Annotated in this window: 196 protein-coding genes, 5 tRNA genes and 5 pseudogenes (1 of these 206 running past the window's edge); 149 read left to right on the top strand and 57 right to left on the bottom strand. The window is 73.2% G+C overall.

Translation table 11 applies throughout. The features are described from left to right. The 7 genes from MUK52_RS09115 to MUK52_RS09085 form a co-directional block, all read left to right on the top strand. Positions 1-1583: the 3' portion of an ABC transporter substrate-binding protein gene (locus tag MUK52_RS09115; protein WP_114054281.1), read on the top strand. Its footprint begins 181 nt before the window's first position; 1583 of the gene's 1764 nt are visible here — the last part of the coding sequence; its start codon lies off the left edge, out of view; its stop codon occupies positions 1581-1583. A gap of 139 nt (positions 1584-1722) precedes the next feature. Continuing rightward, positions 1723-2724: an ABC transporter permease gene (locus MUK52_RS09110; protein WP_114054282.1), complete on the top strand. Its 1002-nt coding sequence runs from the start codon at positions 1723-1725 to the stop codon at positions 2722-2724. Between the two features lie 95 nt (positions 2725-2819). Next, entirely contained in the window at positions 2820-3842 is a 1023-nt protein-coding gene (locus MUK52_RS09105) for an ABC transporter ATP-binding protein (RefSeq protein ID WP_284581680.1), read from the top strand. A 5-nt stretch (positions 3843-3847) separates the two neighbouring features. Further along, complete coding sequence (locus MUK52_RS09100) at positions 3848-4942, top strand: ABC transporter ATP-binding protein (protein ID WP_114058487.1); 1095 nt, start codon at positions 3848-3850, stop codon at positions 4940-4942. Between the two features lie 161 nt (positions 4943-5103). Beyond that, the gene (locus tag MUK52_RS09095) at positions 5104-5760 is read left to right on the top strand and encodes a trimeric intracellular cation channel family protein (RefSeq protein ID WP_114054283.1); all 657 of its coding nucleotides are present in this window, start codon (positions 5104-5106) and stop codon (positions 5758-5760) included. Between the two features lie 58 nt (positions 5761-5818). Beyond that, positions 5819-6673 carry a thioesterase family protein gene (locus tag MUK52_RS09090; RefSeq protein WP_284575505.1) on the top strand — a complete coding sequence of 285 codons (855 nt, stop codon included), beginning with the start codon at positions 5819-5821 and terminating at the stop codon, positions 6671-6673. A 154-nt stretch (positions 6674-6827) separates the two neighbouring features. After that, complete coding sequence (locus MUK52_RS09085; protein WP_114054285.1) at positions 6828-7991, top strand: cysteine desulfurase family protein; 1164 nt, start codon at positions 6828-6830, stop codon at positions 7989-7991. 10 nt (positions 7992-8001) lie between these two features. Here MUK52_RS09085 and MUK52_RS09080 read toward each other — a convergent pair whose 3' ends face one another. Next, positions 8002-8685, bottom strand: a complete 684-nt coding sequence (locus tag MUK52_RS09080) for an N-acetylmuramoyl-L-alanine amidase (protein ID WP_114054286.1) — start codon at positions 8683-8685, stop codon at positions 8002-8004. 68 nt (positions 8686-8753) lie between these two features. Between MUK52_RS09080 and mnmA the strand changes: the two genes are divergently transcribed. Beyond that, positions 8754-9887 carry a tRNA 2-thiouridine(34) synthase MnmA gene (gene mnmA / locus MUK52_RS09075; protein ID WP_114054287.1) on the top strand — a complete coding sequence of 378 codons (1134 nt, stop codon included), beginning with the start codon at positions 8754-8756 and terminating at the stop codon, positions 9885-9887. 41 nt (positions 9888-9928) lie between these two features. On the opposite strand, the gene MUK52_RS09070 is transcribed toward mnmA, so the two are convergent. Then, positions 9929-10849 carry an NADP-dependent oxidoreductase gene (locus tag MUK52_RS09070; RefSeq protein WP_284575504.1) on the bottom strand — a complete coding sequence of 307 codons (921 nt, stop codon included), beginning with the start codon at positions 10847-10849 and terminating at the stop codon, positions 9929-9931. Between the two features lie 113 nt (positions 10850-10962). Here MUK52_RS09070 and MUK52_RS09065 point away from each other — a divergent pair, with 113 nt between their 5' ends. The 10 genes from MUK52_RS09065 (at position 10963) to gatB (ending at position 24090) form a co-directional block, all read left to right on the top strand. Then, positions 10963-11934, top strand: a complete 972-nt coding sequence (locus MUK52_RS09065) for a GlxA family transcriptional regulator (RefSeq protein WP_284575503.1) — start codon at positions 10963-10965, stop codon at positions 11932-11934. Between the two features lie 170 nt (positions 11935-12104). Further along, positions 12105-13748, top strand: a complete 1644-nt coding sequence (locus MUK52_RS09060) for an FG-GAP-like repeat-containing protein (RefSeq protein WP_114054290.1) — start codon at positions 12105-12107, stop codon at positions 13746-13748. A gap of 63 nt (positions 13749-13811) precedes the next feature. Further along, the gene (locus MUK52_RS09055; RefSeq protein ID WP_114054291.1) at positions 13812-14501 is read left to right on the top strand and encodes an SDR family oxidoreductase; all 690 of its coding nucleotides are present in this window, start codon (positions 13812-13814) and stop codon (positions 14499-14501) included. Then, a complete protein-coding gene (locus MUK52_RS09050) occupies positions 14498-15481 on the top strand; it encodes a methionine synthase (protein ID WP_114054292.1) in 984 nt (327 codons plus the stop codon). The genes MUK52_RS09055 and MUK52_RS09050 overlap by 4 nt, the downstream gene beginning before the upstream one ends. Before the next feature lie 31 nt (positions 15482-15512). Then, positions 15513-17762 (top strand): NAD-dependent DNA ligase LigA, encoded by a 2250-nt coding sequence (ligA, locus tag MUK52_RS09045; protein ID WP_114054293.1) that lies wholly within the window; start codon positions 15513-15515, stop codon positions 17760-17762. Between the two features lie 385 nt (positions 17763-18147). Next, positions 18148-20346 (top strand): putative bifunctional diguanylate cyclase/phosphodiesterase, encoded by a 2199-nt coding sequence (locus MUK52_RS09040; RefSeq protein WP_174250352.1) that lies wholly within the window; start codon positions 18148-18150, stop codon positions 20344-20346. Between the two features lie 173 nt (positions 20347-20519). Next, complete coding sequence (gene gatC / locus MUK52_RS09035) at positions 20520-20816, top strand: Asp-tRNA(Asn)/Glu-tRNA(Gln) amidotransferase subunit GatC (RefSeq protein WP_114054294.1); 297 nt, start codon at positions 20520-20522, stop codon at positions 20814-20816. Between the two features lie 5 nt (positions 20817-20821). Next, on the top strand, positions 20822-22321 hold the full coding sequence (gatA, locus tag MUK52_RS09030) for an Asp-tRNA(Asn)/Glu-tRNA(Gln) amidotransferase subunit GatA (RefSeq protein WP_502963550.1): 1500 nt from the start codon (positions 20822-20824) through the stop codon (positions 22319-22321). Continuing rightward, the gene (locus MUK52_RS09025; RefSeq protein ID WP_284575500.1) at positions 22318-22566 is read left to right on the top strand and encodes a hypothetical protein; all 249 of its coding nucleotides are present in this window, start codon (positions 22318-22320) and stop codon (positions 22564-22566) included. Before gatA ends, MUK52_RS09025 begins: the two co-directional genes overlap by 4 nt. Positions 22567-22638: 72 nt before the next feature. Then, positions 22639-24090: an Asp-tRNA(Asn)/Glu-tRNA(Gln) amidotransferase subunit GatB gene (gene gatB / locus MUK52_RS09020; protein ID WP_502963622.1), complete on the top strand. Its 1452-nt coding sequence runs from the start codon at positions 22639-22641 to the stop codon at positions 24088-24090. 86 nt (positions 24091-24176) lie between these two features. On the opposite strand, the gene MUK52_RS09015 is transcribed toward gatB, so the two are convergent. The 4 genes from MUK52_RS09015 to MUK52_RS09000 form a co-directional block, all read right to left on the bottom strand. Continuing rightward, a complete protein-coding gene (locus MUK52_RS09015; RefSeq protein ID WP_284575496.1) occupies positions 24177-24788 on the bottom strand; it encodes a GNAT family N-acetyltransferase in 612 nt (203 codons plus the stop codon). Beyond that, a complete protein-coding gene (locus tag MUK52_RS09010; RefSeq protein ID WP_284575494.1) occupies positions 24785-26848 on the bottom strand; it encodes a penicillin acylase family protein in 2064 nt (687 codons plus the stop codon). Before MUK52_RS09010 ends, MUK52_RS09015 begins: the two co-directional genes overlap by 4 nt. Before the next feature lie 85 nt (positions 26849-26933). Continuing rightward, positions 26934-27434 (bottom strand): DinB family protein, encoded by a 501-nt coding sequence (locus MUK52_RS09005; protein WP_284575493.1) that lies wholly within the window; start codon positions 27432-27434, stop codon positions 26934-26936. 19 nt (positions 27435-27453) lie between these two features. Next, positions 27454-28317: a GNAT family N-acetyltransferase gene (locus tag MUK52_RS09000; RefSeq protein ID WP_284575492.1), complete on the bottom strand. Its 864-nt coding sequence runs from the start codon at positions 28315-28317 to the stop codon at positions 27454-27456. Positions 28318-28372: 55 nt separating this feature from the next. On the opposite strand from MUK52_RS09000, the gene MUK52_RS08995 reads away from it, so the two are divergent. Then, positions 28373-28768 (top strand): cupin domain-containing protein, encoded by a 396-nt coding sequence (locus MUK52_RS08995; protein WP_472912751.1) that lies wholly within the window; start codon positions 28373-28375, stop codon positions 28766-28768. Between the two features lie 208 nt (positions 28769-28976). Continuing rightward, entirely contained in the window at positions 28977-31217 is a 2241-nt protein-coding gene (locus tag MUK52_RS08990; protein WP_284575490.1) for an MMPL family transporter, read from the top strand. 123 nt (positions 31218-31340) lie between these two features. Here the strand turns inward: MUK52_RS08990 and MUK52_RS08985 are convergent, their stop codons facing one another. The 3 genes from MUK52_RS08985 to MUK52_RS08975 form a co-directional block, all read right to left on the bottom strand. Then, positions 31341-31523: a DUF6191 domain-containing protein gene (locus MUK52_RS08985; RefSeq protein WP_428985400.1), complete on the bottom strand. Its 183-nt coding sequence runs from the start codon at positions 31521-31523 to the stop codon at positions 31341-31343. A gap of 36 nt (positions 31524-31559) precedes the next feature. After that, positions 31560-32786, bottom strand: a complete 1227-nt coding sequence (locus tag MUK52_RS08980; RefSeq protein WP_472912749.1) for a PQQ-dependent sugar dehydrogenase — start codon at positions 32784-32786, stop codon at positions 31560-31562. A gap of 146 nt (positions 32787-32932) precedes the next feature. Further along, the gene (locus MUK52_RS08975; RefSeq protein ID WP_284575489.1) at positions 32933-33940 is read right to left on the bottom strand and encodes an aldo/keto reductase; all 1008 of its coding nucleotides are present in this window, start codon (positions 33938-33940) and stop codon (positions 32933-32935) included. Between the two features lie 72 nt (positions 33941-34012). Between MUK52_RS08975 and MUK52_RS08970 the strand changes: the two genes are divergently transcribed. The 6 genes from MUK52_RS08970 to serA all read left to right on the top strand — a co-directional run bounded on the left by MUK52_RS08970 (position 34013) and on the right by serA (position 43733). Further along, the gene (locus MUK52_RS08970) at positions 34013-34960 is read left to right on the top strand and encodes a 2-hydroxyacid dehydrogenase (RefSeq protein WP_284575488.1); all 948 of its coding nucleotides are present in this window, start codon (positions 34013-34015) and stop codon (positions 34958-34960) included. Between the two features lie 337 nt (positions 34961-35297). Beyond that, the gene (locus tag MUK52_RS08965) at positions 35298-38135 is read left to right on the top strand and encodes a putative bifunctional diguanylate cyclase/phosphodiesterase (RefSeq protein ID WP_284575486.1); all 2838 of its coding nucleotides are present in this window, start codon (positions 35298-35300) and stop codon (positions 38133-38135) included. A 204-nt stretch (positions 38136-38339) separates the two neighbouring features. Continuing rightward, positions 38340-40226: an acetolactate synthase large subunit gene (locus tag MUK52_RS08960; protein WP_114054306.1), complete on the top strand. Its 1887-nt coding sequence runs from the start codon at positions 38340-38342 to the stop codon at positions 40224-40226. Positions 40227-40257: 31 nt separating this feature from the next. Then, entirely contained in the window at positions 40258-40782 is a 525-nt protein-coding gene (gene ilvN / locus MUK52_RS08955) for an acetolactate synthase small subunit (protein ID WP_114054307.1), read from the top strand. Positions 40783-40876: 94 nt separating this feature from the next. After that, positions 40877-41878 (top strand): ketol-acid reductoisomerase, encoded by a 1002-nt coding sequence (gene ilvC / locus MUK52_RS08950; protein ID WP_114054308.1) that lies wholly within the window; start codon positions 40877-40879, stop codon positions 41876-41878. Positions 41879-42140: 262 nt separating this feature from the next. Beyond that, the gene (gene serA / locus MUK52_RS08945) at positions 42141-43733 is read left to right on the top strand and encodes a phosphoglycerate dehydrogenase (protein ID WP_284575482.1); all 1593 of its coding nucleotides are present in this window, start codon (positions 42141-42143) and stop codon (positions 43731-43733) included. A gap of 85 nt (positions 43734-43818) precedes the next feature. On the opposite strand, the gene MUK52_RS08940 is transcribed toward serA, so the two are convergent. Continuing rightward, positions 43819-45114, bottom strand: coding sequence for a helix-turn-helix domain-containing protein (locus MUK52_RS08940; protein ID WP_284575480.1), 1296 nt, complete (start codon positions 45112-45114; stop codon positions 43819-43821). Between the two features lie 199 nt (positions 45115-45313). On the opposite strand from MUK52_RS08940, the gene MUK52_RS08935 reads away from it, so the two are divergent. Both MUK52_RS08935 and pruA read left to right on the top strand, forming a co-directional pair. Next, entirely contained in the window at positions 45314-46240 is a 927-nt protein-coding gene (locus MUK52_RS08935; RefSeq protein ID WP_284575479.1) for a proline dehydrogenase family protein, read from the top strand. 19 nt (positions 46241-46259) lie between these two features. Then, the gene (gene pruA / locus MUK52_RS08930; protein ID WP_114054312.1) at positions 46260-47891 is read left to right on the top strand and encodes an L-glutamate gamma-semialdehyde dehydrogenase; all 1632 of its coding nucleotides are present in this window, start codon (positions 46260-46262) and stop codon (positions 47889-47891) included. 83 nt (positions 47892-47974) lie between these two features. Here the strand turns inward: pruA and MUK52_RS08925 are convergent, their stop codons facing one another. Further along, positions 47975-48676, bottom strand: a complete 702-nt coding sequence (locus MUK52_RS08925) for a nitroreductase family protein (RefSeq protein WP_114054313.1) — start codon at positions 48674-48676, stop codon at positions 47975-47977. A 443-nt stretch (positions 48677-49119) separates the two neighbouring features. Between MUK52_RS08925 and MUK52_RS08920 the strand changes: the two genes are divergently transcribed. Beyond that, positions 49120-49662, top strand: a complete 543-nt coding sequence (locus MUK52_RS08920) for a GNAT family N-acetyltransferase (RefSeq protein WP_114054314.1) — start codon at positions 49120-49122, stop codon at positions 49660-49662. A 21-nt stretch (positions 49663-49683) separates the two neighbouring features. Here the strand turns inward: MUK52_RS08920 and MUK52_RS08915 are convergent, their stop codons facing one another. Then, positions 49684-50697, bottom strand: coding sequence for an NADP-dependent oxidoreductase (locus MUK52_RS08915; RefSeq protein ID WP_114054315.1), 1014 nt, complete (start codon positions 50695-50697; stop codon positions 49684-49686). A gap of 102 nt (positions 50698-50799) precedes the next feature. On the opposite strand from MUK52_RS08915, the gene MUK52_RS08910 reads away from it, so the two are divergent. From MUK52_RS08910 to MUK52_RS08895, 4 genes are all read left to right on the top strand, one after another. After that, positions 50800-51690 carry a LysR family transcriptional regulator gene (locus tag MUK52_RS08910; protein ID WP_284575475.1) on the top strand — a complete coding sequence of 297 codons (891 nt, stop codon included), beginning with the start codon at positions 50800-50802 and terminating at the stop codon, positions 51688-51690. 269 nt (positions 51691-51959) lie between these two features. After that, a complete protein-coding gene (locus MUK52_RS08905; RefSeq protein ID WP_281277907.1) occupies positions 51960-52094 on the top strand; it encodes a hypothetical protein in 135 nt (44 codons plus the stop codon). Positions 52095-52253: 159 nt separating this feature from the next. After that, positions 52254-53294 carry a 3-isopropylmalate dehydrogenase gene (locus tag MUK52_RS08900; protein ID WP_284575472.1) on the top strand — a complete coding sequence of 347 codons (1041 nt, stop codon included), beginning with the start codon at positions 52254-52256 and terminating at the stop codon, positions 53292-53294. A gap of 234 nt (positions 53295-53528) precedes the next feature. Further along, positions 53529-54614, top strand: coding sequence for a branched-chain amino acid aminotransferase (locus MUK52_RS08895; protein ID WP_114054317.1), 1086 nt, complete (start codon positions 53529-53531; stop codon positions 54612-54614). 96 nt (positions 54615-54710) lie between these two features. Here the strand turns inward: MUK52_RS08895 and MUK52_RS08890 are convergent, their stop codons facing one another. Together MUK52_RS08890 and MUK52_RS08885 are read right to left on the bottom strand one after the other, a co-directional pair. Beyond that, positions 54711-54875: a hypothetical protein gene (locus tag MUK52_RS08890; RefSeq protein WP_284575469.1), complete on the bottom strand. Its 165-nt coding sequence runs from the start codon at positions 54873-54875 to the stop codon at positions 54711-54713. Between the two features lie 46 nt (positions 54876-54921). Continuing rightward, the gene (locus MUK52_RS08885; protein WP_114054318.1) at positions 54922-56355 is read right to left on the bottom strand and encodes a cytosine permease; all 1434 of its coding nucleotides are present in this window, start codon (positions 56353-56355) and stop codon (positions 54922-54924) included. A gap of 157 nt (positions 56356-56512) precedes the next feature. Here MUK52_RS08885 and ureA point away from each other — a divergent pair, with 157 nt between their 5' ends. From ureA to MUK52_RS08855, 6 genes are all read left to right on the top strand, one after another. Continuing rightward, positions 56513-57241 (top strand): urease subunit gamma, encoded by a 729-nt coding sequence (gene ureA / locus MUK52_RS08880; RefSeq protein WP_284575467.1) that lies wholly within the window; start codon positions 56513-56515, stop codon positions 57239-57241. Next, the gene (locus tag MUK52_RS08875; protein WP_114054320.1) at positions 57238-58971 is read left to right on the top strand and encodes an urease subunit alpha; all 1734 of its coding nucleotides are present in this window, start codon (positions 57238-57240) and stop codon (positions 58969-58971) included. Before ureA ends, MUK52_RS08875 begins: the two co-directional genes overlap by 4 nt. A 28-nt stretch (positions 58972-58999) precedes the next feature. After that, the gene (locus tag MUK52_RS08870; RefSeq protein ID WP_114054321.1) at positions 59000-60046 is read left to right on the top strand and encodes an agmatine deiminase family protein; all 1047 of its coding nucleotides are present in this window, start codon (positions 59000-59002) and stop codon (positions 60044-60046) included. A 28-nt stretch (positions 60047-60074) separates the two neighbouring features. Then, positions 60075-60683: a TetR/AcrR family transcriptional regulator gene (locus MUK52_RS08865; protein ID WP_284575466.1), complete on the top strand. Its 609-nt coding sequence runs from the start codon at positions 60075-60077 to the stop codon at positions 60681-60683. Positions 60684-60966: 283 nt separating this feature from the next. Continuing rightward, entirely contained in the window at positions 60967-62589 is a 1623-nt protein-coding gene (gene cimA, locus MUK52_RS08860; protein ID WP_284575464.1) for a citramalate synthase, read from the top strand. A gap of 86 nt (positions 62590-62675) precedes the next feature. Then, positions 62676-63974, top strand: a complete 1299-nt coding sequence (locus MUK52_RS08855; protein WP_114054324.1) for a hypothetical protein — start codon at positions 62676-62678, stop codon at positions 63972-63974. Positions 63975-64007: 33 nt separating this feature from the next. On the opposite strand, the gene MUK52_RS08850 is transcribed toward MUK52_RS08855, so the two are convergent. Further along, a complete protein-coding gene (locus MUK52_RS08850; protein ID WP_114054325.1) occupies positions 64008-64622 on the bottom strand; it encodes a YceI family protein in 615 nt (204 codons plus the stop codon). A gap of 242 nt (positions 64623-64864) precedes the next feature. Between MUK52_RS08850 and MUK52_RS08845 the strand changes: the two genes are divergently transcribed. Beyond that, positions 64865-66448, top strand: a complete 1584-nt coding sequence (locus tag MUK52_RS08845; RefSeq protein WP_114054326.1) for an acyl-CoA carboxylase subunit beta — start codon at positions 64865-64867, stop codon at positions 66446-66448. A 19-nt stretch (positions 66449-66467) separates the two neighbouring features. Continuing rightward, positions 66468-66671 (top strand): acyl-CoA carboxylase subunit epsilon, encoded by a 204-nt coding sequence (locus MUK52_RS08840; RefSeq protein ID WP_284575460.1) that lies wholly within the window; start codon positions 66468-66470, stop codon positions 66669-66671. Between the two features lie 164 nt (positions 66672-66835). Here the strand turns inward: MUK52_RS08840 and MUK52_RS08835 are convergent, their stop codons facing one another. The 8 genes and pseudogenes from MUK52_RS08835 to MUK52_RS08800 all read right to left on the bottom strand — a co-directional run bounded on the left by MUK52_RS08835 (position 66836) and on the right by MUK52_RS08800 (position 77175). Next, complete coding sequence (locus tag MUK52_RS08835) at positions 66836-67417, bottom strand: GTP-binding protein (protein WP_037792108.1); 582 nt, start codon at positions 67415-67417, stop codon at positions 66836-66838. Beyond that, entirely contained in the window at positions 67398-67949 is a 552-nt protein-coding gene (locus tag MUK52_RS08830; protein WP_114054328.1) for a DUF742 domain-containing protein, read from the bottom strand. The genes MUK52_RS08835 and MUK52_RS08830 overlap by 20 nt, the downstream gene beginning before the upstream one ends. Before the next feature lie 94 nt (positions 67950-68043). Next, positions 68044-68457, bottom strand: a complete 414-nt coding sequence (locus MUK52_RS08825; RefSeq protein WP_114058494.1) for a roadblock/LC7 domain-containing protein — start codon at positions 68455-68457, stop codon at positions 68044-68046. Between the two features lie 10 nt (positions 68458-68467). Next, entirely contained in the window at positions 68468-71635 is a 3168-nt protein-coding gene (locus MUK52_RS08820; protein ID WP_284575455.1) for a nitrate- and nitrite sensing domain-containing protein, read from the bottom strand. 292 nt (positions 71636-71927) lie between these two features. After that, positions 71928-72509 carry a GTP-binding protein gene (locus tag MUK52_RS08815; RefSeq protein ID WP_114054330.1) on the bottom strand — a complete coding sequence of 194 codons (582 nt, stop codon included), beginning with the start codon at positions 72507-72509 and terminating at the stop codon, positions 71928-71930. Then, positions 72490-72885: a DUF742 domain-containing protein gene (locus MUK52_RS08810; protein ID WP_114054331.1), complete on the bottom strand. Its 396-nt coding sequence runs from the start codon at positions 72883-72885 to the stop codon at positions 72490-72492. The genes MUK52_RS08815 and MUK52_RS08810 overlap by 20 nt, the downstream gene beginning before the upstream one ends. A gap of 152 nt (positions 72886-73037) precedes the next feature. After that, a complete protein-coding gene (locus tag MUK52_RS08805; protein ID WP_162793327.1) occupies positions 73038-73451 on the bottom strand; it encodes a roadblock/LC7 domain-containing protein in 414 nt (137 codons plus the stop codon). 9 nt (positions 73452-73460) lie between these two features. Next, positions 73461-77175 (bottom strand): annotated as a pseudogene (locus tag MUK52_RS08800) (sensor histidine kinase). Between the two features lie 566 nt (positions 77176-77741). Here MUK52_RS08800 and MUK52_RS08795 point away from each other — a divergent pair. The 9 genes from MUK52_RS08795 (at position 77742) to MUK52_RS08755 (ending at position 81816) form a co-directional block, all read left to right on the top strand. Next, positions 77742-77930: a hypothetical protein gene (locus MUK52_RS08795; protein ID WP_114054334.1), complete on the top strand. Its 189-nt coding sequence runs from the start codon at positions 77742-77744 to the stop codon at positions 77928-77930. A gap of 142 nt (positions 77931-78072) precedes the next feature. Beyond that, positions 78073-78873, top strand: a complete 801-nt coding sequence (locus MUK52_RS08790; protein ID WP_284575452.1) for a fumarylacetoacetate hydrolase family protein — start codon at positions 78073-78075, stop codon at positions 78871-78873. Next, positions 78866-80353 carry a glutamate--tRNA ligase gene (gene gltX / locus MUK52_RS08785; RefSeq protein WP_114054336.1) on the top strand — a complete coding sequence of 496 codons (1488 nt, stop codon included), beginning with the start codon at positions 78866-78868 and terminating at the stop codon, positions 80351-80353. The genes MUK52_RS08790 and gltX overlap by 8 nt, the downstream gene beginning before the upstream one ends. 147 nt (positions 80354-80500) lie before the next feature. Then, positions 80501-81229: an HAD family hydrolase gene (locus MUK52_RS08780; protein ID WP_284575451.1), complete on the top strand. Its 729-nt coding sequence runs from the start codon at positions 80501-80503 to the stop codon at positions 81227-81229. Between the two features lie 86 nt (positions 81230-81315). Beyond that, positions 81316-81387 (top strand) — tRNA-Gln (locus MUK52_RS08775). A gap of 27 nt (positions 81388-81414) precedes the next feature. Continuing rightward, a tRNA-Glu gene (locus MUK52_RS08770) sits at positions 81415-81487 on the top strand. A gap of 61 nt (positions 81488-81548) precedes the next feature. Next, positions 81549-81621 (top strand) — tRNA-Glu (locus tag MUK52_RS08765). A 23-nt stretch (positions 81622-81644) separates the two neighbouring features. Next, positions 81645-81716: transfer RNA gene (locus tag MUK52_RS08760), tRNA-Gln, on the top strand. Between the two features lie 27 nt (positions 81717-81743). Beyond that, positions 81744-81816, top strand: a tRNA-Glu gene (locus MUK52_RS08755). A 163-nt stretch (positions 81817-81979) separates the two neighbouring features. On the opposite strand, the gene ndgR is transcribed toward MUK52_RS08755, so the two are convergent. Beyond that, positions 81980-82696: an IclR family transcriptional regulator NdgR gene (ndgR, locus tag MUK52_RS08750; RefSeq protein ID WP_114054338.1), complete on the bottom strand. Its 717-nt coding sequence runs from the start codon at positions 82694-82696 to the stop codon at positions 81980-81982. Between the two features lie 185 nt (positions 82697-82881). On the opposite strand from ndgR, the gene leuC reads away from it, so the two are divergent. From leuC to MUK52_RS08730, 4 genes are all read left to right on the top strand, one after another. Further along, positions 82882-84306: a 3-isopropylmalate dehydratase large subunit gene (gene leuC, locus MUK52_RS08745; protein ID WP_114054339.1), complete on the top strand. Its 1425-nt coding sequence runs from the start codon at positions 82882-82884 to the stop codon at positions 84304-84306. Positions 84307-84309: 3 nt separating this feature from the next. Continuing rightward, complete coding sequence (gene leuD / locus MUK52_RS08740) at positions 84310-84903, top strand: 3-isopropylmalate dehydratase small subunit (RefSeq protein WP_114054340.1); 594 nt, start codon at positions 84310-84312, stop codon at positions 84901-84903. 137 nt (positions 84904-85040) lie between these two features. Then, on the top strand, positions 85041-85268 hold the full coding sequence (locus MUK52_RS08735; protein ID WP_114054341.1) for an SCO5555 family protein: 228 nt from the start codon (positions 85041-85043) through the stop codon (positions 85266-85268). 144 nt (positions 85269-85412) lie between these two features. Next, a complete protein-coding gene (locus tag MUK52_RS08730) occupies positions 85413-86096 on the top strand; it encodes an HU family DNA-binding protein (RefSeq protein WP_284575450.1) in 684 nt (227 codons plus the stop codon). A 319-nt stretch (positions 86097-86415) separates the two neighbouring features. Here MUK52_RS08730 and cofC read toward each other — a convergent pair. Then, a pseudogene (gene cofC, locus MUK52_RS08725) lies at positions 86416-87120 on the bottom strand (2-phospho-L-lactate guanylyltransferase); the annotation flags it as partial. Between the two features lie 141 nt (positions 87121-87261). Between cofC and MUK52_RS08720 the strand changes: the two are divergent. Genes MUK52_RS08720 through MUK52_RS08710 form a run of 3 tightly spaced genes read left to right on the top strand, consistent with a single transcriptional unit; the run spans position 87262 to position 90218 of the window. Next, a complete protein-coding gene (locus MUK52_RS08720; protein ID WP_114054344.1) occupies positions 87262-88014 on the top strand; it encodes a lysophospholipid acyltransferase family protein in 753 nt (250 codons plus the stop codon). After that, positions 88011-89021: an NAD(P)H-dependent glycerol-3-phosphate dehydrogenase gene (locus tag MUK52_RS08715; protein WP_114054345.1), complete on the top strand. Its 1011-nt coding sequence runs from the start codon at positions 88011-88013 to the stop codon at positions 89019-89021. Before MUK52_RS08720 ends, MUK52_RS08715 begins: the two co-directional genes overlap by 4 nt. Before the next feature lie 39 nt (positions 89022-89060). Then, entirely contained in the window at positions 89061-90218 is a 1158-nt protein-coding gene (locus MUK52_RS08710) for a D-alanine--D-alanine ligase family protein (protein ID WP_114054346.1), read from the top strand. Positions 90219-90301: 83 nt separating this feature from the next. Here MUK52_RS08710 and MUK52_RS08705 read toward each other — a convergent pair whose 3' ends face one another. Together MUK52_RS08705 and MUK52_RS08700 are read right to left on the bottom strand one after the other, a co-directional pair. Further along, on the bottom strand, positions 90302-90787 hold the full coding sequence (locus MUK52_RS08705; RefSeq protein ID WP_114054347.1) for a DUF3515 domain-containing protein: 486 nt from the start codon (positions 90785-90787) through the stop codon (positions 90302-90304). Between the two features lie 23 nt (positions 90788-90810). Next, on the bottom strand, positions 90811-91044 hold the full coding sequence (locus MUK52_RS08700; protein WP_136213327.1) for an Lrp/AsnC family transcriptional regulator: 234 nt from the start codon (positions 91042-91044) through the stop codon (positions 90811-90813). A 306-nt stretch (positions 91045-91350) separates the two neighbouring features. Between MUK52_RS08700 and MUK52_RS08695 the strand changes: the two genes are divergently transcribed. Then, entirely contained in the window at positions 91351-92334 is a 984-nt protein-coding gene (locus MUK52_RS08695; RefSeq protein WP_114054349.1) for a thiamine-phosphate kinase, read from the top strand. Next, complete coding sequence (gene thiD / locus MUK52_RS08690) at positions 92331-93134, top strand: bifunctional hydroxymethylpyrimidine kinase/phosphomethylpyrimidine kinase (RefSeq protein WP_114054350.1); 804 nt, start codon at positions 92331-92333, stop codon at positions 93132-93134. The genes MUK52_RS08695 and thiD overlap by 4 nt, the downstream gene beginning before the upstream one ends. Before the next feature lie 158 nt (positions 93135-93292). On the opposite strand, the gene rpmB is transcribed toward thiD, so the two are convergent. Continuing rightward, complete coding sequence (gene rpmB, locus MUK52_RS08685; protein WP_064070327.1) at positions 93293-93478, bottom strand: 50S ribosomal protein L28; 186 nt, start codon at positions 93476-93478, stop codon at positions 93293-93295. A 239-nt stretch (positions 93479-93717) separates the two neighbouring features. Between rpmB and MUK52_RS08680 the strand changes: the two genes are divergently transcribed. From MUK52_RS08680 to mutM, 9 genes are all read left to right on the top strand, one after another. Further along, positions 93718-95358: a DAK2 domain-containing protein gene (locus MUK52_RS08680; protein WP_284575449.1), complete on the top strand. Its 1641-nt coding sequence runs from the start codon at positions 93718-93720 to the stop codon at positions 95356-95358. A gap of 16 nt (positions 95359-95374) precedes the next feature. Next, entirely contained in the window at positions 95375-97585 is a 2211-nt protein-coding gene (recG, locus tag MUK52_RS08675; protein ID WP_114054352.1) for an ATP-dependent DNA helicase RecG, read from the top strand. 154 nt (positions 97586-97739) lie between these two features. Beyond that, complete coding sequence (gene rsmD, locus MUK52_RS08670; RefSeq protein ID WP_114054353.1) at positions 97740-98318, top strand: 16S rRNA (guanine(966)-N(2))-methyltransferase RsmD; 579 nt, start codon at positions 97740-97742, stop codon at positions 98316-98318. A gap of 29 nt (positions 98319-98347) precedes the next feature. Beyond that, a complete protein-coding gene (coaD, locus tag MUK52_RS08665; protein ID WP_216827123.1) occupies positions 98348-98827 on the top strand; it encodes a pantetheine-phosphate adenylyltransferase in 480 nt (159 codons plus the stop codon). 105 nt (positions 98828-98932) lie between these two features. Next, entirely contained in the window at positions 98933-99982 is a 1050-nt protein-coding gene (locus tag MUK52_RS08660) for a cell division initiation protein (RefSeq protein ID WP_284575448.1), read from the top strand. A gap of 89 nt (positions 99983-100071) precedes the next feature. Then, a complete protein-coding gene (locus MUK52_RS08655) occupies positions 100072-100761 on the top strand; it encodes a YceD family protein (RefSeq protein WP_428985401.1) in 690 nt (229 codons plus the stop codon). 2 nt (positions 100762-100763) lie between these two features. Next, complete coding sequence (rpmF, locus tag MUK52_RS08650; protein WP_026165248.1) at positions 100764-100937, top strand: 50S ribosomal protein L32; 174 nt, start codon at positions 100764-100766, stop codon at positions 100935-100937. A 19-nt stretch (positions 100938-100956) separates the two neighbouring features. Next, positions 100957-101763: a ribonuclease III gene (rnc, locus tag MUK52_RS08645; RefSeq protein ID WP_114054356.1), complete on the top strand. Its 807-nt coding sequence runs from the start codon at positions 100957-100959 to the stop codon at positions 101761-101763. A 151-nt stretch (positions 101764-101914) separates the two neighbouring features. After that, positions 101915-102775 carry a bifunctional DNA-formamidopyrimidine glycosylase/DNA-(apurinic or apyrimidinic site) lyase gene (mutM, locus tag MUK52_RS08640; protein WP_114054357.1) on the top strand — a complete coding sequence of 287 codons (861 nt, stop codon included), beginning with the start codon at positions 101915-101917 and terminating at the stop codon, positions 102773-102775. On the opposite strand, the gene MUK52_RS08635 is transcribed toward mutM, so the two are convergent. Continuing rightward, complete coding sequence (locus MUK52_RS08635) at positions 102748-103131, bottom strand: winged helix-turn-helix transcriptional regulator (RefSeq protein WP_114054358.1); 384 nt, start codon at positions 103129-103131, stop codon at positions 102748-102750. The two genes, mutM and MUK52_RS08635, sit on opposite strands and share 28 nt — an antisense overlap. A gap of 91 nt (positions 103132-103222) precedes the next feature. Then, complete coding sequence (locus tag MUK52_RS08630; RefSeq protein ID WP_114054359.1) at positions 103223-104107, bottom strand: CAP domain-containing protein; 885 nt, start codon at positions 104105-104107, stop codon at positions 103223-103225. A 135-nt stretch (positions 104108-104242) separates the two neighbouring features. On the opposite strand from MUK52_RS08630, the gene MUK52_RS08625 reads away from it, so the two are divergent. The 4 genes from MUK52_RS08625 to MUK52_RS08610 all read left to right on the top strand — a co-directional run bounded on the left by MUK52_RS08625 (position 104243) and on the right by MUK52_RS08610 (position 110724). Next, positions 104243-104524: an acylphosphatase gene (locus MUK52_RS08625; RefSeq protein ID WP_114054360.1), complete on the top strand. Its 282-nt coding sequence runs from the start codon at positions 104243-104245 to the stop codon at positions 104522-104524. Positions 104525-104872: 348 nt separating this feature from the next. Continuing rightward, positions 104873-105088, top strand: a complete 216-nt coding sequence (locus tag MUK52_RS08620; RefSeq protein ID WP_114054361.1) for a hypothetical protein — start codon at positions 104873-104875, stop codon at positions 105086-105088. A 175-nt stretch (positions 105089-105263) separates the two neighbouring features. Continuing rightward, positions 105264-109001 (top strand): chromosome segregation SMC family protein, encoded by a 3738-nt coding sequence (locus MUK52_RS08615; RefSeq protein WP_284575446.1) that lies wholly within the window; start codon positions 105264-105266, stop codon positions 108999-109001. Positions 109002-109290: 289 nt separating this feature from the next. Continuing rightward, a complete protein-coding gene (locus MUK52_RS08610; protein ID WP_114054363.1) occupies positions 109291-110724 on the top strand; it encodes a sugar porter family MFS transporter in 1434 nt (477 codons plus the stop codon). A 179-nt stretch (positions 110725-110903) separates the two neighbouring features. On the opposite strand, the pseudogene MUK52_RS08605 reads toward MUK52_RS08610, so the two are convergent. Both MUK52_RS08605 and MUK52_RS08600 read right to left on the bottom strand, forming a co-directional pair. Further along, positions 110904-111185, bottom strand: a pseudogene (locus MUK52_RS08605) (LLM class flavin-dependent oxidoreductase); the annotation flags it as partial. A 60-nt stretch (positions 111186-111245) separates the two neighbouring features. Then, positions 111246-112712: a cytosine permease gene (locus tag MUK52_RS08600; RefSeq protein WP_284575444.1), complete on the bottom strand. Its 1467-nt coding sequence runs from the start codon at positions 112710-112712 to the stop codon at positions 111246-111248. A 132-nt stretch (positions 112713-112844) separates the two neighbouring features. Here MUK52_RS08600 and ftsY point away from each other — a divergent pair, with 132 nt between their 5' ends. Then, on the top strand, positions 112845-114071 hold the full coding sequence (gene ftsY, locus MUK52_RS08595) for a signal recognition particle-docking protein FtsY (RefSeq protein ID WP_284575441.1): 1227 nt from the start codon (positions 112845-112847) through the stop codon (positions 114069-114071). Between the two features lie 103 nt (positions 114072-114174). Here the strand turns inward: ftsY and MUK52_RS08590 are convergent, their stop codons facing one another. Then, the gene (locus MUK52_RS08590; protein ID WP_114058496.1) at positions 114175-114843 is read right to left on the bottom strand and encodes a bifunctional DNA primase/polymerase; all 669 of its coding nucleotides are present in this window, start codon (positions 114841-114843) and stop codon (positions 114175-114177) included. A 394-nt stretch (positions 114844-115237) separates the two neighbouring features. On the opposite strand from MUK52_RS08590, the gene nsdA reads away from it, so the two are divergent. The 6 genes from nsdA (at position 115238) to ftsH (ending at position 125017) form a co-directional block, all read left to right on the top strand. Further along, positions 115238-116746 (top strand): transcriptional repressor NsdA, encoded by a 1509-nt coding sequence (gene nsdA, locus MUK52_RS08585; RefSeq protein ID WP_428985402.1) that lies wholly within the window; start codon positions 115238-115240, stop codon positions 116744-116746. A gap of 371 nt (positions 116747-117117) precedes the next feature. After that, the gene (locus tag MUK52_RS08580) at positions 117118-118464 is read left to right on the top strand and encodes an ammonium transporter (RefSeq protein ID WP_284575439.1); all 1347 of its coding nucleotides are present in this window, start codon (positions 117118-117120) and stop codon (positions 118462-118464) included. Further along, positions 118461-118799 carry a P-II family nitrogen regulator gene (locus tag MUK52_RS08575; protein ID WP_114054367.1) on the top strand — a complete coding sequence of 113 codons (339 nt, stop codon included), beginning with the start codon at positions 118461-118463 and terminating at the stop codon, positions 118797-118799. Before MUK52_RS08580 ends, MUK52_RS08575 begins: the two co-directional genes overlap by 4 nt. A gap of 16 nt (positions 118800-118815) precedes the next feature. Beyond that, the gene (locus MUK52_RS08570; protein ID WP_284575437.1) at positions 118816-121251 is read left to right on the top strand and encodes a [protein-PII] uridylyltransferase; all 2436 of its coding nucleotides are present in this window, start codon (positions 118816-118818) and stop codon (positions 121249-121251) included. 105 nt (positions 121252-121356) lie between these two features. Beyond that, a complete protein-coding gene (ffh, locus tag MUK52_RS08565) occupies positions 121357-122925 on the top strand; it encodes a signal recognition particle protein (protein WP_114054369.1) in 1569 nt (522 codons plus the stop codon). Between the two features lie 169 nt (positions 122926-123094). Continuing rightward, entirely contained in the window at positions 123095-125017 is a 1923-nt protein-coding gene (gene ftsH, locus MUK52_RS08560) for an ATP-dependent zinc metalloprotease FtsH (RefSeq protein ID WP_284575434.1), read from the top strand. 28 nt (positions 125018-125045) lie between these two features. Here ftsH and MUK52_RS08555 read toward each other — a convergent pair whose 3' ends face one another. Further along, positions 125046-125726, bottom strand: coding sequence for an SAM-dependent methyltransferase (locus tag MUK52_RS08555; RefSeq protein WP_284575433.1), 681 nt, complete (start codon positions 125724-125726; stop codon positions 125046-125048). 131 nt (positions 125727-125857) lie between these two features. Between MUK52_RS08555 and proS the strand changes: the two genes are divergently transcribed. From proS to MUK52_RS08465, 18 genes are all read left to right on the top strand, one after another. Continuing rightward, positions 125858-127270 (top strand): proline--tRNA ligase, encoded by a 1413-nt coding sequence (proS, locus tag MUK52_RS08550; protein WP_114054372.1) that lies wholly within the window; start codon positions 125858-125860, stop codon positions 127268-127270. 210 nt (positions 127271-127480) lie between these two features. Continuing rightward, positions 127481-128080 carry a hypothetical protein gene (locus MUK52_RS08545; RefSeq protein ID WP_114054373.1) on the top strand — a complete coding sequence of 200 codons (600 nt, stop codon included), beginning with the start codon at positions 127481-127483 and terminating at the stop codon, positions 128078-128080. Between the two features lie 215 nt (positions 128081-128295). After that, positions 128296-128736 carry a 30S ribosomal protein S16 gene (rpsP, locus tag MUK52_RS08540; RefSeq protein WP_114054374.1) on the top strand — a complete coding sequence of 147 codons (441 nt, stop codon included), beginning with the start codon at positions 128296-128298 and terminating at the stop codon, positions 128734-128736. A gap of 2 nt (positions 128737-128738) precedes the next feature. Further along, on the top strand, positions 128739-128978 hold the full coding sequence (locus tag MUK52_RS08535) for an RNA-binding protein (RefSeq protein WP_007266827.1): 240 nt from the start codon (positions 128739-128741) through the stop codon (positions 128976-128978). A gap of 80 nt (positions 128979-129058) precedes the next feature. Then, positions 129059-129610: a ribosome maturation factor RimM gene (gene rimM / locus MUK52_RS08530; RefSeq protein ID WP_114054375.1), complete on the top strand. Its 552-nt coding sequence runs from the start codon at positions 129059-129061 to the stop codon at positions 129608-129610. Further along, positions 129610-130431, top strand: a complete 822-nt coding sequence (gene trmD / locus MUK52_RS08525; protein ID WP_114054376.1) for a tRNA (guanosine(37)-N1)-methyltransferase TrmD — start codon at positions 129610-129612, stop codon at positions 130429-130431. The genes rimM and trmD overlap by 1 nt, the downstream gene beginning before the upstream one ends. A 133-nt stretch (positions 130432-130564) precedes the next feature. Continuing rightward, positions 130565-130915, top strand: a complete 351-nt coding sequence (gene rplS, locus MUK52_RS08520; protein WP_114054377.1) for a 50S ribosomal protein L19 — start codon at positions 130565-130567, stop codon at positions 130913-130915. Positions 130916-130958: 43 nt separating this feature from the next. Then, positions 130959-131741: a signal peptidase I gene (lepB, locus tag MUK52_RS08515; protein WP_114054378.1), complete on the top strand. Its 783-nt coding sequence runs from the start codon at positions 130959-130961 to the stop codon at positions 131739-131741. After that, the gene (gene lepB, locus MUK52_RS08510) at positions 131734-132618 is read left to right on the top strand and encodes a signal peptidase I (RefSeq protein WP_114054379.1); all 885 of its coding nucleotides are present in this window, start codon (positions 131734-131736) and stop codon (positions 132616-132618) included. The genes lepB (MUK52_RS08515) and lepB (MUK52_RS08510) overlap by 8 nt, the downstream gene beginning before the upstream one ends. A 110-nt stretch (positions 132619-132728) precedes the next feature. Next, positions 132729-133613: a signal peptidase I gene (lepB, locus tag MUK52_RS08505; protein ID WP_114058498.1), complete on the top strand. Its 885-nt coding sequence runs from the start codon at positions 132729-132731 to the stop codon at positions 133611-133613. Between the two features lie 42 nt (positions 133614-133655). Continuing rightward, positions 133656-134459, top strand: coding sequence for a signal peptidase I (gene lepB / locus MUK52_RS08500; protein WP_284575412.1), 804 nt, complete (start codon positions 133656-133658; stop codon positions 134457-134459). Then, a complete protein-coding gene (locus tag MUK52_RS08495) occupies positions 134449-134967 on the top strand; it encodes an NUDIX hydrolase (RefSeq protein ID WP_284575410.1) in 519 nt (172 codons plus the stop codon). The genes lepB (MUK52_RS08500) and MUK52_RS08495 overlap by 11 nt, the downstream gene beginning before the upstream one ends. 43 nt (positions 134968-135010) lie before the next feature. Next, positions 135011-135319, top strand: coding sequence for a DUF2469 domain-containing protein (locus MUK52_RS08490; RefSeq protein WP_006139554.1), 309 nt, complete (start codon positions 135011-135013; stop codon positions 135317-135319). A 140-nt stretch (positions 135320-135459) separates the two neighbouring features. Beyond that, positions 135460-135831 carry a YraN family protein gene (locus MUK52_RS08485; RefSeq protein ID WP_284575397.1) on the top strand — a complete coding sequence of 124 codons (372 nt, stop codon included), beginning with the start codon at positions 135460-135462 and terminating at the stop codon, positions 135829-135831. Further along, positions 135831-137465: a YifB family Mg chelatase-like AAA ATPase gene (locus MUK52_RS08480; RefSeq protein ID WP_114054383.1), complete on the top strand. Its 1635-nt coding sequence runs from the start codon at positions 135831-135833 to the stop codon at positions 137463-137465. The genes MUK52_RS08485 and MUK52_RS08480 overlap by 1 nt, the downstream gene beginning before the upstream one ends. Continuing rightward, a complete protein-coding gene (dprA, locus tag MUK52_RS08475; protein ID WP_246042352.1) occupies positions 137462-138898 on the top strand; it encodes a DNA-processing protein DprA in 1437 nt (478 codons plus the stop codon). Before MUK52_RS08480 ends, dprA begins: the two co-directional genes overlap by 4 nt. Positions 138899-139107: 209 nt before the next feature. After that, positions 139108-139944 carry an RNA polymerase sigma factor WhiG gene (whiG, locus tag MUK52_RS08470; protein ID WP_114054384.1) on the top strand — a complete coding sequence of 279 codons (837 nt, stop codon included), beginning with the start codon at positions 139108-139110 and terminating at the stop codon, positions 139942-139944. Positions 139945-139996: 52 nt separating this feature from the next. Beyond that, positions 139997-140554 carry a TetR/AcrR family transcriptional regulator gene (locus MUK52_RS08465; protein WP_114054385.1) on the top strand — a complete coding sequence of 186 codons (558 nt, stop codon included), beginning with the start codon at positions 139997-139999 and terminating at the stop codon, positions 140552-140554. A 67-nt stretch (positions 140555-140621) separates the two neighbouring features. Here MUK52_RS08465 and MUK52_RS08460 read toward each other — a convergent pair. Beyond that, positions 140622-141110: pseudogene (locus MUK52_RS08460) on the bottom strand (peptidoglycan DD-metalloendopeptidase family protein); the annotation flags it as partial. Positions 141111-141362: 252 nt separating this feature from the next. Here MUK52_RS08460 and rpsB point away from each other — a divergent pair. From rpsB to MUK52_RS08415, 9 genes are all read left to right on the top strand, one after another. Further along, positions 141363-142229, top strand: coding sequence for a 30S ribosomal protein S2 (gene rpsB, locus MUK52_RS08455; RefSeq protein ID WP_114054386.1), 867 nt, complete (start codon positions 141363-141365; stop codon positions 142227-142229). A 136-nt stretch (positions 142230-142365) separates the two neighbouring features. Continuing rightward, positions 142366-143202, top strand: coding sequence for a translation elongation factor Ts (tsf, locus tag MUK52_RS08450; RefSeq protein WP_114054387.1), 837 nt, complete (start codon positions 142366-142368; stop codon positions 143200-143202). 162 nt (positions 143203-143364) lie between these two features. Further along, a complete protein-coding gene (pyrH, locus tag MUK52_RS08445) occupies positions 143365-144144 on the top strand; it encodes a UMP kinase (protein ID WP_114054388.1) in 780 nt (259 codons plus the stop codon). Between the two features lie 85 nt (positions 144145-144229). After that, a complete protein-coding gene (gene frr, locus MUK52_RS08440) occupies positions 144230-144787 on the top strand; it encodes a ribosome recycling factor (RefSeq protein WP_114054389.1) in 558 nt (185 codons plus the stop codon). Further along, a complete protein-coding gene (locus MUK52_RS08435) occupies positions 144787-145863 on the top strand; it encodes a phosphatidate cytidylyltransferase (RefSeq protein WP_114054390.1) in 1077 nt (358 codons plus the stop codon). Before frr ends, MUK52_RS08435 begins: the two co-directional genes overlap by 1 nt. Positions 145864-146025: 162 nt before the next feature. Next, positions 146026-147141: a dual-specificity RNA methyltransferase RlmN gene (gene rlmN, locus MUK52_RS08430; RefSeq protein WP_114054391.1), complete on the top strand. Its 1116-nt coding sequence runs from the start codon at positions 146026-146028 to the stop codon at positions 147139-147141. A gap of 272 nt (positions 147142-147413) precedes the next feature. Then, positions 147414-148517: a thiamine ABC transporter substrate-binding protein gene (locus tag MUK52_RS08425; RefSeq protein ID WP_284575394.1), complete on the top strand. Its 1104-nt coding sequence runs from the start codon at positions 147414-147416 to the stop codon at positions 148515-148517. A gap of 65 nt (positions 148518-148582) precedes the next feature. Continuing rightward, positions 148583-150199, top strand: a complete 1617-nt coding sequence (locus MUK52_RS08420; protein ID WP_114054393.1) for an ABC transporter permease — start codon at positions 148583-148585, stop codon at positions 150197-150199. Then, the gene (locus MUK52_RS08415) at positions 150199-151230 is read left to right on the top strand and encodes an ABC transporter ATP-binding protein (protein WP_174250353.1); all 1032 of its coding nucleotides are present in this window, start codon (positions 150199-150201) and stop codon (positions 151228-151230) included. Before MUK52_RS08420 ends, MUK52_RS08415 begins: the two co-directional genes overlap by 1 nt. Here the strand turns inward: MUK52_RS08415 and MUK52_RS08410 are convergent. The 5 genes from MUK52_RS08410 to MUK52_RS08390 all read right to left on the bottom strand — a co-directional run bounded on the left by MUK52_RS08410 (position 151227) and on the right by MUK52_RS08390 (position 156109). Next, positions 151227-152159, bottom strand: coding sequence for a DMT family protein (locus MUK52_RS08410; protein WP_114054394.1), 933 nt, complete (start codon positions 152157-152159; stop codon positions 151227-151229). The genes MUK52_RS08415 and MUK52_RS08410 overlap by 4 nt on opposite strands. A 113-nt stretch (positions 152160-152272) precedes the next feature. After that, the gene (locus tag MUK52_RS08405; protein WP_114054395.1) at positions 152273-153355 is read right to left on the bottom strand and encodes a hypothetical protein; all 1083 of its coding nucleotides are present in this window, start codon (positions 153353-153355) and stop codon (positions 152273-152275) included. Then, positions 153337-154083 carry an ABC transporter ATP-binding protein gene (locus tag MUK52_RS08400; RefSeq protein WP_114054396.1) on the bottom strand — a complete coding sequence of 249 codons (747 nt, stop codon included), beginning with the start codon at positions 154081-154083 and terminating at the stop codon, positions 153337-153339. The genes MUK52_RS08405 and MUK52_RS08400 overlap by 19 nt, the downstream gene beginning before the upstream one ends. A gap of 158 nt (positions 154084-154241) precedes the next feature. Further along, positions 154242-155621: an aspartate aminotransferase family protein gene (locus MUK52_RS08395; protein WP_174250354.1), complete on the bottom strand. Its 1380-nt coding sequence runs from the start codon at positions 155619-155621 to the stop codon at positions 154242-154244. Then, positions 155606-156109: an Lrp/AsnC family transcriptional regulator gene (locus MUK52_RS08390; protein ID WP_114054398.1), complete on the bottom strand. Its 504-nt coding sequence runs from the start codon at positions 156107-156109 to the stop codon at positions 155606-155608. The genes MUK52_RS08395 and MUK52_RS08390 overlap by 16 nt, the downstream gene beginning before the upstream one ends. Positions 156110-156278: 169 nt before the next feature. Between MUK52_RS08390 and MUK52_RS08385 the strand changes: the two genes are divergently transcribed. The 3 genes from MUK52_RS08385 (at position 156279) to MUK52_RS08375 (ending at position 159560) form a co-directional block, all read left to right on the top strand. Beyond that, entirely contained in the window at positions 156279-157718 is a 1440-nt protein-coding gene (locus MUK52_RS08385; RefSeq protein WP_114054399.1) for a gamma-aminobutyraldehyde dehydrogenase, read from the top strand. A gap of 106 nt (positions 157719-157824) precedes the next feature. After that, a complete protein-coding gene (locus MUK52_RS08380; protein WP_114054400.1) occupies positions 157825-159018 on the top strand; it encodes a polyamine ABC transporter substrate-binding protein in 1194 nt (397 codons plus the stop codon). 71 nt (positions 159019-159089) lie between these two features. Beyond that, positions 159090-159560, top strand: coding sequence for a hypothetical protein (locus tag MUK52_RS08375; protein ID WP_114054401.1), 471 nt, complete (start codon positions 159090-159092; stop codon positions 159558-159560). Positions 159561-159587: 27 nt separating this feature from the next. Here MUK52_RS08375 and MUK52_RS08370 read toward each other — a convergent pair whose 3' ends face one another. Continuing rightward, complete coding sequence (locus MUK52_RS08370) at positions 159588-160277, bottom strand: glycerophosphodiester phosphodiesterase (protein WP_284575386.1); 690 nt, start codon at positions 160275-160277, stop codon at positions 159588-159590. 22 nt (positions 160278-160299) lie between these two features. Further along, on the bottom strand, positions 160300-161325 hold the full coding sequence (locus MUK52_RS08365) for an adenosine deaminase (RefSeq protein WP_114054403.1): 1026 nt from the start codon (positions 161323-161325) through the stop codon (positions 160300-160302). 104 nt (positions 161326-161429) lie between these two features. On the opposite strand from MUK52_RS08365, the gene MUK52_RS08360 reads away from it, so the two are divergent. Beyond that, positions 161430-162155: a DUF4190 domain-containing protein gene (locus tag MUK52_RS08360; protein WP_162793128.1), complete on the top strand. Its 726-nt coding sequence runs from the start codon at positions 161430-161432 to the stop codon at positions 162153-162155. Between the two features lie 10 nt (positions 162156-162165). Here the strand turns inward: MUK52_RS08360 and ybiA are convergent, their stop codons facing one another. Further along, positions 162166-162717, bottom strand: a complete 552-nt coding sequence (ybiA, locus tag MUK52_RS08355; protein WP_174250356.1) for a riboflavin biosynthesis intermediates N-glycosidase — start codon at positions 162715-162717, stop codon at positions 162166-162168. A gap of 181 nt (positions 162718-162898) precedes the next feature. Between ybiA and MUK52_RS08350 the strand changes: the two genes are divergently transcribed. The 7 genes from MUK52_RS08350 to MUK52_RS08320 all read left to right on the top strand — a co-directional run bounded on the left by MUK52_RS08350 (position 162899) and on the right by MUK52_RS08320 (position 170707). Next, positions 162899-164413, top strand: a complete 1515-nt coding sequence (locus MUK52_RS08350; protein ID WP_114054406.1) for a gamma-aminobutyraldehyde dehydrogenase — start codon at positions 162899-162901, stop codon at positions 164411-164413. A gap of 54 nt (positions 164414-164467) precedes the next feature. Further along, the gene (locus tag MUK52_RS08345) at positions 164468-165718 is read left to right on the top strand and encodes a polyamine ABC transporter substrate-binding protein (protein ID WP_284575381.1); all 1251 of its coding nucleotides are present in this window, start codon (positions 164468-164470) and stop codon (positions 165716-165718) included. 62 nt (positions 165719-165780) lie between these two features. Next, complete coding sequence (locus MUK52_RS08340; RefSeq protein WP_114054408.1) at positions 165781-166932, top strand: ABC transporter ATP-binding protein; 1152 nt, start codon at positions 165781-165783, stop codon at positions 166930-166932. Next, positions 166929-167858 (top strand): ABC transporter permease, encoded by a 930-nt coding sequence (locus MUK52_RS08335; RefSeq protein ID WP_114054409.1) that lies wholly within the window; start codon positions 166929-166931, stop codon positions 167856-167858. Before MUK52_RS08340 ends, MUK52_RS08335 begins: the two co-directional genes overlap by 4 nt. Then, positions 167858-168652 carry an ABC transporter permease gene (locus MUK52_RS08330; RefSeq protein ID WP_114054410.1) on the top strand — a complete coding sequence of 265 codons (795 nt, stop codon included), beginning with the start codon at positions 167858-167860 and terminating at the stop codon, positions 168650-168652. Before MUK52_RS08335 ends, MUK52_RS08330 begins: the two co-directional genes overlap by 1 nt. Positions 168653-168673: 21 nt before the next feature. Then, positions 168674-170092, top strand: coding sequence for an NAD(P)/FAD-dependent oxidoreductase (locus MUK52_RS08325; RefSeq protein WP_114054411.1), 1419 nt, complete (start codon positions 168674-168676; stop codon positions 170090-170092). 138 nt (positions 170093-170230) lie between these two features. Beyond that, positions 170231-170707 carry a bifunctional DNA primase/polymerase gene (locus MUK52_RS08320; RefSeq protein WP_284575380.1) on the top strand — a complete coding sequence of 159 codons (477 nt, stop codon included), beginning with the start codon at positions 170231-170233 and terminating at the stop codon, positions 170705-170707. Here MUK52_RS08320 and MUK52_RS08315 read toward each other — a convergent pair. Then, on the bottom strand, positions 170619-171485 hold the full coding sequence (locus MUK52_RS08315; RefSeq protein WP_284575378.1) for a phosphatase PAP2 family protein: 867 nt from the start codon (positions 171483-171485) through the stop codon (positions 170619-170621). The two genes, MUK52_RS08320 and MUK52_RS08315, sit on opposite strands and share 89 nt — an antisense overlap. Positions 171486-171654: 169 nt before the next feature. Next, positions 171655-172989 (bottom strand): 4-aminobutyrate--2-oxoglutarate transaminase, encoded by a 1335-nt coding sequence (gabT, locus tag MUK52_RS08310; protein WP_284575376.1) that lies wholly within the window; start codon positions 172987-172989, stop codon positions 171655-171657. 249 nt (positions 172990-173238) lie between these two features. Between gabT and MUK52_RS08305 the strand changes: the two genes are divergently transcribed. The 3 genes from MUK52_RS08305 to MUK52_RS08295 all read left to right on the top strand — a co-directional run bounded on the left by MUK52_RS08305 (position 173239) and on the right by MUK52_RS08295 (position 178672). Beyond that, a complete protein-coding gene (locus tag MUK52_RS08305) occupies positions 173239-175374 on the top strand; it encodes an ATP-binding protein (protein ID WP_284575374.1) in 2136 nt (711 codons plus the stop codon). Between the two features lie 133 nt (positions 175375-175507). Then, positions 175508-177088 carry a PucR family transcriptional regulator gene (locus MUK52_RS08300; RefSeq protein WP_114054415.1) on the top strand — a complete coding sequence of 527 codons (1581 nt, stop codon included), beginning with the start codon at positions 175508-175510 and terminating at the stop codon, positions 177086-177088. 138 nt (positions 177089-177226) lie between these two features. Next, positions 177227-178672, top strand: a complete 1446-nt coding sequence (locus tag MUK52_RS08295; protein WP_114054416.1) for an aldehyde dehydrogenase family protein — start codon at positions 177227-177229, stop codon at positions 178670-178672. Between the two features lie 117 nt (positions 178673-178789). Here the strand turns inward: MUK52_RS08295 and MUK52_RS08290 are convergent, their stop codons facing one another. Beyond that, positions 178790-179278, bottom strand: coding sequence for a hypothetical protein (locus MUK52_RS08290; protein ID WP_284575373.1), 489 nt, complete (start codon positions 179276-179278; stop codon positions 178790-178792). Between the two features lie 422 nt (positions 179279-179700). On the opposite strand from MUK52_RS08290, the gene MUK52_RS08285 reads away from it, so the two are divergent. From MUK52_RS08285 to MUK52_RS08250, 8 genes are all read left to right on the top strand, one after another. Then, the gene (locus tag MUK52_RS08285; protein WP_284575372.1) at positions 179701-181644 is read left to right on the top strand and encodes an acyl-CoA dehydrogenase family protein; all 1944 of its coding nucleotides are present in this window, start codon (positions 179701-179703) and stop codon (positions 181642-181644) included. Between the two features lie 57 nt (positions 181645-181701). Further along, on the top strand, positions 181702-183081 hold the full coding sequence (locus MUK52_RS08280; protein ID WP_162793129.1) for a hypothetical protein: 1380 nt from the start codon (positions 181702-181704) through the stop codon (positions 183079-183081). Between the two features lie 20 nt (positions 183082-183101). Next, positions 183102-184355: a 1-deoxy-D-xylulose-5-phosphate reductoisomerase gene (dxr, locus tag MUK52_RS08275; protein ID WP_114054425.1), complete on the top strand. Its 1254-nt coding sequence runs from the start codon at positions 183102-183104 to the stop codon at positions 184353-184355. Next, positions 184352-185653 (top strand): M50 family metallopeptidase, encoded by a 1302-nt coding sequence (locus MUK52_RS08270; RefSeq protein ID WP_114054426.1) that lies wholly within the window; start codon positions 184352-184354, stop codon positions 185651-185653. The genes dxr and MUK52_RS08270 overlap by 4 nt, the downstream gene beginning before the upstream one ends. Before the next feature lie 197 nt (positions 185654-185850). After that, positions 185851-187008, top strand: a complete 1158-nt coding sequence (gene ispG / locus MUK52_RS08265) for a flavodoxin-dependent (E)-4-hydroxy-3-methylbut-2-enyl-diphosphate synthase (protein ID WP_284575369.1) — start codon at positions 185851-185853, stop codon at positions 187006-187008. Positions 187009-187172: 164 nt separating this feature from the next. Then, the gene (locus MUK52_RS08260; RefSeq protein ID WP_284575367.1) at positions 187173-188018 is read left to right on the top strand and encodes a GNAT family N-acetyltransferase; all 846 of its coding nucleotides are present in this window, start codon (positions 187173-187175) and stop codon (positions 188016-188018) included. A 46-nt stretch (positions 188019-188064) separates the two neighbouring features. Next, positions 188065-188637 carry a GNAT family N-acetyltransferase gene (locus MUK52_RS08255; RefSeq protein WP_284575364.1) on the top strand — a complete coding sequence of 191 codons (573 nt, stop codon included), beginning with the start codon at positions 188065-188067 and terminating at the stop codon, positions 188635-188637. A 42-nt stretch (positions 188638-188679) separates the two neighbouring features. Further along, on the top strand, positions 188680-190389 hold the full coding sequence (locus MUK52_RS08250; RefSeq protein WP_114054430.1) for a proline--tRNA ligase: 1710 nt from the start codon (positions 188680-188682) through the stop codon (positions 190387-190389). 686 nt (positions 190390-191075) lie between these two features. On the opposite strand, the gene MUK52_RS08245 is transcribed toward MUK52_RS08250, so the two are convergent. From MUK52_RS08245 to MUK52_RS08230, 4 genes are read right to left on the bottom strand one after another with little or no spacing between them, the layout of a single operon-like run. After that, positions 191076-192125 (bottom strand): slipin family protein, encoded by a 1050-nt coding sequence (locus MUK52_RS08245; protein WP_114054431.1) that lies wholly within the window; start codon positions 192123-192125, stop codon positions 191076-191078. 60 nt (positions 192126-192185) lie between these two features. Next, positions 192186-193136, bottom strand: a complete 951-nt coding sequence (locus tag MUK52_RS08240; RefSeq protein ID WP_114054432.1) for an aminoglycoside phosphotransferase family protein — start codon at positions 193134-193136, stop codon at positions 192186-192188. A 16-nt stretch (positions 193137-193152) separates the two neighbouring features. Continuing rightward, a complete protein-coding gene (locus MUK52_RS08235) occupies positions 193153-193617 on the bottom strand; it encodes a DUF4439 domain-containing protein (RefSeq protein ID WP_246042357.1) in 465 nt (154 codons plus the stop codon). Continuing rightward, positions 193614-194198: a hypothetical protein gene (locus MUK52_RS08230; RefSeq protein ID WP_246042360.1), complete on the bottom strand. Its 585-nt coding sequence runs from the start codon at positions 194196-194198 to the stop codon at positions 193614-193616. Before MUK52_RS08230 ends, MUK52_RS08235 begins: the two co-directional genes overlap by 4 nt. Before the next feature lie 156 nt (positions 194199-194354). On the opposite strand from MUK52_RS08230, the gene rimP reads away from it, so the two are divergent. The 8 genes and pseudogenes from rimP to MUK52_RS08190 all read left to right on the top strand — a co-directional run bounded on the left by rimP (position 194355) and on the right by MUK52_RS08190 (position 202658). Continuing rightward, positions 194355-194852, top strand: a complete 498-nt coding sequence (gene rimP, locus MUK52_RS08225; protein ID WP_114054433.1) for a ribosome maturation factor RimP — start codon at positions 194355-194357, stop codon at positions 194850-194852. Positions 194853-194854: 2 nt separating this feature from the next. Beyond that, positions 194855-195865: a transcription termination factor NusA gene (gene nusA / locus MUK52_RS08220; RefSeq protein ID WP_114054434.1), complete on the top strand. Its 1011-nt coding sequence runs from the start codon at positions 194855-194857 to the stop codon at positions 195863-195865. A gap of 117 nt (positions 195866-195982) precedes the next feature. Then, positions 195983-196270, top strand: coding sequence for a YlxR family protein (locus MUK52_RS08215; RefSeq protein ID WP_114054435.1), 288 nt, complete (start codon positions 195983-195985; stop codon positions 196268-196270). Between the two features lie 148 nt (positions 196271-196418). Beyond that, positions 196419-199481, top strand: a pseudogene (infB, locus tag MUK52_RS08210) (translation initiation factor IF-2). Positions 199482-199634: 153 nt separating this feature from the next. Next, positions 199635-199928 (top strand): DUF503 domain-containing protein, encoded by a 294-nt coding sequence (locus MUK52_RS08205; protein ID WP_114054437.1) that lies wholly within the window; start codon positions 199635-199637, stop codon positions 199926-199928. Between the two features lie 26 nt (positions 199929-199954). Next, positions 199955-200398: a 30S ribosome-binding factor RbfA gene (gene rbfA / locus MUK52_RS08200; protein WP_114054438.1), complete on the top strand. Its 444-nt coding sequence runs from the start codon at positions 199955-199957 to the stop codon at positions 200396-200398. Further along, complete coding sequence (gene truB / locus MUK52_RS08195; protein ID WP_114054439.1) at positions 200398-201306, top strand: tRNA pseudouridine(55) synthase TruB; 909 nt, start codon at positions 200398-200400, stop codon at positions 201304-201306. Before rbfA ends, truB begins: the two co-directional genes overlap by 1 nt. Positions 201307-201692: 386 nt before the next feature. After that, positions 201693-202658, top strand: a complete 966-nt coding sequence (locus MUK52_RS08190) for a bifunctional riboflavin kinase/FAD synthetase (RefSeq protein ID WP_114054440.1) — start codon at positions 201693-201695, stop codon at positions 202656-202658. 66 nt (positions 202659-202724) lie between these two features. On the opposite strand, the gene MUK52_RS08185 is transcribed toward MUK52_RS08190, so the two are convergent. The 3 genes from MUK52_RS08185 to eccE all read right to left on the bottom strand — a co-directional run bounded on the left by MUK52_RS08185 (position 202725) and on the right by eccE (position 207685). Next, complete coding sequence (locus MUK52_RS08185) at positions 202725-205460, bottom strand: SCO5717 family growth-regulating ATPase (RefSeq protein WP_284575353.1); 2736 nt, start codon at positions 205458-205460, stop codon at positions 202725-202727. 243 nt (positions 205461-205703) lie between these two features. After that, on the bottom strand, positions 205704-206414 hold the full coding sequence (locus MUK52_RS08180; protein ID WP_114054442.1) for a hypothetical protein: 711 nt from the start codon (positions 206412-206414) through the stop codon (positions 205704-205706). Continuing rightward, positions 206411-207685, bottom strand: a complete 1275-nt coding sequence (gene eccE / locus MUK52_RS08175; RefSeq protein ID WP_284575351.1) for a type VII secretion protein EccE — start codon at positions 207683-207685, stop codon at positions 206411-206413. The genes MUK52_RS08180 and eccE overlap by 4 nt, the downstream gene beginning before the upstream one ends. Before the next feature lie 259 nt (positions 207686-207944). On the opposite strand from eccE, the gene eccB reads away from it, so the two are divergent. From eccB to MUK52_RS08155, 4 genes are all read left to right on the top strand, one after another. Beyond that, complete coding sequence (gene eccB / locus MUK52_RS08170; protein ID WP_284575349.1) at positions 207945-209513, top strand: type VII secretion protein EccB; 1569 nt, start codon at positions 207945-207947, stop codon at positions 209511-209513. An 11-nt stretch (positions 209514-209524) separates the two neighbouring features. Beyond that, positions 209525-210781: a type VII secretion-associated serine protease mycosin gene (gene mycP / locus MUK52_RS08165; RefSeq protein ID WP_284575348.1), complete on the top strand. Its 1257-nt coding sequence runs from the start codon at positions 209525-209527 to the stop codon at positions 210779-210781. A 216-nt stretch (positions 210782-210997) separates the two neighbouring features. Continuing rightward, a complete protein-coding gene (locus MUK52_RS08160; RefSeq protein ID WP_114054445.1) occupies positions 210998-211342 on the top strand; it encodes a WXG100 family type VII secretion target in 345 nt (114 codons plus the stop codon). 51 nt (positions 211343-211393) lie between these two features. Next, entirely contained in the window at positions 211394-211702 is a 309-nt protein-coding gene (locus MUK52_RS08155) for a WXG100 family type VII secretion target (RefSeq protein WP_114054446.1), read from the top strand. A 128-nt stretch (positions 211703-211830) separates the two neighbouring features. On the opposite strand, the gene MUK52_RS08150 is transcribed toward MUK52_RS08155, so the two are convergent. Together MUK52_RS08150 and eccCa are read right to left on the bottom strand one after the other, a co-directional pair. Beyond that, on the bottom strand, positions 211831-212076 hold the full coding sequence (locus tag MUK52_RS08150) for a DUF397 domain-containing protein (RefSeq protein WP_114054447.1): 246 nt from the start codon (positions 212074-212076) through the stop codon (positions 211831-211833). A gap of 174 nt (positions 212077-212250) precedes the next feature. Beyond that, positions 212251-216216, bottom strand: a complete 3966-nt coding sequence (gene eccCa / locus MUK52_RS08145; RefSeq protein ID WP_284575347.1) for a type VII secretion protein EccCa — start codon at positions 216214-216216, stop codon at positions 212251-212253. Between the two features lie 206 nt (positions 216217-216422). Between eccCa and eccD the strand changes: the two genes are divergently transcribed. From eccD to MUK52_RS08115, 6 genes are all read left to right on the top strand, one after another. Continuing rightward, positions 216423-217928, top strand: coding sequence for a type VII secretion integral membrane protein EccD (gene eccD, locus MUK52_RS08140; protein ID WP_114054449.1), 1506 nt, complete (start codon positions 216423-216425; stop codon positions 217926-217928). Positions 217929-218100: 172 nt separating this feature from the next. Beyond that, the gene (gene rpsO / locus MUK52_RS08135; RefSeq protein ID WP_114054450.1) at positions 218101-218388 is read left to right on the top strand and encodes a 30S ribosomal protein S15; all 288 of its coding nucleotides are present in this window, start codon (positions 218101-218103) and stop codon (positions 218386-218388) included. A 308-nt stretch (positions 218389-218696) separates the two neighbouring features. After that, positions 218697-220919 carry a polyribonucleotide nucleotidyltransferase gene (locus MUK52_RS08130; protein WP_114054451.1) on the top strand — a complete coding sequence of 741 codons (2223 nt, stop codon included), beginning with the start codon at positions 218697-218699 and terminating at the stop codon, positions 220917-220919. Then, on the top strand, positions 220916-222295 hold the full coding sequence (locus MUK52_RS08125; RefSeq protein ID WP_114054452.1) for a M16 family metallopeptidase: 1380 nt from the start codon (positions 220916-220918) through the stop codon (positions 222293-222295). The genes MUK52_RS08130 and MUK52_RS08125 overlap by 4 nt, the downstream gene beginning before the upstream one ends. Positions 222296-222415: 120 nt before the next feature. Further along, a complete protein-coding gene (dapB, locus tag MUK52_RS08120) occupies positions 222416-223171 on the top strand; it encodes a 4-hydroxy-tetrahydrodipicolinate reductase (RefSeq protein ID WP_114054453.1) in 756 nt (251 codons plus the stop codon). Positions 223172-223187: 16 nt separating this feature from the next. After that, a complete protein-coding gene (locus MUK52_RS08115; RefSeq protein WP_114054454.1) occupies positions 223188-223667 on the top strand; it encodes a tetratricopeptide repeat protein in 480 nt (159 codons plus the stop codon). A 34-nt stretch (positions 223668-223701) separates the two neighbouring features. Here MUK52_RS08115 and MUK52_RS08110 read toward each other — a convergent pair whose 3' ends face one another. After that, the gene (locus MUK52_RS08110) at positions 223702-224262 is read right to left on the bottom strand and encodes an SCO5741 family PH domain-containing membrane protein (RefSeq protein ID WP_114054455.1); all 561 of its coding nucleotides are present in this window, start codon (positions 224260-224262) and stop codon (positions 223702-223704) included. A 48-nt stretch (positions 224263-224310) separates the two neighbouring features. Further along, positions 224311-224550 (bottom strand): hypothetical protein, encoded by a 240-nt coding sequence (locus MUK52_RS08105; protein WP_284575341.1) that lies wholly within the window; start codon positions 224548-224550, stop codon positions 224311-224313. 234 nt (positions 224551-224784) lie between these two features. Here MUK52_RS08105 and thyX point away from each other — a divergent pair, with 234 nt between their 5' ends. The 3 genes from thyX to MUK52_RS08090 all read left to right on the top strand — a co-directional run bounded on the left by thyX (position 224785) and on the right by MUK52_RS08090 (position 228493). Further along, the gene (thyX, locus tag MUK52_RS08100) at positions 224785-225525 is read left to right on the top strand and encodes an FAD-dependent thymidylate synthase (protein WP_114054457.1); all 741 of its coding nucleotides are present in this window, start codon (positions 224785-224787) and stop codon (positions 225523-225525) included. 249 nt (positions 225526-225774) lie between these two features. Next, complete coding sequence (gene dapA / locus MUK52_RS08095) at positions 225775-226674, top strand: 4-hydroxy-tetrahydrodipicolinate synthase (protein ID WP_114054458.1); 900 nt, start codon at positions 225775-225777, stop codon at positions 226672-226674. A 133-nt stretch (positions 226675-226807) separates the two neighbouring features. After that, positions 226808-228493: a ribonuclease J gene (locus MUK52_RS08090; protein ID WP_284575339.1), complete on the top strand. Its 1686-nt coding sequence runs from the start codon at positions 226808-226810 to the stop codon at positions 228491-228493. Positions 228494-229019: the final 526 nt, after the last annotated feature.

Raw genomic sequence — 229019 nt, 5'->3', positions numbered from 1 at the left:
AGCTCTGGTCGCCGCAGGACGTCGACTACCTCGACCCGGCGCGTGCCTACTACGGCTTCGTGTGGAACATGCAGCGCCTCTACATCCGCCAGCTGCTCGCGTACGACAGCAAGCCGGGCGAGGCGGGCACGAAGCTCGTCCCGGACCTCGCGGAGGCCCTCCCGGTCATCAGCAACGAGGGCAAGACGTACACCCTCAAGCTGAAGGACGGCGTGAAGTTCGAGGACGGCACGCCGATCACCTCGAAGGACATCAAGTACGGCATCGAGCGCGTCTTCGCGCAGGACGTGCTGTCCGGCGGCCCGACCTACCTGATGGACATCCTGGACCAGGGCCAGAAGTACCCCGGCCCGTACAAGGACACCGACCCCGGGAAGATGGGCCTGAAGTCCGTGCAGACGCCGGACGACAAGACGATCGTCTTCAACCTGGCGAGCGCCAACTCCGACTTCAGCTACCTGCTGGCCATGCCGGCCTCGTCGCCGGTCCCGATGGCCAAGGACACCGGCGCCACGTACACGAACAAGCCGGTCTCCACCGGCCCGTACAAGGTCGAGAGCTTCACCGCCGGCAAGGGCGCCACCTTCGTCCGCAACGAGAACTGGGACCCGAAGACGGACACCATCCGCACGGGCCTGCCGGACAAGGTCACCTTCACGGTGACGACCAACCCGGACGACATGGACGCCCGCCTGCTCTCCGGCGACATCGACCTCGCGGTCGACGGCACCGGCCTCCAGCAGGCCGCGAAGAACAAGGTCCTGAAGGACCCGAACCTCAAGAAGAACGCGGACAATCCCTTCACCGGGTACATCCGCTACTTCGCCTTCGCGCAGTCGGTCGCGCCGCTCGACAACATCGACTGCCGCAAGGCCGTCATCTACGCGGCCGACCCGAAGTCGCTGCAGACCGCCCGCGGCGGCCCGACCAGCGGTGACCTCGGCGCCAACATGCTGCCCCCCGGTGTGCCCGGCTCCGACAAGAGCTACGACCCCTTCGGCCTGACCAAGGGCCAGCCGCAGGAGGACAAGGCCAAGGAGGCCCTCAAGGCCTGCGGCAAGCCCGACGGCTTCGAGACCACGATCGCGGTACGCAACAACCGCGCCCCCGAGGTGAAGACGGCCGAGTCCCTCCAGGCCTCGCTCGCCAAGGTCGGCATCAAGGCCACCATCGACCAGTACGACGGCAAGCTCTCCTCCTCCACCGTCGGCTCGCCCGAGAACGTGAAGAAGAAGAACTACGGCATCATCGTCATGGGCTGGGGCGCCGACTACAACTCCGGCTCGGGCTTCCTCCAGCCGCTCGTCGACGGCTCGTTCATCAAGCCCAACGGCAACCACAACTACGCGGAGCTGAACGACCCGGAGATCAACGGGCTGTTCGACAAGGCCGCCGACGCCGCGTCGCCCGAGGCCGCCGCGCCGCTCTACACCGAGATCAACAAGAAGGTCATGGAGAAGGCGCTCTACCTTCCCATCAACTTCGACAAGGCCTTCGTCTACCACAACCCCCGTCTGACGAACGTCTACTTCAACGACTCCATGGGCAAGATCGACCTCGCCGTGATCGGCGTCGGCAAGTAGCCACCGGGCGAGTCGCCACGTAACAACAGGCAAGTGCCTTCACCGCACATGCGCTAGTCCGAAGGGCAGGTGAAGGCCGCAGGCGGCGGCTGCCGTCCCCACGAGGGGCGGCGGCCGCCCGCCCCGGCGGCCGACTGCAGTGCTCGTCTACCTCATACGGCGGCTGTTCAACGTCGCCGCCACGCTGCTGGTGGTCTCCGTGGTCACCTTCGGCATCTTCTTCGCGGTCCCCAAGATCACTGGCAGCGATCCGGCGCTCATGTACGCCGGCCGCGAGACCAACGAGACCGCCCTGGCGGGCATCCGCGTGAAGATGGGCTTCGACAAGCCCATTTCCGAGCAGTACCTGACCTTCGTCAAGGGGATCTTCGTCGGCCGCGACTACGACGGCGGCACCGAGACCACCCACTGCGAAGCACCCTGCTTCGGCTACTCGTTCAAGACCGAGGCGCCCGTCTGGGACACCATGGTCGACCGCATGCCGGTCACCCTCTCCCTCGCGCTCGGCGCGGCGGTCATCTGGGTCCTCGCCGGCGTCGCCACCGGTGTCGTCTCGGCGCTCAAGCGCCGCACCGCCGTCGACCGCACCGTCATGGTCGGCGCCCTCGCCGGCGTCTCCCTGCCGATCTTCTTCACCGGCATGGTCGCCCCCGCGGTCTTCGTCTACAGCCTCGGCTGGCTCGACGTCTCCAACTACAAACCGCTCACCGAGGACCCGGCGGCCTGGCTCAACGCCCTGATCCTGCCCTGGATCACCCTGGCCTTCCTCTTCGCCGCCACCTACGCCCGCATCACCCGCGCCACGATGCTGGAGGTCCTCGGCGAGGACTACATCCGCACCGCCCGCGCCAAGGGCCTCAAGGAGGGCGTGGTCATCCGCAAGCACGCCCTGCGCTCCACCCTCACCCCGATCGTCACGATGTTCGGCCTCGACCTCGGCGGCCTCCTCGGCGGTGCCGTGCTCACCGAGACGACCTTCAACTTCCAGGGCCTCGGGACGGCCGCCGTCGCCGCCATCGGCCAGGGCGACCTCCCCGTGATCATGGGCGTCACCCTGCTCGCCGCACTGTTCGTGGTGATGGCCAACCTGATCGTGGACCTGCTGTACGCCGTCATCGACCCGCGCGTGAGGCTGACGTGACCGAGAACCCCACCGCCGGCTCCGGCGGCTCCGCCGCGGCCGCCGCCGGCCCCGCGTTCGTCCCCGAGCAGGCGGGCCCGCGCAGCGGCGCCTTCCTGTCGGTACGCGACCTCAGGGTGCACTTCCCGACCGACGACGGCCTGGTGAAGTCCGTCGACGGGCTCTCCTTCGACCTGGAGCGCGGCAAGACGCTCGGCATCGTCGGCGAGTCCGGCTCCGGCAAGTCGGTGACCTCGCTGGCCGTCATGGGCCTGCACCGCACCGGCAACGCCCGCAGCCGCCCAAACATCTCCGGCGAGGTCGTCCTCGACGGCGAGGACCTCGTCAAGGCGGACGCCGACCACGTCCGCACCCTGCGCGGCCGCAAGATGGCGATGGTCTTCCAGGACCCGCTCTCCGCGATGCACCCCTACTACACCGTCGGCAAGCAGATCGTCGAGGCGTACCTGACGCACCACGACACCGACAAGAAGGCCGCCCGCAGGCGCGCCGTCGAGATGCTCGACCGCGTCGGCATCCCCGAGCCTCACCGGCGCGTGGACGCCTACCCGCACGAGTTCTCCGGCGGCATGCGCCAGCGCGCGATGATCGCGATGGCGCTGGTCAACAACCCCGAGCTGCTCATCGCCGACGAGCCGACCACCGCGCTCGACGTCACCGTCCAGGCGCAGATCCTCGACCTGATCCGCGACCTCCAGCGGGAGTTCGGCTCAGCAGTCATCATGATCACGCACGACCTGGGCGTGGTCGCCGAGATGGCAGACGACATCCTCGTGATGTACGGCGGCCGCTGCGTCGAGCGCGGCACCGCGGAGAAGGTCTTCTACGAGCCCCGCCACCCCTACACCTGGGGGCTGCTCGGCTCCATGCCGCGCATCGACCGCGAGCAGACCGAGCGCCTGATCCCGGTCAAGGGCTCCCCGCCCAGCCTCATCAACATCCCGAGCGGCTGTGCGTTCAACCCGCGCTGCCCGTACGCGGACGTCCCCGAGGGGGGCGTCACCCGCACCCGCCGCCCCGAGCTGACCGAGGACGGCAGCGGGCACTGGTCGGCCTGCCACATGGCGCAGGAGGAGCGGACCCGGATCTGGACCGAAGAGATTGCGCCGAAGCTGTGACCGACATGACGAAGAAGGACACGGCCGCGGCGGGCGCGCCCGAGGCGGACGCCGAAGAGCCGCTGCTGAAGGTGACCGGGCTGGTCAAGCACTTCCCCATCAACAAGGGGCTGCTGCGCCGGCAGGTCGCAGCCGTCAAGGCCGTCGACGGGATCGACTTCGACGTCCGGCGCGGTGAGACGCTCGGCGTCGTCGGCGAGTCCGGCTGCGGCAAGTCCACGATGGGCCGGCTGATCACCCGCCTGCTGGAGCCCACCGGCGGCACGGTCGAGTTCGAGGGCCGCGACATCACGCACCTCGGGGTCGCCGGGATGCGGCCGCTGCGCCGCGACGTGCAGATGATCTTCCAGGACCCGTACGGCTCGCTGAACCCGCGCCACACGGTCGGCACGATCGTCGGCGCGCCGTTCAAGCTCCAGGGCGTCGCGCCGGAGGGCGGGCTCAAGGCGGAGGTGCAGCGCCTGCTGTCGCTGGTCGGCCTCAACCCGGAGCACTACAACCGCTACCCGCACGAGTTCTCCGGCGGGCAGCGCCAGCGCATCGGGATCGCCCGCGCCCTGGCGCTCAAGCCGAAGCTGGTCGTCGCCGACGAGCCGGTGTCCGCACTGGACGTGTCGATCCAGGCCCAGGTGGTCAACCTGCTGGACGACCTCCAGGAGGAGCTCGGCCTCACGTACGTGATCATCGCGCACGACCTGTCGGTCATCCGGCACGTGTCGGACCGCATCGCGGTCATGTACCTCGGCAAGATCGTCGAGCTGACCGACCGCACCTCGCTGTACGAGAGCCCCATGCACCCGTACACCAAGGCGCTGCTGTCGGCCGTGCCCGTGCCGGACCCGCGCCGGCGCGGGGCGAAGAGCGGGCGCATCCTGCTCAAGGGCGACGTGCCCTCGCCGATCTCGCCGCCGAGCGGCTGCCGCTTCCACACCCGCTGCTGGAAGGCGACGCAGATCTGCACGGTGAAGGAGCCGCCGCTGGCATCCCTGGCCGCGGGGCACCAAGTGGCCTGCCACCACCCCGAGAACGCCCCTGACCAGGCCCCCGGCGACCCGGCCCTCCCGGGTGCGGCGGACGCCCTGGCCGCGGTGACGCCCTAGACAGACGGCCTGCCCGTGGGGCACCTTCGTCCGGCGGCCCGGACACCGAGTAGCGGTCGGTGTCCGGGCCGCCGGCCTGTCCGCGGGGTTGCCGGCCTGTCCGCGGGGCCGTCAGGCGGGCGTCCGGCGGGCCGGAGGCGGGCGGGCGGCACAATGGGGCGGTGCTCCACGACCTCTTCCCGCCCGGCATCCAGCACGCCCTGGACCTCGCGGGCATCTTCGTCTTCGCCACCGCGGGCGCCCTGCTCGCCGTGCGCAAGAACTTCGACGTCTTCGGCATCGCCGTCCTCGCCGAGGTGACCGCCCTGGGCGGCGGCCTCTTCCGCGACATCGTCATCGGCGCCGTCCCGCCGGCGGCCTTCGGCGAGCTCAGCTTCTTCGTCACGCCGCTCATCGCCGCGGCCCTCGTCTTCTTCCTCCATCCCGAGGTGCAGCGGATCAACCGCGCCATCAAGGTCTTCGACGCGGCGGGCCTGGCCCTGTTCTGCGTGACCGGCACGACGAAGGCGTACGAGTACGGGCTCGGCCTCACCGCGTCCGCCGCGCTCGGGCTGGCCACCGCCGTCGGCGGCGGCGTCCTGCGCGACGTCCTCGCCAACGAGGTGCCCACGCTGCTGCGCGACCGCGAGATGTACGCCGTGCCCGCGACCGTCGGCGCGGCGATGATCGCCCTCTCCATCGCCTTCGACGCGCTGAACGCGCTGACCACGGCCGCCGCCATCGTCACCACCTTCGTGCTGCGGCTGCTGGCCATGCAGTTCCACTGGCGGGCGCCGCTGGCCTGGAACCGCCGCTCCGCGGTGTCCGAGGAGCCGTGACCGGGACGTCACACCAAAAAGCTACCGCTTAGTAGCCTTCGGTTGTAGGCTCGGCCGCATGGCATACGCAGCAGCCCAGGCCTCCATCGGCGACAGCGAGTTCGACCGCGACACCACCATCACCGAGCGGCCCGGCGAGCCCGGGGTGTACGACGCCGAGCTCTCGGCCGGATGGACGATCATCACCGCCGTCAACGGCGGCTACCTGCTGGCCATGGTCGGCAGGGCGCTGGCGGCGGCCCTCCCGCACCCGGACCCCTTCACGGTCTCCGCGCACTACCTCACCTCCAGCGAGCCCGGCCCCGCCGTCATCCGCACCGAGGCCGTCCGCGTCGGCCGCACCCTCTCCACCGGCCAGGCCTCCCTGTACCAGTACGACGAGAGCGGCGCCGAGGTCGAGCGGATCCGGGTCGTCGCCTCCTACGGCGACCTCGCCGCCCTCCCGGACGACGTCCGCACCACCGCCCTCCCGCCCGCGATGCCGCCCTACGAGGCCTGCCTCGGCCCGGAGGCCGGCCCGGCCCCCATCCCCGGCAGCAACGCCATCGTCGACCGGCTCCGCCTGCGGCTGGACCCCGCGACCGCCGGCTGGGCGCTCGGCGCACCCTCCGGCAAGGGCGAGATGCGGGCCTGGTTCGAGCTCGCCGACGGCCGGGACGCCGACCCGCTGTCCCTGCTCCTCGCCGTCGACGCGCTCCCGCCGACCTGCTTCGACCTCGGCATGATGGGCTGGAGCCCGACCGTCGAGCTGACCGCGCACGTCCGCCGCCGCCCCGCCCCCGGCCCGCTGCGGATCTCCATCACCACGCGGAACCTGGCCGGCGGCTTCCTGGAGGAGGACGCCGAGGTCTGGGACTCCGAGGACCGCCTGGTCGCCCAGTCCCGCCAGCTGGCCCGCGCCCCGCGGAGCTGACCCGCGCCGACACGGCCCCGCCCCGGCCCCGGCCCCCGCTGACGGGGGCCGGGGCCGGAGCCGTCGTACGGCCCGGTCCTGCGCGGTCCTGCGCGGGCCGGAGCGGGGGCGGAATGGGTCCCGGGCCCCCCGGGGCTCGTAGAATCGGGAAATCATGGCCTACCTCGACCACGCCGCCACCACTCCGATGCTCCCGGAGGCAGCTGCGGCGATGACCGCGCAGTTCGCCGCCACGGGTAACGCCTCCTCCCTGCACGCCGCTGGCCGGCGCGCCCGCCGGACCGTCGAGGAGGCCCGCGAGGCGCTCGCCGAGGCCCTCGGCGCCCGGCCCAGCGAGGTCGTCTTCACCGCCGGCGGCACCGAGGCCGACAACCTCGCCGTCAAGGGCCTCTACTGGGCGCGCCGCGCCCAGGACCCCGCCCGCACCCGGGTCCTCACCAGCCCCGTCGAGCACCACGCCGTCCTCGACGCCGTCCACTGGCTCGCCGAGCAGGAGGGCGCCCGCGTCGAGTACCTGCCGGTCGACCGGTACGGCCGCGTCAGCCCCGAGGACCTGCGGGGCGCGATCGCCCGCAACCCCGGCGACGTGGCACTCGCCACCGTGATGTGGGCCAACAACGAGATCGGCACCGTCATGCCGGTCCGCGAACTGGCCGAAGCGGCCTCCGAGTTCGGCGTCCCGCTGCACTCCGACGCCGTCCAGGCCGTCGGCCAGCTCGACGTCCGCTTCGGGGACAGCGGGCTCGCCGCCATGACCGTGAGCGGCCACAAGATCGGCGGCCCCTACGGCATCGGCGCCCTGCTGCTCGGCCGCGACCAGACCCCCGTGCCCGTCCTGCACGGCGGCGGCCAGGAGCGGCACGTCCGCTCCGGCACCCTCGACGTGCCCGCCATCGCCGCCTTCGCCGTCGCCGCAGTCCTCGCCGCGGAGCGGCGCGAGCGGTTCGCCGCGGAGGTCGGGCGGCTGCGCGACGAGCTGGTCCGCGCCGTGCGCGCCGCCGTGCCCGACGCCGTCCTCGGCGGGGACCCCGACAACCGGCTCCCGGCGAACGCGCACTTCAGCTTCCCCGGCTGCGAGGGCGACTCGCTGCTGCTCCTGCTCGACGCCCAGGGCATCGAGTGCTCCACCGGCTCCGCCTGCACCGCCGGCGTGGCCCAGCCCAGCCACGTCCTCCTCGCGACCGGCACCGACCCGCAGCTGGCCCGCGGCACCCTGCGCTTCTCCCTCGGGCACACCTCCACCGAGGAGGACGTCGCCGCCGTGGCCGCCGCCATCGGCCCCGCCGTCGCACGCGCCCGCACGGCCGGGCTCTCCTGACGCAGCCCGGTCAGGCGGGACCCTTCGCCGCCACCTCGGCGCGCACCAGGCGCAGGTACCGGTCCCAGTCCCAGTGCGGCCCCGGATCGGTGTGGTCGGTGCCCGGCACCTCGGAGTGCGCCACTATGTGCCTGCGGTCCACCGGTATGCCGTACCTCCGGCAGATGTCGGCCGCCAGCCGCGCCGAGGAGGCGTACATCGCGTCCGTGAAGTCCCGCGGCCGCTCCACGTAGCCGACGTGCTCGATGCCTATGCTCCGCTCGTTCATCGAGCGGTTGCCGGCGTGGAAGGCGACATCGAGCTCGCGGACCATCTGCTCCACGTGCCCGTCCTGGCGGACTATGTAGTGCGCCGACGCCTTGTGCCACGGATTCCGGAACGCGCCCACCGACGAGGCGAAGCCCCCTTGCGTGACATGCACCACGATCCGGTCGACCCGGTAGTCGTCCGGCCGGTCCGCCAGCCGCCAGTTCGCCGGCGACGCCGCCGTCCAGCCCGCGCCCGCGTAGTCCAGCTCGCCCTCCTTGCGCGGCTTGGACACCCCGGGCAGCAGCCACCACAGCCGCCGCACCTCGTCCGCCCCGGCCGCGCCCGCCACGGCGAGGACGCCGAGGCCCCCGAACAGCACGGCCCGGCGCGTCCTGCCCCGGCCCGGCCCTCCGGCCGGCTTCCCCGCCTTCTCCACGGTTCCCATGCGCCCACCCCCTGCCCCCGACAACGCACTGTGACCCCGCACGGTTCCCCCGTACCCTGGAAGGCGCTATGACTGAGAACCTGCCGCGCCCCGCCCGCCCCCTCCGCGTCCTGGCCGCCATGTCCGGCGGCGTGGACTCCGCCGTCGCCGCCGCCCGCGCGGTCGAAGCCGGGCACGACGTGACCGGTGTCCACCTGGCGCTCTCCGCGAACCCGCAGTCCTTCCGGACCGGCGCGCGCGGCTGCTGCACCATCGAGGACTCCCGCGACGCCCGCCGCGCGGCCGACGTCATCGGCATCCCCTTCTACTGCTGGGACCTCGCCGAGCGCTTCCGCGAGGACGTCGTGGAGGACTTCGTCGCCGAGTACGAGGCCGGCCGCACCCCCAACCCGTGCCTGCGCTGCAACGAGAAGATCAAGTTCGCGGCGCTCCTCGACAAAGCCCTCGCCCTCGGCTTCGACGCGGTCTGCACCGGCCACTACGCGACGATCGTCGTGGGCGAGGACGGCACCCGCGAACTGCACCGCGCCTCCGACATGGCCAAGGACCAGTCGTACGTCCTCGGCGTCCTCGACGAGAAGCAGCTCGCCCACGCCCTCTTCCCGCTCGGCGACACGGTCACCACCAAGGAGGAGATCCGCGCCGAGGCGGAGCGCCGCGGCCTCGCCGTCGCGAAGAAGCCCGACAGCCACGACATCTGCTTCATCGCCGACGGCGACACCCAGGGCTTCCTCGCGAAGCGCCTCGGCAAGGCCGAGGGCGACATCGTCGACGAGTCCGGCTCCAAGGTCGGCACCCACGACGGCGCCTACGGCTTCACCATCGGCCAGCGCAAGGGCCTGCGCATCGGCCACCCGGCCCCCGACGGCAAGCCGCGCTACGTCCTGGACATCTCCCCGGTGAACAACACGGTCACCGTCGGCCCCGCCGAGTCCCTCGACGTCGGCGCCCTCACCGCGATCCGCCCCCGCTGGTGCGGCAACCCGCCGGCCGGCGGCCCGGCCGCGTACACCGCCCAGCTGCGCGCTCACGGCGGCGAGACCGAGGTCTCCGCCGAGCTGGTCGACGGCGAGCTGCGCGTCCGCTTCACCGAGCCGGTCCGCGGCGTGGCCCCCGGCCAGGCGATCGTCCTGTACGACGGCACCCGCGTCGTCGGCTCCGCCACCATCGCCACGACCACCCGCGCCGCCGCCGCGGTGTGACGCCGGGCGGCCGCCCCCGCGGCCGCCCGCCCCGGCCGGGCTCAGGCCACCGTCAGGACGATCTTGCCGGTGGTGCGGCCCTGCTCGCCGATCTCGTGGGCCTTCGCCGCCTGCTCCAGCGGCAGCACCGTCTCCACCAGCGGCTTGAGCAGGCCCTGCTCCACCAGGGCGGTGATCTCCTCCAGGCCCCTCAGGTCCGGCTCCACCACGACGAAGGAAGAGCGCACCCCGCCCGCCCCGGCCGGGGCGTCCGGTCCGAGCAGCGTCACCAGGTGGCCGCCGGGCTTCAGCACCCGCAGGGAGCGCTCCGCGACCTCCCCGCCCAGTGCGTCCAGCACCACGTCCACGTCCGAGACGGCCTCGGCGAAGTCCTCGGCTCGGTAGTCGACCAGCTCGTCGGCGCCGAGCCCGCGCAGCACCCCGTGCTTGGCCGCGCTGGCGGTGCCGATCACGTACGCGCCGCGGGCCTTGGCGATCTGCACCGCCAGGTGGCCGACACCGCCGGCCGCGGCGTGGACCAGCACCCGCTGCCCGGCCGTGACCCCGGCCGTGTCGACCAGCGCCTGCCAGGCGGTCAGCGCCGCCAGCGGCAGCGCGGCCGCCTGCACGTGGTCCAGGGAGGCCGGCTTGCGCGCGAAATGCCGCGCCGGGGCCGTCACGAACTCCGCGTAGGCGCCGGCCTGCCGGGGGAAGCGGGGCATCCCGTACACCTCGTCGCCCGGCCGGTACAGCGTCACACCCGGCCCGACCGCCTCGACGACGCCCGAGACGTCCCAGCCGACCACCGGGATGCGGTCCCAGGAGACGAAGGCGCCGGTGGCGCGGGTCTTCCAGTCCACGGGGTTCACGCCGGCCGCGTGCACCCGCACGAGAATCTCGCCCAGCCCCGGCTCGGGCCGGTCGACCTCGGTCTCGGTGAGGACCTCGGGACCGCCCCACTGGCTGACGACGACGGCACGCATGGATGTCTCCTTTTGTCTCTTCCACACCGGTTTTCCCGGCGACGGCACCAGCTTCGCCGCCGGCAGGCCCGCGCGGTGCTGGCCAGACGGCCACCATGTGACAGAATCCGGCCATGCACCGCGTCGCCGTACTCGCCCTCGAAGGCGTCCCCCCGTTCGAGCTCGGAATCCCCTCCCGGGTCTTCGGCAACGCCTATGACGACTCCGGGAACCGGCTCTACGAGGTCACCGTCTGCACCGCCGACGGGCAGCCCGTGTCCAGCGACGCGGGGTTCACGATCGGCGTCTCGGCCGGCGCCGAGGCGCTCGCGGCCGCCGACACCGTCGTCATCCCGCCCACACACGCCATGAGCGAACTCCTCCTCGGCGCACCGCTGTCGCAGGCGCACGCCGACGCCCTCGCCCGGATCCGCCCCGGCGCCCGGATCGTGTCGATCTGCACCGGCTCGTACGTGCTCGCCGCCGCCGGGATGCTCGACGGACGGCCCGCGACCACCCACTGGTTCAAGGCACAGGAGTTCCAGCGGGCCTTCCCGCGCATCAAACTGGACGAGGACGTCCTCTTCGTCGACGACGGCGACATCCTCACCTCCGCCGGCGTCGCCGCAGGCATCGACCTGTGCCTCTACCTCGTGCGCGCCGACCACGGCACCGCCGTGGCCAACCGCGCCGCCCGGCTGTGCGTCGTACCCCCGTGGCGCGACGGCGGGCAGGCCCAGTACATCGACCGGCCCGTGCCCGAGCCCACCACCGCCACCACCACCCAGGCGCGCGCCTGGGCCCTGGAACACCTTGCCGAACCGCTCACGCTCAACCAGCTGGCCGCCCAGGCCAGGATGAGCCTGCGCACCTTCACCCGGCGCTTCCGCGACGAGGTCGGCATGACCCCGGGGCAGTGGCTGACCGCCCAACGCCTCGACCTGGCGCGCCACTTGCTGGAATCCAGCGACCTGCCCGTCGACCTCGTCGCGCACCGCTCCGGCTTCGGCTCCGCCAACTCCCTGCGCCAGCACATGCGCAACACGCTCGGCACCTCCCCGATCGCCTACCGCCGCACCTTCCGCCCCGCCCCCGCAGTCGCCTGACCTCACAGCCGACCGCACCCGCCCGCCCCACACCGGTGTCCGGAAACGACCGCCGCCGCACGAATTCGCTCGGATCCGCAGGTCCTCCGTGGTAGCTGTTTCCCCGGATTCACGATCATTCCAGGGGGGAACAAGAGATGAAGCCGAGCTCCGCCATACCACGCCTTGCCGTGGTGCTCACGACCCTCGGTGCGGGCCTGATCGCCTCACCGGCGGTCGCGGCCGGGAGCGATCCCGGCGCGCCCACTGTCACCGCACCCCGCTCCAACCCGGCCCCCGGCTTCGCCGGAGACGGCCGTTCCACCCCGTGCGCCACCGACCCCGACACCGAACCGGGGTGGATCGGCCTGGGAGACGTCAACCTGTACGCCACCACCGCCTCGCCGGCCGGCACTCCGCTGCGGACCACGTTCCAGCTGTGGGACACCGCGTACGGTGGCAAACGCACCGACATCGGTCCGGCCGCTCCGCACCCCGCGGGCGAGGCGCGGACCGAACTTCCCGGCGGCGCCCTGGCAGACGGGGGCCACTATGCCTGGCGCGTCCGCACCGCGGACGCCACCCGCACGAGCCCGTACACCGCATGGTGCTACTTCCGGGTGGACCGGACCCCGCCGACGGCGGGCATCACCTCCACGGACTTCCCCGCCTCCGGCAGCGGTGGCATCCCCGCGAAGACCGCGGGTCAGGAGGGCACGTTCACCCTCGCCGGCACCGACACGGGCTCGGGCATCGCCTGCGCTCGCTGGGGCACGGGTGCGTTGTCGGTCGGCTGGTCATGCGCCGACGCCGAACACGACAGCCGTGTCGTCCGGCTCACGGACGGATCCGTCGACATCGCCGTCACGCCGGGAACCTGGGGTACCAACACGCTCCACCTGCAGACGATGGACGAGGCGGGCAACGTGTCGCAGCCCTACGTCCACACCTACTACGCGCCGCAGCCGCAGAACCCGAAGGTCGCCTACGGCGACATCGACGGCGACGGCACTGCGGACGTGCTGGTTCCCGACGACGGGGGTTCCCTGCGCAAGCCCGGCGCAGCCCCCTCGTCCCCGGCGAACGGCCGCCGGCTCGCGGCTCCGGGGCAGCCCGCGGACGGCTGGACGGGGATCCGGTACACCCACCGCGGCTCGCTCGGCTACCAGAACGTGGACGACCTGCTGGCCCAGCAGCCCGGATCGGGCGTGCTGCTCAACTACCGCAACAACGGCCGCGGACTGTTCACCGAACAGGCCCCGGTCAGCGTCCGCAAGCCCGCCCACTGCCAGGACCCGGCAGGGCAGCCACTCGACTGCACTGCGGTCGGCTTCGGCGACGACTGGACCGGGATCACCGCGCTCGCCGCCGTCGGCTCGCCGTCCGGGGACGCCCCCCGAGACAACGCGCTCGAGCGCACCTCCGTCGCCTGGGTGGAGAACGGCAGGCTGTGGCTGGCCGGCCCCGGGAGCACCGGGCAGCTCGATCAGGTCGCCACGCTCCTGTCGGGCGACGGCGCCCCGTGGGCCGACTACGACCTGCTCACCCCCGGCCGGGCGCAAGGCACCGACATCCCCACCCTGTGGGCCCGCTCCCGGACGACCGGCGAGATCCGGGCGTTCTCGCTCGGCGACGCCACGGCCTTCGCCGCCCCGGCAGCCGCCCCGGTGCTGGGCACCGCGCACGGTGCCCGCGTCGGCTCCGACGGGGACCTCACGGGCGACGGCGTCCCGGACGTCTGGACGACCTCCGCGGACGGGCGGTTCGCCGTCCTTCCCGGCCGCGGCACGGCAACCCCGTACCCCTCGGTCACCGGCTTCGGCGCCGCCCGCTGACACGGCCCCGGCGGGGCGGCCCGGCGAGCCGGGGCGTCCCGCCGGGGTGCGAGCATGGGCGGTATGCCTACACACCTGATCACCGGGGCCGGGGCCGGTATCGGCGCCGCCGTCGCCGCCCGCCTGCACGCCCGGGGCGACGACCTGATCCTGCTCGCCCGCGACGCCGCCCGCGCCCGGCAGCTCGTCGAGCGCTACCCGGGCGCCCGCACCCTCGTCGGCGACCTCGCCGACCCCGACCGGCTCTCCTGGGCCTTCGACAAGCAGACGCTGCCCGACCGGCTCGACTCCCTCCTGCACATCGCCGGGATCGTCGACCTCGGGCCCGTCGGCGAGCTGCGCCCCAAGACCTGGCACCAGCAGCTCAACGTCAACCTGATCGCCCCCGCCGAGGTCACCCGGCTCCTCCTGCCGACCCTGCGCGCCTCCAAGGCCACCGTCGTCTTCGTCAACTCCGGCGCCGGCCTCAACGCCCACGCCGACTGGAGCGCGTACGCCGCCTCCAAGCACGGGCTGAAGGCGCTCGCCGACGCGCTGCGCGCCGAGGAGCGCCCGAACGGCATCCGCGTCACCTCCGTCTACCCCGGCCGCACCGCCACCGCCATGCAGGCCAAGGTGCACTCCCAGGAGGGCAAGGAGTACGACCCCTCCGCCTGGATCGACCCGGAGTCCGTGGCCACCACCATCCTCATGGCCCTCGACCTGCCGCGCGACGCCGAGGTCAACGACCTGACCGTGAGGCCGGGCCGGTGACCGCGAACGCCACCGGGGTCGGCTCCCTTCCCGGCGGCGACGCCCGCGAGGCCGCCAAGACCGCCACCGGCTCCTTCGAGGACTTCCCCTACCTGCCCGAGCTGCCCGCCCGAGGCCCCGGCGCCGACATGATCGGCCGCTCGCTCGGGCTGCTCGTCGACCTGTACGCGCACGTCGAGCCCAGCGGCTGGCGCATCAGCGACCGCCCCGGCCGCGACACCCGGCGCGCCAGGTCCTGGCTCGGCGAGGACCTCGACGCCCTGGAGGAGTTCACCCAGGGCTACGAGGGACGCCTCAAGGTGCAGGCCGTCGGCCCGTGGACGCTGGCCGCCGCCCTGGAGCTGCACGGCGGCGAGGCCGCCCTCCAGGACGCCGGCGCCTGCCGCGACCTGGCCGCCTCCCTCGCCGAGGGGCTGCGCGGGCACCTCGCCGACGTCCGCAGGCGCATCCCCGGCGCCGAGATCGTCCTCCAGTTCGACGAGCCGTCGCTCACTGCCGTCCTGACCGGCCGGATCCGCACCGCCAGCGGATACCGGACCTACCGGGCCGTGGACCGGCAGGTCGTCGAGGGGACCCTGCGCGAGCTGTTCGCCGTCCACGACGGGGACGTCGTCGTCCACTCCTGCGCCCCGGGCGTCCCCTTCGACCTGCTCCGCCGCGCAGGCGCCAACGGCGTCTCGTTCGATTTCTCACTGCTCACGGAGCGCGAGGACGACGCGGTCGGCGAGGCCGTCGAAAGCGGGGTGCGGCTCTTCGCCGGAGTGGTGCCGGGCACGGATGCCCCGTTGTCCGACCCGGGCGGTAGCGTCATGGGTGTCAGGAAGCTTTGGCGCAGGCTGGGGCTGGCCCCGGGCACCCTCGCGGAGTCCGTCACGGTCACCCCGTCGTGCGGCCTCGCGGGCGCCTCGCCCGCCTACGCCCGCGCGGTGCAGGCCCACTGCGCCCGCGCGGCGAGGTCGCTCGCCGACAACCCTGAGTGACGAACCGAGACGGGCCACGGGAGGACACGGCATGGCAGCCGAACAGCAGGACACGGCGGTACCGGCGGCGGTGCGCGAGCAGCACGCGCTGCTGGCCGAGCAGGTCGAGGAGCACCGCTTCCGGTACTACGTGAGCGACCAGCCGGTCGTCAGCGACGCCGAGTTCGACCGGCTGCTGCGCTCGCTGGAGGCGCTGGAGGAGCAGTACCCGGAGCTGCGCACGCCCGACTCGCCGACCCAGAAGGTGGCCGGGGCGTACGAGACGGACTTCGCGTCCGTCGAGCACCGCGAGCGCATGCTCTCCCTCGACAACGCCTTCGACGACGAGGAGCTGTCAGCCTGGGCGGACCGCGTCGCCCGGGACGTCGGCACCCCCGACTTCCACTACCTGTGCGAGCTCAAGGTGGACGGCCTCGCGGTCAACCTCACCTACGAGAAGGGCCGGCTGACCCGCGCCGCCACCCGCGGCGACGGCCGCACCGGCGAGGACATCACGCCCAACGTCCGCACCATCGCGGAGGTCCCCGACCGCCTCTCCGGCGACCGGATCCCCGACGTCGTCGAGATCCGCGGCGAGGTCTTCTTCCCGATGGAGAAGTTCGAGGAGCTCAACGCCCGCCTCGTCGCCGCCGGCGACAAGCCGTTCGCCAACCCCCGCAACGCGGCGGCCGGATCGCTGCGCCAGAAGGACCCCAAGGTCACCGCGACCCGCCCGCTGCACATGGTGGTGCACGGCATCGGCGCCCGCGAGGGCTTCGAGACCGCCACCCTGTCGCAGGCGTACGGGCTCCTGCGCGAGTGGGGCCTGCCCACCGCCCGGCACAACCGGGTGGTGTCCTCCCTGGCCGAGGTCCGCGAGTTCATCGCCCACTTCGGCGAGCACCGCCACTCCGTGGAACACGAGATCGACGGCGTCGTCGTCAAGCTCGACGAGATCCCGCTCCAGGGCCGCCTCGGCTCCACGGCGCGCGCCCCGCGCTGGGCCATCGCCTGGAAGTACGCCCCCGAGGAGGTCAACACCAGGCTCGTCGACATCAAGGTCGGCGTCGGCCGCACCGGGCGCGTCACCCCGTACGCGCAGGTCGAGCCCGTGACGGTGGCAGGATCCGAGGTGGAGTTCGCGACCCTGCACAACCAGGAGGTCGTCAAGGCCAAGGGCGTCCTCATCGGCGACACCGTCGTCCTGCGCAAGGCCGGGGACGTCATCCCCGAGATCCTCGGCCCCGTCGTGGACCTGCGCGACGGCACGGAGCGGGAGTTCGTCATGCCCGCCGAGTGCCCCGAGTGCGGTACGCCGCTGCGCGCCATGAAGGAAGGCGACATCGACCTGCGCTGTCCCAACGCGCAGACGTGCCCTGCCCAGTTGCGCGAGCGGCTGTTCTACCTCGCGGGCCGGCAGTGCCTCGACATCGAGAACTTCGGTGCCGTCGCCGCGGCCGCGCTCACGAACCCGCTGGAGCCGGCCGAGCCGCCGATGCGCGACGAGGGCGACCTGTTCGACCTGACCATCGAGCAGCTGCTGCCGATCAAGGCGTACGTCCTCGACGCCGACAGCGGGCTGCCCAAGCGCGACCCGAAGACCGGCGAGGAGAAGATCGTCACGGTCTTCGCCAACCAGAAGGGCGAGCCGAAGAAGAACGCCCTGGCGATGCTGGAGAACATCGCCGCGGCGAAGGAGCGGCCGCTGGCCCGCTTCATCAACGGCCTCTCGATCCGGCACGTCGGCCCCGTCGCCGCGGAGACGCTCGCGCGCGCCTTCCGGTCCATCGAGCGGATCGAGCAGGCCGACGAGGAGGAGCTGGCCGCCACCGAGGGTGTCGGGCCGATCATCGCGGCCGCCGTCAAGGAGTGGTTCGCGGTCGACTGGCACCAGGAGATCCTGCGCAAGTGGCGGGCCGCAGGGGTCCGCATGGAGGAAGAGGGGGCCGGCGAGGACGAGGGCCCGCGTCCGCTCGAAGGCCTCACGGTCGTCGTCACCGGCACCCTGCAGCACCACACCCGCGACGGCGCCAAGGAGGCCCTCCAGAGCCGCGGCGCCAAGGTCACCGGCTCCGTCTCGAAGAAGACCTCCTTCGTCGTCGTCGGCGAGAACCCCGGCTCGAAGTACGACAAGGCCGTGCAGTTGAAGCTGCCCGTCCTCGACGAGGCCGGCTTCGCCGTCCTGCTGGAGCAGGGCCCCGACGCGGCGCGCGAGGCCGCGCTCCCCGCCGAGGGCGGTGCGGCGGCGGGCGCAGCGGACCCGGCGGCTCCCGCGGCTCCGGCGGCCGAACAGGCCGGATAGCACCTCCGGGCCGCGCGCACCGCAGGCGGCGCCGGCGGACGGATGCGTGGCGTGCGGCCGTGCGGGCGGGCGCACGCCCGGCGCGGCAGCCGGTGGCAAACGGCCGGTACAGGGCTGTTGGCAGGGCGGTGGCCTGTCGGATCATCGGACGGGTGAGCGGGGGGTCCTGGTCCCAACTCACCTGTTCGGCGGATACCGTACTGATGAGGATGGCTGGGTCGCGTTCGGGCAACCGCCGCCGACCGCTGCCCCTGGGAGCCTCTCGCGTCCTACTGTTGAGGGGTGCGCCTGTCGTGCACGGCTGAGCGGTGCGATGCCAGCCGTGATGGCATGACATCGGGGCCATCGCGTGACATCGGCATAGCCGGCTGTGAGAGGGACGGGCATGAAACCCACCGATAGCGCCGACCCGTCACCTGATGTCGGCGGGGAGATCCCGCCCATGCGGACGGGACGGCCGGGCGTCCGGCGCGCCAGGACGCCCGACACCCGCCCGCTCGACACGGGGACGGGGCAGCAGGGGGCCGCGCGGCGCACCGTGCTGCCGATCGCGGTGGTCGGCCTGGCCGCCGTCCTCCTCGCGGCCGGCGTCGCCGCGGCACTGATCGACCGTCAGGCCCTGTTCCCCGGCGGCGCGGTCGGCTGGGCGCTCGCCCTGCTCACCGGCATCATCGTCGGCCACCTGGTCGCCCTCGGCCGCGACCGCTGGTGGGGCGGCACCGGATCGGGCGCGGCCCTGACCCTCGGCGTGCTCATCCTGTACGGCTGGCTGCCCGCCGGGCTCGTCTCCCTCTCCGTCGTCTCGCTGGTGTGGGCCGCGCGCCGGCACCGCTGGCGGCAGGGGCTGCTGCACGGAGCCGCGGACATCCTCGGCATCGGGGCCGGCGCCCTCGTCCTCGCCGCCTTCGGGGAGGCGCCCACCGTCGAGTCCCCGTGGACACCGGACACCTGGGGCCTGGAGGCCGCGCCCGAGGTGGTCCTGGTCGCCGTCGCCTACCTGCTGGTGACCCGCCTCCTGCTGTGGTTCGCGCTGGGGCGGCGCGGCGGGGGCCTGCGCACCGCCGCCCGCACGGCGCTGCTGCGGCAGGCCTTAGTCGCGGTCGCCCTGCTCGGCATCGCCCCGCTGATCTGCGTCGTCGCCGTCGCCCAGCCCGTCCTGCTGCCGCTGTTCGCCGTGCCGCTGATCGCCCTGGACTCCACCCTGCGGATCGCCCGCGCCCGCGCCGAGGAGCAGTTGCGCGACCCGCTGACCGGGCTGCCCAACCGGCAGTGGCTGCTGGAGCGCACCTGGTCCGCCCTGGACGAGGCTGAACGTTTGGGCACCCGCTCGGCCCTCGTGCTGATCGACCTGGACCGCTTCCGCGCCGTCAACGACACCCTCGGCCACCTTGCCGGGGACCGCCTGCTGCTCCAGATCGCCGAGCGGCTCCACCAGGCCCTGCCCGGGGAGGCGGAGGCCGCCCGGCTCGGCGGCGACGAGTTCGCCGTCCTCCTGCCCGTCGCCGACTCCGCCACCAGCGCCCAGCGCGTCGCCCGGCACCTCGTCGCCGAGCTCAGCTCCCCCCTGGACCTGGACGGCCTCACCCTCGTCCTGGAGGCCAGTGCCGGCCTCGCCGTCTTCCCCGACCACGCACTCGACGCCGAGGGGCTGCTGCGGCGCGCCGACGTGGCCATGTACCAGGCCAAGCGGGACCGCACCGGGGTGGAGGTGTACGAGTCCAAGCGGGACAGCAACACGCCCGACCGCCTCGGCCTCCTCGGCGACCTGCGCCGCGCCCTCGACGCGGGCGAGGTCGAGCTGCACTACCAGCCGAAGGTCCGCTTCGACGGCCAGGTGGCCGGTCTGGAGGCGCTGGTGCGCTGGGTGCACCCGGAGCGCGGGCGGGTCCCTCCCGACGAGTTCATCGCGATCGCCGAGACCTCCGGGCTGATGCCCCACCTGACCGAGTACGTCCTGGAGACCGCCCTGGCCCAGGTGGCCCGCTGGCGCGCGCAGGGCCTGAAGGTCCCGGTCGCCGTCAACGTCTCGCCGCGCGACGTCCACACCCCCGGCTTCGCGGGCGCCGTCGCGGCCCGCCTCGCCCGGCACGGCGTCCCCGCGAGCGGCCTGCAGCTGGAGATAACGGAACACGTCCTGCTGGAGGACCCGCAGCGGGCCGCCGACACGATGGCCGGCCTGACCGGCCACGGCGTGAAGATGTCGCTGGACGACTTCGGCACCGGCTACTCCTCGCTCGTCCACCTGCGCCGGCTGCCGGTCAGCGAGCTGAAGATCGACCGCTCGTTCGTGGCGCGGCTCGCGGTCGACGCGCAGGACGCGGAGATCGTCCGCTGCACCGTCGACCTGGCGCACTCGCTCGGCCTGCTCGTCGTCGCCGAGGGCGTCGAGGACGACGAGACCTGGGAGCGGCTGCGGGACCTCGGCTGCGACGCCGTCCAGGGGTGGCTGGTCGCGGCCGCCATGCCGCCCCAGGAGGCCACCGCCTGGCTGCTGGCCCGCGGCGAGCGCGGCTGGCGCCGGCCGGCGGACATCACCCGCGAGCTCTCGCCGGCCCCCGCGCCCGCGGAGTCGCCGGCGCCGTAGCGGCCCCGTCCGGGCTCCCGTCCGGGCCCCCGGCCCGGCGGGCCGCCCGTGGCGCGGTCCGCCCGCCGGGGGCCGGCGGCCGCCCCCGGCGGCAAAGGGTGTCGTGGCCCAGGGGCCCGGCCCCATAGGATTGGTGGGAAAACACTCACTCACCACCCCCAGAGGATCGCTGCATGCCTGGCATTTCGCGCGAGGAGGTCGCCCACCTCGCTCGGCTGGCGCGTATGGAACTGTCCGGTGAAGAGCTCGATCACTTCGCCGGACAGCTCGACGACATCATCGGCGCGGTCGCCCGCGTGTCCGAGGTCGCCGACCAAGACGTACCGCCGACCTCCCACCCGCTGCCGCTGACGAACGTCATGCGCGCGGACGAGGTCCGACCGTCGCTCACCCCCGCGCAGGCGCTCTCCGGCGCCCCCGCCCAGGAGCAGCAGCGTTTCAAGGTGCCGCAGATCCTGGGGGAGGACTAATCACCATGGCTGACACGCACATCATCAAGCTCACGGCCGCCCGGACCGCCGAGAAGATCGCCTCCGGCGAGCTGACGGCCGTCGAGGTCACCGAGGCCCACCTGGCCCGCATCGAGGCGACCGACGAGAAGGTCCACGCCTTCCTCCACGTCGACCGCGAGGGCGCCCTCGCGCAGGCCCGCGCCGTCGACGCGAAGCGCGAGCGCGGCGAGGAGCTCGGCCCGCTGGCCGGCGTCCCGCTCGCCCTCAAGGACATCTTCACCACCGCCGGGGTCCCGACCACGGTCGGCTCGAAGATCCTCGAAGGCTGGATCCCGCCGTACGACGCCACCCTGACGCGCAAGCTGAAGGAAGCCGGCGTCGTCATCCTCGGCAAGACCAACATGGACGAGTTCGCCATGGGCTCCTCCACCGAGAACAGCGCCTACGGCCCCACCGGCAACCCCTGGGACCTCACCCGCATCCCCGGCGGCTCCGGCGGCGGCTCCGCGGCCGCGCTGGCCGCCTACCAGGCGCCCCTCGCCATCGGCACGGACACCGGCGGCTCCATCCGCCAGCCCGCCGCCGTCACCGGCACCGTCGGCGTGAAGCCCACGTACGGCGCGGTCTCCCGCTACGGCATGGTCGCCTTCTCCTCCTCCCTCGACCAGGGCGGCCCGTGCGCCCGCACGGTCCTGGACGCGGCCCTGCTGCACGAGGTGATCGCCGGGCACGACCCGCTGGACTCCACCTCCATCGACGCGCCGGTCCCGCCGGTCGTCGAGGCCGCCCGCAACGGCTCCGTGGCCGGCATGCGCGTCGGCGTCGTCAAGCAGTTCCGCGGCGAGGGCTACCAGGCCGGCGTCGTGCAGCGCTTCGAGGAGTCCGTCGAGCTGCTGCGGGAGCTCGGCGCCGAGATCGTCGAGCTGGACTGCCCGTCCTTCGACCTCGCGATGGCCGCGTACTACCTGATCGCGCCGTCCGAGTGCTCCTCCAACCTGGCCCGCTTCGACGCCATGCGCTACGGCCTGCGCGTCGGCGACGACGGCACGAAGTCCGCCGAGGAGGTCACCGCGCTGACCCGCGACGCCGGCTTCGGCGACGAGGTCAAGCGCCGCGTCATCCTCGGCACGTACGCGCTGAGCTCCGGCTACTACGACGCGTACTACGGCTCCGCCCAGAAGGTCCGCACGCTGATCACCCGGGACTTCGAGAAGTCCTTCGAGCAGGTCGACGTGATCGTCTCCCCGACGACCCCGACCACCGCCTTCGCGATCGGCGAGCGCACCGACGACCCGCTGGCGATGTACCTCGCCGACCTGTGCACCATCCCGACCAACCTGGCCGGCAACGCCGCCATGTCGCTGCCCTGCGGCCTGGCGCCGGAGGACGGCCTCCCGGTCGGGCTGCAGATCATCGCCCCGGCGATGAAGGACGACCGCCTGTACAAGGTCGGTGCCGCCGTCGAGGCCGCCTTCACCGAGCGCTGGGGCCACCCGCTGCTTGAGGAGGCTCCGTCGCTGTGACCGGTAGTAGCGCTCTTTCCAAGGCCAAGGGCTTCAAGAAGTCCAGGTCCGGTACGTACCTGTCGATCGGCACCACCGCCTTCGGTGCCCTCGGCGTGATCAAGCAGGCCCGCAAGGCCCGCTCCGAGCAGGACATGCTCAAGCTGGTCGACGCCGCCGTGTCGGCCGCCGCCATCGTCACCGGCCTCGCCATCCTGTACCGCGAGCTCAAGCGCCTCGGCGACGACGACGTCCTGATGGGCTGAGAGGGAAGTTTCACTGTGACCGTCACCGAACTGCTGTCGTACGAGGACGCCCTCGCGTCGTACGACCCCGTCATGGGCCTGGAGGTCCATGTCGAGCTCGGCACGAAGACCAAGATGTTCTGCGGCTGCTCGACCGAGCTGGGCGCCGAGCCCAACTCGCAGACCTGCCCCACCTGTCTCGGCCTGCCCGGCTCGCTGCCCGTCGTCAACGCGACCGGCGTCGAGTCCGCCATCAAGATCGGCCTCGCGCTGAACTGCGAGATCGCCGAATGGTGCCGCTTCGCCCGGAAGAACTACTTCTATCCGGACATGCCGAAGAACTTCCAGACCTCCCAGTACGACGAGCCGATCGCCTACAACGGCTACCTCGACGTGCAGCTGGAGGACGGCGAGGTCTTCCGCGTGGAGATCGAGCGCGCCCACATGGAGGAGGACACCGGCAAGTCGCTGCACGTCGGCGGTGCCACCGGCCGTATCCACGGCGCCTCCCACTCCCTGCTGGACTACAACCGCGCCGGCATCCCGCTGATCGAGATCGTCACCAAGCCGATCGTCGGCGCCGGCTCCCGCGCCCCCGAGGTCGCCAAGGCCTACGTCGCCGAGCTGCGCGAGCTCATCAAGGCCCTCGGCGTCTCCGAGGCCCGCATGGACAAGGGCCAGATGCGCTGCGACGTGAACCTGTCGCTGCGCCCGAACGGCACCGAGGAGTTCGGCACCCGCTCGGAGACGAAGAACGTCAACTCGCTGCGCTCCGTCGAGCGCGCGGCGCGCTTCGAGATCCAGCGCCACGCGGCCGTCCTGAGCAGCGGCGGCACGATCGTCCAGGAGACCCGCCACTTCCACGAGGACGACGGCTCCACGACCTCCGGCCGCATCAAGGACAACGCCGAGGACTACCGGTACTTCCCGGAGCCCGACCTCGTCCCGGTCGCCCCGTCCCGCGAGTGGGTCGAGGAGCTGCGCGCCGGCCTGCCCGAGATGCCGCGCGTGCGCCGCAACCGGCTCCGCGAGGAGTGGGGCGTCAGCGAGCACGACATGCAGTCGATCCTCAACGCGGGCGCGGTGGACTCCATCGTCGCCACGATCGAGGAGGGCGCCGACCCGGCCGCCGCCCGCAAGTGGTGGATGGGCGAACTCGCCCGCAACGCCAACGAGCAGGGCGTCTCCGTCGACGAGCTGCCGATCACCCCGGCGCAGGTCGCGCGGATCGCGGCGCTGGTCGCGGCCGGCGACCTGAACGACAAGCTGGCGCGCCAGGTCATCGAGGGCGTCCTCGCCGGCGAGGGCGCCCCCGACGAGGTCGTCGAGAAGCGCGGCCTGAAGGTCGTCTCGGACGAGGGCGCGCTCGGCGCCGCCGTCGACGAGGCGATCGCGGGCAACCCCGCCATCGCCGACAAGATCCGCGGCGGCAAGGTCGCCGCGGTCGGCGCCCTGGTCGGCGCGGTCATGAAGACCACCCGCGGCCAGGCCGACGCGGCCCGCGTCAAGGAGCTCATCCTGGAGAAGCTCGGCGTCTCCGCCTAGCCGGAGCGTCCGGCGGCTCCGGCCTCCGTCACGCGGAACGGCCCGCACCCCCTCCCGGGGTGCGGGCCGTTGCGCGTGACGGCCCGTCAGCGGGACTGGGTGCCGGGTGCCTCCAGGAACGCCAGGCGGGCGCGCTTCGCCGGGATGCGGATCTCCGGCAGCACGATCTCGGGCAGCTCGACCTCCGGGCCGAGCGTGAACCCGGAGCGCTCCAGGCGGGCGATGGCCTTCGCATTGCGGGTGTCGGGGTCGGCGACGAGGCGGCGGGCGGTCCCGTCGGCGAGGACGAACGCCATGAAGGCGCCCATCAGCCGCCCGCTGAAGCCGGGCTCGGCGGCGCCCGGGGCCGGGGCGAGGAGCAGGTGCACGCCGGTGTCGCCGGGCCGCGCCTCGTAGCACTCGGAGACCCGGTCCGCCGCGCACTCGTACGTCTGGAACAGGGCGACGGGCACCCCGTCGCGGCGCGCCAGGAACGCGTGGTGCGTGGTGCGGCGGTCGAGGTCCTCGTACACCTCGCGGACGAGGTCCGGGCTCGCCCCGGCCATGCCCCAGAAGCGGGCGCGGTCCTCGCTGACCCAGCGGTGGATCAGCGAGGCGTCGGCGGCCGGGTCGACGGGGGTGAGGGTGACCGTGCCGAACCCGTCGACGGCCTGGATGTGGACGGGCTCGCGGGTGGCTGCGGTGGTGGCTGCGCTCATGCGTCCTCCCTGGTGAGGCGGGCCCAGTCGGTGACGACGGGGACGAGCTCGCAGCGCGCCCACAGCGGCAGCTGGTCGCGGTGGTGGGGCGTGCCGGCCACGCCGTCGGCGCCCAGGGGCACGGCCCAGAGGCTGTCCTCGCGGCGGCCGAGGTCCCACACGTAGCGGGCGGCCGACGCGCGGCCGCACAGGTCGGTGAAGCCGGGGACGGTGGAGGTGGCGTTGACGCAGTCGTGGTCGCCGCCGAGGCCCGGCCACTCGGCGTCCGGATCCGGGAGCGCCGACCACGGCGCGAGGCGGTGCACCTCGGACCAGGGCGTCTCGGGCGCGCCGGCCGCGGCGGTCTCCTCCAGGGCGGCGCGGACGTGCGCGGCCCGGTCCAGGCCGGGGAGCAGCGGCGAGCGCAGCAGGCCCTCCAGGGCGTAGCCGATGCGCGGCAGCAGGTACAGCCAGGGGTGGAACACCTCGGGGCCGGACGGCGGCTCCGCCAGGCCCTCCAGGGCGGGGTCGGCGGCGAAGCGGCGTACGACGGCGGCGCGCAGGGCGGCGAACAGGGTGGCGTCGGTGCTGCCGGCGTCCATGCGCCGGTCCCAGGCCAGCAGCCGGGTCCGCAGCGCCTGCGCCGCGGGGGAGAGCCCCTCCGGGGCGGGCAGCAGGGCGAGCAGCGGCTCCGCGGAGGCCAGGTACGTATCGGCGTGGACGGCGGCCATGGCCTTCGGGGACCAGTCGGCCGAGCCGGAGAGCAGCTCGCGGATGCGGTCGGCGCGGTGCGGGGGAGCGAACTCCACGCCGAGCGGCGAGGCGATGCCGCGGGCGTTGGCCATCACGGCGAAGCCCTGCACCGGCTCGGAAGGGGTCTGCGCCCAGCCCTGCCAGGCGTGGCGGGCGTCCCAGGCGGGCACGGGGCGCAGCCGGTTCGCGGGGTCGCGCAGCGGGACGGCGCCGGCGACGCGGTGCAGCAGGCCGCCCTCGGAGTCGGCGGCGTGGACGACGTTGACGGGCTCGGCCCAGCCGTCGAGGGCGCGGTCGATGTCGGCCACCGTGCGGGCGCGCAGCAGGGCGGGCAGGACGGCGAAGCCGAGGTCGCGGCGGACCCGGGGCGGGTAGCGCAGCGAGAGCGTCTGGCCGGCGCTCTCCTCGCGGGTGATGACCGGGCCGCGGGCGGTCTCCAGGATTTCGACCTCCACGGGGTCTGCGCCCGCGACGGCGATGGTCTCGGTGTGCCGGTGGACGGGCTCCCAGGCGCCGTCGGGCCCCAGCGCCTCGAAGCCGGAGCCGTCGGCTGCCGGGCGGAGCCGCTCCACGTAGAGGTCCTGGTAGTCGGACATCGCGTTGGTGATGGCCCAGGCGGCGGTGCCGGTGTGGCCGAAGTGGGCGAGGCCGGGGATGCCGGGTACGGCGATGCCGACGACGTCGTACTCCGGGCAGGCCAGTCGTATCTGCTGGTAGACGCCCGGCTCTTCGATGATCCGGTGCGGGTCGCCGGCGATGATCGCCGAGCCGGCGGCGGTCCGGTCGCCGGGGACCATCCAGCCGTTGCTGCCGGCGGCGCCGGGGCCGTCGGTGGCGAAGAGGGTGGCGGCCTCGTCGCCCAGGGCGCGGGCGGCTCGCTCGCGCCACAGCTTGGTGGCGAACCCGGCGAACAGGATGTGCGTGGCGATCCAGATGCCGAGCGGCACCCACGGCTCCCACGGGGCGGGTGTGTGGCCGGTGCGGGCGAAGCGCTCGTCGCGGGCGGCGCCCCGGGCCAGGCCGTCGTTGACGCCGTCGACGTATGCCCCGACCCAGGCGGCGGTCTCCGGGTCGAGCGCCTCGTGGCAGCGGCGGGCGGTGTCGTCGAGGCGGCTCTGGCGGGCGAAGCGGTCCCAGGCGAGGGAGTCCGGGCCGAGGATCGCGGCGCCGGCGCCCTGGGAGCGGTGGCGTTCGACCTCCAGCTGCCAGGCCCGGTCCAGGGCGGTGGCCCGGCCCTGGGCGTAGGCCAGCCGGAGCGGGTCGGGGGCGCGCAGGTGCGGGATACCCCAGTCGTCCCGGTACAGCTCGAAGTCGTCCGCGTCGCTCACGCTCACACTCTTCCCCAAGGCATTAGGTTAGGCTCGCCTAAGTGTAGGGGTGCGGGGTGTGGGTGCCGACGCCCGGGTCGGCCGGTCAGGCCCCGGTGGCGCCGTCGATGGCCTCCCGCAGGAGGTCGGCGTGGCCGTTGTGGCGGGCGTACTCGTGGACCATGTGCAGCATGATCAGCCGCAGCGAGGCCTCCTGCCCCCAACTGCGCACGAACACCGCGACGTCGAGCGACTCGGCGGCCTCCTCCACGCGCCGCGCGTGCGCGACCTCCGCGTGCCACGCGGTGAACGCCTCCTCGCGGCCGCAGCCCTCCGGGTCGTAGGCGGCCTGGAAGTCGCCGCTGTCCGACCACAGGTGCGGCACGTCCGCACCGCCCAGGGTGCGGCGGAACCAGTGGCGCTCCACCTCGGCCATGTGGCGGACCAGGCCCATCAGCGACAGGGCCGACGGCGGCATCGAACGGCGCCGCAACTGCTCGCCGGTGAGGCCCTCGCACTTCAGGGCCAGGGTCGAGCGGTGGTAGTCGAGGTAGGCGCGCAGCGTCTCGCGCTCACCGCCGGTCAGGGGCGGGTCGATGCGTTCCACGGGCGGGTGCCGTCCTTTCTCACCCCGGGCCGGGGCCGGGACAGGTGCCGGGGCCGGGGGAGGTGCCGGGGCGGGGGGAGGTGCCGGGTCCGGGCTCCCACACGTACGGAACCGCCGTACCGAGGGCGTGGAAGCCCAGCCGCTCCAGGATCGGCCGGCTCTGTGCGGAGGCGTCCACGTGCAGGTACGGGATCCCGCGCGCCGCGGCGATCCTGGCCCGGTGGGCCACCAGCAGCCGGTAGACGCCGCGGCCGCGCCATGCGGGCACCGTGCCGCCGCCCCACAGGCCGGCGAACGGGCTGCCCGGCGGCATCTCCATCCGCGCGGCGCTCACCGGGACGCCGCCGGCCATCGCCACCACGGCGGCGATCGTCTCCGGCGCCCCGCGCAGCCGCTCGGCCACCAGCTCCCGGAGGCCGGGCCGGCGCCGGCCGAAGGCCTCCGTGTGGACGCGCTCCAGCAGGCCCGCGCCCGACGCGTCGGCCACCGCGTGCAGCGTGATGCCGGCGGGCGGCTCCACCGGCAGCGCGGCGAGCTCCTCCGTCCGCCCCACCAGCACCGTCTCGGCCGGCTCGGGGGTGAAGCCCGCGGCGCGCAGCCGTCCCTCCAGGCCCGCCGGGCGGTCGTGCCGGTACAGCTTCCACTCGAAGCCGCAGCCGCGGCCCGCGAAGTCTGCCACCTGCGCCGCGATCGCCTCATCCGCCGTGTGCTCGTCAAGGTCCGACCAGAGCACCCCGTTCCAGCCGCTGCCGGGCGAGGTCTGCCGGACCACGCGGCCCACCCGCTCGACCCGGCACCGGGGCGTGTCGGGCGGCGCGCACTCGCGCACATGGCGGTCGTATGCCGCCAGGAGGCGCGCCCGCCCCTCGTGATCGCTTCCCATGGGGGCAGCCGACCACCGGAGCGCCGGCCGGCGCAACTGCATTAGCCTCACCCCCGTGAACGACCTCTGCATCCACACCGGCAAGGCCGCCCCCGACGCCGCTGCCGACCGCGGCTGGCTCCTCGGGCACTTCAAGGACCCCGGCGATCCGCGCCACAGCGCGGACGTGGAGATCAAGTGGGGCGTCCACCCGAAGGGGGACGCGCGGGCGCAGTGGACGACGGGGGAGGAGCGCACCGCCCTGCTGGTCCTGATCAGCGGCCGCTTCCGGATGGAGTTCCCCGACCGTGACGTCGTCCTCGCCGAGCAGGGCGACTACGTGGTGTGGGGCCGCGGCGTCGACCACTCCTGGTACGCGGAGGAGGAGTCGGTGGTCCTGACGGTGCGCTGGCCGTCCGTCCCCGGCTACCGCGTCGACGAGCCTGCGGCGCCTGCGGTGCGGCAGGGCTGACCCCCGGGCCGCGGGCGGTGCGCATCTGTGATGATGCACACGAAACGGACCAACGATCACCGATGGCTGCGATCGTATGCATGCGCACCATCCCGGCCGCCCCAGGAGCGACCCTCCCGGGAGCCTAGGCCCGGCCTGCACGCGTTCCAGTGTTCTTCGCATCGGGCTGCCTCCCGGTGAAGATCCGACCCACCAGGGAGCACGTCCGTTGGCAGCAATCGCTCGGTGGTGCATGCGGCACCGGCTGGCCGCCGTCCTGATCTGGCTGCTCGCCCTCGGCGGGACCGCCGCGGCAGCCGTGACCGCCGGAACGGCCTTCTCCACCGACTACGAGGTCCCCGGCACCGAGTCCAGCCGGGCCCACGCCCTCCTCCGCGAGGGCTTCCCCGGACAGGGCGGCGACACCGACACCGTCGTGTGGCGGACCCCCGCGCACCTGACGGCCCGCTCACCCGGCGTCGAGCAGCGCATGACCCGGGCCCTCGACACCATCGCCGAGCTGCCGGGCGTCGGCTCGGTCGCCGGACCGTACGGGCCCGGGCCCGAGAGCGCCGCGCAGATCAGCACCGACGGGCGCACCGCCTACGCCGTGGTGACCTTCGACCGGCAGGCGGACGCCGTCCCCACGGCGCAGGCCGAGGCGGTCGTCGCCGCCGCCAGGAACGCCGCCACCGAGGCGGACGGCGTGCAGGTCGAGCTCGGCGGCCGGGCGATCGGCCTGACCGAGGCACCGAAGGCCCACCTCGCCGAGGTCATCGGCGTGGCCGTCGCCGCACTCGTCCTCTTCCTCGCCTTCGGCTCGCTCGCGGCCAGCCTGCTGCCCATCGCGACGGCCCTCGTCTCCGTCGGCACCGCCTACTTCGGCATCAGCCTGCTCGGGCACGCCATGGCCGTCGCCGACTTCGCCCCCATGCTCGGCACCCTCGTCGGACTGGGCGTCGGCATCGACTACGCGCTGTTCATCGTCACCCGGCACCGCAAGGCCCTGCGGCGCGGCATGGGCGTGGCCGAGGCCGCCGAGCAGGCCGTCGCCACCACCGGCAGGGCCGTCGTCTTCGCCGGCGCCACCGTCTGCATCGCCCTGCTCGGCATGCTGGTCCTGCGGCTGAGCTTCCTGAACGGCGTCGCGATAGCCGCCTCGCTGACCGTCGTCCTCACCGTCGCCGCCTCGGTCACCCTGCTGCCGGCCCTCCTCTCGTACATCGGGATGAGCGCCCTCTCGCGGCGCGAGCGCCGCCGCCTCGCGGCCGACGGCCCGCAGCCGGAGCTGCCCACCGGGTTCGCCGCCCGCTGGTCCGCCTTCGTCGAGCGGCACCCCAAGAAGCTCGGCCTCCTGGCCGCCGCCGCCATGGCGGTGCTCGCCCTTCCGACGCTCTCCCTCCACCTGGGCACCTCGGACCAGGGCAACAACCCCGCGACCAGCACCACCCGGCAGGCCTACGACCTGCTTGCCGACGGCTTCGGACCCGGCGTCAACGGCCCCCTCACCGTCGTCGCCCGCCTCGACGGCGCCGGCGACCGGATCGCCGCCGAGCGCCTGGCCGAGGCGCTGCGCGGCGCCGAGGGCGTCGCCTCCGCCGGACCCGCCGTCCTCAACCGCAGCGGCGACACCGCCGTGGTCACCGTCGTACCCGAGTCGGCACCGCAGTCCCGGGCCACCAGCGACCTCGTCGCCCACCTGCGCGAGGACGTCGTCCCCGCCGCCCGCGAGGGCACCGGCATGGAGGTCCACGTCGGCGGCGTGACCGCCGGATACGACGACTTCGCGGACGTCATCGTCGGCAAGCTCCCCCTCTTCGTCGGCGTCGTCATCGCCCTCGGGTGCGTCCTGCTCCTGCTCGCCTTCCGGTCCATAGGCATCCCCCTCAAGGCCGCGGCCATGAACGTCGCCGCCGTCGCCTCCTCCTTCGGCGTCGTCGTCGCGATCTTCCAGTGGGGCTGGGGCAGCGAGCTGATGGGGCTGGGCAGCGCCGGCCCGATCGAACCCTTCCTCCCCGTGATCATGGTGTCGGTCCTCTTCGGGCTCTCGATGGACTACCAGGTCTTCCTCGTCAGCCGGATGTACGAGGAGTGGCTGGAGACCGGCGACAACCGGCGGGCCGTCCGCGTCGGCCTCGCCGAGACCAGCCGCGTGATCAACTCGGCCGCCGTCATCATGATCTCGGTGTTCCTGGCCTTCGTGCTCAGCGGCGACCGGATCATCGCCATGTTCGGCATCGCCCTCGCCGCGGCCGTCGCCCTCGACGCCTTCGTCCTGCGCACCCTCCTCGTCCCCGCGCTCATGCACCTGCTCGGCGGCGCTAACTGGTGGCTGCCGGCCTGGCTGGAGCGCCGCCTCCCGCGCATCAGCATCGAGCCGCCGGAGACCGCCCCCGCCGCGGCCCTCCCCGCCCAGCGCACTGCCGCCCCGGCCCAGGACGACGCCGAACCCGCCGCCCCCTCCCACTGACCCCGTTCCTGCCCCTACGCCGCCGCGCCAGCCCGGCGCCCCTCCCGGGCCGCCCGCAGTGCGTCCGGCGGCTGCGGCGAGGCAGCGACCCTCCGCCCCACCTGCTGCGGCTGCTGCCGGGACTCACTCAGCCGGGGAAGCCTGATCCCCGCGGCGTATGAGGACCCTCCCGGATTCCAGGTCTATCGGCCCGCGCCCCGGATCACCGTCCGTGACGTCCGTCCGGGACAGCTCCAGCCGCTTGCGCTCCTCGTCCGTGTGCCTGCGCCCCGGGTTGAACAGCTCCTCGATCAGGTTGAACACCACGCCACCGCGCCTTCCGCCCCGCCCGGGGCCCACCGGTCACCGGACCGTCAGGGTCAGGATCCTGTCGTCGCCCGCCTCGGGGGATCCGCGGCGGTCCGTCTCGCTCGTCACCAGCAGCAGCCTGTCCCCGCCGAGGGCCACCACCGACCGCAGCCGGCCGTACCTGCCCTCCAGGAACGCCTCGGGGTCGGCCGCGGGTCTGTCCCCGGCCAGCGGGATCCGCCACAGCCGCTCGCCCTTCAGCCCGGCCATCCACACCGAGCCCTGGGCGACGGCGATGCCGCTGGGGGAGGCCTCGTCCGGCCGCCACACGGCGACCGGGTCGCGCATGCCCGCCAGACCCGCCTTGCCCTCCGCCTGCGGCCAGCCGTAGTTGGCACCCGGCTCGATCAGATTCAGCTCGTCCCACGTGTTCTGGCCGAACTCCGCCGCCCACAGCCGCTTGTCCTGATCCCAGGCGAGGCCCTGCACATTGCGGTGCCCGTAGGAGTAGACGACCGAGTCGGGCTCGGGATTGCCGTGCACCGGCTGACCGTCCGGCGTCATCCGCAGGATCTTGCCGCCGAGCGACTTCCTGTCCTGCGCGAGGCCCGTGTCGCCCGTCTCACCCGTCCCCGCGTAGAGCATGCGGTCCGGGCCGAACGCGATCCGGCCGCCGTTGTGCACGACCCCCTTCGGAATGCCCCGCAGCACCGTGTCCGGCGCGCCGAGCTGCTGGCCCGGCTCGCGCTTCTCGTCATAGCGCATGCGGGCGATGCGGTTGTCGGACTCCGTCGTGAAGTAGGCGTACACCATCCGGTCGGACGCGAACGACGGGGACAGGGCCAGCCCCAGCAGCCCGCCCTCGCCGCCCGGCGCGACGCCCGGCACCCTCCCGACGACCACCGCCTTCCCCGACGCGGCCGCGACCCGGCTGATCGTGCCCTTGTCCCGGGAGGCCACCAGCAGGTCCCCCTCTGGCAGCGGGGCCACGCCCCACGGCGACTCCAGGTCCCGCGCCACCTCCCCGGTGACCTCCACGGAGCCCTTCGCCGGCGCCGCGGACGCTGCCCCCGCCGACGCCTGGGCCGATCCGCTGGGGGCCCCGCGCGGCGGTGACGCGCCCGTGGATCCCGCCGGCCCGCCCTCCGGCGAGCACCCCGCCAGCAGCGCCCCGCACCCCGCGAGCGCCACGGCGGCCAGCACGCCGCGCACCCGCCCGTACTCCGCAGGCCGGCCCGCGCCCGCCCCGCCGAACCGCCGCCCCGTCCGCACTCCCCGCATGGCCCTGCTCCCCTCCGGTCCCGCGACCGCCCGACGCGATCGTGCCCGTCACCTGTCCAACCACTCGGACTCCCCCCGAAGTTCCACCAGTCGTACACCCGATCGAGTGGTCCTGGGCCGGCTCCCCGGCCGGGCACCTCCGGAGGTCAGTCCCAGGACCCCACGGCCGCCGGCAGCGCCGCGATCTCCGCCAGGTCGCCCGGCGTCAGCCGCAGCCCCGCCGCCCCCGCGTTCTCCGCCGCCCAGCCCGCCCGGTCCGCGCCCGGCACGGGCACCACCTGCGGCCCCTGCGCCAGCACCCACGCAAGCGCCACCTGCGCCGCCGTCACCTGCGGACCGTGCCGCCGGGCCACCCGGCGCAGCCCCGCGACCAGCACCTGGTTCGTCGCCATCGCCTCCGCCGTGAACCGCGGGTGCCGGGCCCGGACGTCCTCCCACTCGAAACCCTGCCCCGGGGTCAGCGTCCCCGTCAGGAACCCGCTGCCCAGCGGCATCGCCGCGAGGAACCCCACCCCGCGCGCCGCGCACCACGGCAGCAGCCGCCGCAGCGCCTCCTGCGACCACACCGACAGCTCGGCCTGCACCGCGCTCACCGGGAACACCTGCTGGACGCGGTCCAGGTGCCGCAGCAGGGCCCCGTACGCCGGGTCCCCGCGGCGCCCCGCGCCCGGGCCGGCGCCCGCGCCGAGAGCGCAGAACCCCAGCGCGCGCACCTTCCCCGCGCCCACCAGCTCGGCCATCGCGCCCCAGGTCTCCTCCACCGGGACCTCCGGGTCCACCCGGTGCAGCTGGTAGAGGTCGATGACGTCGGTGCGCAGCCGGCGCAGCGAGGCGTCGCAGGCCCGCCTGAGGTACTCCGGCCGCCCGCACGCCACCACGTGCTGCTCGCCCGCGCGCAGCCCCACCTTGGCGGACACGAACGCCTCCGCCCGCCGCTCGCGCAGCACCCTGCCGAGGAGCAGCTCGTTCGTGAACGGCCCGTACACGTCGGCCGTGTCGAGCAGGGTGCAGCCGAGGTCGAGCGCCGTGTGCACCGCCGCCAGCGACTCCTCGCCGCGCCGCCGCGAGGGCGCGTAGGCCCAGCTCATCGGCATGCACCCGAGTCCGACGGCGCCCACCGCCAGCGCCCCCGCCCCGATCGACCTGCGCTCCACCCGTGCGTCCCCCTCCGCGTCCGCCAACAACCTAACGGCTTGATCGCGATCCCTTGGCATAGCCTCGTGATCATGACTGCAAAGACCCCGGACGTCTGGCTCCCGTTCCCGGCGGAGGAGGTCGAGGGCCTTCCCGACTGCTTCCGCTACCGGCGCTGGGACGGCGAGGACGACTTCCCCGCCGACCCGGCCGACTGCACCTTCTACGTCACCCCGTACATGAAGTCGCCCGAGGTGACCCTGCGGCCGCTGGCGGGCATGCCGGACATCGAGGTCGTGCAGACCCTCACCGCCGGCGTCGACCACGTCCTCGGCGGCCTCGACCGCCTGCCGGCCGGAGTCCGGCTCTGCAACGCCCGCGGGGTGCACGAGGCCAGCACGGCCGAGCTCGCCCTCACCCTCGTCCTCGCCTCGCTGCGCGGCATCCCCCGCATGGTCCGCGGCCAGGACCGCGAGCAGTGGCTCGGCGGCTTCTACTCCGCCCTCGCCGACAAGTCCGTGCTCATCGTCGGCTACGGATCCGTCGGCGCAGCCGTCGAAGACCGGCTCGCGGCATTCGAGTGCGCGCGGATCATGCGCGTCGCGCGCTCGGCGCGCACTACCGCGCGCGGGCCCGTCCACGCTCTCGACGACCTTCCCCGCCTCCTTCCGGAAGCCGACGTCGTGATCCTGTGCACCCCGCTCACCGGCGCGACCCGCGGCCTCGCGGGCAGGGACTTCCTCGCGGCGATGGCGGACGGCGCCCTGCTGGTGAACGTCGCCCGCGGGCCCGTCGTCGACACCGGCGCCCTGCTCGCCGAGCTGGAGTCCGGCCGGCTGAGCGCGGCCCTCGACGTCACCGACCCCGAGCCGCTGCCCGCCGGACATCCGCTGTGGCACGCTCCCCACGTCCTCATCACGCCGCACGTCGGCGGCAGCAGCTCCGCCTTCGAGCCGCGCGCCAAGCGCCTGGTGGCCCGCCAGCTCGGCCGGTTCGCAGCGGGGGAGCCGCTGGAGAACACCGTGCTGATCACCAGCTGACGCGCGGTGCGCACGCTCCGCATCCGTACGGATGCGCTCAGTGGCATCAATTCCCCATATGGTAACTCAGCGTAAAACATCTATATCGCTGAGTGACGAAAGTGGTGTATCGTCCGGAACAAGGGGCTGCGCCACGAACGTCTGGCGCTGGGGTGATCGGACACTTTGGGGGGCGACGGGCGATGCACGGCCAATGGACCAGGGATCCGCTGCGGCACAGCCGCCGGAAACGACGAAGGGGCGCGCCGGAACCGGCCTGCGAGGGGGACCGGTGAACGCCCCGGGCACGGCCGCGGTCGGCCGGCCGCACTCCTGCGGGGGCGGCAGGAGCCTCGCGATGCAGCTGCTCCTCGCTGTGGTCAGCGGCGGCTACGCGGTCGGCGCCGCCCTCGGGTGGGGATCCCAGGACCTCGCCGAGATCATGGGCGACTTCGGCCTCAGCGCCGCCGCCCTGCTCGCGGCCGTCTCCTGCTACGCGTACGCGCGGACCATCGACAGCCGCGAGCGCCCCGCCTGGCTGCTCTTCGCGTTCTCCTCCCTCATGGGAGCCTGCGGCAACGCCGTCTGGGGCTGGTACGAGGTCGTCCTCGGCGAGCCCGTGCCCAAGCCGTCGCTGGCCGACTTCGCCTTCCTCTGCTTCGCGCCGCCCGCCATCGTCGGCCTGCTCGTCCTCGCCAAGCGCCCCGTCACGCGGGCCGGCTGGGTGTGCCTCGCGCTCGACTCCTGGCTCATCGGCGGCTCACTGCTCACCCTCTCCTGGAGCCTCGCCCTGGCCAACGCCGCGCGGACGGCCCAGGAGGGCGTCGCCGGCAGTGTGCCGCGCGCCGCGTTCTCGCTCGCCTACCCCCTGCTCGACATCGCCCTCGTCTCGATGGTGCTCGTCCTGCACTTCCGGCGCTCCGAGGTCAACCGGTCCGCCGTCAACACCGCCATCGCGGCGCTGGCCCTCACCGTGCTGAGCGACGCCCTGTTCACCTCGCCGCTGCTGGGCGCGGGCTACCAGTCAGGCCAGCTGCTGGACGCGGGCTGGTTCGCGGGCTCGCTCCTCCTCGCGTACGCGCCGTGGGGCGCCCGCCGGCTGCCGTCCGGCCCCGCCGGGCGGCACCCCGACCGCCAGGCCGGCCGCCCCATCACCGGCTCGCTGCCCGCGCTGACGCCGTACCTGGCGGCCGCCGTCTGCACCCTGGGGATCCTGTACAACGTCGTCGACGGGCGGAAGGTCGACCGCGTGGTCGTCTTCACCGGCTGCACCGTCGTCCTCGCCCTCGTCATCCGCCAGGGCATCATGCTCCTCGACAACATCGCGCTGACGCAGGAGCTGGCGCAGAAGGAGAACCACTTCCGCTCCCTGGTCCAGGGCTCCAGCGACGTCATCATGATCGCCGACCCGGCCGGGACGCTCCGCTACGTCAGCCCGGCCGCCGCGGGGGTGTACGGCCGCGAGGCGGAGGAGCTGGTCGGCACGGAGCTCGCCTCGCTGATCCACCCGCACGACCTGGGCCGCGTCGTCCACGAGGTGCGCCGCTTCCTCGCCGCCCCGCCGGCCGAGGAGCCCACCACCCGCATCGAGTGCCGCTTCAAGTCGGGCGGCGGCGAATGGCTCAACGTCGAATCCACCGTCAACCGCCACCAGGGCGGCCTCATCCTCAACAGCCGCGACGTCACCGAACGCGTCCGGCTCCAGGCCCAGCTCCAGCACAGCGCCGAGCACGACCCGCTCACCGACCTCCCCAACCGGGCCCTGTTCACCCGCCGGGTCCGCCGGGCCCTCACCGGGCGGCGCGCCGGTGACCGAGGCGCCGCGGTCCTCTTCATCGACCTCGACGGCTTCAAGGCCGTCAACGACACCATCGGCCACCAGGCCGGGGACGAGCTGCTCGTCGAGGCCGCGCGCCGCCTCCAGGACTCGGTGCGCGCCGGGGACACCGCCGCCCGCCTCGGCGGAGACGAGTTCGCCGCACTGATCACCGGCGACGCGGGCCGCGACCGGGGCGCCCGCGAGCACCAGGTCCGCGAGATCGCGGACCGGCTGCGCGCCACCCTCTCCCAGCCGTACCGGGTCGGCGGGACCGAGGTGAGGGTGGCCGCCAGCATCGGCGTGGCCTTCGCCGAACCGGGGATCACCCCGACCGACCTCATGCGGAACGCGGACCTCGCGATGTACCGGGCGAAGGCGGGCGGCAAGGACCGCGTCGAGCTGTACGCCCCGCAGATGCAGGCCGACGCCGTACGGCGGGCGGAGGCCGCCGGCCGGCTGCGGACGGCGCTGCGCGGCGGCGAGTTCGCCCTCCTGCACCAGCCGGTCGTCTCGCTGGAGACGGGCGAGGTCAGCGCCGTCGCGGCGCAGGCCCGCTGGCGCTCGGGGCAGGGGATCCTCTTCACCCCCGCCGAGTTCCTGAGAGTCGCCGAGCAGGGCGAGGGCGTCCCGTCGGCAGAGGCGGCCGCCGCGCACCAGCCGGAGGGGGCGTTCGGAACCGGGCGCGGCCGGCCCGCGGAGATCGCCCGCTGGCTGCTGGAGCAGGCCGTCCGGGAGGCGGCCGACCGGCACGCGGCGGGGCACGGCGTACCGGTGTGCGTGCGGATGGGCGCCGACCGGCTGCTGGACCGGGCCGGACCGCCCGGCTCCCTGGAGGCGCTGCTGCGCCGCCACGGGCTGCCTCCGGGGGCGCTGGTCGTCGAACTGGCCGAGTGCGACCCCAGGGTCCCCTTCGACGAGCTGGAGCGCCGCCTGGCCGCCCTGCGCCGGCTCGGTGTCCTGGTCGCCCTCGACGGCTTCGGCAGCGGCTACGCCGGCATCGGGGCCCTGCGCCGGCTGCCGGTGGACATCCTCAAGCTGGACCCCGCGCTGGTCGCGGGCGTCGTCGAGTCCTCCCGCCTCCGCAAGATCACCGCGGGCCTCTTGCGCATCGCAAACGATCTGGGCATGCAGTCCGCGGCCGAGGGGGTCGACCTGCCGGAGCAGGTCCTGGCCCTGCGGTCCATGGGATGCACGCACGGCCAGGGACTGGCGTTTTCCGGCCCGCTCGACGAGTACAGGCTGCGGCGCGCGCTGGTGCGCGGTACGTTCCCAGTACCGGGCGGGGCGGTCGAGCCCGCCCTGGCCGGTGGTGCGTCCGGGGGCGCGATGGCCGTCCGGAGAGGCTCACATAATGAGACGCCCGTCCCACCTACTTGACATCCCCCTCCCGGCGGAGGGAGGGTCAGTGCCATGCGCACCCGAATTCTCGTACTTGGAAAGCGCGTCGGCTGAAGCCGGGACCTGCATGTCCCCGCTCCGTGCACCCGACGCGCTCCCCTCGCTTGCCATCCGGCACGAGGGGTTTTTTGTTGCACTGGCACACCTTCGAACCGTCGTAAAACCCTCAGCTTCGAGAAGAGAATGCCGATGACCGAGCAGGCCTCCGGGGCCCAGCATCCGCAGCCGCGGCCCCGTTCCGGCGGACAGCAGCCCGCCGCCGTTGAGCACGTCACGGGTGCGCAGTCCCTCATCCGCTCTCTCGAAGAGGTGGGGTGCGACACCGTCTTCGGCATTCCGGGCGGCGCGATCCTCCCGGCGTACGACCCGATGATGGACAGCACCAAGGTCCGCCACATCCTGGTCCGGCACGAGCAGGGCGCCGGCCACGCGGCCACCGGCTACGCGCAGGCCACCGGCAAGGTCGGCGTCTGCATGGCCACCTCCGGCCCCGGCGCCACCAACCTCGTCACCCCGATCGCCGACGCGCACATGGACTCCGTCCCGCTCGTCGCCATCACCGGCCAGGTCTCCTCCAAGGCGATCGGCACCGACGCCTTCCAGGAGGCGGACATCGTCGGCATCACCATGCCGATCACCAAGCACAACTTCCTGGTCACCAAGGCCGAGGACATCCCGAAGACCATCGCCGAGGCCTTCCACATCGCGTCCACCGGCCGCCCGGGCCCCGTCCTCGTCGACATCGCCAAGGACGCCCTCCAGGCCCGCACCGCCTTCTCCTGGCCGCCCGCCCAGGACCTGCCCGGCTACCGCCCGGTCACCAAGCCGCACGCCAAGCAGATCCGCGAGGCCGCCAAGCTGATCTGCCAGGCCAAGCGCCCCGTCCTGTACGTCGGCGGCGGCGTCATGAAGTCCGGCGCGACCGCCGAGCTGAAGGTCCTCGCGGAGCTGTCCGGCGTCCCGGTCACCACCACCCTGATGGCGCTGGGCTCCTTCCCCGACAGCCACCCGCTGCACATCGGCATGCCGGGCATGCACGGCGCGGTCACCGCCGTCACCGCCCTGCAGAAGTCCGACCTGCTGATCGCGCTCGGCACCCGCTTCGACGACCGGGTCACCGGCAAGCTCGACAGCTTCGCCCCCTACGCCAAGGTCATCCACGCGGACATCGACCCCGCCGAGATCGGCAAGAACCGCGAGGTCGACGTCCCGATCGTCGGCGACGCCCGCGAGGTCATCGCCGACCTGATCCAGGCGATCCAGGCCGAGCACAACGACGGCAACGCCGGCGACTACGCCGCCTGGTGGAGGGACCTCAACCGCTGGCGCGAGACCTACCCGCTGGGCTACGACACGCCCGACGACGGCATGCTCTCGCCGCAGCAGGTCATCCAGCGCATCGGCGAACTCGCCCCGCCGCACACGGTCTTCGCGGCCGGCGTCGGCCAGCACCAGATGTGGGCCTCGCACTTCATCCAGTACGAGGAGCCCCGCACCTGGCTCAACTCCGGCGGCGCCGGAACCATGGGGTACGCGGTCCCCGCCGCGATGGGCGCCAAGGTCGGCGCCCCGGACCGCACGGTCTGGGCGATCGACGGCGACGGCTGCTTCCAGATGACCAACCAGGAACTCGTCACCTGCGCCCTGAACAACATCCCGATCAAGGTCGCGATCATCAACAACGGCGCGCTGGGCATGGTCCGCCAGTGGCAGACCCTCTTCTACAACCAGCGGTACTCCAACACCGTGCTGCACGCCGACGACACCGGCCACGACACCGTCGGCTCCCAGCTCGGCGAGTCGACCGCGCCCCGCAAGGGCACCCGCGTCCCGGACTTCGTCAAGCTGTCCGAGGCGATGGGCTGCGTGGCGCTGCGCTGCGAGGACCCGGCCGACCTCGACAAGGTCATCGCCGAGGCCAACGCCATCAACGACCGCCCCGTCGTCATCGACTTCATCGTCCACGAGGACGCCATGGTGTGGCCGATGGTCGCCGCCGGCACCTCCAACGACGAGGTCATGGCCGCCCGGGGCGTCCGTCCCGACTTCGGCGACAACGAAGACGACTGAGCCGGAAGAGCCGAGAGAGAGAACGCCCCACATGTCCAAGCACACGCTCTCCGTCCTGGTCGAGAACACCCCCGGCATCCTGGCCCGGATCGCCGCCCTGTTCTCCCGCCGCGGGTTCAACATCGACTCCCTCGCGGTCGGCGTCACCGAGCACCCCGACATCTCCCGCATCACGATCGTCGTGAACGTCGAGGACCTCCCGCTGGAGCAGGTCACCAAGCAGCTGAACAAGCTGGTCAACGTGCTCAAGATCGTCGAGCTGGAGCCGTCCAACGCCATCGAGCGCGAACTCGTCCTGGTGAAGGTCCGCGCCGACAACGAGACCCGCTCGCAGATCATCGAGATCGTGCAGCTCTTCCGCGCCAAGACCGTCGACGTCTCCCCGGAGGCCGTCACCATCGAGGCCACCGGCGGCGCCGACAAGCTCGGCGCCATGCTGAAGATGCTGGAGCCGTTCGGCATCAAGGAGCTCGTCCAGTCCGGCACGATCGCCATCGGGCGAGGCGGACGGTCCATCACGGACCGCAGCCTGCGCGCGCTCGACCGCAGCGCCTGACCCTTTTGGCTCTCGCATCGCGAGACCAGGAAACTTCGTCCACGTTCCCCGCCGTACGGTGGGAGCAACACCAGCGCACCAAGGAGATATCCCAGTGGCCGAGCTGTTCTACGAGAACGACGCCGACCTGTCCATCATCCAGGGCCGCAAGGTCGCGGTCATCGGCTACGGCAGCCAGGGCCACGCCCACGCGCTGTCGCTGCGTGACTCCGGCGTCGACGTCGTCGTCGGCCTGAAGGAGGGCTCCAAGTCCAAGGCCAAGGCCGAGGAGCAGGGGCTGAAGGTCCTGCCGGTGGCCGAGGCCGCCGAGTGGGCGAACGTCATCATGATCCTGACGCCGGACCCGCTCCAGGCCGAGATCTACGAGGAGTCCGTCAAGGACCACCTGAAGGAGGGCGACGCGCTCTTCTTCGGCCACGGCTTCAACGTCCGCTACGGCTTCATCAAGCCCCCGTCCAACGTGGACGTCGCCCTCGTCGCCCCGAAGGGCCCGGGCCACCTGGTGCGCCGCCAGTACGAGGAGGGCCGCGGCGTCCCGTGCATCGCCGCCGTCGAGCAGGACGCCACCGGCAAGGCCTTCGACCTGGCCCTCTCCTACGCGGCCGGCATCGGCGGCACCCGCGCCGGCGTCATCAAGACCACCTTCAAGGAGGAGACCGAGACCGACCTGTTCGGTGAGCAGGCCGTCCTCTGCGGTGGCGCCTCCGCCCTGGTCAAGGCCGGTTTCGAGACCCTGACCGAGGCCGGCTACCAGCCGGAGATCGCCTACTTCGAGTGCCTGCACGAGCTGAAGCTCATCGTGGACCTCATGTACGAGGGCGGCCTGGAGAAGATGCGCTGGTCGGTCTCCGAGACCGCCGAGTGGGGCGACTACGTCACCGGCCCCCGCATCATCACCGACGCCACCAAGGCCGAGATGAAGAAGGTCCTCGCCGAGATCCAGAGCGGCGAGTTCGCCAACACCTGGATGGCCGAGTACAAGGCCGGCCTGCCGAAGTACAACGAGTACAAGAAGGCCGACGAGGAGCACCTGCTGGAGACCACCGGCAAGAAGCTGCGCAAGCTGATGAGCTGGGTCGACAGCGACGAGAACTGACCCGCGGCGGGGCCGGGCGCACACCGCCCCGGCCCCGCGCCGGGCAGCCAGGAGCGCAGACCTCGGCAGCGTGGCTTGTCCACCCCGGCCAACCCCGGACGGGTGATCCTTACGGACAGGCGGAAACCGGTTTCGGATCCGCCACTACACTGCTCAACACAACGCGTCAGGCCCACAGTGTCGTGCGTCTTCCACGCGGCTAGCCCCTCCACCGCCTGCGGCCGTCGGGACGGCCGTCCGCACTGGACTTGTGAGGACCCACGTGAGCTCGAAACCTGTCGTACTCATCGCCGAAGAGCTGTCGCCCGCCACCGTCGAGGCGCTCGGCCCGGACTTCGAGATCCGGCACTGCAACGGCGCCGACCGCGCCGAGCTGATCCCCGCCATCGCCGACGTCGACGCCGTCCTGGTGCGCTCGGCGACGAAGGTCGACGCCGAGGCCATCGCCGCCGCCCGCAAGCTGAAGGTCGTCGCCCGCGCCGGAGTCGGCCTCGACAACGTCGACGTCTCCGCCGCCACCAAGGCCGGCGTGATGGTCGTGAACGCGCCGACCTCCAACATCGTCACCGCCGCCGAGCTCGCCTGCGGCCTGCTGATCGCCACCGCCCGCCACATCCCGCAGGCCAACACGGCCCTGAAGAACGGCGAGTGGAAGCGCAGCAAGTACACCGGCGTCGAGCTCAGCGAGAAGACCCTCGGCGTCGTCGGCCTCGGCCGGATCGGCGTGCTCGTCGCCCAGCGGATGTCCGCCTTCGGCATGAAGGTCGTCGCCTACGACCCCTACGTGCAGCCCGCGCGCGCCGCCCAGATGGGCGTCAAGATGCTCGCGCTGGACGAGCTGCTGGAGGTCGCCGACTTCATCACCGTCCACCTGCCGAAGACGCCGGAGACGATCGGCCTCATCGGCGACGACGCCCTGCACAAGGTGAAGCCGTCGGTCCGGATCGTCAACGCGGCGCGCGGCGGCATCGTGGACGAGGCCGCGCTGTACTCCGCGCTCAAGGAGGGCCGCGTCGCCGGCGCCGGCCTCGACGTGTACGCGAAGGAGCCCTGCACGGACTCCCCGCTCTTCGAGCTCGACCAGGTCGTGTGCACCCCGCACCTCGGCGCGTCCACGGACGAGGCCCAGGAGAAGGCCGGCATCGCCGTCGCCAGGTCGGTGCGCCTCGCCCTGGCCGGCGAGCTCGTCCCGGACGCGGTCAACGTCCAGGGCGGCGTGATCGCCGAGGACGTCCGCCCGGGCCTGCCGCTGGCCGAGAAGCTCGGCCGGATCTTCACCGCGCTCGCCGGCGAGGTCGCGGTCCGCCTCGACGTCGAGGTGTGCGGCGAGATCACCCAGCACGACGTGAAGGTGCTGGAGCTCTCCGCCCTCAAGGGCGTCTTCGAGGACGTCGTCGACGAGACGGTCTCCTACGTCAACGCCCCGCTGTTCGCGCAGGAGCGCGGCGTCGAGGTCCGCCTGACCACCAGCTCGGAGTCCCCGGACCACCGCAACGTGGTGACCGTCCGCGGCACCCTGTCGGACGGCCAGGAGGTGGCGGTCTCCGGCACCCTGGCCGGCCCCAAGCACCTCCAGAAGATCGTCGGCGTCGGCGAGTACGACGTGGACCTGGCGCTCGCCGACCACATGGTCGTGCTGCGCTACACCGACCGGCCCGGCGTCGTCGGCACCGTCGGCCGGATCCTCGGCGAGGGCGGCCTGAACATCGCGGGCATGCAGGTGGCGCGGGCGGAGGAGCACGGCGAGGCGCTCGCCGTCCTCACCGTGGACGACACCGTTCCGGCGGCCGTGCTGGCCGACATCGCGGAAGCGATCGGCGCGACCTCGGCCCGCACGGTGAACCTGGCCGGCTGACCGGGTACGCGACCGCGCGCCGCCGTACGCCGCCCGAGGGCCCGGGGAGCAGTCCCCGGGCCCTTCGCGCGCGTCGCACCGGCCGTCAGGCGTGCAGGCGGGCCGTCTTGAGGGCCATGTGGAGGAGCAGGCGGTCCTCGCCCTCGTCGAGGTCGAGCCCGGTGAGCTGCTCCACCCTGGCCAGCCGGTAGTACAGGGTCTGGCGGTGGATGCCCAGGGCCGCCGCCGCCCGGCCGGCCTGGCCCGCGCAGTCCAGGAACACCTCCGCCGTCCGGGCCAGCTCCCGCTGCGCCGGGCCGAGCAGGGGGCGGGCCGCCGGGTCGTCCGCCGGGGCGGCGGAGGCGAGCGCCGACAGCATCCGGTACGGGCCGAGCGCCGACCAGCGGGCCACGGGGCCGAGCCGCGGCTGCGCCGCCGCCGCCCGGGCCGCCGCCGAAGCCTGCGCCCAGGCGTCCGCGAGCCCCCCGAGACCCCGGCCCGGCTCCGCGATCCCCGCGGCCGGGCCGCCGGGCGCGCCCGCCGGGGCCGCGCCGCCCGCCGTACGGGCCGCGCCCGCCGCTCCGGACACCGCCGCGCCCGCCGTCGCCGTACGGGCCGCAGCGCCTGCCGCCGCGCCCGTCGCCGTACGGGCCGCCGCGCCTCCGGTCCCGGGCCCGAGCAGGCGGGACGCCACCGCCTCCGCCGGGCCGAGGGCGTCCGCCGCGCGGAGTCTGACCAGCAGCGCCAGTGCCCGGCCCGGGGCGGCGTCCGCCTCCGGCCCGCGGCCCGGAACCACGCACACCGCGGCGGCCCCCGGCACGGTGGCCGGGGCCTCACCGGTCCAGGGGGCGACGCACACCACCGTGTGCAGCTCGTCCGCGGCCGCCGGGCCGAGCGCCGCCCGGAGCGCCGAGACGGCCATGTCCTGCTGCCAGCCGCGGCCTGCGGTCAGCACCGCGAGGAACTCCCGCGACAGGTCGGCGCCCGCCTTGGCCTCCTCGGCGAGGAGGACGCCGATCCGGTCCGCCACCTCCATGGCGGCGGCCAGCGCCTCCGGCGCCGGTCCCGGCTCCCGGTCCAGCAGCCACACGTATCCCTGCACGATCCCGCGGTAGCGCACCGGCAGGCAGATCCGGCCCCGGAAGACGCCCGCGTCCGGCGCTGCCGGGATCCGGACGGGGCCGGTGGCGCGGGCGATGCCGAAGCCCTCGAACCAGGACCGAACGGCCGCCGTCGACCCGCGGGTCAGGATCGACCGGGTCCGCACCGGGTCCATGGCGAGGTCGTCGTCGCTGTCGTGCGCGCCGAAGGCGATCAGGCGGAAGTCCCGGTTCTCCAGTGTCGCGGGGGCGCCGAGCAGCGCGGAGATCTCGTCCACCAGGTCCTGGTAATCGCCTTTCACCCGGCCATTCTCCCACCGCAAACCCGTCTTTCAGACAGGTGTATGAGATCGCGGACACGGATGCGTGACAGCTGTCGATGGCAGAGGATCGAGTCCATCCTTAGGTTTCACGGTGGTTTCACTTGCGTTCTCCCCGCGGTCCCCGCCCACCCCCTGCGGGGGGCCCGTGACTGCTTCTGCCACCCGTTGGAGGTGCCCCGTGCTGGGTCCCGCGATCCTCGCCGCCTCGCGCAGCGACAAGATGCGCCGAATCGTCTCTGCCGCCCCGGTGACCAAGCCCGTGGTGACCCGCTTCATCCCCGGTGAGACGGTCGACCAGGTCATCCCCATCGTCGAGGACCTCGCCCGCAAGGGCCTCGAGGTGACCCTGGACGTCGTCGGCGAGGACATCACCACGGTGGAGCAGTCGTACGCCGCGCGCGACGCCTACCTGGAGCTCGTCGCCCGCCTGAAGGACCTCGGCCTGGGCGAGAAGGCCGAGATGTCGGTGAAGCTCTCGATGTTCGGCCAGGCGCTGGAGGGCGGCCACGAGCTCGCCCTCGCCAACGTCCGCCCGGTCGTCGAGGCCGCCGCCGCGATCGGCACCACGGTCACCCTCGACGCCGAGGACCACACCACCCTCGACTCGATGTTCGCCATCCACGAGGAGCTGCGGAAGGACTTCCCGCAGACCGGCTGCGTCATCCAGGCGTACCTCTTCCGCACCGAGGCCGATGCCCGCCGCCTGGCCGACGCCGGCAGCCGCGTCCGCATCGTGAAGGGCGCCTACAAGGAGCCCGCCGAGGTCGCCTACCAGGACAAGGGCGAGATCGACAAGGCGTACGTCCGCATCCTGAAGACGCTCATGGAGGGCAAGGGCTACCCGATGATCGGGTCCCACGACCCCCGCCTGATCGCCATCGGGCAGGAGCTCGCCCGCCAGGCCGGCCGCAAGCTCGACGAGTACGAGTTCCAGATGCTGTACGGCATCCGCAGCGAGGAGCACCTGCGGCTCGCCGCCGAGGGCCACCGCATGCGGGTCTACACCGCGTACGGGACCGACTGGTACGGCTACTTCATGCGCCGTCTCGCCGAGAAGCCCGCGAACCTGCTCTTCTTCCTCCGCTCGATGATCACCAAGAACTAGGTCAAGGAGTTTCAGACCCATGGATGCTGTGACCCAGGTCCCCGCCCCGGTCAACGAGCCGGTCCACTCGTACGCTCCCGGCAGCCCCGAGCGCGCGCGGCTCGAGGAGCAGCTGAAGCTGCTCTCCGAGAACCCGATCGAGCTGCCGATGACGATCAACGGCGTCAAGCGGATGGGCGGCGGAGAGCGCTTCGACGTGGTCCAGCCGCACGACCACAAGTCGGTGATCGGCACCTACGCCAACGCCACCGCGGCCGACGCGCAGGACGCCGTCGACGCCGCCCTGGCCGCCGCCCCGGCGTGGCGCGCCATGTCCTTCGACGACCGCGCCGCGATCATCCTGCGCGCCGCCGAGCTGCTGGCCGGCCCGTGGCGCGAGAAGCTGGCCGCCTCCACCATGCTCGGCCAGTCCAAGACCGCCCAGCAGGCCGAGATCGACACCCCCTGCGAGCTCGTCGACTTCTGGCGCTTCAACGTCCACTTCGCCCGCCAGATCCTGGCCGAGCAGCCGGTCGCGAACTCCGCCGGCGTGTGGAACCGCAGCGACCACCGCCCGCTGGAGGGCTTCGTCTACGCGATCACGCCGTTCAACTTCACGGCGATCGCCGGCAACCTGCCGACCGCCCCCGCCCTGATGGGCAACGTGGTCGTCTGGAAGCCGTCCCCCACGCAGACGCACTCCGCCGTCCTGCTGATGGAGCTCCTGGAGGAGGCCGGCCTCCCCAAGGGCGTCATCAACCTCGTCACCGGCGACGGCATCGCCGTCTCCGAGGTGGCCCTGAACCACCCGGAGCTCGCCGGCATCCACTTCACCGGCTCGACCAAGACCTTCCAGTACCTGTGGAAGACGGTCGGGAACAACATCGAGAAGTACCGCTCCTACCCGCGCCTGGTCGGCGAGACCGGCGGCAAGGACTTCGTCGTCGCGCACCCCTCCGCGGACCGCGCCGTCCTGAAGACCGCCCTGACCCGCGGATCCTTCGAGTTCCAGGGCCAGAAGTGCTCGGCGTCCTCCCGCGCCTACATCCCGGCGTCCATCTGGAACGACGGCTTCAAGGAGCAGTTCGCCGCCGAGGTCGACGGCATCGCCATGGGCGACGTCCGCGACCTGTCGAACTTCATCGGCGCCGTCATCGACGAGCGCTCCTTCGCGAAGAACAAGGCCGCGATCGACCGCGCCAAGGCCGACCCGTCCTGCACGATCGTCGCGGGCGGCAGCTACGACGACTCCGAGGGCTACTTCGTCCGCCCGACGGTCATCGAGTGCACGGACCCGGAGAACGAGGTCTTCACGACCGAGTACTTCGGCCCCATCCTCGCCGTCCACGTCTACGAGGACGACAGGTTCGACGAGATGCTGGAGCAGATGGAGTCGGTCTCCGACTACGCGCTGACCGGCTCGGTCATCGCCGGCGACCGCTACGCCGCCGCCCACGCGATGGACAGGCTCCGCTTCGCCGCGGGCAACTTCTACATCAACGACAAGTCGACCGGCGCCGTCGTCGGCCAGCAGCCCTTCGGCGGCGGCCGCGCCTCCGGCACCAACGACAAGGCCGGCGCCGCCAGCAACCTCCAGCGCTGGGTCTCGACCCGCTCCATCAAGGAGACGCTGGTCCCGCCGACCGAGTACGGCTACCCGCACATGGGCTGATCCCGGCCCCGCCCGACCCCGCCCCCGCTCCGGTACCCCCAAGTCCGGAGCGGGGGCGGTCTCCATTCCGGGCCGCCGCGGGCTCAGACCTCCACCAGCACCTGCTCCAGCGTCTTGCGGACCAGGTCCGGGACCTCGCAGTCGTCCGCCGGGTAGCCGACCGGGACCACGGCGAACGCCTTCTCGTTCTCCGGCCGGCCCAGTACGTGCGCGAGGAACCGCATCGGGCTCGGGGTGTGCACCAGCGCGGCCAGGCCGGAGAGGTGCAGCGCGCTCAGCAGCATGCCGACGGCGATGCCGACCGATTCGTCGACGTAGTAGTGCTTGCGCCTGCTGCCGTCCTCGCCCAGCCAGTAGCGCTGCTGGAAGACGACGATCAGGGCGGGGGCGTCCGTCAGATGCGTCTTGACGGCGTCCGTGCCGAGCGGGCGCAGGGCCGCCAGCCACTCGTCGCCGAGGCGGCCCTCGTACGAGAGCTGCTCCTCCTGCTCGGCGGCGGCCCGGATCTGCCGGCGCACCTCCGGGTCCTTGACCAGGACGAACGTCCACGGCTGCTGGTGCGCCCCGGAGGGCGCCGTCGCCGCGCAGGCGATGGCGTCGCGGACGGCCTGCTCCGGCACCGGGTCGGGGGAGAACGCACGGACGGTGCGCCGCTGCCCCATGCGCTCGCGCAGCTCCGCGGCGCGCTCCAGGGTCCGGCCGGCCGGCATCCGCTCGGGCCGGTAGGCGACGGGACGGTACGGCTCCCCGTGCACGGGGGTCCACTGCTGGGCGGTAGGTGACATGGGGCGAGTGTGCCGGGGGTGGCCCGAGCGGGCCAGTGCCCCGGCACGGGCGTTTGTCCCGTTCTGCGGGGACGGGGCGGGAATGGCAGCGGCGAGCACCGGCCGATTCGCCGGAGGGCGGTCCGGCTGCGGCGTGCCGGCGGTCCGGGGCCGCCCCGGCACCCGCCCGGCCGGCCGGGCAGGGCGCATGCCGCCGGGGCGGGGCGTGCGGACCCCCGCCGACCTGCGGGAAACGGCCCGCACGGACCCGGAGCGCGCGCGGCCCGGCGGGCGCGGAGCCGTACGCACGCCCCCCGCCGGGCCGGGGCGTCCGTACGGGCGGCAGGCGGCTGCGGGTTCCGCATTCCGGATGGTCCGCCTGTTTCCGGCCCTTCCGGCGGGGCCGGGCGGCCGGTTCGCGACGGCCCGGCGGCGGCCGGACGCCCGCGCGGCACACTGGGGGCATGACCGGCACCCGCACGCGCCTCGCGCACACCTCGCAGCTGGCGGCCGGGGAGCTCTCCGCCGTACGGGGGCTCCTCGACGGCGCCTTCGACGGCGACTTCGGCGAGGAGGACTTCGAGCACGCCCTCGGCGGCATGCACGCCCTGGTGTACCGCGGAGGGGAGCTCCTCGCGCACGGCAGCGTCGTCCAGCGGCGCGTCGTCCACGCGGGCCGCGCCCTGCGCTGCGGATACGTCGAGGCCGTCGCGGTCCGGGCGGACGCGCGGCGGCGCGGCCTCGGCGGCGCCGTGATGGCCGCCCTGGAGGACGTCATCGGACGGGCCTACGTGCTCGGCGCGCTCTCCGCCTCCGACGAGGGCGCCGCCCTGTACGGGGGCCGCGGCTGGTCGGTGTGGGGCGGCCGGATCGGCGCCCTGTCACCCGGCGGCCCGGTCCGCCTGCCGGAGGAGGAGGGCTCGACGTACGTGTGGGCGCCGGACGGGGCCCTGCCCGCGCCCGCCGAGGGCCTGTGGTTCGACTGGCGCGACGGCGACGTCCTGTAGTACCCGGCCGCGCCTGCCCGTTCAGCCGGGCAGGCGGACCAGCATCTTGCCGGTGTTGTCGCCGCGCAGGACCCCGAGGAACGCCTCCACGGTGCGGTCGATCCCCTCCACGGCGGTCGTGTCGGTGCCCACGCGCCCGCTGCGCAGGTGCGGGACGAGGAAGTCCTCCAACTCCTCCTGGAGGCCGGTGTGGTGGCGGACCAGGACCCCCTCCAGGCGGAGCGACTTGTGCACCACCTCGAAGAGGTTGCGCGGCGCGGCCGGCGAGCGGTCCCCGTTGTACGTCGAGACGGCGCCGACCCAGGCAATCCGCCCGAACTCCCGCAGCGCGCCGATGGCCCCCTCCAGGTGGTCCTTGCCGACGTTGTCCACGTACACGTCGATGCCGTCCGGCGCCGCCTGGGCGAGCAGCTCGCCGACCGGGCCGTCGTGGTAGTCGAACGCCGCGTCGAAGCCGAGCACACCGGTGAGGTGGCGCACCTTCGCCGGGGTGCCCGCGCTGCCGATGATCCGGCGGGCGCCCAGCAGCCGGGCGATGTGCCCGACGGCGGTGCCGACCCCGCCGGCCGCGGCCGACACGTACAGGTCCTCGCCCGCGCGCAGGCCCGCGGTCCGGGTGAGCGCGGCGTACGCGGTCAGGCCGGTGCCGCCGAGGATGCCGAGGTGGGCCTCCAGCGGGACGCCCTCGTGGCGGCGGATCCTGCGCGTGCCGTCCTCGCCGAGCGCCACCAGCGCGTGCGTGCGCCAGCCCTGGCGGTGGAAGACGAGGTCGCCCTCCTCCAGGCCCGGGTCGCGGGAGGCGACCACCCTGCCCACGGCGCGGCCCTCCAGCGGGGCGCCCAGCGCGAAGCCCTCCTCGCCGCCGTCCATCATCCCGCGGTGGTAGGGGTCCACGGACAGCAGGAGGTTCTGCACCAGGGCCGTCCCCGGCGCGGGCTCCGGCACCGGCATGCGGGCCAGGGTGAAGTCGGAGGCGGAGGGGAAGCCGGAGGGGCGGGCGGTCTGGTGCACGGCGTACGCGGTGTTCTCGGTCATGGCGGGGACGTTAGGGAGGAATCCCCGGGCCGGGCAGGGGGTTGGGCTCATGGAAGCACCCGATACATGAACACCGCTCATACACCGAGGTGAAAGCCGCCCATGACAGCCCGACAGGCCGAACTCGCCCCGCACGAACTGCGGATCCTCCTCGCCGTCGCCGAGACCGGCGGCTTCTCGGCCGCCGCGGCGCGGCTCGGACTGACCCAGTCCGCGGTCTCCCACTCGGTGCGCGGCAGCGAGGCCAAGGTCGGCGCCGTCCTCTTCGAGCGCGGGCGGACCGGCGCCGTGCCCACCGCGGCGGGGGAGCGGGCCGCGGCCCTCGCCCGGCGGATCCTGCGGATGTACGAGGTCTTCGGCGCGGAGGTCCGTGCGGCCGCGGCCGGCGGCTCCGGCGCCGACGGCGCACTGCAGGGGGTGCTGCGCATCGCCGCGTTCCGCAGCGCGGCCCTGCACCTGCTGCCGCCCGCGCTGGAGCGGCTTGCCGCCCGGCACCCCGGGATCCGCGCGGAGGTACGGGTGGTGCGGGAGGTGGGGGAGGGGGCCGCGGGGGAGGTGGTCGCGGGGAGGGCCGACCTCGGGATCGCCACGCTGGACCCCGCCGCCGGGCTGCCGCCGGGGCTGCTGGGCGGGGTGCTCGTGCAGGAGGCGTACGCGCTGGTGCACCCGGCCGGGCACGCCGACCCGAAGTCGCTGCCCCTGCTCGACTGGGACGAGAACTGCGGCTCCTACACCCGGGAGTGGTGGCGGTCCCAGGACTGGATCCCGCGCGCCACCGTGAAGGCCGAGGACGACGGGATGGTGCTCACCATGGTGGGCCGCGGGCTCGGCATGGCGATCATGCCCGAGCTGTCGCTCCGCGAGGCGGGAAACGCGGTCGCCGTCACCGGTCTGGGCCCCTCGGGGCCCGTCCGGAACGTGGGATACGTCACCACCCCGGAATCCGCCTCCACGGTCGCCGTCAGGGCTCTGATCAGGGAACTTCGCCAGTAGAGGGGCTGAGAACGGAGGGCCTGGGGCGGGCCGTCCGGGAGATTGGCCGTCTCAGATAGTAGGAAGTCCGAGTAATTGCGCAGACATACAGCGGAAGCTGTCCTAGTTTTGTAGAAGCCGAACGTCTCGCCGATCCGGCGAATGGCGGCCCGCGGCGCGCGCCCCGAACAGGCAATCCCTGTGGCGCAGCGCCCCCGCCCCTTCCGGCGCCTTGAAGGAACCCCTCATCCGCGGCTGTGCCGCGCCGTGATCTCAAGGAGTCGATCACCATGACCAAGACCACCCCCGCCGCCCCCCGCCGCGTCCGCCGCTCCGCCGCCGCCGACGCCGACCGCAGGAACGCCGCCGCGGCCCTGCAGCGCGCCCTGGACCGCCGCGACAACGGCGGCGCGACCGGCCACTGACCCGGCGCCCGGGCCGGGCGCCCGGCCCGGCCCGGCCCCGCTAGGCCTCCCGCCCTGCGCCCCGGCCACGCCCCCGCCGCACCGATCGCCCGCGACACGCGCTGTCCAGATGGTGGACGCAATATGTCTGAGGGCTGGGACACGGAGTACGGTTCCGACATGTCGACCAGCATCAATCTCGCAGTGATCCCCGGTGACGGCATCGGCCAGGAAGTCGTGGCCCAGGGCCTGAAGGTCCTCGCCGCCGTCCTGCCCCAGGACGTGAAGCTGGAGACCAGGGAGTACGACCTCGGCGCCCAGCGCTGGCACCGCACCGGCGAGACCCTGCCGGACGCGGAGCTGGAGGCGCTGAAGGCCCACGACGCGATCCTGCTGGGCGCCATCGGCGACCCCTCGGTCCCGTCCGGCGTCCTGGAGCGCGGCCTGCTGCTGAAGCTCCGCTTCGCCTTCGACCACTTCGTCAACCTGCGCCCGTCGAAGCTGTTCCCGAACACGGACACCCCGCTCGCCGGCCGCCCGGAGATCGACTTCGTCGTGGTCCGCGAGGGCACCGAGGGTCCGTACACCGGCAACGGCGGCAGCCTGCGCACCGGCACCCCCGCCGAGGTCGCCACCGAGGTCAGCGTCAACACCGCCTACGGCGTCGAGCGCGTCGTCCGCGACGCGTACGAGCGGGCCGCCGCCCGCCCCCGCAAGAAGCTGACGCTCGTGCACAAGAACAACGTCCTCGTGTACGCCGGGCACATGTGGAAGAACATCTTCGACAAGGTGGGCCGCGAGTACCCGCAGGTCACCACCGACTACCTGCACGTCGACGCCGCGACGATCTTCTTCGTCACGCAGCCCGAGCGCTTCGACGTCATCGTCACCGACAACCTCTTCGGCGACATCCTCACCGACCTGGCCGCGGCCGTGACCGGCGGCATCGGCCTCGCCGCCTCCGGGAACATCAACCCGACCGGCGCCTTCCCCTCCATGTTCGAGCCCGTCCACGGCTCGGCCCCCGACATCGCGGGCACCGGCAAGGCCGACCCCACCGCGACCGTCCTGTCCGTCGCCCTGATGCTGCGCCACCTCGGCCGCGAGGAGCAGGCCGTCCGCATCGAGGACGCGGTCGCCGCCGACCTCGCGGAACGGGACGGCACCTTCCGCAGCACGGACCGGATCGGCGACGCGCTCGCCGCACGAGTAGCCGGCTGACCCGGCTGCCACCGCCGCAAGGAAGCCGCCGGGTCGCGCGAACACCGCACCCGGCGGCTTTTCCTGCGCGGCCCCGGGTGCCACCATCTCCCCTGGGCCGCAACCTCCCCGCTTCACCGAAGCCGCATCGCGCGCGATAATCGAACGCGAGACCGCGGAATGCGGGGAAAGCTCGGACGTCCTGGACGCCGTGAGCGCGGTCCGCCCTACCCAACCGGTGAAGGACAAGCACTCATGACGACGCCCACGATCGAGCTCAAGCCCTCCTCGAACCCGCTGTCCGATGCGGAGCGCCAGGCGATCCTCGCCAGCCCCGGCTTCGGCCGCCACTTCACCGACCACATGGTGACGATCAAGTGGACCGAGGGGCGCGGCTGGCACGACGCGGAGCTCGTCCCGTACGCGCCGCTGTCGATCGACCCCGCGAACATGACGCTGCACTACGCGCAGACGATCTTCGAGGGGATGAAGGCCTACCGCCAGCCCGACGGCACCGTGGCCACCTTCCGCCCCGAGGCCAACGCCGAGCGCTTCCAGGCCTCCGCCCGCCGCATGGCCATGCCCGAGCTGCCGGCCGAGCTCTTCATCGAGGCCTGCGACGCCCTCATCAGGCAGGACAGCGCCTGGGTGCCCTCCTCCGGCGAGGCCTCCCTCTACCTGCGGCCCTTCATGTTCGCCACCGAGGTCGGCCTCGGCGTCCGCCCGGCCAACGAGTTCCTCTTCATGGTCATCGCCTCCCCGGCCGGCGCCTACTTCGCCGGCGGCGTCAAGCCCGTCTCCGTCTGGCTCTCGGAGGAGTACGTGCGCGCCGTCAAGGGCGGCACCGGCGCGGCCAAGACCGGCGGCAACTACGCGGCCTCCCTCGTCGCCCAGGCGCAGGCCGCCTCGCACGGCTGCGACCAGGTGGTGTGGCTCGACGCCGTCGAGCACCGCTGGATCGAGGAGATGGGCGGCATGAACCTGTACTTCGTGTACGGCGACCGCATCGTCACCCCGGAGCTGACCGGCTCGCTCCTGCCCGGCATCACCCGCGACTCGCTCCTCACCATCGCCCGCGACCTCGGCTACACCGCCGAGGAGGGGCGCATCTCCACCGAGGACTGGCAGCGCGACAACGAGAACGGCACCCTGACCGAGGTGTTCGCCTGCGGCACCGCCGCCGTCATCACGCCCGTCGGCTCCGTGAAGTCGGAGAAGGCCTCCTGGACGCAGGGCGACGGCGAGCCCGGCGAGGTCACGATGAAGCTCCGCAAGGCGCTGCTCGACCTCCAGACCGGCCACCGCGCCGACACCCACGGCTGGATGCACCCCCTCGGCTAGGACAGGCCCTGGTCCGCGCCTGCCGACCGGAGCGAAACGGAGGCCCCCCGCCGTGCGGGGGGCCTCCGCCGTGCCGGGCCGGGCGGGGGAGCGGGGTCAGCGCTCCTCGGCCGCCCCGTCGCCCGCCTGGTCCCGGCGCCGCTCGTCCTTGCGGCGCTCACTGCCGTCGGGGACGGCGCCCACCAGGAAGTCGCCGAAGGCGTAGGCCAGGCCGGCGACCCCCTTGACGACCCTGCCCGCCACGTACACCAGCTCTTCCACGGCGCCTCCCCTTGGCTGTGCTCTCCGGCCGTGCCCTCGTCGTGCCCTACTCGGCCGCCGCGCCGGCGGCGACCGCCCCTGCCGGCTCCGCGGCCGCGGTGCTCCGCGGCCGGACCGCCGGCGCCGCGTACACCGCGCCGCCGATCAGCCCCGACAGGACGAAACTGCAGTCCACCCCGCCGGTGAGGGCCAGCAGCGGGCCCTCGTACAGCGGTGTCGACACGGCGGCCAGGCCGACCGCGGCGCCCGCCGCCCAGGAGGCGGTGGCGCGCAGGTTCCACCCGCCGCTGTACCAGTAGACGCCGCCGCGGGCCCGGCGGTTGAACACCTGGAGGGATTCGGCGTCGTACTCCCCGCGGCACCGGCGGTAGCCGATCAGGGTGATCACGGCCCAGGGGGTGCCGATCGCGGTGAGCAGCAGCACGAACGAGGTCATGGCGGACTGCACGTCCCACTCGAAGGAGCCGACGAAGACGAAGGCGGTGGCGACGGCGGCCGCGGCCAGCGTGGCCGCCGTGCGCGTGGCCCGGGGCACGATGGCGTCGAGGTCCAGGCCCATCGAGTAGAGCATCAGCCCGGCGTTGCCGACCGAGCCGGCGGCCGCGGCGGCCAGCAGCGGCGCCAGGTACCACAGCGGTGCTGCGGCGACGAGCGGCCCCGCGTAGTCGGCGCCCGCCCGTGCGGCGAGCGCGGTGTACGTGCCGAACAGCTGCGGCACGAGCAGTCCGGCGAGGAGCCCGAGACAGGTGGCCCGCAGCACCGTGCGGGGGCTGTGCCGGCGCGGCGAGACGTAGCGGGTGTAGTCGCCGAGCAGGGTGATGAACGCGACGGGGCCGCTGAGCCCGGCCGCGACGGCTGCCAGCAGCCACGTCGGCCAGAACGAGCCGAGCAGGTATCCGGTCCCGGGCGGGGCGGCGGCGGTGAAGCCGGGTGCGTAGGCGGCGACGCCGAGGGCCAGCAGGAGGAGCATGGCGACGGAGAGCAGCTTGCTCATCCGCAGCAGCAGCCGGTAGCCGAAGACGGCGGCGGCCGCGGTGAACACTGCGAGCCCGCCGTACATCGCCGCCCGCACCGCCCCGGTGTCCGGCAGGCCGGTCAGCCGGGCGAGGGCGGCGGCCATGACGTCGCCGCCGATCCACAGGGTCAGGGCGGTGTAGCCGAGGGACAGCAGCAGCCCCACCACCGAGCCGACGAGCCGGCCGCGGACCCCGAACTGGGCGCCGCTGGAGGTGGAGAGGTTGGTGGCCGTGCGCAGGGAGACCAGGGCGAGCGGCGCGGTGAAGGCGATGCCGGCGAGGGTTCCGGCCACGATGGCGGTGACGGACGGGACCAGGCCCAGCCCGAAGGACGGGGGCAGCCAGCCGAACACGATCACGCCGAGGCACAGATTGGAGCCGAGCAGGATCGAGACGAGGTCGCGGGGGCCGCTGGTCCGCTCCTCCTCCGGGATGGTGTCGACTCCGCGCTGTTCGATGGGCATGGGGGGACTCCCTTGGGCAGGGCGGGGGGTGGTGGCGCTTTGTTTGAGCGGCATTCAATGTGACTCAGGGCCTGGTGTGCGGTCAATGGTTCCGTGGCATGCATTCCAGAGTTAGAGTGATGCTCTAACTCATCGAGTCAAAAGGTGGTGGATCGGCGTGCGGCTGACCCCTACGGAGCGCGACCGCCTGCTGCTGCGCAGCGCCGCGGAACTGGCCCGGGCCCGGCGGGCCCGCGGACTCCGCCTCAACGTCCCCGAGGCCACCGCGCTCGTCGCGGACACGGTGTGCGAGGCCGCCCGCGACGGGAAGCGCCTGGCGGAGGCCATCGAGGAGGCGTCCTGCGTCCTCGGCCCGGACGACGTCCTGCCCGGCGTCGCCGACGTGGTCGCCGAGGTGCACGTCGAGGCCGTCTTCGACGACGGCTCCCGCCTCGCGGTGGTCCCCTCGCCGATCCGCGGCGCCGCGCTCCTCGGCGACGACGCCCCCGGCGCCGTCGTGCCCGGCCCCGGCGCGCCGCAGCCGGAGCCGGCCCTCAGGCTGCGGGTGCGCAACACCGCCGCCGTGCCGGTGAGCGTCACCAGCCACTTCCACTTCTTCGAGGCCAACCCGCGGCTCGACTTCGACCGGGCCGCCGCCTACGGCATGCGCCTGTGCGTCCCCGCCGGCTCGTCCGTCCGGTTCGACCCGCACGGCGAGGGCGAGGTCGGCCTCGTCCCCCTCGGCGGCGACCGCATCGCCGTCGGCTTCGCCGGGCTCGTCGACGGGCTGCTCGACGCCCCGGGGGCCAAGGAGGAGGCCCTGCGCCGGGCCGCCGCCTGCGGCTACCTGGGTGCGGAGGCGGCGGGCGGCCGCCCGGCGGGCGCCGGGGAAGGGGAGCGGGCATGAGCAGGCAGACCAGGCACAGCGACCACTGCGCGCCGGGCAGCCGGCACATCGACCCGCACGAGTACGCCGCCGTCTTCGGCCCCCGCGCGGGCGACCGGGTCCGCCTCGGCGACTCGGGGCTGACCGTACGCGTCGAGCACGACGCCCAGAAGCCCGGCGACGAGTTCCTCGCCGGCTTCGGCAAGACCGCCCGCGACGGGCTGCACCTGAAGGCCGCCGCGGTCCGCGAGACCTGCGACGTCGTCATCAGCAACGTCCTCGTCATCGACGCCGTCCTCGGCATCCGCAAGGTGTCCGTCGGCATCCGCGAGGGCCGCATCCACGCCATCGGCCGGGCCGGGAACCCCGACACCCTCGACGGCGTCGACGTCGTCGTCGGCACCGGGACCAGCATCGTCTCCGGCGAGGGCCTGATCGCCACCGCCGGCGCCGTCGACACCCATGTCCACCTGCTGTCCCCGCGCATCATGGAGGCCTCGCTCGCGGCGGGCGTCACCACCGTCATCGGCCAGGAGTTCGGCCCCGTCTGGGGCGTCGGCGTCAACTCCCCCTGGGCGCTGAAGCACGCCTTCAACGCCTTCGACGCCTGGCCCGTCAACATCGGCTTCCTCGCCCGCGGCTCCTCCTCCGACCCGGCCCCCCTGGTGGAGGCCCTCGCCGAGGGCGGCGCGAGCGGGTTCAAGGTCCACGAGGACATGGGCGCCCACACCCGCGCCCTCGACACCGCCCTGCGCGTCGCCGAGGAGCACGACGTGCAGGTCGCCCTGCACTCGGACGGCCTGAACGAGTGCCTCTCCGTCGAGGACACCCTGCGCGTCCTGGAAGGCCGCACCATCCACGCCTTCCACATCGAGGGCTGCGGCGGCGGGCACGTCCCCAACGTGCTGAAGATGGCGGGCGTGCCGAACGTGATCGGCTCCTCCACCAACCCCACGCTGCCCTTCGGCCGGGACGCCGTCGCCGAGCACTACGGGATGATCGTCTCCGTCCACGACCTCAAGCCCGACCTGCCCGGGGACGCGGCGATGGCCCGCGACCGGATCCGCGCCGGCACCATGGGCGCCGAGGACGTCCTCCACGACCTGGGCGCCATCGGCATCACCTCCTCCGACGCCCAGGGCATGGGCCGGGCCGGCGAGACCGTGCGCCGCACCTTCGCCATGGCCGCCAAGATGAAGGCCGAGCTCGGCCCGATGGACGGCGACGGCGAGGGCGACGACAACGCCCGCGTCCTGCGCTACATGGCCAAGCTGACCATCAACCCGGCGATCGCCCATGGCCTGGCCCACGAGATCGGCTCCATCGAGGTCGGCAAGCTGGCCGACATCGTGCTGTGGCGCCCCCAGTTCTTCGGCGCCAAGCCGCAGCTCGTCCTCAAGTCCGGCTTCCCCGCGTACGGCGTCACCGGCGACCCGAACGCCGCCACCGACACCTGCGAACCGCTGGTCCTCGGACCGCAGTTCGGGGCGTACGGGGCCACCGCCGCCGACATCTCCGTCGCGTTCGTCTCGGCGGCCGCCGCGGCCCTCGGCGGGGACGCCATGCCGACCCGCCGCCGCCGCGTCGCCGTCCGCGGCACCCGCGGCATCGGCCCCGCCGACCTCCTGCTCAACTCCCGGACCGGTGCGGTCGACGTCGACGCCCGCACCGGGCTCGTCACCCTCGACGGCGACCCGCTGCACTCCGCCGCGGCCGACTCGGTCGCCCTCAACCGCCTGTACTTCCTCTGAGCCGGCACACCCCCTAAGGACCCCTGCCATGACCAACCCTGTCGCCGACGGATTCCGGATGCCCGCCGAGTGGACGCCCCACGAGCGGACCTGGATGGCCTGGCCCAGCCCCAACCCCACCTTCACCGGCGAGCGGGAGCTGGCGGAGGCCCGCGAGGCCTGGGGCGCCGTCGCCCGCGCGGTGCGCGCCCACGAGCCGGTGACGCTGGTCGCCGCCCCGGGAGACGCCGAGGGAGCCCGGGCGGTCGCGGGAGCCGGCCCCGGCCACCCCCTCACGGTCGTCGAGCGGGAGCTCGACGACGCCTGGATGCGCGACATCGGCCCCACCTTCGTCACGGACGGCCGGGGCGGCCTCGCCGCCGTCGACTGGACCTTCAACGGCTGGGGCGCCCAGGAGTGGGCACGCTGGGAGCACGACTCCAAGATCGCCCGGCACGTGTCCGACCTGGCCGGCACCCGCACCTACAGCACGCCCCTGGTCAACGAGGGCGGCGCCCTCCACGTCGACGGCGAGGGGACGGTCCTGCTCACCGACACCGTCCAGCTCGGCCAGGGCCGCAACCCCGGCTGGACCCGCGAGCAGGTCGAGGCCGAGATCCACGCCCACCTCGGCACCACCAAGGCCATCTGGCTGCCGTACGGCCTCGCCGGCGACTACGGCACCTACGGCACCCAGGGCCACGTCGACATCGTCGCCGCCTTCGCCCGCCCCGGGGTGGTCGTCGTGCACACCCAGCCGGACCCGGCCCACCCCGACCACGAGCGCTGCAAGACCATCGCCGCCCTCCTGCGCGCCGCGACCGACGCGCAGGGCCGCCGGCTGGAGGTCGTCGAGGTACCGGCCCCGACCGTCCTGGAGGAGGACGGGGAGTGGGTCGACTACTCCTACATCAACCACTACCTCTGCAACGGCGGCGTCGTGCTGTGCGCCTTCGGCGACCCCCGCGACGAGGAGGCCGCCGAGATCTTCCGCGGCCTGTTCCCCGACCGGACCGTGACGCTCGTCGACGCACGTACGATTTTTGCCGGGGGTGGCGGCATCCACTGCATCACCCAGCAGCAGCCGAAGGTGTGACCTGCGGCCGATCGACGAGGAGTGGGCCATGGCGGCGGGTGGAGCACGCGCGGCACGGAAGAACGCGCCGCCGCGCGAGGACGTCCTCGCCGCCGCGATGGCCACCATCGCCGAGCGCGGCCTGGACGGCCTGACCATGGCCGGCCTGGGCCGCCAGGTCGGCATGAGCAGCGGCCACCTCCTCTACTACTTCGGCAGCAAGGACGAGCTGCTGCTCCAGACGCTGGAGTGGAGCGAGGCCGCCCTCGGCGCCGAGCGGCGGGCCCTCCTCGCCCGCCGCGGCACGGCCCGCGAACGCCTGGAGGCGTACGTCGACCTGTACGTCCCCGACGGGGCCCGCGACCCGCACTGGACGCTCTGGCTGGAGGTCTGGAACCGCTCGCAGGACGCCGGCCCCGGCGAGCGCGAGCGGCAGGCCGCCATCGAGGGCGCCTGGCACCGCGACCTGGTCGCCCTCCTCGCCGAGGGCATCTCGCGCGGCGAGTTCAAGGCGGTGGACCCCGACCGCGAGGCCTCCCGGCTGCGGGCCCTGCTGGACGGGTTCAGCATCCAGGTCGCCGTCGGGCTGCCCGGCATCGGGCGGCGCGACATCCTCGACCACGTCTCGGAATTCCTTGATCAGTCTCTCGTATCGTGAGACGGCCCGGACGCTCCGCGGCACGGTGTGCCAGACTGCCGATGTGCTTGCTCAGCTCATGATTATCGGCAGCAGCGCGCCGGTCCGCAGTGGCCGCTGAACCCGTGGAAGACCTTCGCGGCGGCGGCCACCGTGCCCCTGACCCGCGCGCAGACCTCTCGCACCCGCGAGGGGTCTTTTCGTTTACCGGCTCCCATCAGGCCGGGACGGCAGCGCGCGCGATGATGGGGGCAGTGGAACCCGGGCACCCGGAAACCACTCACCCGACAGGAGTCAGACCCGCATGACGACGACACCGGCCACCGCGCCCGTGCAGGGACCCGACGACGGCTTCCACGTCTTCGACACGACCCTGCGCGACGGCGCCCAGCGCGAGGGCATCAACCTCACCGTCGCGGACAAGCTGACCATCGCCCGGCACCTGGACGACTTCGGAGTGGGCTTCATCGAGGGCGGCTGGCCCGGCGCCAACCCCCGCGACACCGAGTTCTTCGCCCGCGCCCGCGCCGAGATCGACTTCAGGCACGCCAAGCTCGTCGCCTTCGGCGCGACCCGGCGGGCCGGCGGCACCGCTGCCGAGGACCCGCAGGTGCGGGCCCTCCTGGAGTCCGGCGCGCCGGTGATCACCCTCGTCGCGAAGTCCCACGACCGGCACGTCGAGCTCGCCCTGCGCACCACCCTCGAAGAGAACCTGGAGATGGTCCGCGACACCGTCTCCCACCTCGTGGCCGCCGGCCGCCGCGTCTTCGTCGACTGCGAGCACTTCTTCGACGGCTACCGGGCCAACGCCGAGTACGCCAAGGCCGTGGTCCGCACCGCCCACGAGGCCGGCGCCGACGTCGTCATCCTCTGCGACACCAACGGCGGCATGCTGCCCGCGCAGATCACCGCCACCGTCTCCACGGTCCTCGCCGACACCGGAGCCCGCCTCGGCATCCACGCCCAGGACGACACCGGCTGCGCCGTCGCCAACACCCTCGCCGCCGTCGACGCGGGCGCCACGCACGTCCAGTGCACCGCGAACGGCTACGGCGAGCGCGTCGGCAACGCCAACCTCTTCCCGGTCGTCGCCGCCCTGGAGATCAAGTACGGCCGGCGCGTCCTGCCCGACGGCGCCCTCGCCGAGATGACCCGCATCTCGCACGCCATCGCCGAGGTCGTCAACCTCACCCCCTCCACGCACCAGCCGTACGTCGGCGTCTCCGCCTTCGCGCACAAGGCCGGCCTGCACGCCTCCGCCATCAAGGTCGACCCCGACCTCTACCAGCACATCGACCCCGAGCGCGTCGGCAACACCATGCGCATGCTGGTCTCCGACATGGCCGGCCGCGCCTCCATCGAGCTCAAGGGCAAGGAGCTCGGCGTCGACCTCGGCGGCGACCGCGCCCTGATCGCCCGCGTCGTCGAGCGCGTCAAGGAGCGGGAGCTCGCCGGCTACACGTACGAGGCGGCCGACGCCTCCTTCGAGCTGCTGCTGCGGGCCGAGGCCGAGGGCCGCGCCCGCCGGTACTTCCGCACCGAGTCCTGGCGCGCGATCGTGGAGGACCGCCCGGACGGCACCCACGCCAACGAGGCCACCGTGAAGCTGTGGGCCAAGGGCGAGCGGATCGTCGCCACCGCGGAGGGCAACGGCCCCGTCAACGCCCTGGACCGGGCGCTGCGGGTGGCCCTGGAGCGCTTCTACCCGCAGCTGGCCAAGTTCGAGCTGACCGACTACAAGGTGCGCATCCTGGAGGGCACGCACGGCACGGAGTCCACGACCCGCGTGCTGATCTCCACCACGGACGGCGTCCGCGAGTGGAACACGGTGGGCGTCGCGCCCAACGTGATCGCAGCCTCCTGGCAGGCCCTGGAGGACGCCATCACGTACGGGCTGCTGCATGCGGGGGTCGAGCCGGCCGAGTAGGACCCGGGCCCGGGTCCTTGCCGGGGCCCGGGATCCGGATACGCATGACTCGTTCGGAAATCACCCGTTTTGGGTAGTTTCTGGGTATGAGGACCAGGCTGATATCCGTGTTCGCCGGTCTGCTGCTTTCCCTGTCCGCGGCTGCCCTCGCGGCCGCCCCGCAGGCCTCGGCGGCGACCGGCCCCGCCGCGGTCGCGGAGGCCTTCGAGCAGGGCCCCGTCTACGTCGACCCCAGAGCCGCCGGCCAGCTCTCCCGGGAGGAGGCCGACGCGCTCGCGCAGAAGATCGAGGACGCGGACAAGCCGGTGTTCGTCGCCGTCCTGCCCGCCACCGGCGAGTTCCCGCCCGACAGCGTGCTGCGCACCGTCCGGGCCCAGACGGGCATGGCCGGCGTCTACGCGATCCGGCTCGGCGACGGCTTCGACGCCGCAGCGGACCGGGCCGTCATGCCGGCGAGCACCGTGCGCAGCCTCACCGACGCGGTGAAGGCCGGCGGGCCGGTGGACGCTGCCACCCAGCTCGACAACTTCGTCGACCAGGCCCTCGCCGAGGCCAGGGGCAGCGCCCCCGCCTCCTGGCACGGCGGGACCGCCGGCAGCGTCCCCGTCGGCGGACTGGTGACCCTCGGCGTCCTCGCCCTGGCGGGCGGCGGCGGGGCGTACGCGGTCTCGCGGCGGCGCCGCCGCAGGCGCGAGGAAGAGGAGCGCGAGGCCGTCGAGAAGCTGCGGGTCGTCGTCGACGAGGACATCACCGCCTTCGGCGAGGAACTCGACCGGCTCGACTTCCACCCTGGAGAGCCCGGCGCCGACGACGCCATGCGCACCGACTACGCCCGCGCCCTCGACGCGTACGAGCAGGCCAAGGACATCATGGCCGCCGTCGCCCGGCCCGACGAGGTCAGGGGCGTCACCGAGGCCCTGGAGGACGGCCGCTTCGCACTCGCCCGGCTCGACGCGCGGCGGCGCGGAGCCCCGCTGCCCGAGCGGAGGCCGCCCTGCTTCTTCGACCCGCGCCACGGGCCGAGCACCCAGGACGCCGAGTGGACGCCGCCCGGCGGGACGCCGCGCAGCGTGCCGGTGTGCGCGGCGGACGCGGTCCGGCTGAGCGAGGGCCGGGACCCGGCGGTGCGGACGGTCGACACCGAGTACGGGCCGCGCCCCTACTACGACGCCGGCCCCGTCTACGGCCCCTGGGCCGGCGGGTACTTCGGCGGCGGCCTGCTCCCCGGCCTGCTGATGGGCACGATGCTGGGCTCGATGATGGCCGGCCCGGCCTACGCTTCGGACTACGGCGGCGGCTTCGAAGGCGGCGACTTCGGCGGCTCGGACTTCGGCGGCGGAGACTTCTTCGGAGGCGGCGGCTTCGACGGCGGGGGCGGCTTCTAGCCGCCCCCGGGAGGTCCGATGCCCCGTGCCGCGTCAGGCGGCCGGGTTCTGCCTGACGGCCGAGATGTCGAAGGTCAGCTTCACCTTGTCGCTGACCATGACGCCGCCGGCCTCCAGCGCGGCGTTCCAGGTCAGGCCCCAGTCGGAGCGCAGGATCTCGGCGGTGCCCTCGAAGCCGACGCGCTCGTTGCCGTAGGGGTCGGTGGCGGCGCCGCCGAACTCCAGGTCGATCGAGAGGGGGCGGGTCACGTCCTTGATGGTCAGGTCGCCGGTCATCCGGTACGTGTCCGCGCCGATCCGGGCCGCCGACGTGGACCGGAAGGCCATCAGCGGGAACTGCTCCGCGGCGAAGAAGTCCTCGCCCCGCAGGTGGGCGTCGCGGTCGCCGATGCCCGTGTCGACCGAGGCGGTCTTGACGTCGATGGAGGCGGTGGAGCGCGACGGGTCGCCGCCGTCCAGGTGCAGCGAGCCCGAGTAGTCGCCGAAGCTGCCGCGGACGTTGGTCACCATCGCGTGGCGGACGGTGAAGCCGATGCTGCTGTGCGCGGCGTCGATGGCGTAGTCGCCGGTCAGGGCGGCCAGCGCCGGGTCGGCGGCGGGGACGTTCCGGGGGACGGCCTGCTCGGTGCGCCGGGTGAAGATGCCCATGGTGGTGCTCCTCGTAGTTGGTTCAACGTTCAACGACATCCACACTAGGAGCATTCCGTTTAACTTTCAACTTCTACGCCTCGGCGGTGCGGCTTTTATGGAGATCCCACAATCGGTACGGGTCTCAGATGGTGGTCTCCCTGCACTCGTCCGTGGTTCTGTGCGGGCCGGACAGCGGAACACGGCCGAGACTGTGCGGAACCAACGGAGGATTTCCATGGTGCGCTTCGTAAGGTCAGTACATGACCGTTGTGGACCAGACCCCCAGCGAGCCGACGGACGCCCGCGGGCGCGTGGCCGAGCTGCACTCCCTGCGCGAGCAGGCGCGGCGTGGACCCAGTGACCGCGCCACCGAGGCCCAGCACGCCAAGGGCAAGCTGACGGCCCGCGAGCGCATCGCGCTCCTGCTCGACGAGGGCTCCTTCAAGGAGGTCGAGCAGCTGCGCCGCCACCGGGCGAGCGGCTTCGGCCTGGAGGCGAAGAAGCCCTACACGGACGGCGTCGTCACCGGCTGGGGAACGGTCGAGGGCCGCACGGTCTTCGTCTACGCCCACGACTTCCGCATCTTCGGCGGCGCGCTCGGCGAGGCCCACGCCACCAAGATCCACAAGATCATGGACATGGCCATCGCCGCCGGAGCCCCGCTGGTCTCCCTCAACGACGGTGCCGGTGCCCGCATCCAGGAGGGCGTCTCCGCCCTCGCCGGATACGGCGGCATCTTCCAGCGCAACACCCGGGCCTCCGGCGTCATCCCGCAGATCTCGGTCATGCTCGGCCCCTGCGCCGGCGGCGCCGCGTACTCGCCGGCCCTCACGGACTTCGTGTTCATGGTCCGCGACACCTCGCAGATGTTCATCACCGGACCCGACGTCGTCCGCGCCGTCACCGGCGAGGAGATCTCCCAGAACGGCCTCGGCGGTGCGGACGTGCACGCCGAGACCTCCGGCGTCGCGCACTTCGCGTACGACGACGAGGAGACCTGCATCTCCGAGGTCCGCTACCTCATCTCGATGCTCCCCTCGAACAACCGCGAGAACCCGCCCGTCCACGAGACCGCCGACCCCGCCGACCGGCGCTCGGACGTCCTGCTGGACCTGGTCCCCGCGGACGGCAACCGCCCGTACGACATGCACAAGGTCATCGAGGAGCTCGTCGACGACGGCGACGTCCTGGAGATCCACGAGCGCTGGGCCCGCAACATCATCTGTGCTCTCGCCCGCCTCGACGGCCAGGTCGTCGGCATCGTCGCGAACCAGCCCGCCCACCTCGCGGGCGTCCTCGACATCGAGGCATCCGAGAAGGCCGCGCGCTTCGTCCAGATGTGCGACGCCTTCAACATCCCGATCGTCACCCTGCTCGACGTCCCCGGCTTCCTGCCCGGCGTCGACCAGGAGCACGGCGGCATCATCCGCCACGGCGCCAAGCTGCTGTACGCGTACTGCAACGCCACCGTGCCCCGCATCTCGCTGATCCTGCGCAAGGCCTACGGCGGCGCCTACATCGTCATGGACTCCCAGTCCATCGGCGCCGACCTGACCTACGCCTGGCCCACCAACGAGATCGCGGTCATGGGCGCCGAAGGCGCCGCGAACGTCATCTTCCGCAAGCAGATCGCCGAGGCGGAGGACCCCGAGGCCATGCGCGCCCGCATGGTCAAGGAGTACAAGGCCGAGCTGATGCACCCGTACTACGCGGCAGAGCGCGGCCTCGTCGACGACGTCATCGACCCGGCCGAGACCCGCGAGACGCTGATCGGCGCCCTCGCGATGCTCCGCAGCAAGCACGCCGACCTGCCGTCCCGCAAGCACGGCAACCCGCCGCAGTAACGAAGGAGATCTGCCGCCGATGAGCACTTCCGCCGACACCCTGCTGCGCGTCGAGAAGGGCAACGCCGCCCCCGAGGAGCTGGCCGCGATCACCGCGATCCTGCTGGCCCGCGCCGCGTCCGTGCCCGCCCAGGACGGCCCCCGCCGCCGGCGCTCCCAGGCCGGCTGGCGCCGCCTGGAGCGCACCCCCGGCTTCCGCGCCCCGCACAGCTGGCAGGGCTGACCCCGCCGAGCCCCCGTCAGGCCCCGCACCCCGCGAAGGGTGCGGGGCCTGACGCATGCCCGCCGGGATGCGCAGGACGCTCACGGGCACCCGGCCCGGGTACGGCGAAGACCCCCGGTCCGGCGGACTCGGGGGCCTTCTCGCGTGCGCGTGCTCCGCGGGGACTACCGCAGCCGTGCCATGAGGGCGTGTTCGACGAGCGTGATGAGGGCGCTCTTGGCGTCGGCGCGGTGGCGGGCGTCGGTGGTGATGATGGGGGCGTCGGGGCCGATCTGGAGTGCTTCGCGGACTTCTTCGGGGGTGTAGGGCTGGTGTCCGTCGAAGCCGTTGAGGGCGATGACGAAGGGGAGGCCGCTGTTTTCGAAGTAGTCGACGGCGGGGAAGCAGTCGGCGAGTCGGCGGGTGTCGACGAGGACGACGGCGCCGATGGCGCCGCGGACGAGGTCGTCCCACATGAACCAGAAGCGGTCCTGTCCGGGGGTGCCGAACAGGTAGAGGATGAGGTCCTGGTCCAGGGTGATGCGGCCGAAGTCCATGGCGACGGTGGTGGTCGTCTTGTCCCCGGTGTGGGTGAGGTCGTCGATGCCGGCGGAGGCGCTGGTCATGACGGCTTCGGTGCGCAGGGGGTTGATCTCGGAGACCGCGCCGACGAACGTGGTCTTGCCCACGCCGAAGCCGCCCGCCACCACGATCTTCGCGGAGGTGGTGGAGCGTGCCGCCCCGCCGTTAGAGCTTGCGAAGTCCACTGAGCACCCTTTCGAGCAGTGTCACATCTGGCTGGCCGCCGGCGGATTCGTCGCCGCCGGGCTGGTGAATGGCGACAAGGCCCGCCTCCGCCAGGTCGGCGACGAGAATGCGGGCGACACCAAGAGGAATGGAGAGGAGTGCCGAGATCTCCGCGACGGATTTGATCTCCAGGCACAGGCGGCAGATGCGCTGGTGCTCGGGCAACTGCCCTTGCAGCCGAGCGGGATCCGCCGTGGTGCTGACCAGCGCCTCGATGGCGAGCTGGTAGCGCGGCCGAGTCCGGCCGCCGGTCATTGCATACGGACGCACCAGCGGGTTGTGCGCCTTGGGGGCCTGGCCGCGGCCGGCCCGGAAGGGCTGCTGCGAGGGCCGCTGGGGCGCCTGGTGGGGCTGGGCGTACGGCTGCTGCTGGTACGGGTTCTGCTCCGGCACGGGCATGCTGGGGGCGGAGGGGAAGTTGAAGCGGTTCTGGTCGTGCCCACCCTGCGGCTGCTGCGCGCCGCCGTAAGGATGTCCTCCGGGTGTTGTCACGTCTCCTCCTCCGAACTCCAGTAACGCAGTACTCCCTGTGGAACCGCGCCACCGCACCTTACGGTGCGGTGACGCGAAACGCACTGCCTGTTTGCTAGTTGAGAAGGCTTCCCTGCAGTTCGGCGCGCAGGTCCGGGGTGAGGACCGTGCCTGCGCGGTCGACGAGGAGGGCCATCTCGTAGCCGACGAGGCCGATGTCGCACTCGGGGTGCGCGAGCACCGCGAGCGAGGACCCGTCGGAGATGGACATGAGGAAGAGGAATCCCCGGTCCATCTCGACCACGGTCTGGTTGACGGCGCCGCCCTCGAAGATGCGGGAGGCTCCGGCGGTCAGCGAGGTCAGTCCGGAGGCCACGGCCGCCAGCTGGTCGGCGCGGTCGCGCGGGAATCCGTCGGACATCGCCAGAAGGAGGCCGTCGGCGGAGACCACCACCGTGTGGGACACCCCGGGGGTGTTGTCCACGAAGTTGGTGATCAACCAGTTCAGGTTCTGTGCCGCCTGGCTCATCGGGCTCACACTAACGCTCCTGGTCATAGCTGTTACTTGACTGCTCAGTACCCGCGCTGCGTCCCTGCTGGACACCGCGCCGCAGGTTGCTCAACCTGCCGCGGACGTCCTCCGGAGCGCGGGAGACCTGGGGGCCGCCCTGCGGGGTCGTCTCCGCGGAGCCCTCGACCAGGTTGGCCTTGGGTACCCGCCGCGGGAGACCGGACGAGGTGACCCCGCCCGCCTTCGGCTCGCGGAGCTTTCCGGCCTGCTGCCAGCGCTCGTCGTTCTTCGAGCGCCAGCCCGGGCCGGCCTCCTCGTCCGCCTTCGGGGCGGCGTCCTGCTGCTGTCGCTGAGGCCGCTGCTCGAAGAGGGATCCGGGGGACTCCGCTTCCTGCTGCGCCGGCTGCCACTGCTGCTGGCTGCCGCGGCGCGGCAGGCCCGCTCCGGTCAATGCGTGACCGGTGTCGGCAGCGGCGCCCGGACGGTCGAAGCCTACGCGGTCCGCGGCGGGTTCGGGAGCGACAGGGGGTTCCGATTCGGTCCCGTACCCCTGGTCGTAGCCCTCGGAGTAGGTGTTCTGCTCCGGCCAGGCACCGTGCTGATCCTGGGTTTCGTAACCGCCCTGGTAGGCCTGGGAGTCCTGGTGCGGCTCCTGGTAGCCCGCTTCCGCATAACCGTAGTCCTGCTGCGGGTACGCCTCGTAGCCCTGCTGCTGGTGGTGCGCCTGACCGGTGTCGTACGCCGGGTCGTAGACGGGAGCCGACTGCCCGCCGTACTCCGGGTACTCCTGGTACCCGTGCTCCGGCTGCGGTTCCGCATACTCCTGGTCGGCCTGCTCCTGGCCGGCCTGCGGCTGGCCCAGCTGGGCGGCGAGGGCCGCGCGGCGCTCCTGGTTGCCCAGGGAGCGGCCCACCGGGCCCGCGGGGGCCCCGTCGGCGTCGTAGCGGGAGTCGTCGAAGCCGAGCTCGGCCGCGGTGCGCAGCGGGGCGTCCTGCTCGGCCGCCTGCTGCGGGATCATCGAGGAGACGGTGAACTCGTCGTCCGGAACGCCCTCGCCGCCGCCACCGTGGGTGATGGCGTCCGGGAGCATGATCAGCGACGTGGTGCCGGCCGCCTCGCCCGAGGGGCGCAGCTGGACGCGGATGTTGTGCCGGTCTGCCAGGCGGCCGACCACGAAGAGGCCCATGCGCTGCGAGATCGCGGCGTCCACGGTCGGCGGGTTGGCCAGCTTGTGGTTGATGTCCGCGAAGTCCTCGGCGGTCAGGCCGATGCCCTTGTCGTGGATCTCGACCATGACGCGGCCGTCGGGCAGTCGCGTGGCGTTGACGCGGACCTTGGTCTGCGGGGAGGAGAACGTGGTGGCGTTCTCCAGCAGCTCGGCGAGCAGGTGCACGAGGTCGGTCACGGCCTGGCCGTGGATCTCGGCCTCGGAGACGCCCTCGAACTCGATGCGCTCGTACTGCTCCACCTCCGAGGAGGCGGCGCGCAGGACGTCGACGAGGGGCACCGGCTGGTCCCAGCGGCGGCCCGGCTCCTCGCCCGCGAGGATGAGGAGGTTCTCGCCGTTGCGGCGCATGCGGGTGGCCAGGTGGTCCAGGCGGAAGAGGTTCTCCAGCTGGTCCGGGTCGGCCTCGTTGTTCTCCAGGTCGGTGATGAGGGTCAGCTGGCCCTCGATCAGCGACTGGTTGCGCATGGAGAGGTTCGTGAAGATCGCGTTGACGTTGCCCCGCAGGAGGGCCTGCTCGGCGGCGAGGCGGACCGCCTCGCGGTGGACCTGGTCGAACGCGCGGGCGACCTCGCCGATCTCGTCCTGGGAGTCGATCGGGATCGGGGCGACGCGGGTGTCGACCTTGCCCGGGTCGGTGCGGGAGAGCTGGTCGACGAGCGCCGGCAGGCGCTGCTCGGCGACGTCGAAGGCGGCGGAGCGCAGGCGGCGCATCGAGCGGCTCATCTGGCGGGCCACCATGCCGGCGAGGACGAACGCGGCCAGCAGGGCCACGACCACGATGGCGCCGGTGACGACGGCGTCGTTGCGGGCCTCCTCGGAGATGGCGACGGTGTCCTTGACGGCCTTGTCGAGGAGTTCCTTCTCGATCTCGGCGTAGCCCTCGAACTTGGCCGTCGCGGCGGCCTGCCAGGCCTGCGGCGTGGTGCCGTTCTTGGCGAGCACGGAGGGCTTGTCGCCGCCGGCTATCGCCTCGGTCATGCCGGCGAGCACCGAGCCGTTGACCGCGGGCGGGGCCTTGAACGGGGTGCCGGCCTGCTCGGCCTGCCCCTTCGCGGCGGCGATCTTGGCCTCGCCGTCCTTCTTCTTCTTGTCCATCACCTCGCGGAGGCGGTTGACGTCCTCCTCGGTGCCCGCCGCGACGTACTCGCCGACGGCGATCTCCTCCAGATAGGCGTACGAGGAGAAGGCGATCAGCTGTGCCTTGCGGACTTCCTCGTTCTCGCTCGGGCGGACGAGGAGGTGCGTGCCGATGGCGCGCTGGAGCGACTCGGCGGCCTTGGCGAGCTCGACCGCGTAGACCATCCGGCCGTAGCTGGTGACGTTGCCGGTTCCCAGACCCAGTTCGTTGGAGAACTGCATCAGGTAGTGCTGGACGAGGAGGTAGCCGTCCTCGGTGGGGATGGGGCCGGCCTGGGACGGCAGGTTCTTCTTCGCCGTCTCCGGGGCCGTGTAGGCGGACTTGCGGACCGCCTCCAGCTTCGGCTCCTCCTGCCGGAAGAGCTGCAGGCGGCGCTCCAGGCCCTGGTTCTCGGGGAGGTCCTTTACCGCGAGCGCGAACTTGTCCTGGGCCTCGTCGGTGGCCGCGTAGGCCTTCGCGACGGCCGGGTTGTTCCTGTCGCCCTTCAGCAGCGGCTCGGCCGTGAGGTCGCGCTCGTTGAGCAGCGCCTGGCCGTACTCCGCCGCCGCCTGGACCACGCGGGCGGTCTTCTCGGCGTCCTTGGCCTCGTTCCAGGTGTCGACGGACCCCTTCACCTGGAAGCCGCCCATGACCAGTCCGACGAGGACGGGCAGGAGCAGGATGGCGTTCAGACGGGTCGCCACACGCCAGTTGCGCGGCGAGAACCTGCTGGTGCTGCCCTTCGCCGGCGGCTGCGCGGGCACGTCGACGGGCGGTGCGGCCGCGCGCTGCGGCGGGGTGAAGTTGCCGCGCGCGGATTCATCCGCGGGGCTCGAGCTGCTTCGCCTCACTCGACCAACAACCTCTCGGCGGTGCTACTAGCTGGTTAGTTGAATTCCAGCACGGTGAACGGCCGTGTTCCAAACAGTCCGGCCGTGCGGCCCGGACGGCCCGACGGCCTACGTAAAACGGACATAAAGAGTGACCGGCGGTGAAAACGGGAACGCTCGTGCGCACAGCGGTACCACCCGACCGCACCCCGTGCCCGGCAGCGGGCAATTCTCTGTCGAAACGTTATGAACAAGCAGGGCGGGCCGTGTCGTACGACACAGCCCGCCCTGCCGCGCACACATGCCCGCCCCGTTACTTCAGCCGTGCCATGAGGGCGTGTTCGACGAGCGTGATGAGGGCGCTCTTGGCGTCGGCGCGGTGGCGGGCGTCGGTGGTGATGATGGGGGCGTCGGGGCCGATCTGGAGTGCTTCGCGGACTTCTTCGGGGGTGTAGGGCTGGTGTCCGTCGAAGCCGTTGAGGGCGATGACGAAGGGGAGGCCGCTGTTTTCGAAGTAGTCGACGGCGGGGAAGCAGTCGGCGAGTCGGCGGGTGTCGACGAGGACGACGGCGCCGATGGCGCCGCGGACGAGGTCGTCCCACATGAACCAGAAGCGGTCCTGTCCGGGGGTGCCGAACAGGTAGAGGATGAGGTCCTGGTCCAGGGTGATGCGGCCGAAGTCCATGGCGACGGTGGTGGTCGTCTTGTCCCCGGTGTGGGTGAGGTCGTCGATGCCGGCGGAGGCGCTGGTCATGACGGCTTCGGTGCGCAGGGGGTTGATCTCGGAGACCGCGCCGACGAACGTGGTCTTGCCCACGCCGAAGCCGCCCGCCACCACGATCTTCGCGGAGGTGGTGGAGCGTGCCGCCCCGCCGTTAGAGCTTGCGAAGTCCACTGAGCACCCTTTCGAGCAGTGTCACGTCCGGCGTGCCGCCGGCCTCTCCGTTGCCCGGCTGGTGGATGGCCACCATGCCGGCCTCTGCCAGGTCGGCCACCAGGATGCGCGCCACGCCGAGTGGCATCGACAGCAGGGCGGAGACCTCCGCGACCGACTTGACCTCGCGGCACAGCGTGCAGATGCGCTGGTGCTCGGGCAGCAGGTTCGACAGGTGCATCGGATCGGCGGTGGTGCTCACCAGCGCCTCGATGGCGAGCTGGTAGCGGGGCCGGGTCCGGCCGCCCGTCATCGCGTACGGGCGCACAAGCGGCTGGTCGCCCTCCGAGTACGACGAGTCGTCGTACGCATCGGAGTAGGCGGGGGGCGGGGTCATTGATCCTCCGGGCTGGACAGCAGTGGTCAGCATGCCGTCTGACGGGGCGGCCGGTGGGGGGGGACGGTATGACGGCCTGGCGGTGGTACTGGATCCCGGGGCGGGGCCCCGGTCCCCCGGCCGGAAGTACCGTCCGACCGGGGGATGGCGGGTCAGATGAGCAGGCTTCCCTGGAGCTCCGCGCGCAGGTCCGGGGTGAGGACCGTGCCTGCGCGGTCGACGAGGAGGGCCATCTCGTAGCCGACGAGGCCGATGTCGCACTCGGGGTGCGCGAGCACCGCGAGCGAGGACCCGTCGGAGACGGACATGAGGAAGAGGAACCCCCGGTCCATCTCGACCACGGTCTGGTTGACGGCCCCGCCCTCGAAGATGCGGGAGGCTCCGGCGGTCAGCGAGGTCAGTCCGGAGGCCACGGCCGCCAGCTGGTCGGCGCGGTCGCGCGGGAATCCGTCGGACATCGCCAGAAGGAGGCCGTCGGCGGAGACCACCACCGTGTGGGACACCCCGGGGGTGTTGTCCACGAAGTTGGTGATCAACCAGTTCAGGTTCTGTGCCGCCTGGCTCATCGAACTCAACTAACGCTCCTGCTGGTAAGTGGGGTCGATGTGGTAGCTGCCGGTCGCCGGGCCGTTGTTGCCGGCCTGGCGGCCCTGCTGGATACCGCGTCGGAGGTTGGTCAGACGGCCGCGGACGTCGTCCGGGGCGCGCGAGACCTGGGGACCGGCCTGGGTGTCGGTCTGCTGCTGCGCGGTGCCGGCCACGAGGTTCGCCCGCGGTACCCGGCGGGGCAGCCCCGAGGTCGTGATGCCGCCGGCGGCGGGCTGGCGCACGCGCTCGGCCTGGCGCATCAGCTCGTCGTTCGGCGAGGACCGCCAGCTGACGGTCGGCGTGCTGCCGGTCGTCGCCGCGGCCGGCTCGGCCGGCGGCTCCTGGCCGCGCTGCGGCAGCGGCTGCTGCGGGCGCCGGGCGGGAGCGGGGGCCGGGGCCGCCGGGGCGGCGGCCTGCGGCTGCTGGGGCACGGCCGGCACCTGGCCGGTGGGGCGGGAGCCCTCCGACGGGTACCAGTTCGACTCCAGCGACTCGAAGATCGGGCTGCGCTCGGGGCCGCCGGCAGCCGGCGGCAGCGCCTCGGGCTGCTGCGGCTGCGGCAGCTGCGGGGCCTGGGGCTGCTGCGGGGCGAAGCCGCCGGCGCCGGGACCGCCGGGCCGCGGGGCCTGGAATTCCTGGCGGGCGAACTGGCCCGTCGCGGACGCGTCCGCGACGCGCACGTCGGGACGCGCGAACTGCCCCGTCGTGCTGTTGCCGCCCATGCCCTGCGGAGGCGGGGCGTTGAAGTCCGGGCGCGGGAACTCCGCCGTCGAGCCGGGGCCCGAGAGCTCGTCGTGGCCGCGCGGGAACTCCTGGCCGCCCTGGCCGCCCTGGCGCGCCGGGTCGGCGCCCCAGCTGGTGGCCTGCGGGGCACCCGTGCCCGGCAGCTCCGGGCGGGCGGCGCCGCCGCGCGGCGGCAGCTGCGCCCGCGGCCGCGCTGCGCCGGGGCCGCGGGGGCGCCGCGGGAGCGGGGGCCTGGCCCGAGGGGGCGGCCGGCTGCGGCGGCTGCGGCCGCTCGAAGCCGCTGCCCTGCGCGAAGCCGGCGGGGGCCGAAGCCGGGGGAGCCGCAGCGGGGCGCTGCTGGAGGCCGCCGGGGGCACCCGGACCACCGGGAGCACCCGGGCCGTGGCCGGGGCCGCCGGCCGGAGCGCGGTTCGGCATCGGTGCACCGCCGCCGAAGCCGCCCTGGTCCTGCCCCGCCGGAGCGGCGGGCAGGCCGGGACCGCCCTGCGGACGGCCGCCCGGAGCGCCCTGCTGCGGGCGGTTGCCCTGCGGGCCGCCCGCACCGCGCTGGCCTGCCAGCGCTGCGCGCTGGCCCATGGCCGCGGCCACACCGCTGCGCTGCGGAGCGGCACCGGCGCCCTGGCGGGCGCCGCCGGCCGGGCCGGAGCCCTGGCCCGCGGGGGCGCCGGGGGCGCCCTGCTGGCCCGCGGCACCCTGGCCGCCGGGACCACCGGGGCCGCCCGGCTTCTTGCCGCCCTGGGCGACGTCCACCGGCAGCATGACGAGGGCCGTGGTGCCGCCCGAGTCGGACGGGCGCAGCTGGATGCGGATGCCGTGTCGCAGGGACAGGCGGCCGACCACGAAGAGGCCCATGCGGCGGGAGACGGAGACGTCCACGGTCGGCGGCGCGGCGAGCCGCTCGTTGATCGCGGCGAGGTCCTCGGGGGAGAGGCCGATGCCGGTGTCGTGGATCTCGACCAGCACGCGGCCGTCGGGCAGCGCGTGGCCGGTGACCTTGACCTTGGTCTGGGGGGAGGAGAACGACGTGGCGTTCTCCAGCAGCTCGGCGAGCAGGTGCACGAGGTCGTTGACGACGCGGCCGGCGACATCGGTGCCCGGCACCGACGCCAGCTCGATGCGCTCGTACTGCTCCACCTCGGACGCCGCGGCGCGGAGCACGTCGACGAGCGGTACGGGGCGGGTCCACCGGCGGCCAGGCTCCTCGCCCGCGAGGACGAGGAGGTTCTCGCCGTTCCGGCGCATGCGGGTGGCGAGGTGGTCGAGCTTGAAGAGCGAGGACAGCTGGTCCGGGTCGGCCTCGCGGGACTCCAGCTCGGAGATGAGCGAGAGCTGGCGCTGGATGAGGCCCTGGGAGCGGCGCGAGAGGTTGGTGAACATCGCGTTGACGTTGCCCCGCAGGAGGGCCTGCTCTGCGGCGAGTCGGACCGCCTCGCGGTGCACGTCGTCGAAGGCCGCGGCCACCTGGCCGATCTCGTCGCGGGTGTGCAGGCCGACGGACTCCACGGACGTGTCGACGTCCTGCGGGTCGGACTCGGAGAGCTGCTTGACGAGCTCGGGCAGGCGGTCCTGGGCGACCCGGGTCGCGGTGTCCTGCAGGCGGCGCAGCGAGCCGATCATCGACCGCGCCATCACGAACGCGCCGACCAGGGACACGCCGAGGACGAGGAGGATCAGCGCACCGTTGATGATGGCGTCGCGCTGCGACTCGTTCTTCAGCTCGCGGGCCTTCTGCTCCATGTCCTCGAGCAGCGTCAGCTCGATGACCTTCATGGCCTGGAGCTTGGTGTCGTCCGCGTCGTACCAGTCCATCCAGGAGCGGTACTGCGTCTCCTTCGCGAACTGGTTGGGGTTCGACAGGACGCGGCGGGTGTAGTGGTCCGCCTTGCCGATCTCGGGGTTGCCGTCGCCGAGCGCCGCGAGGAGGTCCTCGGAGTTGCCCTGGTAGACGAGCTCGAAGGTCTTCTTCGCCTGGCCCTCGCCGCGCTGCGCGGAGAGGGCGTACAGGCGGTCGTTCTCGGTGAGGTTGCCGGTCTTCTCGCCGCCGTCGGGCAGCGAGGCGGCGATGATGGCGCGCTGGATCGAGGCGTACTCCTTCGCGGAGGAGAACGCGGCGAGGGCGCGCGTACGCTTGATCATCTCCGGGCTGGAGGTGGCCTGCGCCATGTCCTGGGAGAGCGAGAGCAGTGAGACGATCAGCTGGTTGTACTCGGTGACGGTCTGCTGCGCGCCGTTCTGGTACGCGTTCTTGCGGACCGTGTCCAGGCTGGCGAGCTGGCGGCCGATCTGCAGGATGTTGTTGCGGATCGACTTGAGCGTCTCGTCCTTGTCCTCGGCGGTGTCGACGCGGTCGGTCGCGTTGGCGAAGGACTTCGCGGCGGCGTCGGTCTGCGCGCGGACACCCGTGACGAGGGTGTCCATCTTGCCGGACTTGTCGGTCGACAGCGGACCCGCGGAGCGGTCGCGCTCCTCCTGGAGCGCGGCGGCCAGGTTGGTGGCCTGCCGGGTCATCGTCGTCAGCAGCTGCATGTGCTCCAGCTGCTCGATGTCGTTGAGCGAGTCGTTGATGCGGAAGCCGCCGAGGCTGGTGGCGGCGACGACGGGGAGGGTCAGCAGCGACACCAGGCGCGTGCTGATGCGCCAGTTCTGCATGTGCAGGCGGGAGCCGGGCCCGGGAGGGGCCGCGGGTATCGCGGTGTCCTTCTCGGCCGGGGACTCGGCCGCGGCCTTGCCCTTGTTCTTGCCCCGGGCCTTGATGCGCGTGGCCTTGCTCTTCACGCCGCCCTTCGCACCGGCGGCCTCGGGGGCCGCACCTTCGAGGGCCGGCCCGCGGCCTTGGGCGTGCTGGGGCGAGGAGCCTCGGTCGGTCCCGCCGCGAGGCTCCTGCTCCGCAGCAGCTTCCCCTCGGCCCTGAAGGGCCTGGGGAGACCCCTTGCCATCCCGCTTGAATCGTCCCTGCACTAGCGTCGCAACCTCTGGACCAGGCGTCCCGCCGGGCGACGGTGGGACGGTGTCGAGTCGTGGGGCGCTTGCTTGCGGCCCCATGGTGGTCGTCGGTGACCGGCGCGTCATCCTTCCGTTACCGCCGCGCGGCGCGGTCTCGCGCCACCTGCGCGCCGGGGTTCTCCCGCGGCGGTCCCGCGAATTCCAGCACAGTGGCGGATCTCCAACAAGGTGCGCGTGCCCGCACCCGGAGTCCGCCACACCATGTGACCGCTGCGCTACGTACGGTGCGAGACCTTTCGGTGTGAATCGGACTTACGCTGTCCAAACGCCATGGCTGGCAAGGTGTCCCAGTCGTAATGATCAGGAGCGGAATGGCTTGTTCGGTGGCGCAATGTCCGTTTCGGCACCCGTAGTTGACTGCCTGTTATGTCCGTATTGCCGGGCAGCTGGTGAGCAAACTCACATGTCCGTGGCCAATACTTGCCGGTTCAGGCGGGGATTCCGATGTTTAGCCTTGCCCTTTACAGGGTTGAAGGAACCGACAACCCCACCCGACGACCGAGCCGAGGCCCGAGACTCCGATGAAGACGACGATGCTGTTCCGCAACATAGCCAACCCGCGCCGCACCACCCTCGCGCACCTCAAGGACGCCGAGGAACTGCAGGCGCCCCAGGCTCCGGAGCACGCCGTCGAGCTGCCCACCCAGACCGCGAACCCGCGCCGCACCGTCCTGATGGACGCCCCCGCCGCCGCGCCCGCCGCCCCGTAGCTCGGCAGGCAGCGGCCGTGCAGCCGCCGGCGCCCCGCGACGGGCCGCCGGCGGGAAGAGCGCCGGGCCCCGCCTCCCACCGCGTTAGCCTGGAGTCCGCAGACTCCAGCCAGCGGAAATGACAGAGGGGCAGACGCAAAGCGTGCGCATCGCCAGGTTCTCGATCGACGGCAATGTCGCGTTCGGCGCGGTCGAGGGCGACTCGGCCCCCGGCGCCGGGGGCGAGCTTGTCCTCGACATCATCAAGGGCATCCCGTTCGCGGACTTCGAGCTGTCCGGCACGAAGGTCCCGCTGAGCAAGGTCCGGCTGCTGCCGCCCGTGCTCCCGAACAAGGTCGTGGCCGTCGGCCGCAACTACGCGGAGCACGCGGCGGAGCTGGGCAACGCCGTGCCCGACGCGCCGATCACCTTCTTCAAGCCGTCCACCTCGGTGATCGGCCCCGGCGACCCCATCCCCTACCCCTCCTTCTCCCAGGACGTCCACCACGAGGCGGAGCTCGCCGTGGTGATCGGCCGGATGTGCCGCGAGGTCCCCCGCGAGCGGGTGGCCGAGGTCGTCCTCGGCTTCACGTGCGCCAACGACGTCACCGCCCGCGACGTGCAGAAGCGCGAGCAGCAGTGGGCCCGGGCCAAGGGCTTCGACGGCGCCTGCCCGCTCGGCCCCTGGATCGAGACCGGCATCGACCCGGCGGCCGTCGCCGCGGGCCTGGCCGTCCAGTGCACCGTCAACGGCGAGCAGCGCCAGCTCGGCAGCACCGCCGACATGGTCCGCTCCGTCGAGGACCTCGTCGTCCACATCAGCGAGGCGATGACGCTGCTCCCCGGCGACGTCATCCTCACGGGGACCCCGGCCGGAGTCGGCCCCCTCAGCGTCGGCGACGAGGTCGCCGTCACCATCGAAGGCATCGGCACTCTCACCAACAAGGTGATCAAGCGTGGCTAACGCGACCCCCGTCCGCGTACGTTTCTGTCCCTCGCCGACCGGCAACCCCCACGTGGGCCTGGTCCGCACCGCCCTGTTCAACTGGGCGTTCGCCCGCCACCACGGCGGCACGTTCGTCTTCCGCATCGAGGACACCGACGCGGCCCGCGACTCCGAGGAGTCGTACGTCCAGCTGCTGGACTCGCTGCGCTGGCTCGGCTTCACCTGGGACGAGGGCCCCGAGGTGGGCGGCCCGCACGCCCCGTACCGCCAGTCGCAGCGCATGGAGATCTACGCGGACGTCGCGAAGAAGCTCAAGGACGGCGGCTACGCCTACGACTGCTACTGCACCACCGAGGAGCTCGACGCCCGCCGCGCGGCCGCCCGCGCCGCCGGCAAGCCCTCCGGCTACGACGGCCACTGCCGCGAGCTGAGCGCAGTCCAGCTGGAGGCCTACCAGGGCGAGCACCGCACGCCGATCGTCCGCTTCCGGATGCCCGACGAGCCGATCACCTTCACCGACCTGGTCCGCGGCGAGCTGACCTTCACCCCGGAGAACGTGCCGGACTTCGGCATCCTGCGCGCCAACGGCGCCCCGCTCTACACGCTCGTCAACCCGGTCGACGACGCGCTGATGGAGATCACGCACGTGCTGCGCGGCGAGGACCTGCTCTCCTCCACCCCGCGCCAGATCGCCCTGTACAAGGCGCTCATCGAGCTCGGCGTCGCCAAGGCCGTCCCGCAGTTCGGCCACCTGCCGTACGTCATGGGCGAGGGCAACAAGAAGCTCTCCAAGCGCGACCCGGAGTCCTCGCTCAACCTCTACCGCGAGCGCGGCTTCCTCCCCGAGGGCCTGCTGAACTACCTCTCGCTGCTCGGCTGGTCCTTCTCCAAGGACCAGGACGTCTTCTCGGTCGAGGAGATGGTGGCGAAGTTCGACATCGACGGCGTCAACGCCAACCCGGCCCGCTTCGACCTGAAGAAGGCCGAGGCGATCAACGCCGACCACATCCGCCGGCTGGACGGGAAGGCCTTCGCCGACGCGTGCGCCCCGTGGCTGCAGGCCCCCTTCGCCAACTGGGAGCCCGAGGACTTCGACGCCGACGCCTGGGCGGCCATCGCGCCGTACGCCCAGACCCGCGTGACCGTCCTGTCGGACATCACCGCGAACGTCGACTTCCTCTTCCGCAAGGAGCCGGTCGAGGACCAGGCCTCCTGGGACAAGGCGATGAAGGGCGACCCCGCGGGCCTGCTGACCTCGGCCCGCGCCCGCCTGGAGACGGCCGACTGGAACGACCCCGAGGCGCTCAAGCAGGCCGTCCTCGCCGCGGGCGAGGCCCACGGCCTCAAGCTCGGCAAGGCGCAGGCGCCGGTGCGCGTCGCCGTCACCGGCCGCACCGTCGGCCTGCCGCTCTTCGAGTCCCTGCAGATCCTGGGCAGGGAGCGCTCGCTGGCGCGCATCGACGCCGCCCTGGCCAAGCTGGCCGCCACCGCCGCCTGACCAGCGGCTCGCCCGTCCCGCAGGGGGCGGCCTCCGGCACACGCCGGAAGCCGCCCCCTGCGGCGTCCCGCCCGGCGTCCGGCCGCCGTCCGGCCGGACTTCCCCGTACGCCCCCGCCCGGCGTGCGCCGGGGGTAGCCTCGGCGGTATGCCGATCCGCGCCGTGCTGTGGGACATCGACGACACCCTGTTCGACTACACGGGGGCGGACACCGCCGGGCTCGCGCGCCGGCTCGCCGAGGTCGGGCTGGGGGAGCGCTACGGGTCGCCCGCCGAGGCGCTCGCGCTGTGGCGGGAGGCCACGGTCCGCCAGTGGGACCGCTTCGCGGCCGGGAAGACCACCTTCCAGGGGCAGCGGCGCGACAGGGTGCGGGACTTCCTCGGGGAGCCGGCGATGGACGACGCCGAGGCCGACGCCTGGTTCGACCGGTACGTCGCGCACTACAAGGCCGCCTGGGCGGTCTTCCCGGACGTCCTGCCCGCGCTGGACGCGCTGGCGGGCCGCTACCGCCACGGCGTGCTCTCCAACTCCTCCACCGCCAACCAGGACGCCAAGCTCCGCCACCTGGGACTGCGCGAACGCTTCGAAGTGCTCCTGTGCGCCGCCGAACTGGGCGTCAGCAAGCCCGAGGCGGCCGCCTTCCTCGCCGCCTGCGAGGCGCTCGGGCTGCCGCCGGCGGAGGTCGCGTACGTGGGCGACCAGCCGGAGATCGACGCACGGGGCGCCCGGGACGCCGGCCTCACCGCGGTGTGGCTGGATCGCGACGGTGTACGCGGCCCCGGGCCGGCCGGAGTGCACCGGATCGCGGGGCTCGCCCAGCTCCCGGAGGTGCTGGCGCGGGATACCCGTTTTGGAGCACGGTCAGCCATCCGGTAATGTTCTTTCTGCGCCGCCGGAGCGGGCCGAAAGGCCGGAGACGGAGGCGCAGCCCGAAGAAAGCCCCGCAAGGGGTTGACTTCTGGTGGGGTATGGTGTAATTGGCAACACGAGGGTTTCTGGTTCCCTTATTCTAGGTTCGAGTCCTGGTACCCCAGCGCAGTGCAGCAGTAACGCAGTGCTTTGCCCCCGTTGTGTAGCGGCCTAGCACGCCGCCCTCTCAAGGCGGTAGCGCCGGTTCGAATCCGGTCGGGGGTACAGATCCTTCCCGCGAGGGGTCCTGGGTAGCTCCCGGACATCTTGATGCAGGATCGCCAGGGCCCCCGTTGTGTAGCGGCCTAGCACGCCGCCCTCTCAAGGCGGTAGCGCCGGTTCGAATCCGGTCGGGGGTACTGAGGTCTGGTTCAGACCACCTTGGGCTATGGTGTAATTGGCAACACGAAGGTTTCTGGTTCCTTTGTTCTAGGTTCGAGTCCTGGTAGCCCAGCGCAGTGCAGCATCGACTGCAAGGCACGCCCCCGTTGTGTAGCGGCCTAGCACGCCGCCCTCTCAAGGCGGTAGCGCCGGTTCGAATCCGGTCGGGGGTACATCGAGGGAGAGGCCCTCCGCGTTCACCGCGGAGGGCCTCTTCCGTGTTTCCCGCAGCTTCCGGGCCCGCGCAGAAGTACGGGCCCGGAGGCGCGTGTTCGGACGTATGCGGCGTCGTACGCGCCCCCGGGCCCGGGGGAGTGGGGAAGGGCGGCGGGCCGGTCAGCCCGCGCGGCGCAGGGCCTCGGTGAGGCGCGCCGCGGCGTCGATGACGGCCTGCGCGTGCATCCGGCCCGGGTGGCGCGTCAGGCGCTCGATCGGCCCGGAGACCGACACGGCCGCCACCACCCGGTTCGACGGCCCGCGCACCGGCGCCGAGACGGACGCCACACCCGGCTCCCGCTCGCCGATCGACTGCGCCCAGCCGCGGCGCCGCACACCCGACAGCGCCGTCGCCGTGAAGCGGGCGCCCTGCAGGCCGCGGTGCAGCCGCTCCGGCTCCTCCCAGGCCATCAGGATCTGCGCGGCGGAGCCCGCCTTCATCGGCAGCGTGGAGCCGACCGGGACGGTGTCCCGCAGGCCCGACAGCCGCTCCGCGGCCGCCACGCAGATGCGCATGTCGCCCTGCCGGCGGTAGAGCTGCGCGCTCTCGCCCGTCACGTCGCGCAGGTGGGTCAGTACCGGTCCCGCCGTGGCCAGCAGCCGGTCCTCGCCGGCCGCGGCGGCGAGCTCCGCCAGCCGCGGTCCGAGGATGAACCGGCCCTGCATGTCCCTCGCCACCATCCGGTGGTGTTCCAGTGCCACGGCCAGGCGATGTGCCGTGGGTCGTGCAAGCCCTGTCGCCGCGACCAGCCCGGCGAGGGTGGCCGGACCGGACTCCAGTGCGCTCAAAACCAGAGCTGCCTTGTCGAGAACGCCGACGCCGCTAGAGTTGTCCATGAAACGATATTCACGTCTCACACTGTGAAACGCAAGTTCAAATTTTCCAAGAACCAGCGAGTCTGTATGTGCGGGTCCACGAACCACTGGGTCCGAGGCCGTCGTCCGGCACGTGGGGTACCGGCGATCAGGCGCACCACATCTCTATGAAGCGCCGGCCGCACCGGCCGGCCGGAGGGAAAGCGATGGGTAGGACACTCGCGGAGAAGGTCTGGGACGACCACGTCGTCCGGCGCGCCGAGGGCGAGCCCGACCTCCTCTTCATCGATCTGCACCTGCTGCACGAGGTGACCAGCCCCCAGGCGTTCGAAGGCCTGCGGCAGGCCGGCCGCAAGGTCCGCCGTCTCGACCTCACCATCGCGACCGAGGACCACAACACCCCCACCCTCGACATCGACAAGCCGATCGCGGACCCGGTCTCCCGGGCCCAGCTGGAGACGCTGCGCAGGAACTGCGCCGAGTTCGGGGTGCGCCTGCACCCGCTGGGCGACGTCGAGCAGGGCGTCGTCCACGTGGTGGGACCGCAGCTGGGCCTGACCCAGCCGGGCACCACCGTCGTCTGCGGCGACTCCCACACCTCGACGCACGGCGCCTTCGGCGCCCTCGCCTTCGGCATCGGCACCAGCCAGGTCGAGCACGTCCTGGCCACCCAGACGCTGCCCCTGGCCCGCCCCAAGACCATGGCGATCACCGTCACCGGCGAGCTGGCCGAGGGCGTCACCGCCAAGGACCTGATCCTGGCGATCATCGCCAGGATCGGCACCGGCGGCGGCCAGGGCTACGTCATCGAGTACCGCGGCGAGGCCGTCGAGAAGCTGTCGATGGAAGCCCGCATGACCGTCTGCAACATGTCGATCGAGGCCGGCGCCCGCGCCGGCATGATCGCCCCCGACCAGACGACCTTCGACTACCTGAAGGGCCGCGACCACGCCCCCACCGGCGAGGACTGGGACGCCGCGGTCGCCTACTGGAAGACCCTGCGCACCGACGACGACGCCGTCTTCGACGCGGAGGTCGTCATCGACGGCTCTTCGCTGTCCCCGTTCGTCACCTGGGGCACCAACCCGGGACAGGGCGCGCCGCTGTCGGCGAACGTCCCCGACCCGGCTTCGTACGAGGACGCCTCGGAGCGCCTCGCGGCCGAAAAGGCCCTGGAGTACATGGGGTTGACCGCCGGGCAGCCGCTGCGCGACATCCGTGTCGACACCGTCTTCGTAGGCTCCTGCACCAACGGCCGGATCGAGGACCTCCGCGCCGTCGCCGACGTCATCAAGGGCCGCAAAGTCGCCGACGGCGTACGGATGCTGGTCGTCCCCGGCTCCGTCCGCGTCGCCCTGCAGGCGGTCGAGGAGGGCCTGGACAAGGTCTTCAAGGACGCGGGCGCCGAATGGCGGCACGCCGGCTGCTCCATGTGCCTGGGCATGAACCCCGACCAACTGGCGCCCGGCGAGCGCTCCGCCTCTACCTCGAACCGCAACTTCGAGGGCCGGCAGGGCAAGGGCGGCCGCACCCACCTGGTCTCCCCGCAGGTCGCCGCCGCCACCGCGGTCCTGGGCCACCTGGCCTCGCCCGCCGACCTGTCCGACGTCCACGCCACCGCCGGAGTCTGAACCATGGAAGCCTTCACCACCCACACCGGCCGGGCCGTGCCGCTGCGCCGCAGCAACGTCGACACCGACCAGATCATCCCCGCCCACTGGCTCAAGAAGATCACCCGCGACGGGTTCGAGGACGGGCTCTTCGAGGCCTGGCGCAAGGACCCCGACTTCGTCACCAACCGCCCCGAGCGCGCCGGCGCCACCGTGCTCGTCGCCGGACCCGACTTCGGTACCGGCTCCTCCCGCGAGCACGCCGTCTGGGCGCTGCAGAACTTCGGGTTCAAGGCGGTGATCTCCTCCCGCTTCGCCGACATCTTCCGGGGCAACTCCCTGAAGAACGGACTGCTGACGGTGGTCCTGCCGCAGGAGACCGTCGACCGGCTGTGGGAGCTGACCGAGGCCGACCCGGCCGCCGAGGTGACCGTCGACCTCGTCGCCCGGCAGGTCCGCGCGGCGGGAATCGAGGCCGAGTTCGAGCTCGACGACAACGCCCGGTGGCGTCTGCTGGAGGGCCTGGACGACATCTCCCTCACCCTTCAGAACGAAGCGGACATCGCCGCTTACGAAAGCGCCAGGCCCGCCTTCAAGCCGCGTACGATTCGCGCCTGATTACAGTCTGAGCAGCGCTTATTCACCCCCGGGTGATCACGGCGAGAACTCTGTGCCCCCCGCCCCAGGGCGGGGGGCACAGCTGCGTGTTGAGGCCCCGTGAGGCGACAACTCGCCCCAGATGGCACAATCTGTGCATGGAACGCGACAGTCAACTGGAGCTCTACCGACTCGTCGCGGACCGGTTGAAAGAAGCACACACACGGGTGCGCACGCTGCAAGTCCCGGAGGGCGTAAGGATGGCGCTGTCCCGGAAGCTGCTGGTCGTCACGGCCGCGGCGAAGCACGATCTCGCCGATGCGGCAAGGCGCCTGGACAGGTTGATGAAGGACCTCGACGAGGGTCGATTCCCTGAAGGCGACTGATGCGAAGGAACTCCGCAACGGGCACTCCCGTTGCGGCACTAGGGTGATTAGCCCGTTTCGTGTTTGATTTGCGGTATATATCCGCCTAACGTGCGAAATAAGCTTGAACACATTCGTTCTGGCGAGGTCTCCGAAGGGGAAGACGTGAACAAGGCGCAGCTCGTAGAAGCGATTGCCGACAAGCTGGGCGGCCGCCAGCAGGCCGCCGACGCCGTCGACGCGGTACTGGACGCCATGGTCCGCGCGGTCGTGGCGGGCGACCGGGTCTCGGTCACCGGCTTCGGCTCGTTCGAGAAGGTCGACCGGCCGGCCCGCTACGCCCGGAACCCGCAGACGGGTGAGCGCGTCCGGGTCAAGAAGACCTCGGTTCCCCGCTTCCGCGCGGGCCAGGGCTTCAAGGACCTGGTCAGCGGCACCAAGAAGCTCCCCAAGGGCGACGAGGTGGCCGTGAAGAAGGCCCCCAAGGGCAGCCTGATGGCAGCGGCCGCCGCCGGCGGCAGCCGCTCCACGGTCAAGAAGGCCGCGGCGAAGAAGACCACCGCGAAGAAGGCCGCCCCGGCCAAGAAGGCGGCCACCGCCGCGAAGACCGCGACGGCGAAGAAGACCACCGCGAAGAAGACCGCGGCCACGGCCAAGAAGGCCGCGCCGGCGGCGAAGAAGACCACCACCGCGAAGACCGCCGCGTCGAAGACGACCGCCGCCGCGAAGAAGACCACCGCGAAGAAGACCGCGCCGGCGAAGAAGACCGTCGCGAAGAAGGCGCCCGCCAAGAAGGCGACGGCGCGCAAGACCGCCACCGCGAAGAAGACGGCCACCCGCAAGAAGTAGCCCCGGGCACGTCGCACACACGCCGGGCCGGCTCCCCTCGGGAGCCGGCCCGCGGTGCGTCCGCGCAGGCCGGAGCAGGTGCGGCGAGCGCCGGTGCCCGCCTGCCCGGACGGCCCGCCTAGAAGGTCTGCAGGGTGACCAGGGTGATCCTCAGCGACGCCCCGCGCCCCTCGGTCTCGATCCGCACCCGCTGCCCCGGCCGCAGCAGCCGCAGGCCGCCCGCGTCGAAGGCGGGGGCGTCGAACGGCACCGGCGTGCCGTCGTCCAGCAGCACACTGCCGCTGCGGGTCGTGGGATCGTACGTGTACGCGGTCGCCTGCATACGGGCACTGTATCCGGCCGTGTGCAGCCCCACCCCCAGCGTGAGCGCCGCCCGCAGGTCCGCCCCGGTGTCCACGTCCCGCCGGACGCTGTCCACCCCGGACAGCGGGATTTCCACCGCCCCCGACGCGGAATGCCGCGCCCGCGACGGGCCGCCGAACGCGGGTGCCAATTCCGACTCCGGACCCGCCGAAAGCAGCGTCGTACCGAATCCCGCGGCATCCGCGAGAAATGCCCGGGGAAATACGGATGCGGTTTCGAGCACGCGTAGCAATTCCCCCGGGCGCAGCGCGGGCAGGTCCGCGTTCATCGCGGCCACCGCCGCCCGCGGCCGACCCGCCCGGATCCGGCGCGCGCCGTGCGCCAGCGCCGCATTGAGGCCCCCGCCCGGCACGTCCGCCACGATGCGCGCTCCGAGCCGGGCCAGTTCCCCGCCGGCCCTCGCGTCGTCCGTCACCACCACCACGTCACGCACAGCCGGGCAGGCCAGCGCCCCGGCCACCGTGTCCTGCGCGAACGCCAGCGCCAGCCCCGGCCGGGCAGCGCCCACGGCCGCCGCGAGGCGGCTCTTGGCCACCGCGAGGGGCTTGAGCGGGATCACCAGGCTCCAGACGGCGTCCGTGGCGGACTCCTTCCCTCCGAGGGCGGCGGCGCGGGCGCGCACCGCGGCCGGGCGCGGTCCGCCCGCCGGGCAGGGGCCCATTGTCGCCCGAGCCCCGGCCCGGGGCCCGGCCCGCCTGAGCGGGGCGTACGGTGTTCTCGACAGAGACCGGGCCGGGCGCCACACTTGTCCGGCCCGCAGAGGTGCCCCAGCCGCGCACCGGTCGTAGAGGAAGGTGTCCGAGTGTCCCGCCGCAGAATCGGCTTCTGGTACCGCCTGGCCGCGGTCATCGCAAAACCGCCGCTGGTCGTGTTCTTCAAGCGGGACTGGCGGGGAATGGAACACATTCCGGCGGACGGCGGGTTCATCACCGCCGTCAACCACAACTCGTACCTGGACCCGCTGTCCTACGCGCACTTCCAGTACAACAGCGGCCGCGTGCCCCGCCTCCTCGCCAAGGCCGCCCTCTTCAGGGTCCCCTTCGTCGGCGCCATCCTGCGCGGCTCCGGCCAGATCCCGGTCTACCGGGAGACCACCAACGCCCTGGACGCCTTCCGGGCCGCCGTCGAGGCGATCGAGCGCGGCGAGTGCGTCGCCTTCTACCCCGAGGGCACCCTCACCCGCGACCCCGACATGTGGCCGATGGCCGGCAAGACCGGCGCCGCCCGCGTCGCCCTCATGACCAGGGCGCCCGTCATCCCGGTGGCCCAGTGGGGCGCCAACCTGGTCATGCCGCCGTACGCCAAGGAGAACAAGGTCCGCCTCTTCCCCCGCAAGACCCTCCAGGTCCTCGCCGGGCCGCCCGTGGACCTCTCCGCGTACTACGACCGGGAGCCCACGCCGGAGGTCCTCAAGGAGGCCACCGAGGCCATCATGGCCGCCATCACCCGGCAGCTGGAGGAACTGCGCGGAGAGAAGGCGCCCGACCAGCCCTACGACCACCGCAAGGCCAGGGCGGAACAGCGGCGCAAGGCCGCGGAACAGGACCACAAGTGACCGCTCCCGTGAAGGCCGCCGTCTTCGGCACCGGCTCCTGGGGAACCGCCTTCGCCATGGTGCTCGCCGACGCCGGCTGCGAGGTGGTCCTGTGGGGCCGCCGCCAGGAGCTCGCCGACGCCGTCAACACCACCCGGACCAACCCGGACTACTTCCCCGGCGTCGAGCTCCCCGCGGGCATCCGCGCCACCACCGACGCGGCCGAGGCCGCGCGCGGCGCCGACTTCGCCGTCCTCGCCATCCCCTCGCAGACCCTGCGCGGCAACCTCGCCGAGTGGGCCCCGCTGCTCCCGCCCGACGCCGTCCTCGTCTCCCTGATGAAGGGCATCGAACTGGGCACCGCCAAGCGGATGAGCGAGGTCATCGAGGAGGTCGCCAAGGTCCCGCCGGCCCGCGTCGCCGTCGTCACCGGCCCCAACCTGGCCCGCGAGATCGTCGCCCGGCAGCCCGCCGCCGCCGTCGTCGCCTGCTCCGACGAGGCCGTCGCCCAGCGCCTCCAGGCGGCCTGCCACACCCCCTACTTCCGCCCCTACACCAGCACCGACGTCATCGGCTGCGAGCTCGGCGGAGCGGTGAAGAACGTCATCGGCCTGGCCGTCGGCATCGCCGACGGCATGGGCCTCGGCGACAACACCAAGGGCTCCCTGATCACCCGCGGCCTCGCGGAGGCGACCCGCCTCGGCCTCGCCATGGGCGCCGACCCGCTCACCTTCTCCGGCCTCGCCGGCCTCGGCGACCTGGTCGCCACCTGCTCCTCGCCGCTCTCCCGGAACCACACCTTCGGCACCAACCTCGGCCGGGGCATGACCCTGGAGGAGACCATCGCGGTCACCAAGCAGACCGCCGAGGGCGTCAAGTCCTGCGAGTCGGTGGCCGATCTGGCCCGCCGCCACGGCGTCGACATGCCGATCACCGAGACGGTCGTCGAGATCGTCCACCACGGCAAGCCGCCGCTCGTCGCGCTGAAGGAGCTGATGGCGCGCAGCGCCAAACCGGAACGGCGCTGACTCCTTTCCGGACGCCCGAGCGGGTACCCTCGTGGCGATATGAGCAGCGAGAACCTCCCCCAGTCCCCTGAGCAGCAGGGCCGCAAGCCCCGCGTGGCGGTCGTGTTCGGCGGCCGCAGCTCGGAACACGCCATCTCGGTCGTCACCGCGGGTGCCGTGCTGCGCGCCATCGACCGCTCCAAGTACGAGGTGCTGCCCATCGGCATCACCTCGGACGGGCGGTGGGCGCTGACCGCCGACGAGCCCGAGCGGATGGCCATCGCCGACCGCCGGCTGCCGAGCGTCGCCGAACTCGCCGAATCGGACGAGGGCGGCGTCGTGCTCTCCGTCGACCCGGCCAGCCGCGAGGTCGTCTACACGGAGCCGGGCGCCGTCCCCAAGGCCCTGGGCGAGGTCGACGTCGTCTTCCCGATGCTGCACGGCCCGTACGGCGAGGACGGCACCCTGCAGGGCCTGCTGGAGCTCTCCGGCGTCCCCTACGTCGGCTCCGGCGTCCTCGCCTCCGCCGTCGGCCAGGACAAGGAGTACATGAAGCGGGTCTTCACCTCCTTCGGCCTGGCCGTCGGCCCGTACCTGACCGTCCGCCCCCGCGAGTGGCAGGCCGACCCGGACGCGGCGAAGGGCCGCATCCTGGACTTCGCCGCCGAGCACGGCTGGCCGCTGTTCGTGAAGCCCGCCCGGGCCGGCTCCTCCATCGGCATCACCAAGGTCGACGACGTCTCCGGCCTCGACGCGGCGATCCGCGAGGCGCAGCGCCACGACCCGAAGGTCATCGTCGAGGCGCTGCTGCGCGGCCGCGAGATCGAGTGCGGGGTCCTGGAGTTCGAGGACGGCCCCCGCGCGAGCGCGCCCGCCGAGATCCCGCCGGTCTCCAGCCACGACTTCTACGACTTCGAGGCCAAGTACATCGACTCGGCGGCGGGCATCGTGCCGGCCCCGCTCACCCCGGAGCAGACCGCCGAGGTGCAGCGGCTCGCGGTCGAGGCCTTCGAGGCCGCGTCCTGCGAGGGCCTGGTGCGCGCCGACTTCTTCCTCACCGAGGACGGCACGTTCGTCATCAACGAGATCAACACCATGCCGGGCTTCACGCCGATCTCCATGTACCCGCGGATGTGGCAGGAGTCGGGCGTCCCGTACCCGGAGCTGGTGGACCGCCTGATCCAGGCGGCGCTGCGCCGGCCCACGGGGCTGCGCTAGCCGGCGCCCCGGGCCGCGGCCCTACGACGCAGACCGCCCGCCGGGGATCCCGGCGGGCGGTCGGTGTGCGCGCGGGGCGCGGGTCAGGAGGCGATCCCCTCGGGGACGGCGGCCGCCACCGCGGCGGACAGCCCGACCAGCATCCCCGCGTCGGCGGCGTGCTCGGCGTCGACCATGACCTCCGTGTACGCCAGCCGCATCCCGGTGGTGAACCGGAACGACCCGTCGTCCCGCTTCTCCAGCAGCCAGGCCACCCCGTTCACGTGGATGCCCTCCTGCTTCGGATCGAGCATCTTCGCGGGCTTGGGGACGCCGCACCGCAGTACGATCGCCGAGCCGCCCCACGCGGCGGTCAGCTCGGACTCCGGCTCGGTCGGGGTCCGCGCCAGGCCGGCCACCGTCTCCGGGAGCCTCTCGTGCAGCGCCGCACAGTGGCCCGCGACGTCGGCGGGCGGAGCGGGCGGCGGGTCCACACGGGCCCCGCCGCCGGGGGAGCAGCCCGCCAGGGCGGCCGCCGCGGCCACGGCGGGCAGGGCGGTCACACGGAAGGGCCGGCGGTGTACGGACATCACCGGCCAAGAGTAGACGGGGGCTACAGATGGACCACCGGGCAGGTCAGGGTGCGGGTGATGCCCTCCACCTGCTGGACCTTGGCCACGACCATGCGGCCGAGGTCGTCCACGGTGTCGGCCTGGGCGCGGACGATCACGTCGTACGGGCCGGTCACGTCCTCCGCCTGGATCACCCCCGGGATCTTGCCGATGGACTCGGCGACGAACGACGCCTTGCCCACCTCGGTCTGGATGAGGATGTACGCCTGTACCACGGAACCTCCAGGGCGGCCACGAGGATCGATTCCCCCAGGGCCTGCCCGGCGGATCACGGCCGGAGCCGCGGCGACCCTGATCCGCCGGACAGGCCCTAACCTCAGGGTGGGCCCATGGACAGCGGGCGGGCCCGGGGAAGAAGAGACGCCACGGTACCGCGTCGCCGCGCGCCGCGGGGAGACCCGGGTGGACGGCGCCACGCACAGCGGGGCGTACGGAGAGCAGAAGTTGACGTATCAGTTGACGGTACCCAGAGCTGTGACGGATCGCGACCGCAAGCGGACTGGGCAAGAAGGGGCACAGCGATGAAGGGCACTGTGGGCGAGCTGGGGGAGTTCGGGCTCATTCGGGAGCTCACCTCACGGCTCACCACCACCCCCGCGGTCCGGCTCGGACCCGGCGACGACGCGGCCGTGGTGTCCGCCCCCGACCGCAGGGTCGTGGCGAGCACGGACATCCTGCTGGAGGGCCGGCACTTCCGGCGGGACTGGTCCACCGCCTACGACGTCGGCCGCAAGGCGGCCGCGCAGAACCTCGCCGACATCGCCGCCATGGGCGCGGTGCCCACGGCGCTGCTGCTCGGCCTCGTCGTCCCGGCCGAACTGCCGGTCACCTGGCCCACCGAGCTGATGGACGGCCTGCGCGACGAGTGCCAGGTCGCCGGGGCCGCCGTGGTCGGCGGAGACGTCGTCCGCGGCGAGACGATCACCGTCTCCATCACCGCCCTCGGCGACCTGCGCAACCACGAGCCCGTGCTGCGCTCCGGCGCCCAGCCCGGCGATGTCGTGGCCGTCACCGGCTGGCTCGGCTGGTCCGCGGCCGGCTTCGCGGTCCTCTCGCGCGGCTTCCGCTCCCCGCGGGCGTTCGTCGAGGCGCACCGCCGCCCCGAGCCGCCGTACCACGCGGGCCCCGCGGCCGCCGGGCTCGGCGCCACCGCCATGACCGACGTCAGCGACGGCCTGATCGCCGACCTCGGGCACATCGCGGAGGCCAGCGCCGTGCGGATCGACCTGCGCTCGGCGGCCGTGGACATCCCCACGCAGATGCACGACATCGGCCAGGCCGTCGGCGTCGACCCCTTGCAGTGGGTGCTCACCGGGGGAGAGGATCACGCCATCGTGGCGACCTTCCCGCCCGACGTGAAGCTGCCCGCCCGCTGGAAGGTCATCGGCGAGGTGCTGAACCGGTCCGCGCTGCCCCAGGTGACCGTGGACGGCGCGCCCTGGACCCACACGGGCGGATGGGACCACTTCGGCTCCGACCCGTCCACCGAGGAGACCCCGAGATGAGCGACGCGCCGCCGCTGTGCCTGACCGTGGCCGGATCGGACTCCGGCGGCGGCGCCGGCATCCAGGCCGACCTCAAGACCATGCTCGCCCTCGGCGTGCACGGGATGAGCGTGGTCACCGCGGTCACCGCGCAGAATTCCCTCGGCGTGCGCGGCGTCTGGGAGCTGCCCCCGGAAGCCGTCACCGCCCAGTACCGGGCCGTCGCGGACGACATCGGGGTCCAGGCCGTGAAGACCGGCATGCTCGCCTCCGCGGTACTCGTCGAGACGGTGGCCGCGCTGCTCGCCGACACCGGCGCGCCGGCCGTCGTGGACCCCGTCGGCGTCTCCAAGCACGGCGACCCGCTGCTCGCCGCGTCGGCCCTGGACGCCGTACGCCGCGAGCTGCTCCCGCGGGCCGCGGTGGCCACACCCAACCTGGACGAGGTGGCGCAGCTCACCGGCGTCGTCGTGGAGGACGAGGACGGCATGCGGCGGGCCGCCGACGCGGTCCTCGCGCTCGGCCCCGAGTGGGCGCTGATCAAGGGCGGCCACCTCGCCGCCCACGGCGGCGAGGCCGCCGACCTGCTCACCGACGGCGAGACCGCGCTGTGGCTGCGGGCGCCCCGGCACGACAACCGGCACACGCACGGCACCGGCTGCACCCTCGCCAGCGCCGTCGCCGCCGGACTCGCCAAGGGGCAGGACGTCCCGCAGGCCGTCATGGAGGCCAAGGAGTACGTGACCGGCGCCATCGCCGCCGGCTTCGCGCTCGGCGGCGGCATCGGCCCCGTCGGCCACGCCTGGCAGTGGCACCGCTGATCCGTCACGTCCCGCGGCCGCGGGGCCGCCTCCTCAGCCGGCGGGGCGGGCTCCCGTCCGCGGGGCCCCGACCGCTCCGGGGCAAGGCAAAAGGCCGGTCCACGAGGTGGACCGGCCTTCTTGGCAACCGGGAAGGGCTGCGCTACGACGTGGGAGCGTCAGCGCGAGACCTTGCCGGCCTTGATGCACGAGGTGCAGGCGTTGAGGCGCTTCGGCGTCCCACTGACCACGGCACGCACGCGCTGGATGTTCGGGTTCCAGCGACGGGACGTACGGCGGTGCGAGTGCGAGATGTTGTTGCCGAAGCCCGGCCCCTTGCCGCAAACGTCGCAGTTGGCAGCCACAGGTCACTCCAAAGACTTCAGATGCACTTACAGTGAAATCCGGCGCACCGGATCAGAGATCTGAAGTGGTTTGCCGGGGGAGGCCCGACGGTCGTCGGGCAACCGGAGCAGCATACAACGACTGCTCCCGTCCCAAAAAACTACCATGGCCGCCGTCCGGCCCGCCCCGCGGTCGGGACGTCCCGGCACCGCCCCGTTACCCTGCGGTGAACCCTGGCCCGCACAAGGAGGAACGCCCGGTGCCGCACGAGCAGCAGCTGCAGCCCTTCGCCGAGTTCGACGCCGAAGCGGTGCGCACCTGGAGCTCGCTGGCCGTGGCCGCACTGGGCCGGTCCCGCGACGCCATCGACGCGATCAACGTCTACCCCGTCGCGGACGCCGACACCGGCACCAACCTCTACCTCACCGCCGAGTCCGCCGACCGCGCCCTGGGCGCCGCCGGCGCCGCCGGCCTCGTACCGGCCGTCCAGGCCTGGGCCCACGGCGCGCTCATAGGCGCCCGCGGCAACTCCGGCACCATCCTCGCCCAGCTGCTGCGCGGCGTGGCCGACGGCCTCGGCGACACCCCCGCCGACCGCGGCCCCGGCCGCCTGCTGGCGCACGCGCTGACCCGGGCCGCGCAGGAGGCGTACCAGGCCGTCGCGCACCCGGTGGAGGGCACCATGCTCACCGTCGCCGCGGCCGCGGCGCGGGCCGCCGAGGCCTCCGGGGCCGCAGCCGGGACCGCCGCGGACGTGGCCCGCGCCGCCTACGACGGGGCCCGCTCGGCCCTCGCGGACACCCCGCGGCAGCTGGCCGAGCTGGGCCGCGCGGGCGTCGTCGACGCCGGCGGCTGCGGGCTCGTCGCCGTCCTCGGCGCGCTGTGGCAGGCACTGTCCGGGCAGGAGCCCGAGCCCGAGGCCGTCGGCCGGCCGGCCGACGGCGGCGCCGTGCAGCAGCCCGCGCCGTGCGGCGCCGCGGAGGAGCCCGGCGGGCCGGCGTACGAGGTGCTGTACCTGCTGGACGCCGGCGAACCCGCCGTGGCGCGGCTGCGCGAGCGGCTCGACGGCCTCGGCGACTCCCTCGTCGTGGTCGGCGGCGACGGCCTGTGGAACGTCCACGTCCACGTCGACGACCCCGGAGCCGCCGTCGAGGCCGGCGTCGAGGCCGGACGCCCCTACCGGATCCGCATCACCCACTTCGGCGACGAGCGCCGCCGCCGCACCCCCGCCGAGCGCGCCCAGCGCGCCGTCGTCGCGGTCGTCCCCGGCGAGGGCCTGGCCGCCCTGTGCGGGGAGGCCGGCGCGACCACCGTCCTCGCCCCGCCCGGGGCCGCCCCCGACGCCGAGGGGCTCGCCGCCGCCATCCGGCGCGCGCACGCCCGCGAGGTCGTGCTGCTGCCCGGCGGTCCCGACCAGCGCGCCGCCGCGCACGCCGCCGCCGAGCGGGCCCGCGCCGACGGCGTGCGCGTCGCGGTGATCCCCACCCGGTCCGCCGTCCAGGGCCTTGCGGCGCTCGCCGTCCACGACCCCGAGGGCAGCTTCGACGAGGACGTGGTCGCCATGACCTCCGCGGCCGGAGCCACCCGCTACGCCGAACTCGCCGTCGCCGAACGGCAGTCCTTCACCTCCGCCGGCATCTGCCAGGCCGGGGACGTGCTCGGCCTCATCGACGGGGACGTCGCCGTCATCGGCTCCGGACTCGCCGAGACCGCGGAGGCCGTCCTCGCCCGCATGCTGGGCTCCGGCGGCGAACTCGTCACCCTCGTCCTCGGCCCGGACGCCCCCGACGCCCTCGCCGAGCGGCTGGAGGCGTACGTCCAGCACGGGCACCTCGCGGTCGACACCGTCACCTACCAGGGAGGCCGGCACTCCGCCCCGCTGCTGATCGGGGTCGAATAGCCGCGGTGTCGGCGCGATGGTGTGCAATGAACGGGTGCCCGCGCTCGACGAAGACCTCAAGAAGACGCTCGGCCCCGCCACCGCCAAGGTGCTGGCCGAACAGCTCGGCCTGCACACGGCCCTCGACCTGCTCCACCACTATCCGAGGCGGTACGCCGAGCGCGGCGAGCTGACGTCGCTCGCCGACCTGGGCGACCAGCTCGACGAGCACGTGACGGTGGTCGCGCAGGTCGCCGACGCCCGCGTGCACACCTTCAACGGAGGGCGGGGCAGACGCCTGGAGGTGACCATCACGGACGGGTACGGCCGCCTCCAGCTGGTCTTCTTCGGCTCCGGCGTGCACAAGCCGCACAAGGACCTGCTGCCGGGCAGCCGGGCGATGTTCGCCGGCAAGGTCGGCAGGTTCAACCAGCGCCTCCAGCTCTCGCACCCCGCCTACGAACTGCTGGGCGCCGACGCCGGGGCCTCGGCGGTCGACGCGTTCGCCAACCAGCTCATCCCGATCTACCCGGCCTGTGCCAAGCTGGAGAGCTGGAAGATCGCCAAGGCCGTGGACGCGGTACTGCCGAGCGCGCAGGAGGCCGCGGACCCGCTGCCGCCCGCGCTGCGCGAGGGCCGCGGGCTGCTCACCCTCCCCGAGGCGCTCCTCAAGGTCCACCGCCCGCGCACCAAGGCCGACGTCGCGCAGGCCCGCGACCGCCTCAAATGGGACGAGGCCTTCGTCCTCCAGGTGGCTCTGGCCCGCCGCAGGCACGCCGACTCCCAGCTGCCCGCCGTCCCGCGCCGCCCCGCGCCCGGCGGCCTGCTCGACGCCTTCGACGCCCGGCTGCCGTTCACCCTCACCGAGGGCCAGCAGGCCGTCTCCCGGGAGATCTTCGACGACCTGGCCACCGAGCACCCCATGCACCGCCTCCTCCAGGGCGAAGTCGGCTCGGGCAAGACCCTGGTGGCACTGCGCGCGATGCTCGCCGTGGTGGACGCCGGCGGACAGGCCGCGATGCTCGCGCCCACCGAGGTCCTCGCGCAGCAGCACCACCGCTCGATCACCGAGATGATGGGCGAACTCGCCGAGGGCGGCATGCTGGGCGGCTCCGACCTCGGCACCAAGGTCGTCCTGCTCACCGGCTCCATGGGCGCGCCCGCCCGCCGGCAGGCCCTGCTCGACCTCGTCACCGGCGAGGCCGGCATCGTCATCGGCACCCACGCGCTGATCGAGGACAAGGTGCAGTTCCACGACCTCGGCCTGGTCGTCGTGGACGAGCAGCACCGCTTCGGGGTCGAGCAGCGCGATGCCCTGCGCTCCAAGGGCAGGCAGCCGCCGCACCTGCTGGTGATGACCGCCACGCCGATCCCGCGCACCGTCGCGATGACGGTCTTCGGCGACCTGGAGACCTCCGTCCTCGACCAGCTGCCCGCCGGGCGCTCCCCGATCGCCACCCACGTGGTGCCCGCGAAGGACAAGCCGCACTTCCTCACCCGCGCCTGGGAGCGGGTCCGCGAGGAGGTGGAGAAGGGCCACCAGGCGTACGTGGTGTGCCCCCGCATCGGCGACGAAGAGGACGACAAGAAGGCCGCCAAGGCGGCGGGGTCCCCCGAGGACGAGGCCGAGAAGCGGCCCCCGCTCGCCGTCCTGGAGACCGCGGAGAAGCTGCGCACCGGGCCGCTGGCCGGGCTCGCGGTGGAGGTGCTGCACGGCCGGATGGACCCGGCCGACAAGGACGACGCCATGCGGCGCTTCGCCGCCGGCGAGGTCCAGGTGCTGGTCGCGACCACCGTCATCGAGGTCGGCGTGAACGTCCCGAACTCCACCGTCATGGTCATCATGGACGCGGACCGCTTCGGCGTCTCCCAGCTCCACCAGCTGCGCGGCCGCGTGGGCCGCGGATCGGCCCCGGGCCTGTGCCTGCTGGTCAGCGAGATGCCCGAGGCAAGCCCGGCCCGTGCCCGGCTGGCCGCAGTGGCCGCGACCCTCGACGGGTTCGAGCTGTCCCGGATCGACCTGGAGCAGCGCCGCGAGGGCGACGTGCTCGGCCAGGCCCAGTCCGGTGTCCGCTCGTCCCTGCGCATGCTCGCCGTCATCGAGGACGAGGAGATCATCGCCCAGGCCCGCGAGGAGGCGGCCCGGACCGTGGCCGCCGACCCGGAGCTGGAGCACCTGCCCGCGCTGCGCACGGCCCTCGACGCCCTGCTGGACGAGGAGCGCGAGCAGTACCTGGAGAAGGGCTGAGCACCGGCCGGGGGGCGGGCCGGGCGGCACCGTCCGGCCCCCTGGACCTATCGTGGACCCCGCGGCGGCCGGTGCCCGGCAGCCGCCGCAGGGCCAGCGGCATCCGGCCGCGGACCCGCCGCCCACCCCTGACCGCCGTACCGAAGGACCCCAGATGACCCGCGTGATCGCCGGCAGCGCCGGCGGGCGACGGCTGGCCGTGCCCCCCGGCACGGGCACCCGGCCGACCTCGGACCGGATGCGCGAAGGCCTGTTCTCCACCTGGGAGTCGCTGCACGGCGTCGAGGGCGCCCGCGTCCTCGACCTCTACGCCGGATCCGGCGCCGTCGGCCTGGAGGCCCTCTCGCGCGGAGCGGAACACGCCCTGCTCGTCGAGACCGACGCCAAGGCCGCCAAGGCCGTCCGCGACAACATCCGCACGCTCGGCCTGCCCGGCGCCGAGTTCCGGGCCGGCCGCGCCGAGCAGGTCGTGGCCGTGCCCGCCGCGGGGGAGCCGTACGACGTCGTCTTCCTCGACCCGCCGTACGCCGTCACCCACGGCGATCTCTGCGAGATCCTCCTCACACTCCGCGCCAACGGCTGGATCGCGGACGGCGCGCTCGTCACCGTGGAGCGCGGCACCAGGAGCGGAGCGTTCCCGTGGCCGGAGGGGTTCGAGCCGCTGCGCTCCCGCAAGTACGGCGAAGGCACCCTCTGGTACGGCCGCGCCGCCTCCACCAGCGAAGAGTCATGATGCCCGCACCGGAGAACAAGGGGACCAAGTTGCGCCGCGCCGTCTGTCCGGGGTCCTTCGACCCCGTCACCAACGGGCACCTGGACATCATCGGCCGGGCCTCCCGGCTCTACGACGTCGTCCACGTCGCCGTGATGATCAACCAGTCCAAGAAGGGGCTGTTCACCATCGACGAGCGGATCGAGATGATCCGCGAGGCGACCGCCGAGTACGGCAACATCGAGGTCGAGTCCTTCCACGGGCTCCTCGTCGACTTCTGCAAGCAGCGCGACATCCCGGCGATCGTCAAGGGCCTGCGCGCCGTCAGCGACTTCGACTACGAGCTCCAGATGGCCCAGATGAACATCGGGCTCAGCGGCGTCGAAACGCTGTTCGTGCCGACCAACCCGACGTACAGCTTCCTGTCCTCCTCCCTGGTCAAGGAGGTCGCGGCCTGGGGCGGCGACGTCTCGCACCTGCTGCCTCCGCACGTGCACGCGGCGCTCACCGCCCGGCTCGCCGAACGCTGACCGGGCGAAGGCGCCGCCGTTCGCTGTCCGGCGCCGCCGCCGTGGCCTTACAGTCGTCCCGTCCGTCTCAGGAACCGCCCCGAGGCCGAGAGAGTGCGAGCCGCCATGGACGTCCACAAGAAGCTCGACGAGATCGTCGCGGCCGTCGGCGGCGCCCGGTCCATGCCCATGTCGGCCTCCTGCGTCGTCAACCGCGGCGAGCTGCTCGCCCGCCTGGAGGAGCTGCGCGAGGCACTGCCCGGCTCCCTCGCCCGCGCGGAGGAGGTGCTCGGCGGCCGGGAGCAGGTCGTCGAGGAGGCCCGCCGGGAGGCGGAGCGGATCGTCGCGGCCGCGCACGCCCAGCGCGCCGCGCTCGTCTCCGACGCCGAGGTGGCCCGCCTGTCGCGGGACGAGGCGGACCGGATCCTGGCGGAGGCCCACCGGGAGGCCGCCGAGGTCCGCGCCCAGGCCGACGACTACGTCGACGCCAAGCTCGCCAACTTCGAGGCCGTGCTGACCAAGACCCTCGGCTCGGTCGACCGCGGCCGGGAGAAGCTGCTGGGCCGCGGCCCCGGCCTGGACGGCGAGGGCCGCCCGGACCCCGACGCGCCGGAGCCCGACGGCGACCCGGAGACCCTCCGCCGCCAGGCCGACGCCTACGCCGACGCGAAGCTGGCCACCATCGAGGCGGTGCTGGCCAAGACCCTGGAGGCGGTCGGCCGCGGCCGTCAGAAGCTGCTCGGGCGGATCCCGGCGGACGACCTCGGCGCGCACGTGGCCGCCCGGGACGCCGAGGGGGCCCAGCCCTCCCGTACCGCGAGCGACGCCGACTTCCTGGCGGGCCTCGCGGAGCCGGAGCCCCCGGCGGCGGCCCCGGCGATCCCCGCCCAGGCGGCGGCCGAGCCGGTGTACGGCGGGTACGGCTACCCGCAGCCCGGCGGGCAGGACGGCTACGCCTACCAGGACCCGTACGCGTACGGGCAGCAGCCCGTGCCGCAGGCCGATCCCTACGCCGCGGCGTACGGCGGCCAGCCCGACCCGTACGCCGTGTACGGGGCGCAGGGCGCGGCCGGGTACCCGTACGCGCAGCAGCAGGCGGCCCTGGACGAGACGAGCTTCTTCGACACGAGCATGATCAACCTGGACCAGCTGCGCCAGTACGAGCAGGGGCGCTGACCCGGATTGGGCTCCGGGCGGGGCTGCGGGTATCCTGACTGTTCGGTCGCGCGTATCCGTCGCGATCTGCGCTGCCCTTGAGCGGCGGCGTGCTCGATCTCCAGCGATTCCCGAAAGCAGGAACAGCCCTGAACACCCGCCTCGACCACCGCAACCCCCTCGTGTTCGACACGCACGAGCTGGGTCGGCGTCCTGGTGCCATGCAGCGGCTGTCCCGCGAGATCCCGGCTCCGGCGGACCTCGGTCTGGCCGGCGTCATCGGTGTGCCGGAGGGTGCGCCGCTGAAGATCGACCTCCGCCTGGAGTCGGTCATGGAAGGGGTGCTTGTCACAGGCACCGTCCGTGCATCGGCCGAGGGGGAGTGCGTAAGGTGTCTGGAGTCCGTCGGGCGCGAGCTCAAGGCGGACTTCCAGGAGATGTTCTCGTACCCTGACGCCGACGACCGGGGCCGCCCCAAGGCGGAGCCGGCCGACGACGCCGAGGACGACGAGGACACGCTCTACCTTGAGGACGGCTTGTTCGACCTCGAACCCGTGCTGCGGGACGCGGTGGTGCTCGCACTGCCGCTGCAGCCGGTGTGCCGGGAGGACTGTCTCGGTCTGTGCCCCGACTGCGGGGTCAGCCTGAACGAGGACCCGGAGCACCACCACGACGCCGTCGACATCCGTTGGGCGGCTTTGCAGGAACTCGTCGTGACCGATCAGGACGGCGAGAAGGACAACATGAGCGGCACTGCATCTGACGACGTTCAGAGCGCCGCCGAGAAGCAGGAGAAGTAGCCGTGGCTGTTCCGAAGCGGAAGATGTCGCGCAGCAACACGCGCCACCGCCGGTCGCAGTGGAAGGCTGCGGTCCCCACCCTGGTTTCGTGTGAGCGTTGCCAGGAGCCGAAGCAGCAGCACATCGCGTGCCCGAGCTGCGGCACCTACAACAAGCGCCAGGTCCTCGAGGTCTGAGCGGCTGGTGAGAGGCGCAATGTCTGAACTGTCCAACGCTGAAAAGCAGGCAGACAGTAGCAACGCGGCCTCGTCCCCCACGCTTCTGGAAGGGCGGCTCGGGTATCGACTCGAGTCCGCCCTTCTGGTGCGTGCACTGACCCACCGCTCCTTCGCCTACGAGAACGGCGGCCTGCCCACCAACGAGCGCCTGGAGTTCCTGGGGGACTCCGTCCTCGGCCTGGTGGTCACGGACACGCTGTACAACACCCACCCCGACCTGCCCGAGGGCCAGCTGGCCAAACTGCGGGCCGCGGTGGTCAACTCGCGTGCGCTGGCGGAAGTGGGGCGCGGCCTCGACCTCGGCTCGTTCATCCGGCTCGGCCGGGGCGAAGAGGGCACGGGCGGCCGGGACAAGGCCTCCATCCTCGCCGACACCCTCGAAGCGGTGATCGGCGCCGTCTACCTCGACAAGGGCCTCGACGCGGCCTCGGAGCTGGTGCACCGGCTCTTCGACCCGCTGATCGAGAAGTCCTCGAACCTCGGGGCCGGCCTGGACTGGAAGACCAGCCTCCAGGAGCTGACGGCGGCCGAGGGCCTCGGCGTGCCCGAGTACCTCGTCACCGAGACCGGTCCGGACCACGAGAAGACGTTCACTGCTGCAGCCCGCGTCGGTGGTGTCTCGTACGGCACCGGCACCGGCCGCAGCAAGAAGGAAGCGGAACAGCAGGCGGCGGAGTCCGCGTGGCGCGGCATCCGCGCCGCCGCGGACGAGCGGAAGGCCGCCGAGGCGGCTGCCGCGGACGGCGGGTCGCCGACCCCCGCCGACTCCGCGCCGCAGGTCTGACGCCGGCCGGTTCCTCCTCCTTCGGGTCCGCCCGCTCCTGCCGTGCAGGGGCGGGCGGAGCCGTATCCGGGGGAGCCCGGCGGCCGTGCGGGGCGGGCCGGTAGGCTCGCGGGCAGAGCACCGCCGTGAAGCGCCCGCCAGGAGGAACACCGTGCCCGAGCTGCCCGAGGTCGAAGTGGTGCGGCGGGGCCTCGCGCGCTGGGTCGCCGGCCGGACCGTCCGCTCCGTCGACGTGCTGCACCCGCGCGCCGTCCGCCGCCACACCGCCGGCGGCGCCGACTTCGCGGACCGGCTGCGCGGCGAGACCATCGGCGTCCCGCAGCGGCGCGGCAAGTACCTGTGGCTGCCGCTGGAGGGGCGGGAGCTGTCCGTCCTCGGCCACCTCGGCATGAGCGGGCAGCTGCTGGTCCAGCCCGAGGGCGCCCCCGACGAGAAGCACCTGCGGATCCGGGTGCGGTTCGCGGACGCCGCCGGCACCGAGCTCCGCTTCGTCGACCAGCGCACCTTCGGCGGGCTCTCCCTGCACGCGACCACCGCCGACGGCCTGCCCGACGTCATCGCGCACATCGCCCGCGACCCCCTGGACCCGCTCTTCGACGAGGCGGTCTACCACCGGGCGCTGCGGGCCAGGCGGACCACCCTGAAGCGGGCGCTGCTGGACCAGTCGCTGATCAGCGGGGTCGGCAACATCTACGCGGACGAGGCGCTGTGGCGGTCCCGGCTGCACTACGAGCGCCCCACGGCCACCCTCACGCGCCCGCGGAGCACGGAACTCCTCGGCCACGTCCGGGACGTGATGAACGCGGCCCTGGCAGTCGGCGGCACCAGCTTCGACAGCCTCTATGTCAACGTCAACGGCGAGTCCGGCTACTTCGACCGCTCGCTGGACGCGTACGGACGGGAGGACGAGCCGTGCCGGCGGTGCGGCACGCCGATGCGCCGCCGCCCGTGGATGAACCGGTCGAGCTACTTCTGCCCGCGCTGTCAGCGGCCGCCGCGCGCGGCGTCGTAGGACTCCCGGGCGGACAGCACCTGCGGCATGCTGCCCTCCAGGAAGTGGATGAGGCCGAGCAGCCGGTCCGCGACCTCGATGCCGAGCGGGGTGAGCTCGTAGTCGACGCGCGGCGGGTTCACCGGCTGCGCCTCGCGGCGGACGATGCCGTCGCGCTCCAGGGCCTGGAGGGTCTGGGAGAGCATCTTCTCGCTGACGCCGTCCACCTTGCGGCGCAGCTCGTTGAAGCGGCAGGAGCCGTCGCGCAGGGCGCCGACGGTGAGGCTGCCCCAGCGGCCGGTGACGTGCTCCAGCGTCTCCCGCGAGGGGCAGGCGCGGGCGAACGCGTCGAACGGCAGGCCTGTCGTCGTCTCCATACGGCCAGCTTAACGCCGCACAGCGCTGTGGGACGGGGGGCGCTTCCTCCAGGGTTGTGCGCCCGCTGTCGGCGTGCTCGGGCGGGGTGCGTCAGAAGCCGAAGTTCTGCGTCCACCAGGGGCCGCCGGCCGCGAAGTGGGCGCCGACGCCCAGGGTGCGGAACTCGCAGTTCAGGATGTTGGCGCGGTGGCCGGGGCTGTTCATCCAGGCCTTCATGACGGCCTCGGCGTCGCCCTGGCCGCGGGCGATGTTCTCCCCGCCGAGGCCCGATATGCCGGCGGCCGAGGCGCGGTCCCAGGGGCTCCGGCCGTCGGGGTCGGTGTGGGAGAAGAAGCCGCGGACGGCCATGTCCCTGCTGAACGCGCCGGCCAGTGCGGCGAGCGGCGGGTTGGCGCGGACCGGGCCGCAGCCCGCCTGTGCGCGCTCCTGGTTGACCAGGGCGACTACGGCCGCCTCCTCGGCGGAGTGCCCGTCGGACGGCTCGGCCGGCGGGACGGGCGGCTTCGGTGCCGGGGGCTTCGGTGCCGGCGGCTCGGGCGCGGCCGGCTTCGGCGCGGGCGGCTTGGGCGCGGCGCTCTTCTCCGGCTCCGGGGCCTGGGCGGCCGGGCTGGGGGATGCCGCGGGGGAGGGGGAGGCGGAAGGGGTCGGCGAGGCGGAGGGCGAGGGCGTGGCCGACGGGGAGGGGGAGGCGGTCTCCGGGGCGCTGGACGCGCGGCCCGACAGGTTGGCCAGGCCGCCCTGCTGCTGTGCGGGCGCACTGCGCGGCGTGGCCGCCGGCTTTGCCTGCGCTCCGCGGCCGTCGCGGTCGGAGGAGACACCGACGTACGGGAAGGAGTCGCCGACGGGCACCGTCCCGGTCGTCACCGCGGCGGTGCCGAGGACGACGGCCACGGGGACGCCGAGCAGGCCGGAGCGGACGGCGGTGCGGCGCGCGCCGCCGCGGCGCGGCGCGGCGTGGAGTCGGTGGCGTCCCATCCGGCGTACCTTCCTCGCGGGTCGAAGATCGTCACGAACTCGCCCAAACGGGTGAGTTCATTGAGGCGTGACTGTACGCGAAGGCGTCCCGGGGGCGGTGCGGTCGGAAGGAGCCCGGGCGGATAGCGTTCGCGCATGAGCGAAGATGTCCGCCTGACCGCCTGGGTGCGCGGCCGTGTACAGGGAGTGGGCTTCCGCTGGTTCACCAGGGCCAATGCGCTGGAGATCGGCGGGGTCACCGGGTTCGCCCTCAACCTGGACGACGGGCGGGTGCAGGTGGTGGCCGAAGGTCAACGTGAGAATTGCCACCGGCTGCTGGACTGGCTCCGCTCCGGCGACACGCCCGGCAGGGTCGACGGGGTGACGGAAATCTGGGGCACGCCGCGCGGCGGCTACGAGGGCTTCGCGATCCGCTGACGTACCGGCTGATCATGCACTGATCACATACGGGCGCGGCCTGCACGGCTCCGGATCTGCGCGTTCGCCCCGGACGCGTTGCCGGGCGCGCGCGGGCGTGGAAGGCTCGGGAGAGAGGGCGGTCTCCCCGTCCCCCGAGTGAACCGGCCTGTCCGCCGATACAGGGCGTGATCGTGTTGACCGTCAAACTTTTTGGTGAGACGCTGGAAGCCCCGCGCACCCTAGCTGTTTGGCAGTGCTGGCAGAGTTAAGCGCAGTGACTGACAGTTGCTGTCGGACATCCGCGGGTGCGAACCCTCACGACCCACACCGCTTCGGTCGGTCACTCAGTGTGGAGGACCATCCATCATGGCAAAGGCGCTTCTCGGTTACGTCGGCGGTTCCGACCCGCGACTCCTCGCCGAGATGCGACGGCTTCAGCAGCGCGTCCAGGACCTCGAGTCCGAGCTCTCACGGATTCAGTCCGAAAACGACGCGCTGAACGCGGCCGCCGCTCAGCACGGAGACTCGCTGCTGGACCGCATCGACATCGACGTATCCCAGGCGGAGCCTGCGCTCACCTGATCCGCGCTCATCGTCGCTCGATTCCAGCCCCGCACGACACTGCAAGGGACGCTTCGGCGTCCCTTCTCTCCTTTCCCCGTCCTCTGCTCCCCGAGGGGCCCCGCCGCGGCTTGGCCAGACTCCTGCCCTGCACCTTCACGGGTGAAACCGAACCCGAAAGGTAGAGTCCGGCGGCGTGCACCTCAAGTCCCTGACCCTGCGCGGCTTCAAGTCGTTCGCGTCCGCGACCACCCTGCGCTTCGAGCCCGGCATCACCTGCGTGGTGGGCCCCAACGGGTCCGGCAAGTCGAACGTGGTGGACGCGCTGTCCTGGGTCATGGGCGAGCAGGGCGCCAAGTCGCTGCGCGGCGGGAAGATGGAGGACGTCATCTTCGCCGGGACCACCGGCCGCCCGCCGCTCGGGCGGGCCGAGGTCTCGCTGACCATCGACAACTCCGACGGCGCCCTGCCGATCGAGTACGCCGAGGTCACCATCACGCGGACCATGTTCCGCGGGGGCAGCAGCGAATACCAGATCAACGGCGACACCTGCCGGCTCCTCGACATCCAGGAGCTGCTCTCCGACTCCGGCATCGGCCGCGAGATGCACGTCATCGTCGGCCAGGGCCAGCTGGACTCCGTCCTGCACGCCGACCCGATGGGGCGCCGCGCGTTCATCGAGGAGGCGGCCGGCGTCCTCAAGCACCGCAAGCGCAAGGAGAAGGCGCTGCGGAAGCTCGACGCGATGCAGGCCAACCTCTCCCGCGTCCAGGACCTCACCGAGGAACTGCGCAGGCAGCTCAAGCCGCTGGGGCGGCAGGCCGCCGTCGCCCGCCGCGCCGCCGTCATCCAGGCCGACCTGCGCGACGCCCGGCTGCGGCTCCTCGCCGACGACCTGGTGGCCCTGCGGGCCGCGCTGGAGGCCGAGCTCGCCGACGAGGCCGCGCTGAAGGAGCGCAAGGACGCCGCCGAGGCGCAGCTCGCGGCGGCCGTCCGCCGGGAGGCGGAGCTGGAGGAGGCCGTGCGCGGCCTCGCCCCGCGGCTGCAGCGCGCCCAGCAGACCTGGTACGAGCTGTCGCAGCTGGCCGAACGGGTCCGCGGGACGGCCTCCCTGGCCGACGCCCGCGTCCGGTCGGCGTCCGCACCGCAGGAGGAGGAGCGGCGGGGCCGCGACCCGGAGGACATGGAGCGCGAGGCCGCCCGGATCCGCGAACAGGAGGCGGAGCTGGCGGCCGCGCTGGAAGCGGCCTCACGGGCCCTGGAGGACACCTCCGCGCACCGCGCCGAACTGGAGCGGGCCCTCGCCGAGGAGGAGCGGCGGCTGCGCGACGCCGCGCGGGCCATCGCCGACCGGCGGGAGGGCCTGGCCCGGCTCACCGGGAGGCTCGGCGCCGCCCGCTCGCGTGCCGGGGCCGCGCAGGCGGAGGCCGACCGGCTGGCGGCCGCGCGCGACGCCGCGCGGCAGCGGGCGGAGGCCGCGCAGGAGGAGTACGAGGCCCTGGCCGAGGAGGTCGGCGGGCTGGAGGAGCCCTCGGCCGACGGCGGGCACGAGGCGGCGAAGGCGGAGCTCGCGCAGGCCGAGGCGGCGCTCGCCGCGGCCCGGGACGCGGCGACGGCCGCGGAGCGCTCCCGGGCGGCGGTGGCGGCCCGGCGGGACGCCCTCGCACTGGGCCTGCGCCGCAAGGACGGCAGCGGTGCGGCCCTGGGCGCCCGCGACCGGCTGGCCGGCCTGCTCGGCCCGGCGGCGGAACGCCTGACGGTGGCCCCCGGCTACGAAGCCGCGGTGGCGGCGGCCCTGGGCGCCGCGGCCGACGCCCTGGCGGCGGACTCCCCGGCAGCGGCAGCCCGGGCCATCCGCCACCTGCGCGACACGGACGCAGGCCGCGCCGCCTTCCTGATCACGGCCCCGCCCGTACCCCGCCAGTCGGCCCCGGACCCGGCCGCACCGGCGGCTGCCGCGTCTGCGGCCGGCCTGCCGGGCTCTGCCGCCCCCGGTGGCCGGGGGGCCGGCGCCCCGGAGTCCCCGACCGCGCCCGCCGTCCCCGCGGGCGCGCCTGCCCCGGCCGCCGCCCCGGCCGGCCGGGAGTCCGCGGCGGAAGGGGAGCCGGTGGCTCCGGACGCGCCGGCGGGGACACCGGCCGGGGGGCTCGTGCGCGGGGACGCAGGTCTCGTGCGGGCCGTCGCGCGGGTGCTGCGCGACCACTACGTCGTCGCGGACCTCGGCGAGGCCGTGGCGCTCGTCGCCGCGCGGCCCGCTGCGGTGGCCGTCACCCGGGACGGGGACGTGCTCGCGGCGCACCTCGCCCACGGGGGGTCCGCCGGTGCGCCCAGCCTGATCGAGGTGCAGGCCGCCGTCGACGAGGCCGCGGCGGAGCTCGACCGCCTGGACGGGCGGTGCCGTGAGCTGGCCGCCGCCCAGGAGGCCGCGCGGGAGCACCACCGGGCCTGCGCCGCCCGCGCCGAGGAGCTCGCGGAGCGGCGCCGTGCCGCCGAGCAGGCCCGCGCCGGCACGGCCCAGCAGCTCGGCCGGCTCGCCGGCCAGGCGAAGGGCGCCTCCGGTGAGGCCGAGCGCAGCGCCGCCGCCGCGGAGAAGGCGCGGGCCGCCCTGGAGGAGGCGCTGGCCGAGGCCGAGGAGTGCGCCGAACGGCTGGCCGCCGCCGAGGAGGGCCACGGCGAAGCCGAGGAGGAGCCCGACACCGCCGTACGCGACCGGCTCGCCGCCGACGGGGCCAACGCCCGCCAGACCGAGATGGAGGCCCGCCTGCAGCTGCGTACCCACGAGGAGCGGGTCAAGGCCCTGGCGGGGCGGGCCGACGCCCTCGACCGGGGCGCCCGCGCCGAACGCGAGGCGCGGGCCCGGGCCGCGGCCCGCCGCGAACGGCTGCGCCGGGAGGCCGGGGTCGCCCGCGCCGTCGGCGACGGCGCCCGCCAACTGCTGGCACACGTCGAGGCCTCCCTCGGCCGAGCCGGGGAGGAGCGCGCGGCAGCCGAGGAGGCCAAAGCCGTGCGCGAGCGCGAGCTCGGCGAGGCCCGCACCCGCGGCCGCGACCTGAAGGCGGAGCTGGACAAGCTCACCGACTCCGTGCACCGCGGGGAGGTGCTCGGCGCCGAGAAGCGGCTGCGGATCGAGCAGGTGGAGGGCCGGGCCCTGGAGGAGTTCGGCATGGGAGCCGACTCGCTCGTCGCCGAGTACGGGCCCGACCAGCCGGTCCCGCCGAGCCCGCCCGCGGACGGCGAGGCGCTCCCCGAGGATCCGGAGCACCCCCGCAACCGGCCCGGCCGCTTCGTGCGCGCCGAGCAGGAGAAGCGGCTCAAGGCGGCCGAGCGCGCCTACCAGCAGCTCGGCAAGGTCAACCCGCTGGCGCTGGAGGAGTTCGCGGCCCTGGAGGAGCGGCACAAGTTCCTCAGCGAGCAGCTGGAGGACCTCCGCCGGACCCGCGCCGACCTCCTCCAGGTCGTCAAGGAGGTCGACCGGCGGGTCGAGCAGGTCTTCACCGAGGCCTACCACGACACGGCCCGCGAGTTCGAGGGCGTCTTCTCGCGGCTCTTCCCCGGCGGCGAGGGCCGGCTGGTGCTCACCGACCCGGACGACATGCTCGCCACCGGGGTCGACGTCGAGGCCCGCCCGCCGGGCAAGAAGGTCAAGCGGCTGTCGCTGCTGTCGGGCGGGGAGCGGTCGCTGACCGCCGTCGCGCTCCTGGTGTCGATCTTCAAGGCCCGGCCGAGCCCGTTCTACGTGATGGACGAGGTGGAGGCGGCGCTCGACGACACCAACCTCCAGCGGCTCATCCGGATCATGGAGGAGCTCCAGGAGAGCTCGCAGCTGATCGTCATCACGCACCAGAAGCGCACGATGGAGGTCGCCGACGCGCTCTACGGCGTCTCCATGCAGGGCGACGGCGTCTCGAAGGTGATCAGCCAGCGGCTGCGCTGAGCCGTCCGGGGGCCCGGGGAGGCTCCGGGCCCGCGCCCCGGACCTTTGACCTTCAAGAAATGAAGATCCTTTCCTGGGGCAGTCAGCGCAGGTCACGTCGTTCCGGGCGCACTGCCCTCGCACTGCCCTCCGCCGGAGTTCACCCTCGGCTATTGACTTCAAGAAATGAACACATAAGCTCGCTGCGCCGCCTCTTCCCTTCGAGTGGTGCCGGTTGTCGACCTGTGCCCCACTGGAAGGAAAAAACACCCCACCCGCCCGCCGTCGCAGCCGGGCACAGGAGCACACCTTGAGCAGCAGCACAGAGCAGGCGCCGGCGCCGGACGGAGGGCGCGCCGCCCGGCCCGACCACCTCGGGCACGTCATCTTCATCACCGCCGCGGCCGCGATGGGCGGCTTCCTCTTCGGCTACGACAGCTCCGTCATCAACGGCGCCGTCGTCGCCATCCGCGACCGCTTCGACGTCGGGTCCGAAGCCCTGGCCCAGGTCATCGCGGCCGCCCTGATCGGCTGCGCGCTCGGCGCCGCCACCGCCGGCCGCATCGCCGACCGGATCGGCCGAATCCGCTGCATGCAGATCGCCGCCGTCCTCTTCACCGCGAGCGCCGTCGGCTCCGCCCTGCCGTTCGCCCTGTGGGACCTGGCCGCCTGGCGCATCGTCGGCGGCTTCGGCATCGGCATGGCCTCCGTCATCGGCCCCGCCTACATCGCCGAGGTCTCCCCGCCCGCCTACCGCGGCCGCCTGGCCTCCTTCCAGCAGGCGGCCATCGTCACCGGAATCGCCGTCTCCCAGCTGGTCAACTGGGCCATCCTCAACCTGGCGGACGGCAACCAGCGCGGCGAGCTCGCCGGCCTGGAGGCCTGGCAGTGGATGCTCGGCGTCATGGTCGTCCCGGCCGTGCTCTACGGGCTGCTGTCCTTCGTCATCCCCGAGTCCCCCCGCTTCCTGATCTCGGTCGGACGCACCGGACAGGCCCGCAAGGTCCTCGCCGAGGTCGAGGGCTCCGGCGCCGACCTCGACGCCCGCGTCGCCGAGATCGAGCACGCGATGCGCTCCGAGCACAAGTCCACCTTCAGGGACCTCCTCGGCGGCCGCTTCGGCCTGCTGCCCATCGTCTGGGTCGGCATCGGCCTGTCGCTCTTCCAGCAGCTCGTCGGCATCAACGTGATCTTCTACTACAGCTCCTCGCTGTGGCAGTCCGTCGGCATCGACCCCACGAGCTCCTTCCTCTACTCGTTCACCACGTCGATCATCAACATCGTCGGCACGGTGATCGCGATGATCTTCGTGGACCGGCTCGGCCGCAAGCCGCTCGCCCTCATCGGCTCGACGGGCATGGCCCTCTCGCTCGGCACGGCGGCCTGGGCGTTCTCGTACACCACCGGCACCGGCGACGACATCACCATGCCCGACCTCCAGGCCGCCGTCGCGCTCGTCGCGGCCCACTCCTTCGTGCTCTTCTTCGCCCTCTCCTGGGGCGTCGTGGTCTGGGTCCTCCTCGGCGAGATGTTCCCCAACCGCATCCGCGCCGCCGCGCTCGGCGTGGCCGCCGCGGCCCAGTGGGTCGCCAACTGGCTCATCACCGTCACGTTCCCGTCGCTGGCGGACTGGAACCTGTCCGGCGCCTACGTGATCTACACCGTCTTCGCCGTGCTCTCGATCCCGTTCATCCTCAAGTGGGTGCCGGAGACCAAGGGCAAGGCGTTGGAGGAGATGGGGTAACCATCCCCCGCCACCACCCCGCTCCTCACGCAGGCGGTGCTGCCCCGGCTCACTTCCCGAGCCGGGGCAGCACCCGTTCGCACAGCAGGTGCAGGCTCCGCCGGCCCTCGTCCACCGGCATCCGGCCGCACAGCGGGTGCAGCACCAGGCTCTCCGCTGTACTCCACCGCCTCGTTCGGCGCCAGTACCCCGGCCGCGCGCAGCGGGTCGTACAGCGGGCCGATGATCGCCGGGACGGTGACGGTGATGCGCCGCGTCGCACCGAGGACGGCCCCCGCGAACGCCGGCGGCGAGGGCAGCCAGTCGTTGTCGGTGCCGTGGTGCTCCTCCGTCTGGACGGGGCCGATGCCGCGGTCGTCCGCGTACCGCGCCATCTCCAGGGCCGCCCGGTAGCGGGCCGACAGGGTCCCCGGGGTGCCGTGCGGGTCGACCAGGTTGAACCGGGCCACGGTGACGGGCATGCGGAAGTCCCCTTCGCCGGATGCGGAGCACGGGCGAAGGGGGACCGTAGCCGAGGGGCCTCAGACGGACAGGGCGCCCGCGGGCTCGGCCTCCGCCGGGGACGCGCCGGCCCCGCCCTGCGGCCCGCCCGGCCGCTCTGCCGCCGGGCGCGGGAGGACGGCGTACAGCACGCCCGAGGTGACGATGCCGACGGCCCAGCCCAGCCCGTTGGCGCCGATCCAGGTGTCCGCGAGCGGGCCGGCGAACCAGTCGACCCTGGTGAACAGCAGGCCCGCGGCGAGCGCCGCACCCCAGGCGGCCATCGCCTGCCAGGCGTAGCCGCCGCGGTACCAGTACGCGCTGGTCCGCGTCGTGTCCATCAGCGCCTGCCCGTCGTACGAGGTGCGGCGCAGCATGTCGGCGCCGAACACGCCGATCCAGGCGGAGAACGCCACGGCCAGCAGGGTCAGGAAGGAGATGAACGAGCCGAAGAAGCTCGTCGCGACGACCATCAGCAGGAAGCCGAACACCAGGCTGATGGCGGCGTTGACGGAGACCGCGGCCGCGCGCGGCACGTTGATGCCCAGGGTCTGCGCGGTGAACCCGGCCGAGTACATGGACATCGAGTTGATCAGCAGCATGCCGACGAGGGCGATCAGCAGGTACGGGACCGCGATCCAGGCGGGCAGCAGCTCCCCGATGAAGGAGACCGGGTCCTGTGCCGACGCCAGGTCCGGGGTGCCCACCGCCATCACGGCTCCCATCAGCACCATCGGGATCACGACGACGGCCGCGCCGCCGACCGTCGCCCCGACCACGCCCCGGGCGGAGGCCGTGCGCGGCAGGTAGCGGGTGAAATCCGGGCCCGACGGCACCCAGCTGATGCCGCCCGCGGCGATCGTGCCGATGCCGGCGACCATCATCGCGGTGGAGCCGGCCGGCCGGTCGAACACGGCCGCCCAGTCCGTCTCGGCGACCAGGTATCCGAGGACGAGCACGCTGAACGCACCGAACAGGTACGTCGACCAGGTCGAGCAGGCGCGCAGCGCGCTGATGCCGAGACCCGAGACCAGGAACGTGCAGCCCACGAAGAGCAGCAGGGCCACCACGATGAGGAAGGTGTTCTTCTCCACACCGAACAGCAGGTCCACCACTGTGAGCAGGGCGAAGGCGCCGCTGACCGCGTTGATGGTCTCCCAGCCCCAGCGGGCGACCCAGATCAGCGCGCCGGGGAAGAGGTTGCCGCGCTGCCCGAAGACGGCCCGCGACAGGGCCATGCCGGGCGAGCCGCCGCGCGTGCCGGCCAGCGAGATCAGCCCGACGAGCCCGTACGAGACGACCGGGCCGACCACGGCGACGACGAGCACCTGCCAGATGTTGAGCCCGTTGGAGATCACCAGGCCGGCGCCCATGGTCAGCAGCAGCACGCTGATGTTGGCGGCGACCCAGGTGGGGACGAGTTCGCGGACGCGTCCGGTGCGCTCCGCGTCGGGGACGGGTTCCAGCCCCCGGGTCTCTATCGCGCCGTCGGGAGTCTCGGCAGGCATACGTGCTCCGATGAGGTGATTTTCGGGAATTCGCCCCTCATCGTAGTTTCCGCCGCAAACGCACGAACGGCGGGGAAGGTCCCGGTGCGCGGCCCCGGTGCCGCGCAGAGGTTCGCGCATACTGAAGCCGTTATGGACATCCTCATCCTTGCCGTAGTACTCATCGCCCTGGTCGCGGTCGGCGCGGTCAGCGGGCTCGTGGTCAGCTCCCGCAAGAAGAAGCAGCTGCCGCCGCCGACGCCGCCCAGCACGCCGACCATCACCGCCCCGCCCGCCGAACCCCAGGTGGGGGAGGACGCCGCCACGACGGCGGAGGAGCAGCGCCGCACGATCGAGGAGGTCGTCCTCCCCGAGGCGGAGGCCGCCGCCCCCGAGGCGCCCGAGGCGCCCGCCGCCGAGGCCGAGGCCCCGGCCGCCCCCGAGATCGAGGTGCCCGAGCCCACCGCCGGCCGCCTGGTCCGGCTGCGCGCGCGCCTCGCCCGTTCGCAGAACTCCCTCGGCAAGGGGCTGCTGACGCTCCTGTCCCGCGAGCACCTCGACGAGGACACGTGGGAGGAGATCGAGGAGACCCTCCTCGTCGCCGACGTCGGCGTCGCGCCGACGCAGGAGCTCGTCGACCGGCTCCGCGAGCGGGTCAGGGTGCTGGGCACCCGCACCCCCGCCGAGCTGCGCGCCCTGCTGAAGGAGGAGCTCGTCACCCTGGTCGGGGCCGACCTCGACCGGTCCGTGAAGACGGAGAGCGGCGCCGACACCCCCGGCGTCGTGATGGTCGTCGGCGTCAACGGCGTCGGCAAGACCACCACCACGGGCAAGCTGGCCCGCGTCCTCGTCGCCGACGGCCGCAGCGTCGTCCTCGGCGCCGCCGACACCTTCCGTGCCGCCGCGGCCGACCAGCTCCAGACCTGGGGCGAGCGCGTCGGCGCCCGCACCGTGCGCGGGCCCGAGGGCGGCGACCCTGCCTCGATCGCCTTCGACGCGGTCAAGGAGGGCATCGCCGAAGGCGCCGACGTCGTGCTCATCGACACCGCCGGCCGCCTGCACACCAAGACCGGCCTCATGGACGAGCTCGGCAAGGTCAAGCGCGTCGTGGAGAAGCACGGCCCGCTGGACGAGGTCCTCCTCGTGCTGGACGCCACCACCGGGCAGAACGGCCTCACCCAGGCCCGCGTCTTCGCGGAGGTCGTCGACATCACCGGCATCGTGCTGACCAAGCTCGACGGCACCGCCAAGGGCGGCATCGTCGTCGCGGTGCAGCGCGAACTCGGAGTCCCGGTCAAGCTCATCGGCCTCGGCGAGGGCCCCGACGACCTCGCGCCCTTCGAGCCGCAGGCCTTCGTCGACGCCCTGATCGGCGACTGACCGGCCTTCTGCTGACGCAGCGGTGCCCCCGTGTTCCCGAGACGGAGCACGGGGGCACCGCTGCATACGGGCATACGGGCATACGGCCTGCGGGCGTACGGCGCTAGCGGCGCAGCCGGTGGCAGATGTACGCCAGGGTGCCCAGCAGCAGCCGGGCCTGGGGCGGGCCGCCGGCGCAGTCCAGGGCCGGCGGGCGCAGCCAGCCGACCGGTCCGAGGCCCGCGTGGTCCGAGGGCGGGGCGGTCACGTACGCGCCGTGGCCCAGCGCCCGCAGGTCCAGGCCGGCGTCGTCCCAGCCCATCCGGTACAGCAGCTGCGGCAGCCCGTCCGCGGCGCCCGGGGCCACGAAGAACTGCGCCCGCCCGTCCGGGGTCGCGGTGACGGGGCCGAGCGGGAGGCCCATCCGCTCCAGCCGGACCAGGGCGCGGCGCCCGGCCTCCTGCGAGACCTCGATGACGTCGAAGCAGCGGCCCGCGGGCAGCAGCACCGCGGCGCCCGGGTACGCGCCCCACGTCCCGGTGACCTCGTCGAGGGTGGCGCCGGCCGGGACGGTCGGGGCGAGGGGCAGCGGGTGGGCGCCCGGGGCGGGGCAGTCCGCGCGGCCGCAGGAGCAGTCGCGCAGGGGGCCGGCCGCCCGGGCCCCGGGGACCACGTCCCAGCCCCACAGGCCCGTGTACTCGGCGACCGCCGTGCACTCCGACGTCCGCCCGCGGCGGCGCGTCCCGGAGCGGAATTCCTTGGTGCTGCGGCTGCCGCCGATCGTGAAGCCCATGCCCATGCCCCCTCCAACGGGTCTGACGCACCGGTGGTTACGACGTTCGGGGGGACCGGGTGCGGCCTGCCCTGCGGTGCCACCCGGCGCACTCCACGCCGCGCGCGCCCCGGGCGCACCCCTGTCCATCCGATCGTTTCTGCTCCGTCGCCCAGTGAATCGCGCCTGGCGGGTGGCGCGTTCGTTGACAGGGGTGGCGAATGGTGGCGTTTCGGCGAACCGGCTCGCGGGGCGGGTGATCGTAGGATTACTTTCGGTGCACCGACCCTGACGGCGTACCGTTCGTGGTTATGCCGGAGGCAAGGCGTGAAGGACCTGTGAAGGTCCCCAGGCGGCGCCTGCCCTTCCGGTCAGGGTTGCGTAGGAACAGGGCTGAGCGGATGGGGGCGTTCCAGTGGGCGGCAACGGCGCAAGCGGAACGAGCGGGCAACCGGACGGATCCGGGCCCGCCGCCCGCAACGAGCAGCTGACCTCCTGGTTCGTGCGCAGCGGCTGGTCCAAGGGAGAGCTCGCCCGCCAGGTGAACCGGCGCGCCCGGCAGATGGGCGCCCACCACATCAGCACCGACACCTCGCGCGTGCGCCGCTGGCTCGACGGCGAGCAGCCCCGCGAGCCCGTCCCGAGGATCCTCTCGGAGCTGTTCTCCGAGCGCTTCGGCTCCGTCGTGGCCATCGAGCAGCTCGGCCTGCGCACCGCCCACCAGACCCCCTCCGTCTCCGGGGTCGACCTGCCGTGGGCCGCCGAGCAGACGGTCGAACTGCTCGGGGAGTTCTCCCGCAGCGACCTCATGCTCGCCCGCCGCGGCTTCCTCGGCACCTCCCTCGCCCTCTCCGCCGGCCCCGCCCTCATCGAGCCGATGCAGCGCTGGCTCGTCCCCTCCCCGGCCGCCGACCCCGCGGCCGCGCGCGGCGGCCAGGGCGGAGGGGCCCTCGGCGGCCACCGGCCCCCGCGCCTGTCCGAACCGGAACTCGGCCTCCTCGAATCGACGACCGTCATGTTCCGCCAGTGGGACGCCCAGTGCGGCGGCGGACTGCGCCGCAAGGCCGTCGTGGGCCAGCTCCACGAGGTCACCGACCTGCTGCAGGAGACCCACCCCGCGCCCGTCATGAAGCGGCTCTTCAAGGTCGCCGCCGAACTCGCCGAGCTCGCCGGGTGGATGAGCTACGACATCGGCCTGCACCCCACCGCGCAGAAGTACTTCGTCCTCGCGCTGCACGCCGCGAAGGAGGCCGGCGACAAGCCCCTCGGCTCGTACATCCTCTCCAACATGAGCCGCCAGATGATCCACCTGGGCCGCCCCGAGGACGCCCTGGAGCTCATCCACCTCGCCCAGTACGGCAGCCGCGACTGCGCCGGCCCCCGCACCCAGGCGATGCTGTATGCGATGGAGGCCCGCGCGTACGCCAACATGGGCCAGCCCAGCCGCTGCAAGAGGGCCGTCCGGATGGCCGAGGACACCTTCGAGGACATCGGCCCCGGCGACGCGCCCGAGCCCGACTGGATCCGCTTCTTCTCCGAGGCGGAGCTCAACGGCGAGAACTCCCACTCCTACCGCGACCTCGCCTACGTCGCCGGCCGCAGCCCCATGTACGCCTCCCTCGCCGCGCCCGTCATGGAGCGCGCCGTCGAGCTCTTCGGCCGGGACGAGGTGCACCAGCGCTCGTACGCGCTCAACCTCATCGGCATGGCCACCGTGCACCTCCTCCAGCGCGAGCCCGAGCAGGCCGCCTCCTACGTCGACCGCGCCCTCGCGGTGGCCGGAAAGATTCGGTCCGAAAGGGTGAACACCCGGCTCCGCAAGACCGTCGACACCGCCGCCCGTGAGTACGGCGACGTCGCCGAGGTCGTCCGGCTGACCGACCACCTCGCCTTCGCGCTGCCCCCGGCCGCGGAGGCCGTCTGACGGCCCGCGCGGCCGTCCCCCCGAAGGCCCCGGCCGCGGCAGCCACCCCGTGAAGCCCGATCAGGCTCCCCCAGCCAGGACTCCCGGGTGGCGCCGCGGCCGGCCCCGTCCTCCCGCCGCCGGCCGGCCCCGCCGGGCCGCCGGCCCGCCGCCGCCGACGGCGGCCCCGTTCATCGGCACGTAACAGCCCGCACCTCTTCGTCACGGGCGCGAAACATCGGGCGGCGCCGCCGGAAACCGGCCTGCGGGAATCTCTGGGTCAATAACCGGCCAGCCCCCGGGCCCCGGGCCACCCACCGGCCCCCACGCCTTCCCGTGCCCAGGTCCCACGGTCGCCCGCACGCGAACGCACCGACGACGAGGAGACGCCGATGGCACCAGCCATCACGACCCTCGCGGCAGACGCCCCGACGCTCTCTGCCGCGAACACCGGGTTCATGCTCATCTGCTCCGCCCTGGTCATGCTGATGACCCCGGGACTCGCCTTCTTCTACGGAGGCATGGTCCGTGTCAAGAGCAGCCTCAACATGCTGATGATGAGTTTCATCAGCCTCGGGATCGTCACGGTCCTGTGGGTGCTCTACGGATTCGGCATCGCCTTCGGCACCGACTCCGGCGGCGTTGTCGGCTGGTCCTCCGACTACCTCGGCCTCAGCGGCATCGGCATCACCGAGCTGTGGGACGGCTACACCGTCCCGGTCTACGTCTTCGCCGTCTTCCAGCTGATGTTCGCCGTCATCACCCCCGCCCTCATCAGCGGCGCCCTCGCCGACCGCGTCAAGTTCAGCGCCTGGGCCCTCTTCATCGCCCTGTGGGCCACCGTCGTCTACTTCCCCGTCGCCCACTGGGTGTGGGCCCCCGGCGGCTGGCTCTTCGAGATGGGCGTCATCGACTTCGCCGGCGGCACCGCCGTCCACATCAACGCCGGCGCCGCCGCCCTCGGCGTCATCCTCGTCATCGGCAAGCGCATCGGCTTCAAGAAGGACCCGATGCGCCCCCACAGCCTCCCCCTCGTCATGCTCGGCGCGAGCCTGCTGTGGTTCGGCTGGTTCGGCTTCAACGCCGGCTCCTGGCTGGGCAACGACGACGGCGTCGGCGCCGTGATGTTCGTCAACACCCAGGTCGCCGCCGGCGCCGCCATGCTCGCCTGGCTCGCGTACGAGAAGCTGCGCCACGGCTCCTTCACCACCCTCGGCGCGGCCTCCGGCGCCGTCGCCGGCCTCGTCGCCATCACCCCCGCCGGCGGCTCCTGCTCCCCGCTCGGCGCGATCGCCATCGGCGCCGTCTCCGGCCTGGTGTGCGCCATGGCCGTCGGGCTCAAGTACAAGCTCGGCTACGACGACTCCCTCGACGTCATCGGCGTCCACCTCGTCGGCGGCGTCATCGGCTCCCTCCTCGTCGGCTTCTTCGCCACCGGAGGCGTCCAGTCCGAAGCGGCCGGCCTCTTCTACGGCGGCGGCCTGGAGCAGCTCGGCAAGCAGGCCGTGGGCGTCTTCTCCGTCCTCGCCTACTCTCTCGTGGCGTCCGCGCTGCTCGCCTTCCTCCTCGACAAGACGATGGGGATGCGCGTCAGCGAGGACGACGAGGTCTCCGGCATCGACCAGGTCGAGCACGCCGAGACCGCCTACGACTTCAGCGGAGCCGGAGGCGGCGCCCCCTCCCGGAGCACCGCCGCCCCCGTCCCCGCCGCCGCCGCGAGCAAGAAGGTCAACGCATGAAGCTGATCACCGCGATCGTCAAGCCGCACCGGCTGGACGAGATCAAGGACGCCCTCCAGCGCTTCGGCGTCCAGGGCCTGACCGTCTCCGAGGCCAGCGGCTACGGCCGCCAGCGCGGCCACACCGAGGTCTACCGGGGCGCCGAGTACACCGTGGACCTCGTCCCCAAGATCCGCATCGAGGTCGTCGTCGAGGACGACGACGCCGAACCGGTCATGGAGATCCTGGTCACGAGCGCCCGGACCGGCAAGATCGGCGACGGCAAGGTGTGGAGCGTCCCCGTCGACGCCCTCGTCCGGGTCCGCACCGGCGAGCGCGGCGCCGAAGCGCTCTGACGACGGGAGGCCCTGGGTGACGAGCGACGGCACGACCACCGACACCTCCGACCCGGGACCCGGCGGCTACGCCGCGGCCCGGCTGCGGCTCCTCAGGGAGGAGCCGCAGTCCGGGCCGTCGCGGCGCTCCGCGCTCGCCCGGCTCACCGACGACTGGCTGACCGCCCTGTTCGCCCGCGCCGCCCGCGACACCGGTGTCCGCGGCGCCGCCCTCGTCGCCGTCGGCGGCTACGGGCGCGGCGAACTCTCCCCCCGCAGCGACCTCGACCTGCTCCTCCTCCACGACGGCAAGGCCGCCCCCGCCGACCTCGCCCGCCTCGCCGACCGCCTCTGGTACCCGGTGTGGGACCTCGGCCTCGCCCTCGACCACTCCGTCCGCACCCCTGCCGAAGCCCGCCGCACCGCCGCCGAGGACCTCAAGGTCCACCTCGGCCTCCTCGACGCCCGCCCCGTCGCCGGCGACCTCGGCCTCCTGGCCGGCCTGCGCACCGCCGTCCTCGCGGACTGGCGCAACCAGGCCCCCGCCCGACTGCCCCGGCTGCACGCCATGTGCCGCGAACGCGCCGAACAGTGCGGCGAACTCCGCTTCCTCCTCGAACCCGACCTCAAGGAGGCCCGCGGCGGCCTCCGCGACGCCGCCGCCCTGCGCGCCGTCGCCGCCTCCTGGCTCGCCGACGCGCCCCGCGAAGGCCTCGCCGAAGCCCGCCGCCGCCTGCTCGACACCCGCGACGCCCTCCACCTCACCACCGGCCGCGCCGGAGACCGGCTCGCCCTCCAGGAACAGGCCCAGGTCGCCGCCCGCACCGGCCACCCCGACGCCGACACCCTGCTGCGCGAGGTCTACGAGGCCGCCCGCACCATCTCCTACGCCGCCGACGTCACCTGGCGCGAGGTCGGCCGCGTCCTGCGCGCCCGCGCAGCCCGCCCCCGCCTGCGCGGACTGCTCGGCCCCCGCGGCCGCGGCGCCGCAGCGGGAACCGCCGAACGCGCCCCGCTCGCCGAGGGCGTCGTCGAAGCCGACGGCGAAGCCGTCCTGGCGCTCGCCGCCCGACCCGAACGCGACCCCGTCCTGCCGCTGCGCCTCGGCGCGGCCGCCGCGCAGGCCGGGCTGCCCGTCTCCCTGCACGCCGTACGGCGCCTCGCCGCGCAGGCCCGGCCGCTGCCCGAGCCCTGGCCGGCCGAGGCGCGCGAGCAGCTGGTCACCCTGCTCGGGGCGGGCGAGCCGGCCGTCGCCGTCTGGGAGGCCCTGGAGGCCGAGGGCCTGATCTCCCGGATGCTGCCCGAGTGGGAGCGCGTACGCTGCCGCCCGCAGCGCAACCCCGTCCACACCTGGACCGTGGACCGGCACCTGGTGGAGACCGCCGTGCGGGCCTCCGCGATGACCCGCCGCGTCGGCCGGCCCGACCTGCTTCTGATGGCCGCCCTCCTGCACGACATCGGCAAGGGCCTGCCCGGCGACCACTCCGCCGCCGGGGAGGCCGTCGCCCGCCGGATCGCCCTGCGCACCGGCTTCGGCGCGGCCGACGCCGACGTCCTCGCCGCGCTGGTCCGCCACCACCTGCTGCTGGTCGACACCGCCACCCGGCGCGACCTCGACGACCCCGCCACCGTCCGCACCGTCGCCGACGCCGTCCGCACCCCCGGCACCCTGGAACTCCTGCACGCCCTCACCGAGGCCGACGCGCTCGCCACCGGGCCGGCGGCGTGGTCGGCCTGGCGCGCCTCCCTCGTCGCCGACCTCGTCCGCCGGGTCGCGGCCGTCCTCGGCGGGGCCCCCGACCCCGGGCAGCCCGACCCGGCGCCCACCGCCGAGGAGGAGCGCCTGGCCGTGGAGGCCCTGCGCACCGGGGAGCCCGTCCTCGCGCTGCACGCCCGCCCGGAGGAGGACGCCGTCGGCGCGGAGCTCGCCGTCGCCGTCCCCGACCAGCCCGGAGTGCTGCCGGCCGTCGCCGGCGTCCTCGCCCTGCACCGGCTCACCGTCCGCGCCGCCGACCTGCGCTCGCTGGAACTGCCCGGCCGGCTCGGCGAGGCGCTCGTCCTGCGCTGGCGGGTGGCGGCCGGGTACGGCTCGCTCCCCGAGGGGTCCCGGCTGCGGGCCGACCTCGTCCGCGCCCTGGAAGGCGGCCTCGACGTCTCCGCGAAGCTCGCCGAGCGGGAGGCGGCGTACCCGCGGCGGCGCGGCGTGGTCCCGCCGCCGCCCCGGGTCACCGTCGTCCCCGACGTGTCCTCGCTCGCCACGGTCCTGGAGGTGCGCGCCCCCGACGCCGTCGGCCTGCTGCACCGCATCGGCCGGGCATTGGAGGACGCCGGCGTACGGGTCCGCAGCGCGCATGTCTCGACCCTGGGCGCCAACGCGGTGGACTCGCTGTACGTCACCTCGGCCGAGGGCAAACCCCTCGCCCCGGCGGAGGCCGCCTCCGTCGCCGAGGCCCTCGCCCGCGCGCTGGCCTGACGCCGGGCCCCGCGGGGAAAAGCGCCCGCGGGGTCTGGCAGGCGGGCCGGACCGATACCCTGGGGTACGACCACACCGCCCCCGACCCGAGGAATCGCGACCACCGTGTTCGATACGCTTTCCGACCGCCTCAGCGCGACCTTCAAGTCCCTCCGGGGCAAGGGCCGCCTCTCCGAACAGGACATCGACGCCGCGGCCCGGGAAATCCGTATCGCCCTCCTCGAGGCCGACGTCGCCCTCCCGGTCGTCCGCTCCTTCATCGCGAACGTCAAGGAGCGCGCCCGCGGGGCCGAGGTCTCCAAGGCCCTCAACCCGGCGCAGCAGGTCCTCAAGATCGTCAACGAGGAGCTGGTCTCGATCCTCGGCGGCGAGACCCGCCGCCTGCGGTTCGCCAAGACCGCCCCGACCGTGATCATGCTGGCCGGCCTCCAGGGCGCGGGCAAGACCACCCTCGCCGGAAAGCTCGGCCACTGGCTCAAGGGCCAGGGCCACACCCCGCTGCTCGTCGCCTGCGACCTCCAGCGCCCCAACGCCGTCAACCAGCTCGGCATCGTCGCCGAGCGCGCCGGCGTCGGCTTCTACGGCCCGCAGCCGGGCAACGGCGTCGGAGACCCGGTCCAGGTCGCGAAGGACTCCGTCGAGTACGCGCGCACCAAGCAGTACGACATCGTCATCGTCGACACCGCCGGCCGCCTCGGCATCGACGAGGAGCTGATGCAGCAGGCCGCGGACATCCGCGACGCCGTCAGCCCCGACGAGGTCCTGTTCGTCGTCGACGCCATGATCGGCCAGGACGCGGTCAACACCGCGGAGGCCTTCCGCGACGGCGTCGGCTTCGACGGTGTCGTGCTGTCCAAGCTCGACGGCGACGCCCGCGGCGGTGCCGCGCTCTCCATCGCGCACGTCACCGGCAAGCAGATCATGTTCGCCTCGAACGGCGAGAAGGTCGACGACTTCGACGCCTTCCACCCGGACCGCATGGCGGGCCGGATCCTCGACATGGGTGACATGCTCACCCTCATCGAGCAGGCCGAGCGGACGTTCTCGCAGGCCGAGGCCGAGAAGATGGCGGCCAAGCTCGCCAAGGGCCCCAAGGAGTTCACGCTCGACGACTTCCTGGCCCAGATGGAGCAGGTCCGCAAGATGGGCTCCATCTCCAAGCTGCTCGGCATGCTGCCCGGCATGGGGCAGATCAAGGAGCAGATCAACAACATCGACGAGCGGGACGTCGACCGCACCGCCGCGATCATCAAGTCGATGACCCCGGCCGAGCGCCAGGACCCGACGATCATCAACGGCTCGCGCCGCGCCCGTATCGCCAAGGGCTCCGGCACGGAGGTCAGCGCCGTCAAGAACCTCGTCGAGCGGTTCTTCGAGGCCCGCAAGATGATGTCGCGCATGGCCCAGGGCGGCGGCATGCCGGGGATGCCGGGCATCCCGGGCATGGGCGGCGGCCCCGGCCGGCAGAAGAAGCAGGTCAAGCAGGCCAAGGGCAAGCGCAAGAGCGGCAACCCGATGAAGCGCAAGGCGGAGGAGGCGGCGGCCGCCGCCCGCCGCGAGCAGGCCGCCCTGGGCGGTCAGCCGGACGCCGCGGGCAGCCCCTTCGGACTGCCGGCCGGCGCTCCGGGCGAGGACTTCGAGCTGCCGGACGAGTTCAAGAAGTTCATGAAGTAGTACGGGTGTCCCGCGGGGCCCCGGCCGCACGGCGCGGCCGGGGCCCCGGTGCGTCCGGGTCCGGACGGGGTGGTCGGGGGTGGCCGGGGGCGGGGGAGCCCGCCCGGAAGCCGCTGCCCGGAATATCCCTTATGGTCGGCCAGGAAGGACGGCAGTAAGGAGGCCCCCGGTGCCCAGCCCCACCCCCGCGCCGCCGCGCGACCGGGCCGACACGCCCTGGCGCTCCGAAGGCGCGCCGCCCTCCCCGCCGACGAAGAGGATGCCCGGCGGCTGGCGCTGGCTGATCCTGGCCGCCCTGCTGGTCTTCCTGGCCACCAACCTCGTCCTGTCCTTCTTCAACGAGGGCGACGAGCCGACCGTCTCCTACACCGAGTTCAGCAGGCAGGTCGCCGCAGGCAACGTCGCCAGGATCTACGCCAAGGGCGACGCCATCCAGGGCGAACTGAAGGCGAAGCAGCCCCTCCCCGACGGCGGCAAGGGCGACTACACCAAGTTCACCACCCAGCGCCCCGCCTTCGCCGAGGACGACCTGTGGGCCGAGCTCACCAAGCAGAACACGATCGTCACCGCCTCCCCGGTGGTCGTCCAGCGCAGCCTCCTGGCCAACGTCCTGCTCTCGCTCGCCCCGATGCTGCTGCTCGTCCTGCTGTGGGTGCTCCTCGCCCGGCGGATGGGCTCGGCGCTCGGCGGCGGCCTGGGCGGCATCGGCCGCAAGACCCCGCCCCGGCCCGTGGAGCTCCAGGAGGGCGGCAAGCGCACCACCTTCGAGGACGTCGCCGGCATCGACGAGGTCCAGGGCGAACTCCACGACGTCGTCGACTTCCTCAAGAACCCGCAGCGGTACCGTGCGATGGGCGCCCGCATGCCCGGCGGCGTCCTGCTCGCGGGCCTGCCCGGCACCGGCAAGACGCTGCTCGCCCGGGCGGTGGCCGGTGAGGCGGGCGTGCCGTTCTTCTCGGCGTCCGCCTCCGAGTTCATCGAGATGATCGTCGGCGTCGGCGCCTCCCGGGTCCGCGAACTGTTCACCGAGGCCCGCAAGGTGGCCCCGGCGATCATCTTCATCGACGAGATCGACACCATCGGCCGGGCCCGCGGCGCAGGCGGCGGCATCGGCGGCCACGACGAACGCGAGCAGACCCTCAACCAGATCCTGACCGAAATGGACGGGTTCTCCGGCTCCGAGGGCGTGGTCGTGATCGCCGCCACCAACCGCGCGGACGTCCTCGACCCCGCCCTCACCCGCCCCGGCCGCTTCGACCGCACCGTCACGGTCTCCCCGCCCGACAAGAGCGGCCGCGAGGCGATCCTGCGCATCCACACCCGCGAGATCCCCCTCGCCCCGGACGCCGACCTCGCGCAGATGGCCGCCACCACGCCCGGCATGACCGGCGCCGAACTCGCCAACCTCGCCAACGAGGCCGCCCTCCTCGCCGTCAAGCGGGGGCGCGACCGGGTCACCCAGGGCGACCTCTCCGAAGCCCTGGAGAAGGTCCAGCTCGGCGCGGAGCGCCCGCTCGTCATGCCCCGGGAGGAGCGCCGGCGCACCGCCTACCACGAGAGCGGCCACGCCCTGCTCGGCATGCTCCACCCGGGTGCGGATCCCGTACGCAAGATCACGATCGTGCCCCGCGGCCGGGCGCTCGGCGTCACCCTCTCCACCCCGGAGGCCGACCGGTACGCCTACACCGAGGAGTACCTGCGCGGCCGGATCATCGGCGCGCTCGGCGGCATGGCGGCCGAGCACACCGTCTACGACGTGATCACCACCGGCTCCGAGAACGACCTGGAGCAGGTCACCGGCATCGTCCGCGGCATGGTCGGCCGCTGGGGCATGAGCGAGCGCATCGGCCGCCTCACCGCTGTCCCCTCCGACGGGCAGAGCCCGTACGGCCTGGCCGCGGCCCCCGCCACCCTCGACGCGGTGGACGCCGAGATGCGGCGGATCGTGGACGAGTGCTACACCGAGGCCTGCCGCCTGCTGCGCGAGCACCGGCCGAAGCTCGACGCCCTCGCCGAGGCGCTGCTCGCGAACGAGACCCTCGACGAGGCCGCCGCCTACGCCGCGGCGGGCATCCCGCGCACCCCCGCGTGACGGCCGGCCGCGGCCGGGCCGGGAGCCGTCACGGCACCCGGGCCAGGACGTACCGCAGGATGTTCGGCAGCCACACCGAGCCGTCGCTTCGCTCGTACGGGTGAAGGGCCTCCGCAAGCTCCTTCTCCACCTGCCCGGTGTCGCCCGCGGAGCCGTACAGCCCCGTCGACAGCAGCCCGCGCACCGCGCTGTCGGCGTCCGCGTACCCGAACGGGCAGAACACCCGCCCCGAGCCGTCGGGCCGCAGCCCGGCCGCCGACACCAGCGCCTCCAGGTCCTGCGGGGCCGGCCCGCCGCCCGGCACCGAGGGGACCGTGCACCGCTCCGCGGGCCCCCAGCCCGCCAGGACCACCGCGGCGCCGCTGCGCAGCGACGGCAGGGCCGCGGCGAGCGCCGCCCGGGAGGGCGCGAAGGCGAACAGCACGTCGTACGGGCGCCCGCCGGGCGCCGGCGCCGCCGGCAGCACGTCCAGCAGCCGCTCGCGCGCCAGGGCCCGCCGCTCGGGGTCCGCCTCCACCCCCGTCGCGGCGGCGCCCCGGCCCTCGGCCAGCAGCAGGGCCAGACCGGCCCCGCAGTCCAGGCCCAGCAGCCGGTCGCCGGGACCGACCCCCAGCCGGTCGTAGACCGTCTCGTACAGCGGTACGAGCATCCGTTCCTGGATCTCCGCCCAGTCGCGGGCGACGAGTGTCGGCGTAGGCGTAGGTGTCATCGAAAGAGCGCTCCTGATTCCTTGTCGCCCCCTTGCCCCCGATGCCAGGGAACTCCCCATCCGCCCCCGCGTCCAGAGGAGTGCGCCACCCGATTCACGGATCGCCCCCCGGGCGCCGTACCATTCGCGCCATGGCAAAGGCTCCCGTTCTCACCCCCCAGGCGGAGGATTTCCCCCGCTGGTACCAGGATCTGATCAACAAGGCCGAGCTGGCCGACAACGGCCCGGTGCGCGGCACCATGGTCATCCGGCCGTACGGCTACGGGCTGTGGGAGCGGATGCAGCAGGAGATGGACGCGCGCATCAAGGAAGCGGGCGCCCAGAACGCCTACTTCCCGATGTTCATCCCGCAGTCCTACCTGACCAGGGAGGCCGAGCACGTCGAGGGCTTCGCCCCCGAGCTCGCGGTCGTCACGCACGGCGGCGGCAAGCAGCTCGAGGAGCCGGTCGTGGTGCGCCCGACCTCCGAGACGATCATCAACGACTACTTCTCGAAGTGGGTCCAGAGCTACCGCGACCTGCCGCTGCTGATCAACCAGTGGGCGAACGTGGTCCGCTGGGAGATGCGCCCGCGCGTCTTCCTCCGGACGAGCGAGTTCCTCTGGCAGGAGGGCCACACGGCCCACGCCACGTACGAGGACGCCCGCGACTACGCGGCCCGGATCCACCGCGACGTGTACGGCGACTTCATGGTCAACGTGCTCGGCATCGACGTCGTGCTCGGCCGCAAGACGCCGAAGGAGCGCTTCGCCGGCGCCATCAACACCCTCACGCTGGAGGGCATGATGGGCGACGGCAAGGCCCTCCAGATGGGCACGAGCCACGAGCTCGGCCAGAACTTCGCCAAGGCGTTCCACACCCAGTACCTGTCGAAGGACAGCAAGCAGGAGTACGTCTGGCAGACCTCCTGGGGCGTGTCGACCCGCATGGTCGGCGGCCTGATCATGTCCCACGGCGACGACAACGGCCTGCGCGTGCCGCCGCGGCTGGCGCACGTCCAGGTCGTGGTCATGGCGATCAAGGGCGACGAGGCCGTGGCGAAGGTCCGCGAGCTGGGCGACCGCCTGAAGGCCGCAGGCATCCGCGTCCACGTGGACGACCGCGTCGACATCCCCTTCGGCCGCCGCGCGGTGGACTGGGAGCTCAAGGGCGTCCCGGTCCGCGTCGAGATCGGCCCCCGCGACCTCGAGGCCGGCACCGCGATGCTGGCCCGCCGGATCCCCGGCGGCAAGGAGCCGGTGCAGATCGACGCCCTGGCCGACCTGCTGCCCAAGGTGCTGGACGAGGACCAGGCGCAGCTGCTGCGCGAGTCCCGCGAGCGCCGCGAGGCCCGCACCTCCGACGTCTCCACGCTGGAGGAGGCCGCCGAGGCCGCGGCCGCCGGCGGCTGGGCGCGGATCCCGTGGGCCGACCTCGGCCCCGAGGGCGAGGCCAAGCTGGGCGAGCAGGCCGTCACCGTGCGCTGCCTGGTCGCCGAGGACGGGTCGGTGCCCGAGTCGGACGACGCCCCCGGTACGCTCGCCATCGTCGCGCGCTCGTACTGACGCGCGCGCTCCCGCCATCGCGCCCCGGCGCGCGGCCGACCGCCGCGCGCCGGGGCTGATGTTTCGCAGTCGGCGTTGTGTACCGACTCCTCCTGGGATCGGCGCACCCGTCCTCGTCGTCGCGCATCAGGCACAACTGACGGGTACGTGCAAAAAATTTGGAATGGCCCGGAATCGGAACACCGGGGGCCTTCGGCTCGTTGTCACGACGTGAGCACGACACCACCTGTTCTCGCCGCAGAGCTGGCGCAGGCGTGGGCCGACATTCAGCGGCACCACCCCGAGCTGCCGGACCTTGCCGCGCCCGAGTCCCTGATCGGAGAGTCCTCGTCCGCCTGCGGCGCGGAGCTCTCCTTCGAGCGACTGCTGCACGAGGCAGTCCACGGCATCGCCGCCGCCCGCGGAGTGCGCGACACCTCCCGGGCCGGCCGCTACCACAACCGCAGATTCCTCGCGATCGCCGAGGAGATGGGACTGGACCATTCCGACGAGCCGCATCCGAGCAGCGGCTTCTCGCTGGTCACGCTCAACGCGGAGGCCAAGAGGCGCTACCGCCCGACCATCGAGCGCCTCCAGCGCGCCCTGAAGGCCCACACGGCGGCCACGACGGCCGACACCAAGCGCACGTTCCGCGGCCCGGCCGCGCGGCACGGCTCGTCCGGCGGGGGCGTGCGGGTCAAGGCCGTCTGCGACTGCGGGCGCAACGTGCGGGTGGTGCCCTCCGTGCTGGCACAGGCCCCGATCGTCTGCGGCGGCTGCATGAAGCCGTTCCGCATCCCGGAGGCCGCGGTCGCCGCAGCCGCGTCCTGAACCCGCCGCGCGGTGCGGCGCGCGGCGGGCGGAACCGGCCGCCGGGGGCGGGCCACGGACCGCCACCGGCATGTGGCAGAATGGATGGCTGTACTCGACAGTCGCACAGGACCCCTCTCTCCTCCGGCTGACGCGTCCATCGGGCACCCGAGTACCGCAACCCCACGTGGCATCTCAAGTGCCCAACCACGTCAAGTTCAGGAGACACCACTCCAGTGGCAGTCAAGATCAAGCTCAAGCGCCTCGGCAAGATCCGCTCCCCGCACTACCGCATCGTCGTCGCCGACGCCCGCACCCGCCGGGACGGCCGCGCGATCGAGGAGATCGGCATCTACCAGCCGACGTACAACCCGTCGCGCATCGAGGTCAACGCCGAGCGCGCCCAGTACTGGCTCTCGGTCGGCGCCCAGCCCACCGACGCCGTGCTCGCCATCCTCAAGCTGACCGGTGACTGGCAGAAGCACAAGGGCCTCCCGGCCCCCGCGCCGCTGCTCCAGCCGGCGACGAAGGAAGACAAGCGCCGCTCCTTCGACGAGTTCGCCAAGGCCCTCGAGGGCATCGGCGAGACCAAGGGCGAGGCCATCACGCAGAAGGCGAAGAAGGCCGACAAGAAGGCGGACGAGGCTGAGGCCGCCGCCGAGTCGACCGAGGCCTGAGCATGCTCGAGGAGGCTCTTGAGCACCTCGTAAAGGGCATTGTGGACAACCCCGACGACGTGCAGGTCGCCTCGCGCAACCTGCGCCGCGGGCAGGTGCTCGAGGTCCGGGTCCACCCCGACGACCTCGGGAAGGTGATCGGCCGCAACGGCCGCACCGCACGTGCGCTGCGCACCGTCGTGGGCGCCATCGGCGGCCGCGGCATCCGCGTCGACCTCGTCGACGTGGACCAGGTCCGCTGAGCAGTTGAATCACCGGCACGGGCCGGGGAGGGCATTCGTGCCCGCCCCGGCCCGTCGTCGTATGGACAGGAGAAGGAAGAGTGCAGCTGGTAGTCGCGCGGATCGGCCGCGCCCACGGGATCAAGGGTGAGGTCACCGTCGAGGTGCGGACGGACGAGCCCGAGCTGCGGCTCGGGCCCGGCGCCGTGCTGCAGACGGAGCCGGCCTCGGCGGGCCCCCTCACCGTCGAGACGGGACGGGTGCACAGCGGGCGCCTGCTGCTGCGGTTCGAGGGCGTGAAGGACCGCAACGCCGCCGAGGCGCTGCGCAACACGCTGCTCATCGCCGACGTGGACCCCTCGGAGCTGCCCGAGGAGCCCGACGAGTTCTACGACCACCAGCTCATCGACCTGGACGTGGTCCTGGAGGACGGCACCGCGGTCGGCCGGATCACCGAGATCTCCCACCTGCCCTCGCAGGACCTGTTCATCGTCGAGCGGGAGGACGGCTCCGAGGTGATGATCCCCTTCGTGGAGGAGATCGTCGCCGAGATCGACCTGGAGGAGCAGCGCTGCGTCATCACGCCGCCGCCCGGCCTGATCGACGACCGTGCCGTGGTGGCCTCCACCCGGGACGAGGAGGACGGGGCCTGATGCGGCTCGACGTCGTCACGATCTTCCCCGAGTACCTGGAGCCCCTGAACGTCTCCCTCGTCGGCAAGGCGCGGGCCCGCGGGCAGCTCGGCGTACACGTCCACGACCTGCGCGACTGGACGCACGACCGGCACAACACCGTCGACGACACCCCGTACGGCGGCGGCCCCGGCATGGTCATGAAGACCGACCCCTGGGGCGAGGCCCTCGACGAGGTGCTCGCCGACGGCTACGAGGCCGGCGCCCGCGGGCCCGTCGTCGTCGTGCCCACGCCCAGCGGGCGGCCGTTCACACAGGAGCTCGCCGTCGAGCTCTCCGAGCGGCCCTGGCTGATCTTCACCCCGGCCCGCTACGAGGGCATCGACCGGCGCGTCATGGACGAGTACGCGACGCGCATGCCGGTCTACGAGGTCTCCATCGGCGACTACGTCCTCGCGGGCGGCGAGGCCGCCGTCCTGGTCGTGACCGAGGCCGTCGCCCGGCTCCTGCCCGGCGTGCTGGGCAACGCCGAGTCCCACCGGGACGACTCCTTCGCGCCGGGCGAGATGGCGAACCTGCTGGAGGGCCCCGTCTACACCAAGCCGCCGCAGTGGCGCGGCCGCGGGATCCCGGAGGTGCTGCTCAGCGGCCACCACGGCAAGATCGCCCGCTGGCGGCGCGACGAGGCGCTGCGCCGGACCGCCGCCAACCGGCCGGACCTGATCGAGCGCTGCGAGGCCTCGGCGTACGACAGGAAGGACCGGGAGCTGCTGGCGGCCCTGGGCTGGGAGCCGACCGCGGACGGCCGATTTTGGCGCAGGCCGCGGGCCGTGGAAGAATAAGCGGCTGCTGTGTGCTCGCGTGTGCCCCTGCCACAGGGGGACCGTCGCACGAGGGGTGGCACGGCTACGGAATTCTCCCCGAAAACCCGCATCGGCGACCTGTGGCGTCGTGCGAAGAAAGCAGACGAAGAACATGTCTCACCTGCTCGACGGCGTGAACGCCGCCTCCCTGCGCTCGGACGTCCCGGCCTTCCGCCCGGGTGACACCGTCAACGTGCACGTCCGCGTCATCGAGGGCAACCGCTCCCGTATCCAGCAGTTCAAGGGCGTCGTCATCCGCCGCCAGGGCTCCGGCGTCTCCGAGACCTTCACCGTTCGCAAGGTCTCCTTCAGCGTCGGTGTCGAGCGCACCTTCCCGGTGAACTCCCCGATCTTCGAGAAGATCGAGCTGGTCACCCGTGGTGACGTCCGCCGCGCCAAGCTGTACTACCTCCGTGAGCTCCGCGGCAAGGCCGCGAAGATCAAGGAGAAGCGCGACCGCTGATCTCCTCTCCGGATCCACGGGGCGGCCGGATAGGCTCCCCCCGATGGACACCGAAGCAGAGCTCACCGAACGCGGCCACTCCTCCCCCGGCACGGGGGAGGGGCGGCCGCGTTCTGCTTTTGCCCGGTTCCTCGCGCCGGACGGGTGGCGGCGGCTGTCCCCGCTGCGCGGGGCCGCCCTGCTCGGAGTGGCCTGCACGGTCTTCCTGCTGCTGCTCGCCGGCTTCGTCGTCCAGCCCTTCCTGATCCCGAGCCGGTCCATGGAGCCCACGCTCCGGGTCGGCGACCGGCTGCTGGTGAACAAGCTGGCGTACCGTTTCGGCGACGCGCCGCGGCGCGGCGACGTGGTCGTGTTCGACGGCACCGGCTCGTTCGTGCCGGAACCGGACGGGGCGCCGGGCCCGCTGGCCGGACTGCTCGGCGGGGCGGCCTCCGCCCTCGGCATCGGCGGGCCGTCCGACTCCGACTTCGTCAAGCGGGTCGTCGGCGTCGGCGGGGACGACGTCGTCTGCTGCGACGCCCGGGGGCGCCTCGCGGTCAACGGGGTGCCGCTGGCGGAGCCGTACCTGTACCCGGGCGACGCTCCCTCGAAGGTGCCCTTCCGGATCGTCGTCCCGCTGGACCACCTCTGGGTGATGGGCGACCACCGGTCGCAGTCCCGGGACTCCCGGGACCACCTCGGTGCGCCGGGCGGGGGGATGGTGCCGGTGGAGAAGGTCATCGGGCGGGCCGACTGGATCGGCTGGCCGCCCTCGCGCTGGGGCCGCACCGCCCCGCAGCCCGGGCCGGCCGCCCCGGCGCCCCCCTCCGGCGGCCGCCATGGGTAGCCGGGGCCGGCAGCGCAGCGAGCGCGAGCGCCGCCGACAGGCCGCCCGGCCGGCCCGCGCTGCCGCCGAGCCCGCCGCCGAGGAGGCCCCGGCGCCCGAGCCGGGCGGGCGGGCCGAGCGGCGACGGCTGGCCCGCCGCGTCCGAAGGCGCCGGCGCACCCGGCGCGCCGGCGAGCTCCCGCTGCTCGTCGTCGCGGCGCTGTGCATCGCCCTGCTCCTCAAGACGTTCCTGGTGCAGGCCTTCTTCATCCCTTCCGGCTCCATGGAGGAGACCATCCGGATCGGCGACCGGGTCCTCGTCGACAAGCTGACCCCCTGGTTCGGCTCCCCGATCGAGCGCGGCGACGTCGTCGTGTTCAAGGACCCCGGCGGCTGGCTCAAGGGCGAGGCGGCGCGCCCGCCGCGCGACCCCGTCGTCGTCAAGCAGATCAAGCAGACGCTGACCTTCATCGGCCTGCTGCCCTCCGCCGACGAACAGGACCTCATCAAACGCGTCATCGGGGTCGGCGGCGACACCGTCGCCTGCTGCGACGCCAAGGGGCGCGTCACCGTCAACGGCGCGCCGCTGGACGAGCCGTACGTGAAGCCCGGGAACTCCCCCTCCGACATCAGGTTCGAAGTCGCCGTGCCGCCCGGCCGGCTCTTCGTCATGGGCGACCACCGCTCGAATTCGGCCGATTCCCGCTTCCACCTCGACGAGGCCTTCCAGGGCACCATCTCGGAGGAGGGCGTCGTCGGCGAGGCCGTCGTCATCGCATGGCCGTTCGACCACTGGCGCAGGCTGGAACAGCCCGCCACCTTCCTCACCGTTCCCGATCAGCAGCGGAGCGGGCGGCGCGGCCGCAGCGGGCGCCGCGGTGGCGCACCCGTCGCATAGTGTGTCCTCGGTCTCCCGCGCCTTAGGGAACTCCCGCTCGTTAAGGGAGGGGAGGACCCGTGCCGAACCGGCCGGGCGGCAGTTCCGAGTGAGGAGTGGATGTGGGGGACGTGGCGGTAGGCGCACGGTCCGGACGCGACGACGGCGAGGAGCGCCCGGCCGACGCCGGGCACATTGCCGGTGGCGCGGCCGGGGACGACGCGGAGGACGGCGCCGAGGCGCAGCCGCAGCGCTCGTTCTGGAAGGAGCTGCCGCTCCTCATCGGCATCGCCCTGCTGCTCGCCCTGCTGATCAAGACGTTCCTGGTGCAGGCGTTCTCGATCCCCTCGGACTCGATGCAGAACACCCTCCAGCGCGGCGACCGCGTCCTCGTGGACAAGCTGACCCCCTGGTTCGGCTCGGAGCCCGAGCGCGGCGAGGTCGTGGTCTTCCACGATCCGGCGAACTGGCTGGCCGGGGAGCCGACCCCGGAGCCCAACCTCTTCCAGCAGGTCCTCAGCAAGATCGGCCTGATGCCGTCCGCAGACGAGAAGGACCTGATCAAGCGGACCATCGCCATCGGCGGGGACACGGTCGAGTGCAAGAAGGGCGGCCCGGTCGTCGTCAACGGCAAGCCGCTCGACGAGCCGTACATCTTCCCCGGCAACACTCCCTGCGACGACGCGCCGTTCGGGCCGCTCAAGGTGCCCGAGGGCAAGATCTGGGTGATGGGCGACCACCGCCAGAACAGCCAGGACTCCCGCTACCACATGCAGGACTCCACCCAGGGCTTCGTCCCCGTCGACAAGGTCGTCGGGCGCGCCGTGGTCATCGCGTGGCCGGTCACCCGCTGGTCGACCCTGCCGGTTCCGGACACGTTCGACCAGCCGGGCATCGGCAACCAGGCCCCGGCCAAGGCGCTGAGCGCCGCCCCGGCCGCGCTCGGCCTGGCCGGGGCCGTCCCCCTCGTCCTGTGGCGCCGGCGGAGGCTGACCGGCGGTACTACCGGCAGGTAGGGTGCCGCCCAGGGTGGTCCATCCCGGACAGGGGGCGCAGCCATGGGCGGTACGCAGGACAGCACAGCGCAGGACAGCAGCGGAACGCAGGGAGCTGCACGCGGGACCGGAGGCGGCGGCCGCGGTGCAGGCAGCGTCCTGTCGGGCGTCGCCGTCGCCGTCGGGTTCGTCCTCTTCCTGGGCGGCTTCGTGTGGGGGGCCGTCGTCTACCAGCCCTTCACGGTGCCGACCGACTCGATGGTGCCGACCGTCAGGCCGGGCGACCGGGTCCTTGCCCAGCGGATCGACGGCGCCGAGGTGCGCCGCGGCGACGTGGTCGTCTTCACGGACACCCGGTGGGCCGACGCACCCATGGTCAAGCGGGTCGTCGGTGTCGGCGGCGACACCGTGAAGTGCTGCGGTGCGGGCGGCCGGCTCACCCTGAACGGCCGGGAGCTCGACGAGCCGTATGCCGACCTCGACGACCCGGGGGCGGCCGCGAGCGGACTGCGGCCCGCGTCGCAGACCCCCTTCGAGGTGACCGTCCCGGAGGGCAGCCTCTTCCTCCTCGGCGACCGCCGCGCCGCGTCCCTCGACTCGCGGGCCCACCTCCAGGAGGCCGGGCAGGGGACCGTCCCGCGCTCCGCGGTGCGGGGCCGCATCGACGCCGTCGCCTGGCCCTCCGCGACCATGGTCGGCCGGCCCGCGGCGTACGCGGACCTGCCCGGCGGAACGTCCCGGCCCGGGCCGTTGCGCATCCAGCTGGCCGCGGCCGCGGGCGGGGCCGCGCTGGTGCTGCTGGGCTGCGCGTACGGGCCGCTGGCGCGGACGCTCGCCCGCCGGAGGGAGCAGGCCGGTGCCCGCTGAGCAGGCCGGCGCAGCCGGCTTCCGCAAGGTGTCCCGGGTGGTCCTGCTCGACCCCGCTGACCGGATCCTGCTGCTGCACGGCTTCGAGCCCGCCACGCCCGAGGTCGACTGGTGGTTCACCCCGGGCGGCGGGCTGGAGGGCGCCGAGACCCGCGAGGAGGCCGCCCTGCGGGAACTCGCGGAGGAGACCGGCATCACCGCGGCCGAGCTGGGGCCGGTGCTGTGGCGGCGCCAGTGCGCCTTTCTCTTCGACGGGCGGCTCTGGGAGCAGGACGAGTGGTACTTCCTGGCCCGGACGGGGCAGACACGCACCGAGACGACGGGTCTCACCGAGCTGGAGCGCCGCAGCGTCACCGGGGCCAGGTGGTGGACCGCGGAAGAGCTCCTCGCGACCCGCGAGACCGTCTACCCCAAGCGGCTCGCCGAGATGCTGGCGGCCCTGCTGGCCGAGGGCCCGCCGGGCGCGCCGGTGGTCCTCGCGCCGGAAATCGACCGGCCGCCCGCGTGACTGCCGCACAATGGGGGGACGCACGGCTGAAGGGGAACATGCCATGAGCGCCGAGGACCTCGAGAAGTACGAGACCGAGATGGAGCTGAAGCTCTATCGGGAGTACCGCGACGTCGTCGGGCTGTTCAAGTACGTGATCGAGACGGAACGCCGCTTCTACCTGACGAACGACTACGAGATGCAGGTGCACTCGGTCCAGGGCGAGGTGTTCTTCGAGGTGACGATGGCCGACGCCTGGGTGTGGGACATGTACCGGCCGGCCCGCTTCGTCAAGCAGGTGCGCGTGCTGACCTTCAAGGACGTGAACATCGAGGAGCTCAACAAGAGCGACCTCGAACTGCCCGGCAGCTGATCGCGGCGGCCCGGCCGCGTCCTCCTGCGGCGCTCCTGTCCCCCTGACGGGTGAGGGCGCCGTCCACAACGGCCCCTCCGTCCACCAAGATCCACTCCCTTCGGCGGTCCGCGGGACCGTGGCCGTGGAGGTGGTGCGCGATGGACGCGAAGGGCGTGGCGCGGCAGGCGATGGGGCGGTACGGCGAGGAGCTCGCCGTGCGGCGGCTGGCCGAGGCCGGCATGACCGTCATCGAGCGGAACTGGCGGTGCCGGGCGGGGGAGATCGACATCCTCGCCCGGGACGGGGACGCGCTCGTGGTGTGCGAGGTCAAGACACGGCGCGAGGGGCCGTACGAGCACCCGATGGCCGCGGTGCGGCCCGGCAAGGCCGAGCGGCTGCGCAGGCTCGCCGGGCGCTGGCTCGCCGACCACGGCGGACCGCCGCCTGGCGGGGTGCGGATCGACCTCGTGGGGGTCGTGCTGCCGCGGCGCGGGGCGCCCGTCGTGGAGCACGTCAGGGGGGTGGCGTGATGGGATTCGCGCGAGCCTGCTCGGTGGCCCTCGTCGGCGTCGAGGGCGTGGTCGTCGAGGTCCAGGCAGACCTCGAACCGGGCGTGGCGGCCTTCACCCTGGTGGGGCTGCCCGACAAGACCCTGGTCGAGAGCCGGGACCGGGTGCGGGCCGCTGTCGCCAACTCCGGCGCCGCCTGGCCCCAGAAGAAGCTCACGGTCGGGCTCAGCCCGGCCTCCGTCCCCAAGGGCGGATCGGGATTCGACCTCGCCGTCGCGGCAGCGGTCCTCGGGGCCGCGGAGGTCGTCGACCCCGCGGTCATCGCGGACCTGGTCCTGATCGGGGAGCTGGGGCTGGACGGCCGGGTCCGGCCGGTGCCCGGCATCCTCCCGGCGGTGCTCGCCGCCGCGGAGGCCGGCCACCGCCACGTCGTCGTGCCGCGGGGCTGCGCCGCCGAGGCGGAGCTGGTGCCCGGGGTCTCGGTGCTCGGCGTCGGCAGCCTGCGCCGGCTGATCGCGGTGCTGACCGGCGCCGACGAGGCGGCCGCCGAGCCCGAGGAGGAGGCCGGGCCGCCCGGCCCCGGGTCCTCGGCCCTGCTGGTGCCCGGCGCGGGGCTGGGCACCGGGGTACTGTCCGGCCGGACGGCGGAGGGCGGCCCGGGCGACCTGCCGGACCTGGCCGACGTGGCCGGGCAGCAGGCGGCCCGCCGCGCCCTGGAGGTGGCCGCCTCCGGAGGGCACCACCTGTTCCTGAGCGGGCCGCCGGGCGCGGGCAAGACGATGCTCGCCGAGCGGATGCAGGGCATCCTGCCGCCGCTCACCCGGCAGGACTCCCTGGAGGTGACCGCTGTCCACTCGGTCGCCGGGATCCTGCCGCCGGGCGACCCCCTCGTCACCCGCGCCCCGTACTGCGCGCCGCACCACTCGGCCACCATGCAGTCCCTCGTCGGCGGCGGTGCCGGGGTGCCGCGGCCGGGGGCCGTCTCCCTGGCACACCGCGGAATCCTCTTCCTGGACGAGGCCGCCGAGTTCGGCGCGAAGGCGCTGGACGCGCTCCGCCAGCCCCTGGAGTCCGGCCGGGTGGTCATCGCCCGGGCCGCCGGGGTGGTGCAGCTGCCGGCCCGCTTCCTGATGGTCCTCGCGGCCAACCCCTGCCCCTGCGGGCGGCACGGGCTCCACGGAGCGGGCTGCGAATGCCCGGCCTCGGTGGTCCGGCGGTACCAGGCCCGGCTGTCCGGGCCGCTGCTGGACCGGGTGGACCTGCGGGTGGAGGTCGAGCCCGTCGGCCGCTGCGACCTGGCCCGGCCCGGCAGCCGCGGCGAGCCGACGGCCGTCGTCGCCGCCCGGGTCCTCCAGGCCCGGGAGCGCGCCGCCGCCCGGCTCGCCGGGACGCCGTGGCGGCTCAACGCCGAGGTCCCCGGACACGAGCTGCGCACCCGCTGGCCGGCCGCCGCCGGGGCGCTCGCGCAGGCCGAGCGGGACCTGGAGCGCGGCCTCCTCACCGCCCGCGGGCTCGACCGGGTGCTGCGGGTCGCCTGGACCGTGGCCGACCTGCGGGGCAACGACCGCCCCGACGCCCTGGACGTGGCCGTCGCCCTGGAACTGCGCACCGGCGTGGCCCGCGGCGCCGCCCTCGCGGCTGGAGCCGCGCCATGACCCCGCCCGCCGCCCCCGAGCCGCTGCCGGGCTCCGGGCCGCCGCACGGTCCTGGCTGCGGGCCGATGTCCGGAATCGGGCAGCCGCACGGCCCTGGCTCCGGTCCGGTGCCGGGTTCCGGGCTGCCGCACGGCTCGGGGCCCGGGCCGCTGCCGGGCTCCGTGCCGCCGGGTTGCTCCGGCTCCGGGCCGCTGCCGGACGGCGGGCCGCTGGGCGGCCCCGGTTCCGAGGGCCGGGGCCCGGCCGAGGTGGAAGGCGGGCACGGGGGATACGAGGAGGAGCTGCTCGCGCGGGCCGCGCTGACGCGGGTCCTCGAACCGGGCGACGTGCACGGGGGCCGGTGGCTGCGCATGTACGGGGCCGCCGCCCTGGTGCGGCTGCTCACCGGGGCCGACCCCGAGCCCCCCGAGCTGGCCGGGGCGGGGCGGCAGCGGGTCGCGGGATACCGGCTGCGGGCCGCCCGGGCCGATCCCCGCGCCGACCTGGACCGGGCGGCGGAGCTGGGCTGCCGGTTCCTCTGCCCCGGCACCCCGCAGTGGCCCACCCAGCTCGACGACCTCGGCGACGCCAGACCCGTCGGCCTGTGGGTGCGCGGCACCCCCGACCTGCGGACCTGGGCGCTGCGATCCGTCGCCCTCGTCGGGGCGCGGGCCTGCACCCCGTACGGGGCGCACATGGCGCACACCCTGGCCGCCGGCCTCGCCGAGCGCGGCTGGGTCGTGGTCTCGGGCGCCGCGTACGGGATCGACGGCGCCGCGCACCGCGGTGCGCTCGGGGCCGGCGGGGCGACGGCCGCGGTCCTGGCCTGCGGGGTGGACACCGCCTACCCGCGGGGCCACGCCGGGCTGCTCGGCGCCATCGCGGGGCAGGGCCTGGTGCTCGGCGAGCTGCCGCCGGGCAGCCATCCGACGCCGGCCCGGTTCGTGCTGCGCAACCGGGTCATCGCCGCCCTGACCCGCGGCACCGTCGTCGTCGAGGCGGCCTACCGCAGCGGCTCGCTCGTCACCGCCCGCCGGGCCCGGCAGCTGGGCCGGTTCACGATGGGCGTCCCCGGGCCCGCCACGAGCGGGCTGTCGGCCGGGGTGCACGAGCTGCTGCGCGGGGAGGCGGTGCTCGTCACCGACGCGGCCGAGGTGGTCGAACTCGTCGGCGGGATGGGGGAGCTGGCGCCCGAGCGGCGCGGGCCGGTCCTCGCCCGCGACCTGCTGGACCCGGACACCGCTCGGGTGCTGGACGCACTGCCGGCCGCGGGCCCGGCGCAGGCCGGGGACATCGCCCTCGCCGCTGGGGCCGGCACCGATGAAGTCATCGGCAGACTGTACGAACTTCACTCTCTGGGGTTCGTCGAACGGCTTGGCGACGCCTGGCGGTTGGCCAAGAGGACACGCCGGGAAGGCACACGAACCGGTGGCGAACGGCGAGGCGGTCGGTGACCTGGGGCGTTCCGGTGAAAGAGTGAAGCCGATGAATACCGCGGTCTTTCCGCCGGCAGCCGCCGGGACCGGGCGCCCGGCGCCGGTCCCGGGCCGTCCGTGCGATCCGGGACGCCTCCGGGGCCTCATACGATCCCGTACTCTTCGCGCACCGCGACTACCTCGTCACGCTACGCTCACAAGGAATCCGGCTCCGGCAAAGGCGAAGCATGCCCCAGCACACCTCACGGTCCGACCGCGCTGCTGTGCCCACCGCTGCCCGCGGCGGCGTGCGGCCCACCGCGCCCTCGTCCCTGGAGGCGCTGTGGCGCTCGTACAAGGCCTCGGGTGACGGGCGGCTGCGCGAGCAGCTGATCCTCCACTACTCGCCCCTGGTCAAGTACGTCGCCGGCCGGGTCAGCGTGGGCCTCCCGCCCAACGTGGAGCAGGCCGACTTCGTCTCCTCCGGCGTCTTCGGGCTGATCGACGCCATCGAGAAGTTCGACCTCGACCGCTCCATCAAGTTCGAGACGTACGCCATCACCCGCATCCGCGGCGCCATGATCGACGAGCTGCGGGCGCTCGACTGGATCCCGCGCTCCGTGCGGCAGAAGGCGCGGGCCGTCGAGCGGGCGTACGCCACGCTGGAGGCGCAGCTGCGCCGCACCCCCACGGAGCACGAGGTCGCCGCCGAGATGGGCATCGCCGTGGAGGAACTCCACGCGGTGTTCAGCCAGTTGTCACTGGCGAACGTGGTCGCCCTGGAGGAGCTGCTGCATGTCGGCGGGGAGGGCGGCGACCGCCTCTCCCTGATGGACACCCTGGAGGACACCGCCGCCGACGACCCCGTGGAGGTGGCCGAGGACCGTGAGCTGCGCAGGCTGCTGGCCCGCGCCATCAACACGCTGCCCGAGCGGGAGAAGACGGTGGTGACGCTGTACTACTACGAGGGCCTGACCCTGGCCGAGATCGGCAACGTCCTCGGCGTCACCGAGAGCCGCGTCAGCCAGATCCACACCAAGTCGGTGCTGCAACTGCGCGCAAAGCTGGCGGATGTGGGGCGCTGACCCGCCGGTACCTCCGTACAGTGGACGGGTGCCCAGGATTCGAGCGGCCTCCGTGGCCGAGCACCGGTCGATGCAGCGCGGCGCCCTGTTGGACGCGGCGCGCTCCCTGCTGTCCGAAGGCGGGACCGACGCCCTGACCTTCCCCGCCCTGGCGGAGCGGACCGGCCTGGCCCGGTCCTCCGTCTACGAGTACTTCCGCTCCCGCGCCGCCGTCGTCGAGGAGCTGTGCGCGGTGGACTTCCCCGTCTGGGCCGCGGAGATCGAGTCGGCCATGGAGCAGGCCGCGACGCCCGAGGCGAAGATCGAGGCCTACGTGCGCAGCCAGCTCGGCCTCGTCGGGGACCGGCGCCACCGGGCCGTGGTCGCGATCTCGGCGAGCGAGCTGGACGCGGGCGCCCGGGAGAAGATCCGCGCCGCGCACGGCGGCCTCGTCGCGATGATCGTGGAGGCGCTGGCCGCGCTGGGCCAGGAGGAGCCGAAGCTGGCGGCGATGCTGCTCCAGGGTGTCGTCGACGCGGCGGTGCGCCGCATCGAGCTGGGCGCGGCCGAGGAGCCGGCCGTGGTGACCGAGACGGCCGTCGCGATGGCCCTGCGGGGCGTCCGGGGCTGAGCGCCGCCCCCTCGGCGGGCAGCAGCCGCGGCGCCGGTCGCGGGAGCAGGCCCAGCGGGTCGAGGTAGTCCCCGCCCGCGAGCAGGCCCCAGTGCAGGCAGGGCCGCGGCCCGCAGTGGCCGCCCTCCGCCAGGACGGCCACCACCTGCCCGGCCGTGACGGCCTCCCCCTCCTCCACGAGCGGCCGCACCGGCTCGTACGTGGTGCGCAGGCCGCCCGGCAGCGTGAGCGACAGCACCCCGCGCCCGGCGACCGGCCCCGCGTGGTGCACCCGCCCCGGCCCCACCGCCCGCACCCGCGCACCCACCGGGGCCGCCAGGTCCACGCCGCGGTGCCCGGCGGCGTACGGGGTCGGCGGCGGATCCCACCAGCGGGCCACCACCAGCGGACCCGGCAGCGGCCGCACCGCTCCCGCCGGCACCGCCCCCGGCGCATGCGCGGGCGCCCGCGCGCCCGCGGGGGCGCGGGCGGGGGCGTCCGCCTCCGCAGCCGGGCCCGGGGCCGCCGCGCGGGCGGTGAGCAGCAGCAGTGCGATCAGCAGTGTCGTCACGGTCATGCGGCCAGCGTGCCCCCGCCGCCGCGGGGCGGGGGCGGGCCTGTGGACGGCGGGCCGGTTGTGGACGGCGGCGTCACCTGGCATACCGCCCGGTCCCGTACACTTCTTACGGCGATCCGGGTCACCGGGTCGACTTCGCACGCCCCGGGGCCGGTCGGCAAGACCGGGTGCCGGCGTCTCTCGGTCCCCTTCGGCGGGGGCAGGACGCAGCGGGGCGTCAGGACCAAAACCGAGAAAACCAAGGAGATGGCCATGGCCGTCGTAACGATGCGGGAGCTGCTGGAGAGCGGCGTCCACTTCGGTCACCAGACCCGTCGCTGGAACCCGAAGATGAAGCGCTTCATCTTCACCGAGCGCAACGGCATCTACATCATCGACCTGCTCCAGTCGCTGTCGTACATCGACCGCGCCTACGAGTTCGTCAAGGAGACCGTCGCGCACGGCGGCTCCATCATGTTCGTCGGTACCAAGAAGCAGGCCCAGGAGGCCATCGCCGAGCAGGCGACGCGCGTCGGCATGCCGTACGTCAACCAGCGCTGGCTCGGCGGCATGCTCACCAACTTCTCCACGGTCTACAAGCGCCTCCAGCGCCTGAAGGAGCTCGAGGCGATCGACTTCGAGGACGTCGCGTCCTCGGGTCTGACCAAGAAGGAGCTTCTGGTCCTCTCCCGCGAGAAGGCCAAGCTGGAGAAGACCCTCGGTGGTATCCGCGAGATGCAGAAGGTGCCCAGCGCCGTCTGGATCGTCGACACCAAGAAGGAGCACATCGCCGTCGGCGAGGCTCGCAAGCTGAACATCCCGGTCGTCGCGATCCTCGACACCAACTGCGACCCCGACGAGGTCGACTACAAGATCCCGGGCAACGACGACGCGATCCGCTCCGTCACCCTGCTCACCCGCGTCATCGCCGACGCCGTCGCCGAGGGCCTGATCGCCCGCTCCGGCGCCGCGACCGGCGACTCGAAGCCGGGCGACAAGGCCGCCGGCGAGCCGCTCGCCGAGTGGGAGCGCGACCTGCTCGAGGGTGAGAAGAAGGCCGACGCCGCCGAGGCCGCCCCGGCCGCCGAGGCTGCCCCGGCCGCCGAGGCCGCCCCGGCCGCCGAGGCCGAGCAGGCCTGACCCACTGGAGGGGCCCGGCGTTCACGCGCCGGGCACTTGCAGCACGGACGATGACGGCGGGGGAGCCGCGCCACGAGCGCGCCTCCTCCGCCGTTCACCCGTAGATCTACGACTTCGAGAGAGAAGCACAAGACTCATGGCGAACTACACCGCCGCTGACGTCAAGAAGCTCCGCGAGCTCACCGGCGCCGGCATGCTGGACTGCAAGAACGCGCTCGTCGAGGCCGACGGCGACGTGGAGAAGGCCCAGGAGGCCCTCCGCATCAAGGGTCAGAAGGGCGTCGCCAAGCGCGAGGGCCGCTCCGCCGAGAACGGTGCCGTCGTCTCCCTCATCGCCGACGACAACACCTCCGGCGTCCTCGTCGAGCTGAAGTGCGAGACGGACTTCGTCGCCAAGGGCGAGAAGTTCCTCGCCGTCGCCAACCAGCTGGCCGCCCACGTCGCCGCCACCTCCCCGGCCGACATCGAGGCCCTGCTCGCCTCCGAGATCGAGCCCGGCAAGACCGTCACCGCCTTCGTCGACGAGGCCAACGCCAACCTCGGCGAGAAGATCGTCCTGGACCGCTTCGCGCAGTTCACCGGTGGCTACGTCGCCTCCTACATGCACCGCACCATGCCCGACCTGCCGTTCCAGATCGGCGTCCTGGTCGAGCTGGACAAGGAGAACGCCGAGGTCGCCCGCGGTGTCGCGCAGCACATCGCCGCGTTCGCCCCGCAGTGGCTGTCCGCCGAGGACGTCCCGGCCGACAAGGTCGAGTCCGAGCGCCGCATCGCCGAAGAGGTCACCCGCGCGGAGGGCAAGCCCGAGGCTGCCATCGCGAAGATCGTCGAGGGCCGCGTGAACGGCTTCTTCAAGGACGCCACCCTCCTGGGCCAGCCGTACGCGCTGGACAACAAGAAGTCCGTCCAGAAGGTCCTGGACGAGGCCGGTGTCACCTTGAAGCGCTTCACGCGCATCAAGGTCGGCATCTGAGTCCGTCCGTACACGACGGGCACCGGACCCCGGTAGGGTCTGAGGCAGTCGTCCGCCTACGCGTGGAACGACCGCAGATCTGACGAGGAGGCCATTGCCGTAGAGGGAACCGCGAGGACCCACCGGCAATGGCCTTCTTCGTATGTGCACGAGGAGATCTCCATGAATCAGGGCGTGGACCCCCACAACGCTTCCGACGACAAGAGCGACCACGGGAGGAAGGGCCGCCGCTTCATGCTGAAGCTGTCCGGCGAGGCCTTCTCCGGCGGCGGCGGACTGGGCGTCGACCCCGACGTCGTCCATGCCATCGCGCGTGAGATCGCCGCGGTGGTCCGCGACGGCGCGGAGATCGCCGTCGTGATCGGCGGCGGCAACTTCTTCCGCGGCGCCGAACTCCAGCAGCGCGGCATGGACCGCGCCCGTTCCGACTACATGGGCATGCTCGGCACCGTCATGAACTGCCTCGCCCTCCAGGATTTCCTGGAGAAGGAGGGCATCGACTCCCGCGTGCAGACGGCGATCACCATGGGCCAGGTCGCCGAGCCGTACATCCCCCTGCGGGCCGTGCGGCACCTGGAGAAGGGCCGCGTCGTGATCTTCGGCGCGGGCATGGGCATGCCGTACTTCTCCACCGACACCACGGCCGCCCAGCGCGCCCTGGAGATCGACGCCGAAGCCCTGCTCATGGGCAAGAACGGCGTCGACGGGGTCTACGACTCCGACCCCAAGAAGAACCCCGACGCGGTGAAGTTCGACGCGCTGGAGTACGGCGAGGTGCTCTCCCGCGACCTGAAGGTCGCAGACGCCACCGCCATCACGCTGTGCCGCGACAACGATCTGCCGATCCTGGTGTTCGAACTGCTCGCCGAGGGCAATATCGCCCGCGCCGTCAAGGGTGAGAAGATCGGCACGCTCGTGAGCGACCAGGGAACCCGGGCCTGAGCGGTCCGCAGCCGGAGCCGGCCCCGCGCGGCCGGCCCCGCACCGCCCGCCTGAACCATCCATTCAAGACATGCAGGAGCACGTGGTGATCGAAGAAATCCTCCTCGAAGCCGAGGAGAAGATGGAGAAGGCCGTCGTCGTCGCCAAGGAGGACTTCGCCGCGATCCGCACGGGCCGTGCGCACCCGGCGATGTTCAACAAGATCATGGCGGACTACTACGGCGCCATCACCCCCATCAACCAGCTCGCGTCCTTCTCGGTGCCCGAGCCGCGCATGGCCGTGGTGACCCCGTTCGACAAGAGCGCCCTGCGCAACATCGAGCAGGCCATCCGGGACTCGGACCTGGGGGTCAACCCCAGCAACGACGGCAACATCATCCGTGTGGTGTTCCCCGAGCTGACCGAGGAGCGCCGCCGCGAGTACATCAAGGTCGCGCGTACCAAGGCCGAGGACTCCCGCGTCTCCATCCGCTCCGTCCGCCGCAAGGCCAAGGACGCCCTCGACAAGCTCGTCAAGGACAAGGAGACGGGCGAGGACGAGGTCCGCCGCGCGGAGAAGGAGCTCGACGACACCACCGCGAAGTACGTCGCGCAGGTGGACGAGCTGCTCAAGCACAAGGAAGCCGAGCTCCTCGAGGTCTGATGAACGACTCTCCCTGGGCCGCGGAGCCGGTTCCGGCGGGTCCCGCATACGATGCGCTGGTGGGCCCGCACACTCGGCCCATGCCCATCGTGCCCGATGCCGCCGGCCGTGACTTCGACGACCGGGATGCACGCGATCGGGGGGCCGCCGCTGAAGGCGGCCCCCCGTTCCGCGCCGAGACGCCGCCGCAGGAGCCCATGCCCAGCCCCCCGCCCCCGCCCTCGCAGGCACCGCAGGACGCCTCGCCACCGCCGCCCAAGAAGCGGGCGGGCCGAGACCTGCGCGCCGCGATAGGGGTCGGCGTCGGCCTCGGAGCGGTGATCTTCGCTTCCCTGTTCATCGTCAAGGCGGTCTTCGTCGGCGTCATCGTCGTCGCGGTCGTCGTGGGCCTGTGGGAGCTGACCTCCCGGCTCCAGGAGAAGAAGGGCATCAAGGCGCCGCTCGTGCCGCTGGCCATCGGCGGCGCCGCCATGGTCATCGCCGGCTACGTGCGCGGCGCCGAGGGCGCCTGGGTGGCGATGGCCCTGACCGCACTCGCGGTCCTGGTCTGGCGGATGACCGAACCGCCGGAGGACTACCTCAGGGACGTCACCGCAGGCGTCTTCGCCGCCTTCTACGTGCCGTTCCTGGCGACCTTCGTCGCGATGCTCCTCACCGCGGACGACGGCCCCCAGCGCGTCGTCACCTTCCTCGTCCTGACCGTGGTCAGCGACACGGGCGCCTACGCGGTCGGCTGGCGCTTCGGCAAGACCAAGCTGGCCCCGCGCATCAGCCCCGGCAAGACGCGCGAGGGGCTCCTCGGAGCCGTCGTCTTCGCCATGGCCGCCGGAGCCCTGTGCATGGAGTTCGCGGTCGACGGGGGCGCCTGGTGGCAGGGGCTGGTCCTCGGCCTCGCGGTCGCCGTCAGCGCCACCCTGGGCGACCTCGGCGAGTCGATGATCAAGCGCGACCTGGGGATCAAGGACATGGGCACGCTCCTCCCCGGCCACGGCGGGATCATGGACCGGCTGGACTCGCTGCTGCCGACCGCCCCCGTGGTCTGGCTGCTGCTGGCCCTCTTCGTCGGCACCGGCTGAGCCGACCGGGTTATCCTGAAGGGCGCACCACCACCGGTGGTGCGCCCTTTCCCCGTGATCGCGGGGATGCATCTGTGAGGTCTCCGGCGCGGACAGCGCCATCGCCATCGGCTCCGCACGCGCGGAGGTCGTCAGACCTCGTCGCCCTGAGGAGGACCGCACATGGCACCCCGCCCCGCTCCGGGAGAGCTCACCTTCGTCGCGCCGAAGGCCGCGAAGAAGCCGCCCCGGCACCTGGCCGACATGACGCCCGCCGAGCGCCGCGAGGCCGTCGCCGCGATCGGCGAGAAGCCGTTCCGGGCCAAGCAGCTCTCGCAGCACTACTTCGCCCGCTACGCCCACGACCCGGCCGAGTGGACCGACATCCCCGCCGGCTCCCGCGAGAAGCTCCGCGAGGAGCTGCTGCCCGAGCTGATGAAGGTCGTACGGCACATCTCCTGCGACGGTGACACCACCCGCAAGACCCTGTGGCGCCTGCACGACGGCACCCTCGTCGAGTCCGTCCTGATGCGCTACCCCGACCGCGTCACCATGTGCATCTCCTCGCAGGCCGGCTGCGGCATGAACTGCCCGTTCTGCGCCACCGGCCAGGCCGGCCTGGACCGCAACCTGTCCACCGCCGAGATCGTCCACCAGATCGTCGACGGCATGCGCGCCCTGCGCGACGGCGAGGTCCCCGGCGGCCCCGCCCGGCTGTCGAACATCGTCTTCATGGGCATGGGCGAGCCCCTCGCCAACTACAACCGCGTCGTCGGCGCGATCCGCCGGCTGACCGATCCCGAGCCCGACGGCCTCGGCCTGTCCCAGCGCGGCATCACCGTCTCCACCGTCGGCCTCGTCCCGGCCATGCTGCGCTTCGCCGACGAGGGTTTCAAGTGCCGCCTCGCGGTCTCCCTGCACGCCCCCGACGACGAGCTGCGCGACACCCTCGTCCCGGTGAACACCCGCTGGAAGGTCCGCGAGGTCCTCGACGCCGCCTGGGAGTACGCCGAGAAGTCCGGCCGCCGCGTCTCCATCGAGTACGCCCTGATCCGCGACATCAACGACCAGGCCTGGCGCGGCGACCTCCTCGGCCGGCTGCTCAAGGGCAAGCGCGTCCACGTCAACCTGATCCCGCTGAACCCGACGCCCGGCTCCAAGTGGACCGCCTCGCGGCCCGAGGACGAGCGGGCCTTCGTCGAGGCCATCGCCCGCCACGGCGTGCCGGTCACCGTCCGCGACACCCGCGGCCAGGAGATCGACGGCGCCTGCGGCCAGCTGGCGGCCTCCGAGCGCTGACGGCCCCGGCCGGGGCACCGGCCGGAGGCCCGAGAGGTGCGGAACCGGCCGCGGGGTACCCTGTGGCCGAACCAATTCCACATTCCGACAGGGGAGCGCCACAGCGCTGAGAGTGCGGTCACCGTCCACCGCAGACCCTCTGAACCTCGCCCCGGTCATTCGGGGTAGGGAGTTCGGTCACCACTCAAGCTGTTGCGCCCTGCCCGGCGTCCGCTCGCGAAGCGCCCGGCAGGGCCGCGTCTTCTCCTGGTCACACCCAGGAGGAATCACCAGTGAGCACCACCACCAGGAGACTCGCGGCCACCGCGCTCGCGACCGCCCTCGGCACCGCCGCGCTCAGCGCCTGCGGCGGCGGCAGCGGGGACGGGTCCGCGGCCGAGGACAGCGGGAAGCCGGCGCAGAAGACCGTCACGCTCGTCTCCCACGACTCCTTCGCCGTGACCGATGCGGTCATCAAGGATTTCGAGCAGCAGAGCGGCTACACCGTGAAGGTCCTCAAGTCCGGGGACGCCGGCACCGCCCTCAACCAGGAGATCCTCACCAAGGGCTCCCCCCGCGGCGACGTCTTCTTCGGCGTCGACAACACCCTCCTCTCGCGCGCCCTCGACAACGGCATCTTCACCGCGTACGAGGCGAAGGGCCTCGACACGGTCAAGCCGGAGTTCGTGCTCGACGCACAGCACCGGGTCACCCCCGTCGACTCCGGCGACATCTGCGTCAACTACGACAAGGCGTACTTCGCCGACAAGGGGATCGCCCCGCCGCAGACCCTCGACGACCTGGCCAAGCCCGAGTACAAGGACCTGCTGGTCGTCGAGAACGCTGCGACCTCCTCGCCCGGCCTCGGCTTCCTCCTGGCCACCGTCGGCAAGTACGGCGAGGAGGGCTGGAAGGACTACTGGGCCAAGCTGAAGGCCAACGGCGTCGAGGTCGTCGACGGCTGGGAGCAGGCCTACAACGAGCGCTTCTCCGGCTCCGCGGGCGGCAGGAAGGCCAAGGGCGACCGCCCGCTGGTCGTCTCCTACGCCTCCAGCCCGCCGGTCGAGGTCCTCTACGCCGAGCCGCAGCCGGCCGAGGCCCCCACAGGCGTCGCCACCGGCACGTGCTTCCGCCAGACCGAGTTCGCAGGCCTGCTCAAGGGCGCGAAGAACGAGGCCGGCGGCAAGGCGCTGATCGACTTCATGATCGGCAAGAAGTTCCAGGAGGACATGCCGCTCAAGATGTTCGTGAACCCGGTCGTCAAGGACGCGCAGCTGCCCGAGCTGTTCACCAGGCACGGCGCCGTCGTGGAGAAGCCCGAGACCGTGGCTCCCGACACCATCGCCAAGAACCGGGAGCAGTGGGTCAAGACGTGGACCTCGCTCGTCGTGAAGTAGCCGGCGCCGGCGCGGGGCCCTCAGGGACCCGCGCCGCACGCGGTGCGGCCGCCAGGCTCGCCCTGATGGCCGTGCCGCTGGCCTTCTTCGGCGTCTTCTTCGCCTACCCGGTCACCGCCATCGTCGGCCGGGGCCTGAAGACGGACGCCGGATGGCAGCTGGGCCGCATCGGCGAGGTGCTCGCCGAGCCGGGCATCGCCGGCGTCCTGTGGTTCACCGTCTGGCAGGCGCTCGCCTCCACGGTCCTCACCCTGCTGGTCGCGCTGCCCGCCGCGTACGTCTTCGCCCGGCTCGACTTCCCCGGCAAGCAGGTCCTGCGCGCCGTCGTCACCATCCCCTTCGTCCTGCCGACCGTGGTCGTCGGCACCGCCTTCCTCGCCCTGGTGGGCCGCGGCGGGCTGACGGAGGAGCTGTGGGGGGTCCGGCTCGACACGACCGTGTGGGCGATCCTGCTCGCGCACGTCTTCTTCAACTACGCCGTCGTCGTCCGCACCGTCGGCGGGCTGTGGGCGCAGCTCGACCCGCGGCAGGAGGAGGCCGCCCGGGTGCTGGGCGCGGGCCGCCTCGCCGCCTGGCGGCAGGTCACCCTCCCGGCGCTGGCCCCGGCCGTCGCGGCCGCCGCCGTCATGGTGTTCCTCTTCACCTTCACCTCGTTCGGCGTCGTGCAGATCCTCGGCGGGCCCGCGTACGCCACTCTGGAGGTGGAGGTCTACCGGCAGACCGCCCAGCTCCTGGACCTGTCCACCGCCGCCGTGCTGACGCTCGTCCAGTTCGCCGCCGTCGCGGGGATCCTCGCCGTGCACGCGTGGACGGTGCGCCGCCGCGAGCGGGCGCTGCGCCTCGTGGACCCCGCGCTGACCGCGCACCGGCCGCGCGGCGCCGGCCAGCGGCTGCTGCTCGGCGGGGTGCTGCTGACTGTGGCCCTGCTGATCGTGCTGCCGCTCGGCGTGCTGGTCGAGCGGTCCTTCGACACCCCCGGCGGCCACGGCACCGGCTACTACGAGGCGCTGGCGCAGGCCGGCTCGGGCGGCGGAACCTTCCTGGTCCCGCCGCTGGAGGCGGTCGGCAACTCCCTGGAGTACGCCCTCGCCGCCACCGGCATCGCCCTGCTCGTCGGAGGCCTCGCGGCCGCAGCCCTGACCCGGCGCGCGGGCCCGTTCGTCCGCGGCTTCGACGCGCTGCTGATGCTGCCGCTCGGGGTGTCCGCCGTGACCGTCGGCTTCGGATTCCTGATCACCCTCGACGAGCCGCCGCTGGACCTGCGGACCTCCTGGATCCTCGTACCGCTGGCGCAGGCGCTGGTCGGCGTCCCGTTCGTCGTCCGCACCATGCTGCCGGTGCTGCGCGCCGTCGACGAGCGGCTGCGGGAGGCCGCCGCCGTGCTCGGCGCCTCCCCGCTGCGGGCCTGGCGTGAGGTGGACCTGCCGCTGGTGCGGCGGGCGCTGCTGGTCGCGGCCGGGTTCGCCTTCGCCGTGTCGCTCGGCGAGTTCGGCGCGACCGTGTTCATCGCCCGGGCCGACCGGCCGACCCTGCCGGTGGCGGTGGCCCGGCTGCTGGGGCGGGCCGGGGACCTGAACTACGGGCAGGCCATGGCGCTGAGCACCGTGCTGATGCTGGTGTGCGCGGCCGCCCTCCTGGTGCTGGAGCGGCTGCGCCCCGACAAGACCTCGGGAGAGTTCTGATGACCCTGCTCGAACTGGCCGGGGTGTCGGTCCGCTTCGGCGGGCGCGCCGCCGTGGACGGCGTCGACCTGGAGGTCGACGAGCACGAGACGGTGTGCCTCCTCGGGCCCAGCGGCAGCGGCAAGTCCACGCTGCTGCGGGTCGTGGCCGGGCTCCAGCCGGTGTCGGCGGGCCGGGTGCTGCTCGGCGGCGCCGACCAGGCGCGGGTGCCCGTGCACCGGCGCGGGGTGGGCCTGATGTTCCAGGACCACCAGCTGTTCCCGCACCGGGACGTCGGCGGGAACGTCGCCTTCGGACTGCGCATGCAGGGCGCCGCCCGCGCCGCGCAGCAGGCCCGGGTGGCCGAGCTGCTGGAGCTCGTCGGGCTGCCCGGGGCCGGCCGGCGGCCGGTGTCCTCGCTGTCCGGCGGCGAGCAGCAGCGGGTCGCGCTGGCCCGGGCGCTCGCCCCGTCGCCGCGGCTGCTGATGCTGGACGAGCCGCTGGGGCAGCTGGACCGGGGGCTGCGCGAGCGCCTCGTCGTGGAGCTGCGGGAGCTGTTCACGCGCCTGGGCACCACCGTGCTGGCCGTCACCCACGACCAGGGCGAGGCGTTCGCCCTGGCCGACCGGGTGGTCGTGATGCGGGAGGGCCGCATCGCGCAGGCGGGCACCCCGCTGGAGGTGTGGCAGCGGCCGGCCTCCGAGTTCGTGGCGCGCTTCCTCGGCTTCGACAACGTCGTCCCCGCGACGGTGTCGGACGGGTCCGCGGCCACCCCGTGGGGTGAGGTCCCGGTGCCGGAGGGCTCCCCGCGCGGGGAGCACCGGCTGCTGGTCCGCCCGGCGGGCGTCCGGCTCGCCGGGGACGGGCTGGCGTGCGAGGTGGAGTCGCGGACCTTCCGCGGCGCGCACGTGGCGCTGCGGCTGCGGCCGGCGGGCGGGCCGGCCCTGGAGGCCGAGTGCGACCTGGCCGGGGCGCCGGCCCCGGGGGAGCGTGTGGCGGTGGAGTTCGCCCCGTCGGAGGTCGTCGTCATCCCCGCCTCGCCGCGGCCCTAGCAGCTCACGCCGGCGGGCTCCCGGGCCGGGGCGGCCGGGTCCGCCGCGGGTTCGGCGGCCGGGTCGGCGCCGTCGTGGTTGCCGTACCAGGCGACGGCGACCGCGCCCGCGACGGCGAGGACGAAGCCGGCCATGGCGAGCCAGGCCAGGCCCGGGCGGGAGGCGTCGCCGAGCCACAGCACGCCGATGGCGCCGGGGAGGACGGTCTCGCCGACGACCAGCGCGGCCGTCGCCCCGTTCACGGAGCCGATCTGCAGGGCGACGGTGTGCAGGTACATGCCGCCGGCGCCGGCGAGGACGATCGCGTACAGGGCGGGGTCGGTGAGCAGCGCGGCCGGGTCGAACGGGTCGATGCCGTTCAGGATGCGGACGCCGACGCCGAGGGCGCCGAAGGCGAGGCCGGACAGCAGGCCGGCGAGGATCGCGGCGCGGCCGCCGAGCAGCCGGACGGCGACCGTGCCGCCCACGATGATCAGGGCCGTCACGGCGAGCAGCCACCAGTGGGTGGCCAGGGGGGCGTGGTGGCCGCCCTGGTGTCCGGCGGCGCCGGCGAGGAGCACCAGCGCGGTGCAGACGACGCCGATGGATACCCACTCCTTGCGGGTCAGCCGGATGCCGAGCATCCGTACGCTGAGCACCGCGGTGATGACGAGGTTGGCGCTGATGACGGTCTGGGAGAGGAAGAGGGGCAGCATCCGCGAGGCGAGCGCGCCGAGGCCGAAGCCCACGAAGTCCAGGATGGTGCCGACGATGAACTCCCAGGTCATCGCCGCCTTCGCGGTCGACGACAGGTTCGGGCCGCCGTGCGCGGTCACCCCCGCGTCCGCGGGTGTGGCCCGGGCCGCGCGGCGCGAGCCGACGGCTTGCAGGACGGATCCCGTGCCGTAGCAGATGGACGCCGCTATCGCGGTCAGCAGGCCTATGAGCACCGAGGGCTCCGATCACTTCGGGCAGGTTGTGCGTACCACTGCCAGACGTGCGAAATGCCCCGGGAGGTTGCCTCGTACGGCCGTTTCGTCCCGCGGTGCCGGCGGGGGAGCGGTCAGCCGGTCAGCGCCAGGGAGGTCAGCCGGGCGATGCCCCAGCAGACGGGCAGGCAGACGGCGAGCAGGGCGGCGGCCCGCACGGTGGCGGCGGTGCGGAGCACGCTGCCGGGGGCGCCGAGGTCGGCGAGCGCGGCCCGGCTCGCGGCGCGGGCCTGGCGGACTTCGACGGCGGCGGCGAGCAGGGTGGCGGCCGCGCAGAGGACGGTGAGTGCGAAGGCGGGGGCGGTCAGCGGGCCCAGCGGGGCGCTGATGCCGGCGATGCCGCCGCGGCCGGGCAGGGCGGCGGCGATCGCGGCGGTGCCGGCGGCGCACAGGACGCCGAGGGGGCGGCCCAGCCGGGACGCCTCCTCCTGGAGGGTGCGCCCGGCCAGGAGCCGGAGGGCGCCGGGGCGGACGGCCTGGACCAGGGCGCCGCAGGCGTACGCGAGCCCCGGCCCGGCGAGGACCAGCCCGGCGGCGGTGAGCGCCCAGCCGGCCGGGAGTCCGCCGCCGGCGGGTCCGGCGTGGCCGAGGACGGCGAGCCCGCAGGCGGCGAGGGCGATGCCCCAGGGCAGCCCGGCCGCCGGTGCGGCGGGGGTGCGGGGCCGCAGTGTGAGCGCGGCGGCGGCTGCCGAGGCGGCGAGGGGGGTGAGGGCCAGCAAGGTGAGGGCGGCGGCCAGCGGCAGCGGCCGGTCGGCGTGGAGCAGGGCGGCGCCCGCGCCGTCGAAGGGGAGTCCGCCGAGGTCGCCGCGCAGGTGGAGGAAGGCGGCGAGGGCGAGGGCGCTGCCGAGGGTGCAGGCGACGGCGGTGGAGGCGGCGGCTGCCAGGGCGAGGTGCAGCGGCCCGAGCCCGACGGCGTCCATGCCCTCGCGGGGGCGGGTGGCGGGGTCGGTGCGGGCGGTGCGGACGGCGAGGTGGACGGTGGCGGCGAGGGGGAGCAGCGCCCACAGCAGGCGCGGGAACGATCCGGCAGGCCGGGCCGTGGCCTCGGCGAGGACGTACAGCAGCAGGAAGCCGCTGCCCGCGGCCGCGGCGGCGACGAGCAGGCGGCGCAGCTGGACGAGCGGGCGGGAGCCGCGGGTCAGGCGGAGAGTGAGCACGCGGCCTGGCCTTCCGGGGTGTCGCCGGGCGCGCCGGGGCCCGCCGCGGCGGGGCGGCCGTCGAGGAGGGGGAGGGACCGGTCGGCGGTGGCCGCGGTGTCCTCGCCGTGGCCGGCGAGGACCACGGTGATGCCGTGGGAGCGGGCCGCTGTGGTGAGGGTGCGCAGCAGCATGGCCCGTTCGGCGCGGTGCAGGGGGGCGGTCGGCTCGTCGGCGAAGACGACGGCCGGCTCGTGGACGAGGGCCCGCGCGAGGGCGGCGCGCTGGGCCTCGGCGCGCGTCAGGGCGCCGGGCCGCTTGCGGGCCAGGCCGCCGATGTCGAGGCGGTCGAGCCATTCGCAGGCGGTCCGCCTGGCGGTGCGGTGCGCGGTGCCGGCGACGAGCAGCGGCAGGGCGGCGTTCTCCCACACGGTGAGTTCGGGCAGCAGCGCCGGCTCGGGGCCGATCCAGCCGAACCGGTCGCGGCGCAGCCGTTCGCGGGCGAGGGCGCCCAGGGTGTGGACGGGTACGCCGTCGAACCAGACCCCGCCGTCCCGGGGGACCAGCCGGCCGGAGAGGCAGTGCAGCAGCGTGGTCTTGCCGCTGCCGCGCGGTCCGGTCACGGCGAGGACCTCGCCCCGGCGGACGCCGACCGACACCCCGGCGATGCCGGGGGAGCCGTCGTGGGAGTAGTGGACGGACCGGGCCCAGAGCACGTCGCTGTCCGGTGGAGCCTCCATGGCGTACACCTCCGTCCGGGGAACGAAGCGGAGCCCCTTCGGTCACTGGCGTCCGCACTGAGATGTAAGGAGACGGAGGCCGGGATCGGCGACAGCACACGGCCCGGGTGCCCCGTTCCCACTCGAACGGGGCACCCGGGCCGTGGCGTACGGTCCTGCGGGTCCGTCTACAGCTTGGTCCACGCCTCGGTGAGCACGGAGCGCAGGATCCCCTCGATCTCGTCGAAGGTCCCCTGGTCCGCGATCAGCGGCGGGGCCAGCTGCACGACCGGGTCGCCGCGGTCGTCGGCCCGGCAGTACAGGCCGTTGTCGAAGAGCGCCTTGGAGAGGAAGCCGTACAGGACGCGCTCGGTCTCCTCGTCGGAGAAGGACTCCTTGGTGGTCTTGTCCTTGACGAGCTCGATGCCGTAGAAGTACCCGTTGCCGCGGACGTCGCCGACGATCGGCAGGTCGTGCAGCTTCTGGAGGGTCTTCAGGAAGGCGCCCTCGTTGTCCAGCACGTGCTGGTTGAGGCCTTCCTTGTCGAAGATGTCGAGGTTGGCGAGGGCCACCGCGGAGGACACCGGGTGCCCGCCGAAGGTGTAGCCGTGCAGGAAGGTGTTGCTGCCCTTGTAGAAGGGCTCGGCGACGCGGTCGGAGACGATGCAGGCGCCGATCGGGGAGTAGCCCGAGGTCATGCCCTTCGCGCAGGTGATCATGTCCGGTACGTAGCCGAACTTGTCGCAGGCGAACATCGTGCCGAGGCGGCCGAAGGCGCAGATCGTCTCGTCGGAGACGAGGAGCACGTCGTACGTGTCGCAGATCTCGCGGACCCGCTGGAAGTAGCCGGGCGGCGGCGGGAAGCAGCCGCCGGCGTTCTGCACGGGCTCCAGGAAGACGGCGGCGACGGTGTCGGCGCCCTCGAAGAGGATCTGCTGCTCGATCTGGTCGGCGCACCAGCGGCCGAAGGCCTCGGGGTCGTCGCCGTGGATCGGGGCGCGGTAGATGTTGGTGTTCGGCACCTTGTGCGCGCCGGGGACCAGCGGCTCGAAGGGGGCCTTCAGGGCCGGCAGGCCGGTGATCGACAGGGCGCCCTGCGGGGTGCCGTGGTAGGCGACCGCGCGGGAGATGACCTTGTACTTGGTCGGCTTGCCCTGGAGCTTGTAGTACTGCTTGGCGAGCTTCCAGGCGGTCTCGACGGCCTCGCCGCCGCCGGTGGTGAAGAACACCTTGTTCAGGTCGCCCGGGGCGTAGTCCGCGAGGCGCTCGGCGAGCTCCACGGCCTTGGGGTGGGCGTAGGACCACACGGGGAAGAAGGCGAGCTCCTGGGCCTGCCGGTAGGCGACCTCGGCGAGCTCCTTGCGGCCGTGACCGGCGTTGACCACGAAGAGGCCGGCAAGGCCGTCGAGGTAGCGCTTGCCCTTGTCGTCGTAGATGTAGGTGCCCTCGCCGCGCACGATGGTGGGGACGGGGGAGTTCTCGTACGACGACATCCGGGTGAAGTGCATCCACAGGTGGTCGTACGCGGTTTTGGACAGGTCCTGGGTCACGGTTATCGGGTTCCCCACATGTAGGTCTGCTTCTTCAGCTTCAGGTAAACGAAGCTTTCGGTGGATCGCACGCCGGGGAGCGCGCGGATCTTCTTGTTGATCGTCTCCAGCAGGTGGTCGTCGTCCTCGCAGACGATTTCCACCATCAGGTCGAAGGAGCCCGCGGTCATCACCACGTACTCGCACTCGGCCATCTGGGCCAGTGCGTCGGCCACCGGGTCGACGTCGCCCTCGACGTTGATGCCGACCATGGCCTGGCGCCGCAGACCCACGGTGAGCGGGTCGGTGACGGCGACGATCTGCATGACGCCCTGGTCGAGCAGCTTCTGCACGCGCTGGCGCACGGCGGCTTCCGACAGGCCGACGGCCTTGCCGATCGCCGCGTAGGGACGGCGTCCGTCCTCCTGCAGTTGCTCGATGATCGCCAGCGACACAGCATCGACCGAAGGGGACGGCTGCCTGTTCCTGGAGTCTGCGCTTCGACTGGCCACGACCTCACTCTGCACGAGGAGTCCTCCGTTCCGCAAGACGAAATCAATGAAATCCGTTGTCCGGGCATCCCGATCTTACTGATTTCGTAGTTCGTGATGGGCGGCCCTGTCGAAAGCATCCGCCCAGGAGCTAGGCTTGGGATTCGTCTCAACCATTGGACATGTGATCAGGAGTGTGGCTGTAGTGACCACCGAACTGCGTCGTCTGCGCAACTACATCGGCGGGGAGTTCAAGGACGCCGCCGACGGGCGGACCACCGACGTGGTCAACCCGGCCACCGGCGAGGTGTACGCCACCGCCCCGCTGTCCGGCCAGGCCGACGTCGACGCCGCCATGGCCGCCGCCGCGGCCGCCTTCCCGGGCTGGCGCGACACCACGCCCTCCGAGCGGCAGAAGGCCCTCCTCAAGATCGCCGACGCCTTCGAGGCGCGCGCCGAGGAGCTGGTCGCCGCCGAGTCGGAGAACACCGGCAAGCCGCTGGGCCTGACCGCCAGCGAGGAGCTGCCCCCGATGGTGGACCAGATCCGCTTCTTCGCGGGCGCGGCCCGCCTGCTGGAGGGCCGCTCCGCCGGCGAGTACATGGACGGGATGACCTCGATCATCCGCCGCGAGCCGGTCGGCGTCTGCGCCCAGGTCGCCCCGTGGAACTACCCGATGATGATGGCCGTGTGGAAGTTCGCCCCGGCCATCGCCGCGGGCAACACCGTGGTGCTCAAGCCCTCGGACACCACCCCGGCCTCCACCGTCCTGATGGCCGAGATCATCGACTCGATCCTGCCCAAGGGCGTCTTCAACGTCGTCTGCGGCGACCGCGAGACCGGCAAGGCCATGGTCGAGCACGCCGTCCCGGCGATGGCCTCCATCACCGGCTCCGTCCGCGCCGGCATGCAGGTCGCCGAGAGCGCGTCGAAGGACGTCAAGCGCGTCCACCTGGAGCTCGGCGGCAAGGCGCCCGTCGTGGTCTTCGAGGACGCCGACATCGCCAAGGCCGTCGAGGACATCGCCGTCGCCGGCTACTTCAACGCCGGCCAGGACTGCACCGCCGCCACCCGCGTCCTCGTGCACGAGTCCGTCCACGACGAGTTCGTGGCCGCCCTCGCCAAGGCCGCCGCCGACACCAAGACCGGCGCCCCGGACGACGAGGACGTCCTCTACGGCCCCCTGAACAACCCCAACCAGCTGGCGCAGGTCGCGGGCTTCATCGACCGCCTGCCGGCGCACGCCAAGGTGGAGGCCGGCGGCCACCGCGTCGGCGAGAAGGGCTACTTCTACGCCCCGACCGTCGTCTCCGGCCTCAAGCAGGACGACGAGATCGTCCAGAACGAGGTCTTCGGCCCCGTCATCACCGTCCAGTCCTTCGCGGACGAGGCCCAGGCGCTGGAGTACGCGAACGGCGTCGAGTACGCCCTCGCCTCCTCCGTGTGGACCAAGGACCACGCCCGCGCGATGCGCATGTCCAAGCACCTCGACTTCGGCTGCGTGTGGATCAACACCCACATCCCGCTCGTCGCCGAGATGCCGCACGGCGGCTTCAAGAAGTCCGGCTACGGCAAGGACCTCTCCGCGTACGGCTTCGAGGACTACACCCGCATCAAGCACGTGATGACCTCGCTCGACGGCTGACGCCGGGCCGCGGCCGGAGGGGCTGGTCAACCCGGCCCCGCACGGGGGCGGGCAGTGGACAATGTGTCCATTGCCCGCCCCCTCCGCGTTCCCCGAGGCTTCACCCATGCCCGCTCCCGACCCCTCCCGCCGCCGCGTCACGCGCCGCGCGGCGCTGCGCGGCCTCGGCGCCGCCGGCCTCCTCTCGGCCCTCGCCGGCTGCGGCGTGCCCTCCGCGTACGTCCCCGAGGACCGCCGGGCGGGCGCGGACCGCTCCGCGCGCGAGCGGAGCCTCTCCTTCGCCAACTGGCCGATGTACATAGACACCGATGCCGAGGACGGGGAACGCCGGCCCACGCTGGAGGCGTTCACGGAGCGCACCGGCATCGGCGTCCGGTACACCGAGGAGATCAACGACAACGACGAGTTCTTCGGCAAGGTCGGCCCCGCCCTGATGAACCGCCAGGAGACCGGACACGACCTGGTGGTGGTCAGCGACTGGATGGCCGCCCGCTTCGTCCGCCTGGGCTGGGCGCAGGCGATGGACCGCGCCCGCCAGCCGAACGTCGCCGAACACCTCGACCCGCAGCTGCGCTCGCCGGCCTTCGACGCAGGGCGCCTGCACACCGTGCCCTGGCAGTCCGGCATCACCGGGATCGCCTACAACCGCAGGGCCCTCGGCCGGGAGATCCGGTCGGTGCGGGACCTGTGGCACCCGGACCTCGCGGGCCGCGTCACCCTCTTCTCGGGCCTCGACGAGTCGTTCGCGCTGCTGATGCAGGGCAACGGGGTGGACGTCACCCGCTGGACCGAGGCGGACTTCCACCGGATGTGCGACCAGGTCGAGGAGCTGGTGCGCCGCAGGCACATCCGCCGCTTCACCGGCAACGACTACACCTCCGACCTAGGCAAGGGGGACGTGCTGGCCTGCCAGGCCTACTCGGGCGACGCGGTCCAACTGCAGGCCGACAACCCGGACATCGCGTTCGTCGTGCCGGAGGAGGGCGGCGAGCTGTGGGCGGAGAGCCTCCTCGTCCCCAACCTGGCCCGCCACAAGGCCAATGCGGAGGCGCTGATCGACCACTACTACGCCCCGGAGGTGGCGGCGGAGCTGGCGGCTGCCGTCGCCTACGTCTGCCCGGTGCCGGCGGCCCGCGAGGTGCTGGCCGCCTCGCCGGACCGGGAGACGGCGGAACTCGCCGAGAACCCGCTGGTCTTCCCCGACGACGCGATGCGCGGGCGGCTCGCCGTGGCCCGGGACGTCACGGCGGCGGAGCGCCGCACACTGGCCGGCCGCTGGAACGCCCTCGTCGGGATGTGATCACCAGCACAGAATTGAACACGTTCGAAGAATTTGCTGAACATGTTCAACTCCGGGCGTAGGGTACTGCCATGAGTGAGAGAAACGCCCTCCAACGGCGGATCCGTGCCTGGCTCGTCCTGTTCGTCGTCTGCCTGGTCCTCAGCGGGCTCACCGCGTTCCCCCTGGTCACCGAGGTGCGCCTGGCCAACTCCCTGATCGGGCACGAGTGGCTGGCCCGGGTCGGCGAGGGCCTCGACACGGCCGACGCCCGGTACCCGTTCCTCCTGTACGGCACCGACTGGCTGGCCTTCGCCCACCTCGTGATCGCGGTCTTCTTCTACGGGGTCCTGCGCGACCCCGTCCGCAACATCTGGATCATCGAGGCCGGAATGATCGCCTGCGCCGGCATCGTCCCGCTCGCCCTGATCTGCGGCCAGATCCGCGGCATCCCCCTCGGATGGCGCCTCATCGACATCTCGTTCGGGGTCTTCGGCATCATCCCGCTCCTGTTCCTGCGGCGCCTCGTCAAGCGCCTGGAGGCCCTGCCCGCCGCCGCGTGACGGCAGCGCCGCCGAAGACCGGCCGGCTCAGCGGCCGGCCGCGGCGCGCACCGCCGCCAGGGCGTCGATCCGGTCCGTGGTGATCGCGTCCACGCCCGCCGCAGCCAGCCGGCGCATCGTCCGCTTCGTGTCGGCGGTCCACGCCGAGACCCGCAGCCCGTCCCGGTGCAGCGCCTCCACCAGCCCGCGGTCCACCAGCCCGAAGCGGTAGTTCAGCCAGGCCGGCGCCACCGCGTCGATCAGCACCCGGCGCGGCGGCGACAGCGTCGTCCACGTCAGCGCGATCTCCGCCGCCCGGTCGGCGGCCCGCACGGCCAGCATCGTGTTCGGGCCCGCGCAGTAGTAGACGCGCTCCCGCGCCCCGCACTCGCCGACCAGGCCGACGACCCTCCGCACCGCCTCCGGGGCGGCGCCCGGCAGGTCCAGCAGCAGGCGCCCCGGCCCCGCCTCGGCGAGAGCCTGACGCAGCGTCGGCACCCCGCCCTGCGTCAGCTCCGCCAGCTGGGCGGCCGTCACCTCGTCGAGCCGCACGTCGTGTCCCCACAGCCGCTGCAGCGTCTCGTCGTGGAGGAGGACCGCCTCCCCGTCGCGGGTCAGCCGTACGTCGACCTCGACCGCGTCCGCGCCGAGCGCGAACGCCGACCGGATCGACGGGAGCGTGTTCTCGGGGAAGCGGTGGGGATCGCCGCGGTGGGCGACGGCCGTCAGGGTGCGCATGCCGCCCATTGTCCCGCGGCCGTCAGCGTGCGAGCCACGCCTCGGTGTACGTGTCGATCTCCTGCGCGATCCGAGCCTTGCCCGCGGTGTCGAGGAAGGACGCCTCCACCGCGTTCTTCGCGAGTGCGGCGAGGCCGCGCTCGTCGAGGCCGAGCAGCCGGGCGGCCACCGCGTACTCGTTGTTGAGGTCCGTGCCGAACATCGGCGGGTCGTCGCTGTTGACGGTGACGAGCACGCCCGCCTGCACCATCTCCCGGACCGGGTGCCGGTCCAGGTCCTCCACGGCGCGGGTCGCGATGTTCGAGGTCGGGCAGACCTCCAGGGCGATGCGGTGCTCCGCCAGGTGGGCCAGCAGCGCGGGGTCCCGAACGGCGCTCGTGCCGTGGCCGATCCGCTCGGCGCCGAGGTCGCGCAGGGCGTCCCAGATGGTCTGCGGGCCGGTGGTCTCGCCGGCGTGCGGGACGCTGTGCAGGCCGGCGGCGCGGGCGGCGTCGAAGTACGGCTTGAACTGCGTGCGGGGCACGCCGATCTCGGGCCCGCCGAGGCCGAAGGAGACCAGCCCCTCCGGGCGCAGGTCGACGGCGAGGCGGGCGGTCTCCGCGGCGGCCTCCAGGCCGGCCTCGCCGGGGATGTCGAAGCACCAGCGCAGCACGATCCCCAACTCGGCCTCGGCCGCGCGCCGGGCGTCCTCGATCGCCTCCATGAACGCCTTCTCCTCGATGCCGCGGCGCGTGGAGGAGTAGGGCGTGATGGTCAGTTCCGCGTAGCGGATGTTCTGCCGGGCCATGTCGCGGGCGACTTCGAACGTCAGCGTGCGGACGTCGTCGGGCGTGCGGACCAGGTCGACCACGGACAGGTAGACCTCGATGAAGTGCGCGAAGTCGGTGAAGGTGAAGTAGTCGGCGAGCGCCTCCGGGTCGGTCGGCACCCTGGAGTCGGGGTGCCGCGCGGCCAGTTCGGCGACGATGCGGGGGGAGGCCGAGCCGACGTGGTGCACGTGCAGCTCCGCCTTGGGCAGCCCTGCGATGAAGGGGGTCAGGTCGGGCACGACGGGCCTCCGGGGGACGGTGCGGACGGATCGGCCCCCATCGTAGGCAGCAGGGATCCCCCGGCGGGACGGCATAGCATGGCCGTACGAGAGGGGGGTGCTGCATGACCGACAAGAGCCCTGACCCGAGGGACCCGTGGGCCCTGCCGGAGGGGTCGGCAGCGGATCCGGGGAGGCCGCAGGGCGCCCCCGGGGTGCCCGGCCCGCCGTCCGTCCACGACCAGCCCACGCTCGCCGGGATGCCCGGCGCCGGGGTGCCGCCCGCGCCGCCTGCGCCGCTCCCCGGGCCGTACGCGTCCCCCGCGCCCGGACCGGCCCCCGTACCGCCCGCGTACGCCTATCCCGCCCCGCCGGCGTCCGGCATGCCCGGCGTCCCGGGCGCGCCCGGGTACGCCTACCCGGGGCCGGCGTCCGTGCCCGCGCCCCCGGCGTACGCGCAGCAGCCGTACGGCCCGCAGCCCTTCGCCCCCCAGGCGTACCCCGGCGCCGGACCCCTCGGCCACCCCCTGTACGGCGCCCAGCCGCGCAACGGCTTCGGCGTCGCCGCGCTCGTGCTCGGCATCGTCGCGGTCGTCGGGTGCGCCCTGAACTTCATCGCCGTCGGCCTCGGCGTCGCGGCGATCGTCTTCGGCGTGCTCGGCCGCAGCCGGGCGGCCCGCGGGGAGGCCACCAACGGCGGCATGGCGCTGGCCGGCCTCATCCTCGGCGTCACGGGCGCCCTCCTCGGCGCGCTCATGCTGGCGTTCGCCGTCGCCGGCTTCCTGCAGGGCGAGTCCGGCTCCGGGACCGACAGCCCGTACTCGGACACCCGCATGCGCGAGAAGGTCTGACCGGGGCCGGCTACTCCCCGGCGAGGAGCCGCTCGCGGGCCTCCATCAGGGCGAACCCGAGCAGGTTCAGCCCGCGCCAGCGGGCCGGGTCCAGAGCCCGCTCGTCGTCCGCGGCGAGCCCGATGCCCCAGACGCGGTCCATCGGGCTCGCCTCGACGAGCACGCGCCGCCCCGTCGAGAGCAGGTAGCCGGTCAGCTCGGGCGTGGAGCGGAACTTGTGCAGGCTGCCCTCCACGACGATCCCGAAGCGCTCCCGCTCCCACACGGCCTCGTCGAAGCCGCGGACAAGCCGCCCCGCCTTCTTCGCCTCCGCCGGCGTCGCCGCGGCCAGCACGGCGCGCCCGGCCTCCGCGTCCCCGAACAGGCGGGCCTTCCCGGCCATCATCCAGTGCTCCGCCGTCTCGTAGCGGACGCCGTCCACGGTGAACGGAGACGGCCACCACTGGCTCAGGCAGCTCGGGCCGAGCGAGCCGTCCGACCGGGGCCGGTGCCCCCAGAACGGCAGGAACTTCACCCGGTCACCTCGGCTGACCTGCTCGATCAACTTGTCGATCTTCTCCATGCACGGGAGTCTGGCAGTCTCCACGGACACTTCGTACGGGATTTGCGGGGTGTCTCGACACATGGTCGACCGATTCCGTCGCGTAATCAAAAGGCAACAACGGAATCCCTTGGCCGCGGGTAACACCTCTGTCAGGATCGGCACTCCAATCGAGCTGAAGCCACGAGAGCGTGAGAGCGTGATGGGTAATCGCTTCCAGGTTGAGGAACGCTTCGCCGACGGCGCGCAGTACATCGGCGGCAGGCCGTCACACGGCAGCTCCGGCCGGTCCCACACCGTGGTCGACCCGGCGACGGGCAAGGAGGTGCTGACCTACGCCCTCGCCTCCGCCGCCGACGTCGACGCGGCCGTCGCCGCGGCCGAAGGCGCCTTCCCGGCCTGGTCCGGCGCCACCCCCGGGGAGCGCTCCGAGGCCCTGCACCGGCTGGCGTCCGTCCTCGCCGGGCAGGCGGAGGACCTCGCCTGCGCAGAGTCCCTCCAGTGCGGCAAGCCGATCAGGCTGTCCCGCGAGTTCGACGTGCCGGGCACCCTCGACAACACGGCGTTCTTCGCCGGGGCCGCCCGCCACCTCCAGGGCCAGGCCGCCGCCGAGTACTCGGGCGACCACACCTCGTACGTACGCCGCGAGGCCATCGGCGTCGTCGGCTCCATCGCCCCCTGGAACTACCCCCTCCAGATGGCCGCCTGGAAGATCCTCCCGGCCATCGCCGCGGGCAACACCGTCGTCCTCAAGCCCGCCGAGACCACCCCCCTCACCTCCCTGATGTTCGCGCGGGCCGCGACGGAGGCGGGCATCCCGGACGGCGTCGTCAACATCGTCACCGGGGCCGGCCGCGACGCCGGCGAGCACCTCGTCGGCCACCCCGGCGTCGCCATGACCTCCTTCACCGGCTCCACCGCTGTCGGCAGGCGCGTCGCCGAGATCGCCACCGCCTCCGTCAAGCGGCTCCACCTGGAGCTCGGCGGCAAGGCGCCCTTCGTCGTCTTCGACGACGCCGACCCGGAGGCCGCCGCCCACGGCGCCGTCGCCGCCTCCCTGATCAACAGCGGCCAGGACTGCACCGCCGCCACCCGCGCGTACGTCCAGCGCCCGCTGTACGAGGCCTTCACCGCCCGCGTCGCCGAGCTGATGGAGGGCGTCCGCCTCGGCGACCCCTTCGACCCCTCCACCGACCTGGGCCCCCTCGTCTCCCACGCCCACCGCGACCGCGTCGCCGCCTTCGTCGAGCGGGCCCGCGGCTACGCCACCGTCGTCACCGGCGGCTCCGCCCCCGGCGGCGCCCTCGCCGGAGGCGCCTACTACCGGCCCACCCTCATCACCGGCGCGCCGCAGGACAGCGAGGCCGTCCAGGCCGAGATCTTCGGACCGGTCCTCGCCGTGCTCCCCTTCGACACCGACGACGAGGGCCTCGCCCTCGCCAACGACACCCCCTACGGCCTCGCCGCCTCCGCCTGGACCCGCGGCGTCTACCGTGCCAACCGCGCGACCCGCGAGCTCAGGGCGGGCTGCGTGTGGATCAACGACCACATCCCGATCATCAGCGAGATGCCCCACGGCGGCTACAAGGCGAGCGGCTTCGGAAAGGACATGAGCTCGTACTCCTTCGAGGAGTACACGCAGGTCAAGCACGTCATGTATGACAACACGGCGGTGGCGGCCAAGGACTGGCACCGCACGATCTTCGGGGACCGATAGCAGCAGCAGGGCCCGCACGACCAGCGGCCCGCCCATCCCGAAAGGGCACAGTCCATGCAGCACAACGAGCCCGACCGGCTCTCCGCGGCACAGCTCGCCGCGATGCGGCGCAGCCTCACCAGCGGGCGCGGCGCCCTCACGCGCCGCTCGCTGCTGCGCGCCTCCGGCGCCGGGGCGCTCACCCTCGGCGGCCTGGCGTCGATGTCCGCGTGCGGCATCCCGCCCGCGAAGCGCGGCGCCGAGGACGCCGCGGCGTCCGAGGACCGCTCGGAGGCGGAGAAGGTCGTCAACTTCTCCAACTGGACCGAGTACATGGACGTCAGCGACGACGAGAAGGTCCACCCGACGCTGGAGGAGTTCACCAGGCGGACGGGCATCAAGGTCAACTACACCGAGGACATCAACGACAACGTCGAGTTCTTCGGCAAGATCCGCCCCCAGCTGGCGGCGGGCCAGGACACCGGCCGGGACCTGATCGTCGTCACCGACTGGCTCGCGGCCCGCATCATCCGCCTCGGCTGGGCGCAGAAACTCGACCCCTCCCACCTGCCGCACGCCTTCGCCAACCTGATCCCGCAGTACCGCAGCCCCGACTGGGACCCGGGCCGCGCGCACAGCTACCCGTGGACCGGCATCAACACGGTCATCGCCTACAACACCAAGGCGACGGGCGGCAGGAAGGTCGACTCCGTCACCCAGATGCTCGACGACCCCACCCTCAAGGGCCGGGTCGGCTTCCTCAGCGAGATGCGCGACACGGTCGGCATGACCCTCCTCGACCAGGGCAAGTCCCCGGAGTCCTTCACCACCGCCGACTACGACGCGGCCATCGCCCGGCTGCAGAAGGGCGTGGACAGCAAGCAGATCCGCCGCTTCACCGGCAACGACTACACCGCGGACCTGGACAAGGGCGACCTGGCGGCCTGCCTGGCCTGGGCCGGCGACGTCATCCAGCTCCAGGCGGACAACCCGGACATCCAGTACGCGATTCCTGCCGTGGGCTACATCACCTCCAGCGACAACCTGCTCGTGCCGGCCCGCGCCCGGCACAAGACCAACGCCGAGAAGCTGATCGACTTCTACTACGAGCCCCCGATCGCCGCCCAGCTCGCCGCCTTCATCAGCTACGTGTGCCCGGTCGCGGGGGTCAGGGACGACCTTGCGAAAATCGATCCCGCGCTCGCGGACAACCCCCTGATCATCCCCGACGAGGAGATGGCCGCCAGGGCCCATGCCTTCCGCATGCTCACCAGCGAGGAAGAGACCGCGTACGAGGAGAAGTTCGCCAAGCTCATCGGAGCCTGACGGACCCCGTGCCGGCACCCCCGCCCTCTTCCGACGAACACCACCACCGAAGGCCGCGACCCATGACTGACAAGACCGCGGGCGGAGATGTCCGCCTCGCCGGGATCAGCAAGCACTACGGCACCTTCACGGCCGTGCACCCCCTCGACCTGACCATCCCGCAGGGCTCGTTCTTCGCCCTGCTCGGCGCCTCCGGCTGCGGGAAGACCACCACCCTGCGGATGATCGCCGGCCTGGAGGAGCCCTCCACCGGCACCGTCCACCTCGGCGACCGCGACGTCACGCAGCTGCCCCCGTACAAGCGCCCCGTCAACACGGTCTTCCAGAGCTACGCCCTCTTCCCGCACCTGAGCATCCACGAGAACGTCGCCTTCGGGCTGCGCCGCCGCGGCATCAAGTCCGTCAGGAAGCAGGTCGAGGACATGCTGGAGCTCGTCGAGCTCGGCCAGTTCGCCCAGCGCAAGCCGCACCAGCTCTCCGGCGGCCAGCAGCAGCGCGTCGCGGTCGCCCGCGCGCTCATCAACCACCCCCAGGTGCTCCTCCTCGACGAGCCCCTCGGCGCCCTCGACCTCAAGCTGCGCCGCCAGATGCAGCTGGAGCTCAAGCGGATCCAGACCGAGGTCGGCATCACGTTCGTGCACGTCACGCACGACCAGGAGGAGGCCATGACCATGGCCGACACCGTGGCGGTGATGAACGGCGGCCGCGTCGAGCAGATGGGCGCCCCCGCCGAGCTGTACGAGAACCCGCGCACCACGTTCGTCGCGAACTTCCTCGGCACATCCAACCTGATCGAGGCCGAGGTCCTGGAGGCCGGCGGCGACGAGGTCGCCGTCACGTCGGCGGGCACCAGGCTCCGGCTTCCCCGGGCCCGCTGCTCGACCGCCCCGAAGGCCGGCGGCCGGCTCCTGGTCGGGGTGCGCCCCGAGAAGATCTCCCTGGTGCCCGCGGCCGAGGAGGGAGCCGTCGCGGCAGGCCGGAACAAGGTCGCCGGGCGGATCGCCGACTCCTCCTTCATCGGCGTGTCCACCCAGTTCGTCATCGACAGCCCCGTCTGCCCGGAGCTGGAGGTGTACGTGCAGAACATCGAGCGCGACGACCGCCTGGTCCCCGGCGCCGAGGTCGTCCTGCACTGGAACCCGGAGCACACCTTCGGGCTGGACGCCGCGCAGGACATCGACGCGGGAGTCGAGACGGTCGAGGAGGGCGCATGACCGCCACCGCGGCGCCGCCCGAGGCCCCCGCCCCGGCCGAGCCACCCGTCCACCGGCCGTCCCTGCGCAAGCGGCTCGTCCCGTACTGGCTGCTGCTGCCCGGCATCCTGTGGCTGCTCGTCTTCTTCGTCCTGCCGATGGCCTACCAGGCCTCCACCTCGGTGCAGACCGGCTCCCTCGAAGAGGGCTTCGAGGTCACCTGGCACTTCCGCACCTACTGGGACGCCCTCGCCGAGTACTACCCCCAGTTCCTGCGCTCCCTGCTGTACGCCGGCACCGCCACCCTGCTGTGCCTGCTCCTCGGCTACCCGCTGGCCTACCTGATCGCCTTCAAGGCGGGCCGCTGGCGCAACCTCCTGCTGGTACTGGTCATCGCGCCGTTCTTCACCAGCTTCCTGATCCGCACGCTGGCCTGGAAGACCATCCTGGCCGACGGCGGGCCCGTCGTCGCCGTCCTCAACAGCGTCGGCTTCCTCGACGTCACCAGCTGGCTCGGCCTGACCCAGGGCGAGCGCGTGCTCGCCACCCCGCTCGCGGTGGTCTGCGGCCTGACGTACAACTTCCTGCCCTTCATGATCCTGCCGCTGTACACCTCGCTGGAGCGCATCGACCCCCGCCTGCACGAAGCGGCCGGGGACCTGTACGCCCACCCCGCGACGACCTTCCGCAAGGTCACCTTCCCGCTGTCGATGCCGGGCGTGGTCTCCGGGACCCTGCTCACCTTCATCCCGGCGAGCGGCGACTACGTCAACGCCGAGCTGCTCGGCTCGACGGACACCCGGATGATCGGCAACGTCATCCAGTCCCAGTACCTGCGGATCCTCGACTACCCGACGGCCGCCGCACTGTCCTTCATCCTCATGGCCGCCGTGCTGGTCATGGTCACCATCTACATCCGCCGCGCGGGGACGGAGGACCTGGTCTGATGCGTTGGCTCCGCCGCAACCTCGTCACCGTCCTCGGCCTCCTGACCCTCGCGTACCTGGTCCTGCCGAACGTCGTCGTCACCGTCTTCTCGTTCAACAACCCCGCCGGGCGCTTCAACTACGCCTGGCAGGAGTTCTCCCTCGACGCCTGGAAGGACCCCTGCGGGGTCGCCGACCTGTGCGGCTCCCTCGCCCTGTCCCTCCAGATCGCCCTGTGGGCCACGCTCGGCGCGACCGCGCTCGGCACGGCCATCGCCTTCGCCCTGGTCCGCTACCGGTTCCGGGCGCGCGGCGCGGTCAACTCGCTGATCTTCATGCCGATGGCCATGCCCGAGATCGTCATGGCCGCCTCGCTGCTCGCCCTGTTCCTGAACATGGGCGTCGAGCTGGGCTTCCGGACGATCCTGATCGCCCACGTCATGTTCTGCCTCAGCTTCGTCGTCGCCGCCGTCAAGGCGCGCGTGCTGTCGATGGACCCCCGGCTGGAGGAGGCCGCCCGCGACCTCTACGCGAGCCCCCTGCAGACCTTCCTGCGGGTGACGCTGCCGATCGCGGCGCCGGGCATCGCGGCAGGCGCACTGCTCTCCTTCGCCCTGTCCTTCGACGACTTCATCATCACCAACTTCAACTCGGGCAACACCGTCACCTTCCCCATGTTCGTGTGGGGCTCGGCCCAGCGCGGTACGCCCGTGCAGATCAACGTCATCGGCACGGCGATGTTCGTCATCGCGGTGCTCGTGGTCCTCGCCGCCCAGATCGTCGGCAACCGCCGGAAGAAAGCACAGCCCAAGTAACTCTGTAGGGAGTTGGAAGACATGGCCCCAGTCGCCATGCGAAGTGTTGCGAAATCCCTTTCCGAAGCACTGCCGGTCTCGTACTGGCTGGACGACCCCGGCAAGCCCCCCGCCCAGCCGGCCCTGACCTCCGACGAGGCCTGCGACCTGCTCGTCGTCGGCGGAGGCTACAGCGGCCTGTGGACGGCGCTGATCGCCAAGGAGCGCGACCCCGCCCGGGACGTCGTCCTCATCGAGTCGAAGGAGGCGGGCTGGGCCGCCTCCGGACGCAACGGCGGCTTCTGCGCCGCCTCCCTCACCCACGGCTTCGCCAACGGCCTGGCCCGCTGGCCCGGCGAACTCGCGAAGCTGGAGGAACTGGGCGCGCGCAACCTCGACGAGATCGAGGCGGCCGTCGCCCGCTACGGCATCGACTGCGACTTCGAGCGCACCGGCGAGATCGACGTCGCCACCGAGCCGCACCAGGTCGAGGAGCTCCGCGAGCTCCACCAGGAGGCCGAGAAGCTCGGCCTCGCGGACGGCATGCGCTGGCTCGACCGCGACGCCCTGCGCGCCGAGGTCGACTCGCCGACCTTCCTCGCCGGCCTGTGGGACACCGACGGCGTCGCCATGCTGAACCCCGCCCGGCTCGCCTGGGGCCTCAAGCAGGCCTGCCTCGGCCTCGGCGTGCGCATCTACGAGAACACCCGCGGCCTGTCGCTGGGCTCCTCCGGCGCCGGAATGGCCGTCCGCACCCCGTACGGTCGGATCTTCGCCCGGCGGGTCGCGCTCGGCACCAACATCTTCCCCTCGCTGGTCCGGCGGATCCGGCCGTTCACGGTCCCCGTCTACGACTACGCCCTCATGACCGAGCCGCTCACCGCCGACCAGCGAGAGGCCATCGGCTGGCAGAACCGCCAGGGCATGGGCGACAGCGCCAACCAGTTCCACTACTTCCGCATCACCCCGGACCACCGGATCCTGTGGGGCGGCTACGACGCCGTCTACCCGTACAAGGGGCGCCTGGACTCCGAGTACGACCACCGGCCGGAGACCTACCTCAAGCTGGCGCAGCACTTCTTCACGGCGTTCCCGCAGCTGGAGGGCGTCGGCTTCAGCCACGCCTGGGGCGGGGCGATCGACACCTGCTCCCGCTTCTCGGCGTTCTTCGGCACCGCGCACTCCGGCCGGGTCGCCTACGCGGCCGGCTACACCGGCCTCGGGGTCGGCGCCACGCGCTTCGGAGCCGACGTGATGCTGGACCTCCTCGACGGCGCGCGCACCGAGCGCACCGGGCTGGAGATGGTGCGGTCCAAGCCGATGCCGTTCCCGCCCGAGCCGTTCGCCTGGACGGGGATCACGCTGACCAAGTGGTCCCTGGCGCGGGCCGACGCACGCGGCGGCCGCCGCAACCTGTGGCTGAAGACCCTCGACCGGTTCGGCCTCGGCTTCGACAGCTGACGGCGTGACGGTCGCGGCCCGCCCCGGGGGAGTGACCCGGTTCACTCCCCCGGGGCGGGCGAACCCGCGTCATCGCCGCGGCCCGCCGCGCTCTCTCCGGGTGAGGAACCCCCACCTACAGGGAACGGAGGCCGGGCGATGCAGGGCTCGGATGTCAAAGCCGCGGTGGAATGGCTCGTCTCGGCGGCCGGCGATCCACAGGCCTGCCGCTGGGAGTGGGAGCGCAGCCCCGACGGGGTCGCCCTGCTGCCCGCGGGCCGGCACTGGGACGTGCTGGTCCTGCCCGGCGGGCTCGGCCGGGCCGCCCTCGCCGTCCTGCGGCGGCTGCGCGGGCGGCCCGGCCCGGTGCTCGCCGGCCCGGGCGGCACCCGGCTGGGCTTCTTCGTGCCCGCGGGGACGGCCTCGCACTGGCTGGCCACCGGCGTGCGCGGCGCCGGACGGGGCAGCTGGGTCGTCGTCCCCCATCCCGGCAGGGCTCCCGGGGCCGCCGGGCACTGGCTGGTGCCGCCGGACGGCCGCGGGACGCTCACCGATCCGGCGGTGCTGGAGCTCGCCCTGCACGAGGCGGCGGCCGCCCGCGCCACCGGGGAGCTGGCGGCGGGCCGCCCCGCCTGAGCCCGCGTACGACGGCCAGCCGGACGGCGTACAGCAGCGGCACGCACAGCAGGAGCGAGGCGAGGACGTCCAGCGGCCAGTGGAAGCCGCGCAGGACGAGCCCGGCGGCCGTGGCGGCCGTCAGCGCCAGCGCCGCGGCCGCCGGCCACGGCCGGCGGGTGTACGGGCGCAGCAGCAGGGCTGCGGCTCCGTAGGCGACGGCGGCGGTGGCCGTGTGGCCGGAGGGGAAGTAGCCGGCGGCCCAGGGCTCCAGCGGCCCGGGGCGGGCGGTCCACGCCTTCAGCGGGACGACCAGGGCCGGCACGAGGGCGATGGCCGACGCGGCGGCCAGGGCGCCGGAGCGGTTGCCGCGGCGCAGGGCGTACGCCGCCGCCAGGACGAGGACGGGCACGGCGACGGGCACGTTGCCCAGGTCGGAGAGCCGCTCGGTGACGGCGTCGGGGAGGGTGCGCACCAGTGCGGCGCTGATCCGCTCGTCCGGACCGAGCAGCGGGCCCGAGGCCAGCACCTGCCAGGTCGCCAGGGCGAGCCCGAGGAGGGCCCCGGTGGGGAGGAGGACGGAGCGGAGGGAGAAGGAGGAGGTGGCCGGCCGTCCCGGAACAGGGGGGATGGTTCCGGGACGGCCGCCCGGACCGGGTTGCCGGGCGCCCCGGGGGGTGTGGGGCGGTCGGCTGTCCGATCGGTGAGGAGTGTGCGCGAACGCAGGCCCGGTGCGGCGCTGGGGAAGCCCGGTACCGGGGTCGCCCCCGGAATCCCGGGAGCGGGGTGTCTCACTCATCTGCAGAAACCGTACGGCAGCGGAGAGGGGGCCGACAGCAGGAACGCGGTCCTGCCATCGGCCCCCCACATCTTCTTCACAGCGCCCGACCGTTACCGGCGGTACCCCTGCGGGCGTGTGTTCGGACGCTCGCTCAGGCGGTCGTCCAGGCGGCTGCTCAGACCGTCGCTCAGACCGTCGCGAACGCGGCCTCGATGACGTCCAGGCCCTCGTTCAGCAGGTCCTCGCCGATGACCAGCGGCGGCAGGAAGCGGAGCACGTTGCCGTACGTGCCGCAGGTGAGGACGATGACGCCCTCGGCGTGGCAGGCCTTGGCGAGGGCCGCGGCGGCCTCCGGGTTCGGCGTCTTGGACGCGGGGTCCTTGACCAGCTCGATGGCGATCATGGCACCGCGGCCGCGGATGTCGCCGATGATCTCGTACTTCTCCTGCATCGCGGACAGCCGCGCCTTCATGAGGGACTCGATCTCCTTCGCCTTGGCGTTGAGGTCGAGCTCCTTCATCGTCTCGATGGAGCCGAGCGCGCCGGCGCAGGCCACCGGGTTGCCGCCGTACGTGCCGCCCAGGCCGCCCGCGTGCGCGGCGTCCATGATCTCGGCGCGGCCGGTCACCGCGGCGAGCGGCAGGCCGCCGGCGATGCCCTTGGCGGTGGTGATCAGGTCCGGGACGATGCCCTCGTCCTCGCAGGCGAACCACTGGCCGGTGCGGCAGAAGCCGGACTGGATCTCGTCCGCGACGAAGACGATGCCGTTGTCGTTGGCGAACTCCACGATCGCCGGGAGGAAGCCCTTGGCCGGCTCGATGAAGCCGCCCTCGCCGAGGACCGGCTCGATGATGATCGCGGCGACGTTCTCGGCGCCGATCTGCTTGGTGATCTGGTCGATCGCCTGGGCGGCGGCCTCGGGGCCGCAGTTCTCGGCACCGGTGGGCCAGCGGTAGCCGTAGGCGACCGGCACGCGGTAGACCTCGGGGGCGAACGGACCGAAGCCGTGCTTGTACGGCATGTTCTTCGCGGTCAGCGCCATGGTGAGGTTGGTGCGGCCGTGGTAGCCGTGGTCGAAGACGACGACGGCCTGGCGCTTGGTGTACGCACGCGCGATCTTGACGGCGTTCTCGACGGCCTCGGCGCCGGAGTTGAACAGCGCGGACTTCTTCGCGTGGTCGCCCGGGGTCAGCTCGGCCAGCGCCTCGCAGACCTCCACGTAGCCCTCGTACGGGGTGACCATGAAACAGGTGTGGGTGAAGTCCGCGAGCTGCGCGGTGGCGCGGCGCACGACGGCCTCGGCGGAGCCGCCCACCGAGGTCACGGCGATGCCGGAGCCGAAGTCGATCAGGCGGTTGCCGTCGACGTCCTCGAGGATGCCGCCGTCCAGGCGCTTGGTGAAGACGGGGAGCACCGAACCCACGCCGCGGGCCACCGCACCGAGGCGGCGGGCCTGAAGCTCCTGCGACTTCGGGCCGGGGATCGCGGTGACGAGCTTGCGCTCCTGCGGGACAGCAGTCATGGGGGCTCCTGGGGGTGTTTTCGGACGCACTTGTGTCTTTGTCCGCAGGCTAGGCCCGGGGGAGGGGGGAAAGCATGCTCCGTTCGGGAGTGGTCCGCCCGTGTCCTTGTCCGCAGCGGCCATAGGAGGGAGGCGGCGCACGGCGCCGGAACCGCGCCGCGACACCGGCCGGTACCGGCCCGCGGCCGCCGCCGGGCAACTACATTGAGCGGCGCAGCGCAGGGAAACGGGCAGGGGGCAGGGGTTTCGATGGACACCGACGGCACGCCGCACGGCACCGGCGAGCGACAGGCGCCGCACACCGGCCACGCCCCGGGCGGGCAGGTGCCCAGGCCCGCCGGCCCGCCCGCCGCCCCGCCCGCGGCGCCGCCCCGGCCCGCGCACGCCCCCGGCGGCGGCCCCGCCCTCGCGGACTGGCTGCGCACCCCGCGCGTCTCCGACGGCCCCGGGGTGTGGGCGTACGGGCACGTGCCCCGACCCGCCGAGGAGCCGGAGCGCACCCCGACCCGCCAGCTCGTCTCCGGCGCCCTGATCTCCCTCCTCGCCGGACTGCTGCTGTGGTCCCTGCTCTGGAACGGCTACCTGGGCGGCTTCTGGCTCTGGCCGCTCTACATGTTCACGCCCGACTCCTGGGCCGGCACCATGCCGGCCGTCGTCGCCGCCTACACCTGGTACACCGCGGTCGCCCTGATGCTGGCCGTCGGCTTCGGCCGGCTCGGCCGCTGGCCCGAACTGGCCCGCCGCCTCCTCACCGGCGGCGCCGCCCGCGCCGAGGGGACCCGGCTCCCCGACCGGCCCGCACCCGGCAGCCCCGACGACCCCGCCGGCTGGCCCGAGCTGCGCCGGGCCGGCCTCGGCGACCTCGCCGACCTGCTCGCCGCCGAGGCGGCCTCCGGCCGCATGAACGACGTCGACCACGCCCGGATCCGGCGCGCCTGGGACTCCGTACGCGCCGACCCCGCGCGCGCCACCGCCTTCGCCGGAGCCGTCCGCGGCAAGGGCGCCGCCGCCTGCCTGCACCCCTCCGGGGCCCGCGACCTGCCCGTGCGCGCCGCCCGCCACGACCTCCTCGCCCGGCAGGTCCTGCTCGGCACCGCCGACCCCGGCACCCGCAACCCGTACGCCCGGCGCGGGACGCGGCTCGCCCTCGACCCCGCCGTGCTGGGCACCTCGCTGCTCGCCGTCGGCCCCTCCGGAGCCGGGAAGACCGCCCTGCTCGTCCGGCCCGTCGTGGAGTCCCTCGCCCTCCAGGCCCTCGCCGGCCAGGCCGCCGTCGTCGCCGTCGCCGCCGCAGGCACCCGGCTGGGCCCGGACGACGGCTTCGACGTGGTCGTCCGGATCGGCGACCCCGCCTCCGTCCACGACCTCGACCTGTACGGGGGCACCACCGACCCCGACGAGGCCGCCGGGCTGCTCGCCGAGGCCTTCACCGGCGACGTCCCCGGCATGGAGGTCCGCCGCGCCGCCACCGCCCTCGCCCAGCTCCTCGGCCCCTTCCGGACCGCGTACGGCCGCTTCCCGGCCGTGCCCGAGCTGCGCGAACTGCTGGACCGGGTGCCCGCCCGCCTCGACGCCCTGCGCTCCGCCCTCGAAGCAGCCGGAGCCCAGGCCATGATCCGCGAGCTCGACGCCCGCGACCGCCAGCACGGCACCCCCGGCGACCCCGGCCCTGCCCTCGCCGACCGCGTGGCGCTGCTGGACCGGCCCGCCTTCGACGGGTTCTTCGACACCGGCGGCCGCAGCCGGCCCTTCTCGCTGCGCAGCCTGGAGCACCCGCTGCGCGTCCGCATCGACCTGCCCGAGCGCGGGCACGCCGACGCCTCCCGCATCCTCGCCCGCCTGGTCCTGGCCCAGTTCTCCGCCTGCGCGGCGGCCCGCACCGACCGGTCGCTGTTCGCGTTCCTCGCCCTCGACGACGCCTCCCACACCCTGACCCCGCAGAGCGTGCGGAGCCTCCAGCGGCTGCGCACCGCCAACGCCGGCGTCCTGCTGGCGCTGCGCACCCTCGACGACGTCCCCGAGGCGCTGCGGACGCCGCTGCTCGGGGCCGTCGGCTGCCGGATGGCCTTCTCCGGCGTCACCACCTGGGACGGCAGGCGCTTCGCCGAGGCGTGGGGCACCGAATGGGTGGAGGCCCGCGACGTCACCCACCGCACCGTCTTCGCCGACCAGCCGCTGACCCGCGCCGTGCACGCCTTCCGCAAGCTCGTCACCGGCAAGGCCGTCACGACGGACGCCGTCACCGTCCGGCAGGTGGAGCGGGAGCGCTGGTCCGCCTCCGACCTCGCGCACTCCGTCCCGCCCGGCCACGCCGTGCTCTCGCTGACCACGGTCCGCGGGGAGCGGGCGGCCCCGCTGCTGGTGAGGCTGGAGGGAACGGGCTGAGCGGACCCGTACGGGGTGGCAGAATCAGAAGGGCCGTTCATACGGCGCGGCGAAATCCCGCGCCCCGCGGCGGCCCCGCCCCGCACCCCGGCGGCGCGACCGCCTCCCCGCCGCCCCCACTGCCTGGAACCCGATGCCGCTCACCCTCGCCTCCCTCGTCCAGCACTCGGCGCTCAAGCTCGGCGTCCGGGCCGGGGAGGGGCGCCTGGACACGCCCGTGCGCTGGGCGCACGTCAGCGAGCTCGCCGACCCCGTCCCCTACATGGAGGGCGGGGAGCTGCTGCTGACCACGGCCATGAAGCTCGACGCAGCGGACCCGCAGGAGATGCGCCGCTACGTCCGCCGCCTCGCCGCGGCCGGCGTCGTCGGCATCGGCTTCGCCGTCGGCGTGAACCACGAGGAGATCCCGCAGGCGCTCGTCGACGCCGCCCGCGCCGAGGACCTGCCGCTGCTGGAGGTGCCGCGCAGGACCCCCTTCCTCGCCATCAGCAAGGCGGTCTCCGCGGCCCTCGCCGCCGACCAGTACCGGGCCGTCACCGCCGGCTTCGAAGCGCAGCGCGAGCTGACCCGGGCCGCCCTCACCGCGGACGGGCCCGCCGAGCTGCTGGCCCGCCTCGCCGCGCACGTCCACGGCTGGGCCGCCCTGTACGACACCTCGGGCGCCGTCGTCGCCGCCGCACCCGAGTGGGCCGCCCGGCGCGCCGCCCGGCTCACCCCCGACGTGGAGCGGCTGCGCGAGCGCCCCGCCCCGGCCAGCGCCGTCGTGGGCGGCGCGGAGGACCGCGTCGAACTCCAGTCGCTCGGCACGGGCCGCCGGGCCCGCGGCGCGCTGGCCGTCGGCACCGGCGCCCCGCTGGGCACGGCCGAGCGGTACGCCGTCCACTCGGCCGTCGCCCTGCTGACCCTGACCACCGAGCGGTCCCGGTCCCTGCACGACGCCGAGTCCCGGCTGGGCGCCGCCGTGCTGCGGATGCTGCTGGCCGGGGAGGCGGACCACGCCCGCACCGTCGCCGGCGACCTGTACGGGACGCTGCTGGACGCGCCGTTCCGGATCGTCGTCGCCGAGCCGGCCCTGCCCGGCACGGCCCGGCCCGAGGGGCTGGCCCTCCTCGCCGACACCGTGGAGTCCGCTGCCGCCCGCGCCGGCGAGTCGCTGCTGCTGGTGCCCGAGCCCGGCCGCCTCACCGTCCTCGCCGCCGACGGCGGGGCCGCCGTACAGGCCTGCACCGGGCACGCCGAGGCGCTCGAAGCCCGGCGCGGGCGGGACTCCGCCGGCCCCGAACCCGACGAGCTGGTGGTCGGGCTGTCCGCGCCCGCCGGCGCCGCAACCGTCGCGGCCGCCCTCAAGCAGGCCGACCAGGCACTGGCCGTCGCCCGGCGGCGCGGCCGCCCCCTGGTGGAGCACGAGGACCTCGCCGCCGGGTCGGTGCTGCCGCTGCTCGCCGACGAAGCCGTACGGGCCTTCGCCGACGGCACCCTGCGGGCCCTGCGCGAACACGACGAGAAGGGCCGCGGCGACCTCGTCGCCTCCCTGCATGCCTGGCTCTCCCGGCACGGGCAGTGGGACGCGGCCGCCGCCGACCTCGGCGTGCACCGGCACACCCTGCGCTACCGGATGCGGCGCGTCGAGGAGATCCTCGGCCGCTCCCTCGACGACCCGGACGTCCGCATGGAGCTGTGGCTCGCCCTCAAGGCCGGCTCCACCCCCGCGTAGGGCCGGCCCGCCGGAACACCGACAAAGCGGCGTGCCGCGGCAGCCGGGTACTCCACCGCGGACAAGCCGCTGATCGGGCCCCGACACCTACGGTGGTGTGGACAAGGATCCGCACACATCCGAAGGGCCGGGATTCGCATGACTTCCACCCACGCCTTCTGGCTCGCCGGCCGCCAGGCCACCGGCGAGGACAGCTTCGACGTCCACAACCCGTGGGACGGCCGCCTCGTCGGCACCGTCAGCGTCCCCACCGACGCACAGGTCGAAGAGGCCGTGGCCGCGGCGTACGCCGTGACGGCGGAGTTCTCCGCGACCCCCGCCCACGTCCGGGCCGCGGCCCTGGACCACGTCTCGAAGCGCCTCGCCGAGCGGACCGAGGAGATCGCCCAGCTGATCTCCGCCGAGAACGGCAAGCCCGTCAAGTGGGCGCGCGGCGAGGTCGGCCGTGCGGTATCCGTCTTCCGCTTCGCCGCCGAGGAGGCCCGCCGCTTCAACGGCGGCGAGGCCCAGCGCCTCGACACCGACGCCGGCGGCACCGGCCGCCTGGCCCTGACCCGCCGCTTCGTCAAGGGCCCGGTCCTCGGCATCGCCCCGTTCAACTTCCCGCTGAACCTGTGCGCCCACAAGGTCGCCCCGGCCATCGCCGTCGGCGCGCCGATCATCCTCAAGCCGGCCCCGGCCACGCCGCTCTCCGGCCTGATCCTCGGCGAGCTCCTCGCCGAGACCGACCTGCCGGCCGGCTCCTGGTCGGTGCTGCCCGTCGCCAACGACAAGATGCCGGCGCTGGTCCAGGACGACCGCCTGCCCGTCATCTCCTTCACCGGCTCCGACAAGGTCGGCTACGCCATCCAGCAGTCCGTGCCGCACAAGCACTGCACCCTGGAGCTCGGCGGCAACGCCGCCGCCGTCGTCCTCGCCGACTGGTCCTCCGACGCCGACCTCGACTGGGCCGCGACCCGCATCGCGACCTTCTCGAACTACCAGGCCGGCCAGTCCTGCATCTCCGTGCAGCGCGTCATCGCCGACGCCTCCGTGTACGACCGCCTTGTCGAGAAGGTCGTCGCCCAGGTCCAGGCGCAGGTCACCGGCGATCCGTCCGACGACGCCACCGACGTCGGCCCGCTCGTCTCCGAGGACGCCGCCAAGCGCGTCGAGTCCTGGGTCGACGAGGCCGTCGCCGCCGGCGCGAAGCTGCTCACCGGCGGCAAGCGCGAGGGCGCCTCGTACGAGCCGACCGTCCTCGCCGACCTGCCCGACGGCGTGACCCTCGCCTGCGAGGAGGTCTTCGGCCCGGTCCTGACCCTGCACCGCGTCGAGAACACCGACGAGGCCTTCGCCAAGGTCAACGACTCGAAGTTCGGCCTCCAGACCGGCGTCTTCACCCGCGACGTCCAGACCGCCTTCCGCGCCCACCGCGAGCTGGAGGTCGGCGGCGTGGTCATCGGCGACGCCCCGTCCTACCGCGCCGACCAGATGCCGTACGGCGGCGTCAAGCAGTCCGGCGTCGGCCGCGAGGGCGTCCGCTACGCGATGGACGACTACACGTACGAGCGCGTCCTGGTCCTGACGAACCTGGCCCTCTGACGCCTCCCGAGAACCGGCGGCCGGAGCCCACTGTGCGGGGGCTCCGGCCGTCCCCCTTTCGCCCTCTTCCGCGCGGAGGCGGCCGGGTCCCGGCGTTCCGTCCCCGGTGCCGGCCGCTCAGACGGCCCGCAGGTAGAACTGGGTGGTGCGGAGCCCGTTGATGTCGCAGCTGTACGTCCACTGCGTGGTGGTGTAGGTGAAGCCCTGGGGGACCTTGCACGCCCACAGCCCGCTCTTCGGGGTGCGCAGGTGGAACTTGGTGGTGCGCAGCCCGTTGATGTTGCAGCTGTAGGTGGACTGCGTGGTGTCGTAGGTGAACCCGGGAGCCTCCGTGCAGGCCCACATGCCGTCGGCGGGCTTCTCGACGTAGAACATCGTGGTGCGCAGGCCGCTGGTGTGGCAGCTGTAGGTCGACGTGGTCGTGGTGTAGACGTAGCCGGGCGGCACGTTGCAGGACCAGAAGCCGCCCGCGGCGGCGCTCGCGGCCCCGCCGGGCACCGGCGCGGCGGACGCCGCGGGGGCGAGGGCGAGCGTGCCCGTCATGAGGGCGGCGGCGCCGGCGGTGGCCAGCAGGGCGCGGAACTTCCCGGATATCGCGGCGAGCATCGGTCGGGCACTCCTCGTTCGGTGGTCTGGGGCGGACCCAACGGGTGGGGGGCGGCCGGCCGGCGGGCCCCTCGGCCCGCCGCACCTGTCCGCCGTTGGAGGGCGCGGCGCATGCTCACACCCGGGACATGTCGTCGGCAAGTGCCCCGCCTGCCCGCCGACTGTTTTTCGGCCACGGGAGGCGGCCCCCGCCCGGAACGGTCGCGGGCGGTCCGGTCCCCCGGCGGCTCGGTCCGCAGATCCCGCGGGCACACGGGCGGGAGCGGGCCTCGGCTCCTGCGGGGCGGTGGGAGGCGGCCGTTTGGCGGGGGGATTCGCCCGGGTGGCCCGTCCCGGCTTTTCCCCCGGGGCTTGCGGGGGTACGACTCACAGATAGCACCCACCGGTAGCGTCCCCACTTCGGCGGCGAGGTGAGCCCCCGCATGTCCGCAACACAGCCCGCACAGCCCAAGGTGACCGAGCGCGAGGCCAGGCAGGTCGCGGAGGCGGCCAGGGAACAGGACTGGCGCAAACCGAGCTTCGCCAAGGAGCTCTTCCTCGGCAGGTTCCGCCTCGACCTGATCCATCCGCACCCGCAGCCCGCCGACGAGGACGTCAGGCGCGGCGAGGCGTTCCTCGCCCGGCTGCGGACCTTCTGCGAGACCCGCATCGACGGCGCCCGCATCGAGCGCGAGGCGAAGATCCCCGACGAGACCGTCCGCGGCCTCAAGGAGATCGGCGCGCTCGGCATGAAGATCGACCCCAAGTACGGGGGCCTCGGCCTGACCCAGGTGTACTACAACAAGGCCCTCGCCCTCGTCGGCACCGCCAGCCCCGCGATCGGCGCGCTGCTCTCCGCGCACCAGTCCATCGGCGTGCCCCAGCCGCTCAAGATGTTCGGCACCCAGGAGCAGAAGGAGGCCTTCCTGCCGCGCTGCGCCACCACCGCGATCAGCGCGTTCCTCCTCACCGAGCCCGACGTCGGCTCCGACCCGGCGCGCCTGGCCACCACCGCCGTCCCCGACGGGGACGACGCCTACGTCCTCGACGGCGTGAAGCTGTGGACCACCAACGGCGTCGTCGCCGACCTGCTCGTCGTCATGGCCCGCGTCCCGAAGTCGGAGAACCACCGCGGCGGCATCACCGCGTTCGTCGTCGAGGCCGACTCGCCCGGCATCACCGTCGAGCACCGCAACGCGTTCATGGGCCTGCGAGGCCTGGAGAACGGCGTCACCCGCTTCCACCGGGTCCGCGTGCCCGCCGCCAACCGCATCGGGGCCGAGGGCTCCGGCCTGAAGATCGCGCTGACCACCCTCAACACCGGGCGGCTGTCCCTGCCCGCCATGTGCGTCGGCGCCGGCAAGTGGTGCCTGAAGATCGCCCGCGAGTGGTCCGGCGTACGCGAGCAGTGGGGCCGGCCCGTCGGCCGCCACGAGGCCGTCGGCTCCAAGATCGCCTTCATGGCCGCGACCACCTTCGCGCTGGAGGCCGTCGTCGACCTCGCCTCCCAGATGGCCGACGAGGACCGCAACGACATCCGCATCGAGGCCGCCCTCGCCAAGCTCTACGGCTCCGAGATGGCCTGCCTCATGGCCGACGAGCTGGTCCAGATCCGCGGCGGCCGCGGCTTCGAGACCGCCGACTCCCTCGCCGCGCGCGGCGAGCGCGCCGTCCCCGCCGAGCAGATGCTGCGGGACCTGCGCATCAACCGGATCTTCGAGGGATCCACCGAGATCATGCACCTCCTCATCGCCCGCGAGGCCGTCGACGCCCACCTCTCCGTCGCCGGCGACCTCATCGACCCCGACAAGGACCTCGGCGACAAGGCCAGGGCCGGCGCCCGTGCCGCCGGCTTCTACGCCCGCTGGCTGCCCCGGCTCGCCGCCGGAGCCGGACAGGTCCCCGGCACCTACCGGGAGTTCCACCCCTCCGGCCACCCCGACCTCGCCACCCACCTGCGCTACGTCGAGCGCAGCGCCCGCAAGCTCGCCCGCTCCACCTTCTACGCCATGTCCCGCTGGCAGGGCCGCATGGAGACCAAGCAGGGCTTCCTCGGCCGCGTCGTCGACATCGGCGCCGAGCTGTTCGCGATGAGCGCGGCCTGCGTCCGCGCCGAGCACCTGCGCGCCAGCGGCGAGCACGGCCGCGAGGCCTACCAGCTCGCCGACGCCTTCTGCCGGCAGTCCCGCATCCGTGTCGAGGAGCTCTTCGGCCGCCTGTGGAGCAACACCGACGACCTCGACCGCAAGGTCGTCGCCGGAGTCCTCTCCGGCACCTACACCTGGCTGGAGGACGGCGCGTACGACCCCTCCGGCGACGGCCCCTGGATCGCCGACGCCGCCCCCGGCCCCTCCGCCCGCGAGAACGTGCACCGCCCCTTCCGCTGACCTGCGATCATCGCCGGACGCCGCAGCAGGCGTACACCACCGGCGAGGGGGAATCGGATGCATGTGAACGCCGACACCGCGGACAGGGAGAGCCGGCGGCTCGCCTGGTGCGTGGCGCTCCTGCTGCGCCACGCACCGGACGCGGTCGCCCCGGCCCTGTGGGCGCGCCTCGACGCGCCCGCGCGCCGCTTCCTGTGCCGCGACGAGCGCCTCCCGGCCTCCGCGGTCACCCTGCTGCTGCGCGGCGGCAGCGAGGAGGACCGCCGCACCGTCGCCCGCAACCCGCACGTCCTGGGCCGCCCCCTGCCGGGCCTGCCCGGGCCCGCCCGCTACGCAGCCCGCCCCGCCCCCGCCCCCGCGCTCCTGGCGACCTTCCGCTCCGAACTCGGACGGCCCCCGCACCCTCCGCTCTCCGACGCCGAGACGGTCGCCCTGCTGCGCCGGCACGGCAGCCGCCGGCCCCGGATCCCGCTGGACGTCCTGCGGCTGGGCGGGCGCCCGCCCGCGCCCGCGCTGCTGCTGCGCGAGCACGCCCGCGCGCCGCTGCCGCCCGGCTCCGTCGAGGCCCTCCTGCTCGCCGGCGGCCTGGACGCCGCCACCGCCCTCGCCCTCCTCGACACCCGCGCGGCCCCCGCGTACGGCCCCGACTGGCACCGGCCCGCCGTCCGCGCCCTCCGCGCCGGAATCGTCACCTTCGACGAGCTCGCCGCCGCCGTCGCCCCCGCACACCGCACGCTGCTCCTCGGCCGCGCCCACACCGCCGGCCGGCTCGGCTGGAACCTCGCCGAGCAGGCCGGCATGCGCGCCGCCCTGACGCGCGCCCTGCGCCCGCACCTCGGCGACGACCCGCGCCTGTGGGCCGAGTTGGAGCGCCACGCCCCCGCCTTCCCGGGCACCCTGCCCGAGCTGGCGGCCGCCGTCGCCGCCGGCACCGCCGCGGACGCCGCCCCCGGCGCGGACGCCGCCGGTCCGCGCCCGCCGGAGGACATACCCGGGCTCGCGGAGGCCGTCGCCGACCTCGCCCCCGGCCCGCCCCCGGCAGGCGGCGGCGTCCACCGCGAGCTTGCCCTGGCCAGCCTCGCCGTCCCCAACGCCATGGGCGACCTCCGCGAGGACGTCCGCTGGGTGCGCGCCTGCCTCGACCGCGGCCTCCTCACCGGCGCCGACGTCATCCGCCACAAGGCCCCCGCCGCCTGGGCCCTGGACGAGGACCACTGGCTCGGCGAGGTGGACGGCCCCGACCGGCACGACCGCCCCCGCGCCTTCCTCGCCGCCCGCGCCGAGGCCGAACGCCTCCTCGACGCCGCGCTCGGCACCGACCCCGGCGCCTGGTGGGACACCGCCCGCGCCCTGCCCGACTTCGCGGGGACGCTGCCCGAGCTGCTCGCCGCGGTCGTCAGCGGCGACTACCGGGAGGGCGTGTCCCACCGCTCCTGACGTGACGCGACAATGGGGGGATGAGCGACAGTCCAGCCCCCCTTGCCGATCCGCACCTCCTCTACGACGCCGCGGACGGCCGACGGGACATCGTCATCCTCGGCTCCACCGGGTCCATCGGGACCCAGGCCATCGACCTCGCCCTGCGCAACCCGGACCGGTTCCGGGTGACCGCGCTGTCGGCCGCCGGCGGGCGCACCGGGCTGCTCGCCGAGCAGGCCCGGCGGCTGCGCGTCACAGCGGTGGCCGTGGCCCGCGAGGACGCCGTACCGGCCCTGAAGGAGGCGCTGAGCGAGCAGTACGGCGCGTCCGAGCCGCTGCCCGAGATCCTCGCCGGGCCGGACGCGGCGACCGAGATCGCCGCCTCCGAGTGCCACACCGTCCTCAACGGCATCACCGGCTCCATCGGCCTCGCGCCGACCCTGGCAGCGCTCCGGGCGGGCCGCACCCTCGCCCTGGCCAACAAGGAGTCGCTGATCGTCGGCGGGCCGCTGGTCAAGGAGCTCGCGCAGCCCGGCCAGATCATCCCCGTCGACTCCGAGCACGCGGCCCTCTTCCAGGCCCTCGCCGCCGGCACCCGGGCCGACGTCCGCAAGCTCGTCGTGACCGCCTCCGGCGGCCCGTTCCGCGGCCGCACCCGCGCCGAACTGGCCTCCGTCACCGTCGAGGACGCCCTCGCGCACCCCACCTGGGCGATGGGCCCGGTCATCACCGTCAACTCGGCGACCCTGGTCAACAAGGGGCTGGAGGTCATCGAGGCGCACCTGCTCTACGACATCCCCTTCGACCGCATCGAGGTCGTCGTCCACCCGCAGTCCTACGTCCACTCGATGGTGGAGTTCTCCGACGGCTCCACCCTCGCCCAGGCCACCCCGCCGGACATGCGCGGCCCCATCGCGATCGGCCTCGGCTGGCCGCAGCGCGTCCCCGACGCCGCCCCCGCCTTCGACTGGACCAAGGCTTCCACCTGGGAGTTCTTCCCGCTCGACACCGAGGCGTTCCCCGCCGTGGACCTCGCCCGGCACGTGGGCACCCTCGGCTCCACCGCACCCGCCGTCTTCAATGCGGCGAACGAGGAGTGCGTGGACGCCTTCCTGGCCGGTCGGCTGCCGTTCACCGCAATCATGGATACGGTCTCTGCCGTGGTCGATGAGCACGGGACGCCGGACGCGGGAACTTCCCTCACCGTCGCGGACGTCCTTGAAGCGGAGACCTGGGCCAGGGCCCGGGCACGGGAGATGGCGGCCGGAGCCGCCGTGGAGGCGCGCGCATGACAGCACTCATGACGGTGCTCGGCATACTGGTCTTCGTGGTCGGGCTGCTCGTCTCCATCGCCTGGCACGAGCTCGGCCACCTCTCCACGGCCAAGCTCTTCGGCATCCGCGTGCCCCAGTACATGGTCGGCTTCGGGCCGACCATCTGGTCCCGGCACAAGGGCGAGACGGAGTACGGCATCAAGGCCATCCCGATGGGCGGCTACATCCGCATGATCGGGATGTTCCCGCCCGGGGAGGACGGCAGGATCAGCTCCCGCTCGACCTCGCCCGTCCGCTCGATGATCGAGGACGCCCGCTCCGCCGCCTACGAGGAGCTCCAGCCGGGCGACGAGACGCGGCTCTTCTACACGCGCAAGCCGTGGAAGCGCGTGATCGTCATGTTCGCCGGCCCGTTCATGAACCTGGTGCTCGCGATCGCGGTCTTCTTCGGCGTCTGGATGACCTTCGGGATCAACCGCACCACCACCGAGGTCGCCTCCGTCTCGCCCTGCGTCATCCAGCAGAGCGAGAGGCGGGACGTCTGCAAGGAGGGCGACCCGGTCGCCCCCGCGAAGGCCGCCGGCCTGCTCCCCGAGGACCGGATCGTCGCCTTCAACGGCCGCGCCGTCTCCGACTGGTCGGTGCTGCAGCAGCGCATCCGCGAGACCATCGGCCCCGCCACCGTCACCGTCGAGCGGGGCGGGCAGCGCCTGGCGCTGCCCGTCACCCTCATCGAGAACAAGGTCGCCAAGACCGACGGCCACGGCGGCTACGTCAAGGGCCAGTACGTCACCGCGGGCTGGCTCGGCTTCAGCCCGAAGAACGAGACCGCGGCCCTCGGATTCGGCGAGTCCGTCGAGCACATGGGCCAGGAGGTCGCCCGCAGCGTCGACGGCCTGCTCGCCCTGCCCGGCAAGATCCCGGCCCTGTGGAACGCCGCTTTCGACGGCGGCGAGCGCGAGGCCGACTCCCCGATGGGCATCGTCGGCGCCGCCCGCATCAGCGGCGAGATCGCCACCCTCGACATCCCCGCCGAGCAGCGGCTGGTCTTCTTCCTCGGCCTCGTCGGCTACTTCAACCTCTCGCTCTTCCTGTTCAACATGCTCCCGCTGCTCCCGCTGGACGGCGGGCACATCGCCGGCGCCCTGTGGGAGTCCCTCCGGCGGAACACGGCCCGCCTCTTCCGCCGCCCCGACCCCGGCCCGTTCGACGTGGCGAAGCTGATGCCCGCCGCGTACGTCGTCGCCGGCGTCTTCGTCTGCTTCACGCTGCTGGTGCTCGTCGCCGACGTCGTGAACCCCATCCGCATCACCTGACCCGCACGTACGCGCCTGTGGCCGTACGCGCGTACGGACGCCGACCGTGAGGAGCCGGGCACGAAGCGTGCCCGGCTCCCCGCGTTCGGGTGTCTCCGGCCCTCGGATGCGGGGGCCGCCCCCTCGTTGGCGTAATCTCGAAGACCGGAGCCCGCCGATCTCGGGACCTCGATCCACACCTTGGGGTTGCACAGCAGATGACTGCCATCTCTCTCGGAATGCCGTCCGTGCCGACGAAGCTCGCCGACCGCAGGGTCAGCCGCAAGATCCAGGTCGGCACGGTGGCCGTCGGCGGTGACGCGCCCATCTCGGTGCAGTCCATGACCACCACCCGCACGTCCGACATCGGCGCCACCCTCCAGCAGATCGCCGAGCTGACCGCGTCCGGCTGCGAGATCGTCCGCGTCGCCTGCCCGACGCAGGACGACGCCGACGCCCTCGCCGTCATCGCGAGGAAGTCGCAGATCCCCGTGATCGCCGACATCCACTTCCAGCCCAAGTACGTCTTCGCCGCGATCGACGCCGGCTGCGCCGCCGTCCGCGTGAACCCGGGCAACATCAAGCAGTTCGACGACAAGGTCAAGGAGATCGCCAAGGCCGCCGGCGACGCCGGCACCCCGATCCGCATCGGCGTCAACGCCGGCTCCCTCGACCGCCGCCTGCTCCAGAAGTACGGCAAGGCCACCCCCGAGGCGCTCGTCGAGTCCGCGCTGTGGGAGGCCTCCCTCTTCGAGGAGCACGGCTTCCGCGACATCAAGATCTCGGTCAAGCACAACGACCCGGTCGTCATGGTCAACGCCTACCGCCAGCTGGCCGCCCAGTGCGACTACCCGCTGCACCTCGGCGTCACCGAGGCCGGCCCCGCCTTCCAGGGCACCATCAAGTCGGCCGTCGCCTTCGGCGCCCTCCTCTCCGAGGGCATCGGCGACACCATCCGCGTCTCCCTCTCCGCCCCGCCGGTCGAGGAGGTCAAGGTCGGCCGCCAGATCCTGGAGTCGCTGAACCTCAAGCCGCGCCGCCTGGAGATCGTCTCCTGCCCCTCCTGCGGCCGCGCCCAGGTGGACGTCTACAAGCTGGCCGAGGAGGTCACCGCCGGCCTCACCGGCATGGAGGTCCCGCTGCGCGTCGCCGTCATGGGCTGCGTCGTCAACGGCCCCGGCGAGGCCCGCGAGGCCGACCTCGGCGTCGCCTCCGGCAACGGCAAGGGCCAGATCTTCGTCAAGGGCGAGGTCATCAAGACGGTCCCCGAATCCAAGATCGTGGAGACCCTCATCGAAGAGGCCATGAAGATCGCCGAGCAGATGGAGAAGGACGGCGTCGCCTCCGGCGAGCCCACCGTCGCCATCGGCGCCTGACCCCCGGCCACACCCCCGGCATCCAGCCCCGGCATCCGGCCCCCGGCCCCGTCCCCGCAGCTCGCGGACGGGGCCGGCGGCGTTCCGGCACCCGGCCGGACCAGGCGGCCCCGACCCGCGGCGGGTACAGTTCGGAGATCAGCAGCCCTGCATGTGAGGCCCCAGTGTTGACGCAGACCACCACCCGGGTCCTTGGGCCCGGCGACCTCGACGCCGCCCTCGCCGTCCTCGGACGCGAGCCGGTCGAGAACGCCTTCGTCACCTCCCGCGTCCAGGTCGCCGGCCTCGACCCCTGGCGCCTCGGCGGCGAGATGTGGGGCTACTACGCCGACGGCGAGCTCCGCTCCCTCTGCTACGCCGGCGCCAACCTCGTCCCCGTCTGCGCCCCGCCCGACGCCGTCCGCGCCTTCGCCGACCGCGCCCGCCGCACCGGCCGCCGCTGCTCCTCCATCGTCGGCCCCGCCGAAGCCACGTCCCTGCTGTGGCGGCTCCTGGAACCCAGCTGGGGGCCCGCCCGCGAGGTCCGCGCCCACCAGCCGCTCATGGTGACCGAGCAGCCCTCCGCCGACGTCCGCCCCGACCCGCTCGTCCGCCGCATCCGCAAGGACGAGATGGACCTGATCATGCCCGCCTGCGTGGCCATGTTCACCGAAGAGGTCGGCGTCTCCCCGCTCGCCGGCGACGGCGGCCTCCTCTACCAGGCCCGCGTCGCCGAGCTCGTCGGATCCGGCCGCTCCTTCGCCCGCGTCGAGGACGGCAAGGTCGTCTTCAAGGCCGAGATCGGCGCCGCCACCCCCGCCGCCTGCCAGATCCAGGGCGTCTGGGTCGCCCCCGAGTTCCGCGGCCGCGGCCACTCCGAGACCGGCATGGCCGCCGTGGTCGAGTACGCGCTCCGCGACGTCGCCCCCGTGGTCAGCCTGTACGTCAACGACTACAACACCGCGGCACGCGCCGCCTACTGCCGCGTCGGCTTCCGCGAGGTCGGCGCGTTCATGAGCGTCCTGTTCTAGCTCCCGGGCGTACCGGCCCGCCGCGACCGCCGAGTAAGGTCACCGCATGCTGCCTACCCCCGCGGGCGACGGCCCCGCCCGGCCCGCCGGCCTGACCATCGGCCCCCTCGACCTCGCCGCCCGCGTGGACGAGGCCCTGCGCGTGCAGGCGGTGGCCTTCGGCCTCAGCGAGGAGGAGGTCGGCATCCGCCGGTACATCGTCCAGCGCCACATGACCTGCCCCGGCGCCCGCGCCCTCGGCGCCTACACCGACGACGGGGCGCTCGCCGCGTTCGTGTACGGCATGCCGAACGACCGCACCTACTGGTGGTCCTCCATCGTCGAGCCCTACCTGCGCGCCGAGGGACAGGACGGCTGGCTCGACGGCTCCTTCGTCATCACCGAGCTGCACGTCCACCCCGGCTTCCAGGGCCGCGGCGTCGGCCGCGCCCTCATCACCCGCATCACCGACAGCGCCGCCGAGCCCCGCTCGATCCTCTCCGCCATCGACGCCGAGAGCCCCGCCCGCCGGCTCTACCGCTCCCTCGGCTACACCGACCTCGCCCGCCAGGTCCACTTCCCGAGCGCGAGCCTCCCGTACGCCGTCATGGGCGCCCCGCTGCCGCTGCCGCGGCCCTGAAATCCCTTCGGCCGCCCCGCCGCCGTTCGATAGCCTCGCGGCATGGCAACGCAACACGTGCAGCGCATGTCCCGGCTGATGGCGCGGACCCTCCGCGAGGATCCGGCCGACGCCGAGACCCTCAGCCACCGCCTCCTCGTCCGCGCCGGATACGTCCGCCGCAGCTCCGCGGGCGTGTGGACGTGGCTGCCACTCGGCAAGCGGGTCCTGGAGAACGTCTCGCGCATCGTCCGCGAGGAGATGGACGCCATCGGCGGCCAGGAAGTGCTGCTGCCCGCGCTGCTGCCGAGGGAGCCGTACGAGACCAGTGGGCGCTGGTCGGAGTACGGCGACCTGCTCTTCCGGCTCAAGGACCGCAAGGGCGCCGACTACCTCCTCGGGCCCACCCACGAGGAGATCTTCACCCTGCTGGTGAAGGACCAGTGCACGTCCTACAAGGACCTGCCGGTCATCCTCTACCAGATCCAGACGAAGTACCGCGACGAGGCCCGCCCGCGCTCCGGCGTGCTGCGCGGGCGCGAGTTCCAGATGAAGGACTCGTACTCGTTCGACGTCAGCGACGAGGGCCTCGCCGAGTCGTACGCCCTGCACCGGGCCGCCTACCGGCGCATCTTCACCCGGCTGGGGCTCGACCACCGGATCGTCTCGGCGGTGTCCGGGGCGATGGGCGGCTCCGCGTCCGAGGAGTTCCTCGCGCCCGCGGCCGCCGGCGAGGACACGTTCGCCGACTGCCCTGGCTGCGGGTACGCGGCGAACACGGAGGCGGTGACGTTCCCCCTGGCCGGGGAGGGCGCGGCCGCGGCGGGGGAGCACCCGCCGCTGGAGGAGATCCCCACCCCCGGCACCCCCACCATCGAGACGCTCGCCGCGCACCTCGGCGTCCCCGCGTCCGCGACGCTGAAGAACCTCCTGGTCAAGGTCGACGGCGAGATCACCGCGGTCGGCGTGCCCGGTGACCGGGAAGTCGACCTCGGCAAGCTGGCCGAGCACCTCGCGCCCGCCGAGGTCGAACTCGTCACCGCCGAGGACTTCGCCGACCGCCCCGACCTGGTGCGCGGGTACGTCGGTCCGCAGGGCCTCGGCAAGGTCCGCTACCTCGCCGATCCGCGGGTCGCGCCCGGCACGGCCTGGGTGACCGGCGCGAACAAGCCGGACACGCACGCCCGGAACGTGGTCTGCGGCCGCGACTTCCAGGTGGACCGCTACCTCGACGTCGCCGTCGTGGAGCCCGGCGACCCCTGCCCGCAGTGCGGGGCCGGACTGCGGCTCGACCGCGCGATCGAGGTCGGCCACATCTTCCAGCTCGGCCGCAAGTACGCCGACGCCTTCGGGCTCGACGTGCTGGGCCGCGAGGGCAAGCCGGTGCGGGTCACCATGGGCAGCTACGGCATCGGCGTCTCGCGCGCCGTCGCCGCCCTCGCCGAGCAGACCGCCGATGAGCGGGGCCTGTCCTGGCCGGCGGAGGTCGCCCCGGCCGACGTCCACGTCGTCGCGGCGGGCAAGGCGGTGCAGCTCGCGCTCGCCGAACAGGCCGCGGAGGCGCTGGCCGCGGCCGGGCGGCGCGTCCTGCTGGACGACCGGGCCGGGCTCTCGCCCGGGGTGAAGCTGACCGACGCGGAGCTGATCGGCGTGCCGTGGATTCTGGTCGCGGGCCGCCGGGCAGGGGAGTCCGTGGTCGAACTCCAGCACCGGGCCTCGGGCACCCGCGAGGAACTCCCCCTCCCGGAGGCCCTGGCCCGCCTGACGTCCTGACGCCGTCCCCCGGCGGGCCCGCGGGGGCCACAGGCTCCCGCGGGGCTCCGCCCCACGGCGCCTCGAACGCCGGCGGGGCTGGAGTGTGCCGCGCTGCGCGGCTTCATGGAGGTGCAGCCCGGTGGCTCAAGAGCCGGCTTGCGGCCATCGGAACGAGATCGGCCCGACGCCGCCCGACGGCGTGCCGTGGTGGCAGGCCGTCGGGCGACGCCTGCACCTACCCGGGCGGGCGCTTTCCGCGGGCGGCGGCACGGCCGGTACGACGAGCCGTCGAGGTGCCCCTCAGGGTCGAGAACTCCGGCAGCCCCTGCACGAGTCGGCATGAGCCGGTCTCCGGGTCGACGAGGATCGGCCAGTTCCCGCCGAGCCGGATCGGACGCCCCTCCCCGTCCTTTGCCGTGGGGTGCCAGGTGAAGCCGAACACGCCTGTGACGGCCGGAGTCGCCCACAGGCCGAGTTCGCACGCCCACTCATCCCACCGCTCGATGCGGCCGCGACCGAACTCCTCCGCAAGGCGCCTCGCCTCACTCTCCTCCACCGGTCGTCCCACCTCCCGGAAGCCCAATCCACCAGCACGCCCTCGACGTCGAGGAGAAGTGCCGCCCTCCGGCGAACCGGACCCCTGCGGAGTCACGGTACTGCGCGACCGATGCGGTGGGGGATTCGGCCGCCGTCACGTGCAGGGGTCAGTCTGCGGGGGGCGGGTGCGAGCCGTTCACCTGTGGGGGCGGTCCTGGTTGTGGATCGGCCGCGGCTTCGGGGCGGGGCTGGGTGCTGCTCTCGCCGGCCGGGGGCTGCGGCTGCGCCGGTGCTTCGAGCGCCCGCTCGGCGTGCTTCGGTGTTTCGGCGGGTTCGACCGCGCGCGGCGGGTGTGTCGGCGGCCCGAGCGGTGGGGCGGCTTCGACTGCCGGGGATGCGGATCGCGGCTCGGGCTCCGGGCGCGCACCCGCCGCCGGTGCGGGATCGGGCTGGGGGTCCGGGGTGGCGCGTTCCAGGAAGCGGAGGAGTTCGACCGGGAACGGGAGGACCAGGGTGGAGTTCTTCTCCGCCGCCACGGCCACCACCGTTTGGAGGAGGCGGAGTTGGAGGGCCGCCGGCTGGTCCGACATGACTGCGGCCGCCTCGGCGAGTTTGCGGGAGGCCTGGAGTTCCGCGTCCGCGTTGATGACGCGTGCGCGGCGTTCGCGGTCGGCTTCGGCCTGGCGGGCCATGGAGCGCTTCATCGTCTCCGGGAGGGAGACGTCCTTGATCTCCACGCGGTCGATCTGGACGCCCCAGCCCACCGCCGGGCTGTCGATCATCAGCTCCAGGCCCTCGTTCAGCTTCTCCCGGTTGGAGAGGAGGTCGTCGAGGTCGGACTTGCCGATGATGGAGCGCAGCGAGGTCTGGGCCATCTGGGAGACGGCGAAGCGGTAGTCCTCGACCTCGATGATCGCGCTCGCCGGGTCGACGACCTTGAAGTAGACGACGGCGTCGACGCGGACCGTGACGTTGTCCCTGGTGATGCCCTCCTGCGCCGGCACGGGCATCGTCACGATCTGCATGTTGACCTTGTGGAGCCGGTCCACAGCCGGGATGATCATGGTGAATCCGGGCTGTCGTATGCCCTCCCTCAGGCGGCCGAAGCGGAGTACGACGCCGCGTTCGTACTGCCTGACGATGCGGGCGGCAGAGGCGGTGGCGACCGCGAGGCATACGCCCGCCGCGATCGCCGCGGTCAGCAGTTCCTGGAACATGGCGGCCTCCCTGCAGGCTGCCCGTGATACATCGGTACACCCTTATGTACCGGTATGCCCCTAAAGCCAGGCCGCGAACTCCAGCAGGAGCTCCGCATCGCGCCGCCGTCCCGCGGCCAGGGCGCGGGTGCCCGACTCGACCGCCCGGAAGAGCGTCCAGCCGCGCAGCCGGTCCCGGTCCACCTCCAGGCTGTCGGCCAGCTTGTTCACCCTGCGCCGGGCGCCCGCGGCCCCCGCCGACGAGGCCACCTGGTCCTCCAGCCGGTCCCGGACCAGCCGGGCCAGGTCGTACGCGCGCTCGCCGACCACCGGTTCCGGGCCCACGGCCAGCCACGGCGCGCGGTCGCCGGCCAGCACCTTGCCCTGCCGGAAGTTGCCGTGCAGCAGCAGCTGCTCTCCGCCCGGCCCCTGCCCCGGCCCCGTCGTCAGCTCCTCGTGCACCGCGAGCGCGGCCTCCGCCAGCGCCCCGGCCCCCGCCGAGGCGCCCGCTCCGGCCGCCCCCGCCTGCACCGCCGCGCGCAGCGCCCCGGCCTGCCGGGCCGTCCGTTCGGCGACCGTCTCGAAGGGGTGCCCCTCCGGCGGCTTCACCCACAGCCGCCGCAGCGTCCCGGAGGCCTCCAGCAGCGCCTTCGCCTCGGGCAGGGACCGCAGGGAGACCTCCGGGTGCAGCCGCTCCAGCAGCAGCGCCCCGTCCTCGGCGTGGTGGCGGGTGTCGAGGACCCGTACGGCGCCGAAGCCGCCCCAGTGGGCGAGCGCGGCCAGCTCCCGGTCGGGCCGCGCCTGCGGGGGAGCGAGCTTCAGCACGGCCGGCGTGCCGTCCTCGTACTGCACCAGCACCACCAGGCTGCTGCGCCCGCCGGGGGCCTGGACCCGCTGGGCCCGTACCGCACGCCGGTCCAGTGCCGCCTCGGCCAGCCGGGGCAGCCGCTCCAGCCAGTCGGCCGTGCTTCCGTCCCCGTCCGGCGTCTCGCCGAGCGCCCGTACGAGCCGCTGCGGCGGTTCGAAAGCCATGCGTGCGTGTTCCCCTTCAGCTGTTCCCGGCGGGCTGTGCGCGTTCCGCGAGCCCAGGGAAGGCTACGCCGCCGCCGCGCCAGCGCGCCGCGCGGACCGCCGCAGCGCTCAGCGCGTCGGCCGCCTCGCGGCGCAGCGGGCCGTCCGCCGCCCGCACCAGGTCGGCGTACGCGCCGGCCACGCGGTCCTCGATCTCCGCGGCCAGCCGCTCGGCGTCGCCGGCGCCGCGCACCTCGTACGGGAGCGCGTACGCCGGGTCGGAGGGCCGGGGGGAGCCGCCCAGGTCGCGCACGGCGCGCGCCAGCGCGTCACGGCGTGCGAGGTGGGTGCCGTGCGCCTCGCGCGCCTCGGCTGCCCGCTCGCCTGCGCGCGCGCCGACGACCCCGTACCCGTACACGGCGGCGTGCTCGGCGGCGAGCGCTGCCTGGGCGGCGTCGAGGGCGCGCCCGGCGGGGGAGGGGGCGGAGGGCGAGGGCTTCACGAGGCGGCTCCCGGGGCGGGGGTCAGCAGGTGGACGTGGACGGCGCCGCAGGCGGCGACCGAGGCCAGCATGCGGGCCAGCTCGCCGGGGGCTCCGGCCAGGGCGGCCGTGCGGGCCTCCGCGAGGGACTGCTCGGCGTCCGCAAGCGCCGCCAGTGCCCTGTCCGGCTCCGGCGGGACCTGCACCCCGCCGGCCGGCGGCGTCCCGCCCGGCGACGGCGCACCCGACGGCGCGGCGGAGCCGGACGCGGTCCCCGCCGCCTCCCCCGGAGCCCCGCCGGCCCCGTCTGCCCCGGTCGGCCAGGCCAGCGCCCCCGCGTGCGCGGCGACGGCGGAGCGCAGCGGGGCGAGGCGGCCGGCCAGCGCGGGGTGGGCGGCTGCAGTGGCGTCGTAACGTTCCAGCAGCCGTTCGCTGTCGCGGACAGCCGATGCGCGCATCCGCCGTTCGAGTGCAACACCGCTCGGCGGCGCCGGCGGGCGGGAGCCGCCGGAGCAGCCGCTGGCCAGTACCGCGCCGGCCGTGGCGGCCGCGCCGGCGAGCAGGCTCCTGCGCGAGGGTCCGGTGGGAGGGGTCCAGGGCACGGCGACGTCCTCGGGGGGTGGGGAAGGGCAGGGTGTGATCACGGTACCCGGGGGCTTGTCCACAGGGCGGACGGCAACACCCTCCGCGACCGGATACCCTTTGGTCTGACACGCGACGTAACCCACAACAGCACACGCGGCCGAGGAGTCACCCGGATGAGCACCACCCAGAGCGACAGGCTGCGCGGATTGCTGGAGCCGCTCGTCGCCGCCAGGGGCCTTGATCTCGAGGACATCGAGCTGTCGAAGGCCGGCAAGCGCCGGATGCTGCGCATCATCGTGGATTCCGACGAGGGCGTGGAACTGGACGCGTGTGCCGAGCTGAGCCGCGAGGTCTCCGACAGGCTGGACGAGACCGACGCGATGGGCGAGGGCGAGTACGTCCTGGAGGTGAGCTCGCCGGGCGCCGACCGCCCGCTGACCGAGCACCGCCACTACGTCCGGGCGATCGGCCGCCTGGTGAAGTTCCAGCTGTCCGATGGCGGGGAACTGATCGCCCGCATTCTCGGCGTCGACGACGAGGGCATGGACCTCGAGGTCCCCGGTGTGAAGGGCCGCAAGGCCACCGCGCGCCGCATCGCGTTCGCCGACGTCGCCAGGGCGCGTGTCGAGATCGAGTTCAACCGCAAGGACAAGAAGGAAGAGGAGGCGTAGCCGTGGACATCGACATGAGTGCCCTGCGGGGTCTGGTCCGGGAGAAGGAGATCTCCTTCGACCTGCTCGTCGAGGCGATCGAGTCGGCCCTCCTCATCGCGTACCACCGCACCGAGGGCAGCTTCCGCCGGGCGCGCGTGGAGCTGGACCGCACCAACGGGCACGTTGTCGTGTGGGCGATGGAGGACCCGCGGGACCTGGAGGAGGGGCAGGAGCCCAAGGAGTTCGACGACACGCCGTCGGACTTCGGGCGGATCGCCGCGACGACCGCCAAGCAGGTGATCCTCCAGCGTCTGCGCGACGCCGAGGACGACCTGACGTTCGGCGAGTTCGCCGGCCGCGAGGGCGACGTCATGACGGGTGTCGTCCAGCAGGGCAAGGACCCCAAGAACGTCCTCGTCGACATCGGCAAGCTGGAGGCCATCCTGCCGGTGCAGGAGCAGGTCCCCGGCGAGGAGTACCCGCACGGGCTGCGCCTCAAGGCGTACGTCGTCCGGGTGGCGAAGGGGGTCCGCGGCCCGTCGGTGACGCTGTCGCGGACCCACCCCAACCTGGTGAAGAAGCTCTTCGCGCTGGAGGTCCCGGAGATCGCGGACGGCAGCGTCGAGATCGCGGCGATCGCCCGCGAGGCCGGCCACCGCACGAAGATCGCCGTACGGTCGACCCGTTCGGGCCTCAACCCGAAGGGCGCCTGCATCGGCCCGATGGGCGCCCGCGTGCGCAACGTCATGGCCGAGCTGCACGGCGAGAAGATCGACATCGTCGACTGGTCGGACGACCCGGCGGAGATGGTGGCGAACGCCCTGTCACCCGCCCGGGTGAGCAAGGTCGAGGTCGTCGACTGGGACTCGCGCTCCGCGCGGGTGACCGTCCCCGACTACCAGCTGTCGCTGGCCATCGGCAAGGAGGGCCAGAACGCCCGCCTCGCCGCGCGGCTGACCGGCTGGCGCATCGACATCCGCCCCGACACGGAGGCGTCCCCGGACGCCGACCGGGCCCGGGGCGGGGAATAAAACCGCTACCCGCGGGCGCTCCCTGCGGGTACACAGTTCAAGACAGCAGATCGCGACAACGTCCGTTCGATTTTGCGCCCGAAGGGGTGAGGTCGGTACGGGGAGGTAGACTTAGGCGTGTCTGGCCGGACGCAAGCCCGCGCATGCCCCGAACGCACCTGTGTGGGGTGCCGGGCGCGAGCGGCCAAGAGCGAACTGCTGCGCATCGTGGCGGTCGGGGACGCGTGCGTCCCCGATCCTCGCGGTACGCTGCCCGGCCGGGGTGCCTACGTGCACCCCGCCGCGGTGTGCGTCGACAAGGCGGTCCGCCGCAGGGCGTTCCCCCGGGCCCTCAGGTCCCCGGGCGCGCTCGACACGGCCGGACTGAGCGACGCCGTGGCCGCTGTGGCCGCGGCGGCACCGTAAGAAGTAGTACGGCACGGACACCCCGTGCGGTCAGGTACCTCGCGAGTTGGAAGTAGGTCGAGATTGCGATGAGCACTCGATGAGTACGCGATGAGTACGCCCATGAAGTAGCGACGGTCCGGCGCAACCCGGACCTCAAAGGAGCGAAGTGGCTAAGGTCCGGGTATACGAACTCGCCAAGGAGTTCGGAGTGGAGAGCAAGGTCGTCATGGCCAAGCTCCAGGAACTCGGTGAGTTCGTCCGTTCGGCGTCCTCGACGATCGAGGCGCCGGTTGTGCGCAAGTTGACCGACGCACTGCAGGGGCCCGGCGGCAACGCCGGCAAGTCCGCTGCCAAGCCGGGAGCGCCCCGCAAGGCCGCCCCCGCCAAGCCCGGGGTCCCGACCCCTGGCCCCATTGCACGTCCCGCCGCCCCGAAGCCCGGCGCCCCGGCCCCCAAGCCGGCCGCAGCCGAGGCCCCGGCAGCGCCTGCCCCGGTGACTCCGGCCTCTCCCGGCCCGCGTCCCGGCCCGAAGGCTCCGGCCGCCCCGAAGCCCGCTCCGGCGGCGCCCGTGGCGACCGAGTTCACCGCACCCCCGGCCGCGCCCGCGCGTCCGGCCCAGGGTGCGACCCCCGGCCCGCGCCCGACGCAGCAGCGTCCCGCGGCCGGCGGCCAGGGCGGTGCCCGTCCCGGCGCCCCGCGCCCCGGTGCGACCCCGGGTGCCCAGGCCCCGCGCCCCGGCGGCGCGGCCCCCGGCCCCCGTCCGGGTGCCCGCCCCGCGGGTCCCCGCCCGGGCAACAACCCGTTCACCTCCGGCGGCTCCACCGGCATGGCGCGCCCGCAGGCGCCCCGTCCGGGCGGCGCACCGCGCCCCGGCGCCCCGGTGCCGGCGGCGCCGGCGCCCCGCGTCCGCAGGCCGGTCCCGGCGGCGGCCCGCGTCCGCAGGCCCCGGCGGTCCCCGTCCCACCCCGGGCGGCATGCCCCGCCCGCAGGGCCCGCGCCCGACGCCGGGCGGCAACCGCCCGAACCCCGGCATGATGCCGCAGCGTCCCGCGGCCGGCGGTCCCGGCCCGCGTCCCGGCGGCGGCCCCGGCCGTCCCGGTGCCGGCGGTCCCCGTCCGGGCGGCGCCGGCCGTCCCGGCGGCGGCGGCTTCGCCGGCCGTCCGGCCGGTCGGGCTCGCGCCCGGCGGGCGGCGGCTTCGGCGGCCCGCGTCCGGGTGGCGGCGGCTTCGGCGGCGGCCCGGGTGGCGGCGGCGGCCGTCCCGGCTTCGGCGGCCGTCCCGGCGGCCCCGGTGCCCGCGGCGGCACGCAGGGCGCGTTCGGCCGTCCCGGCGGTCCGGCCCGCCGCGGCCGCAAGTCGAAGCGGCAGCGGCGCCAGGAGTACGAGGCCATGCAGGCCCCGTCCGTCGGCGGCGTGATGCTGCCCCGCGGCAACGGCGAGACCGTTCGCCTGTCGCGCGGTGCGTCCCTCACCGACTTCGCGGAGAAGATCAACGCCAACCCGGCGTCGCTGGTCGCGGTCATGATGAACCTCGGCGAGATGGTCACGGCCACGCAGTCCGTGTCCGACGCGACCCTCCAGCTCCTCGCCGACGAGATGAACTACACGGTTCAGATCGTCAGCCCGGAGGAGGAGGACCGCGAGCTGCTCGAGTCCTTCGACATCGAGTTCGGCGAGGACGAGGGCGGCGAGGAGTTCCTGGTCGCGCGTCCGCCGGTCGTCACCGTCATGGGCCACGTCGACCACGGCAAGACCCGCCTCCTCGACGCCATCCGCAAGACCAACGTCGTCGCGGGCGAGGCCGGCGGCATCACCCAGCACATCGGTGCCTACCAGGTCGCGACCCAGGTCAACGACGAGGACCGCAAGATCACCTTCATCGACACCCCGGGTCACGAGGCGTTCACCGCCATGCGTGCCCGCGGTGCGAAGTCGACCGACATCGCGATCCTCGTGGTGGCGGCCAACGACGGTGTCATGCCGCAGACGATCGAGGCCCTGAACCACGCCAAGGCGGCCGACGTGCCGATCGTGGTCGCGGTCAACAAGATCGACGTCGAGGGCGCCGACCCGACGAAGGTGCGCGGCCAGCTCACCGAGTACGGCCTGGTGGCCGAGGAGTACGGCGGCGACACGATGTTCGTCGACATCTCCGCCAAGCAGGGCCTGAACATCGACAAGCTGCTCGAGGCCGTGGTCCTGACCGCGGACGCCGCGCTCGACCTGCGCGCCAACCCCGAGCAGGACGCCCAGGGCATCGCGATCGAGTCCCACCTCGACCGCGGCCGCGGTGCCGTCTCGACCGTCCTCGTCCAGCGCGGCACGCTGCGCATCGGCGACACGATGGTCGTGGGCGACGCGTACGGCCGTGTCCGCGCCATGCTCGACGACAAGGGCAACAACGTCGAGCAGGCGGGTCCGTCGACCCCCGTCCTGGTCCTGGGTCTCACCAACGTCCCCGGCGCCGGCGACAACTTCCTCGTCGTCGACGAGGACCGTACGGCCCGCCAGATCGCCGAGAAGCGCGCGGCGCGCGAGCGCAACGCCAACTTCGCCAAGCGCGTCCGTCGCGTGTCCCTCGAGGACCTCGACTCCGTGCTCAAGGCCGGTCTGGTCCAGGAACTCAACCTCATCATCAAGGGCGACGCGTCCGGTGCGGTCGAGGCCCTGGAGTCCTCGCTGCTCCAGCTCGACGTCGGCGAAGAGGTCGACATCCGCGTCCTGCACCGCGGTGTGGGTGCGGTCACCGAGTCCGACATCGACCTGGCGATGGGCTCCGACGCCATCGTCATCGGCTACAACGTCCGCGCGGCCGGCCGTGCCGCGCAGATGGCGGAGCGCGAGGGCGTCGACGTCCGGTACTACTCGGTGATCTACCAGGCCATCGAGGAGATCGAGGCGGCCCTGAAGGGCCTGCTGAAGCCGGAGTACGAAGAGGTCGAGCTCGGTACCGCGGAGGTCCGCGAGGTCTTCCGCTCGTCCAAGCTGGGCAACATCGCGGGTGTCCTCATCCGCTCCGGCGAGGTCAAGCGCAACACCAAGGCGCGCCTGCTCCGCGACGGCAAGGTCGTCGCAGAGAACCTCACGATCACCGGTCTGCGCCGCTTCAAGGACGATGTCACCGAGATCCGCGAAGGCTTCGAGGGCGGTATCAACCTCGGCAACTTCAACGACATCAAGATCGACGACATCATCGCGACGTACGAGATGCGCGAGAAGCCCCGCGCGTAAGCGCGAGGCGGTTCGTACCGTGTCGTGACCGGGGCCGGTCGGCGGAGTATTTCCGTCGATCGGCCCCGGCCGTTGCGTGTACGGTTCTGGTGACCCTGCCGCCAGTCGGCCGGCAGGCCACCGAACCCGGACCGGCGGGACATCCGGAACTGCATGTACGTGGGGACTCTGTCCTTCGACCTGCTCCTCGGCGACGTCCACTCGCTGAAGGAGAAACGCTCCGTCGTCAGGCCCATCGTCGCCGAGCTCCAGCGGAAGTTCTCCGTGAGCGCGGCAGAGGTGGCCGACCAGGAACTGCACCGCCGGGCCCGTATCGGGGTCGCGCTGGTGAGCGGCGACACGGGGTACCTCTCGGACGTACTGGACCGCTGCGAGCGGCTGGTCGCGGCGCGTCCGGAAGTGGAGCTGCTGTCGGTGCGCAGGCGGCTCCACGGTGATGAAGACTGAATGCAAGGAAAGAAGGAGACGGACCAGTGGCCGACAATGCGCGGGCGAAGAAGCTGGCGGACCTCATCCGGGAGGTGGTGGCCGAGAAGCTGCAGCGAGGTGTCAAGGACCCCCGCCTCGGGACCCACGTGACCATCACGGACACCCGGGTCACCGGCGACCTGCGGGAGGCGACGGTCTTCTACACGGTCTACGGCGACGACGAGGACCGCGCCAGCGCGGCGGCGGGCCTGGAGAGCGCCAAGGGCGTCCTGCGCTCGGCGGTCGGCCGGGCGGCGGGCACCAAGTTCACGCCCACCCTGACGTTCGTCGCGGACGCCCTGCCGGAGAACGCGCGGACCATCGAGGACCTCCTCGACAAGGCGCGCGCCTCCGACGCCCAGGTCCGGGAGGTGTCCTCCGGTGCCGAGTACGCCGGCGGCGCCGACCCGTACAAGAAGTCCGGCGACGACGAGGACGCAACCGCGTAATGAGCACCAACGCAGGGAAGGCGCCGGACGGCCTTGTCATCGTCGACAAGCCGTCCGGCTTCACTTCGCACGACGTGGTCGCGAAGATGCGCGGGATCGCCAGGACCCGCCGCGTCGGCCACGCGGGCACGCTCGACCCGATGGCGACGGGCGTGCTCGTCCTGGGCGTCGAGAAGGCCACCAAGCTCCTCGGCCACCTCGCGCTCACGGAGAAGGAGTACCTCGGCACCATCCGCCTCGGCCAGAACACCCTGACCGACGACGCCGAGGGCGAGATCACCTCCTCCGCGGACGCCTCCGCGGTCACCCGCGAGGCCGTCGACGCGGGCGTCGCCAAGCTGACGGGCGAGATCATGCAGGTCCCGTCGAAGGTCAGCGCCATCAAGATCAAGGGCGTGCGGTCCTACAAGCGCGCCCGCGACGGCGAGGACTTCGACATCCCGGCCCGGCCGGTGACCATCTCGTCGTTCCGGGTGTACGACATGCGCGAGGCCGAGGCGGAGGACGGCACGAAGGTCGTCGACCTGGTCGTCTCCGTCGTCTGCTCCAGCGGTACGTACATCCGCGCCCTCGCCCGGGACCTCGGCGCCGACCTCGGCACCGGCGGCCACCTGACCGCGCTGCGGCGCACCCGCGTGGGCCCGTACAAGCTGGACCGGGCGCGGACCCTGGAGCAGCTCCAGGAGGAGCTGACCGTCATGCCGATCGGCGACGCGGCCGCCGCGGCGTTCCCCCGATGGGACCTGGACGCCCGCCGGGCCTCGCTGCTCGGCAACGGCGTCCGGATCGAGATGCCGGAGGAGTACGCGGACCGCGGGCCGATCGCGGTCTTCGGGCCGCAGGGGCAGCTGCTCGGCCTGGTGGAGAGCAAGGGCGGCAAGGCGAAGTCGCTGGCGGTCTTCGCCTGACCTGCGCTGACCCGCGCCTGGCCCCCGGCGTACGCCGGCCCCGCGCGGCGGCGTTGACGTGGAGCGGCGAGCGCCCACCGGCTTCTGCTCACCGCTCCACGACCCCCCTCGGTCAGTCTCTATCCACCGGGGCCCCTTTGTTCACCCGTCCGGGCAGGCGCGCGGAGTGACTGGACGGAGCGCAAGGGGGCGCTTTTCGCCGGCCGCCCGCCTGTGGGCGCCGGGCGGACGTCCGGTGCGCCTCGCGTGCCTCCCGCGGAGGTGACACAGAGCCCGGCCCGGCCCGACACCGATGCGGGACGCCGGGCGGGGGCATGGCAGTCTTAGACCTGGTATCGGCAGGACACAGGACAGGGCCTACACGGTTCGGGCGAGGAGCGGTCACAGTGCAGCGCTGGCGTGGCTTGGAGGACATCCCCCAGGACTGGGGGCGCAGCGTCGTCACCATCGGCTCGTACGACGGTGTGCACCGGGGCCACCAGCTGATCATCGGGCGTGCCGTCGCCAGGGCGCGGGAGCTCGGTGTGCCGTCCGTCGTGGTCACCTTCGACCCGCACCCCAGCGAGGTCGTCCGCCCCGGCAGCCACCCGCCGATCCTGGCGCCGTACGACCGGCGCGCCGAGCTGATGGCCGGGCTGGGGGTGGACGCGCTGCTGATCCTGCCGTTCACGGCGGAGTTCTCGCAGCTCTCCCCGTCCGACTTCATCGTGAAGGTGCTCGTCGACAAGCTGCACGCGCGCGCCGTCATCGAGGGCCCGAACTTCCGCTTCGGCCACCGCGCCGCCGGAAACGTCGACTTCCTGCGCGAGCTGGGCGCCACGTACGACTACGAGGTCGAGGTCGTCGACCTCTTCGAGCGGGGCACCGCGGGCGGCGGCGTGCCGTTCTCCTCCACGCTGGCCCGCAAGCTGGTCGCCGAGGGCGACATGGAGGGCGCCGCCGAGGTGCTGGGCCGCCCGCACCGCGTCGAGGGCGTCGTCGTGCGCGGCGCGCAGCGCGGGCGCGAGCTGGGCTACCCCACGGCCAACGTCGAGACCCCGCCGCACACGGCGATCCCCGCGGACGGCGTGTACGCGGGCTGGCTGACCGCGAACGGCGAGCGGATGCCGGCGGCGATCTCGGTGGGGACGAACCTGCAGTTCGACGCCACCGAGCGGACCGTGGAGGCGTACGCGATCGACCGGATCGGCCTCGACCTGTACGGGCTGCACGTCACCGTGGACTTCCTCGCCTACGTGCGGGGCATGGCCCGGTTCGAGTCGCTGGACGGCCTGCTGGAGGCCATCGCGGACGACGTGAAGCGGGCGCGGGCGCTGACCCAGGAGTACGACGCGCGGCACGCGCTGCACTGAGCGCGCGGAGCAGCGGCGAAGGGCCCGAGCCCCCCGGAGGGGGCACGGGCCCTTCGGCGTCGGCCCTCAGCCGAGGCGCGGGTCGCGCGGGGGCTGCTGGCCCGGCTGCGGCTGCTGCGGCCAGGGTCCGCCCGGCTGGGCGGGGTACGGCTGCGCGGGCTGAGGGTAGGGCTGCGGGTAGCCGGTCGGAGCGCCCTGGGGGTGGGCCTGGGGGTGCGGCTGCCCGTACGGCTGCCCCGGGGCCGCCGGCGGCTGCGGGGCTCCCCACTGCTGCGGGGGCGCCTGCCGGGCGGCGCGGACGAAGTCCTCGGCCACGAGGGAGGCGAGGTGGAAGTACGCCTCGCGGGTCTTCGGCCGCATCAGGTCGAGGTCGACCTCGGCGCCGGCGGCGAGGTGCTCGTCGAAGGGCACCACGACGACGCCGCGGCAGCGGGTCTCGAAGTGCTGGACGATGTCCTCGGTCTTGATCATCTTGCTGGTCTCGCGGACCCCGGAGATGACGGTGAGGGAGCGCGAGACGAGGTCGCCGTACCCGTGCGCGGAGAGCCAGTCGAGCGTGGTGCTGGCGCTGCTCGCGCCGTCCACGGACGGCGTCGAGATGATGATCAGCTGGTCGGCGAGATCCAGGACGCCGCGCATCGCCGAGTAGAGCAGGCCGGTGCCGGAGTCGGTGAGGATGATCGGGTACTGGCGGCCGAGCGTGTCGATGACGCGGCGGTAGTCCTCGTCGTTGAACGTGGTCGACACGGCCGGGTCGACGTCGTTCGCGATGATCTCCAGGCCGGAGGGGGCCTGCGAGGTGAACCGCCGGATGTCCATGTACGAGTTCAGGTACGGGATCGCCTGGACCAGGTCCCGGATGGTCGCCCCGGTCTCGCGGCGGACCCGGCGGCCGAGGGTGCCGGCGTCCGGGTTCGCGTCGATGGCCAGGATCTTGTCCTGGCGCTCGCTGGCCAGGGTCGCGCCGAGCGCGGTGGTCGTCGTCGTCTTGCCGACGCCGCCCTTGAGGCTGATCACGGCGATCCGGTAGCAGGACATCACCGGGGTGCGGATCAGCTCCAGCCTGCGCAGGCGCTCGGCCTCGGCCGCCTTGCCGCCGAAGCGGAAGCCCGCCCGCTGCGGCTTGGGCTTCTGCTTGCCGCGCAGCAGCCGGTCGGAGGACAGCTCGACGGCCGCCGTGTACCCGAGCGGCGCGCCGCCCGCGGCGGGGCCGGGCTGGTAGTGCGGGTCGTGCGGCTGCGGACCGGGTTGCGGGCCGGCCGGCCACTGGGCTGCGGTCCGCGGGTCGATCTGCGGCTGCGGCTGCTGCGGCTGCGGCTGGGCGGGGGCATGCAGCGGCGCGGCCTCGGCGGCCGGCGCCGGCGCCGAGGGCGGGTAGGCGTAGCCGCCGGCGTTGGCGGGGGCCTGGGGCGGGAAGCCGTAGCCCTGCGGGGCCGCGGGGGCCTGCGAGGCGGGCGGGTAGGCGTACCCGCCCACCGCGGGCGCGGGCGCGTAGGGGTGGCCGCCCGCCGCGCCGGGGGCCTGGGGCGGGAAGCCGTTGCCCTGGGGGGTCGCCGGGGGAGCGTACGGGGAAGGGGCCGGCTGCTGCGGGGGAGCGTCGGCCGGCGCCGGAGCAGCGGGGAACGCCTGCGGCGCCGGCGGTGCTTCGGCGGCGGGTGCGTACCCGGCGGGCGTGTACCCGGCGGGCACCGCATCGGCCGGAGCCGGCTCGGATGCTGCCGGGGGCAGGGCCGTCCCCTCGGCCGGGGCAGCCGGGTGGGGGACCGCACCGGAGGCGCCGGCCGGCTTGCCCAGCACGATGCCCCGCCCGGACGAGGCGGTCCCGGGCGCCTGGAGCTGCGGCACGCCGAAGGACGGCGTCCCGGATGCCGGGGCCTGCGGGGAGGGCGCGGGCAGCGCCGGGACCGCGCCGTCGGAGGGCGCCGGTACGGGAGCGGGCGCCGAGGGCGCGGCCGCGTCTGCCGGTACGGGCGTCAGCGCGGGCGGTACGGCCGCGTCGGCCGGGAGGTGCTGCGGCACCTCGGCCGGTGCCGCCGGGAAGGCCGGTCCGGGCGCCGGCGCACCCTCGGCCGGGCCTGCCGCGAAGGACTGCCCGGCCTGCGGTGCGTCGGCCGGAGCCGGTGCCTCGGGGAAGGCCGGTGCGGGCGCGCTGTCGGCCGGACCCGCCGTGAACGGCTGCCCGGCCCGCGGTGCTTCGGCCGGTGCCGGTACGGGCGCCGCCGTGCCCTCGGCAGAGGTGAGCGGCTGCGCGGCCTGCGGCGCGTCGGCCGGAGCCGGAGCCCCGGGGAAGGCCGGTGCGGGCGCGGGCGCGCCCTCGTCGGCGGCGAAGGGCTGCGGCGCCTCGGCCTGAGCCGGTACGGACGTCTCCGGGAAGGCGGGTCCGGCCGGCAGCGCGGGGGCGTCGGCCGGGTCCGCGGCCAGGGGCTGCGGTGCCTCGGCCGGGGTCGGGCCGGGCGCGGGGGCCGTCGGCGCGGCATCCGCCGTCGGCGCGGGCGCCGACGCCGGGTCAGGAACGGCCGGGGCAGCGGGGTCCGGAGCCGGCGCGGCCGTGTCCGCGGTGCGCGCCGGGGGAGCCATGCGCATCGTCGGAGGCGAGGCGAGCTCCGAGGGCCGGTGCGGTTCGAAGCCGCTGCCCTCGGGCAGCGCGGGGACGGGCGAGGCCGGGGCCGCGCCCTGCGTGTACCAGGCGGGCGGCGTGTAGTCGATGGTGAACTCGCCCGTCACCTCGGGCTCCGCGTCGGACTGATCGTCCGTCGGGACGTCCCACGCCCCGCCGCGCCTCTCGTTCCGATCGCCGCTCACTCGTCCTCCTGGTCTGTCGAACACCGGTCCGGCGCCGCTCGGCGCCACGCCCACGCCCAGCCTAATCGGGCGCCGACGCCGGTGTCCGCCCCCGTCGGGCGACGCCCCCGCCCCCTGCCGGTTCCCCGCGCCTGCGGCCCCGCACCGCGCCACTCCTGCGGCGCGCAGTGCGAGCAGGGCCGCTGAGCCGGTGTCACCCCGCCGGCCGACCGGGGCGGCGTACGCAGGCCCGCGGGGGTCTGTTCAGTCGATGCGGCGGCAGGGCCCGAGGAGGGAGGACTCCTGCTCCGTGCCCTGCGTCATGACGAACTGCCGGTCCCGCGCCGTGCACCACAGGGTCACGCCGTCGCCCAGCGTCGGCAGCGACTCCACCGTCTGCCGGGGCAGGCCCATCAGGCGGCCGATCTGCTCCGCCTCGTCCGGGGAGACCCGCTGGACGCCGACGAGCGCCGAGTTCTGCAGCAGCCGCGGCGCCGTCGGGCTCAGGTACGGCAGCAGCGTCACCACGGACTGCCAGGGGCCCGCCACCACGCGCCCGCGCGGCGGCCGCATCCCGCAGTCGCGGACCACCAGCACCGGGCTCCCCGCGGAGGCGCCCTGCGGCGGAACCCGGCCCACGTCGTGCAGCGTCACGCACTGCTGCCCGCCGCCGGCCGCCTGCGCCAGCCCGGCCCACGCCTGGGCGCGGCCGGTCTCCACCGCGACGCGGGCCCCGGTGGCCGCGGCGCGCAGCGCGAGCACCTGGGCCGTCCACAGGCCGCCGATCAGCGTCACCTCGTACGGGGTGGGCCGGTTGATGCCGAGCACCGCGGGCCTGCCGTGGGCGTCGACACCGATGACGACGCCGTCGTCGCCGACCGGCAGGGCCAGCGCGTCGAGGTCCGCCACCGGCACGGTGTGCCGTTCGCGGCGCGGGCCGATCAGCCCGAAGCCGCCCCTGGCCGTGCTCTTCATCGCGCGCCTCCCAGCGGCAGCGAGGCCAGCAGCCCCGGCACCTGTTCGCGGTCGAGCCGGACCAGGCCGGTGCGGACGCCGCGGGCGGTGCGCTCCAGTTCCCGGCGTGCGGCGACCAGTTCCTCGTCGCTGCGGCCCGTCACCCGTACGTGGCCGGTGAGGGTGACGCTCTGCCGCTCGCCGGGGGCCATCGTCAGGCTGAAGTTCGTCGCCAGCGCCTGGAGGGAGGTCAGCAGCGCCACGAACTGCGGCAGGGAAGCCGTGCCCGAGCCGCCGAGCTGCGGCCAGCGGCCGATCCAGTACGTGGTGTGGCGCCGGTCGTCGCAGCGCCAGGTGCGGGCCGTCTCCTCGGTGCGCCGGCCGGTGCTCGACGAGCGGCCCGCCTGCGTGATGACCCGGGGGTTGGCGCAGGAGGAGGTGGCCAGGGCCGCCGTCAGCTCCTGCTCGGTGAGCACGGTCGCCCGGAACCCGGCGCCCGCGAGCCGGCTCGCCAGCTGGTCGGCGGCGCGGACCACGCAGCGCTGGGCGCCGGCGAGCCCGCCGCCGCGGGCGGCGACCGCCTCGGGGCACAGCTCCGGGTCGAGCTTGAGCGCGATCCACGTCAGCCGCACCGCCGGGGTGCCGGTCTGGGCCTGGAGCGGGGCGTAGTTGCGGGCGGCGGTCGACTGCGCCGGCAGGTGCGGGGCGGGGGCGGGCTGGGTGTGCTGCACGAGCTGCGCCGACTCCAGCCGGATGCCGTCCACGTCGAGGACGTCCCGGACGAGCGCGAGCGGCAGCGGCCGCTCGCCCCGGTCGGGGCGCAGCGCGGTGGCGTCGGTGTCGACCTGGACGACGGCGGTCAGGAAGGTCCCGTCGCCGACCATGCCGACGGGCCGCCGGTCGCGGTCGCTGAACGTCATGGTCCGCAGCGCCGGGTCGGCCTCGACGAGCGGGGCGAGGCCCGGCTCGGTGCCCGCGGGCACCGTGAACGCGGCGGCGCGCCGGCGCCGGGCCCGCAGGGCGAGGGCGCTGCCGATCCACTCGGGCAGGGAGCGCTGGTGGCGGCGTACGAGCGCCAGCACGGCCAGGACCAGGGCGAGGACGCCCGCGGGCACCAGCAGCAGGGGCTCGACGACCCATGCCACCAGAAGTGCGGCCGCCGCCACCTGGAGCAGGACGAGTTGTTGCAATCGGAACGGGCCGAAACGCCCCGGGGTCGACTGCGGATACGGCGTCACCCCGCTGCGTGCGGGTGCCGGAGCGCCCGTCTGCGGCTGCGTCGCGGTGGCCATCAGTGGCCCACCTCCCCTTTCCGGGCCGAGACCCCCGTGAGTGCCGGGGCCGCGCGCTGCCCGCCGCATGCCTCCGGAACCTCCTCAATCCACCCCAACAGGCCCTGTTTACCCCGGTGCGGAAGGCGCTGAGCGGCTGCCTCACCCTACCCGGCCCCTGCGTGTCCTCGGTCAAGAGGCATAGTAGGTCCCCGGTCCGACCATCAAGGCCCGGGGACCGCAGTCGCCGACCGGGCCGTTCGGGGAGAAGCAGACGGTCATGGCATCACGGCGTGATGAACTCAACGCGTACACCTTTGCGAAGCGGCGGACGGTGGCCGCGTTCCTGCAGCCGTCCGCGACGGGCTCCGAGGAATGCGCCCCCCGTCCGCTGCGGGCGGTCGTGCCCGGCCTGATCGCGGGAGGCGTCATCCTCGCCGGGTTCGGCGCCTGGGGCATGTTCAAGCCGCAGGCGCCGAAGGGCTGGGACGAGCCGGGCACGAAGGTCCTGGTCGGCAAGCAGTCCACGACCCGGTACGTGGTGCTGAAGACGAAGGTGAACGGCAAGGACCAGACCCGCCTGCACCCGGTGCTGAACCTGGCGTCGGCCCGACTCCTGCTGGACCCGCAGAAGTTCAAGGTCCTCCAGGTCGACGACAAGGTCCTGGACGCGGGCAGGCCGCCCCGCGGCCCGATCATCGGCATCCCCTACGCCCCCGACCGGCTCCCGTCGCCGAAGGACGCGGGCAAGGCCAAGCGGTGGGCGGTCTGCCAGGCGCCCGGCGGCAACGGCAAGAGCGTCCAGACGGCGACCTTCGTCCTCGCGGACCGCGAGGCCGGGATCACCGACGACGAGCGCCGCCTGACGGACACGCAGATGCTGTACGTGCAGAGCACCGGCGGGTCCAAGGAGCGGTACCTGGTCGACGCGACGGGCACCAAGTACAAGTTCCCCGAGGGCACGGCCGACGCGGCCAAGATGACGAACGCCCTGGTCGGCACCACCGGCGGCAGCCCGCAGCAGGTCTCCGAGCAGTGGCTGGCCACCCTGAACCCCGGCGACGACCTGGCCTTCCCCCAGCTGCCCGCCACGGCCGGCACGAAGGCCGACGTGCCGGGCCTGGGCACCGCCGACAACAAGGTCGGCATGGTGCTCCGGGCGCAGACCGGCTCCGGCGCGCAGCACTACGTCGTGCTGCCGGGGAAGGTGGCCCCCGTCTCCGACTTCACCGCATGGCTGCTCATCTCGGCGCCCGCGACCGACGCCCTCAACATGCACGGCAAGCCCCGCGAGGTCGACCTGCAGTCCCTGAACCCCGACCCGGGGGTCTTCAAGGGCGAGACGCGCTGGCCGCAGAAGAAGACCGGCCGGATCAACCAGGCGGGCTCCGGCCAGGGCGCCGCCCGCGACACCGTGTGCAACGTGCTGCGCTCGGTCGACGGCCAGGGCGGGCAGACGCTGAGCACCTGGGCGGGCACCGGCTTCCCCGTCGACATCACCGCCAGCGGCACCAGCGCCTACGTCACCCCCGGCTCGGGCCTGCTGTACACGCAGGTGCAGGGCAAGCAGACGACCGCGGGCGGCTCCACGTTCCTGGTCACCGACACCGGGCTGCGCTACGCCGTCCAGGCCAACGGCGACAGCGACGCCGAGAAGTCCGGGATCGGCGCGGCGGACCCGCAGGCGCAGGGCGCCGCCGCGGACGGCCGCCCCGAGGCCAGCCAGGCGCAGATCCGGCTCGGCTACGGCGGCGTGGTGCCGGCGATGGTGCCCATCGCGTGGTCCGAGTTCCTCTCGAAGGGACCCCGCCTGGACACCAACTCGGCCCGTCAGCCGCAGGGTTCGTGAGGAGGCTGCCGATGACCGCCCACCCGTACCGGCGCAGCGCCCTGCTCGCCCCCGCCCTCGCGCTGGCCGGCCTGTGCTGCGCGGCGGGCCCCGCCACGGCCGCCGACACCCCGTCCTCCGCCGGGTCCGCCCCCGTGCTGGGCCTGGCCGGGGCGGGGGAGTGCACGTTCCCGATGAAGAAGCAGATCGCCGACCGGCCCTGGGCCCTGCAGCGGCTGCTGCTCGACGAGCTGTGGGCCCACACCAAGGGCAAGGGCAAGGACGGCAAGCCGGTCCGGGTCGCCGTCATCGACACCGGCGTCGACCGGGTCAACCCGCAGCTCGCAGGGGCCCTCGACGTCGGCGCCGGCAAGGACTTCGTCGACCCCAAGGGCGACGGGACGGCCGACACCGTCGGCCACGGCACCAAGGTGGCCGGGCTGATCGCGGCCCGCCCGCAGAGCGGCACCGGCTTCGTCGGCCTGGCCCCCGAATCGGTCGTCATCCCGATCCGGCAGAACGACGGGCAGGGCAAGGGCAACGCCCTGTCCCTCGCCCAGGCCATCGACCACGCCGTCGCCAAGGGTGCGCACGTCGTCAACATCTCCCAGGACACCGACGCCGCCCTGACCGCCGACTCCGAGCTGGCCAAGGCGGTGCAGCGGGCCCTCGACGCCAAGGTCGTCGTCGTCGCCTCGGCCGGCAACGACGGCATGAGCGGCGAGAAGCGCAAGACCTACCCGGCGGCGTTCCCGGGTGTCCTCGCGGTCGCCTCCTCGGACCGCAACAACGAGCGCGCCGCGTTCTCCCAGCCCGGCGACTTCGTCGGGGTCGCCGCGCCGGGCGTCGACATGGTCTCCACCGTCCCCGGCTTCGGCCAGTGCATCGACAACGGCACGAGCTTCTCCGCGCCGTACGTCGCCGGCGTGGCCGCGCTCCTGAAGGCCAAGCACCCGGACTGGACGCCGCAGGAGATCGTCTGGCAGATCCAGGGCACCGCCGAACGGACCGTCAAGGGCCGCGACGACTACGTGGGTTGGGGCGTCGTCGACCCGGTGCGCGCCCTCACCCAGGACCACGAGCGCCCGAAGGCGCCCGTACCGGACCCGGGGCCTCCGCCGGCGGCAGCACCGCAGCCCGCGGTGCTGCACCTGGCGGAGACGGCGCAGGAGCGCCAGGAGCGCCTCGGCACGTACGCTCTGGGCATCGGCGCCGTGCTGGTCGCCGTGACCGCGGCGACGGCGACCGTCGTGCGCGACGCGCGCAGGCGCCGGGGCCGTTTGCAGTGAACGGTCACAGTTCATCGACAGAAGCAGGCCACCGGTGTTGGGGCTGTGACATGAACTGGCTAGAGTGACACCAGGCTTCACGACTGTGATCGGGGGATCGCGTGAGGCGGAGGGGGATTCCCGGGGCGCGCGGCTCGTATCCGCGCCCGGATCTCCGGCTCCGCCGCCGCGCAGTCCGCCGGTTCTGCCGGCGAATTGAGAAGTGAGGAGCTTCGGATGAGCAACAATTTCGGACTTGCAGACGATCCGATCGTCCAGGCGAAGAACAAGATCGAGACGACGGCCAACGCCGTCACCACCCAGGCCCGTGAACTGGCCGACATCCTCGCCACGGTGAGCGCCGGCTGGACCGGTGTGGGTGCGTCCGGCTTCGTCTCCGCCCAGAAGATGGTCAACGAGGACCACGACGAGATCCGCCGCCTCCTCGGCGTCCTGCACAACGCGGTCGCCCAGACCAAGAACCTCAGCAACGCGCAGGACGACGACGTGCGCGCCGCGTTCAAGGCCGTCCAGGCGTCCGCCGGCCAGGGCGGCAACAGCTCCGGCCTCAACGGCATCTGAGCGGCCCGAGCCGCTCACCCACCAGCCCAGCACAGCGCGAAGGAGAAGAACATGGCCGGCAACGACGGCGCCACCCGGGTCCGGTATGAGAGCGTCCAGGAGATGGCCAACCGCATCCGCGCCATCTCGAAGAAGATCGTCACGGACCTGCAGGAGATGGACCAGGCCCTGAAGGTCGTCACCGACACCTGGGACGGTGTGGCGCACGACGGGTACATCCAGCTCCAGGGCAAGTACAAGGGCAAGGCCGAGCACATGAAGAGCCAGCTCGAGACCGTCGCCCAGCTCATCGAGCGCGGCAAGGGCGACTACCGCGCCACCGACGTGAAGGCCTCGCGCCTGTTCACCGAGGCCTACTGAGCCTCCCGAGCCATCCGGCTCCCTCCGGAGCCACGCGGCTCCCGATCACACGGAAGGGGCGCGCCCGCAGCGGGCGCGCCCCTTCCGCGCTGTCGGCCCGGCCGGCGGCACCGGCCCGCCGACCGGTGTCAGTGCGGCCCTCGGTCGAGGTCGAACTCGCCGTCCCGGGCCCCCAGTACGAAGGCCTCCCACTCGGCGGCCGTGTACCGCAGCACGGTCTCCCGGTCGAGGGAGGACCGCATGGCCACCGCGCCCTCGGGGAGCCGGGCGATCTCGACCCGCTCCTCGTCCGGGCTGGTCCCGGGCGGGCCCTCCCACTCCACGCCGCTGATGTCGAGCGCGTACAGCTCGTCCTTCTCCTGCTGGGTGCCCATTGCGCGGCCTTTCCGTCGGCTCCTCGGCCATCTTCCGCTGCCGATTATCGGTGCCCGCGGCGCCCCCCGGGACCCTTTCCGGCCGATCTTCCCCCGCCGGGACCGCGACGGGGCCGCAACGCACCGGAGCCGGGCCCCGCAGGTGCGGAACCCGGCCCCTGGCGTACGGCAGCGCTACGCCCCCGGCATCCGGCCCAGCTGGACCAGCGAGGTGCCGCGCTTGCGGGAGGAGAAGTACGCCCGCCCCGGCGGCATCGGCCGCGGCCGCACGTTCCCGACCAGGTCGCCCTCGGACGGGTCGCCCGACAGGACCACGCCCTGCGCGCCCAGCTCCTTGATGCGCTGCATGAACGGCTCGTACAGAGAGCGGGAGGCGCCCGCCGAGTTCCGGGCGATGATGAAGCGCACGCCCGTGTCGCGGGCGAACGGCAGGTAGTCCACGAGCGGGGCCAGCGGGTTGCCCTGGCTGGTCGCCACCAGGTCGAAGTCGTCGATGATGATGAACACGTCGGGCCCCGTCCACCAGCTGCGGTCCCGCAGCTGCTGCGGCGTGACGTCGTCCGGCGGCTGCCGGCGCGAGAACACCCCGGCCAGCGCCTCCATGTGCATCTGGAGGGAGCCCGCCATCGGCGCGTACTCCAGCAGGTGCTCCTCCGGCAGCGCCCCCAGCAGGGTGCGCCGGTAGTCGCCGACGACGAGCCGCGCCTGGTCCGGGGTGTACCGCTGCGAGATCTGCTGCGCGATGAGCCGCAGCAGGTTCGTCTTGCCCGACTCGCTCTCGCCGAAGACGAGGAGGAACGGGTCGGTCTCGAAGTCGACGAACACCGGCTCCAGGGCGGTCTCGTCGATGCCGATCGCGATCCCGCGCCCGGGGAACTCCGCGCCGCCCGGCAGCTGGTCCGCGTGCAGCAGCCGCGGCAGCAGCCGCACGCCCGGCGCGGCCTGGCCGGCCCAGTGCTGCTTGACCGCCGAGACGAAGGCCCCCGTGGCGTCCGAGAGGGTCTCCGGATCGTGCGAGCCGTCGATCCGCGGCAGCGCGGCCAGGAAGTGCAGCTTCTCCGGGACCTGGCCGCGGCCGGGCATCCCCGTCGGCACGTTCGCGGCGACCTTACGGTCGAACTCGGAGTCCATGACGTCGCCGAGCCGCAGCTCCAGCCGGCCCAGCATCTGGTCCTTCAGCGCGGCCCGCACCTCCATGTATCGGGCCGCGGTGATGACCACGTGGATGCCGTAGCCCAGGCCGCGCGAGGCGATGTCCGTGACCACCTGCTCCAGGCCCTCGTACTCCCCGCGGAAGCCGCCCCAGCCGTCGATGACGAGGAAGACGTCGCCCCACGGCTCGCCGGGCAGCTCGCCCGCGGCACGCTTGCGCCGGTAGGTGCCGATCGAGTCGATGCCGTGCGCGCGGAAGAACTCCTCCCGGCGGTTGAGGATCCCGCCGACCTCGGCGACCGTGCGCCGCACCCGCTCCGGGTCCAGGCGCGAGGCGATCCCGCCGACGTGCGGCAGCTCCGCCACCGCCGACATGCCGCCGCCGCCGAAGTCGAGACCGTAGAACTGCACCTCGCGGGGCGTGTGCGTCAGCGCGAACGAGGAGATGAGCGTCCGCATCAGGGTCGACTTGCCCGACTGCGGGCCGCCGACGACCATCATGTGGCCCGCCGCACCCGAGAAGTCCCGGTACAGCACCTCGCGCCGCTGCTCGAACGGCTTGTCGATCAGGCCGAGCGGCACGACGAGCCCGCCGGGCCGCGTGTACCCCTCCGCGTGCAGGCCCCGCTCCGCCGACGGCGCGAGCGCCGGCAGCAGCTGGTCCAGCGGCGGGGCCTGGTCCAGCGGCGGCAGCCACACCTGGTGGGCCGGCACGCCCTGCCCCTCCAGCCGGCTCACGATGACGTCCAGCACCGTGTCGGCGAGGGCGTCGTCCTCCCGCTCCGGCTGCTCCGCGAGGTACGCCGGGTCCGGCGCCGCGTACACCACCGGCACCGGGGCCGCCGTGAACAGCGCGGGCCGCCGCTCCACCGGGAACCTGCCCACCGACAGGTCGGGGCCGCCCGAGCGGTAGGTGCCCGAGACGTACGCCGCCTTGAACCGCACCATCTCGTCCGTGCCGAACTTCAGGTAGCCCGATCCGGGCACCGACGGCAGGTGGTAGGCGTCCGGCACGCCGATCGCCGTGCGCGACTCCGCCGCCGAGAAGGTGCGCAGGCCGATGCGGTACGACAGGTACGTGTCCAGCCCGCGCAGCTTGCCCTCCTCCAGGCGCTGCGAGGCCAGCAGCAGGTGCACGCCCAGCGACCGGCCGATGCGGCCGATCTGGATGAACATGTCGATGAAGTCGGGCTTCGCCGTCAGCAGCTCGCTGAACTCGTCGATGACCAGCACCAGCGAGGCCAGCGGCTCCAGCGGGGCACCCGCCGCGCGCGCCTTCTCGTAGTCGTGGATGTTGGCGTAGTTGCCGGCCGCGCGCAGCAGCTCCTGGCGGCGCTGCAGCTCGCCGCGGATCGAGTCGCCCATGCGGTCGACCAGGGTCAGGTCGTCCGCCAGGTTGGTGATGACCGCCGCGACGTGCGGCATCTGGCCCATGCCGGTGAACGTCGCACCGCCCTTGAAGTCCGCGAGGACGAAGTTCAGCGTCTCCGACGTGTGCGTGACCGCCAGGCCCAGCACCAGCGTGCGCAGCAGCTCCGACTTGCCGGAACCGGTCGCGCCGACGCACAGGCCGTGCGGGCCCATGCCCTCCTGCGCGGCCTCCTTCAGGTCCAGCATGACGGGCGCGCCGTCCTCGCCGACACCGATCGGCACGCGCAGCCGCTCGCCGGCCGACCGCGGCCGCCAGGTCCGCGCCACGTCGATGGAGGCGGCGTCGCCCAGGTTCAGCAGGTCGGTGAAGTCCAGGTTCGCCAGCAGCGGTTCGTCGTCGTCCCCGCCGCCGGTGCGCATCGGGGCCAGCTGCCGGGCCAGCGCCTCCGCCGCCGGCAGCGACAGGGTGTCCGGGACGCCCTCGTAGGCGACACCGCCGCCCGACTCCAGCCGCAGCCTCCCCGGCCGCACCACGACCGACAGCCCGCCGCGCGGCTCGTCCAGCTCGCCCGCGACGACCTCGACGATGGTGACGCCCTGCAGGCCCTCGGGCGCGGCGAACGCGGAGTCCGGCGGGACGAGCCCGCCGCGGGAGTCGGCGTCGAGGACGATGACCAGGTGCGGCTGGTCCAGGACGGGGGAGACGTCCCGGCTGAACCGCGGCCGGCCGTCCAGCCGCGGCGCCAGCAGCTGCTCGACCTCGGTGATGTCGTCGCCGAACAGCCGCTTGCTGCCCGCCCCGTCGACCTGCCCGGGGACCTGGGTGTGCGGCAGCCACTTCACCCAGTCCCACGCCTTGACGGCGCCCGGCGCGGCCACCACGGCCACCACCATGTCGTCCGGGGAGTGCAGCGTCGCCAGCTGCGCCACCAGCGCGCGGGCCGTGCTGCGCGCCGACTCGGGCTCGCCGGACACCGTCACGTGGTAGAACGCCCGCATCGAGACCGCCACCGGAAGCCCGTCCAGCGAGGAGTGCACCTTCAGGAAGCGCTGCATCGCGCCCGCCGTCAGCGGCTCCAGCTCGTCCACCGGCGCCGTGTCCGGGGCGACCAGCGGCGTCGCCAGGCGCTGCGCGCCCACCCCCAGCCGGGCCTGCGCGAAGTCCTCGTCGCCCACGCGCCGCTCCCACAGCCGCGAGCCCTCGGCGACCACCGACCACAACTGCTCGGGAGCCGGGTGCAGGTAGAGCTGCGCGTCGCGCTGCAGCCGCCCCGTACGCCGCACCTGACGGCGCGTCTGCGCCAGGTACTTCAGGTAGTCGCGCCGCACATCGGCCATTTGCCCCTGCGTACCGCGCCGGTGGCGCACCAGCTGGGCCACCACCATGGCCACCGTCGACACCAGCATCAGCACGCCCATGATGCGCATGAACGGCGCGGCACCCGGCATGAAGAAGAAGACGACGGACGAGCCCATGCCGAGCATCGGCAGGAGCTGCATCAGCATGCCCTCCTGCTGGCCCCGGGGGAGTTCCGGCGGAGCCTCCAGCCTCAGCTCGTCCGAGGGGACTTCGGGCGGCAGGGACCGCGGCGGGCGTTTGACGACGATCTGACTCACCGGAGCATCAATCCCTCGAAAACGGACGGGACGCTGCTGCCGGCGCCCCAAGTCCCGGGCACGAAGGGGCTCTCCCCCGCGCGACGGTGATCCTACTTGCCGACTGTCGTACGCACTCCCGGTAGGGTGGCCCGCGCAGTATGCGCATCCGCGAATCCGAGAGGGCAGCGGGTCGCTCCCGCTCCGCCAACCAGGGGGTCCCACAGGTGAGTACGGCCGCAACGACGGGCTTCTGCAGGGTCACCGTCGTGGCTCCCGACAGCCGCATCGACGTCGCCCTCCCCGAGGACATAGCCGTCGCCGACGTCTACCCGGAGCTGCTGCGCCTCACCGGCCAGACGCAGCCCGTCGGCGCCCCCACCGGCTTCCACCTCGTCCGCCGCGACGGCACCGTCCTCGACGGCGCCCGCACGCTTGCCGCCCAGCAGGTCCTCGACGGCGAGGTGCTGAGCCTGCGCCCCTTCGCCGAGTCGCTGCCGCCCGCCGTCTTCGACGACGTCTCCGACGCCGTCGCCTCCGCCGTGGTGCGCGACCGCCACCGCTGGCACGACGACATGCTGCGCGGCGCGGGCCTCGCCGGCGCCGCCGTCCTGCTCGTCCTGCTCGGCTTCGTCCTCTGGTACGCCGACCCGGTCCGCCACGACATGCACGGCCTGCCCGGCATCATCGCCGGCGCCGCCGGACTCCTGCTGACCGCCGCGGCCGGCGTCCGCGCGCGGGTCTACGGCGACCGCGGCTCCGCCGTCGCCCTCGGCCTCGGCGCCCTGCCGCACCTGCTGATCGCCGGCTCCGGCATCATCGCCCCCGCCGCCGGCCAGGGCCCCGGCCGCCTGCAGTTCCTGCTCGGCTGCGTCTGCGCCCTCGTCGCCTCCGTCGCCCTGGTCGCCCTCACGCCCAACGGCGACGCCCCGTTCGTCGCGGCGACCTTCCTCGCCGCCACCGGAACCCTCGCCACCTTCGGCGCGATCCTCACCGAGGCCTCGGCCACCGCCACCGCCGCCGTCTGCGCGCCCGTCGCCATCGGCCTCGTCGCCTTCCTGCCCGGCCTCTCCGCCCGCTTCGCCCGCCTGCCCGTCGGCTACGCCGCCCCGCAGAGCGCCGTCGAGGACTACGAGAGCCCCGACCGCCACGACACCGAGCCGTACGGCGACCCCGCCGGCCCCGACCAGGGCGATCCCGCCGCCCCCCTCGACGCCGACGCCATCGCCACCCAGGCCCGCCGCGGCCACGAGATGCTCCTCGGCCTCGTCGGCGGCTGCTCCGCCGTCGTCGTCGGCTCCGCCGTCGTCCTCGGCTTCTCCGACAACACCTGGGGCCGCCTCCTTGCCCTGGCCGCCGGACTCGCCATGCTGCTGCGCGCCCGACTCTTCCGCTACACCTCCCAGGTGGTGTGCGCCCTCGCCGCCGGCCTCGCCGCCGTCTCCCTGCTGGTCCTCGGCACGGCCCTCAACCCGCCGGCCGACCTCGTCATGGAGCTCACCCGCTTCCACGACCGCGGCGGCCTGGACCTCCGTACCATCTGGCTGTCGGCCGCGGTCGCCGCCGGCGCGGCCCTCCTCGCCGGAATTGCACTGGTCATCCCCCGCAAGGGTCTGTCACCCTTCTGGGGGCGCACGCTGGACCTCACCGAGGCCGCCGTCCTGCTCAGCCTGCTCCCGCTGGCCCTGGCCGTCCTGGACGTCTACGCCCGGGCCCGCTCGCTCACCAGCTGAGACCGGCCCGGACGGCACCTGGTACGCTGTGTGACGGCCGTTTGTGTACGCGTCCGCCGGATCCCCCGGGATCTGCGGACTGCGCCCAGCGGACCCCGCCTCCCGAGTTACGGAAGATCCCCAGAGACTACGACCTGGGGCACTCGGTGGCCACGAAAACCAAGGAGAACGCGTGCCGCTCGACGCCGCTACGAAGAAGCAGATCATCGCTGAGTTTGGTACCAAGGAGGGCGACACCGGCTCCCCCGAGGTCCAGGTGGCGATGCTCTCGAAGCGCATCTCGGACCTCACCGAGCACCTGAAGTCCCACAAGCACGACCACCACTCCCGCCGTGGTCTGCTGATCCTGGTCGGCCAGCGCCGCCGCCTGCTGCAGTACCTGGCCAAGAAGGACATCCAGCGCTTCCGTACGCTGGTCGACCGCCTCGGCATCCGCCGCGGTGCGGCCGGCGCCAAGTAAGTCGCTGTGAGGGGAGCGGTTCCCGCCTTTCGGGGGACCGCTCCCTTTGCTGTACGCGCCGCTGTACGTGCGCGCCGTACCGGACGCTTTGTAGTCTGGAGACAGCCGCTCAGTGCACCTGCGCACAACTGAAGAGGAGGAGCGCCCTCCCACGCCGCCGGTCCTCGGTAGTGGTACCCGGAACGCCCGCCGGGCGCCGAACCGGGTACTTCGATCGAAGACCGGCCCGCACGCAAGGAGCGCTTCTCCACCACCGTCCGCAGCCACACGGGCCCCGGACGGAGACGACGAAAATGGAGAAAACGCTAGTGGAGAACGAGACCCACTACGCCGAGGCCGTCATCGACAACGGCACCTTCGGCACCCGCACCATCCGCTTCGAGACGGGCCGCCTGGCCCGCCAGGCCGCCGGCTCCGCCGTCGCCTACCTGGACGACGACACGATGGTGCTGTCCGCCACCACCGCGTCGAAGAAGCCCAAGGACCAGCTCGACTTCTTCCCCCTCACGGTGGACGTCGAGGAGCGCCAGTACGCGGCCGGCAAGATCCCCGGCTCCTTCTTCCGCCGCGAGGGCCGCCCCTCCGAGGACGCGATCCTCACCTGCCGCCTGATCGACCGCCCGCTGCGCCCGTCCTTCAAGAAGGGCCTGCGCAACGAGATCCAGGTCGTCGCCACGATCATGGCGCTCAACCCGGACCACCTCTACGACGTCGTCGCGATCAACGCCGCGTCCGCGTCGACCCAGCTGGCCGGCCTGCCCTTCTCCGGCCCCATCGGCGGCGTCCGCGTCGCGCTGATCAAGGGCCAGTGGGTCGCGTTCCCGACCCACAGCGAGCTTGAGGACGCCGTCTTCGACATGGTCGTCGCGGGCCGCGTCCTGGAGGACGGCGACGTCGCGATCATGATGGTCGAGGCCGAGGCCACCGAGAAGACCATCGCGCTGGTCAAGGGCGGCGCCGAGGCGCCGACCGAGGAGGTCGTCGCGGCCGGCCTGGAGGCCGCCAAGCCGTTCATCAAGACCCTCTGCAAGGCCCAGGCCGACCTCGCCGCCAAGGCCGCCAAGCCCGAGGGCGAGTTCCCGGTCTTCCTGGACTACCAGGACGACGTGTACGAGGCCCTCTCGGCCGCGGTCAAGGGCGAGCTCGCCCAGGCTCTGACCATCGCGGGCAAGCAGGACCGCGAGGCCGAGCTGGACCGCGTCAAGGAGCTCGCCGCCGAGAAGCTCCTCCCGGCCTTCGAAGGCCGCGAGAAGGAGATCTCCGCCGCGTACCGCAGCCTGACCAAGGCCCTGGTGCGCGAGCGCGTCATCAAGGACAAGGTCCGCATCGACGGCCGCGGCATCACGGACATCCGCACCCTGGCCGCCGAGGTCGAGGCCATCCCGCGGGTGCACGGCTCGGCGCTGTTCGAGCGTGGCGAGACCCAGATCCTGGGCGTCACCACCCTCAACATGCTCCGCATGGAGCAGCAGCTGGACACCCTCTCCCCGGTGACCCGCAAGCGCTACATGCACAACTACAACTTCCCGCCGTACTCCGTCGGCGAGACCGGCCGCGTCGGTTCGCCGAAGCGCCGCGAGATCGGCCACGGCGCGCTCGCCGAGCGCGCGATCGTGCCGGTTCTCCCGACCCGCGAGGAGTTCCCCTACGCGATCCGCCAGGTCTCCGAGGCCCTCGGCTCCAACGGCTCGACGTCGATGGGCTCGGTCTGCGCCTCCACCATGTCGCTGCTGAACGCCGGTGTGCCGCTGAAGGCCCCCGTCGCCGGCATCGCCATGGGCCTGATCTCGCAGGAGATCGACGGCAAGACGCACTACGTCGCCCTCACCGACATCCTCGGTGCCGAGGACGCCTTCGGCGACATGGACTTCAAGGTCGCCGGCACCAAGGAGTTCGTCACCGCCCTCCAGCTCGACACCAAGCTGGACGGCATCCCGGCCTCCGTCCTGGCCGCGGCCCTCAAGCAGGCCCGCGACGCCCGCCTCCACATCCTCGACGTGATGATGGAAGCGATCGACACGCCGGACGAGATGTCCCCCAACGCCCCGCGGATCATCACCGTCAAGATCCCCGTGGACAAGATCGGCGAGGTCATCGGCCCCAAGGGCAAGATGATCAACCAGATCCAGGAGGACACCGGCGCCGAGATCACGATCGAGGACGACGGCACCATCTACATCGGTGCCGCCGACGGCCCGGCCGCCGAGGCCGCCCGCGCCACGATCAACGGCATCGCCAACCCGACCATGCCGGAGGTCGGCGAGCGCTACCTGGGCACGGTCGTCAAGACCACGACCTTCGGTGCCTTCGTCTCCCTGCTCCCGGGCAAGGACGGCCTGCTGCACATCTCGCAGATCCGCAAGCTCGCCGGCGGCAAGCGCGTGGAGAACGTCGAGGACGTGCTCGCGGTCGGCGCCAAGGTCCAGGTCGAGATCGCCGAGATCGACCAGCGCGGCAAGCTCTCCCTGATCCCCGTGATCGAGGGTGAGGACGCCGCCGACGACGCCGACAAGGACGACTCCGACAAGTGACGTCGCGTAGTTCCCGTGTGACGGCCCGCCCCTCCTCCGAGGGGCGGGCCGTCGCCCGTACCCAAACCCTCCTCAAGGGCGACAACGGCATCGGCACCGTCCGGCGCACCGTCCTGCCCGGCGGACTGCGCATCGTCACCGAGACGCTGCCCTCCGTCCGCTCCGCCACCTTCGGCATCTGGGCGCACGTCGGCTCGCGCGACGAGACGCCCGCCCTGAACGGCGCCACCCACTACCTGGAGCACCTCCTCTTCAAGGGCACCCGCAAGCGGACCGCCCTCGACATCTCCTCCGCGATCGACGCGGTCGGCGGGGAGATGAACGCCTTCACGGCGAAGGAGTACACCTGCTACTACGCACGGGTGCTCGACACCGACCTGCCGCTGGCCATCGACGTCGTCTGCGACATGCTGACCGGCTCGCTGATCCGCGAGGAGGACGTCGACGCCGAGCGCGGCGTGATCCTCGAAGAGATCGCCATGACCGAGGACGACCCGGGCGACTGCGTGCACGACCTGTTCGCGCACACCATGTACGGGGACACCCCGCTCGGCCGCCCCGTCCTCGGCACCGTCGACACGATCAACGCCCTCGGCGCGGACCGGATCCGCCGCTTCTACAGGAAGCACTACGACCCCACCCACCTGGTGGTGGCCGCGGCGGGCAACGTCGACCACAACAAGGTCGTCCGCCAGGTCCGTGCCGCCTTCGAGAAGGCCGGGGCCCTCGGACGGACCGACGCCGAGCCGATCGGCCCGCGCGGCGGCGCCCGCCGGATCCGCACCGCCGGCCGCGTCGACCTCGTCGCCCGCAAGACCGAGCAGGCCCACGTCGTCCTCGGCATGCCGGGCCTCGCCCGCACCGACGAGCGCCGCTGGGCGCTCGGCGTGCTCAACACCGCCCTCGGCGGCGGCATGTCCTCCCGCCTCTTCCAGGAGGTCCGGGAGAAGCGCGGCCTGGCCTACAGCGTGTACTCGTACACCTCCGGCTTCGCCGACAGCGGCCTCTTCGGCGTGTACGCCGGCTGCCGGCCCAGCCAGGTCCACGACGTGCTGGGGATCTGCCGCGCCGAGCTCGACAAGGTCGTCGCGGAGGGGCTCACGGACGAGGAGATCAAGCGGGCCGTCGGCCAGCTGTCCGGCTCCACCGTCCTCGGCCTGGAGGACACCGGCGCCATCATGAACAGGATCGGCAAGAGCGAGCTGTGCTGGGGCGACCAGATGTCGGTCGACGAGATGCTGGCCCGGATCGCCGCCGTGACGCCGGACGACGTGCGCGCCGTCGCACAGGATGTCCTGGCCCAGCGGCCGTCGCTCGCGGTGATAGGGCCGCTGAAGGAGAAGCAGGCCGCCCGCCTCGACGAAGCGGTGGCCTGAGACGTGCGCGGCGGGGACGCCGGCCCGCAGCAGCCCCGCCCGGGGCGGCTGCGGGCCGGCACCCCGCCCGCAGCCACGGCGGCCCGGCCGCCACGACCAGGGGAAGCGAAGGAAGCACGCATGAGCAGCAAGCTGCGGGTCGCCGTACTCGGCGCACAGGGCCGCATCGGGTCCGAGGCCGTCCGCGCCGTCGAGGCCGCCGAGGACATGGAACTGGTCGCCGCCCTCACCCGGGGCGACAAGCTGGAGACGCTGGCCGAGACGGGCGCCCAGGTCGCCGTCGAGCTGACCACCCCGGCCTCCGTCATGGGCAACCTCGACTTCTGCATCCGCCACGGCATCCACGCCGTCGTCGGCACCACCGGCTGGACCGACGACCGCCTCGCCCAGCTGCGCGGCTGGCTCGCCGGCTCGCCCGAGACCGGCGTCCTCATCGCCCCGAACTTCTCCATCGGCGCCGTCCTGACCATGAAGTTCGCCGCCCAGGCCGCCCGCTACTTCGAATCCGTCGAGGTTGTCGAGCTGCACCACCCGAACAAGGTCGACGCCCCCTCCGGCACGGCCACCCGGACGGCCCAGCTCATCGCGGCCGCCCGCGCCGAGGCCGGCTGCGCCCCGCAGCCGGACGCCACCGCCACCGCCCTGGACGGGGCGCGCGGCGCGGACGTCGACGGCGTCCCGGTGCACGCCATCCGGCTGCGCGGGCTCCTCGCCCACCAGGAGGTGCTCCTCGGCGGCGAGGGCGAGACCCTCACCATCCGCCACGACTCCCTGCACCACAGCAGCTTCATGCCGGGCATCCTGCTCGGCGCGCGGCGCGTGGCGACCACCCCGGGCCTGACCTTCGGCCTGGAAAACTTCCTCGACCTCGGCTGACGAGCAGGCAACACCCATGCGCGCGAAGATCACCTACATCGTCACGGCCGCCGTACTGGCCGTCTACTTCGTCCTGGTCGGCAGCCGGGGCCTGCTGCTGATCCGGCAGGGCACCTGGCTGACCGTCGCCTTCGGCACGGCCGTGCTCGTCCTGCCCGTCATCGGCGTGTGGTTCCTGTGGATGAACACCCGCTTCGTGACCCGGGCCAACCGGCTCGCGGCCGAGTTGGAGGCCGAGGGCGGCCTGCCGGTGGACGAGTTGGAGCGGGACGAGTACGGGCGGATCCGGCGTGACTCCGCGGACGAGGTCTTCGCGCGCCGCAAGGCCGAGACGGAGGACGAGCCGGGGGACTGGCGCAACTGGTTCCGCCTCGCGGTCGCCTACCACGACGCCCGCGACACCCCGCGGGCCCGCAAGGCCATGCAGCGGGCCATCGCCCTGCACGACAGGAAGCCCATGGGGGCACCTCCCAGCGCCAGCCGGGGGAGGGCCTGACCCGTACGGGCTCCGGTCCGGTGCGCGGGGCGGCTCAGGCCGGCACGGCCCGGGACTCGTCCGCCCAGGCGGCGACCAGGTCCGCGGCCCGGTCGAAGGCCTCGCCGCGGGAGAGGAAGTCCGCGTTCCGGTCGGTCGCCAGGACCATGGCGGCGCCGTCCCGCACGGCCGCCGTCAGCGCCTGGCCCTGCACCGTCCGCGGCAGCCCCAGCCAGCGCACGGGCTGCTGCACCGTCCGGATCTCCGTGACGTCCCCCCAGGCGAGGGTGCGCGTCGTGAGGAGTCCGACCCGGCGCAGCCCGGTCCGGCTCACCCAGACGCCGGCCCTCAGGATCCGCAGGGCGAGCGCGATCACGCTGAGCGCAGCCGCCAGGCACACGGCGGCCCCGCCCCAGGTCCCCGCGAACGCGATGATCATCGTGGCGAGCAGCATGAACGCCGACAGCAGGAGCAGCACCGCCGAGCCGGCCACCCGCCAGGGCCCGGGCCGGTAGGGCCGCCGCCAGCGGTCGCGGTCGTCGTGCGCGAGGGGGCCGTCGTGGGCGTCGTCTTGCGCGTCGAACGCGCCGTCGGCCGTCAGGAAGGGCAGGGGCACGGCGGGACCTCACTCACATGCACGTTCGGGTTGGGCTTGTCCGTGAGGCTACCGCCCCGCGGAGGACCCGGACTGCTGCGACGTGGCGGACGCGTGCTCCGGCCGGAGCGCCTCGACGCCCAGCAGCAGCGAGGCGAGGAGCCCGGCCGCCAACGCCAGCCCGACCAGGCCGCGGGCAGCCCTCTGGGTCCTGCCCGGGGCCTCGCGGGGCGGCGGGGTGACGTTGCTGCGGAACCGGTCGGCCTCGGCCACGAAGGCGAACGGTACGGGCTCGCGCCGGCGGGGCATCGGAACTCTCCTGGCGGTCGAAGGGCGGCTGCGGGGGGCGGAGCGGGGGCGGCTCACACGGATAGACGTGCGAACCGCCCGTTTGGTGCCCGGATTTCGGGACATCTCGCGGATTCCCCCGACCGTCGGCGGCCGTCCGTGCGGCGAGCCCGCCGCACGGCGTGTGCGCAGGGGCCCGCGGGGAGCGCCGTAGAGTGGGCGCGCCCCCCTGTGAGTCGTCCGGAAGGATCCCCGGTGAGCGAGAGCGCCGCCCCCGTCCCCAAGCCCAGCTTCCGCAGTGATGTGACGGTCGAGCTGGTCAAGCACTCCGCCGCGGACACGGACGTGCTGTGGGCCGCCCGTGTCTCGACGGCCGGCGAGCAGTCCCTCGACGAGCTGCAGAAGGACCCGGAGCGCTCCAAGGGGCTCATCAACTACCTGATGCGCGACCGCCACGGCAGCCCCTTCGAGCACAACTCGATGACGTTCTTCATCAGCGCCCCGATCTTCGTCTTCCGCGAGTTCATGCGGCACCGCGTGGGCTGGTCCTACAACGAGGAGTCGGGCCGCTACCGCGAGCTCCAGCCGGTCTTCTACGTGCCGGACGCCGAGCGGAAGCTGGTGCAGGAGGGCCGTCCGGGCAAGTACGTGTTCGTCGAGGGCACCGAGGAGCAGCTGGCGCTGACGGGCCGGGTGATGGAGGAGTCGTACCGCCAGGCCTACGAGGCGTACCAGGAGATGCTGGCCGCGGGCGTGGCCCGCGAGGTCGCCCGTTCGGTCCTGCCGGTCGGCCTGTTCTCGTCGATGTACGCCACGTGCAACGCGCGCTCCCTGATGCACTTCCTGGGCCTGCGCACGCAGCACGAGCAGGCGGCCGTGCCGTCGTTCCCGCAGCGGGAGATCGAGATGGTCGGCGAGAAGATGGAGCAGCACTGGGCCGCCCTGATGCCGTTGACGTACGCCGCGTTCAACGCCAACGGGCGGGTCGCCCCGTAGCGGAGCCGCCCCTGCAACAGGGCGAATGGGCAGATACGCACACATGTTCCAGCCCAAGTCCGAAGTGTCCGTATTGCGACGTTTCGGAAAGTTCATCTAGGCTGATCAAACGGACCCGGCACTGCTTGAACCCCCGAGCAGGCAGTGCCGGGCTCCTCCACGCACCTCCCGGCCGCCGCCGGGAGGCGCGCAACCCTTCACGTCCCCCGAGGGGACACCGCGACCATGGCAGCGAGTAGCGTGTTACCCATGGCTCCGATCTCGACTCCGCAGACCCCCTTCGGGCGGGTCCTCACCGCCATGATCACGCCGTTCACGGCCGATGGCGCACTCGACCTCGACGGCGCGCAGCAGCTCGCCGTCCACCTGGTGGACGCAGGCAACGACGGCCTCGTCGTCAACGGGACCACCGGCGAGTCCCCGACCACCACCGATGCGGAGAAAAACGACCTCGTACGAGCCGTCCTGGAGGCCGTCGGAGATCGGGCCCACGTCGTCGCCGGCATCGGCACCAACGACACCCGCCACACCCTGGAGCTCGCCCGCCAGGCCGAGCGCACCGGAGCCCACGGCCTGCTGGCCGTGACCCCCTACTACAACAAGCCGCCGCAGGAGGGCCTCTACCGGCACTTCACGGCCATCGCCGACGCCACCGGCCTCCCGGTGATGCTCTACGACATCCCCGGCCGCACCGGCGTCCCCATCGACACCGAGACCCTGGTGCGCCTGGCCGAGCACCCCCGCATCGTCGCCAACAAGGACGCCAAGGGAGACCTGGCCGCAGCCAGCTGGGCCATCGCCCGCAGCGGCCTCGCCTGGTACTCCGGCGACGACATGCTGAACCTGCCGCTCCTCTCGGTGGGCGCCGCCGGCTTCGTCTCCGTAGTCGGCCACGTCGTCGCCCCCGAGCTGCGGGCCATGCTGGAGGCCCACACCGCGGGCGACGTCCAGAAGGCGACGGAGATCCACCAGAAGCTGCTCCCCGTCTACACCGGCATGTTCCGCACCCAGGGTGTGATCACCACCAAGGGCGCGCTGAACCTCCGGGGACTGCCGGCCGGCCCGCTGCGGCTCCCGCTGGTCGAGCTGACCGCGGAGGAGACGGCCCGGCTCAAGATCGATCTTGCCGCCGGCGGGGTACAGCTCTGACAACGGACTTCACAACTGAATAGCAAGACCGAGAACACAGACACAGACACATGCACGTGCACGCTTGCACGACTGACATGCCCGCCACGCGCCTGACGAGACGGCCCGTGGCGTGCGTGGTGAGGAGAGACTTTTGAGCCATCCGCACCCCGAGCTCGGCCCGCCGCCGAAGCTTCCCCAGGGCGGCCTGCGCGTCACCCCGCTGGGCGGCCTCGGCGAGATCGGCCGCAACATGACCGTCTTCGAGTTCGACGGCCGACTGCTGATCGTCGACTGCGGCGTGCTCTTCCCCGAGGAGGAGCAGCCGGGCATCGACCTGATCCTGCCGGACTTCTCGTCCATCCGGGACCGCCTGGACGACATCGAGGGCATCGTCCTCACGCACGGCCACGAGGACCACATCGGCGCGGTGCCCTACCTCCTGCGGGAGAAGCCGGACATCCCGCTGATCGGTTCGAAGCTGACGCTCGCGCTGATCGAGGCGAAGCTCCAGGAGCACCGCATCCGTCCCTACACCCTTGAGGTGAAGGAGGGGGACCGGGAGAACCTGGGCGTCTTCGACTGCGAGTTCATCGCGGTGAACCACTCCATCCCGGACGCGCTGGCCGTCGCCATCCGCACGCCCGCGGGCCTGGTCGTCGCCACCGGCGACTTCAAGATGGACCAGCTCCCGATGGACAACCGGCTGACCGACCTGCACGCGTTCGCGCGGCTGAGCGAGGAGGGCATCGACCTCCTCCTGTCGGACTCGACGAACGCCGAGGTCCCGGGCTTCGTCCCGCCGGAGCGCGACATCTCGAACGTGATCCGCGGCGTCTTCGCGGGCGCACAGCGGCGGATCATCGTGGCGAGCTTCGCGAGCCACGTCCACCGCATCCAGCAGGTCCTGGACGCGGCGCACGAGTACGGCCGCCGCGTCGCGTTCGTGGGCCGCTCGATGGTCCGCAACATGGGCATCGCCCGCGACCTGGGCTACCTGCGCGTCCCGCAGGGCCTCGTCGTGGACGTCAAGACGCTGGACGACCTGCCGGACGACGAGGTCGTGCTCGTCTGTACGGGCTCGCAGGGCGAGCCGATGGCGGCCCTGTCCCGCATGGCGAACCGCGACCACCAGATCCGGATCGTCCCCGGCGACACGGTGATCCTCGCGTCGTCCCTGATCCCCGGCAACGAGAACGCGGTCTACCGCGTGATCAACGGCCTGACCCGCTGGGGCGCCAACGTCGTGCACAAGGGCAACGCCAAGGTGCACGTCTCGGGCCACGCCTCCGCCGGCGAGCTGCTGTACTTCTACAACATCTGCAAGCCGAAGAACCTCATGCCGGTCCACGGCGAGTGGCGCCACCTGCGCGCCAACGCCGAGCTCGGCGCGATGACGGGCGTCCCGAAGGACCGCATCGTCATCGCCGAGGACGGCGTGGTCGTCGACTTGGTCGACGGCAAGGCCCGGATCTCCGGCAAGGTCCAGGCGGGCTACGTGTACGTGGACGGCCTCTCGGTCGGCGACGTCACGGAGACCTCCCTCAAGGACCGCCGCATCCTCGGCGAAGAGGGCATCATCTCGGTGTACGTCGTGGTGGACAGCACCACGGGCAAGGTCGTGAGCGGCCCGAACATCCAGGCCCGCGGCTCCGGCATCGAGGACTCCGCGTTCACCGCGGTGCTCCCGAAGATCGAGGAGGCCATCGCGCGCGCCGCCGCCGACGGCGTCGCCGAGCCGCACCAGATCCAGCAGCTCATCCGCCGCACGGTCGGCAAGTGGGTCTCGGACGGCTACCGCCGCCGGCCGATGATCCTCCCGGTCGTCGTCGAGGTCTGACGCCCGGACCAGCACAATCACCGGAGCGGGGCAACCGATTTGCATCGGGGGCCCCGCTCCAGTACGTTTACGGCTCCACCCCGCACCGAACCGCGGCACATACATGTGCCCGGACGGGTACGCGGGCGGGTGGGAATCAGCACCGGGGAAACCTGATAAAGTCTGACCCGCCCGAAAGGGAAAGGCCCTCCAGCGGCCACCGAATTCGAATCCGATCCGGAAAACGGCGCGGAATTGATCTGGTAAGGTTGGAACCGCCGGAAAGGGAAAGCGCGAAAGCGAAAACCCCGGAAGGCGGAGCGCGAAAGACTCTGATAGAGTCGGAAACGCAAGAAAGAAGAACGAAAGCCCCGAGGAAAGCCCCAGTAAGTGTTACTGCGGGTGAGTACAAAGGAAGCGTCCGTTCCTTGAGAACTCAACAGCGTGCCAAAAATCAACGCCAGAAGTTGATACCCCGTCCACTCCGGTGGATGAGGTTCCTTTGAAAAAGACCTGTGAGGCTTCCTCTGGAAGTGCTTGCAGGCAA

The organism is Streptomyces sp. 2P-4 (assembly GCF_030167965.1).
Taxonomy (GTDB): domain Bacteria; phylum Actinomycetota; class Actinomycetes; order Streptomycetales; family Streptomycetaceae; genus Streptomyces; species Streptomyces globosus_A.
The sequence above is the reverse complement of the archived record's forward strand: the minus strand, read 5'-3'. Positions and strand labels throughout refer to the sequence as shown.

What these genes read in the sequence shown, in the direction of transcription:
- MUK52_RS08960 (WP_114054306.1), top strand. Translation starts at nt 38,340, where the DNA reads ATGCCGATGACCGAGCAGGCCTCCGGGGCCCAGCATCCGCAGCCGCGG.
- gatC (WP_114054294.1), top strand. Translation starts at nt 20,520, where the DNA reads ATGCCTGGCATTTCGCGCGAGGAGGTCGCCCACCTCGCTCGGCTGGCG.
- MUK52_RS09090 (WP_284575505.1), top strand. Translation starts at nt 5,819, where the DNA reads ATGGCATACGCAGCAGCCCAGGCCTCCATCGGCGACAGCGAGTTCGAC.
- MUK52_RS08575 (WP_114054367.1), top strand. Translation starts at nt 118,461, where the DNA reads ATGAAGCTGATCACCGCGATCGTCAAGCCGCACCGGCTGGACGAGATC.
- rlmN (WP_114054391.1), top strand. Translation starts at nt 146,026, where the DNA reads ATGGCACCCCGCCCCGCTCCGGGAGAGCTCACCTTCGTCGCGCCGAAG.
- MUK52_RS08870 (WP_114054321.1), top strand. Translation starts at nt 59,000, where the DNA reads ATGACCAACCCTGTCGCCGACGGATTCCGGATGCCCGCCGAGTGGACG.
- MUK52_RS08150 (WP_114054447.1), bottom strand. Translation starts at nt 212,076, where the DNA reads ATGGGCACCCAGCAGGAGAAGGACGAGCTGTACGCGCTCGACATCAGC.
- MUK52_RS08695 (WP_114054349.1), top strand. Translation starts at nt 91,351, where the DNA reads ATGAAGGGCACTGTGGGCGAGCTGGGGGAGTTCGGGCTCATTCGGGAG.
- MUK52_RS08710 (WP_114054346.1), top strand. Translation starts at nt 89,061, where the DNA reads ATGAGCAGCGAGAACCTCCCCCAGTCCCCTGAGCAGCAGGGCCGCAAG.
- MUK52_RS08325 (WP_114054411.1), top strand. Translation starts at nt 168,674, where the DNA reads ATGGCCCCAGTCGCCATGCGAAGTGTTGCGAAATCCCTTTCCGAAGCA.
- MUK52_RS08240 (WP_114054432.1), bottom strand. Translation starts at nt 193,136, where the DNA reads ATGGCTTTCGAACCGCCGCAGCGGCTCGTACGGGCGCTCGGCGAGACG.
- mnmA (WP_114054287.1), top strand. Translation starts at nt 8,754, where the DNA reads ATGACTGAGAACCTGCCGCGCCCCGCCCGCCCCCTCCGCGTCCTGGCC.
- MUK52_RS08370 (WP_284575386.1), bottom strand. Translation starts at nt 160,277, where the DNA reads ATGCGCACCCTGACGGCCGTCGCCCACCGCGGCGATCCCCACCGCTTC.
- MUK52_RS08330 (WP_114054410.1), top strand. Translation starts at nt 167,858, where the DNA reads ATGCGTTGGCTCCGCCGCAACCTCGTCACCGTCCTCGGCCTCCTGACC.
- MUK52_RS08420 (WP_114054393.1), top strand. Translation starts at nt 148,583, where the DNA reads ATGGCCGTGCCGCTGGCCTTCTTCGGCGTCTTCTTCGCCTACCCGGTC.
- MUK52_RS08555 (WP_284575433.1), bottom strand. Translation starts at nt 125,726, where the DNA reads ATGACACCTACGCCTACGCCGACACTCGTCGCCCGCGACTGGGCGGAG.
- MUK52_RS08205 (WP_114054437.1), top strand. Translation starts at nt 199,635, where the DNA reads ATGTACGTGGGGACTCTGTCCTTCGACCTGCTCCTCGGCGACGTCCAC.
- MUK52_RS08925 (WP_114054313.1), bottom strand. Translation starts at nt 48,676, where the DNA reads ATGTCACCTACCGCCCAGCAGTGGACCCCCGTGCACGGGGAGCCGTAC.
- MUK52_RS08660 (WP_284575448.1), top strand. Translation starts at nt 98,933, where the DNA reads ATGGACGTCCACAAGAAGCTCGACGAGATCGTCGCGGCCGTCGGCGGC.
- MUK52_RS08360 (WP_162793128.1), top strand. Translation starts at nt 161,430, where the DNA reads ATGACCGACAAGAGCCCTGACCCGAGGGACCCGTGGGCCCTGCCGGAG.
- MUK52_RS09070 (WP_284575504.1), bottom strand. Translation starts at nt 10,849, where the DNA reads ATGCGTGCCGTCGTCGTCAGCCAGTGGGGCGGTCCCGAGGTCCTCACC.
- MUK52_RS08910 (WP_284575475.1), top strand. Translation starts at nt 50,800, where the DNA reads ATGACAGCCCGACAGGCCGAACTCGCCCCGCACGAACTGCGGATCCTC.
- MUK52_RS08300 (WP_114054415.1), top strand. Translation starts at nt 175,508, where the DNA reads ATGCCGCTCACCCTCGCCTCCCTCGTCCAGCACTCGGCGCTCAAGCTC.
- ligA (WP_114054293.1), top strand. Translation starts at nt 15,513, where the DNA reads ATGGCAGCCGAACAGCAGGACACGGCGGTACCGGCGGCGGTGCGCGAG.
- lepB (WP_284575412.1), top strand. Translation starts at nt 133,656, where the DNA reads ATGGGCGGTACGCAGGACAGCACAGCGCAGGACAGCAGCGGAACGCAG.
- dxr (WP_114054425.1), top strand. Translation starts at nt 183,102, where the DNA reads ATGAGCGACAGTCCAGCCCCCCTTGCCGATCCGCACCTCCTCTACGAC.
- MUK52_RS08840 (WP_284575460.1), top strand. Translation starts at nt 66,468, where the DNA reads ATGAGCACTTCCGCCGACACCCTGCTGCGCGTCGAGAAGGGCAACGCC.
- MUK52_RS08895 (WP_114054317.1), top strand. Translation starts at nt 53,529, where the DNA reads ATGACGACGCCCACGATCGAGCTCAAGCCCTCCTCGAACCCGCTGTCC.
- MUK52_RS09000 (WP_284575492.1), bottom strand. Translation starts at nt 28,317, where the DNA reads ATGGGAAGCGATCACGAGGGGCGGGCGCGCCTCCTGGCGGCATACGAC.
- MUK52_RS09040 (WP_174250352.1), top strand. Translation starts at nt 18,148, where the DNA reads ATGAAACCCACCGATAGCGCCGACCCGTCACCTGATGTCGGCGGGGAG.
- pruA (WP_114054312.1), top strand. Translation starts at nt 46,260, where the DNA reads ATGGATGCTGTGACCCAGGTCCCCGCCCCGGTCAACGAGCCGGTCCAC.
- MUK52_RS08635 (WP_114054358.1), bottom strand. Translation starts at nt 103,131, where the DNA reads ATGGAGACGACGACAGGCCTGCCGTTCGACGCGTTCGCCCGCGCCTGC.
- rsmD (WP_114054353.1), top strand. Translation starts at nt 97,740, where the DNA reads ATGACCCGCGTGATCGCCGGCAGCGCCGGCGGGCGACGGCTGGCCGTG.
- MUK52_RS08535 (WP_007266827.1), top strand. Translation starts at nt 128,739, where the DNA reads ATGCTCGAGGAGGCTCTTGAGCACCTCGTAAAGGGCATTGTGGACAAC.
- MUK52_RS08850 (WP_114054325.1), bottom strand. Translation starts at nt 64,622, where the DNA reads ATGGGCATCTTCACCCGGCGCACCGAGCAGGCCGTCCCCCGGAACGTC.
- leuD (WP_114054340.1), top strand. Translation starts at nt 84,310, where the DNA reads ATGGAAGCCTTCACCACCCACACCGGCCGGGCCGTGCCGCTGCGCCGC.
- MUK52_RS08335 (WP_114054409.1), top strand. Translation starts at nt 166,929, where the DNA reads ATGACCGCCACCGCGGCGCCGCCCGAGGCCCCCGCCCCGGCCGAGCCA.
- ispG (WP_284575369.1), top strand. Translation starts at nt 185,851, where the DNA reads ATGACTGCCATCTCTCTCGGAATGCCGTCCGTGCCGACGAAGCTCGCC.
- rimP (WP_114054433.1), top strand. Translation starts at nt 194,355, where the DNA reads ATGAGCACCACCCAGAGCGACAGGCTGCGCGGATTGCTGGAGCCGCTC.
- MUK52_RS08875 (WP_114054320.1), top strand. Translation starts at nt 57,238, where the DNA reads ATGAGCAGGCAGACCAGGCACAGCGACCACTGCGCGCCGGGCAGCCGG.
- rplS (WP_114054377.1), top strand. Translation starts at nt 130,565, where the DNA reads ATGTCTCACCTGCTCGACGGCGTGAACGCCGCCTCCCTGCGCTCGGAC.
- MUK52_RS08290 (WP_284575373.1), bottom strand. Translation starts at nt 179,278, where the DNA reads ATGCTCGCCGCGATATCCGGGAAGTTCCGCGCCCTGCTGGCCACCGCC.
- MUK52_RS08980 (WP_472912749.1), bottom strand. Translation starts at nt 32,786, where the DNA reads ATGCGGGGAGTGCGGACGGGGCGGCGGTTCGGCGGGGCGGGCGCGGGC.
- MUK52_RS08580 (WP_284575439.1), top strand. Translation starts at nt 117,118, where the DNA reads ATGGCACCAGCCATCACGACCCTCGCGGCAGACGCCCCGACGCTCTCT.
- MUK52_RS08705 (WP_114054347.1), bottom strand. Translation starts at nt 90,787, where the DNA reads ATGTCCGTACACCGCCGGCCCTTCCGTGTGACCGCCCTGCCCGCCGTG.
- MUK52_RS08115 (WP_114054454.1), top strand. Translation starts at nt 223,188, where the DNA reads ATGCGCGCGAAGATCACCTACATCGTCACGGCCGCCGTACTGGCCGTC.
- gatA (WP_502963550.1), top strand. Translation starts at nt 20,822, where the DNA reads ATGGCTGACACGCACATCATCAAGCTCACGGCCGCCCGGACCGCCGAG.
- ilvN (WP_114054307.1), top strand. Translation starts at nt 40,258, where the DNA reads ATGTCCAAGCACACGCTCTCCGTCCTGGTCGAGAACACCCCCGGCATC.
- MUK52_RS08485 (WP_284575397.1), top strand. Translation starts at nt 135,460, where the DNA reads ATGGACGCGAAGGGCGTGGCGCGGCAGGCGATGGGGCGGTACGGCGAG.
- MUK52_RS08375 (WP_114054401.1), top strand. Translation starts at nt 159,090, where the DNA reads ATGAGTGAGAGAAACGCCCTCCAACGGCGGATCCGTGCCTGGCTCGTC.
- whiG (WP_114054384.1), top strand. Translation starts at nt 139,108, where the DNA reads ATGCCCCAGCACACCTCACGGTCCGACCGCGCTGCTGTGCCCACCGCT.
- MUK52_RS08590 (WP_114058496.1), bottom strand. Translation starts at nt 114,843, where the DNA reads ATGGGCTTCACGATCGGCGGCAGCCGCAGCACCAAGGAATTCCGCTCC.
- cimA (WP_284575464.1), top strand. Translation starts at nt 60,967, where the DNA reads ATGACGACGACACCGGCCACCGCGCCCGTGCAGGGACCCGACGACGGC.
- rnc (WP_114054356.1), top strand. Translation starts at nt 100,957, where the DNA reads ATGTCTGAACTGTCCAACGCTGAAAAGCAGGCAGACAGTAGCAACGCG.
- MUK52_RS09015 (WP_284575496.1), bottom strand. Translation starts at nt 24,788, where the DNA reads ATGAGCGCAGCCACCACCGCAGCCACCCGCGAGCCCGTCCACATCCAG.
- MUK52_RS08105 (WP_284575341.1), bottom strand. Translation starts at nt 224,550, where the DNA reads ATGCCCCGCCGGCGCGAGCCCGTACCGTTCGCCTTCGTGGCCGAGGCC.
- MUK52_RS08345 (WP_284575381.1), top strand. Translation starts at nt 164,468, where the DNA reads ATGCAGCACAACGAGCCCGACCGGCTCTCCGCGGCACAGCTCGCCGCG.
- ybiA (WP_174250356.1), bottom strand. Translation starts at nt 162,717, where the DNA reads ATGGAGAAGATCGACAAGTTGATCGAGCAGGTCAGCCGAGGTGACCGG.
- MUK52_RS08315 (WP_284575378.1), bottom strand. Translation starts at nt 171,485, where the DNA reads ATGAGTGAGACACCCCGCTCCCGGGATTCCGGGGGCGACCCCGGTACC.
- MUK52_RS08245 (WP_114054431.1), bottom strand. Translation starts at nt 192,125, where the DNA reads ATGTTCCAGGAACTGCTGACCGCGGCGATCGCGGCGGGCGTATGCCTC.
- MUK52_RS08620 (WP_114054361.1), top strand. Translation starts at nt 104,873, where the DNA reads ATGGCAAAGGCGCTTCTCGGTTACGTCGGCGGTTCCGACCCGCGACTC.
- MUK52_RS09055 (WP_114054291.1), top strand. Translation starts at nt 13,812, where the DNA reads ATGCCTACACACCTGATCACCGGGGCCGGGGCCGGTATCGGCGCCGCC.
- MUK52_RS08600 (WP_284575444.1), bottom strand. Translation starts at nt 112,712, where the DNA reads ATGCCTGCCGAGACTCCCGACGGCGCGATAGAGACCCGGGGGCTGGAA.
- trmD (WP_114054376.1), top strand. Translation starts at nt 129,610, where the DNA reads ATGCGGCTCGACGTCGTCACGATCTTCCCCGAGTACCTGGAGCCCCTG.
- MUK52_RS08180 (WP_114054442.1), bottom strand. Translation starts at nt 206,414, where the DNA reads ATGAAGAGCACGGCCAGGGGCGGCTTCGGGCTGATCGGCCCGCGCCGC.
- gatB (WP_502963622.1), top strand. Translation starts at nt 22,639, where the DNA reads ATGGGCCTGGAGGTCCATGTCGAGCTCGGCACGAAGACCAAGATGTTC.
- MUK52_RS08295 (WP_114054416.1), top strand. Translation starts at nt 177,227, where the DNA reads ATGACTTCCACCCACGCCTTCTGGCTCGCCGGCCGCCAGGCCACCGGC.
- MUK52_RS08270 (WP_114054426.1), top strand. Translation starts at nt 184,352, where the DNA reads ATGACAGCACTCATGACGGTGCTCGGCATACTGGTCTTCGTGGTCGGG.
- MUK52_RS09100 (WP_114058487.1), top strand. Translation starts at nt 3,848, where the DNA reads ATGACGAAGAAGGACACGGCCGCGGCGGGCGCGCCCGAGGCGGACGCC.
- MUK52_RS08320 (WP_284575380.1), top strand. Translation starts at nt 170,231, where the DNA reads ATGCAGGGCTCGGATGTCAAAGCCGCGGTGGAATGGCTCGTCTCGGCG.
- MUK52_RS08160 (WP_114054445.1), top strand. Translation starts at nt 210,998, where the DNA reads ATGAGCAACAATTTCGGACTTGCAGACGATCCGATCGTCCAGGCGAAG.
- MUK52_RS09085 (WP_114054285.1), top strand. Translation starts at nt 6,828, where the DNA reads ATGGCCTACCTCGACCACGCCGCCACCACTCCGATGCTCCCGGAGGCA.
- MUK52_RS08885 (WP_114054318.1), bottom strand. Translation starts at nt 56,355, where the DNA reads ATGCCCATCGAACAGCGCGGAGTCGACACCATCCCGGAGGAGGAGCGG.
- MUK52_RS08905 (WP_281277907.1), top strand. Translation starts at nt 51,960, where the DNA reads ATGACCAAGACCACCCCCGCCGCCCCCCGCCGCGTCCGCCGCTCCGCC.
- dapA (WP_114054458.1), top strand. Translation starts at nt 225,775, where the DNA reads ATGGCTCCGATCTCGACTCCGCAGACCCCCTTCGGGCGGGTCCTCACC.
- MUK52_RS08415 (WP_174250353.1), top strand. Translation starts at nt 150,199, where the DNA reads ATGACCCTGCTCGAACTGGCCGGGGTGTCGGTCCGCTTCGGCGGGCGC.
- MUK52_RS08805 (WP_162793327.1), bottom strand. Translation starts at nt 73,451, where the DNA reads ATGAGCCAGGCGGCACAGAACCTGAACTGGTTGATCACCAACTTCGTG.
- MUK52_RS08825 (WP_114058494.1), bottom strand. Translation starts at nt 68,457, where the DNA reads ATGAGCCAGGCGGCACAGAACCTGAACTGGTTGATCACCAACTTCGTG.
- MUK52_RS08965 (WP_284575486.1), top strand. Translation starts at nt 35,298, where the DNA reads ATGCAGCTGCTCCTCGCTGTGGTCAGCGGCGGCTACGCGGTCGGCGCC.
- MUK52_RS08900 (WP_284575472.1), top strand. Translation starts at nt 52,254, where the DNA reads ATGTCGACCAGCATCAATCTCGCAGTGATCCCCGGTGACGGCATCGGC.
- leuC (WP_114054339.1), top strand. Translation starts at nt 82,882, where the DNA reads ATGGGTAGGACACTCGCGGAGAAGGTCTGGGACGACCACGTCGTCCGG.
- eccB (WP_284575349.1), top strand. Translation starts at nt 207,945, where the DNA reads ATGGCATCACGGCGTGATGAACTCAACGCGTACACCTTTGCGAAGCGG.
- truB (WP_114054439.1), top strand. Translation starts at nt 200,398, where the DNA reads ATGAGCACCAACGCAGGGAAGGCGCCGGACGGCCTTGTCATCGTCGAC.
- MUK52_RS08155 (WP_114054446.1), top strand. Translation starts at nt 211,394, where the DNA reads ATGGCCGGCAACGACGGCGCCACCCGGGTCCGGTATGAGAGCGTCCAG.
- MUK52_RS08280 (WP_162793129.1), top strand. Translation starts at nt 181,702, where the DNA reads ATGCATGTGAACGCCGACACCGCGGACAGGGAGAGCCGGCGGCTCGCC.
- thiD (WP_114054350.1), top strand. Translation starts at nt 92,331, where the DNA reads ATGAGCGACGCGCCGCCGCTGTGCCTGACCGTGGCCGGATCGGACTCC.
- mycP (WP_284575348.1), top strand. Translation starts at nt 209,525, where the DNA reads ATGACCGCCCACCCGTACCGGCGCAGCGCCCTGCTCGCCCCCGCCCTC.
- MUK52_RS09080 (WP_114054286.1), bottom strand. Translation starts at nt 8,685, where the DNA reads ATGGGAACCGTGGAGAAGGCGGGGAAGCCGGCCGGAGGGCCGGGCCGG.
- MUK52_RS09065 (WP_284575503.1), top strand. Translation starts at nt 10,963, where the DNA reads ATGCACCGCGTCGCCGTACTCGCCCTCGAAGGCGTCCCCCCGTTCGAG.
- MUK52_RS08630 (WP_114054359.1), bottom strand. Translation starts at nt 104,107, where the DNA reads ATGGGACGCCACCGACTCCACGCCGCGCCGCGCCGCGGCGGCGCGCGC.
- MUK52_RS08780 (WP_284575451.1), top strand. Translation starts at nt 80,501, where the DNA reads ATGCCGATCCGCGCCGTGCTGTGGGACATCGACGACACCCTGTTCGAC.
- MUK52_RS08625 (WP_114054360.1), top strand. Translation starts at nt 104,243, where the DNA reads ATGAGCGAAGATGTCCGCCTGACCGCCTGGGTGCGCGGCCGTGTACAG.
- lepB (WP_114054379.1), top strand. Translation starts at nt 131,734, where the DNA reads ATGGGTAGCCGGGGCCGGCAGCGCAGCGAGCGCGAGCGCCGCCGACAG.
- recG (WP_114054352.1), top strand. Translation starts at nt 95,375, where the DNA reads ATGGTGTGCAATGAACGGGTGCCCGCGCTCGACGAAGACCTCAAGAAG.
- ndgR (WP_114054338.1), bottom strand. Translation starts at nt 82,696, where the DNA reads ATGGACAACTCTAGCGGCGTCGGCGTTCTCGACAAGGCAGCTCTGGTT.
- MUK52_RS08305 (WP_284575374.1), top strand. Translation starts at nt 173,239, where the DNA reads ATGGACACCGACGGCACGCCGCACGGCACCGGCGAGCGACAGGCGCCG.
- proS (WP_114054372.1), top strand. Translation starts at nt 125,858, where the DNA reads ATGGCAAAGGCTCCCGTTCTCACCCCCCAGGCGGAGGATTTCCCCCGC.
- MUK52_RS08255 (WP_284575364.1), top strand. Translation starts at nt 188,065, where the DNA reads ATGCTGCCTACCCCCGCGGGCGACGGCCCCGCCCGGCCCGCCGGCCTG.
- MUK52_RS08250 (WP_114054430.1), top strand. Translation starts at nt 188,680, where the DNA reads ATGGCAACGCAACACGTGCAGCGCATGTCCCGGCTGATGGCGCGGACC.
- MUK52_RS08735 (WP_114054341.1), top strand. Translation starts at nt 85,041, where the DNA reads ATGGAACGCGACAGTCAACTGGAGCTCTACCGACTCGTCGCGGACCGG.
- MUK52_RS08810 (WP_114054331.1), bottom strand. Translation starts at nt 72,885, where the DNA reads ATGACCCCGCCCCCCGCCTACTCCGATGCGTACGACGACTCGTCGTAC.
- gabT (WP_284575376.1), bottom strand. Translation starts at nt 172,989, where the DNA reads ATGACTGCTGTCCCGCAGGAGCGCAAGCTCGTCACCGCGATCCCCGGC.
- MUK52_RS08380 (WP_114054400.1), top strand. Translation starts at nt 157,825, where the DNA reads ATGCCCGCTCCCGACCCCTCCCGCCGCCGCGTCACGCGCCGCGCGGCG.
- MUK52_RS08865 (WP_284575466.1), top strand. Translation starts at nt 60,075, where the DNA reads ATGGCGGCGGGTGGAGCACGCGCGGCACGGAAGAACGCGCCGCCGCGC.
- MUK52_RS08920 (WP_114054314.1), top strand. Translation starts at nt 49,120, where the DNA reads ATGACCGGCACCCGCACGCGCCTCGCGCACACCTCGCAGCTGGCGGCC.
- dapB (WP_114054453.1), top strand. Translation starts at nt 222,416, where the DNA reads ATGAGCAGCAAGCTGCGGGTCGCCGTACTCGGCGCACAGGGCCGCATC.
- MUK52_RS08855 (WP_114054324.1), top strand. Translation starts at nt 62,676, where the DNA reads ATGAGGACCAGGCTGATATCCGTGTTCGCCGGTCTGCTGCTTTCCCTG.
- MUK52_RS08970 (WP_284575488.1), top strand. Translation starts at nt 34,013, where the DNA reads ATGACTGCAAAGACCCCGGACGTCTGGCTCCCGTTCCCGGCGGAGGAG.
- eccE (WP_284575351.1), bottom strand. Translation starts at nt 207,685, where the DNA reads ATGGCCACCGCGACGCAGCCGCAGACGGGCGCTCCGGCACCCGCACGC.
- MUK52_RS08845 (WP_114054326.1), top strand. Translation starts at nt 64,865, where the DNA reads ATGACCGTTGTGGACCAGACCCCCAGCGAGCCGACGGACGCCCGCGGG.
- dprA (WP_246042352.1), top strand. Translation starts at nt 137,462, where the DNA reads ATGACCCCGCCCGCCGCCCCCGAGCCGCTGCCGGGCTCCGGGCCGCCG.
- MUK52_RS08350 (WP_114054406.1), top strand. Translation starts at nt 162,899, where the DNA reads ATGGGTAATCGCTTCCAGGTTGAGGAACGCTTCGCCGACGGCGCGCAG.
- MUK52_RS08490 (WP_006139554.1), top strand. Translation starts at nt 135,011, where the DNA reads ATGAGCGCCGAGGACCTCGAGAAGTACGAGACCGAGATGGAGCTGAAG.
- MUK52_RS08340 (WP_114054408.1), top strand. Translation starts at nt 165,781, where the DNA reads ATGACTGACAAGACCGCGGGCGGAGATGTCCGCCTCGCCGGGATCAGC.
- tsf (WP_114054387.1), top strand. Translation starts at nt 142,366, where the DNA reads ATGGCGAACTACACCGCCGCTGACGTCAAGAAGCTCCGCGAGCTCACC.
- MUK52_RS08915 (WP_114054315.1), bottom strand. Translation starts at nt 50,697, where the DNA reads ATGACCGAGAACACCGCGTACGCCGTGCACCAGACCGCCCGCCCCTCC.
- lepB (WP_114054378.1), top strand. Translation starts at nt 130,959, where the DNA reads ATGGACACCGAAGCAGAGCTCACCGAACGCGGCCACTCCTCCCCCGGC.
- MUK52_RS08435 (WP_114054390.1), top strand. Translation starts at nt 144,787, where the DNA reads ATGAACGACTCTCCCTGGGCCGCGGAGCCGGTTCCGGCGGGTCCCGCA.
- ftsY (WP_284575441.1), top strand. Translation starts at nt 112,845, where the DNA reads ATGGACATCCTCATCCTTGCCGTAGTACTCATCGCCCTGGTCGCGGTC.
- MUK52_RS08285 (WP_284575372.1), top strand. Translation starts at nt 179,701, where the DNA reads ATGTCCGCAACACAGCCCGCACAGCCCAAGGTGACCGAGCGCGAGGCC.
- rpsB (WP_114054386.1), top strand. Translation starts at nt 141,363, where the DNA reads ATGGCCGTCGTAACGATGCGGGAGCTGCTGGAGAGCGGCGTCCACTTC.
- MUK52_RS08795 (WP_114054334.1), top strand. Translation starts at nt 77,742, where the DNA reads ATGAAGACGACGATGCTGTTCCGCAACATAGCCAACCCGCGCCGCACC.
- MUK52_RS08480 (WP_114054383.1), top strand. Translation starts at nt 135,831, where the DNA reads ATGGGATTCGCGCGAGCCTGCTCGGTGGCCCTCGTCGGCGTCGAGGGC.
- pyrH (WP_114054388.1), top strand. Translation starts at nt 143,365, where the DNA reads ATGAATCAGGGCGTGGACCCCCACAACGCTTCCGACGACAAGAGCGAC.